A 224,039-nucleotide genomic window follows, 5' to 3' on the forward strand; every position below is an offset into this window, starting at 1 on the left:
CGGCGAGCGTCTGTGGTCCGAACCGGCGGGCACCCGTGGCCAAAGCTGCGCCGATTGCCACGATGCCGCCGACGACAGCATGGCGGGGGTCGCCGCGCGCTATCCGGCCTGGGACGAGGGGCAGGCAGCGCCGGTGGATCTGAGCGGCCGCATCGCCCTGTGCCGCGACCGCCATCAGGGGGCCGGGCCACAGGATCGCGCCGATCCCGACATTCTGGCGCTCTTGGCCTATGTCACCCACCAGTCGCGCGGCATGCCGCTGACACCCGATCCCGACCCCCGGCTCGACCCAGCCCGCGCGCGCGGCGAGACGCTGTTCACCACGCGCTTGGGCCAGTTGAACCTGTCCTGCGCGCAATGCCATGACGACAATTCCGGCGGCCATCTGGCCGCCGCGCTGATCCCGCAGGGGCATCCGACCGGCTATCCGCAATACCGGCTGGAATGGGAGACGCTGGGCACGCTGGAACGCCGAATCCGGGGATGCCTGACCGGGGTCAGGGCGGAACCCTTCGCGCCCGGATCGGCGGATTTCATCGCGCTGGCCCTCTATCTGCAAAGCCGCGCCGCTGGCCTTCAGGTCGAAACGCTGCCGATCCGGCCGTAACGGCGGACCCACCTAAACCGCAGCAAAGGGCTTTCGTCGACCGCGACAACCGGACGGTCCGGCATGAAGGGCTGAGCCGCCATCGTTGCAACCACCGAGGAAAGTTGCGGCCCTTTTTCAGGATGTCGCGCGCTTGATCCCTCACGTGGTGCTCACTGCCTTCTCAGGGCAAGTCCGACTTTCTCAGGGCGCGTCTGGGCATGCCGTGGCGGCGAGTGCGGCCGATGAATTCCTGACAGAAACGCTCTTGTAAATACGGGCGAACACTTGTACCCGAAATCCGACAAAACTACTCGAAAATGAGACGCCTTCGATGCCGAACACTTCAACGCTTACACTTGCGGTCGCCGCGCTGGCCTCTTTGACGGCTGCGGCTCAGGCTCAGACGGCCTATCCTCTGACACTTGAAAACTGTGGCCAAACCGTCACCTTCAGTCAGGCACCGCAGAATGCCGTGGCCTTGGGGCAGAACAGCGCCGAGATCATGCTGCTTCTGGGGCTGGAAGACAGGATGGCGGCCAGCGCCTTCTGGCCAAATTCGGTTCTGCCCGAGCTGGCCGAAGCCAATGCCGAGGTCGAGGTGCTGACCGTCGAATTCCCGACACTGGAAGCCGTGCTCTCGCGCCAGCCCGATTTCGTCGCGGCGATGCTGACGACGCTGATGGGACCGGACAGCACCGTCGCCAACCGGTCGGATTTAGAAGAACTGGGCATTCCGACCTATCTGTCGCCAAGCGCCTGCTCCACCACGCTCGATGCTGGCGATGCCTATGGATCGCGCGGTGACTTGTGGAGCATGGACCTGCTCTACAAGGAGATCGAGGACCTGTCGCGCATCTTTGACGTGACCGACCGTGGCGAGGCGCTGATCGAGGATTTCCGGGCGCGTGAGGCAACCTTGCGCGCGCAATTCTCCCAGACCGAGGGTCTGACCTTCCTCTTCTGGTTCTCAAGCCCCTCGCCGGCCGATGACGCCTATCTGGGCGGCGGCAACGGCCCTTCGGGTTATATCGCGGATCTGCTCGGCGGCTCGAACGCCATCCGGACCGAGGCGGACTGGCCCGCCGTCGGCTGGGAGGGCATCATGGCCGCCAACCCGACGGTGATCGTGGCGGCGCAGGTCGACCGCAACCGCTGGGATCTGGACACGGCCGAGACCAAGATCGAGTTTCTGACCTCGGATCCCACTGTCAGCCAGATGGACGCAGTCCGCAACGGCCGGATCGTGGTGATGAGCGGGGCGGCGATGAACCCCAGCATCCGCACGCTTTACGGGGCCGAGCAGGTGGCCGAGCAGCTGCAAGCACGCGATCAGCAGTGATGTCTTCCGATACGTCCGAGGACGGGGCCGCGCGCCTCGTCCTTTTCCTTTGCCTGTCGCTCTTGACCCTGATCCTCGCCGTCGCCGCCGCGACGGCGATCGGCGATTACAACATCGCGCTGCGCACGGTCTTCTTGTCGGTCACCAACGAACTGGGCCTGACCCACGCCGAAATCGCCCCCATCGAACAGAGCGTCATCTGGAACCTGCGCCTGAGCCGGGCGCTGGTGGCGGCGCTTGCGGGGGCTGGCCTCGCGCTCTGCGGGGCGATCCTGCAGGCGCTCTTGCGCAATGCGCTGGCCGAACCCTTCGTGCTGGGCGTCTCGGCCGGGGCCTCGACCGGGGCGGTCTGCGTGATCGTGCTGGGGATCGGCGCGGGCAGCCTGTCCCTGTCGCTGGGCGCCTTCGCCGGGGCTTTCGCCGCCTTCGCGCTGGTGGCGCTTTTGTCGAACGGCGCGACCAGCGGGCCAAACCACACCATTCTCGCCGGTGTCGCCGCTTCGCAGCTCTTCAACGCGCTGACCTCGTATATCGTCACCACATCGGGCAATGCGCAGCAGGCGCGGGATGTGATGTTCTGGCTTCTGGGCAGCTTTGGCGGCGTGCGGTGGCCGGATTTCCAGCTTCTGCTGGGCGTGGTGATCGTCAGCCTCGCGATCTGCATCCTGATGGCAAGGTCGCTCGACGCCTTCACCTTCGGCGACGAGGACGCCGCAGCTCTCGGCGTGCCGGTGGTGCGCATCCGGCTGGTGCTGTTCGGCGTGACCGCCCTTCTGACCGCGACCATTGTCAGCATGGTCGGCGCCATCGGCTTCGTCGGTCTCGTGGTGCCGCATGCCGCGCGCTACGTCGCCGGGCCCATGCATATGCGGCTTTTGCCAGCCAGCGCCATGGTCGGCGCGGTCTTCATGGTGATCGCCGATATCGTCTCGCGCGTGATCGCCGCGCAGCAGACGGTGCCCATCGGGGTGGTCACGGCGCTGGTCGGCGTGCCCTTCTTTGCCATCATCCTCTACCGGGCGAGGCCGCAGGCATGAGCGTCATCGCGGAAAACCTGAGCTGGGGCGTGAAGCGCCGCATGATCGTGCAGGATGTTTCGCTCAGCGTCGCGCCGGGCGAGACGCTGGGCCTGATCGGCCCGAACGGATCGGGCAAATCCTCGTTGCTGCGGCTTCTGGCCGGGCTGCGCCGCCCCGCCTCGGGCCGTGTCGAGATCAACGGCCAGAACATCGCGCAGGTATCGCGCAAGGCTCTGTCGCGACAGGTCGCCTTTGTCCAGCAGAGCGCCGCGACCGACACGAATGTCACGGTGGCCGATGTGGTGCGGCTGGGCCGGACGCCGCACCGCTCGGCGCTCGCAGGCTGGTCCGAGGCCGACGAGGCCGCGGTAACGCAGGCGCTTGGCCGCGTTGAAATGGCGACACGCCGAAAGCAGGCGTGGCAAACACTCTCGGGTGGCGAGCGGCAGCGGGTTCATATCGCCCGGGCGCTGGCTCAGGCACCGCAGGTCATGTTCCTCGACGAGCCGACCAACCACCTCGACATCCATCACCAGATCGAGATCCTGCGCATGGTGCGCGAGCTTGATCTGACCAGCGTCATTGCGCTGCACGATCTGAACCTTGCCGCCATGTTCTGCGACCGGATGGTGGTGCTCGAGGCCGGGGCCGTCCGCGCCTGCGGCACGCCCGAAGAGGTGTTGACCCAAAAGATCCTGCGCGACGTGTTCCGCGTCACCGCCCATGTCAGCGGATCGCCAGAGACCGGCCGCCCCCATATCCGGTTCAGCCCGGAATGAGGCGCGCAGGATCGAAGGCGGCTCCAGCCGTCGCCACGCAGGCATCATTGGAGGTGAACGAAGCGCTCGGCATCACCTTGCGCATCCTGTCGACGCTGGCCTTTGCGCTGATGGGGGTCTGCGTCAAGGCGCTCGGCGACACGGTGCCCTTGGGGCAGTTGGTGTTCTTCCGGTCGGCTGTCGCGCTGCTGCCGTTGGTGGTGTTCCTGTGGTGGCGTGGCGACTGGCCGCGGGGGCTTGTGACCTCGCGGCCCTTTGGTCATATCGGGCGCTGCCTGATGGGCGCGGTGGCCATGTTCACGTCTTTCGCGACGATCCGCCTGTTGCCGCTCGCCGAAGCGACCATGCTGTCCTACCTGTCACCGGTCATGCTCGCGGTGCTGGGCTGGGTTCTTCTCAGCGAGCAACTGAACGCGCGGCGCCTCGGTGGCGTGGCGCTCGGCCTCGCCGGCGCGGCCGCCTTCTTCCTGCCAGCTTCGGCTGGCGTGTTGCCGGATTCGGCCGGGCTGGGTGTGGCGTTGGGCCTTTTGACGGCTGTCCTGACGGCAGGCGCGCTGATTCAGGTGCGCCGGCTGACGCTGCTGGGTGAAGGCGCCGGAGCCATCGCGTTCTGGTTTGCCACCGTGTCCGCCCTTTGCGGCCTCGCCACCCTTCCGTGGGGATGGGTCTGGCCAGGTGCCGCAGGCATGGCTCTGTTGATCGCAACCGGCCTCGCGGGCGGGCTCGCCCATATTCTGATGACGCTGTCCTTCAGCCACGCCGAGGCCTCGGCTCTGGCTCCGTTCGAATACCTGTCGGTTCTCTGGGCCGTTGCGCTCGGGTTCGTCGTTTTCGCCGAAGTGCCCGGTTTGGCCTTTCTTCTGGCGGGGCCTCTGATCCTTGTCGGCGCTTTCGTCGCGCGGTCCGGCAGGCCACGTTAGGCGCCTACCGACGGTCCTTCGGGCAATGCGGACCGTAGCAATCGCGCGGCAGCGGTGTGATCGCGACGAAGCTCGACGCCTCCGGGATTGCGCGATGACAGGGAAGCAGGTCAGGGCTGCTCTCGGCGCAAGCCACGCAGCGGCCATCAAGGGCCTGAAGGCCGCTGCATGAAGTCAGTCGAACGCTGCGCGTCCGACTGAACGCTCCCGAGCACCCTCAAGGAACGCAGTTCCGCCGCCTGACAGCGCCAAGCAGCCCAAGCAAAGGAGACGCGCGGCACCTTGCGGGTGACGGATCGATGCCAGGTATCTTTTTGTGATCTCAGGGAAATATGGTGCTGTGAGAGAGGATTGAACTCTCGACCTCTCCCTTACCAAGGGAGTGCTCTACCACTGAGCTACCACAGCATCTTGTTTTCCAGTCAGTAACCTCAGAGATGAACCCAAGGCAAGAGCGATCTGGAAGAACCACTCTCTTTTCAGTCTGTTAGCGAAGCTTGTTTCCGGATCTCGAGCAGTGCTCTGGCACCCGGTTCTTGCAACGTCGCCACGGGCGGCTGATTAGACGCAAAGCGCGCGCCGCGCAAGCCCATCTGGACGGTTTTTTCATCACAGGGTAAGACAAGCGTCATGACCAAGCAAACCGACACCGATCCCTTGCACCCTGCACCGCCTGCGGACGCAGCGCGCAAGGTGCAATCGGTCAAAGGCACCAAGGGCGATCCGACCAAGGAAGCCCGGGTCAAGGCCGCGCTCAAGGCCAATATCGCAAGGCGCAAGGCACAGTCCCGCGCCCGCAACGAAGGTGAGACAGACGTATGAGCGACGCGACATTCGAAGATGGGGCGCAAAAGCCCCTGCGCCTGATTGCGCGCGACAGCGCCGATCTGCGCATCCTCTCGGCCCTGGCACAGGACGCCGTCCTGACCGGCAGCGATCTGCGCTATGCCAAGAACCGGCGGCGATTCTCGCTGCTGCTCAACCGCTTTCGCTGGGAAGACGAATCACAGGCACGCGCTGCCGGGCGCCAGTTCGAGCGGGTGCGCGCGGTGCTCGACTTTGGCGATGTGACAGCGGTCTCGCATCAGGGCCTGTCGCGCGAGGAGGACACGGTGCTGTCCCTGCTCTCGATCGACTACACCCCCGACGCCGAGACGGCTGAGGGCGACCCCGCCGGTCCCGGCCGCGTCGTGCTGACTTTCGCGGGCGACGGCGCGCTGGCGCTGACGGTCGAGTGCCTTGAGGTCGAGCTGAGCGACGTCACGCGGCCCTATGCCGCCCCCTCGCGGCAGGCCCCCAGGCACCCCGACTGAACCACAGCGCGGGGCGACGCTGCGCCCGCTTGCCCCGCGCGGCGTGATCCCCTATCCCGACCGGGACGCAGGAGACCCGCCATGCCCCAGATCCTTAGCAGCACCGACGCCGATTTCGAGGCCCGCTTCACCGCCCTTCTGGGCATGAAGCGCGAAGACAGCCCGGATGTGGACGCCACCGTGGCGGCCATCATCGCCGATGTCCGCACACGCGGCGATGCGGCGGTGATCGAGCTGACGGCGACATTCGACAAGCTGGAGCTGACGCCCGAAACCCTGGCCTTCACCCAAGCCGAGATCGACGCCTATTGCGCTCAGGTCACGCCAAAGGACCGTACAGCACTTGAACTCGCCGCTGATCGCATCCGCGCCTATCACGACCGCCAGAAGCCCGACGATGCGCGCTGGACTGATGATACCGGCGCGGAACTGGGCTGGCGCTGGTCGGCGGTCTCGGCGGCCGGGCTTTATGTGCCCGGCGGGCAGGCCAGCTATCCGTCCTCGGTGTTGATGAATGCGATCCCGGCCAAGGTGGCGGGGGTTGAACGCCTCGCCATCGCCTGCCCCACCCCGGGCGGCGCGGTGAACCCGCTGGTAATACTGGCCGCAAAGATCTCAGGGGTCGATGTGATCTACCGCATCGGCGGCGCGCAGGCGATTGCGGCGCTGGCGTACGGCACCGACAGCATCGCGCCGGTCGACAAGATCACCGGGCCGGGGAACGCCTATGTGGCAGCGGCCAAACGGCGGGTCTTCGGGCGCGTCGGCATCGACATGATCGCCGGACCCAGCGAGATTCTGGTGATCGGCGATGGCACGTGCGACCCCGACTGGATCGCGCTGGACCTGCTCAGCCAGGCCGAGCACGATCAGGTCGCGCAATCGATCCTGATCACCACCTCGCAGGCCGAGGCCGACGCGGTGATCGCCGCCGTTGACGCGCATCTGCAGGTGCTCGAACGGCGCGAGATCGCCGGCGCCAGCTGGCGCGACTATGGCGCTGTGGTGGTGGTCGAGACGCTGGCGCAGGCCGCAGCGCTCTCCAACCGTGTTGCGCCCGAACACCTGGAACTTTGCGTCGACGATCCCGACGCGCTCTTGCCCGCACTCCGCCACGCGGGCGCGATCTTCCTCGGCCACTGGACGCCCGAGGCCATCGGTGACTATGTCGGCGGCCCCAACCACGTCCTGCCCACCGCCCGCTCGGCGCGGTTTTCGTCAGGGCTGTCGGTGCTCGACTTCATGAAACGCACCACATTGGCCCGCATGACCCCCGACGCCCTGCGCGCCATCGGTCCGGCAGCCGAAACGCTGGCGATCAGCGAAAGCCTGCAAGCGCATGGCCTGAGCGTGCGCGCGCGCCTGAACAAGCTGAACGACTGACACCGACCGCCGGGAAGGCTGGACCCCCGGGAGGGTTTTCCACCCTCCCGGACCCTCCCGGAGGATATTTTCAGACAGAAAATGGGGCGTGGTTAACAAAACCCTAACGCCCAACTTTATGCTCTAAATATCCTCGGGGGGTGAATTCGGCTTTAGCCGAAGAGGGGGGCAGAAGGCCCCCCTGCCTTCAGGTCTGCCCAAACAGACGTTCCAGCACTTTCAGCCCTGCATCCACAGTTGCGCGTTCTTCGGCGCTTAGCGGGGCCAACATGGCCTCGGTCGCGGCCTCCATTTCCGGGCGGATGTGGTTGAAGGCGCGTTTGCCTTTCAGCGTCAACGCCGCATGCGACACCCGCCGGTCCAGCGGATCGGTGCTGCGCGTGACCCAGCCGCGCTGCTCCAGCGCTGCCAGTGCGCGACTGACCTTGGTCTTGTGCGCGGGCACGCGTTCACACAGCGCGCTGGCGGTGAGCGAGGGGGCCTCGGCCAGATTGACCAGCACGCGCCATTCCGGTCGGGTCAGATCATGGCGGCGGCGATAGATTTCGCGGGTCTTTTCCGAGGTCAATTCAGCCAGAAGATTCAGCCTGTAAGGCAAATATCCCTTCAAAAACATAGAACTGACCTTGCCCGTTGATAGTTACATTTTCAACCAATATCCTGCCCAAAGATGATTCGCATAGACAAGAAACAAAGAGAGAGACACCCATGAGCAAGGCCTTTGCCTCTGCCGGCGACATGGCGGAAAAAGCGATTTCCTTCACGCAAGTGGGTGAGGGCCTCTATGCCTTCACCGCCGAGGGCGATCCCAATTCAGGTGTCATCATCGGCGACGAGTCGGTGATGGTGATCGAAGCGCAGGCCACGCCCCGCCTCGCACGCAAGGTGGTGGAGTGCATCCGCTCGGTCACCGACAAGCCGATCAGCCACCTCGTGCTGACCCACTACCACGCCGTCCGCGTGCTGGGGGCCTCAGCCTACGGCGCGCCCGAGATCATCATGTCCGACACCGCCCGCGCGATGGTCGTCGAGCGGGGGCAGGAAGACTGGGACAGCGAATTCGGCCGCTTCCCGCGCCTGTTTCAGGGCTACGAGGAAATCCCCGGCCTGACCTGGCCCACCACCACCTTCAGCGACACGATGACCGTCTATCTGGGCAACCGGAAGGTCGAGATCTTCACCCCCGGCCGCGCCCACACGGCGGGCGATGCCGTCGTCTGGGTGCCCGACGCGGGCGTGATGTTCACCGGTGATATCGTCGAATACCACTCGGCCTGCTACTGCGGCGACGGGCATTTCGCCGACTGGGGCAAGACGCTGGACGCCATCGCCGCCTATGATCCGATCGCCATCGCGCCGGGCCGGGGCGATGCGCTGGTGGGCCGTGAGATGGTCGCCAGTGCGCTGGCCAACACCCGCGATTTCGTCGAGAGCACCTACCGCCCGGTGCAGCGCGTGGCAGCGCGCGGCGGCTCGCTGAAAGAGGCCTGGGACGCGGTGCGCGCCGAATGCGACCCCAAGTTCAAGGATTACGCGATCTACGAGCACTGCCTGCCCTTCAACGTCGGCCGCGCCTATGACGAAGCCCGCGGCATCGACACCCCCCGCATCTGGACCGCCGAGCGCGATCAGCAGATGTGGGAAGATCTGCAGGGGTAACGCCATGCGCGACCCGTTCCTGACCATGGCGCTGAACAATGCCTGGGCGAATGCGACGCTCTATGGCGCCATCGCCGGGCTGACGGATGCCGATTTCGCAGCGCCGCGGCCGGGGTTCTTTCCCTCGCTCAAAGCGACGCTGAACCACATCTGGAAGGTCGATCTCTACTATATCGACGCGCTGGAAGAGGGCGAGCTGGGGCCGTCGGTGTTCTATGACACGCCGGACCATACATCGGTGGCACCGCTGGCCGCCGCGCAAGCCGAGGCCGACATGCGGCTGGCCAGCTTTTGCCAGTCGCTGACCCTGGCGCTGCTGGATGCACCGCGCGTGACACAGCGCCCCAGCGGTCCGGTGACCGAACGTGTCGGCCCTGTGCTGCTGCATCTCTTTCAGCACCAGATCCACCACCGGGGTCAGGCGCATACGATGATTGGCGACGCAGGCATTGCGCCGCCGCAACTGGATGATTTCCATCTCGACTATGGCCGCGTGCCCAGCGCGCAGGCTTATTTCGGCTAAGCCCGGAGGACCCCCGATGACCGCCCCGCAAAAAATCTTCGAGATCCCGCTCTACCCCTATGTTCGCAGTGCCGATCAGGACGCCGCGACCCCGGCGCGCCATTCGGTCGTGGTGATCGGGGCCGGGCCGGTGGGCCTGGGTGTCGCGCTCGATCTGGCGCAGCAAGGGGTAGAGGTGCTGGTGCTCGACGACAATGACAAGGTCAGTTTCGGCAGCCGCGCGATCTGCTTCGCCAAGCGCCCGCTCGAGATCCTGGACCGGCTGGGCTGTGGTCGCCCGCTGGTCGACAAGGGCGTGGTCTGGAACCTCGGCAAGGTGTTCTTCGACGACCGTCAGGTGTACGAATTCAACCTGCTGCCCGAGGATGGCCACCGTTTCCCGGCCTTTATCAATCTGCAACAGTACTATTTCGAGGAAGCGCTGGTCAAACGCGCGACCGAGATGCAGGCTGAGGGTGCCCCCGTCACCCTGCGCGGGCGCAATCGTCTGACATCGGTGGACCAGAAGGCCGACCATGTCGTCCTGACCATCGACACGCCTGAAGGCCCGTACACGATCACCGCCGACTGGCTGATCGCCTGCGACGGCGCAGGCTCGCCGGTGCGGCAGATGCTGGGGCTCGATTTCGTCGGCAAGGTGTTCGAGGACAACTTCCTGATCGCCGATGTGGTCATGGACGCCCCCTTCCCCACCGAACGCTGGTTCTGGTTCGACCCGCCCTTCAACCGGGGCCAGTCGGCGCTGCTGCACAAACAGCCCGACAACGTCTGGCGCATCGATTTCCAGCTTGGCTGGGACATCGACCGCGAGAAGGAACTGCGGCCAGAGAACATCGACACCCGCCTGCGCGCCATGCTGGGTGACGAGATCCAGTATTCGCTGGAGTGGTCCTCGATCTACACCTTCCAGTGCCGCCGGATGGAGCGCTTCGTGCACGACCGGGTGATCTTTGCCGGGGATTCGGCGCATCAGGTTTCGCCCTTTGGCGCACGGGGGGCAAACTCGGGGCTGCAGGATACCGACAATCTGGCGTGGAAGCTGAAGATGGTGCTGGACGGCACCGCGGATGAACGCCTGCTGGACAGCTATGACATCGAACGGGTGCACGGGGCCAAGGAGAATATCCTCAACTCGACCCGCTCGACCGACTTCATCACGCCGAAATCCGAAACCAGCCGGTTGTTCCGCGATGCCGTTCTGGATCTGGCCGAGACGCAGGATTTTGCCCGGCCCTTCGTCAACTCGGGCCGGCTGTCGGTGCCCTGCACCTATGACGGCTCGCCGCTGAACACGCCGGATGCGCTGCCGCAGGGACCGGCCCGGTCGCGCCCCGGCTCACCTTGTCTGGACCTGCCGCTGGGCGACGGGTTCCTGCTTGACCGGCTTGGGGCCCGAGGCGCGCCGGGCTTCCAGATCCTGGCGATTGATGCCGAAGCGCCGACGGGTTTCACCGCGCAGGGCCTGCCCTGCGAGATCATCGCGCTGAGCACCCAGACCGCCCCCGGCCTGACCGCCCGCTATCTGGGTGAGGCCAAATCGGCGATCTACCTGATCCGCCCAGACCAGCATGTCGCCGCCCGGTGGGAGACCTGGGACGCAACCGCCGTGGAAACGGCGCTGAGCCGCGCCCTTGGCAAGGAGGCCTGAGCCATGACCATCCTGAACACGACCCGCAACACGCCGCGCGCCGATGACGTCTACCAGATGCTGATTGACGCGCATGAGGGCAAGACCAAGGCCGAAAGCGATGCTTTCAACGCCCGGCTGATCCTGACGCTGATCAACCACATCGGCGACGCCGAGGTGATCGCCCAAGCCCTGAAGGTCGCGGAAGGGTGAGGCAGGCGGCGGCGGGCATTGAGCCCCCCGCCGCCTGCGCGGGTTGCCACCCGCACCCGCTCGGGAGGATTTTCCATCCTCCCGAACCCTCCTGGAGGATATTTTCAGACAGAAAATGGGCACGGTAAGCTTTTGTTAAGACACCGTCTTTGCTCGGAGAATATCCTCGGGACGTGACTTCAACGGTGCCGAACGGGGGCAGAAAGCCCCCGTGCCCCGTCGCAACCGCGAGGAAAGGTCAGAGCGCGTACTGCGCCAGCGCCTCGTAGGCCGGAAGTGCCGCCTCGGCCAATCGGGCATATTCCGGCGGCAGATCGGGCAGCGGCCCCTCGGCAGCGTCGAAGCCGGTGGAGTCGTGCACCGCCTGATACCAATGCGCGGCCCAGACGCCGTCATAGGGCTTGCTGCCCTTGGACCAGTAGAGCATCCGCTCGGTCCAGGGGATCTGAAGCGCCGCGCACAGCGCGATCAGCTTTTCGCGCGGCGCCGCGCGCAAGGCGGTGGAATCGAGCACCGGGGGGATCTCGCCCGTCGTCTGGACCAGCCGCTCGAACAGCGCGCGCTGCTGGGTGAAACCCAGATCCTCGAGCACCGGTGCTTCGCGTTTACGCACGTACGAGGCAACCACCCGCGACGGGTGCCTGATCAGGAACGCGTGCCGGCACCGCGACATCCAGTCCAGTGGAATGCCGGGGACCATGTGATGCGTCATATGCTTTTGATACCAGATCGGCGCAGCATCCGGGGCATCCCCGGTGAGCACGACCTTTTCCGGGTCTTGCGGCTGGCTGGCCAGAATCTGTTCGCGCATCGGGTGCTCAAGCCCGGTGAGGGCGAGATAGGCGGCATAGAACGGCTCATCGCTGACAGCACAATCGCCGCGCGCCGCAAAGGCATACATCATCGCTGTCGACAGGTTGCGCGGCCCCGACCACATGGCGATCCGCACGGTCATCGGAAGGACTTTCGACTCGACAGCATGCGGCGCTCCTGACGCTGGGATCCGTGCAAAATGCCTGTTCGCCGTTCGCACCGCAAGAGCGACCCATCGGCGCCGCTCCCGCCCCCTGAGCCGCGTCCTCTAGCGCTGCTTTTCCGCCGCTTTCGCGGCATCCCAGAGCAGATCCATTTCCGCCAGATCGCTGTCCCTGGGGCTGCGCCCTTGCGCGGCAAGCGCGGCCTCGATCGACCGGAACCGGCGGGTGAATTTGGCATTCGCAGCCCTGAGTGCCGCTTCGGGGTCGATATCCAGATGCCGAGCCAGATTGGCCATGACAAAGAGCAGATCGCCGTATTCCTCGAACTGGTCTTCGGGCGCAGCCTCGGTCAGTTCGCGCGCCTCTTCGGCGATCTTGTCGACCACCTGCCCGACCTCGGGCCAGTCAAACCCCACCCGTGCCGCGCGGTTCTGCAGCTTGATCGCCCGGGTCAGCCCGGCATGCCCCACCGGCACGTCATCGAGCACCCCGGTTTGCGCCTTGGCTGCACGCTCGCGCATCTTGCGCGCTTCCCAGGCCTCGGTCTGCGCCTCGGCCGAGTCGATCTGTTCGTCGCCAAACACATGCGGATGGCGGGCGATCATCTTGTCGGCGATGCCCCGCAGCACGTCATCGAGGGTGAAATATCCAGCCTCTTGAGCCATTTGCGCGTGGTAGACCGACTGGAAAAGCAGATCGCCCAACTCGCCCTTCAGGCCCTCCCAGTCCTGCCGCTCGATCGCATCGGCGACTTCATAGGCCTCTTCGATGGTATAGGGCGCGATCGAGGCGAAATCCTGTTCCAGATCCCACGGGCAGCCGCCCACCGGCGCGCGCAGCCGCGCCATGATATGCGCCAGACGCGGCAAGCCGCCGTCGGGGTCAGTCAGAAGTGAGTCGTTCCCAGCAGAATCGTCGGCCATTGCGCCCACCCGGTTAATTGCCGATGGTCGGTGTATCCCAAAGCCCGGCCCCGGAGTCCACCATGCCCGTCCTCAACCGCATCGCCGATTACGCCCCGCAGATGACCGAATGGCGCCGGTATCTGCACCAACACCCCGAAACACGCTTTGACTGCGAAGCGACGGCGGGTTTCATCGCCCAGCGCCTGCGCGACTTCGGCATCACCGAGATCCATGAGGGCATCGCTCAATCCGGCATCGTGGCGATCATCGAGGGGCAAGGCGACGGGCCGACCATTGGCCTGCGCGCTGATATCGACGCGCTGCCCATCACCGAAGAAACGGGGCTGCCCCATGCTTCGACCGTGCCGGGCAAAATGCACGCCTGCGGGCATGACGGGCACACCACCATGCTGCTAGGCGCGGCGCGGTATCTGGCGGAGACTCGCAATTTCGCCGGGCGCGTGGCGCTGATCTTCCAGCCAGCCGAGGAATGGGGCGGCGGGGCCGAGGTGATGGTGAAAGAGGGCATCATGGAGCGATTCGCCATCGCGCAGGTCTACGCGCTGCACAACGCACCGGGCGTGGCGCTGGGGCGGTTCGAGGGCCGGGCGGGGCCGCTGATGGCGGCAGTGGATACGCTGACGGTCACGGTCACCGGGCGCGGCGGGCATGGTGCGCATCCCGAGGAAACCGTCGATCCGGTCGCCGCCATCGTGCAGATGGTGAATGCGCTGCAAACCATCGTCAGCCGCAACCGCAAGGGCACCGACGCGCTGGTGATCAGCGTCACGCAGATCCACACCGGCAGCGCGGATAACATCATTCCCGAATCCGGCTGGTTCTGTGCCACGGTGCGGACCTATGACAAGGCCGTACAGGACATGGTCGAACGCCGCTGCAGTGAGATTGTGCAGGGCGTGGCGGCGGCGATGGGCGTGACCGCAGAGATCACCTTCGAACGCGGCTATCCGGCTACCGTCAACCATGAGCGCGAGTTCAACACTGCGCTTTCGGTCGCAGCCGAGATCGGTTCGGAAGCGGGCGACTGCGAACCGGTCATGGGCGCTGAGGATTTCTCGTTCATGCTGGAAAGCCGCCCCGGCGCGTATCTGTTCCTCGGACAAGGCGACAGCGCCGGGCTGCACCATCCGAAATACGACTTCAACGACGCCGTCGCCCCGGTCGGTGCCAGCTTCTTCGCCCGGCTGGTCGAGCGCATGCAGCCCCGGCTCTAGCTGTTGGGGGGCTGCCGCCCCCCAAACCCCCTGCCCAAAGGGGACGCACGCGCCCCCTTTGGAAACCCCCGTGGATATTTTCGGACAGATGATGGAGCGTGGTTAACGAAGTCTTTTCATCTGTCCTTAAATATCCTGGGGGGTGAATTGGCCGTCAGGCCAAGAGGGGGCAAGGCCCCCTGCCCGGTCGCCCGAGGGCGCGGCGGCGCAAGCCGTCTCGGCCAAGGGCGAAACGCCTTGTCATCCCATCAGGCGCGCCGTCGCCCGGCGGGCGTTTATCGCCAAAGCCTCACTGTCGAGCGTCAGTAAATGGCCGTCCCGCACGACCTGTCGCCCCTCCACCAGAAGGTGCCTCACCCGGTGCGGGCCACAGAGAACCAGTGCAGCCACCGGATCCCACGCGCCCGCCGCCTGCAGGGCGCGCAGATCCCAGACCGCCAGATCGGCGCGTTTGCCGGGTTCGAGCGAGCCGAGCACATCCGCCCGGCCCAGCACGGTTGCACCCCCCAGCGTGGCGATCTCCAGCGCCTCGCGGGCGCTCATCGCATCGGCACCAAGCGAAACCCGTTGCATCAGCATCGCCTGCCGCGCCTCGCCGATCAGATCGCCTGCGTCGTTCGAGGCCGAGCCGTCCACCCCCAGCCCCACGCGCACCCCTGCGTCGCGCAGGCGCCGCACCGGCGCGATGCCCGAGCCGAGGCGGCAGTTCGAGCAGGGGCAATGCGCCACCCCGGTCAGGCTGTGCGCAAACAGCTGGATCTCGCTTTCATCCAGCTTGACGCAGTGTGCGTGCCAGACATCGGGACCGGTCCAGCCCAGATCCTCGGCGTATTGGCCCGGGCGGCAGCCGAACTGGGACAAGGAATAGGCGATGTCCTCGTCATTCTCGGCCAGATGCGTGTGCAACATCACCCCCTTGTCGCGCGCCAGCAGGGCCGCGTCGCGCATCAGTTCCCGCGATACCGAGAAGGGCGAGCAGGGCGCCAGCCCCACACGGGTCATAGCGTTCGGCGCGATGTCGTGGAAGGCATCGACGACACGGATGCTGTCTTCTAGGATCGCGCGTTCGTCCTCGACCACTGAATCCGGTGGCAGCCCCCCTTGGACTCGCCAATCGACATCGCGCCGCGCGTGGCGTGAAACCGCAACCCGGTCTCGCGTGCCGCGTGGATCGTGTCATCGAGCCGCGACCCGTTGGGGAAGAGGTAGAGGTGATCCGACGACATCGTGCAGCCGCTCAGTGCCAGTTCGGCGAGGCCCAGCTGGGTGGAAACATGCATATCCTCGGGCGTGTAGCGCGCCCAGATCGGGTAGAGCGTTTTCAGCCAGCCAAACAGCAGCGCGTCCTGCCCGCCCGGCACGGCGCGGGTCAGCGTCTGGTACAAATGGTGGTGGGTGTTCACCAGACCGGGCGTCACCACGCAGCCGGCGGCGTCGATCAGCTCGGCCCCCGGAGCCGTCAGGCCGGTGCCCACGGCGGCAATCGCGCCGTCCTCGATCAGGACCGACGCGCCCGCCAGTTCGCGGCGCGTGGCGTCCATGGTGACGACAACGTCGGCATTGCGGATCAGGGTCTGGGTCATGCTGTGCTCCTGAAAACGGCGCGGGCCCGAAGGCCCGCGCGAAGGTCAACGCCGGTGGCCGGTCACCCCGCCCGAGATTTCCTCGGTCGCGGTGGCACCCGGCGGGGTGGGCAGCAGCAGGTTCAGCGTCACCGCGATGGCGGCGGCGGGCAGCAGGCCCGAGGTCAGCAGGATCTGCAGCGTGCGCGGCAGGTGTTGCAGCGCCGAGGGTTCCAGCTGCAGGCCAAGGCTGACCGACAGGGCGACGGCGAAGATCACCATGTTGCGGCGGTTCCAGTCGACATCGGCCAGCATCGAGATACCCGAGGCGCAGACCATGCCGAACATGACGATCACGCCGCCGCCCAGCACGTTGATCGGCACGGTGTTGATGAAGGCACCGACCTTGGGCACCAGCCCGCACAGGATCAAAAACAGCGCGCCGAAGGTCACGACATGGCGGCTCATCACGCCGGTGATGGCGATCAATCCCACGTTTTGACTGAACGACGTGTTCGGCAACCCGCCGAACATCCCGCCGACCGCCGTGCCCAGACCATCAGCGAAGGTCGCGCCCTTGATCTCGGCATCGGTGGCCTCACGCCCCGCGCCGCCCTTGGTGATGCCCGAGGTATCGCCGACCGTCTCGATGGCCGAGACCACGGCCATGAAGCACATGCCCAGCACGATCGCCCAGTCAAAGCTGAAGCCGAAATGGAAGGGCGTGGGCACCATGAACCACTCGGCGCGGTCGAGCGACACGAAGCTGACCTGCCCCATCGCCAGCGCGACCAGATAGCCGCAGAGGATGCCGATCAGCACCGAGGCGACCGAGGCAAAGCCATCGGTGAAAAACTTGATGCCCAAGGTCACGAAAACGACGACCAGCGCCGGGGTCCATTTGGCGAGCGAGCCGAAGGCCTCGGTTCCCATCAGGGGCACCCCACCGGCGGCATACTGGATCCCGACCTTGACCAGCGACAGGCCGATCATCAGCACGATCAGCCCGGTGACCAGCGGCGGCAGGGCGAAGCGGATCTTTCCGATGACGAAGCCTAGGCAGAAGTGAAAGATCCCGCCGATCAGCACGCCCGTCATCAGACCCGACAGACCGGCAGTGCCCAGACCAGCCACGGCAGGGATCATGATCGGGATGAACGCGAACGAGGTGCCCTGCACGATGGGCAGACGCGCACCGACCGGGCCGAAGCCGATGGTCTGAAACAGCGTGGCGATACCGGCGAAGAGCATCGACATCTGGATCATGTAAGTCATGTCAGGAAAGCCGAGCGCCCCCTGATCCGAGCCGAACCCGATACCGGCAGCCCCGCAGACAATGATCGCCGGGGTGACGTTGGCGACGAACATGGCGAGCACATGCTGGATGCCCAGCGGCACCGCCATGCCCAGCGGCGGCGTGTAGTCGGGGTCTGCCAGTTGTTCTGGCGTTCCAATCGCAGACTTGGCCAATCGTGTTCCTTCCCTGGGGGGTTTGTTCGTTTTTTATGCGCCGTCTCCGCGTCCACCCCCACGGCAGCGGTCCGGTCAGCGGTCCGGGTTGACCCGGATCCTTGTGAGTGCGGCCCCTCTCGGGGGCCGGGCTCAGAGGTCGATGACGGTGTAAGGTGCGTCGAACCAGTGTTCCTGCAGGTTGGCCGTGGTGCCGATCCGGTCGACCACGGCGAACAGGCCGGGTGCCGCGAGCGGGGTCAGCACCCCGTGCCAGGTGCCCCGGTACAGGTTGATCGCCTGCGCGCCGTCGGTGACGAAAGCCAGCGGGGTGCCGGGCACGCCGCCCGCATCGGGGGCGACGATGACCAGAAACGGGTGCTGGTGCATCGGGATGAAGGCTTGCGAGCCTTCGGGGTGACGCTCGACCATGTCCAGCCGGTAGGGCAGCGCGCGGGGTTCGGCGTTGAACAGCGAGATCCCGGCCCGGCCCTGCGGCCCGAAATCGAGCGTTGCGCGGTCGTGGTGGCGACCGCACAGGCCCTGATTGATGATCTTGTCCGGTGCGCCCGTCACGTCGAGCACGTCGCCGAAAGGGGCGAAGGCGGCGGCGGTTAGGGGGTGGGTGGGGATTTGGCGCGTCATGTCGGGCGTCTCGCGGGTGGCGAGGCCGGGGGTTTCCCACCCCCGGACCCCCGTGGGATATTTAGGGACAGATGATCGAGGGGGCGGCGCACCTTACCGACCGGCCCAGGGGCCGCGCAGGCGGGGGTGGCGGTTGACGTCCTTGTAGAGCAGGTAGCGGAACGGGCCGGGGCCGCCTGCATAACAGGCTTGCGGGCAGAAGGCGCGCAGCCAGAGGAAATCGCCCGCCTCGACCTCGACCCAGTCGCGGTTGAGTTTGTAGACCGCCTTGCCCTCGAGCACGTAGATGCCGTGCTCCATGACATGCGTTTCCTCAAACGGGATCACGCCGCCGGGCTGGAAGGTGACAAGGTTGACGTGCATGTCGTGACGCAGATCCTGCGGCTCGACGAAGCGGGTCGTGGCCCAGTCGCCCTTGGTGCCGGGCATGGCGGCGGGGGAGTGGTGCTGTTCGTTGGTGATGATGGCGTCGGGCACAGCGAGGCCCGGCGCGGGTTCATAGAGCTTGCGCACCCAGACGACGGTTGCGTCCATGCGCTGCGGGTTGCGCAGGCGCCAGTTCGCGCCGGGGGGCAGATAGACGTAGCCGCCGGGGGCGAGCGCGTGCTCGCGCCCGTCGAGGGTCAGGACCGGGCGGCCATCGGTGACGAAGAGCACCGATTCAACGCCGTCGTCCGGTTCGGGCGCATCCGAGCCGCCCTCGGGGTCGATCCGCAGGACGTATTGCGAGAAGGTTTCGGCAAAGCCCGACAGCGGGCGGGCCAGTACCCAGACATGGGTCTTGTCCCAGCCGGGCAGGTAGCTGGTGACGATGTCACGCTGCACGCCGCGCGGGATGACCGCGTAGGATTCGGTAAACACGGCGCGGCCGGTGTGCAGCGCGGTTTGCGGCGGCAGGCCGTCGGCGGGCAGGCCATAGGTGCTCATGGAAGGAGGTCTTTCAGGCGGATCTGCGCGATACGCTCGACCTGACGGCAGGCCGTGGCGAATTCGGTGGCAGTGTCGTTGGCGATACGGGTGTGGAAAGCGTCGGTGATGCTGGCCTTGGTGTTGTCGCGCACGGCGATGATGAAGGGGAAGCCGTGCTTGGCGACATAGGCGGCGTTGAGGCGCTGGAACTCGGCGCGTTCCTCATCGGTCAGCGCATCGAGGCCCGCTGACGACTGCTCGTGCGTCGATTCCGCCGTGAGCCGTTTGGCCTGCGCCAGCTTGCCCGCCAGATCGGGGTGGGCGTTGAGGACGCCAAGGCGTTCCGCCGCGCTGGCGCTGCGGAACATCCGCGCGAGCGCGTTGTGCAGGCCAAGGGCCGTGTCATGCGCCGGGCCAAGTTCGAGCTGGTACGCCCGTTCGGCGATCCACGGCGAATGCTCGAAGATCGAGCCATAGGCGGCGACAAACGTGTCGCGGTCCATCTGGCTGGGGCGCGCGTAGCGCTGGTGCGGGTGGTTGGCCGCCCAGAACTCGGCAATCTGGCTGCGGGTCGCAAACCAGGCACCGCCCTGCTGCGCCACATGATCGAGGAAGCGCAACAGCCCCGCCAGCTTGCCCGGACGCCCGATCAGGCGACAGTGCAGGCCGATCGAGAACATGCGCCCCCCTCGGCATGCAGCGTGTCGAAGCTGTCGATCAGGTACTGGCCGAAATCCTGCCCCGTCACCCAGCCCGGCGACGTGGCGAAGCGCATGTCGTTGGCTTCCAGCGTGTAGGGGATGACCAGTTGGTCGCGTTCGCCTGCCTCAAGCCAGTAGGGCAGATCGTCGTCATAGGTGTCGGAAATCCAGTCCAGCGTTCCCGTCTCGGCGGTCAGCCGCACGGTGTTCACGCTGCAACGCCCGGTGTACCAGCCGCGCGGCGGGGTGCCGACGACTTCGGTATGCAGGCGGATCGCCTCGGCGATCTGGGCGCGTTCCTCGGCCTCGGGCATGTCTTTATGCTCGACCCATTTCAGCCCGTGGCTGGCGATATCCCAACCGGCGTCGATCATCGCCGCGACCTGCTCGGGCGAACGGGCCAGCGCCGAGGCGACGCCGTAAATGGTCAGCGGCAACCCGCGCTCGGTGAACAGCTTGTGCAGCCGCCAGAACCCGGCGCGGGCGCCGTAGTCATAGATCGATTCCATGTTCCAGTGCCGCTGACCAGGCCAGGGCGCAGCCCCGGCGATGTCGGACAGAAAGGCCTCGGACTGGCCATCGCCATGCAGGACGTTGTTTTCGCCGCCCTCTTCGTAGTTCAGCACCAAAGAGATCGCGACGCGCGCGCCACCGGGCCAGACGACCTGAGGGGCGCGCGGGCCATAGCCGATCATGTTGCGGGGGTAGCGGGTAGCGTCGGTCACGGGAGCGATCCTTCAAAGGCAGTCTTATTGTCAAGGTAGACGAAAAAATCGGCAGGTTTATCAATTTCTGCCTGAAAGACCTTTGCGCTTGCAGCATACTGGTCTTTGCGCGCCGCACAGGCAAAATAGGCAAGACTTTGAACAGGAGAGCGTCATGGCCGGATATCTGACCACGCATGTTTTGGACACAGCGCGCGGGGTGCCGGCAGAGGGCATCAAGATCGCCCTTTACCGCGTCAGCGGCAATTCGCACCGCAAGATCGCCGAGACGGTCACCAATGCGGACGGGCGCACGGACAGTCCGATCCTGCCGGACGAGGCGTTCAAGACCGGCACCTATGAGCTGGTGTTCTTTGTCGGGGACTACCTGACCGCGACGGATCAGGCGGGCGACGCACCGCTGTTTCTGGACCAGATACCGATCCGCTTTGGCATGAGCGACGCGCAGGCCCACTACCATGTGCCCCTGCTGCTGTCGGCCTACGGGTATTCCACCTATCGCGGCAGCTGAGCGCTCAGGCCGCCCAGGACGGCAGGCGCTGCCACGCGCCGTCATGGCGCTGGAAGTCGTCCACCACCACCGGCTCGAACCCGGTGCGCCCCGCGCGGTGGATCGTCACCTGCGCGTGGTCGGCGCTCAGGTCGAGCAGGCTGAACCCATTGGCCTCTCCGCGCCGCCGGGTGCTGAGCGCGGTCCCGGCCTGCACAAACAGCACGCCGGGGGCGTCGCGGAACGGGCCGGAATAGCTGACATGCACATGGCCTGAGAGCACGACCTGAACCCCGGCCTCGGTCAGCGTGGCCAGCGTGTCTTTCGCCCCGTGCATCAGGGGATCGACGCTGAGGGCCGCGTGTTCCAGCGGGTGATGCATCACCAGCACACGGCTGCGGTCTTCGGCGGTTGCGAAGGTTTCGCTCAGCTTGGCGCGCTGCGCGTCGGACACGTAGCCGCGCTTCCATTGCCAGCGGTCGGCGGTGTTGATCCCGGCTGCCAGCGTATCCGCATTCTGCCAGACCGGCGCCATCTCGGGCCCGGCCGCGCGGTGGTAGCGCCGGTAAGGGCCAAAAACGCGCAGCAGCGGGTTCCAATGCGGCAGATCATGGTTGCCGGGCACGCAGAGCAGCGGCCCCGGCACACGGTCCAGAAACGCCTTGGCCAGCCGGAACTGGCCGGGCGTGCCGCGATGCGCCAGATCGCCGGACACGACGATCAGATCAGCGCGCGCGGCCTCGACGGCGGCTAGCAGAGGGTCGATCAGGTCAGGCTCATGCGCACCGAAATGCAGGTCCGAAAGATGTACTATCCGGGTCATGCGGCCACTTGATCGGCATCATCGGGCACGATGATGCTGAGCGATTGCTCATGGATCTTGAAGCTGAGGGGTGCGGACATGCGTCGTTTCTCTCCGTCATAGGCGACATGCGGGCGACGATGCGCGGTGTCGATCCGCATCTCGCGTGCGGCGATCAGGTCGATGTCGCGCCCGGCCCGCATGGTCCCCGTCGCCAGCCTGAGCGCCAGATTGACCAGATGCGTTCGCGTACCGCCCCGGGCGACATAGACAGCGAACTGGTCATCATGAATGGCATCGGCCCCTTCGAGGCCGAAATATGCCAGTTGATAGGCCGAACGCGCGACAAAGATCAACGGCGTGCGCACATGCCGGATCTGGCCATCGTCGGCCTGCATCGTCAATTTATAGGGCCGCTGGAAGCGGATCAATGTGCGCAGCAGCGACCAGTTGGCCATCAGCCGCGAGCGCCCCCAGCGCCGGTAAATGTCTTCGCGCGCGCGCAGCACGGCGGGGTACAGGCCGATCGAGGCGTTGTTGAGAAACACCTGACCGTTGACCGAACCGACGGAAATGTTGTGCCGTTTGCCGTTCAGGATCGCCCGTGCGGCCTCTTCGGGGTCTTGGGGCAAGCCCAGCCCACGGGCGAAATAGTTGAAGGTGCCCAGCGGCAGCACGCCCATGCTGACCCCGGCCTCGTCGCCGTCCTGCCGCAGGTCATCGCCCAGCAACGCCTGCGCGACGCCTGTAACCGTGCCATCCCCGCCCGCGGCGACGATGATGCGATAGCCGTCAGCGATGGCGCGCCGGACCTCGTCCTGAAGCCCAGAGTCATCGGTCCACCGGCGCAGCTGCGCCTCGGCCCCCAGCACGGCCATGGCCCGCTCGATGGCCTGCGCATCACGGCTGTTTCGCCCCGATTTCGGATTGGCGATAACGCAGATGTCGCTACTCTGGATCGCTCGTCGTATCGCTCGCTGTGCGGTCATCACCGCTCCCTTGCGTGGGGTCTGGCAGCACCAGCCCCTGAACCTGAGCGGCCATATCCGAGCGAATGCGCCCGACGATGAAATCCGCGAATAACCGCACCTTTGGATCGCGCAGCCGCCGGTGCGGGGTCAGCAGGCTCAACGAGACGGACAGCGGCGGCGTGGCCTGCGCCACCGGAACCAGCGCGCCCGACCGAAGATAAGCGCCGACCTCGAACAGCGGTTTCAACACGATCCCGTGACCCGACAAGGCCCAGTCGGTCAGCATGTCGCCGTCATCTGATTCGTAGGGGCCGGAAATGTCGTATTTCTGCACGCCCTGCGGCGTTTGCAGCGCCCATTGGAACTCTTTCGCACCCGGATAGCGCAGATTAAGACAATCGTGCCGCTCGCGGATCAGCGTCGCGCCATCCGCCGGATTGCCCCGGCGCTCGATATACGCAGGCGCGGCGCAGAGCACGCGCGGGCATTCCGCGATCACCCGCATCTTGAGCGCGCTGTCCTCCAGCCGACCCAGATGCAGCACGGCATCCAGCCCCTCGGCGGTGACGTCGATGATCCGGTCCGACAGGCGCAGGCGCAGGTCAATCTGCGGATAGGCGGCCTTGAAGGCGGGCACGAACGGTCCGACGAACCGCCGACCCACGCCCAAAGGCGCACCGACGAACAACACGCCGCGCGGGTTCTGCGTGGCATCGGCGACGGCGGATTCCGCGTCCTGAATGGCTTGCAGGATGCCCAGCGCGCCCTCGTAAAAGATGCGGCCGTTTTCGGTCGGTTGCAGTTTGCGCGTTGTGCGGTTGAACAGCCGCACGCCCAAGTGTTTTTCCAGCTCGCTAATCCGCCCTGAGGCGACAGCGGGCGAGGTGCGCTGATCCCGGGCAGCGGCCGACATGCTGCCCAATTCATAGACACGCACGAACATCCGGACCATGTTGACATAGGACATTTTCAGGCCCCGCTTGAAAGTCCTCAGAGATTTGACGGACTAACAGAAAGACCAGCGGCGGTATAGCCTGCCCAAAACAAAGGAGTCAGGGATGTTCGAACTCGCCATCATCGGGGCCTGGGCCGAGTTCGCCCTGCGCTGGCTGCACGTGATCACGGCGATGGCGTGGATCGGCTCGTCGTTCTATTTCATCGCGCTGGATCTGGGCCTGAACCGCAACATCCCCGGCCCGGCGGATGGCGAGGAATGGCAGGTCCACGGCGGCGGGTTCTACCATATCCAGAAATATCTGGTCGCACCCGCGACGATGCCGGACCACCTGATCTGGTTCAAATGGGAAAGCTACATGACCTGGATCTCGGGCTTTGCGCTGATGTGCATGGTCTATTATCTGGGGTCCGAATTTTACCTGATCGACCCGGCAGTCATGGATCTGGCCCCCTGGCAGGCGATCGGGATCTCGCTGGTGTCGCTGGCCTTTGGTTGGCTGGTCTACGACCAGATCTGCCGCCGCTTCGTGAACTCGAACCAGACGCTGGTGATGGTCGCGCTCTACGTGGTGCTGGTCGGCATGGCGTATTTCTATACCTCGGTGTTCACCGGACGCGCGGCAATGATCCATCTGGGCGCGTGGACGGCGACGATCATGACCGCGAATGTGTTCATGGTGATCATGCCCAATCAGCGGATCGTGGTGGCCGACCTGCAGGCGGGGCGCAAACCCGACGCCAAATACGGCAAGATCGCCAAGCAACGCTCGACGCATAACAACTACCTGACGCTGCCGGTCATCTTCCTGATGCTGTCCAACCACTACCCGCTGGCCTTTGGTACGCAATACACTTGGATCATCGCCTCGCTGGTGTTCCTGATGGGCGTGACGATCCGGCACTATTTCAACTCGAAGCACGCGCGCAAAGGCAACCCGACCTGGACCTGGGCAGTGACGGCGGTGATCTTTATCGTCATCATGTGGCTCTCGATTGCCCCCGCGATGCGCGCCGAGGAAGATCTGGCGTCTCTCCCGCCCTCCGTCGCCCGCTTCGCGCAGGCCGAGGAGTTTTCCGAGGTCCACAATGTCGTCGTCGGTCGCTGCTCAATGTGCCATTCCGAGTATCCAGTCTATCCCGGCATCAACTGGGCTCCGCACGGGTTGATGCTGGATACCGAAGCCCAGGTCGCCCGCGCGGCGCGGCTGGTCTATCTGCAAGCCGGGCGCGCCCACGCTATGCCCCCGGCGAATGTCAGCTGGATGGAGGAAGACGAGCGCGCGCTGATCCGGCAGTGGTATCAAAGCGTCGCTGGCGTGCAGGGCTAAGACGGAAGCGCGCAGCGACGTCGGGGGGCTGCTCGCCCCCGTCGCCAAAGGGGGACGCACGCGCCCCCTTTGGACCCCCCGTGGATATTTGTGGCATAAAGTTGGGCGCAGTTAACAAACCCTTAATGCCCAACTTTATGCCTTAAATATCCTGGGGGGTGAATTGGCCGCCAGGCCAAGAGGGGGGCAAGGCCCCCCTGCCCGGTCGCCCAAGGGCCAGAGCCTGCATGGCTCTCGACCGAGGGCGAAACACCTCACCCGGCGAAGCGCGCCGCCAGGCGGTTGCGGGCTTGCGGCAGCGGTTTGTTTCCCAGCGCCGGGGCCAGCACCTCGCGCAGGAAATGCCCGGTCGTCTGAAGCCCCTGCGCCATCTGTTCGCGGCTTTCCGGCGCCGCGGCGTCGAGCAGCAGAGGCGGCAGCGGGAGCAACCGGTCGGCCCAGTCGCCCGCAGCTTCAGCCGTCACCGCCCGCCCGGTCTTCGGTGAGACATAGGCCAGCCCGTCGATCTCTCCGCTCACCGCGCAGGCGCTCAGGTCGAGACCGTAGCCCGTCTCGTCCAGCAGCAGGCGTTCCCAGAGCAGGTAGGTGCCGAACCACGCGTCGCCCTCGGCCAGCCGGTCGAGCAGCGCGGTGGTCAGGGCATACAGCCGCGGCTGGGGGTCACGGTCGGCCAGCGCGAAGACCGCCAGCGCGCTCAGCGCGTTCAGCGCCGCCAGCCGTTCGGCGTCGAGCATGATGGTACTTGCCCGCGCCCGCACTGGCTCAACCGTGAAGTTGCCCAGATGGTCATCCAGCCGCGCCCGCCAACTCAGCGCCAGCGTGTTCCCCGGTTGCAGCACCGGCGTCAGCTTGCGCCCGGTGCCGCCGCGCACCGCGCCGCGGTGCAGCCCGTGCTCGGCGGTCAGCACCTCGATGATGGCGGTATTCTCGCCATGCGGACGCGCGCTCAGCAGGATGCCGTCGCCCGTCCAGTCCATCGCTTACAGCGCCCGCCAGCCGATGTCGCGGCGGCAGAACCCTTCGGGCCAGTCGATCCGGTCCACCATCACATAGGCGCGCTGATGCGCCTCGGCCAGCGTTGCCCCCCGTGCCGTCACGTTCAGCACGCGCCCGCCGTTGCTCAGGATGACGGCACCATCGGCCTTGGTCCCGGCATGATAAACCATGTTGAAACTGTCTTCGGGCAGCGCCTCGAGCCCCTTGATCGGCGTGCCCTTGGCATAGGTCCCCGGATACCCCTTGGCCGCCATCACCACCGTCAGCGCATGGTCGTCGGCCCAGTTGACCCGTGCCTCTTCCAGCCGGCCTTCGGCGCAGGCCAGCAGCAGGTCGAGCGCCTGCGCACCCAGTCGCAGCATCAGCACCTGACATTCGGGATCGCCAAACCGGACGTTGTATTCCACCAGCCGCGCCACGCCGTTTTCGATCATCAGCCCGGCGTAGAGCACGCCCTGATACGGCGTCCCGCGCCGCGCCATTTCCACCATCGTCGGGCGCACGATGCGTTCCAGCGCCTGCTCGGCAATCGCGTCCGTCAGCACCGGGGCGGGCGAATACGCGCCCATGCCGCCGGTGTTCGGCCCGGTATCCCCGTCGCCGACGCGCTTGTGGTCCTGCGCCGTGCCGATGGGCAGCACGGTTTCGCCATCGACCAGCACAAAGAAACTGGCCTCTTCGCCGCTCATGAACTCCTCGATGACCACCTCGGCCCCGGCCGCGCCGAAGGCGCCGCCGAAGATCTCGTCCAGACCCGCCAGCGCCTCGTCCAGCGTCATGGCGACGATCACGCCCTTGCCCGCCGCCAGACCGTCGGCTTTCACCACAATCGGCGCGCCTTGCGCACGGACATAGGCCTTGGCCGCCTCGACATCCGAGAACCGCGCCCAGCCAGCGGTCGGCGCGTTCGCCGCGTCGCAGATCTCTTTGGTGAACCGCTTGGAGCTTTCCAGCTGTGCCGCCGCCGCCGAGGGGCCAAAGCACATGATGCCCGCGTCGCGCAGCGCGTCGGCGACGCCGGCGGCCAGCGGCGCCTCGGGTCCGATCACCACGAAATCCACCGCATTCTCTTCGCAGAAGGTCACGACCTCGGCCCCGTCCTCGGGGTTCAGCCGCGCGCATTCGGCGATTGCGGCGATCCCGGCATTGCCCGGCGCGACGATCAGCCGGTCGCATTTCGGGTTTTGCTTGATTGCCCAGGCCAGCGCATGTTCGCGCCCGCCGCCGCCGAGGATGAGGATGTTCATGCCGCCCGCCCGTTTACTGCCGTTCGCGGGGCTTGTAGGCTGAAAGCGGGAGTGGCTCAAGACGAAGGGCAAGATGCCGATCAGCGATCCGCAACTTTGGCATAGGCTGCAGGCTTGGCACCGTGGCAACGGCGGGCAGAGCTTGCAGAAAAGCCTTTCGGCCAAGCTGAAGCTTTTCCCCCGGAACGCCCCGCGCGTGGCCGAAGAACTCCTGCGCGACGCCTATCTCTTTGCCCGCGCGCCCGAGGCGGTAGATGCGCCACCCTTGCTGGCGGGCGGTGTTGGCGTCATTCTCCAAAGCAGGGTGCTTGTGGGCCTTGGTTTCCTGATCCTGTTTGGCGCTGCGTCCTGCATGATCCTGCTGGAATTTGCCGCGCCGATCCGGCCCGGCAAAAGAGACACCGCCTGACTCACGCCTTCCCCCTCGCCCCTCCTCACGCTAGAACCACCTCATGGACCTGATCGACGACGACCTCCCCGGCCCCGACGGCCCCGGCAACGCGCATGACTTCACCGTTTCCGAGCTTTCCGGCGCGGTCAAACGGGTGATCGAGGGCGAATTCGGTCGCGTGCGGGTGCGCGGCGAGGTGGGCCGCGTGATGATCGCGCGCACCGGGCATATGTATTTCGACCTCAAGGATGACCGCGCGGTGATCTCGGCGGTCAGCTGGAAGGGTCAGGTCGCGCGCATGGTCGTGCGCCCCGAGGAGGGCATGGAGGTCATCGCCACCGGGCGGATGACCACCTTTGGTCCGCAATCCAAGTACCAGTTGCAGGTCGAGAACGTCGAACCCGCCGGGGCCGGCGCGCTGATGGCGATGCTGGAAGCGCGGCGCAAGGCGCTGGCCGGTGAGGGCTTGTTTGACGTTTCGCGCAAGCGTCCGATCCCGTTTCTGCCGCAGGTGATTGGCGTGATCACCTCGCCCACCGGGGCGGTGATCCGCGATATTCTGCACCGGCTGGCGGATCGTTTCCCGCGCCGGGTGATCGTCTGGCCGGTCGCCGTGCAGGGTGAGCGCTGCCCGCGGGACGTGGTGCGCGCGATTGAAGGCTTCAACGCGATCAGGCCGGGCGGACCGGTGCCACGCCCCGATGTGCTGATCGTGGCGCGCGGTGGCGGCTCGATCGAGGATCTGTGGGGATTCAACGATGAAGCGGTGGTCAGGGCCGCTGCGGCCAGTGACATCCCGCTTATCTCGGCGGTGGGCCATGAGACCGACACGACGTTGATCGACCACGCCGCCGACCTGCGCGCGCCGACCCCGACCGCCGCCGCCGAACTGGCGGTGCCGGTGCGCGCCGATCTGCTGGCGCATGTCGCGACCTTGGGCGCGCGCCTGCACCGGGCTGGCACCGGTGGCACGCAAACCCGCGCGCAACGCCTGCGCGATCTGTCGCGCGCCCTGCCCCGGCCCGAGGCCCTGCTGGCCACGCCGACGCAGCGCTACGACCGCGCCGCCGACCGTTTCGCCGGGTCGCTGCGCGCGCTGGCGCAGCGCAAGACGCTGGAGTTGAACAAGGCGGCGGCAGGTCTGCGGCCGGGCGTGCTGCGTGACCGGGCAGAACGGCGAGCCGAGGCGCTGGTGCGCGCGGGCGTGCGGCTGACACCGGCCTTGCAGCAGGGGTTGGTGCGCAAATCCGAGCGGCTGACCGGCCCCCGGCTGATCGAGCGGGCGGGCGCGGCGCTGATCCAGCAACTGGCGCGGCGGCGTGAAAAGCTTGAAGCGCTGGACCGGATGCGCCGCTCGCTGGGCTATCCCGAAACCTTGGCGCGCGGTTATGCCGTTCTGCGCGACAGTGACGGCACCCCGCTCACCACGGCGGCGGCGGCCCGCAAGGAAACGCAGTTCACCGTCGAGCTGCGCGATGGCACGCTGGAAGCCGTCCCGGTCACCGCCCCGCCCCGCCCGCGCAAAAAGGCACCCGAGCCGGGGCCGGGCCAGGGCTCGCTGTTCTAAGGGTTAATAGCCCAGCGCCTTGCGCAGCATGTTCAGCGCCATGACCATGATGAACACCGCAAAGACGCGCTTCAGCGGCTTGGGGTCCATCGCATGGGCCAGTTTCACGCCCCAATTGGTGGTGATCATCGTCATGGCGATCACCACCCCAAATGCCGGGATATTCACGGCCCCGATGGTATAAGGCGGTGCGCCCTCGACCCCCAGCAGCAGGAACCCGGCGACCGAGGGCGCGGCGATGATCACCCCGAACCCCGCCGCCGTGGCCACCGCCCGGTGGATCGGCACGCCGTAAAGCGTCATCAGCGGCACGCCGAACGAGCCGCCACCGATGCCCATCAGCACCGACAGAAAACCCATGACCGATCCCAGGATGCCGCGCTTCGCCCCGCCCGGCATTGCGTCGCCCAGCCGCCAGCTTGCCCGGCCAAAGGCCAGATACAGACCCACGGTCAGGCCCAGAACGCCGAAGATGCCTTGCAGGATCACCGACCGCAGCCCCGAGGCCGCGATCATCCCCAGAACGGCCCCGCCCGCGATCCACGGGGCCCAGCGCTTGAGGATCTCCCAGTCCACCGCGCCCCGCTTGTGATGCGCGCGCACCGATTTGACCGAGGTCACGACAATCGTCGCCAGCGAGGTCGCCAGACAGACCTGCATCAGATGCGGCCCGCCGTAGCCCAGCGCCGTGAAGGCGTAGAAGAAGGCAGGCACCAGCACGATGCCGCCGCCGACCCCCAGCAAGCCCGCAATCACCCCGGCCACCGCGCCAATCGCCGCCAGCAAAGCCACCATCAGCGCCAGAAGACCGGGATCGGGCATGCTCAAATCCCCTGTGCCTCGGTGGCGACCAGCCGGATGCGTTCCACCATCGCCCGCAGCCCGTTCGAGCGTTGCGAGGACAGATGCTCATCCAGCCCCAGCCGCTTCAGGGCGGCTTGTGCGTCCAGCCCCGGCACCTCGGCCAGCGGGCGGCCCGCGTAAAGCGTGTGCAAGACGGCGATCAGCCCGCGCACGATCATCGCGTCGCTTTCGCCGTAGAAATCAAAGAGGCCGTTTTCGATGTTCGGGTACAGCCAGACCTGACTGGCGCAACCGTTCACCTTGTTGGCGGGAACCTTCAACGCCTCTTCCATCTCGGGCATCTCGCGGCCCAGTTCGATGACGTGGCGATAGCGGTCTTCCCAGTCGTCAAGGAAATCGAAGGTCTCGGCCAGCTCGTTGAACTCGTCCTGTGCCATGCCTGCTCCGCTGCTGTCGTTGCGGGTTCAGACCTAGGCCGAGACGCGCCAAAGGTCCAGCCCTTGCCCTTTTCAACCGGACCACTTTGCGCTAGGTCTGGCGCGCGTTCTGCACCGAGGGAAGCCCTATGAAAACTCCGCTTGCTGCCTTGCTGATGTCGTCGCTGGCCCTGTCTGCGTGCGGGGGCTTCAGCGACTCGCGGATGAACCCGCGCAACTGGTTCGGCGCGTCGAGCGTTGAGGAGCGCCCGGATCTGGGCCCGACCACCCTTGTCGACGATCCGCGCCCGCTGGTGCCGCAGGTCAGCGAGATGGTGATCGAGCGTACCTCGTCCGGTGCCATCGTGCGCGCCTCGGCGGTGATGCCCTCGGCTGGCTGGTGGGATGCCGAACTGGTGCCCGAAAACTACGGTCGCCCCAGCGCCGGTGTGCTCAGCTTCCGCTTTGTCGCCATGCCGCCACGCACCCCGGTGACCGGACAAAACCCCGGGGCCCGGACGATTGTCGCGGTCTACGCGCTGACACAGGCTCAGCTGGATACCACCGCCGACATCACGGTCATTGGCGCCGAGAACACCCGCCGCGCCCGGCGCTGACCTCTCTGGTTATGCAAACGGGGGCCCCGCAAGGCCCCCGTCACAGCGCGCCTCAGGCGCGCGTTTTGCTGCCGGGGGCCGGGCGGGGCCTTGCGCCCTGCCCGGCCCCCGGCGTTCCCGTTACTTCACGGTGATACGACCGTCGGTATAGGGCTGGTAGGGGTTATGCTCGGCCAGATACTCGGCCAGAACGTCGGCCAGATCGGGGCCAAAGTCATAGGCGTTGGTCGCGTGATCGCGGAACACCGCATAGCCGTCGCCGCCATTGCGCACATAGTCATTGGTCACCAGACCATAGGTCGCTGCCGGATCAATCGGCACCCACGCGCCTTCACGCATGACCATGACGTCGCTGACCCGCGAGCCCGCCGGTGCCGAGGCGTCGAAAGCATAGGTCAGGCCACCGACCTGCGCAAAGCGCCCAGCGCCTTCCTCGATCTGGCTCACACCGTTTTCCAGCGCCGCAACAACGTATTCGCCGGTCAGCTCGAACGTGGCCAGCGTGTTCTGGAACGGCAGAACCTCCAGCACGTTGCCCATGGTGATCGTGCCGTCGCCAATCGACGCCCGCAGACCGCCGCCGTTCTGAATGGCAATGGTGATGCCTTGGCCTGCGACACGGGCCAGCATGGCGTCGGTCACCAGATTGCCCATCGTGCATTCCATCGCCCGGCAGGTCGTACGGTCGCCGTCGATAGCCTCAACCGCTTCGGAAACCAGCTCGCTGCGGGTCTCTTCGATCGGACCGGCCAGCGTGGCGACCCAGGCAGCGATTTCGGGATCGGGGGTGACTTCCGCGTTGATCTCGATGGTGTCGCCGGTGGCGTAGATCAGCTTGCCTTCGTCATCCAGATCCAGAATCAGGTGGCCCAGATAGCGGCTATAGGCACCCGCCTGAACGACCGGCACGATGGACCCGTCGACATTATCCACCCAGGTCGGATACGGCCCTTCACGGCGCGGATCGCTGGCGGACAGGTAGGTGTGGCTGTGGCCACCGACAACGGCGGTCAGGCCCGGCACTTCGGCCGCGATGCGCTGCTCGCCGACATAGCCCACGTGGGTCAGCGCGATGATGGTCGTCACGCCCTCGGCGTGCAGTTCTTCAACCGAGCGTGCTACGGATTCAACCGCACTTGAGAACGCGATGGTCGGCCCGGGCGACGCGATATCGGGGGTGTCTTCGGTCAGCGCGCCCACGATGCCGACGCGCAAGCCGCCGGTTTCCAGAATCGCCCAAGGCACGATGCGCCCGGCCAGCAGGTTGTTTTGCGACACGTCGATGTTCGCGGCGACAATCGGGTATTGGTCCTGATCGGCGAAGACCAACAGCCCCTCAGGCCCGTTGTCGAACTCGTGGTTGCCCACCGCCATCGCATCCAGACCGATGCGCAGGTTCATCTCGGCCTCGACCGCTCCGCCATAGGTGGTGAAATACAGCGAGCCCTGCGATTCGTCGCCAGCGCTCAGCACCAGCACCGGATTGCCCTCAGCGGTGATCGCGTCGCGCATCTGGTTGATCAGCGTGAACAGCCGTGCCGCGCCGCCAAAGCACTTGCCCTCGGCCTCGTCCCCGGCCGAACAGGTCGAGTTGAAGCGGTTGATCGGCTCAACCCGGCTGTGGAAGTCGTTGAAATGCAGGATGTGCAACTCGGTCGCATAGCCCGGCAACGCGCTGGCAGCCGCCAGCGCTGTCGAACCGAGGATGGCCCTGAACTGGGTCTTGAAGGACATTAGAGTTCCCCTGTTGGAATTTTTCCCGAAGGTCAAAGATTGCCCGCCTTGGGCGCAGAGTCAAAGGTCACGTCACAGGCTTTCCCAAGGGAAGGCGACGTGCGCATGACAGTGCCCGCGCCACACGCACCCCGTGCTGCCCCATTGACCAGAGGCCGCGCTTTGGGCAAGAGCATCGCATGCTCGTGTACAAGATCTTTCGCCGCTCCGAATGGGATGCCTTTGCCGCCGCCGGTCGCACCGAAGGCGCGCCGGTCGATCTGGCCGACGGCTATATCCATATGTCCACCGCCCAGCAGGTTGTCGAAACCGTCGCCAAGCATTTCGCCGGAGAAAGCGATCTGGTGCTGCTGGCGATCGAAACCGACACGCTGGGCCCTGCGCTCAAGTGGGAGCCGTCCCGTGGCGGGGCGCTGTTCCCGCATCTCTACCGCGCGATGGTGCGCGCCGATGTGGTCTGGGACAAATCCCTGCCGCTGGGCGCTGCCGGGCATATCTTCCCCGAAGGGGTGATCTGATGATCGAACAGCTCGGCCTGTGGGCGCTGCACCGCATCGACCCGGAAACCGGGCATGGTGTGTCACTCAAGGCGCTGAACGCCGGGCTGGTGCCGCTGCCCGGGCAGATCACCTCGGATCGCCTGCGTACGGTCGTGGCGGGGCTGGAACTGCCCAACCCGCTGGGTCTGGCTGCGGGCTTTGACAAGAACGCCGTGGCCTTGGCCCCGCTGGCACGCTCGGGCTTCGGCTTTGTCGAGGTCGGCGCGGCCACGCCCCGCCCGCAACCCGGTAATCCCCGCCCCCGCCTGTTCCGGCTGTCCGAGGACCGCGCGGTGATCAACCGCTTCGGCTTCAACAACGAAGGCGCCGAGGCCATCGCCGCCCGCCTCATGCGTCGCACGGCGGGGCCGATTGTTGGCCTGAACCTTGGCGCGAACAAGGACAGCGCCGACCGCGCCGCCGATTTCGCCAGCGTCCTGCGCCTCTGTGGCCCCTTCGTCGATTTCGCGACGGTCAATGTGTCGTCCCCCAACACCGAGAAACTGCGTGATCTGCAGGGCGCCGATGCCCTGCGCGGTCTGCTGGCCGGTGTCATGGCCGAGCGTGACGCGCTGGAACGCCGCCTTCCGGTGTTCCTGAAGATTGCGCCGGATCTGACCGCGCAGGAACTGTCAGACATTGCCGGTGTGGCGCTGGACTCCGGTCTGGACGCGATCATCGCCACCAACACCACGTTGGGGCGCGATGGTCTGAAAAGTGCCCAAAAGGGCGAGATGGGCGGGCTGTCCGGCGCGCCCCTGTTCGAAAAGTCCACGCGCGTTCTGGCCCAACTCTCGGCGCTTACCGAAGGCCGCCTGCCGCTGATCGGCGTTGGTGGTGTCGATTCAGCTGAAACCGCCTATGCCAAGATCCGCGCCGGGGCGAGCGCGGTGCAGATGTATTCGGCGCTGGTCTATGGCGGCTTCTCGATGATCGGGCAGATCCTGCGCGGACTCGACGCGCTGCTTGAACGCGACGGGTTCGCAAGCGTGGCCGAGGCTGTCGGCACCGGAAGAGACGCATGGCTCTAGAAATCTGGCACAACCCGCGCTGCTCGAAATCGCGTCAGGCGCTGGCTTATTTGCAAGACCAAGGGCTGACGCCCGAGATCCGTCTGTACCTCAATGCGCCGCCCAGCGCCGCAGAGATCCGCTCGATGCTTGCGGCTCTGGGGCTGCCGGCCGCCGATCTCCTGCGCAAAGACGGCGCGGCGCTGAAATCGGAATCCGAGGATGCCATCATCGCCGCCATGGCCGCCAACAGCGCGCTGATCGAGCGCCCGGTGATCCGCAATGGCGACAAGGCGGTCATTGGCCGACCGACCGAAGCCATCGATCAGATCCTCTGACCCCCGGAATCATCCGGCCGTCCGCACCGCCCGGATCGCGAACACGCAACCATCCGTCGGCAGTTCAGGCACCGTCGCACACAGCCCGCGCGCGATCTGCCACGCCGCCAGCACGCGCGGCACGTAATCGCGGGTCTCGGCGAAGGGTGGCACCCCGCCGTTGCGGCGCACCGCCCCCTCGCCCGCGTTATACCCGGCCAGCGCCAGCACCACATCGCCCCCAAACTCACCCAGCAACCAGTCGAGATAGGCCACCCCGCCACGGATATTCTGCGCCGGGTCGTTGGCATCCTCGACCCCGAACCGCGCCGCCGTTGCCGGGATCAACTGCATCAACCCCTGCGCGCCCGCGTGGCTGATCGCCCCGACCCGCCCCGCCGATTCCACCGAGATCACTGCCAGTGCCAGCGCCGGTGACACGCGGGTGCCCACCGTCGCCAGCAGGATCGGCGCGCTATGGGCCGCCGCGATGTCCTGCAGATGCTGCACGCTGGGCTCGGGCACCCGCGCGTCCTCGGGCGCATCGCGCAGCGCAGCCATCGCGGTCAGAAAACGCCCCTCGCCCTGATCGAGATTGGGCGAGACGCTCTCCCAGAACCACGCAAACCTTGCGCCATCCGGTCCCGCCGCCGGCAGCGGCTGCGCGGCACGCGCGATCAGCGGGGCCACCGGCGCAGGCGGTGCGAGGCGGCGCGCCTGCTCTTCGGGATCGACCTGCACGGTAATGCGCGGCCCGTCCGACGGCGGCGCGACCCCGATACGGCGAAAGGTAAAGTCATCAGCCACGGCCGCGCTGGCCACGACAAAGCAGAGCGCCCCGGTCAGGGCCGCCGCACATCGCGCAGGGAAAATGGGCAAGCTGCTCGGCATGGCCCCGGTTTCTTGGTCTTGTTGTGATCACGGTGCCAGAAAACCGCTGGTTTCGCAAATCTTTGCTGCTCAAGCGCCGGTTCGCACCTTAAAGCGCAAGATCATGGTGGCCAGAGGTGATTGTGCTCGGGTCCAACGGATGCCGCCCGCGCGGAAACGGCTTCGCATCCCGGCGACTCGCGCGCCCGGACACGTCGGGCAACGCCCATCCCCTGAGTCGTCGCAAAGGCGTTCGTTGCCAAAAATGACCTAAAGCGCCCGATAGCTCCACAAGGTTTCCATAGACGCATCAAGTCACAAGAAAGCACCCAGAATGCCTTACTTCCGTTGCATTTGACCCATTTTGCCGCCGCGTTGCGCCCCGATAACAGCCTTGTCGAAACGGTGAGCGGTCAAAAACCCTCAACCTCCCGCGCTCCGGTCCGACACGTTGACAACGAAGTTTGAACCCCGGAGAAACGCATGACCTTCCTGAACAAAATCAAAACCTTTGCCGCCAACGAATCCGGTGCCGTCACCGTTGATTGGGTCGTTCTGACCGCCGCGATCGTCGGCCTGGGCCTGGCCGTCATCTCGTCGGTGCGTACCGGCGTTGGTTCGCTCGCGACCGACATCTCGAACTCGCTGAGCTCGGCCTCGGTTGCCTCGCTGGGTACGCTGGGCGTCAGCCAGTAACAACCACCCCACCGCCGAATGAAAAATGGCCGCTCCATTGGAGCGGCCATTTTGCATTTTATCCCCCGCGCCGAACACAAAGGACTTGAGTCGCACACCCCGCCTGAACCAGATGACCAACCGCAGTCAAACAGTCTGTTCAGGGTCAATAATCGCCACAATCCACTGTCGTTTCCATAACACTAACAATTCACATTAATGGACCAACATTGCCTTTCTTCTGACACTTTACGCCCCTTTTGCCGCCCCGTTGCGCCGCGATAACGGCCTTGTCGAAACGGAGAGCGGTCAAAACCCCTCAACAACCCGAACTCCTGAACGGCACGTCGACCCCTGCATCACCCTTGTTGCTTTAATCCTGGAGTCTGCCATGACCGTCCTGAACAAAATCAAAGCCTTTGCCGCCAACGAATCCGGTGCCGTCACCGTCGATTGGGTTGTCCTGACCGCCGCCATCGTCGGCCTGGGTCTGGCCGTTGTGACCTCGGTGCGTACCGGCGTTGGCTCGCTGGCCACGGAGATCTCCGATCAGCTGGGCTCGGCTTCGGTTGCCTCGCTGGGCACGCTGGGCGTCAGCCAGTAATCCTCTGCCAGCAACCTGTTAAAAACGGCCGTTCCTGGGAGCGGCCGTTTTTCTATTGCGCCGCCAGCGCTGCCTAATTGCGGTCACATGCGCCGGATAGACGCGAAGCCCCGGCAGATTGGGTCAAAGACCTGTCACGAATGCGAACCCTCTCGAGCATATTGTGAGAAAGCTTGGACAATAATCCGACGAAAAGGCTTACCATCCCTAAAACGGCACCAATCCACACAATAGCCTCCTGATTGCCTTATTTTTGCCGCCCGAAGCGCACGCAAGCACCGCGAAGTCAGGTCACAAGCATTGTGCCGACACTGAGCGCCGCCAAACACCCACCCAACTGGCGCTCACCATCGCGGCACGAGCCCTTGTTTCCATCCTGCGTCTGGAGAGTCTCATGACATTCCCAAATAGCCCCGCGCCCGTCAACGACGGTGCCCAGGGCCCGGACGCGATGATCGCGGAACCATTGGGCTAACCACCCCGACAGGGCCGCCCGGCGGCTCTTGAAACTTTTATCGACTTTTCCGGACTGTTTCCGTTTCCGGACACGGTGTTGCCCAGATCACCAAACACACTGGCAACATGTGCAAAGAGACCGGGACCGCGGTCTACGTGGTATCGGCTGGCGTACAGGAGCAAACCATGCGTGGTGTACAGATCGCAATCCTTGGAATCGGACTCGCTCTGGCGGGGTTCGGCGTCTACATGGCGCAAAGCTATGTGGCGCAAACGCAGCAGGCCCTTGTGGCCGCGCAAGCGCGCGGCGCAGCGCAGGCCCCTAGCACCCCGACTGTCACTGTGATGGTTACCACCCGCCCGCTGCGCTATGGCGAGCCGATCACGGAAGCAGCCGTGCGCGCCATTCAATGGCCCGCCGACGCCGTGCCTCCGGGCGCGCTGCAGCGGATGGAAGACGCGATCCCCGACCCTACCCGCCCCCGCGTCGCCCTGCGCGCCATGGAACCGATGGAGCCATTGCTGGCCGTCAAGGTCAGCGAACCCGGCCAGCCCGCCGGCATCACGGCCATGCTGACACCGGGCATGCGCGCCTTTACCATCCGGGTTGACCAGAACAGCGGCATTTCGGGCACCCTGCGGCCCTCGGATGCCATCGACATCTACTGGACCGGTCGCGGTTCCGATCAGGGTGAGGTTACGCGCCTGCTCGCCAGCGGCGTGCGGATCATCGCGCTGGATGAGAACGGCGATCAGGATCGCAGCTTCAACGGCATCCCGCGCTCGGTCACCATCGAGGCAGAACCGGAAATCATCGCGACGATGGCGCAAGGCCAGTCAACCGGCCGCCTGTCGCTGTCGCTGGTCGGTCTGGATGACACCACCCCGGTGGACCAGTTCCAGGTCGATGCCCGCAGCCTGCTGGGTCAGGAAGCCCAGGTCGTGCTCGAACAGCAGCGCTGTTCGGTCCGCACGCGCCGCGGTTCGGATGTCGTGATGATCGAGATCCCCTGCACCAACTGACGCGACGCCCTTGCGACCAAAGCGCCACACCCGCCCCCCAAATCTGGGGGTTTTGGTGTTTTTGACGCCAAACCTTGCGGACAGTTTTCTGAAATCACACGAAAAAGACGCCGCAAACAATTGAAACTTGCAATAAAAACAGGATTCAAGCATTCTTGCGCCAAGGGGGTCCGTCAGATGACCCACCATTCGTGATCAAGAGGCAGGGTCACATGACCAGAAAGAGCAGCATCGCGTTTGCGGTGGCGCTGGCCCTGACCGGGCTGGGGCACTTCCCATTTACGACTCAGGCGGCATTCGCACAGGCCCTTCGCGTCACCTCGGGTGGCAGGGGAGAGACGCTTGCCGTCGCGATGAACCGGGCGGTCGTCGTTGAAAGCGACACGCCGTTTGTCGAATTGTCGATTGCCAATCCCGGCATCGCCGATATCTCGACACTATCGGACCGGTCGATCTATGTGCTGGGCAAGGCGCCCGGCCGCACCACGCTGACGATTCTGGGGGCCAATGGCCAGCTGATCGCCAATGTCGAAGTGCAGGTCACCCCCGATGTCGCCGAATTCCGCGAGCGGCTGCGGCAGATCCTGCCCGCCGAGCCGATCGAAGTCCGCACCGCAAACGATGGCATTGTCATGTCGGGCGTTGTGTCCTCGGGCGCCCGGCTGGACGCCGCGATGCAGCTTGCCGAACGCTATGCACCGGGCCGCGTGTCGAACCTGATGAGCGTCGGCGGCACCCAGCAAGTCATGCTGCGCGTACGCTTTTCCGAAGTGCAGCGCGGCGCGGCGCAGAACCTTGCCGCCAGTCTGGCGATTGGTCAGGGCGGCACCGTGCTGGGCAGTGGCAGGGTCAATACGCCAGCCTTGGCGAATTCCGTTCTGGGTGGCAGTCCGATTGCCGTCGGGGCGAATTCGGAACCTCGAGGCTTTATCTCCGGCGGTTTCAACATTGGCGCCGTGCAGTTTCAGGTCATGCTGGAAGCGATGGAAACCAACGGCCTGGCCCGCACCTTGTCGGAACCCAGCCTGACCGCCCTGTCGGGTCAAGAAGCGCATTTCCTGGCCGGCGGCGAAGTTCCCGTGCCGGTGGTCGGCGCATCCGGCACCGTGACCGTCGACTACCGCCCCTTTGGCGTCGAGCTGACCTTCACGCCGCGCGTTGTCGATGGCGACGTGATCAACCTGACCATGGATGCCTCGGTGTCCAGCCTCGACAGCGCGGCGTCGACGACAACCAATGGCGTGACCATCCCGGGTTTCAGCCGCCGCCAGACCTCGACCACGGTCGAGTTGCGCGACGGGCAGAGCTTTGCCATTGCCGGGCTGTTGCAGGATGACTTTCAGGGCAACACCGCGCAGGTGCCGTGGCTGGGGGATATCCCCGTGCTGGGCGCTCTGTTCCGCAGCGCCGACTACCAACGCAACCAGAGCGAGCTGATGATCTTCGTCACCGCGCATCTGGTCACGCCGACCCGGGGCGAGGCCCTGCTGTTGCCGACCGACCGCGTGCGCCTGCCCAACCAGGGGCAACTGTTCCTGAACGGTCAGTTGACCGGTGGCAGCGGTGGTGCCTCGGAAGTGTCGCGGCAGGATTTCCGTGGCGGCTATGGCTATGTGATGGAGTAAGCGATGAAACATCTGACCCAAGCCCCCTCTCCCTGTCACGCCGCAGCCTGTTGCTGGCGCTTGGCGGGACGGCGCTGACGGCTTGCAGCAGCGGATCTTTGACCTCGGAAGTGGGCAGCAATGTCGATGAAGGGGCCTTTGGCAACCCGACAGCGCATAACCTGCTGATCATGACCGGGCAGCTGGACTATGCCGTCGATCTGGCCGAGCGGTTCGAGCGCGAAGTGCCCAGCACCGTGAATTTCGCCTTCGACAGCGCGCAGTTGGACGGCGAGGCGCAGGTGACCCTGCGGCGGCAGGCAGCGTGGATCCGGCAGTTCCCCGAAGTGCGCTTCCGCGTCTTTGGCAATACCGATCTGGTCGGCTCTGAAGCCTATAACCGCGGTCTTGGCCTGCGCCGGGCGCGCGCTGTTGTCGCGTTCCTGATCCGCAACGGGGTGAGTCGCAGCCGGGTCGAGGCCGTCGCCTCGAACGGCGAAACGCAGCCGCTGATCCCGACACAAAACCGCGAGCGTCAGAACCGCCGCGCGGTCACGCAGGTTTCGGGCTTTGTGCAGGATCATCCGTTGATCCTGAACGGTGAATATGCGCTGATCGTCCACCGCGAATATGTGCAAAGCGCCACGCGCGACCCTGCTATCCCCTGATATCTCCTGCCGGAACCCAAGTCTGGCACCCCGCGCAGCGCCCTGCCCCGTCACCGGTGGCAGGGCGTTTGCTTTGGTGACCATCAGCCCGACAATTACGGTTTTTTAGCCCCATTATTGCCAAGATTACCAACGAGATTGAGGTCTCGGGGCCCGCCTGTGTTTGCGGGTGCCTGTGTGACCGCCAGAGTACCATTCGCCTGTGAACCGCGGGCCCCGGAGGACAATGAACATGTCGAGCGCAACGACCAGCAGCAAGCACATGGCCCCGATCCGGGCCTGCACCGTCTCTCGGGACGTGCAGAACTTCGATCTGCTGATCGAGGATATGGAAATGGAACTGGGCGAAAGCTGGGGCGATCTGACCTTTCCCAGCGCGTTGAAATACCTCGACCAAAGCGAAGCCAGATCGTTGGAATTTATCGCCATCGCGCTGGACGACGACGATGAAGCGAACCTTTCGATGGTCGAAACGGTGATCCTGCGCGCCAACACGCTCAACATCCGCGTCCTGCTCATCGCCGAAGAACTGGGCCCGACCGCCCTGCACCGGCTGCTGCGGCTGGGGGCCAGCGATTTCGTCCCCTACCCGCTGCCCGAAGGGGCGCTGCATGATGCCATCAAACGCCTGCGCCAGCCGGCGATTGACGTCGCCAACATCTCGCCGCAGTCGCGTCTTCAGCCGATGGCCAACCAGACCATGGGGTCGGTCTATGCCGTGCAGCCGCTGGCCGGTGGTTCGGGCGCGACAACCTTTGCCGTGAACCTCGCTTGGGAGATCGCCAATTCCGGCAAATCCGCGCCTTCGGTCTGCCTGCTGGATTTCGACCTGCAAACTGGCTCGATTGCGACCTATCTTGACCTCGCGCGGACCGAGAAAGTTTACGAATTGCTGTCAAACACGGCCGTGATGGACCGTGACTTTTTCATGAACACGCTGCAAACCTTCAACGACAAGCTGAAGGTGCTGACCGCTGCCGCCGACATGCTGCCGCTGGATCTGATCACCCCCGACGATATCGAGCGGGTGTTGACCATGGCACGCGCAAACTTTGACGTGGTGATCGTGGATATGCCCGGCACGGTCGTGCAATGGACCGAAACCGTCCTGAACGAGGCGGATCTCGTACTTCACCACGATGGAGCTGGACATGCGCTCGGCGCAGAACGCCCTGCGTCTGATCCGCGCCCTGAAGGCCGAGGATCTGCCGCTGTCAAAGCTGCGCTATGTGCTGAACCGCGCGCCGAAGTTTACCGACCTTTCCGGCAAGGCCCGCGCCAAGCGCATGGCCGAAAGTCTGGATATCGAATTTGAACTGATGCTTCCCGATGGCACGACGCAAGTCACCCATGCCAACGACCATGGGCTGCCGCTGGCTGAAATCTCGCCGAAGAATCCGCTGCTCAAGGAAATTCGCAAGCTCGCCGCCAGCATCGCTGCATCAAACCGCGACGAAAGCCGCGCCGCCGCCTGAGGAGGGTGACATGTTTTCGCGCTATCGCAAGGATACCACGACCACGGGGGCCGCTGCGCCCGATCTCGCGGGCTGTGCCGGTTCATGGCATTGCCCAGGTCTCGGCGTCGACCGCGCCTGAACTGAAACCACTGCCGCGCCCCACGGCGCCCCGGCCCAGCTTCAAGGGCTCGGCCGCCGCGTCCATCGCGGCGCAGCCTGCCACCAACGACAAGGACCGCCGCCGCAAGCAGCGCATTCTTGAGGTAAAGTCCGAGCTGCACACCCGGCTTCTGGACAACCTGAATCTGGCGGCGCTGGACACCGCGTCCGAAGCGGAATTGCGCGCCGAGATCGCCGCCATTTCGGCTGAGGCGCTGAGCGAGATCAACTTTGCCCTGACCAGCGAAGAGCGTCTGTCACTGAATCAGGATCTCTACTTTGAGGTCCGCGGCCTTGGTCCGCTGGAACCGCTGCTCAAGGACGATACGGTCAACGATATTCTGGTGAACGGCCCCAATCGCGTGTTCATCGAACGCGATGGCAAGCTGCAACTGACCGATGTGACCTTCAAGGATGAGCGTCACCTGCTGCGCATCATCGACAAGATCGTGTCCGCCGTGGGCCGCCGCGTCGACGAATCGAACCCCTATGTCGACGCCCGTCTGGCCGATGGCTCGCGCTTCAACGCGATGGTGCCGCCGGTGGCGGTGGATGGGTCGCTGGTATCCATCCGTAAATTCAAGAAGGAAAAGCTGGGCATCAATGATCTGGTGAATTTCGGCGCTTTTTCCGAAGAGATGGCGATGTATCTCGAAGCGGCGGTTGCCACGCGCCTCAACGTGATCGTCTCAGGCGGGACGGGTTCAGGGAAGACCACCACGCTGAACGCGCTTTCGTCCTTTATCGACAACGCCGAACGCATCCTGACCATTGAAGATACCGCCGAACTTCAGCTGCAACAGGTCCACGTCGGCCGCATGGAATCGCGCCCGCCCAACGTTGAGGGCAAGGGCGCGGTGACCCAGCGCGATTGCCTGCGCAACGCGCTGCGGATGCGGCCTGATCGCATCATCGTCGGCGAAACGCGCGGCGAGGAAGTGATCGACATGCTGCAGGCCATGAACACCGGCCACGACGGCTCGATGACCACGATCCACGCCAACTCGGCCCGCGACGGCATCAGCCGTCTGGAAAACATGGTCGCCATGGCCGGGATCGAGATGCCGCTCAAAGCTGTGCGCAGCCAGATCGCCAGCGCCGTCAACCTGATCGTGCAGGCCTCGCGCCTGCAGGACGGTTCGCGCCGGATGGTGTCGATCACCGAGGTGACCGGCATGGAAGGCGACATCATCACCATGCAGGAAGTGTTCCGCTTTGAACGCACGGGGCTGGAGCCGGATGGCAAGATCCTGGGCCATTTCACCGGCTGCGGGCTGCGCTCGCATTACGCCGACCGCTTCCGCCGCTGGGGCTATGACCTGCCCTCCAGCCTGTATGACGTCGCTCAGGCGCAAAAGGGGTGATCTGAGATGACCATCTCACCAATCTTAATCATCTATATCGCGATCTTCGCCGGCATTCTGATGCTGGTCGAGGCGATCTATCTCATGGTCTTTGGCCGCTCGATCCGTTTGGGCAGCCGGATGAATCGACGGCTTGAGATGCTGGACGCCAACACCAACCGGGCCGAGGTCATCGACCGGCTGCGCAAGGAAGCGAACCAGCACTCGAAATCGACAGCGATCCCCTTTTATTCGCTGCTCGCGGAAAAGGCCGAAAAGGGCAAGATCGCCTTTTCGCCGCTGATGCTGATCCTGATCATGATTCTGGTGTCGACCGTCGCCTTTCTGGCCTTGTCGCTGTTCACCGGCGCGCCGGTGGCGGTGCGTGCCGGTGTCGGGGCGGCGATGGGGATCGGCGGCGTGTGGTTCTGGGTCTCGGGCAAGGCGAAGAAGCGCTTTGGGCTGATTGAAGAACAGCTGCCGGACGCCATCGACCTGATCGTGCGCGGTCTTCGCGTCGGCCACCCCTTCGTGCACGCGCTGGCCGCTGCCGCCAAGGAAATCCCCGATCCGCTGGGCACCGAACTGGGCCTGATTGCCGACGAAGCCGCCTATGGCCGCGACATGGGCGAGGCGTTGCTGGCCTTTGCCGAACGGATGGACATGCAGGATCTGCGGTTTCTGGCTGTGTCGGTGACCATTCAGGCGCAATCGGGCGGCAATCTGGCCGAAATCCTCGATGGTCTGTCCAAGGTCGTGCGCGCTCGATTCAAGCTGTTCCGCCGCGTCCGCGCCATCACCGCCGAGGCGAAATGGTCCGGCATGTTCCTGTCGGCCTTCCCCATCGGGGCTATGATCATGATCAGCGTGATCAAGCCCGACTACTACGATGAGGTCAAGGAAACCGCCTTGTTCATCCCGACCGCGCTGGTGGTGCTGGCCTTTCTGGTCATCAACGTCCTGTACATGCGCAAGATGGTCAACATTCAGGTGTAAAGGGTTACCAAGATGAGTGCCAATCTGCTGTCCCTGCCTGTCATCATCGCGCTCTGCGTGGCCGGGGGTGTGACGCTGGTTCTGCTGATGCTGATGGGCCGTGGCGATTCAAAGCCGGACCCGCTGGCCAAGCTCAAAGAGCAGTCGCGCCGCGGACCCGGCACCGACCGCACCACCCTGTCGCGCCGGGCCTCCAGCGACGAGACAGCGCTGAACAAACGGCTTGAGCGGTACAAATCCTTTCTGGAACCGACCGACGAATCCGAAATGGGTGATGCCAAGCTGAAGATGATTCAGGCTGGCTATCTGGGCCGTAACGCCGTGCGCGATTTTCACGCCGCCAAGCTGATCATGGGCATGGGCGGGCTGCTGATCGGTCTGGTCTATATTCTGGTGTTCCCCCCCAATGAGGGTGCCTCGGTCTTTGCCACGGCAATGCCGGTGCTGGTCCCCACCCTGCTGGGCTATTACGCGCCGATCTACTGGGTGAACAAACGCCAGCAAGAGCGGCAGGAACAGATCACCCGTGGCTTTCCCGATCTCGCTGGACATGCTGCTGATCTGCACCGAAGCCGGGCAATCCATGGACCAGTCCATCGCCCGCGTCGCCAAGGAACTGCGCGCAGGCTACCCTGCGCTGGCCGATGAATTCGACACCGTCTCGCATGAGGTGAAGGCGGGCAAGGACCGGCTTGAGGTGCTCAAGGACATGGGCATCCGCTGCGGCAACGCCGATATCCGCTCGTTCGTGACGGTGCTGGTGCAATCGGCGACCTATGGCACCTCGGTCGCCGATGCGCTGCGGGTCTATGCGGCTGAAATGCGTGACAAGCGTGTGATGCTGGCCGAAGAGAAAGCCAACGTCTTGCCGACGAAGCTGACACTGGGCACAATGATGTTCACGGTGCCGCCGTTGCTGATCATCCTGATCGGCCCGTCGGTCCACGGGGTCATTACCATGCTTGCGACGGCTGATTTCGGTTTATGATAAAAATCTTCGGGCTGGCGGCGCTGGTTGCGCTGTCCGCCTGCCAATCCAGCGGCGGCTTTTCGCCCGATGGTCTGCCCGGCCGCGCCGCAAGCGCGGCCGAGGACGTTGACGGGCTGATCGTCGGCCACCGGCTAATGGAGGGGGGCGAATACGAACTGGCGCTCAGGGCCTATTACCGCTCAATGGGCGAACAGGGGCCGACGGTGGACGCGTTGTCCGCCATCGGGTCGGCGAACCTGCATCTGGGGCGTCTGGGTCAGGCCGACCAGATGTTCCGCCGCGCCATCGAATTCGACCCCGAGTTTGTTCCAGCCATCAACAATCTGGGCGTCGTCATGGTCGAGCGGGCGGACTGGGGACAGGCGGCGCATTTGTTCCGCACGGCCTTTGCGCTGGACTCGGGTCGCTCTGAAGAAATCCGTCAGAACCTGCGGCTTGCTCTCGCAAATCTCGAAAATTCAAGCTATACTGACGAAAATAACAATAATAATTTCGCTCTGGTCAGACGCGGGAATGGACGCTTCCTCCTCCTCGCCACGCCCTGAGCATCGAGCAGTGAAGAAGGACAGATCATGCGCAAGGTGTGGATAGCACCATTGTGCCTTGCGGGCCTCAGCCTGCTGGGCGCCTGTGGCGAGTCGATGCATGCCCAAACGGCCCGCGCCATCGACAGTGTGGCCGCGATTGATCAGGAAAACATGGCCGAGATGATGCTCGCCGTCTCTGATCCGCGCGAGGCCGTCGATTATTTCACCGCACAGTCGCAGCAATTCCCCGACCGGGTGATCTTTCGCCGGGGCTTGGGCAAGTCGCTGATGCGCGCCGGTCAGGCCGAAGCCTCTATCCCGGTTTGGCAGCAGGTGCTCGAACACCCCGAGGCTACCCTCGATGACCGCATCGACACCGCCGAGGCCTATATCCGCGCCAACCAATGGCCGCAGGCCGAGGCGATGCTCAACAGCGTCCCGCCCACCCATGAAACCTATGGCCGCTACCGGCTTGAGGCCATGGTCGCCGACAGCCGCCAGCAATGGGACCGCGCCGACAGCTTCTATGAAATCGCCGCCGGCCTGACGCCGACGCCGGCGGGCGTGCTGAACAACTGGGGCTTTTCCAAGCTGACGCGCGGCGATTATCGCGGCGCGGAACGCCTGTTCACCGACGCGCTGCGTCAGGATGGCAGCCTGTTCACCGCCAAGAACAACCTCGTTCTGGCCCGCGCCGCCCAGCGCAATTATGAACTGCCGCTGATCGAGATGACACAGACCGAACGCGCCGAGTTGCTGCACACCATGGCGCTGGCCGCGATCCGGCAGGGCGACGTCCAGACCGGGCGCGCGCTGCTGCAAGACGCGATCGCAACCCATCCGCAGCATTTCGAGGCCGCGGCAAACGCCCTCGCCGCGCTGCAATAAGGGGGGCGCATGCTCACGCAATCTGCCCCGGCCGCGCTCTGGCTGCTGATTTTCTCAACGCCCGTCGCCCTGTATGTCGCCTGGAGCGACCTCAAAGCGATGCGTATTCCCAATCTGGCCGTGCTGGCGCTTGTCGCCGTCTATGCCGTGGTCGGCGCGCTGACCCTGCCTTTCGTTGACTGGGCGTGGTCCTGGCTGCATCTGGTCGTTGTTCTGGTGATCGGTTTCGTGCTCAGCCTGACCGGCTGGTTCGGCGCCGGTGACGCCAAATTCGCCGCCGCGATGGCGCCCTTTATCGCCCTCGGCGATGTGCGCAGCTTTCTGGTGCTGCTCTGCGCTGTCAGCATCGCCGCGCTGATCGTCCACCGTGTGATGCGGGTGATCCCGGCCATCCGCCGCGCCACGCCCGACTGGGCCAGCTGGGAGCGCCGCGAATTTCCCTATGGGCTGGCTTTGGGGCCCGCGTTAATCTTTTATCTGGCTTTGGCGAGCATGCATGGAAGCTGACGCCGCGATCTGAGGCCCGCCCATGAACGACGCACCCGCCCTGTCCCGCATCCCCCCGCCGCCGCCGCCCGCGACGCTGGAGGAGACGGGCCTGCCGCTTACCCTGATGGGCGACATCCTGCTCAAGACCATGTTCCGCATGTCGCTGACCCATGTGTCGGATGTCTCGCGGATCATTTGCCTGTCCTTTGCCCAGACCCAACAGCTGATCGACACCGCCCGCGCCGAACGTCTGGTCGAGGCGATGGGCACCTTGCAGGCGACCGCCACCTCGACCGAGATGGGCTATCAGCTGACCGACGCCGGACGCCAGCGCGCCCAGCAGGCACTGGCGATCTCGGAATACTACGGCGCGATGCCCGTCCCGCTTGAGAGCTATGGCGAACAGGTGCGCCGCCAGTCGATCCGCAAGGTCAAGATCACCCGCGAGCAACTGACCGCCGCCATGGGCGATCTGATCCTGCCAGAAGGGCTGCTGGGCGATCTGGGCCCCGCTGTGACATCGGGGCGCTCGATCCTGATGTATGGCCCGCCGGGCAATGGAAAATCGTCGATCTCGAACGGGATCCGTGATGCCTTGGGCGACACCATCTACGTGCCCAGTGCCGTCGTGCATTCCGGTCAGGTGATCGCGGTCTATGACCCCATCGTCCACCGCAAGGTCGCCCCCAACAACGCCAGCACCGGAACCTCGCTGCGGCTGCACGGCCAGCGCCATGACCCGCGCTATCAACTGTGCGAGCGCCCGACCGTGATTACCGGCGGCGAACTGCGGCTCGATATGCTCGAGCTGAAATACAATGCCGCCTCGCGCACCTATCAGGCCCCGCTGCAGTTCAAGGCGATGGGGGGCGTGTTCATCGTCGACGACCTTGGCCGGCAAGAAGAGCCGCCGCAGGCGCTGGTCAACCGCTGGATCGTCCCGCTTGAGATGAACTATGACATTCTCACGCTCATTTCCGGCGAGAAGTTCATCGTGCCGTTTGACACGCTGGTCATTTTCTCCACCAACTTTCATCCCAATACGATCTTCGATACGGCCGCGCTGCGCCGGATCTTTTTCAAGATCAAGATCGACGGGCCGAACCAGGCCGACTTTCTCAAGATCTTTGCGCTGGTCGCCCGCAAGCGGCGTATTCCGCTGAACGAAGACGCGCTGATCCACCTGTTGCAGACCAAGTATCCCACCATCGACAACGTCTATGCGAACTACCAGCCGGTGTTCCTGATCGACCAGATGATCGCGATTTGTGACTACGAGGGGCGCCCCTATCACATGTCGCCCGAACTGATCGACCGCGCCTGGTCGAACATGTTCGTCAAGGATGAGGAAATCGTCCGCTAAGCCGCGCGTGACGTAACGATCCTTCTGCGGGGTGTTGGCCTGCGCCCCGCTTCGCGCTTTGCTGGCGCGCAACAGGGAGGGACCTCATGGACGATTTCACCGCGATCGAGGCCGCAGCGCGCGCAAGCTTCGCCAGACAGACAATGATGCAGACCATGGGGGCGGTTCTCGTCGACGCGAGCCCCGGCCGCTGCGTGATCCGCGCCCCCATTGCGCCGCATCTCAAACAGCAGCATGGCGCGGCGCATGCCGGGCTGGCCTTCACCATCGGCGATACCGCAGCGGGCTATGCCGCGCTGACGCTGATGGGGCTGGAGACCGACGTGATGACGGTCGAGATGAAGATCAACCTGCTCTCGCCTGCCGTCGGCGACGTGCTTGAGGCCGTCGGCACTGTCGAGCGCGCGGGCAAGCGGCTTACGGTCGTGCGGGCCGAGGTGTTCGCGCTGACCGGCGACAGCCGCAAATCCATCGCGCTGTTGCAGGGCACGATGATCCCGGTTGCACACCGGGCTTGATCGGCTGCGCGGATCTCTTTATATAACACGAATGCTATATAACGAATCACGCACATGACTGCCCCCCTGCCCGCCACCTTCGCGGCGCTCGCCGATCCAACCCGCCTGTCGATCCTCAACCGGCTGGCGCAGGGCGAAGCGACGGTCAACGATCTGGCCGCGCTGTTCCCGATCAGCCAACCCGCCGTCTCGCGCCATCTCAAGGTGCTGGAAGAGGCCGGCCTGATCGAGCGCCGCATCGACGGAACCCGGCGTCCCTGCCGGTTGAACCCGCAGGCTCTGGCCCCGGTGCGCGGCTGGATCAGCGAGCTTGAGCGCGTGATGGAGATGAATTTCGCGCGACTTGACGCGCTGTTGGCCACCCCGGAAAGGACCGACAATGCCCCTGACACTTGACAGAACCAGCCCGACCATCGCCACCGTGACCCGGCATTTCGCTGCGCCGCCAGCCCGTGTCTGGGCCGCGCATACCGAACCCGCGCTGCTGCGCCAATGGCTGGTTGGGCCGGACGGCTGGGTGATGAGCCGCTGCGAGGTCGATATGCGCCCCGGCGGCAGCCTGCGCTACGACTGGCGCTCTGCCGACGGGGCGCACGGGTTCCACCTGACCGCCGACGTGCTCGAGGTCGAGGCCCCGCACCGTATCCTGCATGTCGAACGCATGTTTCTGCCCGACCAGACGCCCGACAACACCGTTGAAACCCGGTTCATCGCCGATGGCACCGGCACCCGGATGGTCATGACGATGACGGTCGATACCGCCGAAACCATGGACGCGATGCTCGCCACCGGCATGGCCGACGGGATGGAAGCCAGCTATGCCCGGCTGGAGCGCGCGTCTCTGGCGGCGTGAGTGTGAAGGTGGGATGAAATCCCACCCTACGCGCGCCGTCCCGTAGGGTGGGGTTTCACCCCACCCACCTCAACCGCTCACGCCGTCAGTCCCTGCGGTTCGGCCAATCCGTTCGCCCGGCACGTTGCCGTCAGCGTATTGGCCAGCAGGCAGGCAATCGTCATCGGCCCCACCCCGCCCGGCACCGGGGTGATCGCCCCGGCCACGGCCGCCGCACTGGCAAACGCGACATCGCCGACCAGCGTCTTCTTGCCGTCCCGCTCGATGCGGTTGATGCCCACGTCGACCACGGTTGCGCCCGGCTTGATCCAGTCGCCGGGGATCATCTCGGGCCGACCGACCGCCGCCACCAGAATATCCGCGCCCCGGCAGACCTCGGCCAGATCCTTGGTCCGGCTATGCGCAATCGTCACCGTGCAGCTGTCGCCCAGCAGCAGTTGGGCCATCGGCTTGCCAACGATGTTCGACCGGCCCACGACCACCGCATTCAGGCCCGACAGCGAGCCAAGCTGCGCCCGCAACATCATCAGGCAACCCAGCGGCGTGCAGGGCACCATCGACTTCTGCCCGGTGCCCAGCAGCCCGACATTCGAGATATGAAACCCGTCCACATCCTTGGCCGGGTCGATGGAATTGATCACCAGATCGCTGTCCAGATGATCCGGCAGCGGCAATTGCACCAGAATGCCATTCACCGCCGGATCGGCGTTCAACTGCGCGATCAGCGCCAGCAGATCCGCTTCGGCCGTATCGGCGGGCAGCTTGTGCTCGGTCGAGTTCATCCCGACTTCGGTCGTCTGCTTGCCTTTGGAGCGGACATAAACCTCGGACGCCGGGTCTTCGCCGACCAGCACCACAGCCAGACCCGGGGTCAGCCCGTGATCGGCCTTGAGCCGCGCAACATGGTCGGCCACCTGCGCGCGCACTGTCGCCGCAAAGGCTTTCCCGTCGATGATGGTGGCGCTCATGCGTCCCTCCCGTTCTGTCCCGAGACCCGCGCTTCGCGCGCGATCCGTTGTTCGATCATCACCCGCGCCATCGCCCCGGCGATATCGGGGACAAAGCCGGTGACCTCGGCCCGCGTGCGGACCCGGTCCACCACCGCCTGCATGCGGGACGGCGCGGCGGCGGCAATCCCCTCGCGGGCCTTCAGGACCGCCACCCGGTCGACAAAGGTCAGCCGCGCGGCCAGAATTCCGATCAGCCGGTCGCAAAGCGCGTCACTGCAGGCGCGAAGCCCGGCCCTCGTCTGCACGGCCTCGGGCAGCGGCAGCGCCTCAGACATCGGTCAGCGCGTATTCGGCGCGGTAATGCGCCATTTGCATCCGGGTCGCCAGAACGGCGTTCTTCATCAGCGTCGCCACGGTCACCGGCCCCACCCCGCCCGGCACCGGGGTCAGCCACCCGGCAACCTTGGCGCAGCTGTCGAAATCGGCGTCGCCGACCGTCTTGCCATCGACCCGGTTGATGCCGATGTCGATCAGCGCCGCGCCGGGTTTGAGCATGTCACCCGTCACCAGCCCCGGCTTGCCCACTGCCACGAACACCGCATCCGCCGCGCGTGAGTGCATGGCGACCGAGCGGGTCATGTGGTGGCAGACGGTGACCGTGGCGCCCAGGCTCATCAGCAGAAAGGCGATGGGTTTGCCGACGATCTCGGAATGGCCGATGACGGTGACATCCAGCCCTTCGATCTTCAGCGGCAGGGTCTTGAGGATCTCGACCGCCGCGACAGCGGTACAGGGGCCGAGGGCAAGGTCGTTATAGACGATGTTGCCGATGGAGGCGGGGTGCATCCCTTCGACATCCTTCAGGGGATGCACGGCCTTTTGCAGCGTTTTCACCGGGATATGCGCGGGCAGCGGGCGCTGGATGATGATGCCGTTGACGCGCGGATCGGCGTTCAGGCCCTGCAGCACCCCAACCAGTTGTTCCATCGAGATCGTCTCGGGGTAAGTGCGCGCCTCGAATTCGACCCCCGCGTTCTCGGCGGTGCGCTGCTGGTTACGCACATAGACCTCGGACGCCGCGCCATCGCCGACGGTGATCGACACCAGCCGGGGCTGCCAGCCCAGAGCGGCCAGCTCGGCGGCTTCGGCAGCAGTCTCGGTGCGCATCCTGGCGGCGATGGCCTTGCCGTCGATCAGGGCTGCCCGGATCCCGTCAGTTTTCATCTGCTATCCTCAAAGTTAAGCGCCGGGCGGGGGCCGCCCCTGCCCGGCTGGTGGGGTGTGGGGGCTCAGAACAGCCCCTCGACAAAGCCGTCTGCATTGATACCGATGGTTTCCGCCGCCGGTTTGCGCGGCAGGCCCGGCATGGTCATGATCTCGCCGCAGATCGCCACGATGAACCCGGCCCCTGCCGACAGGCGCACCTCGCGCACCGGGATCGAGTGCCCGGTCGGCGCGCCGCGCACGTTGGGGTCGGTGGTAAAGGAATACTGCGTCTTGGCCATGCAGACCGGCAGATGGCCATAGCCCGCCGCCTCCCACGTCTTGAGCTGGTTGCGCACCGAGGTATCGGCGATCACCCCATCGGCGCGGTAGATGCGCTTGGCGATGGTCTCGATCTTGTCCATCAGGCTCATGTCGTCGGGATAGAGCGGCGCGAAATTGGCCACGCCCGTCTCGGCCATCGCCACGACCTTGTGCGCGAGGTCTTCCATCCCGGCCGAGCCATCGGCCCAATGGGTGCACACGATCGCCTCGGCCCCCTGCGTGGCGACGAAATCCTTGATCGCCTGCAGCTCGGCCTCGGTGTCGGAATGGAAATGGTTGATTGCCACCACCACCGGCACGCCGAAACTTTTCACATTCTCAAGGTGACGGCCCAGATTGGCGCAGCCCTTCTCCACCGCCTCGACGCTCTCTACCCCCAGATCGGCGCGCGCGACGCCGCCGTTCATCTTCATCGCCCGCACCGTGGCGACAAGGACGGCGGCGGCGGGCGTCAGACCGGCCTTGCGGCATTTGATGTCGAAGAACTTCTCGGCCCCCAGATCGGCGCCAAACCCGGCTTCGGTCACGACATAGTCGCCCAGCTTCAGCGCCGTGCGCGTGGCAATGGCCGAATTGCAGCCATGCGCGATATTGGCGAACGGTCCGCCGTGGACGAAGGCCGGGTTGTTCTCAAGCGTCTGCACCAGATTGGGCTGCATCGCGTCTTTCAGCAGCACCGTCATCGCGCCATCGGCCTTGATGTCGCGGCAGGTGATCGGCGTGCGGTCGCGGGTATAGGCGATGACGATATTGCCCAGACGGCGCTGCAGATCGGCCAGATCGCGGGCCAGACAGAGGATCGCCATGACCTCGGACGCGACGGTGATATCAAAGCCGGTCTGGCGCGGAAAGCCGTTGGACACGCCGCCAAGGCTGGTCACCACATCGCGCAGCGCGCGGTCGTTCATGTCCATCACCCGGCGCCACATCACGCGGCGCTCGTCAATCTCCAACCCGTTGCCCCAGTAGATATGGTTGTCGATCATCGCGCTGAGCAGGTTATGCGCGCTGGTGATCGCATGAAAATCGCCGGTGAAATGCAGGTTCATTTCTTCCATCGGCACAACCTGCGCATGGCCGCCGCCCGCAGCCCCGCCCTTCATGCCGAAGTTCGGGCCAAGGCTGGCCTCGCGGATGCAGATCACCGTCTTCTTGCCGATCCGGTTCAGCCCGTCACCCAGCCCCACCGTGGTGGTCGTCTTGCCCTCACCGGCCGGGGTCGGGGTGATCGCCGTCACAAGGATCAGCTTGCCATCGGGGCGATCCGCCAGGCCGTTGATGAAGCTCTGGCTGACTTTCGCCTTGTCGTGGCCATAGGGCAGAAGATCGGCCGCGGGGATCCCCAGCGCTTCGCCAATCTCAAGGATCGGCTTTTTGTGAGCCGCGCGCGCAATTTCGATGTCGGTCTTGAAGGTCATGAACACTGTCTCCCCTTCTGCGTCGTGGCTCACCCCTGACTTAGCTAGCCGCGTTGCATGTATACATTCCTAATGCAGTGCCGCCGCCGGTTTTTGCGGGGCACCCGGTTTCGTATCGGAAATCCTAGCCGTTATCGGCGAAGGGCGCGCGACATTTGTGACCAGACCGGCTGATCGGGCACAAACAACCGCAACCGGTCGCCCAGGGCCACGCGCCCCTCGGCCTCGACCCAGGCCGTCACCCCGCGCCGATCCGCGGCGGCGGGTTTGAACGCCTTGCCGTAGCCGGGGTGCTGGGTCTCGATGGGGCGGGCGGGCAGCGTGCAGGGGCGGTTTTCCATGTCCACGGTCAGCGAGGCCCCGCTGTCGGCCAGCAGCCGCGAAGACGGCGGCACATGGCTGAAATCGGGCACCCCGCGCAGCACCATCGTCGCGCCGATCAGCGTCGGGTCCAGCGTATCCAGCCCCATCTCTTGCGCAATCGCCACCAGCTCTTCCTCGGACACGATCGACACCTGCCGCACGTTGCGGATCGGCGTGTTGCGCGGATAGAGGCCCATCACGCGCGAGCAGGACGGTCGCGTCATGCCGCCATGCGCTTCCCCCAGCGGGCCGTCGAAGGTCAGCTCCATCGCCTCCAGCGGCGTTGAGGGCAGCGCGGCAGCGCGGTCGGTGACCACGCCCAGCCAGACGATCTCGGCTTCGAATTTGGTGGCGGCAAGCGCGGGCATGGGCAGACCTCAAGGCAAAGAAAAACCCCGGCACCGTCGCGCGGTGCCGGGGTGATTGCAAGAGCAACCGGATCAGGCCGAGGGGTTCGGCTCAAGCCCGCTGTCATCCGTGCCGCGACGCGGCTTGGTGCGCGGGATCGACAGAACCGACGGCGTACCGCCCGAGTTGGACGTGTCGTCCTCATCCCGGCCCGGGCCCTCGCCGCGCATGACGCGGGTGATCTCGGCACCGGTCAGCGTCTCATACTCCAGCAGACCCTGCGCCAGATATTCCAGCTCGTCGGCATGCTCGGTCAGGATACGCTTGGCGGTCTGATAGCCCTCATCGACAATCTTGCGCACTTCCTCGTCGATCTTCTTCTGCGTCTCTTGCGAGGCGTTCGATCCGCCCGAGTAATTGCCCAGATAAGACTGCTGCTCGTTGGCATAATCGATATGCCCCAGCGCGTCCGAGAAGCCGAACTGCGTGACCATCGCGCGGGCGATCTTGCTCACCTGCTGGATGTCGCTCGACGCGCCCGAGGTCACGTTTTCCTTGCCGAAGATCAGCTCCTCGGCCACCTTGCCGCCCATCGCCATGGCGATTTTCGACGTGTATTTGGTGTAGGTCACGCTCAGCTGGTCGCGTTCGGGCAGGCTCATCACCAGACCCAGAGCGCGGCCACGCGGGATGATCGTCGCCTTGTGGATCGGATCATGCTGCGGGACGTGCAGGCCAACGACGGCGTGCCCGGCCTCGTGATAGGCGGTCAGCTTTTTCTCGTCTTCGGACATGACCATCGACCGGCGCTCGGCGCCCATCATGACCTTGTCCTTGGCGCTTTCAAAGTCGTCCATGGTGACAAAGCGACGGTTCTTGCGCGCGGCGGTCAGTGCCGCCTCGTTCACCAGGTTGGCCAGATCCGCGCCCGAGAAACCGGGCGTCCCGCGCGCGATGATGCGCAGATCGACGTTCGGACCCAGCGGCACCTTGCGGGCATGCACGCCCAGAATGCGCTCACGGCCCTTGATGTCGGGGTTCGGCACCTGCACCTGACGGTCGAAACGACCGGGACGCAGCAGCGCGGGGTCTAGCACATCGGGGCGGTTGGTCGCGGCGATGATGATGATGCCTTCGTTGGCCTCAAAACCGTCCATCTCGACCAGCAGCTGGTTCAGGGTCTGCTCACGCTCATCGTTGCCGCCGCCATAGCCGACACCGCGCGAGCGGCCGACCGCGTCAATCTCGTCGATGAACACGATGCAGGGCGCGTTCTTCTTGGCCTGCTCGAACATGTCGCGCACGCGGCTGGCACCGACACCGACGAACATTTCGACAAAGTCGGACCCCGAGATGGTGAAGAACGGCACGCCCGCCTCACCCGCAATCGCGCGGGCCAGCAGGGTCTTACCGGTGCCCGGAGGGCCCACCAGCAGCGCGCCTTTGGGGATCTTGCCGCCCAGACGGCTGAACTTCTGCGGGTTGCGCAGGAATTCGACGATCTCTTCCAGCTCGTCCTTGGCCTCATCGATACCGGCGACATCGTCAAACGTCACGCGCCCGTGCTTTTCAGTGAGCAGCTTGGCCTTGGACTTGCCAAAGCCCATGGCCCCGCCTTTGCCGCCACCCTGCATCCGGTTCATGAAGAAGATCCACACGCCGATCAGCAAGAGGAACGGCAACCAGACCGACAGCGCCGACATCAGGCCAGACCGCTCTTGCGGGCGCGCCTCGACCGAGACGTTCGAGGCGATCAGCCGGTCGGTCGGGTTCTCGCCCGAGGGACGGATGGTGGTGAAAGCCTGACCCTGCCGGTCGGTCACGCGGAGCGTTTCGCCGTCGATCACGACTCGGCTGACATCGCCGGCCTCAACCCGCTGCAGGAAATCCGAATAGCCGACTGTGCGCCCGGTGCTCGTCGTGCTGCCGTTGTTGAACAACGTAAACAAGACGATCATCAGGAAGAACAGGACGATCCAGAACGCGAAATTGCGAGCGTTGCCCACGGAGCTCTCCAATCTTCTCGGCCAAGGATGGCCAGTTGGCCTCTAAGATAGTGATGCGCAGGGTGACTTCAATGCGATTATGCCCGCTGCGTGACAATCGCGGCGACAGGTCGCGCAGAAAGACGCCATTCGCCGGGCCAAAACGCCAGCGGCGCGGCGATCAAGGCGCCCTCGCGCCAGATCCCCGGCAGCGCGGCAAGGGTCTCGCGCCGCAGGCCGGTGTCACGCCAATGTGTATGCAGACCGGCCCGCGCCTGCTGGCTCAGCTGTCGCAGCCCCGCCTCACCCAGCGCGCGGATCTCGCCGGGGCCGGGGCCTTCCGCCCGCCAGCGATGGTCCCAGACCTGATCACTGGGGCATACCAGCCCGGCCACCGCCTGCGCCTCCCGCGACAGGCGCAGGCGCCCGCCGTCCTGGATCAGCACGCAGCCCATCAGCGTTCCCTGCCCCGCCGCCAGCAACCGCTGCAGATCCTCGAGCCGCGGGCGATAGGCCGCGCCCGAGAGCTGCATCAGCAGATGCGCCATCGCCCGGTCGCGGATTTCCGGCTCCTGCGCCTGCAAACCCGCGTCGATCACCAGCGTCCCGCGATCCTCATCCACCAGCGCGTCCAGCACTGCCTGCGTCTGCGCCTCCAGCGCGCCGCGCGCCCGGCGCATGCGCCCGGCGGTGGCCGCCAGCCCCTCGGCCCCGATCCCCAGATCGGCCAGCGCCGCCAGCGCCTTGCGCGCGCGCACCCGCTGATAGCGCGGGTTGTCGTTGCTCGGGTCGTCGACCCACGCCACGCCCCGCGCCTCAAGCTCGGCACGCAAGGCCTGCCGCGTCACGCCCAGCAGAGGCCGCAGCCAGACCACGCCCTCGGCCTCGCGCCGCGCGGCCATCCCGGCCAATCCGTCCACGCCCGATCCCCGCGCCAGCCGCATCAGCACCGTCTCGGCCTGATCGTCGAGCGTATGGCCCAGCACAACCGCATCGACCCGCCCCCGCGCCCAGCCGCCGATCAGCGCCAGCCGCGCCGCGCGCGCCTCGTCCATCAGGTTGCCACCCTCAGGCCCCGTCCAGCGCAGCACCGTATGCGCCACCCCCAGCCGCGCACACAGCGCGGCAACGCCCAGGGCTTCCGCCGCGGCCTCGGGCCGCAAGCCGTGATCCACCGTCACCGCCGCCACGCGCGCCGCCCCCAGCGCCTCGACCGCCAGCACCAGCGCCGCCACCGAATCGCCGCCGCCGGACACCGCCACACCAAGGCGCGCGAAGCCTTCACAGCCCGCGCGCATCACAGCCAAAGGGGCCGGGCCTGTCACAGCCCCGCCCCTTCATCTGTCTCTAAATATCCTCGGGGGTGAATTCGCGGCACGCGAAGAGGGGGCAGAAAGCCCCCTGCCCGGCCAAAGCCTGCGGCCCCCGGCATTCTTAGCGCGACACGACCGTGGTCGCGCGGCGGTTCAGATCCCAGCAGCGTTGCGCGGCGCAGGCCTCGACCGGACGCTCTTTGCCGTAGCTGACGGTGCGGATGCGGCCCGAGGACACGCCCTCGCCGATCAGGAACTGCTGCACGCGCGCAGCACGGCGGGCACCCAGCGCGATGTTATACTCGCGCGTACCGCGCTCGTCGGCGTGGCCTTCGATCAGGATCGCATAGGTCGGATAGCGGTTCAGCCAGGCGGCCTGAGTGCGCAGGACGGTGACGCCCTCGGCGGTCAGGTCGCTGCTGTCCACGGTGAAGTGGACGGTGTCACCGATCGTCTGGTTGAAATACGCGATCGAGGTCGGATCGTTGGGATCCCCCAGCGCCGTCGACGAGATACCGCCAGCCCCGGCACCGCCATTGGTCAGGGGATCGTCATAGTCGCCGCCGCGAGGGTTGTTACACGCGGCCAATGCCAGTGCGGCGACGACCAGAATGGCCTTGGTCAGAATTTGCATCGTTTTCAGTCCTTGTTGTTCGGTCCTGCCCGACGCGCATCATAACAGATGCCGCGTCGCGGGGGAATCGGGCGGTGTTCACGGTACGCGGCGCACCGCGTGGGTTATGGGTTCAAACTTATGGCAGCAGGGGCGACCAGCTCGGGTCCGAGGCAGGCCCCGGCGTCGGCACCCGGCGCAGGTTGCGCCCGGTGATATCGACCGACATCAGCACCGGGTTGTTCCCGGCCTCTTCGCGCGCGAACATGATGACACGACCGTTTGGCGACCATGTCGGGCCCTCGTCCAGGAAGCTCTGGGTCAGGATCCGCTCGTTCGAACCATCGGTGCGCATCACGCCGATGTGGAAGCGCCCGTTGAGCTGCTTGGTAAACGCGATCAGATCGCCGCGCGGCGACCACACGGGTGTGGAATAGCGCCCCTGACCCTGGCTGATGCGGTTCTGCCCGCCGCCCTGCAAGCCCATGATATAAAGCTGCGACGCGCCGGTGCGGTCGCTTTCGAACACCACCTGCTGCCCGTCCGGCGAGAAGCTGGGCGCGGTGTCGATGGCATCGGTCTGCGTCAGCTGCCAGCGCTGGCCGCTGGCAAGGTTGAGCATGTAAAGGTCGGTCCGCCCGTCGACGGACAGCGAATAGACCACCGAGCCACCATCGGGCGAGAAACGCGGCGCGAAGGTCATTTCGCCCGGCTGATCGCCGAGCACCTGCCGACGGCGCGACGCGACATCCATCAGATAGATGCGCGGAAAGCCGGTCTCGTAGCTGGTGAACAGGATGCGGTCGCCGGTCGGCGAGAAGCGCGGCGCAAAGGTCAGCGACGTGCCGTCGGTCAGGTACTGCGTGTTCTCGCCGTCCTGATCCATGATCGCCACCTGCTTGCGCCGGTTGGTCGCCGGGCCGCTTTCGGCGATGAACACCACCTGACTGTCGAAATAGCCGGTCTCGCCGGTCAGGCGCATATAGACCTGATCCGACACCCGGTGCGCCATGCGCCGCCACGCATCGGTGCGCCCGTCCAGTTGCAGACCGTCGCCCAGCTGCTGGCCACTGACCACGTCGAACAGGCGGAACTTCACCGTGATCGTCGGCCCGTTCACCCGCACCGCGCCGGTGATCAGGGCGCGGGCGTTGATCGCGCGCCAATCGGCAAACTGCACCGGGCTGTCAAAGCTGGTGATCCGCCCGACATGCGCGGTCGGCGGGATTTCCCGCAGCAGGCCGGTGCCGCTGAGGTTGTTGGCGATCACCCGTGCGATCCCGGCGGTGTATTGCCCGCCCGCCGCGTTTTCGGCGACGAAATCGGGGATGGCAAAGGGCACCGGCTCGATCACGCCTTCGGTAATCTCGATGCGCAGGGGCGTCTGTGCCCGCGCAATGCCGGGGGCTACCGCGAAACCGGCCAGAAGTCCAAGCACGGGGCGGCGGGAAAATTGGGTCATCGTGTACTCATCCGTGCTGGGTTGAACGTGATTTCGACCAGTCGCCACTGATCATAAAGGTCCTGAGGCAATCCATAGCCATTGATACCACATTGAACGATGGCCTGTCGCCCGGCGTCAAACGCCGCGCGCACAGCGCCGATCGAGCCGCCCGATGCCTCGACCTCGCGGATCGAGGATTCGACGGGGCGGCCGTCGGGCGTCATTTCAAACGCGATGGTGATCACCACGTTCAGCGCCTCGGTCGACAGGATGCCGACGTTCCAGCAGGCCTCGATATTGAGGCGCAGCATATCGGCATCGGCCTGACTGAGCGTGGCGGTGGGCTCATCCAGAGCCGAGCCGAGCGCCTGCGCCAAAGCATCCTCGATTGCCCCCGAGATGGGGCTTTCGGTCGGTTCTTCGGTCGCTGGTGTCGGGATCGGCGTGCTGTCGGCCGGCGGCGTCGGGGTGGGTGTGGGCGTCGGTGTGGGCGCAGGCGTGGGCGTCGGAGCGGGCGCCGCGGCGACCTGTTCTGCGCGTGTCGGGCGCTGACGCGGACGCATGCTGACCTCAGGCGCGGTCGCCGTGCGGCGCACCGGCTCGGTCTCGCTGATATCGGTCGCCTCGGTCACCGTCTCGGTCGCGGCGGCCTCGCGTTGCGTGGCCTCCTGCGCTTCGGGGGCGATCACCGTCGCCGTCGCATCGGGCACCACCGCTGCGCGGTCCTGCGGCGCAATGGCGACGTCGGGCTGCGGCGTTGGCGCGGCCTCGGGCGCGACGCGCTCGGCCGGGCGCTGAACGGGGCGCAGGCTGGAATCGGGTGTGGTCTGCGGCGCGATCACCGCGGCTTGCGGCGGCTCGGGCACCGGCACCGGCTCGGGCGCGGGGGCCGGCGCAGGCGTCGGCGCCGGGATCGGCGCAGGCGGGACCACCGGCGCGGGCGGCTCGATGGGCGCGGGCGTCGGGATCGGCGTGGGAGCCGGGGCCGGGGCCGGTTCGGGCGTCGGCGTGGGGGCTGGCGGGGCCGCGGGCGCAAGCTGCGACAGCTCGGCAAATTCCTGCGCCGACACGATCGAGACCTCGGTCACGTCGGGCATCATCGGCTCATCCGGGGCGCCGAAAAGATCAAACACCAGAATCCACAGGATCAGCCCGCCATGCAGCAGGGCCGAGACCTTGTGTCCCGTGTTCATATGTACCTGTGCAAAGGCAGCCATGTGCGCTTACTGACCCGACTGGGCCCCAAAGGAGGGCCCGCCGGTTTCGGTGACCAGGCCGATATTGTGGAACCCACCGGCATTGAGCGCGCCCATGACCTGCACAACCCGCGCGTAGGGGATCGACCCGTCGGCGCGCAGGAACACGCGGTCATCCGCCCGCTCGGCGGCAATCGCCTGCAAGCGCGGTAGCAGATCGCCCTCGGCCACATCGGTGGTCATCAGCGCGATGGAGCCATCAGCCCCCAGCGTGATCGACAGCGGCTCTTCTTGCTGCGCGGGCAACGCGCCCGCCGCCGTGCGCGGCAGCTCGACCGGGACGCCGACCACCAGCATGGGCGCGGCGACCATGAAGATCACCAGCAGCACCAGCATCACGTCAACCATTGGCGTGACGTTGATCTCGGCCATCTTGGCCGCGTGACCGCGACGCCGACGGCGGGTGCCCGACCCGCTCTGTTTGCGAATGGCTTGCGCACCCATGGCTCAGGAATCCAGATTGCGCGACAAAAGCGTGCCGAATTCGTCCGCGAACTGCTCATAGCCCGAGGCAATGGTGTCGCTGTCATCGGAAAGCTTGTTGTAGAAGATCGTGGCGGGGATAGCGGCCAGCAGGCCCAGACCGGTGGCCAACAGCGCCTCGGCGATGCCCGGCGCCACAACGGCAAGGTTGGTCGATTGCGCCAGCGCGATTTCCTCGAACGCGGTCTTGATGCCCCAGACGGTGCCGAACAGACCCACGAACGGGCTGGCCGAGCCGACCGAGGCCAGGAAGGTCAGGTTGCTGTTGAGCACCCGCGCCTCGCGGTCGATGGCCACATCCATGGACCGGTCGATGCGCTGCGCCGCGCCGGGGATCATCGCGCCGTCCGAGCGATGCGAGCGCTGCCACTCGGCCATACCGGCGGCAAAGATGCGCTCGGGGCCGCCGGCGGGGTTGGGGCCAACGCGGGAATACAGCGCATCCAGCGGCTCACCCGACCAGAAGGTCGCATCAAAGGCAGCGGCCTGCGCGCGGGCGCGGCGGAAGACCAGATGCTTCTGGACGATAATCGCCCATGACCAGAACGAGGCGACGATCAACAGGATCATCACCAGCTTCACAGTAAACGTGGCACGCAGGAAAAGCGCGACCAGCGAAAAGTCGATGTCACTGGCCTGTGCCAGGGTGGCGGTATCCATGCCTTCAGTCCTGCTCGTTCTGGGGGCGCCGTTCGGACGGCCCTCGTTTGCGCTGATTCTAGCGCGTTTCGCGGGCAAACGCCAATGACAGCACGCGAATGTTACGCGTTTTCGCCGATCGTGCGCAGCGCGGGCGGCAAACGACGCGGCTTGCCGTCGGTTGTGATGCACACGATGGTCACCTTGGCCTGAAAAAGGCAGCAATCGCCCAGCAAAACCTGCTGATCCAGCACCAGCCGGGCCGAGCTGACCGACAGCGGGCGGGTGGTGATCACGAGCCGGTCATCCAGCCGGGCGGGCGCGCGGAAGTCGGCTTCGATCCGGTGGACGACAAAGATCGTCCCGGCAGCGCGCATGGCGTTCTGATCGATGCCCAGCCCGCCGACCCAGTCAGTGCGGGCGCGGTCGATGAACCGCAGGTAGTTCGCGTGATAGACGATCCCGCCGAGATCGGTCTCGTCGTAGTAAATGGTCACCGGAAAGCTATGCATTGGCCTGATCTTCTGAAGCCCCGCCATGTTCGCCAAGGCTCAGGCGTGGCGGGGAGCAGGTGTCCGAAGGGGGTACGTCGAGGCCCTGGCAGCCTGGAAATGGCATTCGTTACGAAACAGTCTGCAGGAAAGGACCAGATTGACTCAGGGTCAACCCCCAATTGTGCCGGGCCGACGGAGACACGCATTCAGGTGGGAGCATCCGGCCAAAGAGAGGGTGTCCCACGATGGGACATTTTGTGAGGCCAGGGAGATCAGAGACTTAGCAGGCGCGTTTAGGGAGTTGTTAGGGATTTGGGGATCCCGGAGCGGCGCGTCATGACCGACCAAACCCCTGAACCCGGCTGCTGGCGGCCAGCCGGACACTTTCGGGCCTGAACGGACGTCCGATCGCCCAACCGCTGCCGCAGTGTCGCGGCCCAAAGCCCGCCCGCCAGCGACGACGCCTGCAGCGCCATCTGTCTGACGGACGCCAAGGAAGCCACACAGCGGCGCCGTTTCGTGCAAGCGCCCGCTCAAACCCCCTTCAGACCCATTGACGAGAGCAAGCCGCGCTCCGCTCGGCAGACTGCTGCGAATCGCCTCCGAAACGCAGAAAACCCTCGCAGAAAGCCTCTTTTCAACCGACAATGAATGCGCATAAACCTATGCGTTGTCCCAAGAAAGGTCCGGAAAAATGTCGCACGACCTTCGCCCTTCTGAACTGTCGTTGCCGGCAATCGGAAGCGGCTTGATGGCGCGTCATATCTCTTCGTTCGACTGGAGCAACACACCGCTCGGCCGCCTTGAGACCTGGCCGGTGTCCTTGCTGTCAGCCGTGCGAATAATGCTTGGCCAACAGCATGCGTCGTGCATTTTCTGGGGTTCGGACCTGACGATGCTTTACAACGACGCCTATGCTCCCATCCTCGGGGCGCGACAGGCTGAGGCGCTGGGCGCGCCTGCCAAAGATGTCTGGCCCGAAATCTGGACGGAGATCGCGTCCTTCATCGAAAAGGCACTGGCTGGGGAAGGCATATTCTTCCGGGAACTTCCGCTGACCATGACGCGGAATGGCTACGACGAGCAGACGTACTGGACATTTTCCTACAGCCCGCTTTACGACGATGACGGCATTATCCGCGGGATGATCAATGTTGCGGTCGACGAAACGCCAAGTGTCGAGGCACGGGCGCTTCAGGACGCCATGCGGTCCGAGCTGTCGCATCGCATGAAGAACATGCTTGCGGTCACCTCTGCTGTCGTCTCTTCCAGCCTGCGCGCTTCGCCGGACCTGGAGCACGCGCGCGAGACCGTGACGGCCCGGATCAGGGCCCTTGGACAGGCCCAGCAATTGCTGCAGGCGGACGTGGCGATTGACATCACCGAGGTGATCAATCGTTCTCTGGCAGCGCATCTGGATCGCGACGACCGGCTCTCTTTGCAAGGTCCGCCGATTATTCTGGCACCGGATCAAGCCCTTGGTCTGTCGCTGATCCTGTTCGAACTGGCGACCAACGCCCTCAAATATGGTGCCCTGTCCGCGCAGGAAGGGCGTGTCAGCATTTGCTGGACGCGTGCGGACGACGGAGATTTCACCCTCGATTGGACCGAGAGCGGCGGACCGACCGTCAGCCCGCCGTCGTCACGCGGGTTCGGCTCTCAACTGCTGCATCAGGTTGGGCCCGGCTATTTCTTTGGCACCGGGGACATCGAATACAATCCTGAAGGCGTGACCTATCGCCTGCTCGGCAGGGTTTAAGGCCCGCGCGGCAGAACGAAGTAACGCCTCACGGGGGGCCTTTGGTCATCCTCGCGCTTTTGGATGAACCGCTTCGGCCTCAGGTCTTCAGTCCCGCGCCTTGCAGATCTTTGTGACTGCCGCGCTTAACTGGCGCGCTTGACTGGCGCACACCATCGCGCAAAGACATGAGGACAGGCGGGGCGCGCGCGCCCCGCCCGGTGTGTCAGCGGCCAAGGCCGATCCCGACACCGTCCCCGTTCACGGAAACGCCGAGCCCGTCCGCGCCGCCGACGCCCACATTGATGCCGCCGCCGTTGTTGCTGCCAGCACCGGTTCCGCCGCCACCGACATCGACGTTGATGCCGCCCTGATTGCCCGAAGCGGCGTTTTCGCCGACGCCGACGTTCAGACCGCCTTCATTGCCGGACGCAGCATTGTCGCCGATACCAGCGTTGACGCCCCCGTCATTGCCAGAGGCCGCGCTTGTGCCGACGCCTGCATTGATGCCGCCATCATTGCCGGTCGCAGCTGCGGCACCCGCGCCGATATTCACGCCGTCGCCGCCAATATCCACGGCAAGACCACCTTCATCACCGCCTTCATCGGGGTCGGTCCCGGTGCCGCCGGGGTCAGTGCCCGATCCCGGCTGGCCGGGGGCGCGCCCGGCCTGATCGCCTGCGAACACCTGTTGGCAATCACCCGCGAGCACCAGCCGCAGTTGCGACGGAGTCAGGTTGCGGGCAGGTTGTTCGCAAAAGCTTTGGCTGAGCGCGGGCAGAGGGATGCTTGCACCGACGAGGGTCAAGGCGATGGCCATTCGATTACTGATATTCATCGTTACTCTCCTGATCTGTGAATGGATGCGTCACAACTGCAACGCGACTGTTTACCAACCGGGGGGAGTGCTTGAAGGTTCCCGTGTCTGGATCGGAAAACACCAAGTTTGACGAGTCAAAGCGACCTCTTTGGCAGTTTAAGGGGGCCGTCGCGGCGCTTGATTCTTGCACGCTCAAGGAGATCGCGAGCAGGGTCGATGCCGGCAGGGTCAGTCTCGCGCTCTGCGCGCCCGTACCGCGAAACGGACACCGCCGGCGCTTATTCAAAGCGCAGGGGGACTGGGCGGAGAGTGCGATCTCAACTTTCAGCCGAGTTGCAACACAATCGAGTGATTCCAATTCGCTAAGCGACGGGCAGGACGTCGCCGCTTGACGCCGGCCCTGACCTGACGCGCCACAATGCGGCAGCATGGGGCGGGCTTGGCGGGCATGGTTGCCGCCAAGGCAAAAGATCCTCGTTGCGGGATAAAGGGTGTCCGTCAGGGACACCGCCGCGAGGTTGGCACGGCAAGAATAAATGGCACTGCGCAGCTACTCTGATTTTTTCAGGATCGGCGCGACTTAATTGTTTCCTATTTCAGTCTTTTAAGAAGGCAAAATCTTAATTGTTCCGCAAACGTAACTAGCACCCTGATCCCAGCCCCGCAAAATCCCGACGCCTTTTTAGAAGATACGGTGAATAAGCGGGCGGATTGGGGGCGTCATTTCGGGCACCGAAAGCCCAGGAATGAGAGAGCGAGAACGCTCAGCGTCCCGCTCACCCCACCCTCGCCGCCACCCTGAGCGCGTGCGACGCATCCGCCGCCACCCCCGGCATCACCCGGTCATAGCAAGCGCGGATCACCGAAACGAACTCGGGGCGCAGGACGGTAAGGCCGTTTGCGCGGGCAAAGGGAGAGTGGGTGCGCAGGGCCCCGTCAGCCCAGAGCAGGATCACCTGCACCGCCTGCATCAACGCCAGATCGGCGGCGGGGATGTCGGCCATCGCGTCGTCCATGCGGATAAAGACGAAGGCGGCTTTGATGGTGCCCTCAGGGTCAAAGCGGAAGGCGCGGTACTGCGTGGCGTTTTGCGCCTTGAGCCGGGGCACCAGCGTGCCCAGCCCCTCGACCAGTTTGTCGAGATCGGGCACGGCCAGCAACTCGTCCCAGTCGCGAAAGAAGAACACCATCAGATTGGCGCCCAGTTCGGGGTCGTGTTCGGCCATCTTGTGACCCGACATGCCGACGACGGCCTCGATGGCGCCTTTGACCACGGGCAGCGTGGCGTCATCGGTGCCAAAGACGATGGGCACGATGGGCCGGCCCCAGCGCGCAAAGCGGTAGCTGCCATCGGCTTGGGTGAACAGGGCGGCGATCTGGTCTTGGGTCAGGGTGTCAGGTGTCATACGGCCAAGGAACGTGAAATCCGGGGGTAGAGCAGCGCCTGAGAGGCCCCGCGCGCGACGTTGAAGATCATCAGCGACAGCCAGAGCCCGTGATTGCCCATCCCCCATGTCGCAACCACCGCCGCGACATAGACGGCGGCGGCGAAGACAGCGGTGATCAGCATCTCACGCGTGAAGGTCGCGCCGATGAAGACGCCATCATACATCCACGCCGCGATGCCCAACAGGGGGGCGGCGACGACCCAGGGCAGGTAGTGGCGGGCCTCGGCGCGGACATCCTGCGCGGTGGTCATCATGTCGATGATCGCGGGGCCGGCAAGCGCGAAGACAGCCGCCATCAAGAGCGCTCCGGCAATGCCCCAGCCGAAGGTCAGGCGCACGGCACGGGCAAGGCGCGACCGGGCGCGGGCGCCGACGGCCTGCCCGACCAGCGTTTCGGCGGCGAAGGCGAAGCCGTCGAGCAGGTAGGCCATGAGCTCAAGGAATTGCAGCAGGATCTGGTTGGCGGCAATGGCAAGGTCGCCCCGGCCCGAGGACAGGAACACGAAGGCGGTAAAGCAGGCCTGCAGCAGCACCGAGCGCAGCATGATGTAGCTGTTGACCGAGGCCATGCGCCGCAGCCTGACGGCATCGAAGATGCGCGCGCCGGTGCGCACAAGGCCGTCGCGGCACAGATACAGCCCCCAGCACAGGCCGGACCATTCGGCGATGAGCGTGGCCGAGGCGACGCCTTCGACCCCCCAGCCGAGGCCGAGCACGAACCAGACATCCAGCGCGATATTCGCGCCGTTGGTGATCATCTGCAGGGCCATCACCGCGCGGGTGCGCTCCAGCGCGATCAGCCAGCCGGTGAGGGCGTACATGCCGATGGTGGCGGGCGCGCCCCAGATGCGGATGCGCAGATAGTCGGACGCAAGGGATTCGACCTGATCCGAGGCCGGGGCGAGCTGGAAGGCTGCCCAGAACAGCGGGATTTGCAGCGCGACCAGCGCCAGCCCGGCGGCACCGGCGATCAGCAGGCCGCGTTTGAGGATCGCGCCCGCTTCGTCCTTGTCGCCCGCGCCGTAAGCCTGCGCGGTCAGGCCGGTGGTGCCCATGCGCAGAAAGCCGAACATCCAGAACAGCACCGACAGGATCACCGCACCCAGACCGACCGCGCCGATGGGGGCGGCAAGCCCCAGCTGACCGATCACGGCGGTATCGACCAGCCCCAGCAGGGGCACGGTGACGTTCGCCGCGACGATCGGCAGCGCGATCTTGAGAACGCGGCGGTGGGTCAGCGGGATGATCGGGCCGTCGCTGGGGCCGTTCATTCAGGGCGGTCGCGGCTGGGGATCAGGAAATGCCCGGTGGCCTGGGCAAAGAGGCGCGCGCGGTTGTCCTGCCACGCCTCGACATGGACCGAGGCATAGCGCCGCCCCGAGCGGTTGACGCGGGCGCGGGCGTAGGCGTCGCGCGGCAGGCCCGAGCGCAGGTAATCCACGGTGAAGTCGATGGTCTTGGGCAGGCGCGGCAGATGTGCCGGGTCCAGCGCGCGCGGATCAAGCGCGCCTTTCTCCATATCTTCCCACAGCATCGACCAGCTGAGTTCCATCATCGCGGTGATTTCCAGAAAGGCCGAGGTCACGCCGCCGTGGATCGCGGGCAGGAACGGGTTGCCGATCAGCTTTTCGTCAAAGGGCAGGATGGCGGTCAGCTCGTCCCCCCGGCGGTCAAACTGGATGCCCAGAAACCGCAGGTACGGAATGCCGCCGACCAGCGTGCGCAGGGCCTTGTCACGGCGTTCCTTGACGATCTGGACGGGTTCGGGCGCGGGACGGGTCATTGCGCGCCCTCCGCATTCTTGGCGCTGTCGCGGGCCTTGGTGGCGCTCTCCATGGTGAACGCACCGGACGCGGTGGCGACCGGCAGCCCCTCGTCCTCGTCATGCGCGGTGGCGCGGACAAAGGCGACGGTGCGGGTGGCGTGGAAGCATTCGGCGCGGGCGGTGATGCGCTGGCCGGGCTTGGCGGCGCGCATGTAGTCGATGCGCAAATCCAGCGTCGCCGTGCCGCGCGCGCCGGGATAGGACATCACCGCCGCGCCGCAGCAGGTGTCCATCAGCGCCGACACCGCCCCGCCCGCGATCACGCCGGTGGCCGGATCGCCGATCAGCGCCTCGTCATAGGGCATCGAAATCTCGGCCTTGCCGTCACCGATGGATTCCAGCCGCATGTTCAGGGCGCGGGAATGAGGGATCGCCTCGATGAAACGCTGGGCGGGGCTGATGTCGGTCATCGCAAGTCCTGCTGGTTCCGGGCGTTGCTGCCCCGTTCCCACAGGCATCGCGCAAAAGCGGCGGGCAAGGCAAGTCCTCACGCGGGGAAACGCGGTGCAGCGGTCTGCCGGGCGACAGTTATTGCACATGTGTGGTGTTGCGCGGTTGCGCCCGAACGGTGCGCGACTTACGCTAAGGTAACGTGATCGGCGTGGAGGCCATTGGGCGGGTGATGAGCGAGACGAAACTGTCGTTCAAAGAGATGTGTGCGCGGTTCGAGGTCACCCCGAGAACCCTGCGCTATTACGAATACATCGAGCTGCTCACGCCCGAAAAGGACGGTCGCAACCGGTCCTATGGCCCGCGCGAAGTGGCGCGCATGACGCTGATCTTGCGGGGCAGGCGCTTTGGTTTCGCCCTTGAAGAGCTGCGTCAATGGCTGCTGATCTACGATCAGAACGGCACCAAATCGCAGCTGTTGGCCTTTGTGACGATGGCCGACCGTCAGCTGGGCGAACTGGCGCGCCAGCGCGAGGAGCTGGCCGTGACCATCGACGATCTGAAGTCCCTGCGCGAAGAAGCCTCGCGTCTGGCCGACACCGAGAGCTGAGGGCCGATTCGCGCTCTGGTTGCCGATTACGTGCCAATTCACCTGAAGTGCCCTCGCGTCACCTGAACCTGACGTCAACGTCATCCTGTGACGCAGCGTCGTGAGTTACGTTAACGTCAAGATTGCTTCACCCTGCACAAACTTGCGCTATGTGAGTCTGTGTCGGAGCCGATCTCCGGCGCTGCGAGGTGATGTATGGACCAGGACTTGATGACCATCCGGCAGATGTGCGAGGCGTTCGACGTGACGCCCCGGACGCTGCGCTTTTATGAAGCCAAGGAATTGATCACCCCTCTGCGAGAGGGCCAGAAGCGTCTGTACACCCGCCGCGACCGGGGTCGGTTGAAGCTGATCCTGCGCGGCAAGCGCTTTGGCTTTGCGCTGGAAGAGATGCGCCAGCTGTTGAACCTCTACGACCGGGGCGACCAGAAGGGCGAACAGCTCAAGCGCACCGTTGTCGCCGCGCGCGAGCGTCTGGCGCAGATGGAACAGCAACGCGACGAATTGACCGAAGCGATCGACGAGCTGCGCGCGCAGCTTGAATCGGGCGCTGAAAAACTTGCCGAATTCCGCCAGGCGGCTGAATAAGCCCCGGCCCCGGAACCCGCCAACCAACTGCCAGCGAGCCTCGCGCCCGCAGCCGACAGGGAGAGAAAGATGCCCCGCTATACCGCCCCCGTGAAAGACATGCAGTTCATCCTGCACGATATGCTCAAGGCCACGGATACCGGCATTCCCGGCTATTCCGACCTCGACCGCGAGTTTACCGCGGCGATCCTTGAAGAAGCGGGCAAGCTGGCCGAGGGCGTTCTGGCCCCGCTGAACGCTGTCGGCGACACCGAGGGCTGCCGGTTGGAAAACGGCGTGGTCTACACGCCGACCGGCTTCAAGGACGCGTTCGAGCAGTTGAAAGAGGGCGGTTGGAACGGGCTGGATCTGCCCGAGGAATACGGCGGCCAGAACCTGCCCTATGTCGTCGGCACGGCCGTCGGGGAAGTCTTCGTGTCGGCCAACATGGCCTTCAACATGTATCAGGGCCTGACCCATGGCGCGATCAACGCGATCCTTGCCGCCGCCTCGGACGAGCTGAAACAGACCTATCTGCCCAAGATGATCTCGATGGAGTGGACAGGCACGATGAACCTGACCGAGCCGCATTGCGGCACCGATCTGGGTCTGATCCGCACCAAGGCCGATCCGCAGGACGATGGCAGCTACAAGATCACCGGGCAGAAGATCTTCATCTCGGCCGGCGATCACGACATGGCCGACAACGTCATCCATCTGGTGCTGGCCAAGGCACCGGGCGGTGGTGCGGGCACCAAGGGGATCAGCCTGTTCATCGTGCCCAAGATCATGGTGAACGAGGACGGCAGCCTTGGGGCGCGCAATGGCGTGTCGGTCGGCAAGATCGAAGAGAAGATGGGCATCCACGGCAACGCCACCTGCGTCATGAACTATGACGAGGCCACCGGCTATCTGGTCGGCGACCTGCACAAGGGTCTGCGCGCGATGTTCGTGATGATGAACGAGGCGCGTCTGGGCGTGGGCCTGCAGGGCTATGCGCAGGCCGAGGCCGCCTATCAGAACGCCGTCGACTATGCCCGCGACCGCCTGCAGGGCCGCGCGGTGACGGGGGTTGAGAACCCGGACGGCAACGCCGATCCGCTGATCGTGCACCCCGACATCCGCCGCATGCTGATGGACCAGAAATCCTTCGTCGAAGGCGCGCGCGCCTTCACCTTCTGGGGCGCGCATCTGATCGACCGCGCGCACCGTCTGGGCGACAAGGACGCCGAGGGGCTGATCTCGCTGCTGACCCCGGTGATCAAGGGCTTCCAGACCGACGTCGGCTTTGCCATGACGGTGCAGGCGCAGCAGGTCTACGGCGGCCACGGCTATATCGAAGAGCAGGGCATGTCCCAATTCGCCCGCGATGCGCGGATCGCGATGATCTACGAAGGCGCCAACGGCGTGCAGGCGCTGGACCTTGTGGGCCGCAAGCTGGCGGCTGAGGGTGGCAAACCGGCGATGGCCTTCTTTGAGATGGTGAAGACCTTCATCAAGGAAAACGAGGGCAACGAAGCGCTGAAAGAGCCCTTCCTGGAGCCGCTGAAAGCGGCCTCCAAGGATCTGCAGGCGGCGATGATGTACTTCATGCAGCAAGGCATGAAGAACCCCAACGCGGCGCTGGCCGGTTCGACCGACTTCATGCACATGTTCGGCCATGTCTGCCTGGGGCTGATGTGGGCGATGATGGGCAAAGCCTCGGCTCAGGCCTTGCAGGATGGCACGTCAGACGCCACGTTCCACGAGACGAAGCTGACAACCGGCCGCTACTATATGGCCCGGCAACTGCCCGCGACCGGCATGCACCTTGCGCGCATCCAGTCGGGCGCAGAGCCGGTGATGGCACTGGCCGCCGAAAACTTCTGATCCCCGGGAGGGACGCCGTGACCAAGGGCTTTACCGACCATCCCGCGTTCCGTGGCGGCTGCCAGTGCGGCGCCGTCCGCTACGCGGTTGCGGCAGGCCCGGCCAAGGACAGCGTCTGCCATTGCCGGATGTGCCAGCGCGCCACCGGCAATGCCTTCGCGCCCCTGGTCGAGGTCAAGGCCGACCGCGTGAGATGGGAGGGGACGCCCCGGGAATGGGCGTCTTCAACGGTTGCGTGGCGCGGGTTCTGCGCCACCTGCGGCACGCCGCTCTATTACCGCAGCGGCGACAGCATCGAACTGATGGCGGGCACACTGGCCCCCGGCACGGGTTTTGCGCCGGTCTCTAACACCAGCGTCGAATCGCGCGTCGACTGGTTGCCCAGCCTGACCGGGCCGGGGCACGAGACCAGCCCTGCCCTGATCGCCAAGGTTCAGAGCTTTCAAGCGCCCGAGGAGGGATGATGCCCAAACGCCTGCGCCTGACCCGCCGTTTTCCCGTCGCGATGAGCGAAGACGGCTATCGCCGCCTCAAGCGCTTCGCCGCCGAAGCGGGGCTGGACGAGGGCGAGGCGCTGTCATTCCTGTTCGAGCATTTCGACAGCGTGACCCATTCGGAAAACCTGTCGCACCGGCTGCGGCTGTTCAATTCCGAGCTGGAATCCCGAAAGAAATAACCATGCCACGGCCTTGGGAGGGGCCTTGCCTATGACATTTCCGCTGATGCCCTCAGGCTGGATGAGCGACGAGCACAAGATGCTCGCCGAGATGACGCGCGGCTTCATCACCGAGAAATGGGCACCCCAGTTTGACACATGGCGCAAACAGGGCGAGATGGACCGCTCGACCTGGGCCGAGGCGGGCGCGATGGGGCTGCTCTGCGCCTCGATCCCCGAGGAATACGGCGGCGCGGGTGGCGATTTCGGCCATGAAGCGGTGATCCTGATGGAAGCGGCGCGGGTCAATCTGGCCAGCTGGGGTCAGGGCATCCATTCGGGGATCGTCGCGCATTACATCCTGCACTATGGCACCGAAGAGCAAAAACAGCGCTGGCTGCCGAAAATGGCGACCGGTGAGCTGGTCGGGGCGCTGGCAATGACCGAGCCCTCGGGCGGCTCGGACGTACAAAACCTGAAAACCCGCGCGGTGCGCGAGGGCAATGTGTACCGGCTGAGCGGGTCGAAGACCTTTATCACCAACGGCCAGCATGCCAATCTGATCATCGTCGCGGCCAAGACCGACCCCAACGCGCGCTCAAAGGGCATGTCGCTGATGGTCGTTGAGACCGACAGCGCCGAGGGTTTCACCCGCGGGCGCAATCTGGACAAGATCGGGCTGAAGGCGGGCGATACGTCCGAGTTGTTCTTCGACAACGTGCCGGTGCCGCCCGAAAATGTGCTGGGCGGGGCCGAGGGTCAGGGCTTTTACCAGATGATGAAGCAGCTGCCGCAGGAACGGCTGATCATCGGCTGCGGCGCGGTCGGCGCGATCGAGGGCGCGGTGGAGATGACCATTGCCTATTGCAAGGAACGCGAGGCCTTCGGCCAGCCGATCATCAACTTCCAGAACACCCGCTTCAAACTGGCCGAGTGCAAGACCAACGCCGTCGTCGCGCGCAGCTTTCTGGACCGCTGCATCGAGGCGCATCTGAAGGGTGAGCTGACGGTCGAGATGGCGGCGATGTCGAAATACTGGCTGTCGGACCTGCAATGCCAGGTGCTGGACGAATGCGTGCAGCTGCATGGCGGCTACGGCTTCATGCAGGACTACGCGGTGGCCGAGATGTGGACCGATGCGCGGGTGCAGCGGATCTATGGCGGCACGAACGAGATCATGAAGGAACTGATCGGGAGGTCGCTGTGACGGCTCCCACCCGTAGGGCACACGATCACGGATCGTGCCCCGCCCGTTGGGCCGGGGTGCGAGGGGCTGCTCGCCCCTCGCGCTCCCTCGCCAAAGGGGGCGCACGCGCCCCCTTTGGAAACCCCCGTGCGTATTTGGGGCAAGATGAAAAGCGCACACCCCTCCCCGCCTGTGCCAGAAGCTCTCGGGCGGGTCGGGGTGGCTTCACCTTGCACGGTCATCGGCTCGCCAGCCTGTACCGTGACGCCAGTATCGGGCGGAAAAGGTTAACAATTCCTGACCGCGCCTTTTCATCTTGCTTCAAATACGCCCTTTTCACCGCTTCCACCCTCACCCCGCCTGAAAGGAAAGCGCCATGACGGCACAGCTCTATTGCTTCGGCGAATCCGGGAATTCCTACAAAGCCGCGCTGACCATGGCGCTGTCCGGCTATGACTGGACCCCGCGCTATGTCGATTTCTTCGGCGGCGAGACCCGCACGCCCGAATACCGTGCGCTCAACGTCATGGGTGAGGCGCCGCTGCTGGTCGAGGGCGATCTGGTGCTCAGCCAGTCGGGCGCGATCCAGCTGCATGTGGCCAAGGCGACGGCCAAGCTGGGCGGTGCCCAGGGCGAGCAGGAGGAAGTCCTGCGCTGGATCCTGTGGGACAACCACAAGCTCAGCAGCCCGGCCGGGATGACCCGCTTCCTGGCGAATTTCCTGCCCGAGGACAAGCGCCCCAAGGACGTCATCGCCTTCACCCAGGCGCGGCTCAAGGCCGCTTATGCCACGCTGAACACCCATCTGGAGGGGCGCGACTGGATCGTGGGCAGCGACGTCACCATCGCCGACACCGCCTGCTGTGGCTATCTCTATTACCCGGAACCGTTCGGCTTTGACCGGGCGGACTGGCCGAATATCGACCGTTGGCTGAGCGGCCTCGCTGCCCTGCCCGGTTGGAAGCACCCGTATGACATGATGCCCGGCTCGCCTGCCGACCGGGCCCAGGCCTGAGGAGACCACCATGACCGAAGCCTATATCTATGACGCTGCCCGCACCGTCCGCGGCAAGGGCCGCAAGGATGGCAGCCTGCACGAAGTCACCGCCGCGCGCCTGTCCGCCGTTGCCTTGAACGCGATCAAGGAGCGCAACAATCTGGACACCCGCGCCATCGAGGATGTCATCTGGGGTAACGTGACCCAGATCGGCGAGCAGGGTGCCTGCCTTGCGCGCACGGCTGTGCTGGCCTCGGATTACGCCGAAAGCGTTCCGGGCGTCAGCGTGAACCGCTTCTGCGCGTCAGGGCTTGAGGCCGTCAACATGGCCGCCAACCAGATCCGGGGTGGCTCGGGCATGGCTTATGTCGCCGGTGGCGTCGAGTGCATGAGCCGGGTGCCGATGGGCACGGATGGTGGCGCGATTGCTGTCGATCCGCAGATCGCCTTCGACAATTACTTCGTCCCGCAGGGCATCAGCGCCGATATCATTGCCACGAAATACGGCTTCACCCGCGACATGGCCGACGCCATGGCCGTCGAGAGCCAGAAGCGCGCCGCCGCCGCCTGGGCTGCCGGGTACTTCAACAAGACCGTGGTGCCGGTCAAGGATGTCAACGGCTTGACCATCCTTGACCATGACGAGTTCATGCGCCCGCAGACCGACATGCAGAGCCTTGGCGCGCTGAAGCCCAGCTTCAAGGACATGGGCGAGGTGATGCCCGGCTTCGACAAGATCGCGCTGATGAAATACCCCGAGCTGGAGCGGGTGAACCACATCCACCACGCCGGCAACTCGTCGGGGATCGTCGATGGCGCTGCCGCCATTCTGATCGGCAACAAGGAGTTTGGCGAGAAATACGGCCTGATCCCGCGCGCCCGCATCCGCGCCACGGCCAAGATCGGCACCGATCCGACGATTATGCTGACCGGCCCGGTGCCGGTGACCGAAAAGATCCTGCGCGAAAGCGGCATGTCGATCGAGGACATTGATCTCTTCGAGGTCAACGAGGCCTTCGCCGCCGTGGTGCTGCGCTTTGAGCAGGCGTTCAACGTCGACCACAGCAAGGTCAACGTGAACGGCGGCTCGATTGCGATGGGTCACCCGCTGGGCGCGACCGGCGCGATCATTCTGGGCACGCTGCTGGATGAGCTGGAGCGCACCGGCAAGGGCACCGGTCTGGCGACGCTGTGCATCGGCTCGGGCATGGGTGCGGCCACGATCATCGAGCGGATGTAAACCATGCCGAAGATCGACCTCAGCACGCTGACCCTGCGGACGGGCTCGATTTACCCCGAGCCTTACGCGGGCCAGATGGCCGGGCGCTCGTCGCACCGGCTGGGGCAAGCGGCGGGCCTGACGCAGTTTGGCGTGAACATCGTCTATCTTGAGCCCGGTGGCGTGGCGTCACTGCGCCACTGGCACCTGAACGAGGACGAGTTCGCCATGGTGCTGACCGGCGAGCTGATCCTGTCCGAGGATACCGGCGAGACGGTGATGCACCCCGGCGACTGTGCGGCGTGGAAGGCGGGCGAGCCGGTGGGCCATCGCTTCGTCAACCGCACCGATGCGCAGGCCAGTTTCCTCGTCGTGGGCTCGAAAGCCCCGCGCGAGGTGGCGACATACACCGAGGTCGATTTCAAACTCATCATCGAGGGCAACCAGCCCCGTTATACCTATCACGACGGCAGCGACTGGGCGGGACACCGTGACCTCGCGCCGCAAGGAGGAACCGACGAATGACCGAATTCCATTATGCCGTGGACGCCGACGGCGTTGCCACCATCACCTGGGATCTGCCGGGCAAGTCGATGAACGTCATGACCATGCCCGGTCTGCAACAGCTGGAAGCCGCCATTGACAAGGCGCTGGCTGACGATGCCGTCAAGGGTGTGATCCTGACCAGCGCCAAGGCCGATTTTGCCGGCGGGATGGACCTGAACCTGCTGGCCGAGCTGCGCGGCACGATTGAGGGCAACGCCGCCCAAAGCCTGTTCGACGGGATCATGGGCATGCACCATCTGTCGCGCAAGATCGAGCGCGCGGGCATGGACCCCAAGACGCTGAAGGGCGGCAAGCCGATTGTCGCCGCCCTGCCCGGCACCGCTATGGGCATCGGGCTGGAGTTGCCGCTGGCCTGTCACCGCATCATCGCGGCGGACAATCCGCGCGCGCAGATCGGCCTGCCTGAGATCAAGGTCGGCCTGTTCCCGGGCGGCGGGGGCACGACCCGTCTGGCGTGGAAGCTGGGGGCGATGGCGGCGGCTCCGCTGCTGCTGGAGGGCAAGACGCTGGCTCCGGCCAAGGCGAAATCGGCCGGTATCATTGACGAGGTTGTGCCCGCCGATCAGCTGATGGCGCGGGCGAAAGAGTGGGTTCTGGGCGCGAAAGACGCCGATCTGGTCAAGCCCTGGGACACCAAGGGCTACAAGATCCCCGGCGGCGCGCCCTATTCCGCGCCGGGCTTTCCCACCTTCGTGGGGGCCTCGGTCATGGTTCATGCAAACACATGGGGCGTGTACCCTGCGGCCAAGGCGCTGCTGAGTGCGGTCTATGAGGGCATGCAGGTGCCCTTCGACACCGCGCTCAAGATTGAGGCGCGCTGGTTCACGCATGTGCTGCTGGACCCGTCCTCCAGCGCGATGATCCGCAGTCTGTTCGTCAACAAAGGCGCGCTGGAGAAGGGCGCGAACCGTCCCGAGGTGCCTGACGAGAAGGTCACCAAGGTCGGCGTGCTGGGTGCGGGCATGATGGGTGCCGGTATCGCTTATGTCAGCGCGCTGGCGGGTATTCAGGTGGTGCTGCTGGATGCGGCGCTTGAGTCGGCGGAAAAGGGCAAAGCCTATTCCGAGGGCCTGCTGGACAAGGGCATGAAGCGCGGCAAGGTCACCGAGGACAAGAAAGCCAAGGTGCTGGGCCTGATCAAGACCACCGCCGATTACGCGGATCTTGAGGGCTGCGATCTGATCGTCGAAGCCGTGTTCGAAGACCCCGGCGTCAAGGCCGACGTGACCGCCAAGGCCGAGGCCGTGATCCCCGAGACGGCGATCTTTGCCTCGAACACCTCGACCCTGCCGATCACCAGTCTGGCAGCGGCGTCAAAACGGCCCGAACAGTTCATCGGCATCCACTTCTTCAGCCCGGTCGACAAGATGCTGCTGGTCGAGATCATCAAGGGGGCCAAGACCGGCGACCGCGCGGTGGCCAAGGCGCTGGATTTCGTGCGCCAGATCCGCAAGACGCCGATCGTGGTGAACGACGCGCGCTTCTTCTACGCCAACCGCTGCATCATCCCCTATATCAACGAAGGGATGCGTCTGGCCGCCGAGGGCACGCCGCTGCCGATGGTCGATCATGCGGCCAAGCTGCTGGGTTTCCCGGTGGGGCCGATCACGCTGGTCGATGAGACCTCGCTCGATCTGGGGGCCAAGATCGCCAAGGCGACCAAGGCGGCGATGGGCAATGATTATCCCGATGATGCCGTCGACGAGGTGGTGTTCTGGATGGTCGATCAAGGCCGCTACGGGCGCAAATCCAAGTCCGGGTTCTTTGACTATGATGACAGCGGCAAGCGGCAGGGCTACTGGCCCGGGTTCGCGGCGAAGTACCCGGTCAAGGACGGCGCCGAGCTGGAAGAGGTGCAGAACCGTCTGATGATGGCGCAGGTGCTGGAAGCAGTGCGCGCACTGGAAGAGGGCGTGCTGGAAGACATCCGCGAGGGTGACGTGGGCGCGATTCTGGGCTGGGGCTTTGCGCCGTGGTCGGGTGGCCCGTTCGGCTGGCTGGACATCATCGGCGCGGCGAAAGCGGTCGAGATCTGCGACGCGCTGGAAGCCAAGTTCGGCGCGCGGTTCAAGTGCCCGGCCTTGCTGCGCGACATGGCGGCCAAGGGCCAGACCTTTTACGGCGCGAAAGCGGTCAAGGTCGCCTGACCACTGACCACTGACGGCTGAACGACAGAACGCCCGCCCCCTGACCGGGGCGGGCGTTTTGCATGGGATCGCGCAAGGCAGTACCGGGGATCAGCCGGTCGTGTGCATCGCGGCCACCAGACAGCGGCCCTGCGTTTCGGTCAGGCACCGATAGGGACTGATGTCACCCATCGTCACCGTCGCTGCGCTGGCTGTCGGGCGGTGGCCATTGCGGCACTGCACCAGCAGCGTGCCATTGGCATAGACCACCTCATCATCGGCGAATTCCAGCGTGACAATCGTCATCTCGCGCGCCGGGGCGGTGCGGGTGACGCCCTTGTACCCGTCCAGAGCCCCCGCAGGCACAAGGGTGAAGGCATCGCCAAAGAGATCCTCGCCCGCGTCGGATTCGATCAGCACGGGCTGGTCGGCCAGCAACAGCATCGCGGTGCGGTTGCCCAGCGCACCGGCGGGCAGATGCAGCGGCCACAGCCCGGTCGGTGCGGCAGCCGCCGCTGTCCATAGCGTGCTGACACGTACCGACTTGAGCGGCCGCATCCCGTTGTCAAAGGTCACCACCCGGTCACCGGGCTGCAGATCCTCGACCGGTTGCCAGCCCAGTTCGGTGGCGACCAGCGTTCCCGCGATCAACCCCTCGGCCAGCGCCCCCGTCTCGTGCCAGCTTTGCGTCGGCACCTGACCTGCTGCTGCCTGTTCGGACCAGACGTTGCCGCGATCGGCAAACGAATAGGGGACAAAACATCCCTGGCCCAGCATACCACCCACCCAATTGTGCAACATTCCATTGTCCTTTCGCGAACACGACACCGCGTTCCATGGCCTCATATGGACCGCGAGAAATGGCAAAGACTGGGACCAAATATGGTTAATCTGCGAATTTTACACGGAATTGGCGACTTATTATGCCTCATTTCGCCGGCCTGAGGCCTCTGCCCCGTGCCAATGCATTGCCCGTGCGTTGCCCCCCTTTCCGCCGCCGTGAACAGAGGTCACTATACCCCCTAACGCGAGACGATCAGCACGGGGGGAATGCGCGATGGGATGGTTGGCAGACGAGACGGGGCTGGAGAAATGTTCAGCAAATTACGTGCCTTTGACGCCGCTGTCGCATCTGCGCCGGGCGGCGGATATCTTTGCCAACCGCGAGGCGCTGGTCTATGGCACCCAGCGCTGGAGCTATACGCAATACGTCGAGCGGGTGACGCGGCTGGCCTCGGGTCTGGCGAAACTGGGGGTTGCGCCGGGTCAGGTTGTGTCGGTGCTGCTGCCCAACGTGCCGTCGCATGCCGAGGCGCATTTCGCCGTGCCCGCCTGCGGCGCGATTCTCAACTCGATCAACACGCGGCTCGATCTGGACACGGTCGCCTATATCCTTGAGCACAGCGGCTGCAAGGTGGCGCTGGTGGACAGTTCGCTGATCGAGCTGGTCGAGCGCGCGGCGATGGTCATCGGCGGCGGGCCGAAAATTGTCGAGGTGCCCGATGCGCAGGCTGGTATCCCGGCGACCGGGCGGCATCTGGTTTATGAGGACGTCATTGCCTCGGGCGATCCGTCGTTCGACTGGATCATGCCACAGGACGAATGGGAATCGCTGGCGCTGAACTATACCAGCGGCACGACCGGGCGGCCCAAGGGCGTGGTGTACCACCACCGCGGCGCGTATCTGAGCACCATGGCGCAGCCGATCAGCTGGCGCATGGTGCTGTACCCGCGCTATCTGACCATCGTGCCGATGTTCCACTGCAACGCGTGGTGCCATCCGTGGATGATCCCGCTGATGGGCGGCGCGATCATCTGCCTGCGCGACATCACCGCCAAGGGGGTCTATCAGGCCGTCGCCGTTGAAAAGGCCACGCATTTTGGCGGCGCGCCGATCGTGCTCAACACCATCGTTGCCGCCAAGGAGGAGGACCGCCTCCCCTTCGACCATATCGTCGAGGTGTTCACGGCAGGGGCCCCGCCCCCGGCTGCAACCCTGGCCGCGATCGAACCCTTGGGCTTCAACGTCACGCAGGTTTACGGCCTGACCGAGACCTACGGCCCGGCCACGGAATGCACTTGGCATGAGGGGTTCGATGCGCTGCCACAGGCCGACCGGGCGGCGGTCAAGGCGCGCACCGGGGTGCTGATGCCATTCATGGAAGAGATCACCGTGCTGGATGACACAATGGCCCCCGTCGCGCGCGATACCGTGGCGCTGGGGGAAATCATGCACCGGGGCAATGGCGTGATGAAGGGCTATTTCCGCAATCCCGAGGCCACGGCAGAGGCGTTCAAGGGCGGCTATTTTCATTCCGGCGACATCGCGTTCCGATATGATGACGGCTATATCAAGATCGCTGACCGCTCGAAGGACATCATCATCTCGGGCGGCGAAAACGTCAGTTCGGTCGAGGTCGAGGGCGCGCTGGCCCATCATGCGGCGGTGTCGCTGTGCGCCGTGGTTGCCAAGCCTGACGACAAATGGGGCGAGGTTCCCTGCGCCTTTGTCGAGCTGAAAGAGGGCGCACAGGCCACCGAGGCCGAGCTGATCGCCTTTTGCCGCGAGCGGCTGGCCGGGTTCAAGACGCCCAAGCGGGTGATTTTCCACGAGTTGCCCAAGACATCGACCGGGAAGATCCAGAAGTTCGAGTTGCGCGCGTTGGCCAAAACCTTGTGACGCTCTGGCTCTGGCGCGACTGTGCTGGCTGCGGTAGCATGAGCGCGACCCAAAGAACAAAAACCGGGCGGCAGTTGAGGCAATGACGGCGCTTGAAAAATACGCCCGGCTCGAAGGGCCGGGTGTCTGGCGGGCAGGCCCCGAGGCGCAGCGACGTGATGTCGTTGTCGCGCTGGGTGACTCGAGCCTTGTGATCTCGGATCTCGCGCTCGGGCCACGCGCTCAGCCATTGGTCGTTGCCTGCCGTGTACCGCCAGAACCGCGGCGTGCGCCCGGCGGTCTATTCCCCGCTCAGCGATGACGACGACGAAACGCTCGAACTGGAAGATCCGCTGCTGATCGAAGCGCTGGAAACGATCCGCGCCGCGCTCAGCCCCAAGCCGCCGCTGCGCTGGTTGCGGCTGGGGCTGACGGCGGGTGTGGTGGTTGTGGTGCTGGCCGGGTTCCTGTGGCTGCCCGCCGTGCTGGTCAACCGCACCGCCGCCATCATCCCCCCGCCGCGCGCGCCGAGATCGGGCGGATGGTGCTGGACGGGTTGACGATCAGCGCCTCGACCGAACGGATCTGCGCCGATCCCGAGGGCCGTCAGGCGATGGCAACGCTGCGCAACCGGGTGCTGGGAAGCGACTGGCGCGTGGCGGTTGTGGCCGGTGTGGCGGGCGCACAGGCGGCGCATCTGCCGGGTCGGGTGATCGTGCTGGGCGAGGCGCTGATCGCGCGGCTCGACAGCCCCGAGGCGCTGGCGGGCTGGATGGTCGCCGAGGCACAAGCGCGCGCGACCTCGGACCCGCTGCTGGATGTGCTGGACTACGCTGGCACCCGCGCGACGCTGGCGCTGCTGACCACGGGCGAGTTGCCCGAGGGCTCGGTGCGCGACTACGCGCGGCGGCGCATCGCGCGCACCCCTGCCCTGCCCGATGCCGAAGCCCTGGGCAGCTGGCTGGACGGGATTGGCATCTCCTCGACCCCTTATGCGCTGTCCCTGCCCGCCGACCGCTCGGCTCTGTCGCAGGCGCTGGCCGATCGCCCCATGGTCGAGCGCATCCCCTCCCCGCTGCTCAGCGATGGCGAATGGCTGACCTTGCAGGCGATCTGCGCGAACTAGGGCGACACGGCGCGGTCGCTGGCGGCGTGTTCGGCGATGCCCTCTTGCGGGCCGGTGGTGAAGCTGGCGACGGTGGCGGGTATCTCCAGATCGGGGAAGTGATAGACCGCGTTGACGCTGAACGGCCCGCCGCCGCTGTGCCCGATGGCGCGGCCAGCAGCGCCCATGCGCCCGCTCATCAGCCCCAAAGCATAGCCACACTCTGTCCATGGTCTGCCGGGCAGCGCGCCGCCCAAGGGATGCGTGACCAGCATCTGCGTCAGCGATGACGGGCTGAGCAGCGTGCCGGTGAACAGCCCGTGCAACAGGCGGGCCGCGTCGGCAGCGGTGCCGATCAGGCAGCCGTGATAGACCCAGCCGGGGTGATAGTGCTGTGCCTGTTGCCAGTGGACGTGGGCGAACTGGTCGCGGGTTTCGGCGAGCCGGGCGCTGTGCAGCCCCAGCGGTTCGGCGATCCGGGTGTGAAAGAGCGTGGCGAAAGACTGGCCGCTGGCGGTCTCGATGGCCGCGCGCGCCAGCAGGTAGCCGAGGTTGGAATACGACCAGCCCGCGCCCGGCGCAAAAAGCCTTCCTTGGGCGAGGGTGTCGCGGATCAGGCGGTCGCGGGGCCACGGGTCTTCATTGCGCGCCACGGCCTGACGGTAGGCAGGCAGCGTGAAGTAGTCGGGCATCCCGGCGGTATGCGTCAGCAACTGGCGCAAGGTGACGTCAAGCACCGGCGCGTCGAGGTCGAGCGCGCCCTCCTCAGCCAGCGACAGGGCGGTGACCGCCAGCGCGGTCTTGGTGAAGCTCCAGTACGGGAAGATCTGCGCATCGCCGCGGTCAGGCGTGCCGTCCCGCCCAAAGATCGCGCTGGTGAAGACGGCGGACATCGGCGCTTCCCTGTCAGGCATAGAAAAATCGCGCCGCAGGCACGGCGCGATTGTTGTCGTGTCGGTCAGCGATCAGCGGACGTAGGCGTCCGAATAGCCCATGGCGCGGGCAGCACCGAGGGCGGCGCTCAGTTCCGCCTGGCTGTTGAACGGACCGGCCAGCACCACCTGCAGGCTGCGACCGCCCGAGGCCGCGTTGCCGCGTGCCACCGGCAGACCCTGCGCTTGCAGCCGCGCGATGGCGGCCTGCGCGTTCGAGGCGACACCGTAGGTGCCGATCTGCACGAAGCGACCGTTGCTCATGCCGCCCGACGTGGCAGCGCGCACCGGGGCGCGGTCGATCTCAGCCGTGGTGCCCATGGTCGATACCGTGGCGCGGGGCGCGCGGGTCGAGGGGATCACCGTGCCACGCGGCTCGGATGCGCCTTGCAGATAGGGCTGGGGCCAGCGCGGCGCGTAAGGACGCGGCAGCATGTAGACGTTGTTGTTATGCGCCGGATAGGGGTTCGCGCCATCCCACGGTTCCCAGACGTTGCCACGCGGCGATTGCTCGCGCAGGGCGTCGGCCGGGTGCTGGGCCTGCGGGCCGCAGCGCAGCGGCAGGTTCGGCAGTGCGGGCGACGGCACGGCGTACATCTGGCTGTGGGGCGAATAGTTGGTGCAGGGCGACGGGCCGGTGCGGTCGTAATGGCTCCAGCGGGTGTCGAGGCCCGATTGCGCCTGATACACGCGCGCCTCAGGCACCGGGGCGGCCTGAACGCGGACGCGCGGGGTTTCCGGGGCGACCGAATAGGGCCGGCGGGTGCGCGGTGCTTCTGCGACCATTGCCGGACGCGGCGTGGCGCGCACGGGTGCAGCGGCGGTGACAGTCACAGGGGCAGGCATCGGCGCGGCGGCGACCTGAGCGGCCCCCGTGGCGGCGGTCGGTGCGAAGCCACACATCGGGCGGCGGTCATCACCATAGCGCGGCACCCATGTGGTCGCGCCGTTAAAGCCCGCGCGGATGAACACGCAACCGGCGGAATCCACATATTGAGACTGATCATAGCTTGCCGGTGGCATCTCGGCGGGCGTGCGCCCGGTCTGAGCATTGGCCGACCCGGCTGCAACCATAGCGATCAAGGCAGCAGTCGAAACAAATTTGGCAACCATAATGAACCCCCTGTTACCTTTGACAGAAGGATGCCTTGCCGATTCTGCGAGAGTAAAGCCTTATCTTTCCCGTTACTTGGTGCCGAACATACGATCTCCGGCGTCTCCCAGACCCGGCACAATGTAGCCATGGTCGTTCAGATGATCATCCAGTGCGGCGGTCACAATGCGGACATCGGGGTGGGCCTCGTGCATGCGCTTGACGCCTTCGGGGGCGGCGAGCAGGCACAGGAAGATCACATTCTGCGCGCCCTGCGCCTTGATCAGATCAACCGCTGCCACCGAGGAATTGCCCGTCGCCAGCATCGGATCGACGACGATGGTCCAGCGTTCAGCCAGATCGGCGGGCAGTTTGCAGTAATATTGCACCGGGGTCAGCGTTTCGGGATCGCGGTAGAGGCCGACAAACCCGACCCGCGCCGCCGGAACCAGTTCCAGAATACCGTCCAGCAGCCCGTTGCCCGCCCGCAGGATCGAGATCAGCGCCAGCTTGCGCCCCTCGAGCATGGGCGCGTCCATCGCGCAGACCGGGGTCTGGATCTTGACGCTGGTCAGCGGCAGATCGCGCGTGACCTCATAGGCCAGCAGCATCGAAATCTCGCGCAGGAGCTGGCGGAATTTCGAGGTCGATGTCTCCTGATCCCGCATGATCGAGAGCTTGTGCTGCACCAGCGGGTGGGTAACGACGGTCAGGTGTTCGGTCATGCGCGGCCCTCAAGGATCTGGAGTATGCGTGCGCGCGTCGCCTCGTCGCAGAACGCGGCATTTGCGGCGTCCCGGTTGATGGCGCGGAAATCGTCCTCTGTCCACCCAAAGGCGCGGGCAAGCGTTTCGTATTCCTGCGTCAGCGTGGTGCGGAAGAAGGGCGGATCGTCGGTGGAGATGGTCACCTTGACCTCACGCTCGCGCAGCCGGTCGATGGGGTGCTTGTCAAAGCTGGGATAGACGCCGAGGAAGACGTTCGAGCCGGGGCAGACCTCAAGCACGGTCCCTTGCTCGGCCAACTGATCGACCAGCGCCAGATCTTCGATGGCGCGGACGCCGTGGCCGATGCGCTCGACCTTCAGATGGTCCAGCGCGTCGCGCACACTTTCGGGTCCGCCCCATTCGCCGGCATGGGCGGTCAGGCGCAGACCGGCCTCGCGCGCGCAGTCGAAGGCCCAGGTGAAGTCCTTGGGGTGAAACTGTTTTTCGTCGCCCGCAAGGCCAAAGCCAGTCAGGAAATCGCTTTTGGTTTCCGCCGCACAAAGCGCCGTCGCGCGCGACTGATCCGGACCGAAATGGCGGATCGCGGTGACGATGCCTTTCAGCGTGATGCCCATCGTTTTCTGCGCCTCAAGGGCGGCTTCCTCGATGGCCAGCAGGTATTCGCGCCATGCCGTCACATCGCCAACGCCGCAGAAATCGGGGGACAGGAAGGTCTCGGCATAGACGACACCGTCCTTGGCGCGGTCTTCGAGCACGGCGAGGGTCAGGCGGCGGAAGTCTTCGGGGCTTTGCAGGGTGGTGCAGGCAGCCTCGTAGACCTCAAGAAAATGCCAGAAATCGCGGTAGGCATAGCCGCCATCGGGCGTGAAAATCTTGGCGATGTCGATGTGTTTCTCTTTCGCCAGCCCCCGGATAAAGGCCGGCGGTGCCGCGCCCTCGAAATGCAGGTGCAGCTCGACCTTGGGCAGGGCCGGATCAATCTTTTCGCTCATAGGAAACTCCGTCCGGGGCCGGTTTCAGACAGGCCGAGGTGGGTGGCGACCGAGGCGGCGACGTCGACAAAGGCGCACAGGCCGATCTCGCCCTGCCCTGCCCCGGCAACCAGCACCGGCACGCGCTCGCGCGTGTGGTCGGTGCCGGACCAGGTGGGGTCGTTGCCGTGGTCGGCGGTGAAAAGGGCAATGTCGCCGGGTTTGAGGCGACTGAGGAAGTCGGCGGCGGCCAGATCGAAGGTTTCCAGCGCGCGGGCATAGCCCGACACATCGCGCGGGTGGCCGTAAAGGCTGTCGAACTCGACGAGGTTGCAGAAGGTCAGCGCACCGTCTTCGGCCTGATCCGCCAGCCGCAGGAGGTGCTGCACCAGATCGGCGTCGCTCTTGCCCTTGTGCAGCTGGCTGACACCCCGGTGCGAGAAAATATCGCCAATCTTGCCAATGGCATGCACCACGCGCCCGTCGGCCTGCGCCCAGTCCATCAGCGCCGGTTTCGGCGGCTCGATGGCATAGTCCCGGCGGTTCGAGGTGCGCTTGAACGCGCCCTCAGCGCCCGTGAAGGGCCGGGCGATGACCCTGCCAACACGGCGGGAATGCAGCAGCGGCGCAAGGTCGGCGCACAGCATGAGCAGACGCTCCAGCCCGAACGCCTCTTCATGGGCGGCGATCTGGAACACGCTGTCGGCCGAGGTGTAGCAGATCGGCCAGCCGGTCCGCAGATGCTCGGCCCCCAGTTCGTTCATGATGGCGATGCCGGAAGCGTGGCAGTTGCCCAGAATGCCTTCGGTTCCGGCAAGGCGGCAGACCTCGGCCACCAGCGCGTCGTCGAAAGCGGGGGTCGCGTCGGGGAAATAGGTCCAGTCCCACGGCACCGGGACGCCTGACAGCTCCCAATGGCCGGACGGAGTGTCCTTGCCCCGGCTCACCTCGGTCGCGGCACCCCAACGGCCCTGCGGCTGCGCGCCCAGACCGGGCGCTTGCAGTCCCGAGGCCAGCGATATCACCCGGCCAAGGCCCAGCGCGTAAAGCGTCGGCAGGTTCAGCATCCCGCTGCGCCCGTCTTCGGCGCGGCCCTCGGCGCAGGCCTGTGCGATATGGCCCAGCGTGTTGGCACCGGTATCGGGGCGGGTGTCATTGAAGAACTGATCGGCATCGGGCGCACCGCCGCAGCCAACGGAATCCAGCACGACGATGAAAGCGCGGCTCATGCGATGCGCTCCTGTATCAGCGGCACGGAGGCAGGCATATCGCCCAGATGATACGCGGCCTGCAAGGCGGCAATCGCGGCATCGGCGGCAGCATCGCTGGCGGCATGGACGCGGGCGAGCGGGGCACCGGGGCCGACCTGCGCGCCGGGTGCGGCCAGCGCCGAAAAGCCCACACTGGGGTCAAGGACATCGCCGCCCTTGAGCCGCCCGCCGCCCAGATGCACCACCGCCATGCCGACCGCGCGGGTGTCGATGCGGGCGATGGTGCCCGACCGGGGCGCGGGGACGTCACGGATCACCGGGGCGGTGGGCAGATGGGTCGCGTAGTGTTCCACCAGATCAGCCGGACCGCCCTGCGCCTCGATCATCTCGCCGAAACGGTCTGCCGCCGCGCCGCTGTCCAGCGCCGCGCGGATCTTGGCCGCGCCCGCCTCGGCGTCGGGGGCGAGTCTGGCAACGCTCAGGATCTCACCGCCCAGCGCGCAGGTCAGATCGACAAGCCGCGCGGTGGGGGCCTTGCCGGTCAGGGTATCGAGAACCTCGGCCACCTCCAGCGCGTTGCCGGCGGTCAGGCCCAGCGGGCGGTCCATGTCGGTGATCAGCGCGGTGGTCTTGCAGCCCGCGCCATTCGCGGTATCGACCAGCGAGCGGGCCAGAGCCCGCGCTTGCTCGGCATCCGGCAGGAAGGCGCCCGAACCGCTTTTGACATCCAGCACCAGCACGCCCAGCCCTGCCGCCAGCTTCTTGGACAGGATCGAGGCGGTGATCAGATCAAGGCTTTCCACCGTGCCGGTGACATCGCGGATCGCGTAGAGCCGCTTGTCGGCAGGCGCGATGCGCGACGACGCGCTGACAATCGCGCACCGGGTGTCGCGCATCAGGGCGCGCAGGCGCGGCTCGCTCACATTGACGTTGAAACCGGGGATGGCTTCCAGCTTGTCCAGCGTGCCGCCGGTGTGACCCAGTCCGCGGCCCGAGACCATCGGCACATAGGCCCCGCAACAGGCCAGCGCGGGGGCCAGCAGCAGCGAGATGGAATCGCCCACCCCGCCGGTGGAATGCTTGTCCACCACCGGGCCGGGCAGATCCCAGCGCAGCACATCGCCCGAGTCGCGCATGGCGCGGGTCAGCGCGACACGCGCGTCCTCGCTCAACCCCTTTAGCAGCACGGCCATGGCAAAGGCCCCGGCCTGCGCGTCGGTCACAGCGCCATCGGCCAGCCCGCGCGCGAACCACGCCATGCCCTCAGCCGTGGCGCGCCCGTCGCGCGTGGCCTCGATGACCGCGCGCGCATCCATCACGCACGGTCCATATGCGATGCGCTGAATGCGCCGGGCAACAGATCGGCCACCGTCATGGTCAGCGACGCACCATCGAGCGTGGCCATGATCACCTTGACCTCGGGCGCGGCGAATTCCTTCAGCTTCTGCCGGCACCCGCCGCAGGGTGTGGTCGGCTCGGCCGAATCCGCCACCACGACGATCTCGGCAATTGCCGTATCCCCCCCGCAATCATCGCCGCAATCGCCCCGGCTTCGGCGCAGGTTCCCTCAGGATAGGCAACGTTTTCAACGTTGCAGCCCCGATAGACAGCCCCCGACCCGGCACGGATCGCCGCCCCGACGCGAAACTTGGAATAGGGGGCATAGGCGTTCTTCTGAACGGCAAGAGCAGCTTCGAGCAAGGACATCTGACACCCCAAAGAATTGACCATTTGATCGAGCTTTACCCAGCACGAAGGGGGATGCAAGCGATACCACCGGACCTCGGCCGCGTTTGACAGAGCCACCATGTCGCGCCCAGAGTGGGGCGCTGCCCGACCGCAAGACCGCGCGACTTGCCGAAATCCGTGGTATCTGGCTGCGTGTAACCCAAGGATGCAGAAGGGATGAAACGGACACGCCCTGCGACCACCCTGCGGTGCCTTGTGTGCCGCCCGTCGCGCGCACGCTGCGCGCAGGGTGGTTCGCTGTGGCTATGCCACCCCTGCAACCCGGCCTTGCCTGCACGATCACAGACCCGGCACTGGCGTTTTGAGAAAAATGGTTTAAGGCTGAACCACATTCGAGGAGGGACTCATGACCGACGCACACAAGGACGACGTCAAGCAGGCAGCACGGCAAGCGGCGCTGTTTTATCACGAGTTTCCGAGCCCCGGAAAACTGGAAATCCGCGCCACCAAGCCGCTGGCCAATGGCCGCGATCTGAGCCGCGCCTATTCGCCCGGCGTGGCCGAGGCCTGCCTTGAAATCAAGGCGGATCCCACCGCTGCCGCCCGCTACACGATCCGCAGCAATCTGGTCGGCGTGGTCACCAATGGCACCGCCGTGCTGGGTCTGGGCAACATCGGCGCGCTGGCCTCCAAGCCGGTGATGGAGGGCAAGGCGGTCCTGTTCAAGAAGTTCGCCAACATCGACTGCTTCGACATCGAACTGAACGAACCCGACCCGTACAAGCTGGCCGATATCGTCTGCGCGCTGGAGCCGACCTTTGGGGCGATCAACCTTGAAGACATCAAGGCACCCGATTGTTTCATCGTTGAACGAATTTGCCGCGAGCGCATGGGCATCCCGGTTTTCCACGACGATCAGCACGGCACGGCGATTGTTGTGGGCGCTGCTGCGGTCAACGCGTTGCGCCTGACCAATCGCGCGGCGGAAGACATCAAGGTGGTGTCGACCGGCGGCGGGGCGGCGGGGATCGCCTGCCTGAACATGCTGCTGAAACTGGGGGTAAAGCGCGAAAACGTCTGGCTGTGCGACATTCACGGGCTGGTCTATGAGGGCCGCGCGCAGGACATGAACCCCGAGAAAGCCGCCTTCGCGCAGCCCAGCGCCTTTCGCGATCTGGCCGAGGTAATCGACGGGGCGGATCTGTTTCTGGGGCTGTCGGGACCGGGGGTGCTCAAGCCCGAGATGGTCGCGCGGATGGCCAAGGACCCGATCATCTTCGCGCTGGCCAACCCGACGCCGGAAATCATGCCCGATGAAGTCGAAGCCGTCGCGCCCGGCGCGATCATGGCGACGGGCCGGTCGGATTATCCCAACCAGGTCAATAACGTGCTGTGTTTCCCGTTCATCTTCCGCGGCGCGCTGGATGTCGGCGCGACGATGATCAATGACGAGATGGAGATCGCCTGTGTCGAAGGCATCGCCAAGCTGGCCCGCGCCACGACCTCGGCCGAGGCGGCGGCGGCGTATCAGGGCGAGAAGCTGACTTTCGGCAGCGAGTACCTGATCCCCAAACCGTTTGACCCGCGCCTGATGGGCGTTGTCGCCAGTTCGGTGGCCAAGGCTGCCATGGAAACCGGCGTCGCGACGCGCCCGATCGAGGATCTGGCGGCCTACAAGCAGAAACTGGACCAGTCGGTGTTCCGCTCGGCCCTGCTGATGCGCCCGGTGTTCGAGGCCGCGCGCAGCGCCGCCCGCCGTCTGGTGTTCGCCGAGGGCGAGGATGAGCGCATCCTGCGCGCCGCTCAGGCGGTGCTGGAAGAAACCACCGAAGTGCCGATCCTGATCGGTCGCCCCGAGGTGATCGAGCGGCGCTGCGAGCGTTTCGGCCTGCCGATCCGGCCCGGCATCGACTTTCAGGTGGTGAACCCTGAAAACGACCCGCGCTATCGCGACTATTGGGAAACGTATTACACCCTGATGGCGCGCAGCGGCGTCACGCCGGACACCGCACGCGCCATTCTGCGCACCAATTCGACCGCCATTGGCGCGATCATGGTTCACCGGAACGAAGCCGACAGCCTGATCTGCGGCGCCATCGGGCAATACTCGTGGCACCTGAACTACGTGCGGCAAGTGCTGGCCCGCGACGGGCTGCGCCCCACCGGCGCGCTGAGCCTGATGATCCAGCCCGAAGGTCCGCTGTTCATCGCCGACACGCAGGTGAACCCCGAACCGACCGCGCAACAGGTGGCGGATTCCGTGCTGGGGGCCGCGCGTCATGCCCGCCGCTTTGGCGTCACGCCCAAGGTTGCGCTGTGCTCACACTCGCAATTCGGCACGCTGGACACGGCCTCAGGGCGCTGCATGCGCGAGGCGCTGGCCATTCTGGACCAGATGGGCCTTGATTTTGAATACGAAGGCGAAATGCACGTCGATTCCGCCCTGGACCCGGCGGTGCGCGAGCGGATCATGCCGAATTCGCGCATGGAAGGTCCGGCGAATATTCTGGTCTTCGCCAACACCGACGCCGCGAGCGCAGTGCGCAACACGCTCAAGACACGCGGCAGCGCGCTTGAGGTGGGGCCGATCCTGATGGGCATGGGCAACCGCGCCCATATCGTCACCCCTTCGATCACGGCGCGCGGGCTGCTGAACGTTGCCGCCATCGCCGGAACGCCCGTTTCGCAATACGGGTAACACCCAACGCACTACGCGGCTGTGGCACCGCCACAGCCGCGTAGTGCGCGACCCCCAAAAGGCAAGCGTTGTCGCCAAATTTTGCGACTAATGTTTACAAAACTCTTTGTTACAACTCTCGCGGGTGGACGAAGGCACCGAGCTATTCGGCCAAGGTGATTTTTGTTCGGAGAGGGTAGAACCATGAAACAACTGCTTTGGGCCACGACGGCCCTGACGATCAGCGCATCCGCCGCATTTGCCAGCGGACCGCAACTGTATACCGACACCACCGTTGAAACGGTCGCGATGACCACGCCTGCCCCGTGGCAAGGCCTGTATTTCGGTGGGTCGCTCGGCTTCGGCGCCAGCAACTACGACCTGGGCGGCACCTATGCCGCACCGACGCCCCCGCTGAACGTGGACCTGAACCTGCCGGATCTCGGCGGCGAAGGCGCGTTTGTCGGCCTGCAAGCGGGCTACAACCACCAGATGTCCGACCGCATCGTCGTCGGCCTGCAACTGGACGGCACCTTCACCGGCATCACCAACGATACCGCGCTGAATGCAACGCTGGGCACGGACACGCTGAGCGCGACCTACGACCTGTCGCCGAGCACGATCTACACGCTGGCCGCGCGCGTTGGCTATCTGACCTCGCCGGACACGATGGTTTACGGCCTGCTCGGCTATAGCCGCGCCAACTACTCGGGCGATCTGAACGTCAGCATCAACGGCACGTCGGTCTTTGCGGACGACTATTCGTTCTCGATGGACGGCGCTGCGATCGGCGTCGGCATGGAAACCCGCCTGAGCGCGCGCACCACGCTGGGTGTTGAGTACCGCTACAACCACATGGGCCGCTACGAGCTGTACAACGGCCCCCTCGGTCTGGCTGCGAGCGACACGCTGAACGCTGGCTTCGACGCCTCGATCCACACCGCGCGCGTTTTCCTGAACTACAGCTTCTAATCCCAGGACCTCGTAACCCTGAGATCCGAGAGGGCGCGGCCAACCGGTCGCGCCCTTTCTTTATGCCGAAGTCCGGGTAAAGTGATTCCCGTCGCAGCACTTTGCAAACCCGCAATACCCCGCGCAAAACCGCTTGCTTTCCTTGACGCTTTGCAAAGATTAGCTGCGACACTTTGACCTTTTCTGCAAATTCATGCGCTGACCACCAACCTGTCAGCCGGTAACAGAGTTGCGTCGCCAGCGTGTCGCTGCGTAACTGCTCCTCAGGACGAGGAGGAGGGTTTCATGACCTATGCAGACGTGTATCGCCGCTCGATCGAGGATCCCGAAGGGTTCTGGATGGAGCAGTCTGAGACCATCGATTGGGTAAAGCCCCCTCCAAAGCCCTCTTCGCGGACAACGCGCCCCTGTACGAATGGTTCAAGGACGCGCAGGTCAACACCTGCTGGAACGCCGTCGACCGCCATGTCGAGGCCGGGCGCGGCGATCAGCTGGCGATCATCCATGACAGCCCGATCACCCATTCGACCAAGGGCATCACCTACCGCGAATTGCAGTCGCGGGTCGCCTCGCTGGCCGGGGCGCTGCGGGCCAAGGGGATCGAAAAGGGCGACCGGGTGATCATCTACATGCCGATGATCCCCGAGGCGCTGGAAGCGATGCTGGCCTGCACCCGGCTGGGCGCGATCCATTCGGTGGTGTTCGGCGGATTTGCCGCCAATGAACTGGCCGTGCGGATTGACGATGCGACGCCCAAAGCGATTATCGCGGCGTCCTGCGGGCTCGAACCGGGCCGGGTGGTGCATTATAAGCCCCTGCTGGATGCGGCGATTGACGCGGCAACGCATAAACCCGATTTCACCGTCATCTTTCAGCGCGAACAGGAAGTCGCCAAGCTGATCGAAGGCCGCGATTTCGCCTGGCATTCGTTTCAATACGGGGTCGAGCCTGCCGAATGCGTGCCGGTATCAGGCGATCATCCGGCCTATATTCTCTACACCTCGGGCACGACGGGCCAGCCCAAAGGCGTTGTACGCCCGACGGCGGGGCATCTGGTTGCGCTGCAATGGACGATGAGCGCGAAATACAACATTGCGCCGGGGGATGTGTTCTGGGCGGCCTCGGATGTGGGCTGGGTCGTGGGCCATTCGTATATCTGCTACGCCCCGCTGATCGCCGGGGCGACGACCATCGTGTTCGAGGGCAAGCCTGTCGGCACGCCCGATGCCGGGACGTTCTGGCGGGTGATCCAGAACCACAAGGTCAAGAGCTTCTTCACCGCCCCCACCGCGCTGCGCGCGATCAAGCGCGAAGATCCGACGGGCGAATTCATCAAGGATTACAACCTCAAGAACCTGCAGGCGCTGTTTCTGGCCGGTGAACGGGCCGATCCTGACACGGTGAACTGGGCGGCCGAAAAGCTGGGCGTGCCGGTGATCGACCACTGGTGGCAGACAGAAACCGGCTGGGTGATTGCGGGCAACCCGATGGGGATCGAGCTTTTGCCGATCAAGGTCGGCTCGCCCACGGTGCCGATGCCGGGCTATGACCTCAAGGTGTTGGACGAAGGTGGCCACCCGCTGCCGAACGGTCAGCTGGGCGCAATCGCCATCAAGCTGCCGCTGCCGCCGGGCACGCTGCCGACCCTGTGGAACGCCGAGGCACGGTTCAGGAAAAGCTACCTCACCACCTTCCCCGGCTATTACGAGACCGGCGACGCGGGCTATCTGGATGCGGACGGCTATGTCTACATCATGGCGCGCACCGACGATGTGATCAACGTCGCCGGGCACCGCCTGTCCACCGGCGCGATGGAGGAAGTGCTGGCCGGGCATCCCGACGTCGGCGAATGCGCGGTGATCGGCGTGACGGACGCGCTGAAAGGACAAATGCCGCTGGGCTTTTTGTGCCTGAACAAGGGTGTGAACCGTCCGGCTGACGCGGTGATCAAGGAGTGCGTCGCGCTGATGCGCGACAAGATCGGCCCGGTCGCCGCGTTCAAGCTGGCGGTGGTGGTGGACCGCCTGCCCAAGACCCGCTCGGGCAAGATCCTGCGGGCGACGATGGTCAAGATTGCGGATGGCGAATCCTTCAAAATGCCGGCGACAATTGATGACCCCGCAATCCTGACAGAGATTGAAACAGCGCTGAAATCCATTGGATACGCAAAACGCTAAGCTTTTTGCAAAACCACGCGCGTAAAGTTGCCCTGCCAACACGTTGGCAGGGCACTTGTATATAGAAAATACAATTCATCCCTTGATTGTGTCGCGTTAAGAAAGCAATCTCCGACCGTAGGGGTTAAAGGTGTGAATACAAACGCAAATGGATGATCGCTTCATCATGAGTACCCGCGGCCAGACCCCCCCGGCAGTGGATGACAATGTGCTCCAACGCCTGTTTGAGATGGGCGATGCCGCCCTCAAGCAAGCATTTTGCCAGCAATTTTTGATCGATTTCGGTCGACTGCGTGGCGCTATTTCGGGGGAAGACGGCAAGGAAGTCAGCCGTGCTGCGCATGAGCTCAAGGGCTTGGCCGCAACCGTCGGCGCGATGCGTCTGGCGGATCTGGCCCGCCGTTTCGACGCCATTGCCGAAGGCATGGCACCCGCAGCACGCAATGCCGTCGCTGTGCCGATCGAGCGAGAGATCGACGCAGTCATGGCGCATCTGCGCGCGGCGGCACAGGATCCAACAGACGTATGAACTCTTCCCTTCCTGCCGATACGATCCTGCTGGTCGAGGATACGCCGTCGCTGCAAATGATCTACAAGGCAGCACTGGCACGCGCCGGTTTCGAGGTCGAGACCTGCGGCACCGCGGCCGAGGGTCTGGCGGCATTCCGGCGTCTGAAGTCCAACATCATTCTGCTGGACCTGATGCTGCCTGACCGCACCGGGCTGGAGGTGATGATCGACATTCTGCGCGAAGCGCCGCAGACCTGTGTGATCGTCATCACGGCCAATGGCTCGATCAACAAGGCGGTCGAGATGATGCGCGCCGGGGCGCATGAATTTCTGGTCAAGCCCTTCGACGATCAGCGCCTGATCGGCGCGATCGAGAACGCGCGCAAGTCGCTGCGCCATCGCCCCCCTGCCCCGACCCGCGATGCTGCCGAGGCCTTGGTGCTGCCGCCTTTCATCGGGCGCTCGGCACCGATGATGGCGGTCTATGACAAGATCAGTTCGGTTGCGCGCTCGATGGCGACGGTGTTTGTCACCGGCGAAAGCGGCACCGGCAAAGAGCTGTGCGCCGAGGCGGTTCACCGGACATCTGCCCGCGCGGGCGGGCCGTTCATCGCGCTGAACTGCGGGGCGATCCCGGTCGATCTGCTGGAAAGCGAAGTTTTCGGCCATCTGCGCGGCTCGTTCACCGGGGCGATATCGGACAAGATGGGGGCGGCAGCGGCGGCCGATGGCGGCACGCTGTTTCTGGACGAAATCTGCGAGATGGACCTGAACCTGCAAACCAAGCTTTTGCGCTTCTTGCAGACGTCGACCATCACCCCCGTCGGCGCGATCAAACCGCGCAAGGTCAACGCGCGCATCATCTGCGCCACCAACCGCAACCCGCTGGAAGAAGTCCGACGCGGGCGGTTCCGCGAAGATCTGTATTACCGCCTGCACGTCGTGCCGATCCACATGCCGCCGCTGCGCGACCGGGGCGACGATGTGAACGAGATCGCCGAGCGTCTGGTCGCCGAAATGGCGGCTGAGGAAGAGCATGTCTTCAACAGCATCTCGCCGCGTGTGCGTGAGCTGTTCCGCACGCTGCCGTGGCCGGGCAACGTGCGTCAGCTGATCAACGTGCTGCGCAATGTGGTGGTGCTGAATGAGGGGCCGGTGGTCACCGTCGAAATGCTGCCGCCGGACCTGCTGGCCGACCAGCCCCGCATGACCGAGGCCACGTCAGAGCGGGCGGGCATCAGTCTGGGCGAACTGGCCGGGCGCACGCTGGCCCAGATCGAGCGGATCGTGATCGAGGATGCGCTGGCCCGGCACGGGGATTCCGTGCCCAAGGCGGCGCGGGAACTGGACGTGTCGGCCTCGACCCTCTATCGCAAACGCGAAGCTTGGGACAAAGCCGAAGGCCGCAAATGACACCATCGCCGCGCGCGATCCTGATCACCGGCGCATCGTCGGGGATCGGATACCACTGTGCTCATGACCTGCGGGCGCGCGGTTGGCGGGTCTTTGCCTCGTGCCGGGCCGAGGCGGATTGCGAGCGCCTGCGCGCCGAGGGGTTTGACAGCCCGCGACTGGATTACGCCGACACCGCCAGCATCAAGGCCGCGTTGTCCGAGGTTCTGGCGGCAACCGGCGGCACGCTGGACGCGCTCTATAACAACGGCGCGCATGCCTGCCCCGGCGCGGTCGAGGATCTGCCAACCGACGCGCTGCGCGAGATTTTCGAGGTCAATGTCTTTGGCTGGCACGAACTGACCCGGCGCGTCATCCCGGTGATGCGGGCGCAAGGGCACGGGCGGATCGTGCAATGCTCCAGCGTGCTGGGCTTTGTGCCCTACCGCTGGCGGGCAGCGTACGGTGCGTCAAAATACGCGGTCGAGGGGCTGAGCCGGATTTTGCAGCTGGAAATGGCCGACACGCCGATCAAGGTGGTGCTGCTGCAACCGGGGCCGATCAGCTCGAAAATCCGGGTGAACTCGATCCCGCATTTCGAGCGCTGGGTGGACTGGCGCGCCAGCCCGCGCCGCGCGCAATACGAGGGCGATCTGCTGCAGCGCCTGTACCAGCCCGGCCCCAAGGATCGCTGGGAACTGGGGCCAGAGGTCGTGGCGACAGCGCTTGTCACCGCACTGGATCACCCCAACCCGCGCCCCAGCTACAAGATCACCACGCCGACCAAGGTGATGGGCTGGGTCATGCGCCTGTTTCCCGAGCGCACGATTCGCTGGTTTTTGGCGCGACAATAGGGGCGCGACGATCTGGGGGCTGGTATCTTGGCGCAGAGACGCTAAGTCAAAGACCAACCCCGGAGGCCCGCCATGTTGCTCAACGATCCGCTCTTTATCATCGCCGCCATTGCCTCGCTCATTGTGCTGGGCATCTTGATGTTCGGCATTGGCAGCTTTGCCAAGGGCGGAGCGTTCAACCTGCGCAACGCCAACAAGATCATGCGCTGGCGTCTGGGTGCGCAATTCGTTGCCGTGATCCTGATCGTCGGCTTCGCCTGGATCCGTTCGCGGCACTGACAAAGGGGCGTTTCATGGTTGTACTGAACAAGATTTACACCCGCACCGGCGACAAGGGCGACACCGCTCTGGGCAATGGCCGCCGCGTGCCCAAAGACGATCTGCGGGTCGAGGCGTATGGCACCGTCGATGAAACCAACGCCACGGTCGGGCTGGCCCGCCAGCATGCCAGCGGTGAGATGGATGCGGCGCTGATGCGCATCTCGAATGACCTGTTCGATCTGGGTGCCGATCTGTGCCGTCCCGATATGGCCGGGGACGCAGCCGCCGAATATCCGCCGCTGAGGATGATCGACGCGCAGGTGGACCGGCTGGAAGCAGAAATCGACGCGATGAACGCCAGCCTCTCGCCGCTGCGCAGCTTCGTGCTGCCGGGCGGTTCGGCGCTGGCCGCGCATCTGCACCTGTGCCGCACCGTCAGCCGCCGGGCCGAGCGCCTGTCGGTCGCGCTGGCGCGCGAGGGCGATGTGAACCCGGCGGCGGTGAAATACCTGAACCGGTTGTCGGACTGGTTCTTTGTCGCCAGCCGTGCCGCCAATGAAAACGGCGCGGGCGATGTGCTTTGGGTGCCCGGCGCCAATCGTTGACGCTAACGGTATCCGACGCGGCGTTCCTATCGGGTGCAGGGTCGTTTTTTCCCTGTTTTCCGCGCTGCAGAGAGGCTAGGAAAACGGGCAGCGTCAAACAGCTTGTCTGTCGATGACCGGCAGGCGTTGAGAAAGGGAGAACACCACCCATGAAAGTTCTGGTGCCCGTAAAACGGGTGATCGACTATAACGTGAAGGTCCGCGTGAAGGCCGATGGCTCGGGTGTCGATCTTGCGAACGTCAAGATGTCGATGAACCCGTTCGACGAAATCGCCGTCGAAGAGGCGATCCGTCTGAAGGAAAAAGGCGTCGTGACCGAGGTTGTCGCCGTATCGATCGGCGTCCGCCAAGCGCAGGAAACGCTGCGCACCGCGCTGGCGATGGGCGCAGACCGCGCGATTCTGATCGTGGCTGCTGACGACGTTCACACCGATATCGAGCCGCTGGCTGTCGCCAAGCTGCTGGCAGCGGTGGTCAAGGAAGAAGAGCCGGGTCTGGTTCTGGCTGGCAAGCAAGCCATCGACAACGACATGAACGCCACCGGGCAGATGCTGTCGGCCCTGCTGGGCTGGTCGCAGGCCACCTTTGCGTCTGAAGTCGATATTGCCGACGGCAAGTGCAAGGTCACGCGCGAAGTGGACGGCGGTTTGCAGACCATCGAAGTGACGATGCCGACCATCGTCACCGTCGATCTGCGCCTGAACGAGCCGCGCTATGCCTCGCTGCCCAACATCATGAAGGCAAAGAAAAAGCCGTTGGATGAAAAGACGCCCGCCGATTACGGCGTCGATGTCACACCGCGCCACACGGTGGTGAAAACCACCGAACCCGCCGCCCGCAAGGCTGGCGTGAAGGTTGGCTCGGTTGATGAGCTGATTGCGAAACTCAAAGACGAAGCGGGGGTGATCTGATGGCCGTTCTGCTGCTGGGTGAAGTCACCGATGGCGCGCTGAACCGCGACGCCACTGCCAAGGCCGTGACGGCCGCCAAGAAAATCGGCGATGTTGTCGTGCTCTGCGCCGGGGCCTCGGCCGCCGCTGCGGGCGCCGAAGCCGCCACGATTGCCGGTGTGTCCAAGGTGCTGGTCGCCGAGGATGCCTCGCTCGGCCACCGTCTGGCCGAGCCGACCGCGGCGCTGATCGTGTCGCTGGCGGGCGATTACAGCCACATCTTCGCGCCCGCAACCACGGACGCCAAGAACGTGCTGCCGCGCGTCGCCGCCCTTCTGGACGTGATGGTGCTGTCGGATGTCTCGGGCGTGGTTGATGCGCAGACCTTCGAGCGCCCGATCTATGCCGGCAACGCGATCCAGACGGTGAAATCGTCCGATAGCGTGATCGTCGCCACCCTCCGCACCTCGACCTTCGAGGCTGCCGGTGACGGTGGCTCCGCCCCGGTCGAGACCATTGGTGCTGCGGCCGATCCGGGTCTGTCGAACTGGCTGGAAGACAAGGTCGCGGCGTCTGATCGCCCTGAACTGACCTCGGCCGGGATCGTCGTGTCCGGCGGTCGTGGTGTGGGTTCGGAAGAGAACTTCAAGATCATCGAAGCGCTGGCCGACAAGCTGGGCGCCGCCGTTGGCGCGTCGCGCGCAGCGGTCGATCTCGGGCTTTGCGCCGAACGACTGGCAGGTTGGCCAGACCGGCAAGGTCGTGGCACCGGCGCTGTATATCGCTGTCGGCATTTCCGGCGCGATCCAGCACTTGGCCGGGATGAAGGATTCCAAGGTCATCGTCGCGATCAACAAGGACGAAGAAGCCCCGATCTTCCAGGTCGCGGATTATGGTCTGGTGGGCGATCTGTTCACCGTCCTGCCGGAACTGACGGAAAAGCTGTAAGGCACGGTGGGGTAAAACCCCACCCTACGCCAGGCACCAAGGCCCGCCAGCATTGGCGGGCCTTTCGCGTCAGGCGGCACGGCGTTGCAGTGCGGCGCAGACGGCGTCACATCCCAGACCCCGGTTATCAGGGTCCAGACGGATACGGTGACGCCCCTCGCCCGCGATGGCAGGACGTTGCAGCCATGCCTGCGCGGGAAGCTCGATCAACACCCCCCGTCGCGGAAAGCGATCCAGCAATTGCCGCATGCGGTCGGACCAATGCTGCTCAAGCGCGCGGCGGATCAGCATGAAGCGCTCAGGACAGACGCCTGCCAGCGTGTCCAGTGCGTGCCCGGTGAAGGTGAAGGGGGCAAAATCCACGTCCGGATAAAGCGCCTTGAGAACGGGTGTGGCCGCCACAAAGCGATCATTGCGCCGGGGGTGCACGGTATAGAAGGCGTTGGACAGGTTGCCCAAGGGCGGCAGCACCAGCACATAGGTGCTGGCCGCCTGCGCGGCCTCGGCCAGAAGCGGGTCGGCAAGGTGCCAATCCACCCCCTCAACCTGCGCGGTGGGCGCCAGCAGGCGATCCAGCGCGCGACGGGCCAACCGTGGCGTGATCCGTCCCGGCCCCCGCTCTCCGATCAGCAAAAGCGCGCGATGGCGCAGAACGACCTCAGCCCGAGTGTCCCGCATCATCGGCACAATCGGACAGTCGCCTGCAAAACGATGCAGACCTTGTTGCATGGACCCCAGTCCCCTTTTCGTCACCCGCTACCGAGTCTCGCGGCAAAACGTTACGATCCGCTTACCGGCAGTCCGCCCAGCCGCGTCCGGCCCTTGCACCCCCGCCGCCGGCAAGCATAAGGTCACCGCACGTCAGACAGGGGACCGGAATGGATATTCAAAGCGTTGGCATCGTTGGAGCGGGTCAGATGGGCAACGGCATTGCCCATGTCTTTGCCCTTGCAGGCTATGATGTGCTGCTTAACGACATCTCGGAAGAGGCGCTGACCAACGCTGTTGCCCTGATTGATCGCAATCTTGAGCGACAGGTCCAGCGCGGCAAGATCGAGGCCGACGTCAAAGCCGCCGCGATGGCGCGGATCCGCACCACGTCCCGGCTGGCGGATATCGGCCCCAGCGACCTGATCATCGAGGCCGCGACCGAACGCGAGATGGTCAAGCACGCGATCTTCGAAGACCTGCTGCCGCACCTGAAACCGCACACGATCCTGACGTCGAACACCTCGTCAATCTCGATCACCCGGCTGGCCAGCCGCACCGACCGGCCCGAGCGGTTCATGGGGTTCCACTTCATGAACCCGGTGCCGGTCATGCAACTGGTCGAACTGATCCGCGGTATCGCCACGGACGAGCCGACGTACAAGGCGCTGCTGGCCGTCGTTGAAAAGCTGGGCAAAACCGCTGCGAGCGCCGAGGATTTCCCGGCCTTCATCGTCAACCGCATCCTGATGCCGATGATCAACGAGGCGGTCTATACGCTCTATGAAGGCGTCGGCAATGTCCGGTCGATCGACGAATCGCTCAAACTGGGCGCGAACCACCCGATGGGGCCGCTGGAACTGGCGGATTTCATCGGGCTGGATACGTGTCTTGCCATCATGAACGTGCTGCATGACGGGTTGGCGGATACCAAGTACCGGCCCTGCCCATTGCTGACCAAATACGTCGAAGCCGGCTGGCTGGGCCGCAAGACGCAGCGCGGGTTTTATGACTACCGCGGCGAGGTCCCGGTCCCCACGCGGTGAAAGAAGGGGGGCCAGCCCCCTCTGCGCTAAAGCGCATTCACCCCCCGGGATATTTGAAGAGCAAAGAGGCGCAGGGTTAATGAGGCGTTAAGCCGCATTTTCTGTCTCTCAGTATCCGCAAGGCGCCCCCTTTGGGCGGGGGTGCTGAGGCGGCAGCCCCCGCTTTTCATCGGGTAACGCTCAGAACGGCTCGCCGAACCTGCTGGCCACCAGCTTTTCCAGCGCGGCGATCAGCGGGGCGGCCTGTTCACCGGTCGTGCGCACGCGGATTTCGGTGCCGCGCGAGGCGGCGAGCATCAGCAGGCCCATGATCGAATCGCCCGAAACGCTCATGCCGTCTTTCTCGACTTCGGCGGCAGCGTCATGAGCCTCGACCACCTCGACGAATTTGGCCGAGGCGCGCGCGTGCAGGCCCTTTTCGTTGACGATCTTCAGAACCTTCTCGGCGCTCACACCCCGCCCCCCCACTCATCTCATACGAATTGATGTATTTGCGGCCCGCGTCCAGCGCCAGGGCGGCGGCCTTGGCGACGCTCAGGCGACGCGATTTGGCCAGTTTGATCAGCATGGGCAGGTTGGCACCGTACAGAATGCGCCGATCGGGCGCACAACAGGCGGGCATCGACAGGTTCGACGGCGAGCCGCCGAACATGTCTGTCACCACCACCACCCCGTCGCCCAGATCCACCTCATCGGCAGCCGCGCGGATTTCGGCGGATTTGGCGCCGCGGTCGTGGTCATATTCGATGGAAATCGCCTTTATGCCAGCCTGTTTGCCAACAACATGTTCCACGGCCGCGAGATACTCGCGGGCCAGTCCACCATGTGCGACGATCACGATTCCGATCACGCCCGTTACCTTTGCTTCCCGGGGCCCGCCATAAGGCCGCGCCGATCCAGCTCCCTGTGTCTCTTTGACACTCGCCAGCCCTGCTCTGCAAGCACCCGCGACATTTTTTCTGCGAGTGCAACAGAACGATGTTTTCCCCCCGTACACCCAAATGCGATGGTGAGCGAGGTCTTCCCCTCATCGACAAACGCATCCAGCAGCGACGAAATCAGCCCGCGCACACGCTCGAAGAAATCGTCATAGCGCGGGTCGGCGGCGACGTGCTCGGCAACTGCCGCGTCGCGGCCATCCATGTCGCGCAGGTCGGGCACCCAATGGGGGTTGGCCAGAAACCGGCAGTCAAACACCATATCCACGCCGCGCGGCAGTCCGCGTTTGTACGAAAAGCTCTGGATCGCCAGCGACATCGGCCGCCCGTCGCGCGGGGCGAACCATTGCGAAATCTCGGCCCGCAGCTGGTGCGGGGTCAGTTGGGTCGTGTCGATCAGCACATCGGCGCGTTCCCGCACCGGCTGGAGCAGCTCCAGCTCGTGCTCGATCCCCTGCATCGGTGCGCCTTCGGGGCTGAGCGGGTGGCGGCGGCGGGTTTCGGAATAGCGGCGCACCAGCGTGTCGGCGTCGCAATCCAGATACAGCAGATCCGAGGCCACGCCCGGCAAGCGGTGGAGCCGGTCGACCAGCTCGATCAGCGCTTCGGACGAGAAGTCGCGGTTGCGCGCATCCAGCCCCAGCGCCAGCGGGCGCGGCAGGGGCGGTCCGTCCAGCAGGCGCGGGATCAGCGACAGCGGCAGGTTGTCGATGGATTCAAAACCCAGATCCTCAAGCGCGTTGATCGCCGAGGAACGCCCGGCGCCCGAGGGGCCGGTGACCATCACGACACGCATGGGAGGGGGAGAATCTTGCATCCGTCAGCCTTGAGTCCGTTTCGTCAGCACATAATGTGTCAGGGCGCGGGCGAAAGAGCCATCCGGGCGACCCGGAAGACACTCTATCGTGACCCCGGCCAGCGTGCGCGTCTGCGCATCGGGCATGCGCGCGGCCGGTGCCGCAAGGTCGACGGCCACCACGATGCGCGCCAGCCGGCGGGCGAGCAGCCGCACCAGCCCCAGACCGCGCGCTTCGATCAGCCCTTCGATGCTGCGCGGAGCGCGGGCAAAGAGGGCGTCGTTGTCAGCCGCCAGAAAGACCTGATCATCGGCGACAAGCTGCGCGCCGCAGCCGATCAGCGCCAGTGCCAGCCGCGATTTCCCCGCCCCCGATGGCCCCAGAATCAGCACACCGCGCGAGGGGCCGAAAGCCACCGCCGAGGCGTGGAGATTGGCCGCGCTCACAGCGGCAAGCCGACGACGAACCGAGCCCCCAGCGGCGGCGAATTGCGGTCGGCGTTGGTCGGGCGGATGTTCTCGGCCCAGATCACCCCGCCATGCGCCTCGACGATCTGCTTGGAGATCGCCAGCCCAAGGCCCGAGTGGTTGCCGAAGTCTTGCAGCCGTTCGGAATAGAACCGCTTGAACACCTTGGACAGCGCCGCGTCGGGGATGCCGGGCCCGGTATCCTCGACCACCACCAGCACGCGGTTTTCGCGTTTGCGCGCCCAGATGCGCACCGCGTCCCCTTCATTGCAGAAGGAAATCGCATTGGTGATCAGGTTGACGAAGACCTGCGCCAGACGGGCCTCAAGGCCCTGGATCAGAATCGCCTCGCGGGGCAGTTCGCTGATGAACTCGACGCCCTTGGCCTCGGCCTCCTGCCCCAGATGCTGCGACAGGTTCTCCAGCGTCTTGCACAGGTTGAAGGTTTCTTCCTCTTCCTTGACCAGTTCACTGTCGAGGCGTGAGGCGTTCGACGTGTCGGAAATCAGCCGGTCGAGACGGCGCACGTCGTGCTCGATCACTTCAAGCAGGCGGTTGACCTGATCTTCCCGCTTGGCGACGCGCAGCGTGCCGACGGCAGAGCGCAGCGAGGCGAGCGGGTTCTTGATCTCATGCGCGACGTCGGCGGCGAATTGTTCGTTGGCGTCGATGCGGTCATAAAGCGCCGTGACCATGCCGCGCATAGCGACCGACAGGCGGCCGATCTCGTCGGGGCGGCCCGCCAGATCGGGGATGCGCACCCGGCCCGGCGACATGCGGCGGGCGTTCTTGTCGCGGCCCAGTTCGGCAGCGGTCGCCAGATCGGCAAGCGGGTTGGCGATGGTCGAGGCCAGCACCAGCGACAGCCCGACCGACACCAGCAGCGCGACGATGAACATCTGCAAGACCTGCTCGCGCTCGGAGCGCAGCATGTTCTCAATCGCCGCAGGGATCTGCTGCATGATCACCACGCCGACCGGCGCACCGTCTTGCAGAACCGGGGCGGCGGCGAGCATGCGAAACCCGTCATCCAGACGCAGAACGCGGCTCGAGGAAACCCCGTCCATCGCTTCGGCGTGCAGATCGGCCAGCAGGGTGGCCGGATCCGGCTGCGGCGATCGGTCCCCCGGCACGACGGCGGACATGGCGGACCAGATGGTGTCCAGCGTGTCCGAAATCAGCGTATGCGGGGCGCTGCCCTCATCCAGATCGCCAGAGCTGCGGGTGCCCGTGCCCCGGCGCGCCGTCTCGATGGTGCTGTCGCTGGCCAGCACCAGAACCTCGGTCTCGGTGTTCAGGGTCAGGCCGTCAACGGCCTGCACCCGCGCGCGCCGCGCCTCATCGCTGGCATAGCCCGGCTGACCGGGCAACAGCGCGGGCAGCGCGCCCATGACATCGGCGATCGCCTCGGCCTGCGAGACCAATCCCAGTTCGTGCTGACGCGCCAGCGAGTCGCGGAAAGGGTTGGTGAACAACACCCCCGCCACCAGCAGCACAAGCGCAAGCATATTGAACAGGATGATCTTTCGCGCCAGAGGCGAGTGAAAGATCGAAAACAACCCACGGCGGGCACGGTGAATGCGTACTTCCGTATCGACCGCGCTCTGCGGCCGAACCCAATCGTCCCCAAGGACGACTTCAGCGCCGGGTACCCCGGTCTGCGTGTTCACCTATGCCCCCACCGCCTTGTGTTATCGTGGGCGTACCTGAAACTCAGGCTTCGTTATATTTGTAGCCAATACCGTAAAGCGTTTCGATGGACGAGAAGTCTTCGTCGACCGACCGCATTTTCTTGCGCAGGCGCTTGATATGGCTGTCGATCGTGCGGTCATCGACATAAACCTGATCGTCATAGGCCACGTCCATCAGCTGATCGCGGCTTTTCACGAAACCGGGGCGCTGGGCCAGCGCCTGCAGCAGCAGGAATTCGGTCACGGTCAGCGTGACATCCATGCCCTTCCACGTCACGGCGTGGCGCAGCGGGTCCATCGACAGCGAGCCGCGCACCATGACCTTGGTGTCTTCGGTCGTGCCGACCTCGTTGGTTTCGACCGCTTGCTGGCGACGCAGCAGCGAGCGGATCCGTTCGATCAGCAGGCGCTGCGAGAAGGGTTTCTTGACGTAATCGTCGGCCCCCATGCGCAGGCCGAGCACCTCGTCGATCTCGTCATCCTTGGAGGTCAGGAAGATCACCGGCATCTGCGTCTTCTGGCGCAGGCGCTGGAGCAGCTCCATGCCGTCCATGCGGGGCATCTTGATGTCCAGCACGGCCATATCCGGCAGTTTGCGGTTGAACGCGTCCAGCGCTGACTGACCATCGTTGTAGGTCTCGACCTCGAAGCCTTCGGCTTCAAGCGAGATCGACACCGACGTCAGGATGTTCCTGTCGTCATCGACAAGGGCTATCTTTGACATTTGCCTGTCCTTGTATGCTGCTCAATGGTCTTTTTTGTTAATCATTGTGGTGTTTTCCGCGTAGAGAATCAACTGAATAGTCAAGAGTGCGTGACGCACTGAGTCCAAAATAGCGCGCTTTGGGTGAAGAATCCGCTTATCGGCACATCGCGTTCCGATTGGCTGCGACAGTTTGCGATAACACGACCATGTTGGCGCTAAAGGGGGAAATGTGTCCTGTTCCTCCGCGAAATCGCCATGATATAGGCCACATGACGGTTGAGGAGACCAGTCGCCGGAACGCCCAAGGCAGGGGGCTGGTCCGGGTTTTTCTATTTCCAAGCCACGCGGCAAGGCTAAGGAGCGATCAAATGACTGCAGGACGCGTCAACCCCACTCAACGGCTCGAAGATCAGGGCATTACCGGACTGGGTTCGGTTGCCTACAACCTGATCGAACCCGCGCTGGTGCAAGCCGCACTTGATCGTGGCGAAGGGACGCTGGGCAAGGGCGGCTCGTTCCTCGTGACGACCGGCCAGTTCACTGGCCGCTCGCCCAAGGACAAGCACGTCGTGCGCACCCCTTCGGTGGAAGACACCATCTGGTGGGACAACAACCGCCCCATGACGCCCGAGGCTTTCGATCGTCTCTATGACGACATGATCGCCCACATGGCGGGCCGCGACTATTTCGTTCAAGACCTGTTCGGCGGTGCCGATGCCGATCACCGTCTTGACGTGCGTGTCGTGACCGAGCTGGCGTGGCATGGCCTGTTCATCCGCCACCTGCTGCGCCGTCCGTCGCGCGAAGAGCTGGACAGCTTCGTGCCCGAGTGGACGATCATCAACTGCCCCTCGTTCAAGGCTGACCCCGAGCGTCACGGTTGCCGCAGCGACACGGTCATCACGCTGAACTTCGACCGCAAGATCATCCTGATCGCCAACACCGAATACGCCGGCGAGAACAAGAAATCGGTCTTCACGCTGCTCAACTACATCCTGCCGGGCAAGGGCGTGATGGCGATGCACTGCTCGGCCAACCACGCCATCGGCGATCCGGATGACTCGGCGGTGTTCTTCGGGCTGTCGGGCACCGGCAAGACCACCCTGTCGGCTGACCCGTCGCGCACGCTGATCGGCGATGACGAGCATGGCTGGTCGGAAAAGGGCATCTTCAACTTTGAAGGTGGCTGCTACGCCAAGACGATCAACCTGTCGGCCGAGGCCGAGCCGGAAATCTACGCGACCACCACAAAGTTCGGCACCGTGGTCGAAAACATGGTCTTCGATCCCGAAACGCTGGATCTGGACTTTGAAGACAGCAGCCTGACCGAGAACATGCGCTGCGCCTATCCGCTCGATTTCATCTCGAACGCGTCGGACAACGGCCTTGGCGGTCACCCCAAGAACGTGATCCTGCTGACCTGCGACGCCTACGGCGTGCTGCCCCCGATCGCGCGGCTGACCTCGGCGCAGGCGATGTATCACTTCCTGTCGGGCTTCACCTCGAAGACCCCGGGCACCGAGCGCGGTATCGTCGAGCCGACGCCGACCTTCTCGACCTGCTTCGGCGCGCCCTTCATGCCGCGTCGCCCTGAGGTGTATGGCAAGCTGCTGCAAGCCAAGATCGCCGAGTTCGGTTCCGAGTGCTGGCTGGTCAACACCGGCTGGACCGGCGGCGCCTTCGGCACCGGCAAGCGCATGCCGATCAAGGCAACCCGTGCGCTGCTGACGGCGGCGCTGAACGGCTCGCTGACCAAGGGCGCCTTCCGCAAGGATGCGAACTTTGGTTTCGAGGTTCCGGTGTCCTGCCCCGGCGTCGACGACAAACTGCTTGACCCGCGCAGCACCTGGGCCGATCCGGCAGCCTATGACGCGCAGGCCAAGAAGCTGGTCGGCATGTTCAGCGAGAACTTCGCGCAATACGTGCCCTATATCGACGATGACGTGAAAGCGGCTGCGATTGGCTAAGCCCTTGGCACGGTCATTAAACGCTCTGGCAGGCCCCGCACTGGTTGCGGGGCTTTGCCTGTTTGGCGCGATGGCGGTGGCACAACCGATGGGGCCTGTGTCACCGCGGGTGCAGGCCCTGACCGCGGGCCTGTTCTGCGCACCGCCCGAAGGCGACCGCCGCCCTGCCCCCGATACGCTGGCGGGGTGGGTGCATGTGCCAGACAGCCCGGTCGAGATGGTCGCGCAGGGCAACGCGGCCCCTGCCGTGATCGGCCTGGGCTTTGGCGTGCGCTATGCGCTGTCCGACCCGTCGCTGGCCCCCGGCATGGTGCTGCCGACACACTACACCGTCACACACCCGCCGATGCCGCCAAGCGCGGCGACCTCGCAAAGCTGGACGGGATCGCTGGTGGTCGGCACCATCGACACGGTGTTCTTCCAGTTCGATACGACGGAAGAGCTGCAACCGGGCGAATGGACCTTCACCGCCGAAGCGGGTGGCGAGGTGCTGTTTTCCGTGCTGTTCACCGTGACCACGCCCGCCGAGCTGCCCGCTTTGGCGCAGATCTGTCAGGGGGACGCGCTCATGTCCCTGCTCAGCCAAAGATCCCCCGGCGCAACAGGTTGAGCGAGCTGAGCAGCAACAGGATCAGCGTGTAGCGGCGAAAGCGCGCCTGATCCATGACGTCATGCGCGCGATACCCCAGCGCCATGCCCAGCGAAGCGGGCACCAGCATCGCCGCCGATAGCCAGATCGTCACCGAATTCAACACGCCCGAGCGCAGATGCGCCAGCGTCAGCACCACCGCCCCCATGGTGAAGATCACGCTCATCACGCGGACCATCTCGGTCTTTTCGACCTTGGCGGCCAGCAGATAGACGATGGCGGGCGGACCCCATGTGCCCGCGATCCCGCCGTACAGTCCGCCGATCAGCCCGGTGCCCAGCTCGATCACGTTGCGGCGACCGGGCGGGATGTCGGGCGACCAGCCGCTCAGTTGCAACAGCGCAAAGCCGAAGACTGCGACGCCCAGCAGCAGGAACAGCACCTGTTGCGGCAACACCACGACAAAGGGGGCCGAGATCACGATCCCCACCATCGTCGCCAGAATGATCCGCCAGAATTTGCGGCCCGAGGCGACGGCAGGGGCCATGCCCTGCCTGAGCGACTGGTGCAGGTTCGAGGTCAGCACCGGCAGGATCAGCGCGGCCAGCGCGGTCTGCGCCGACATGAAGGACGGCAGCACCGCGATCAGGATCAGCGGCATGGCAAAACCGATCGCGCCTTTGACGAACCCGGCGAACAGCGTGACCGCGCAGGCCGCAAGAAAAGCCCAGAGCGGGAGGCCCGCAACGATGGTGTCCATGTCAGAAATCCTTATGTCGGCACCGTCTTAGCGCGCAGCGAAATCCGCCGCACGGCGAAAATGAGCGCGACACTTTCATGCGGAACGTGGCGTCTCGTTGAATTATTGTTGCGCTGCGACTGCGAAAAAGTTATCGCTGCGCCAGCATTCAAAGGAGCCGCCCATGCCCCATGATGGACAGAGTATGACCGCCGACACCGCCCTGATGGACGGCCTGACGTCGCATGTCGCCGCCCTGCAAGCGCCGCTGGCCACCCTGCTGGCCACCGCGACCGAGCGTCTGCGCACCCGTGTCAGTGACGGCGGCAAGGTACAGGCCAAGCTGATCGACCAGCACCAGCGCGCCGCGCATGGGCTGGCGTGGCTGGCGACCTATGTCGAAAGCATCAAGCAGATGGGGGCCTGGGCGGAGAAGCTCGGCGCCGAGGGCCGCTTTGGCGAAATGGAAGCGCTGATCCTGCAGATCGGCTGCGGCGAGTATCTGGCGCAGATCCTGGGCGGTATCCCGATGACGCAGGGCGAGATCCTGCGCCCCGGTGACATCGGCCTGACCCCCGCCGACATGGCCCCGCTGGCCGATCAGCCCATTCTGGCGGGCAACTCGCCCGCCGCCCGTGCCCGTCTGGTCACGCTGATGCGCGACAACCACGGGCGCGCGACCTTTGGTGCCTCGGGGCTGGATGAAGAACTGGAGATGATCCGCGACCAGTTCCGCCGCTTTGCCGATGAGCAGGTCGTGCCCTTTGCCCATGAGTGGCACCTGAAAGATCAGTTGATCCCGATGGAAATCATCGAGTCGCTGGCCGAAATGGGCGTCTTCGGCCTGACCATCCCAGAGGAATTCGGCGGCTTCGGGCTGAGCAAGGCCTCGATGGTCGTGGTGTCCGAAGAACTCTCGCGCGGGTATATCGGTGTCGGCTCGCTCGGCACCCGCAGCGAGATCGCCGCCGAGCTGATCCTTGCGGGGGGCACCGACGCGCAGAAAGCCAGCTGGCTACCGCGCATCGCCTCGGCCGAGATCCTGCCGACGGCGGTGTTCACCGAACCCAACACCGGCTCGGATCTGGGCAGCCTGCGCACCCGCGCGGTCAAGACCGACAGCGGCGACTATGAAGTGACCGGCAACAAGACGTGGATCACCCACGCCGCGCGCACCCATGTGATGACCCTGCTGGCCCGCACCGATCCCAACACCAGTGATTACCGCGGCCTGAGCATGTTTCTGGCCGAAAAGATCCCCGGCACCGATGCCGAGCCCTTCCCCACCCCCGGCATGAGTGGCGGCGAGATCGAAGTGCTGGGTTACCGGGGCATGAAGGAATACGAGCTGGCGTTTGACGGCTTCAAGGTCAAGGGCGAGAACCTCTTGGGCGGGGAAGAGTGCAAGGGCTTCAAGCAGCTCATGCAGACGTTCGAGTCCGCCCGCATCCAGACCGCCGCCCGCGCCATCGGCGTGGCGCAGAACGCGCTTGAGGTCGGCATGGGCTATGCCGAGGACCGCAAGCAATTCGGCCGCGCACTGATCAACTTCCCCCGCGTCGCCGACAAGCTGGCGATGATGGCGGTCGAGATCATGGTGGCCCGCCAGCTGACCTATTTCAGCGCCTGGCAGAAAGACCACGACAAGCGCTGCGATCTCGAGGCGGGCATGGCGAAACTGCTGGGCGCGCGCGTGGCCTGGGCGGCGGCGGATAACGCGCTGCAGATCCATGGCGGCAACGGCTTTGCGCTGGAATACACCATCAGCCGCATTCTGTGCGACGCGCGCATCCTGAATATCTTTGAAGGTGCGGGCGAAATTCAGGCGCAGGTCATCGCGCGGCGGCTTCTGGACTGAGCAACGCTTGACCACAGACCGGACGCCGGGCACTTTTGCCCGGCGTTCCGCGTTTCATGGACGCCGCGAGCGGAGACGGCATGGCACAGCGGGTTTTCATCACCGGGGTTTCGGGCTTCATTGCCAAACACATCGCGTTGCAGGCGCTTGAGGCCGGGCATCGCGTCACCGGATCGCTGCGCAACCTTGAGCGCGCCGATGAGGTCCGCGCCGCCATCGCCCCCTTCCTGTCCAGCTTTCGCGCCATCGAGCGACTCGATTTCACCGCGCTGGACCTGACCCGTGATGACGGCTGGCGCGCGGCGCTGACGGGGCAGGACGCGCTGATCCACACCGCGTCGCCCTTTCCCGTCGCCCGCCCGCGCAACGCCGACGAGATCATTGCCCCAGCCCGCGACGGCACCCGCCGCGCGCTGACCGCTGCGGCCGATGCCGGGGTGCGGCGGGTCGTGCTGACCTCGTCATGTGCCGCCGTCTGGGGCCAGGTGCGCGCCCAAAGGCCCGCGACCGACAAAGACTGGACCGATCCCGCCGACCGGCGCATCGGGCCGTATGAGGCGTCAAAGACCATCGCCGAACGCCTTGCCTGGCAGATCGCCGAAGACCGGGATCTGGCGCTGAGCACGATCAACCCGGGCTGGGTGCTGGGCCCGCCGCTGGACGGGAACTTCGGGTCGTCGGTTGCGCTGATCCGGCGGCTTTTGTCGGGCAAAGACCCTGCCCTGCCCCATATGGGCCTGCCCGTCGCAGATGTGCGCGACATCGCGCGCATGCATCTGGCGGCGCTGGAAACGGACGCCAGCATTGGCGGGCGGTATCTGGGGGCCTCAGGCTCGCTCTGGCTGATCGACATCGCGCGGCTGCTGCAACAGACCTATCCCGACCGCAAACTGGCGCGGCGCGAGGCCCCGAACTGGGCGATCCGGCTGCTGGGTCTGGTCGATGCCGACGTGCGCGAGAGCACAGCCATGCTGGGCGAGCGGCGCGTGCTGGACACCAGCCGCGCTCAGCAAGAACTGGGGATGCGCTTTGTCCCGGTCGAGACCGCGATCAAGGATTGCGCGGCGGCGCTGGTGGCGATGGGCGCTTGATCAGACCGCCCGCCGCACCCGCGCCGACGGGGCAACGCCCAGCGCCGGATGCAACCGCCCGGCCACCAGATACATCGCCCCCAGCCCCAGACCGACGGCGGCAAAGATCCCCTGAATCGGCGCGAACAGCAGGATGACCGCCCCCAGCCCCGGCGTCATCACCCCCGAGACATCGCGAAAGCTTGAATAGACGGCGGCCATCTCGGTGCGCTCGGACGGCTTGACCGCCATCAGGAACGGCAACCCGCCGGACACGTCGAGCAACACCAGAAAGGCCGAAGCGGCGAAAAGGCAGGCGACGGCCAGCGCGGGGACCGGCGAAAGGGCCGCCAACAGAAACCCGACCGCGGCGCAGAAGAACCCGGTCCGGACGGCAGTCCGCACCGAATGCCGCTGCACCCAGCGCAGCATCAGCGGCGTGATGAACAAGAACGCGTTGGTGACCGAGACAAGGATACCGCCCAGTTCAGGGTTCAGCCCGCTCTCGATGGCATAAAGCGGCAGATAGACGATATAGCCCCACCACCCGCAGGAGCGCAGCACGGCAAACAGCCAGCCCGCAATCAGCCGGGGCTGGGCAAAGAACCGGCTCAGGAACGCCACCGGATTGGGGGCCGCGCCGCGTGCCCTTTGGATCAGCTTGCCATTGCCCAGCCGCAGCCACCAGAACACGGCGATCTGCACCAGCGCAAACACCGCCGCCAGCAGGAAGGGTGCGGGCGGCCAGAGCTTCATCAGGGCAACGCCGCTGACCGGCCCGGCGCTCCACGCCAGCGCGGAATAGAACATGCGCAGGGTCTCGGTCTTACCCAGATCGTTCTTGGCGACATAGTCGAGGACATAGGCGTTCAGGCAGATAAAACAGGTCACCGTCGCCAACGTGCAGCACACCAGTGCCGCGATGACCATCATCCCGCCCAGCGCCCCGCATATCCCGCCAACGACATACAGGCTGGCCCCTACCGTATAAAGCCACCTGCGCGGGATCAGCCGGTTCACCCACGGCAGCAACAGGCCAACGCAGAGCGAGGTCAGGCCGACGGCGAAATAGACGGTCGACACCGTGGCGGCATCGCCAAGGGCAGCATACATCGCCAGCGGAAACACCGACAGCAAACTGCCGCGAATCATCGCCTCAACGCCCGAGAGCGTGGCAAAGGCCCGCGCGCCGGGTTTGTAGGCGGCGGCAGAGGGCGGGTGGCGCAGCCACTCGGGAATGGAACGTTCGAACATCGGGGCCTCCGATGGCGACGGGACCGCAAAGCGCCCGGGCTGTCGCATCCAAAGGCGACGCGGACCGTGTCGAATTTCGGCGACGGCGGGAAAGCGGGGGGCTGCTCGCCCCCCGCACCCCCTCGCCAAAGGGGGACGCACGCGCCCCCTTTGGAAACCCCCGTGGATATTTAGAGAGCAAAGAGTGGCAAGGTTAACAAAATCTTAACGCCCCTCTTTGCTCTTCAAGTATCCTCGGGGGGTGAATTCGGCGTCAGCCGAAGAGGGGGGCGGAAAGCCCCACTTCGCGCGCCGCGCCAGCGGCGCGCCCGGCCCAACGGGAGCGGCAGGATCTGTGATCCTGTCGCGACGGGCGGGAGCCCCTAGAAGAACTGCTCGCGGATCAGCCGCTCTTCCAGCCCGTGGCCGGGATCGAACAACAGCCGGTGGCGCACCGCCGGTTCCGAGCGGATCTCGACCGTGACGACATCGCGCACCGATTGCCCGTCGCCTTCGGCCATCACCGGGCGCTTCTCGGGGTCCAGCACATCAAAGCGCACGGTAGCGGATTTCGGCAGCAAGGCGCCGCGCCAGCGGCGCGGACGAAAGGCGGCCATGGCCGTCAACGCCAGCACATCCGCCTCGATCGGCAGGATCGGGCCGTGGGCCGAGTAGTTATAGGCCGTCGAGCCCGCCGGCGTTGAGACCAGCGCGCCGTCGCAGACCAGCTCCTCCATCCGCACGCGCCCGTCGACCGAAATCCTGAGCCGCACCGCCTGCGGCCCCGAGCGCAGCAAGGACACCTCGTTGATCGCCAGCGCCTCGTGGATATGACCCTTGCGGTCCGTCGCGCGCATCGCCAGCGGGTTGAGCACCGTCTCCTGTGCGGCGGCCAGCCGTTCGGGCAGATCGTCGGTGGTGTACGAGTTCATCAAGAACCCCACCGTGCCGCGGTTCATCCCGTAGACCGGCACGTCGCGCGCCTGCGTCGCGTGCAGGGTTTCCAGCATGAACCCGTCGCCGCCCAGCGCCACGATCACCCCGGCCTGCGACAGGGGCGCGTCGCCATAGAGCGCGACCAGTTCGGCGCGCGCCTGTTGCGCGGCATCGGTCTGGCTGGCCAGAAAGACGATCGCTCCCCGCAGGGGATGCTGCTGCTCCGGCACTGTCCGCTCTCCTTCGCGCTATGTGGCACAGGTTTCGCAAATGCACGCCGGGCTCGCAATCGGAAAGGGCATTTCGCTTCCGATGCCCGATGCGGCGTTTTCATCGCTTTTCGTAGAGCGCACGCTGCGATAAAGACCGGACATCCCGACCCGTCCAACCGCCGGAGACGCGCATGACCCCCTCGAACGGTTTCTTCACCGAAGACCTCGCCACCCGTGATCCGCAGATCGCCCGGGCCATCGACCTCGAACTGGGTCGCCAGCGCGACGAGATCGAGTTGATCGCCAGCGAAAACATCGTGTCCAAGGCCGTGATGCAGGCGCAGGGCTCGGTCATGACCAACAAATACGCCGAAGGTTATCCGGGCAAGCGCTATTACGGCGGCTGTCAGTTCGTCGATATCGCCGAAGAGCTGGCGATCGAGCGGGCCAAGCAGCTCTTCAACTGCAACTATGCCAACGTGCAGCCCAACTCGGGCAGCCAGATGAACCAGGCCGTGTTCCTGGCGCTGCTGCAGCCGGGCGACACGTTCATGGGGCTGGACCTGAATTCGGGCGGGCACCTGACGCATGGCTCGCCGGTCAACATGTCGGGCAAGTGGTTCAACGTGGTGTCCTACGGTGTGCGCGCGCAGGATCAGCTTCTGGACATGGACGCGATCCGCGCGCAGGCGCTGGAATGCAAGCCCAAGCTCATTCTGGCTGGCGGCACCGCCTATAGCCGGACCTGGGACTGGAAAGCCTTCCGCGAGATCGCGGATGAGGTCGGGGCCTATCTGCACGTCGACATGGCGCATATCGCCGGTCTGGTCGCCGGTGGCGTGCATCCCTCGCCGCTGGAGCATGCGCATGTGGTCACCACCACGACGCATAAATCCCTGCGCGGACCGCGGGGCGGGATGATCCTGACCAATGACGAGGCCATCGCCAAGAAGATGAACTCGGCCGTGTTCCCCGGTCTGCAGGGTGGCCCGCTGATGCATGTCATCGCCGCCAAGGCGGTGGCCTTTGGCGAGGCGCTGGACCCGTCGTTCAAGGACTACGCCGCGCAGGTGGTCAAGAACGCGCAGGCGATGGCCGACCAGCTGATGAAGGGCGGCATCGACATCGTCTCGGGCGGCACCGACAACCACCTGATGCTGGCCGACCTGCGCCCCAAGGGCGTGACCGGCAAGGCGACCGAGGCTGCCTTGGGCCGTGCGCATATCACCTGCAACAAGAACGGCGTGCCGTTTGACCCCGAAAAGCCGTTCGTGACCTCGGGCATCCGTCTGGGCACCCCGGCGGGCACCACCCGCGGCTTCGGCGAGGCCGAGTTCCGCGACATCGCCGACTGGATCGTCGAGGTCGTCGACGGGCTGGCCGCGCATGGCGAGGCCGACAACGGCGCCGTCGAAGAGGCCGTGCGCGCCAAGGTCAAAGCCCTGTGTGACCGCTTCCCGCTTTACCCCGGTCTCTGATCCTGGGCGGTCAGGCCACACGGAAACTGGAACGCGCGATGGGCGATTTCGTCCGCGCGCGGCTTCCTGCCGCCATCGAAGAGCCGGGCATGTTCGTACTCAAGCACCTGTGGGCCGGGCTCTTTGGCGGCGTGCTGATGGTTGCCATTGCCCTGTCCACCGTGTTCTGGAACGACGCCTGGGCGATGGCGCGCTATGACGCGCTGTTTCTCGTGGCGTTGAGCGCGCAGGCGCTGTTCTTGCTGTTCCGGCTGGAATCGCGCGAAGAAGTTGCCGCGCTGGTGGCCTTTTCGGTGCTCGGGCTGGGGATGGAGTGGTACAACACCGCCGCCGGCAACTGGGCCTATCCTGAGGAAGGCGTCTTTGCCATTGCGCATGTGCCGCTGTTCGTCGGGGCGATGTATGCCGCTGTCGGGGTTTGCGTTCTGCGCATGATCCGCATCTTCGAAATGGTCTTTGCCCCCTTCCCGCCGCGCTGGGCCGCCATCGGGCTGGCCGCGCTGATCTACATGAATTTCTTCACCCAGCATTTCTTCGTCGATATCCGGCTGGCGCTGTTCGTCGCCACCGTGGTGTTGTTTGCCCGAACGCGGATCTGGTTCACGCCGTTCACCGGGCGTCGCTGGTGGATGCCGATGTTGTTGTCCCTGTTCCTGTCGGCGCTGGGCGTCTGGCTGGCCGAGAACCTTGGCACGATCACCGGCACGTGGCTCTATGACGGCCAGCGGACCTATGAGTGGGTCAGTCTGGCCACCATGGGCTCGTGGTTTTTGTTCCTGTGCGTGGCGCTGATGGTGGCGCTCATCGTCCTGCCCGGCGCGACCCGGCGCGCGCCTGTGACCCGCGACTCTCTGTGAGGTGCCCATGCCCCTGCTGAATATGATCCGCTTTGGCACACCCGGCGATCTGCCGCCCCTGCTGATCGTCCACGGCCTTTTCGGCTCGGCCCGCAATTGGGGGGCGATCGCCAAGCGGATGTCGAATGACCGCGAGGTCATCGCCGTCGACATGCGCAACCACGCGGGCAGTTTCTGGGACGACACCCACACCTACGCTGCGATGGCCGGGGATCTGGCTGCGGCGATCGAGGCCGAGGGCCACGCGATGGACGTGGTAGGCCATTCGATGGGCGGTAAAGCGGCGATGCTGCTGGCGCTGACCCGGCCTGAGCTGGTCAACCGGCTGGTTGTGGCCGATATCGCACCGGTGAGTTACGGCCACAGCCAGAACCACCTGATCGCCGCGATGAAGGCGCTGGATTTGACCGGGCTGGACAGCCGATCCGAGGCCGACACGCGGCTGAGCGCAGATATCGACACCCCCTCAGTCCGGGCATTCTTGCTGCAGTCGCTGGATCTGAAGGCCGAACCGCCATGCTGGCGGCTCAATCTGGACGCGCTGGAGCGGCAGATGGATCTGATCACCGGATGGCCGGATCTGGAAAACCCCACACCCTATGAAGGCCCGGTGCTTTTCCTGTCGGGTGGCGACAGTGACTATGTGCAGGCCGAGGCCCGCCCGCTGATCCGCGCGCTGTTCCCGCAGGCGCGGATGGCCAAGCTTCCCGGTGCCGGCCATTGGCTGCATGCCGAGAAACCGCGCGATTTCGAAGCGTCGTTGCGGGTATTTCTGGGTGGTGGCAAATAGAAACGCCGGGGCCCCTCCTCAGGTCCCCGGCGCCGAGCACGGCCGGGTGGTTGGCGCAGCCGCACTGTTCCGGTGTTCGCTCAGATCCCTTCGAGCTTCCTGGCGACCAGCCAGGACACGGGCAGGGCCAGGACGGCGCCCAGCGCTGCCGCGATGATGATCGACTGGAAATCATAGAGATTCAGGGTAACTGCGACGATGACGCCGATCCCGGCCATGGTGGCACCCGCAATCGAGTAGATGAGCATCATCAATCTGAGCATTTTCCTGTTCCCTGACCTCGTTCAATCAGCACAATAGGTGCGCGAGTCGCAGGTTTCCTTGATCTCGCGCAAACTGACGGCAGGTTTCTGCAGGAACGTGGCGCTCAGCCTGCCGCATCGCAGGCCAGCCGCGCGGTCATCACGCCACTGTCCCCTTCGGCGCTGCCTTCGATCAGCGGGCAGCCGCTGACCTGTTGCGCCGCCTGCCGCATGGCGATCAGGATCGCCGGATGTTCGGGGCGACGGGCATAGCCCAGGCGGATCACCTGCACGCGCGGATGCGATTCGCCCGCAGAGCTCCGGACAAAGACCGCATAGACGCGCCCGTCGATGGTGACGCGCTGTTCTTCACTGCCCCAGAACGCCCGGTCAGGCGAGGCGCAGGCGGCCAGAAGGGCAACAAGGGCGAGGGCAAGACGCATAGCGGCACTGTCGCACGACATTGGTTAACGCAGACTTAACAACGACACGTCTTGCGATACCCACCCGCCTTGCGCTAAGAGAGCCGCGCGGGTGATTAGCTCAGTTGGTAGAGCGTCTCGTTTACACCGAGAATGTCGGCGGTTCGAGCCCGTCATTACCCACCATCTTTCCCTTTCAGCGATGATACCCCCCCGGCGCCCGGCACCGGGGCTGCTGGGTATGAAAGAACCCCGGCGCAGAGCGCCGGGGCTGCGGGGCATGAAAAAACCCCGGCGCAGAGCGCCGGGGCCGGGGATTGACCACCTGTGATTGGGGGACAGGCAGCCAACCCTTTCGGGGTATCCCTGGCCGCTTACATCTGCGGCATCAGGACGTGGTCGATCACGTGGATCACGCCGTTCGACTGCTCGACGTCGGCAATCGTCACGTTGGCAATGTTGCCCATGCCGTCACGGATCTGGATCGTGTTGTTGGGGTCCATGATCAGCGTGAAGGTACAGCCGCCGACCGTGGTGAACGGATGGCTACCACCGTCGCTTTCGATCATCGAGCGGATCGCACCGCTCATGACGTCACCCGAGACAACGTGGCAGGTCAGGATCTGCTGCAGCTGGCTCAGGTTGGCCGGCAGCAGAAGCGAGTCGACGGTGCCCTCGGGCAGCATCGCGAAAGCGTCGTTGGTCGGCGCGAACACGGTGAACGGGCCTTCACCCGACAGCGTGTCAACCAGACCAGCGGCCTGCACGGCGGCAACCAGCGTGGTGTGGTCAGCCGAGTTCACGGCATTCTCGACGATGTTGCGGTCAGCGAACATCTCGGCGCCGCCCACCATCGGGTTTTCGGCGAAAGCAACACTCGAGCCCAGGGCGGTCATCGCAACGGCAGCAGCGGCAAAAAGGGTTTTCATCGTAGATCTCCTGTTAGTGGTCATCAGGCTCGGTGGCCTATGGGTTAAGAACGGAAGGCTGGGGGCGGAAGTTTCAGGCTCTGGTTTTTTCTTTGTTCACAGGGCCGTGAAGCTTCCGCCGGGTCGTTTACATGGCGGGCAGAAGCACGTGGTCGATGACGTGGATCACGCCATTGGACTGCATCACATCGGCGATGGTCACATGGGCCAGCGTGCCCCGGCCGTCTTCGATGGTGATCACGCCATTGCGGTTGGTCGCGGTGAATTCGCAGCCACCGACGGTGGTGATCACATGGCTGCCACCATCGGCGCGGATCATGCCGTTGATGTCACCCCACAGCGCGCGGGTCGGCACGACGTGACAGGTCAGGATGGTCTGCAGGGTCCCCAGATTCTCGGGCTTGAGCAGATCCTCGACGGTGCCAGCGGGCAGCATCGCGAAGGCGTCGTTGGTGGGGGCGAAGACGGTAAACGGACCCTCACCCTGCAGCGTTTCGACCAGACCGGCGGCCTGCACGGCAGCAACCAGCGTGGTGTGGTCGGCCGAGTTCACCGCGTTCTCGACGATGTTGCGGTTCTCGAACATCGCGGCACCGCCGACAGTGGGGTTGGCGGCGAAGGCGACGGTCGAGCCCAGCGCAGTGGCGGCAAGGGCAGCGGCGGCGAGGATGGTTTTCATGGTTGTTCTCCCGTTGGATCTGTTGGTCGGGCTGTGTGGCCCATGCTCCAGAAACGGGAGGGTTCATGCGCAAGTTTCAGCGCGGCGATTTTTGGCGATCACGGTCGCGTGAGAGGCAGGAGGCCTGCAAGGGTGCGGTGAAACCGCACCTTACGGAGGCTTCAAGGGCAGCGCGTGGAGCGCCCGTAGGGTGCGGTTTCACCGCACCTTCCGTCCTCCGTCACAACGCGAAACGGCGCCGGTTTCCCGACGCCGTTTCCCAAGTCACACCGCCTTGGCTCAGTTGACCGCCAGCGCTGCGGCTGCCAGCACCGGCCCGGTCGGCGACCCGTCCGGCGCACCGCCCAAGGGCTCAAGACTGACCGCCAGCGTCACGCCCGGTTCCAGATCGCTTGCGGCAATCTGCGCGGTTTCGCCGCGCAGCAGGCCCAGCGAGCGCGGCACGCCGTCGGCACCGATCGCCCAGAGCTCATAATCATGGCCCTCGTCAGCCGCATCGCCTGCCCGCGCGATCTGCAGGACAGCGCCGTCGAAGCTGGCGTTGAAGGCGACGGCTTCCCCGGTCAGCTGAGCGCTGAGCGGCGGCTCGGCCTGCGGCCAGAAGACGGCAGCCAGAACCACGGTCGCGGCGACAACGCCGCCCGACAGCCACATGCGCCACGCCGGGACACGGCGCGCGGGTGCAGCGGCAGCCTGTGGCGCGCCGAACAGATCGGATTCGATGCGCGGATAGACGGCGGCATTCACCGGCCCGTCTTCGTAGGCGGCATTCAGAACGGCCAGCCGACCCTCCCACTGCGAGACCCGGCGCGAGAAACCGCCATCCAGTTCAGCCCGCTCTTGGGCGGCCTGACGTTCGCGATGCGGCAGCACGCCCAGCACGTATTCGGCGGCGGTGAGGTCGTCGTGATCTTCGGGCGGCCAGGCGCCTGCGTCAACTGTATCGCTCATCTGTCCATGCACTCCCGCAGCCGCAGCAGGCCCCGGCGCAGCCAGGTCCGCATCGTGTTCAGGGGAACGCCGTGACGCTCGGCCAGATCCTGATACGACAGGCCCTGAACATAAGCGCCTTTGACAGCGGCTGCACGGTCTTCTTCCAATTCGTCAAAGCAATTGACGACGCGTCGCGCCTCGCCCTTGGCCACCAGCCCGGCCTCGGCCCCGGCGGTGGGGTCGGCGATGCGATCGAGCGGGTCTTGCCCGTCTTCATCGCGCGCCACCTCTTGCCGCATCCCCGCCCGTTCGGGGCGGGCGCGCAGCCGGTCCAACGCGTGGTTGCGGGTCACGGCGATCAGCCAGCTGATCCCCTGCCCCCGGTCTGGCCGGTACTGCGCTGCGCGTTGCCAGACGCGGATATAAACTTCCTGCATGGCGTCATCTACCTCGGTTCTATTGCCGAGGATACGGAACAGCACGCCGGAAAGTTTCGGCGCGGTCTCGGAATAGAGTTGCTGAAAGGCAGAGCGGTCTTGCGTTGCGGTGCGTTGCAACAAAGAGCCTATGATGTCGTCCGGCACGGTGCCTCCCCCTGGCATCCCGGCCGTCGGGCCGGTCGTTCACATGTACGTAGCGCTACGTCACCAAAGGTCCAGTGTAATATGACGCTGGACAGCCCGGACTCTGCTGGCTAGGGATATTCTGCATACGGAATGCCATTCCTGTGAGAGAATAGCCGCTGGTGACCGACGAAATCACCCAGACCCGACCCGTGGGCGCCTTGGTCCACGCGCTGAGCATCCTGCGCTATCTTTCTGCGCGTGGACGGCCCGAAGGTGTCAGTGTCATCGCGCGCGCGACCGGGGTGAATGGCTCGACCTGTTTCAATCTTCTGCGCACGCTGGTGGCCGAGGGGCTGCTGGTTTTCGACGAGCGCGACAAGACCTATCGCCCCGGCCTGGGTCTGGTCGAGCTGGCGGTCGGCGTCCTGGGGGCCAACCCCGCTGACATGATCCGGCCCGAGCTGGAACGCCTGTCCTTGCAGCACAGCGCGCTGATGTGCCTTTGGCACATCACCGGCGACGACCGCATCGTGCTGATCGAACGCGCCTATGACCCCGCCGCCACCCGTGTCGACCTGCCGATGGGCAAACGCCTGCCCGCCTATTCCGGCGGCGTGGGCCGCGCGCTGGCCGCGCATCGCGGCCTGACGCGCGACGCGCTGCGCGCGCCCTTCGCCGCCTTGCGCTGGCAATTGCCGCCCAGCTTCGACTCCTATGCCGATTCCGTGGCCGAAGCGGCGCGCTTGGGCTACGCTGTCGATCTGGGAGAGCTCTACATCGGCGTGGATGTCGTTGGCTCGATTGTGACCGATGCACACGGAACCGCCCGCTACGGCGTGTCTTCCATTACATTGGCCGGGCAAATCGACGCCACCGCACGCCACGCCATCGGCGAGGATATCGCCACCACCTGCCGCCGTATTGGCGGCGCGCTATTTGCCACGCCCGGTCCGGGTGCGGCTGTCCGACAGACCTGAGAGGACCCGTCATGACCAATCCTGTCCGCTATGAATCCCACGGCGAGATCGCTGTGATCCGCATCGACAACCCGCCGGTCAACGCCTCGAGCCTTGCGGTGCGCGCCGGTCTGGTCGAGGCCGCCGCGACCTTTGCCAAGGGTCCTGAAAAGGTTGCCGTGCTGATGGCCGAGGGGCGGACCTTCATCGCCGGCGCGGACATTACCGAATTCGGCAAGACGCCCACCGAGCCCTACCTGCCCGACGCGATCATGGCGCTGGAGTCGCTGGAAAAGCCTGTGGTCTGCGTGATCCACGGCACGGCGCTGGGCGGCGGGTTCGAGGTGGCGCTGGGCTGCCATTACCGGGTCATGCTGCGCGGCGCGAAGGTCGGTCTGCCCGAGGTCAATCTGGGCCTGATCCCCGGCGCGGGCGGCACCCAGCGCCTGCCGCGTCTGGTCGGCATTGTCTCGGCGGCGGATATCTTCACCTCGGCCCGGCAGGTCAGCGCCGAGGATGCGTTTGCGCTGGGTATCGCGGACGAGCTGTCGAACGCTGATCCGTTCGAGGCAGGCATGGAATTCGCCCGCAAAGTGCTGGCCGAGGGGTTGCCGGTGCGCCGCCTGTCGGAAATGTCGGTGCCGCCGACCGATGCCGACTCGCTCGCCGCGCTGAAAAAGAAGGTCGCGCGCGCCAATCCCGGCCATATCTGCCATCTGCGCGCCATCGACGTCGCTGTCGCCGGAGCCGACAAACCGTTCGATGAAGCGATGCTGATGGAACGCGGTGTGTTCCTCGACATGATGGCCACCCCGCAGCGCAAGGCGATGATCCACGCGTTCTTTTCCGAACGCAAAACCGCCCAACTGCCCGAACTGAAGGGCGTCACCCCGCGCACCATCCGCCATGTCGGCGTGATCGGTGGCGGCACGATGGGCGGCGGGATCGCGGTCAGCTGCCTGCTCAACGGTCTGCACGTCACGCTGATCGAGCGCGACGGCGAGGCGGTCGAGAAAGCCCATACCGGCATCGCCCGCACGCTGGCCGACAGCGTCAAGCGCGGCAAGCTCAGCGCCGGGGGCCGCGATCAGCTCTTGGCCGACAAGCTGGTGACGACGGATGATTACGAGGCCCTGTCAACGGCCGATGTGATCATTGAAGCGGTGTTCGAATCGATGGACGTCAAGAAAGACGTGTTCACCAAGCTTGACGCCGTGGCCAAGCCGGGTGCGGTGCTGGCCTCGAACACCAGCTATCTGGACGTGGACGAAATCGCCGCCATGACCAGCCGCCCGCAGGATGTGATCGGGCTGCACTTTTTCTCACCGGCGCATGTGATGCGGCTGCTGGAAATTGTCGTCGCCGCCAAGACCGCGCCCGAGGTGGTCGCCACCGGCTTCGCGCTGGCCAAGGCGCTCAAAAAGGTGCCGGTGCGCGCCGGGGTGTGCGACGGGTTCATCGGCAACCGTATCCTGAAAACCTACCGCACGGCGGCGGATATCATGGTGCTGGAAGGCGCCTCGCCGTTTCAGGTGGACAAGGCACTGGTCGATTTCGGCTTTGCGATGGGGCCGTATGCGGTGGCCGATCTGGCGGGCATCGACATCGGCTACCTGACCCGCAAACGGCTGCTGCCCACCCGCCAGAAAGGCGAGCGCTGGGGCGACTGGGGCGACAAGCTCTATGAGATGGGCCGTCTGGGTCGCAAAACCGGACATGGCCATTACATCTATGACGACGCCTCGCCCAAGGGCCGCCCCGACCCCGAGGTCGAGGACATCATCGCCGCCGAGCGCAAGGCCAAGGGCATCAACGCCCGCGACTTTACCGACGAAGAGATCGTCGAGCGCTACATGGCTGCGATGATCAACGAAGGCGCGAAAGTGGTCAGCGAGGGCATCGCCCTGCGTCCGCTCGATGTGGATGTGACCAAGCTTTATGGCTACGGCTTCCCGCGCTTCCGGGGCGGCCCGATGCATTACGCCGATCACATCGGGCTGGCCAAGGTGCTGGCCACGATCGAGGCCGCCGCCAAGGACGACGCGTTCTTCTGGCAGCCCGCCGATCTGCTCAAAACGCTCGTGGCCGAGGGTCGCGATTTCAACAGCCTGAACTGAAGGAACCCGCCATGAGAGAAGCTGTCATCGTTTCGACCGCCCGCACTGCCATCGGCAAAGCTTACCGCGGCGCGTTCAACAAGACCCATGGCGTCACCATCGCCGCCCATGCCGCGCGCCACGCTGTCGAGCGGGCGGGGATCGACCCGGCGCTGATCGAGGATTCGATCTGGGGCTGCGCCATCCCCGAAAACGTCACCGGCAACAACATGGGCCGTCAGGTGGTCATCCGCGCCGGTCTGCCGGTCAGTGTGGCGGGCACCACGGTGAACCGTTTTTGCGCCAGCGGTCTGCAAGCCATCGCCATGGGCGCGCAAATGATCACGCAAGACAGCGCGCGGGCCATGCTGGTCGGCGGGGTGGAAAGCATCAGCCTGAACCAACCCTCGCCGCGCAACACGCCCGAGCCGTGGATTCTGGCCAACAAACCCGAACTGTACCTGCCGATGATCGACACCGCCGATATCGTCGCCCAGCGCTATGGCGTCAGCCGCGAGGCACAGGACGAGTACGCCCTGCGCTCGCAACAGCGCATCGCAGCGGCGCAGGCGAACGGGATCTTCGATCATGAGATCGTGCCGATGGACGTGATGATGGGCGTTCAGGACAAGGCGACGGGTGAGATCAGCGAGAAGGCCGTCACGCTGCGGCAGGACGAATGCAACCGCCCTTCGACCACGCTTGAAGGGCTGGCCTCGCTCGCCCCGGTGCGCGGCGAGGGGAACTTCGTCACCGCAGGCAATGCCTCGCAGCTGTCGGACGGCGCGGCCTCGCTGGTGCTGATGGATGCCGGGGACGCGGCGCAGATGGGGCTGGAGCCGCTGGGCGCGTTCCGCGGCTTTGCCGTCGCGGGCTGCGAGCCTGACGAGATGGGCATCGGCCCGATCTATGCCGTGCCGCGCCTTTTGGACCGCGCGGGCCTCATCGTCGATGACATCGACCTGTGGGAATTGAACGAGGCCTTCGCCAGTCAGGCGCTCTATTGCCGCGATCAGCTGGGCATCGACCCCGAGAAGTTCAACGTCAACGGCGGCTCCATCGCCATCGGCCACCCTTACGGCATGTCTGGCGCGCGGATGGCAGGCCATGTGCTGCTGGAAGGCAAGCGCCGGGGCGCGAAATGGGGCGTGGTGACCATGTGCATCGGCGGCGGCGCGGGTGCGGCCGGCCTGTTTGAAATCTTTGAGGGACGAAGACGATGGACCTGAACTACACCCCGGAAGACACCGCTTTTCGCGAGGAAGTCCGCGACTTTCTGCGTGACCAACTGCCCGCTGAAATCGCCGGTCACGTTGGCGACGGCGAGTCCCTGACCAAAGCCGAATACGACCTGTGGCACGGGCGGCTCAACGAAAAGGGTTGGCTGGCAGGTGCCTGGCCCAAGGCCTTTGGCGGTCAGGAATGGAGCGCTGTGCAAAAGCACATCTTCGAAGAAGAATGCGCCCTCGCCCACGCGCCGCGCATTGTCCCCTTCGGCGTGGCGATGCTGGCCCCGGTGTTGCAGGCCTTCGGCTCGAAAGCGCAGCAGGACTATTACCTGCCGCGCATCCTGTCGGGTGAGGACTGGTGGTGTCAGGGCTATTCCGAACCCGGTGCCGGCTCGGATCTGGCCTCGCTCAAGACCCGCGCCGTGCGCGACGGCGACCATTATATCGTCAACGGCCAGAAGACCTGGACCACGCTGGGTCAGTTCGCCAACAGGATCTTCTGTCTGGTCCGCACCGATCCCGATGCCAAGGCCCAGCAGGGTATCAGCTTCCTGTTGATCGACATGGACACCCCCGGCATCGAGGTCCGCCCGATCATCCTGATCGACGGCGTGCATGAGGTGAACGAGGTCTGGTTCACCGACGTGAAAGTCCCGGTCGAGAATCTGGTCGGTGAAGAGAACAAGGGCTGGACCTATGCCAAATACCTGCTCACGCATGAGCGGACCGGCATCGCGGGCGTCGGCTTTGCCAACGCCGGGCTGCAGGCGCTCAAGCGCATGGCGCATAGCGAGCTGCAAAACGGTCGCCCGCTGATCGAAGACCCGCTCTTTGCCGCGCGCCTTGCCCGGATCGAGATCGACCTGATGGCCATGGCCACCACCAACCTGCGCGTTGTTGCAGCGGCGGATGGCGGCAAGGCACCGGGGGCGGAAAGCTCGATGCTCAAGGTCAAGGGCTCGATCCTGCGCCAGCAGATCAACGATCTGGCCCGCCGGGCAATTGGCCCTTGGGCGCAGCCTTTCGTGGCCGAGGGGCTGGACGACACCAACCTCTACCACCCGGGGCCTGAATACGCCGCCCGCACCACGAACACGTATCTCAACAACCGCAAGATCTCGATCTATGGCGGCTCGAACGAGGTGCAGCGCGGGATCATCACCAAAGCAATTCTCGGGCTCTGAGGAAAACGACCATGGATTTCAAACATACCGAAGAGCGCGTGATGCTCGCCGATTCGCTGCGCCGCACGCTGACGCGCGGGGCTGACTGGGCAGCACTGGCAGATCTGGGCGTGCTGGGCGCGTTGTTCACCGAGGACGAGGGCGGCTTTGGCGGCAACGGCTTCGACATCGCCGTGGTGTTCGAGGAACTGGGCCGTGCAGGGGCCAACGCCCCGGTGATCGAGGCGGGTCTGGCAGGCGGCTTGCTGGCCGATTGCGGCCAGGCTGAGCGGGTCGAGGCGGTGATCAGCGGCGCGCTGAAACCGGCACTGGCCTATGCCGAGCCGGGGCTGCGCTATGACACCGGGCCGATCACCACCAGCATGGACGGCGGCACGATCAGCGGGCGCAAAAGCTTTGTCACCAACGCCGAAGGGTGCGACCTGCTCTTGGTCACCGCGCTGGACGAGGCAAAACCGTGCCTCTTCGCCGTCGATCCCGCCGATCCGGGCGTGACCCTGCACACCACACCCGCCCTGATGGGCGGCTCGATCAGCGAAATCACCTTCGACCGCGCGAAGGCCGAGAAACTGGGCAGCGCCGACACGCTCGACGCCCGCATCGCCGCCGCCACGCTGGCGGTCTGCGCCGAGGCTCTGGGCGCGATGGAAACCGCCAAGGCGATGACGCTGGACTACCTGCGCACCCGCACGCAGTTCGGCCGCCCGATCGGCAGCTTTCAGGCGCTGCAACACCGCATGGCCGATGTCGCGATCGAGATCGAGATGGCGCGCTCGGCGGTGATCAACCTCGCCGGTCATTTGCACGACAATGGTCCCACCCGCGACCGCCATGTCAGCGCCACCAAGAACCTGGTGGGCCGCACGGCGCATCTGGTCGCCGAAGAGGCGATCCAGATGCATGGCGGCATCGCCATGACCGAGGAATACGCGCTTGCGCCAATCTCGCGCCGCCTGATTGCGGTCGATCACCGCTTTGGCGACGAGGACTGGCACCTCGCCCGCTTCATGCGCCTGAGTGCATGAGCGGTCCCTGGCATGACGCCACCGGCACGGCAAGACTGCTGGGCCTGCGCATCGACACCAGCGGCGAACGCCCGACGGTGTCGATGCACGTCACGCAAGATCACACCAACCGGCACGGCAACATGCACGGCGGGCTGATCTCGACCGTGCTCGACACGGCCATGGGCGCGACAGCCAGCCTGGAGCGTGGCGAGGGGGGCAAGATCCCCTTCTCCACCCTTTCGATGACGGTCAATTTCATCGCGCCCATGCCACTGGGCACAATCACCGCCACCGCCCGCATCTTGGGCGGCGGCTTCAAGACCGTCTTCGTCGAAGGCGAAGCCCGCGATGAGGCCGGCACCCTGATCGCCCAATCCACCGGCACCTTCAAACGCGCGCCGCTCTGACATCATCTGTCTCTAAATATCCACGGGAGGAGTCCAGAGGAGGGGGCGTGCCCCCTCCTCTGGGCGGGGGTCCGGGGGGCGGCAGCCCCCGGCCTGCCCCCTTGCCAGCAGCGGCAACCCGGACCATCTTCCCCACACAAAAGGGAGAGCATCATGGTCAAAACCGTCATCATCGAAACGCAGGGCGGACCCGAGGTCCTGACCGTCACCGACCGCCCTGTGGGCGAACCGGGACCGGGCGAGATCCGCATCCGTCACCACGCCGTCGGGCTCAATTTCATCGACTGCTACCAGCGCTCGGGCCTCTACAAGATGGCCTTGCCGCATGCGCTCGGGATGGAAGCGGCGGGCGTGGTCGAGGCGGTCGGCGAGGGCGTGACCCATCTCAAACCCGGCGACCGCGCCGCCTATGCCTGCCAGCCGCCGGGTGCCTATACAGAAGCCCGCGTGATGCCCGCAGCCCAGGTCTGCCCCCTGCCCGACGGCATCTCGTTCGAGGAAGGGGCGGCGATGATGCTCAAGGGCATGACCGTGCAATACCTCTTCCACCGCACCGTGCCGCTGAAAGCCGGGGACACCGTGCTCTTCCACGCGGCCGCCGGGGGCGTCGGGCTGATCGCCTGCCAATGGGCAAAGAGCGAAGGCATCACGCTGATCGCCACCGCCGGGTCGGACGCGAAATGCCAGATGGCGCTGGAGCATGGCGCGACCCACGCGATCAACTACACCACCGAGGACTTCGCCACGCGCGTGCGCGAGCTGACCAACGGGCGCGGCGTGGATGTGGTGATGGATTCCATCGGCGCCTCGACCTTTGAAGGCTCGCTCGACTGTCTGCGGCCGGTGGGTATGATGATCTCGTTCGGCAACGCCTCGGGCCCGGTGCCGCCCTTCGATCTGGGCAAACTGGCCGCCAAAGGCTCGCTGCAGATCACCCGCCCGACGCTGTTCGTGCATATTGCCAGGCATGAAGATTGTCAGGCGATGGCCAGGCAGTTGTTTGGCAAGGTTCTGGCGGGGGATGTGAAGATCCAGATAGACCAGCGCTTCCCGCTCGATCAGGTGCAGGACGCGCACCGGGCCTTGGAAGCGCGCAAGACGACGGGTTCCACGATCCTGACGGTGTGAGACGGTGGCGGGGGCTGCCGCCCCCGCGCCCCCGCCCAAAGGGGGTGAGGAGCGAAAAGCCAATCGTCCAGTGGACGATTGGCCGCGACGCAAGGCTCCCCCTTTGGAAACCCCCGTGGATATTTAGGGACAGATGATCGTGCCTCAGGCGGTAAAGCGGTCATCGGTGGGGACTTGCAGGGCGGTGGCGAGGGCGTTGGTTTGCGAGGCCATCGCGATGACCGACAGCAATTCGCCATGCATTTCTGGCGTCATGCCCTTGGCCTTGGCCGCTGCCGTGTGGGAATGAACGCAATAGCTGCACCCGTTCGCCACGCTGACCGCGACATAGATCAGCTCTTTGACCAGCGGGTCCAACGCACCCGGGGCCATCACCTGTTGCAGACGCTCCCAGGTGGCCGACAGTTGCGCCGGGTCATGCGCCAGCGCACGCCAGAAATTGTTGACGTAATCGGTCTGACGCTTGGCGCGGATGTCGTCGAAGACGGCTCGTGCCGGGGCGCTGGCCTCGGCGTCGGTCAGCAGGGGGACGGTGGGCATGGATGGTTCCTCGCTCAGGATTGAGCCAGCAGCCTATCCACCCACGCGGGCACGACAAGGGTCGCGGGACCGAAATGGCGCTCATGGAAGGCGCGTGAGATCTCGGAGCGCTCGAGATTGAGCTCAACGCACTGTGCCCCCGCCCGGCGCGCCTCGGCCGCCAGACCGGCGGCGGGATAGACCTGCCCCGACGTGCCGATGGCGGCGAAAATCTCGCAGTCGGTGACGGCGTCGACAATGGCGTCCATGTGATAGGGGATCTCGCCGAACCAGACGACATCGGGCCGGGTCCGGGCCTTGCCGCAGGCCGGGCACAGGTCGCTCAGCGCCATCGCCACCGGCGCGGGCCAGCGATGCCCGCAGCCCGTGCAAAGCGCCGACATCAGCGCGCCGTGCATCGGGATGACCGCCTGCGAACCGGCGCGCTGGTGCAGATCATCGACGTTCTGCGTGACGATCATCACCTCACCGGGCAGTGCCGCCTCCAGCCTCGCCAGCGCGTGATGCGCCGCGTTGGGGTCTGCGGCGGCGCAATTGGCGCGCCGGGCGTTGTAGAAATCCGTCACCAGCTGCGGGTTGCGCGCGAAGCCCTCGGGGGTGGCGGCGTCGTTCAGATCATAGCGCGTCCACAGCCCGTCCTTGTCGCGAAACGTCCCCAGCCCGCTTTCCGCCGAGATCCCCGCGCCGGTCAGTATGACGATCCGCATCGCTCAACCCCTCTGCAGCTTGACCGGCTCGGTCCGCGCCAGCCGCAGGAATTGCGCCATATAGGGCTTGGTCACCTCATCGGCGCGGGTGGCGGCGTAGAGGCGTTTGGTCAACCCGTGCTCGGTCACCGGCAGCGTCACGTAATCCGCCGAATGCTTGACCTCGCGCAGCACCCAATCGGGCAGCACCGACACGCCCCGCCCCGAAGCGACCAGCAGCAGGATCACCGCCGTCAGCTCGACCGGGCGCACGAGGCGCGGCTCGACCCGCGCGGGGTTGAGCAGGCCGGTGAAGATGTCCAGCCGCGTGCGGTCCATCGGATAGGTGATCAGCACCTCGTCGCGGAAATCCTCGGCCACGACGAAGGGTTTTTGCGCCAGCGGGTGGCTGGACGCTGCGATGAAACGCGGCTCGTAATCAAAGAGAGGGTGAAGGTGACGCCGTCCAGCGACTCAGGGTCGGACGAGATCACCACATCCACCTCCTCGCGCGCCAGAGCGGGCAATGCCGAGAAGGCAAGGCCGGGGCGGATGTCGACATCGACATCGGGAAAGGCGTGGCGGAAACGTTCGAGCACCGGGAACAGCCACTCGAAACAGGCGTGGCACTCGATGGCGATGTGCAGGCGGCCCGACTTGCCCGAGATCAGCGCGCGGAATTCTTCTTCCAGCGCCTCGATCCGCGGCAGCACCTCTTCGGCCAGCCGCAGCATCTTCATCCCGGCGGCGGACAGGCGCAAGGGTTTGGTACGGCGTACAAAAAGCTCGACCCCGGCCTGCTCTTCAAGCCCCTTGAGCTGATGGCTGAGCGCCGATTGGGTGATATTGAGGATATCGGCTGCGCGCCCGACGCCGCCCGCCTGATGGATCGCGCGGATCGTGCGCAGGTGCCGGAATTCCAGATGCATTATGCGCCCAACCTCATGGAGATGATGAAAACAATGAATTTGTCTCACAATGGGGCGCATGCGACAAGAGGCCAACACAGGAGTTTGCCATGTCCGCACCGCGCATTTCGTTCGAGTTCTTCCCGCCCAAAACGCTGGATGCCAGCTTTCGGCTGTGGGAGACCACACGCATGCTGGCCCCGCTGCGCCCCGACTTCGTGTCGGTCACCTATGGCGCGGGCGGCACCACGCGCCAGTTGACGCATGAGGCGGTCACCACCATCGGGCGCTCGTTCGGGCTGAATGTGGCGGCGCATCTGACCTGCGTCGATGCCTCGCGGGCTGAAACGCTGGAGATCGCGCGCGCCTATGCCGCGGCGGGGGTCAGCGAGATCGTCGCGCTGCGCGGCGATCCGCCGAAGGGTCAGGGGAAGTTCCGGCCTCGCGAGGACGGGTTCGCCAACGCGCTGGAGCTGATTGCGGCGCTGAAGGATGAAGGGGATTTCACCCTGCGTGTCGGGGCGTATCCTGAACGCCACCCCGAGTCTGGCGATGCCGACGCGGATATCGCCTGGCTGAAACGCAAGTTCGAGGCAGGGGCGGATAGCGCGATCACCCAGTTCTTCTTCGAGGCCGAAACCTTCCTGCGCTTTCGCGACAAGGCGCAAAAGGCCGGGATCGACGGCGACAAGATCCTGCCGGGGATCATCCCGATCGAGAACTGGCACGGCATCCGCCGTTTTGCGCAGGCGACGGGGGCAACGGTGCCGGGCTGGATGGACGACGCGTTCGAGAAGGCGGCACGCGACGGGCGCGAGCAACTGCTGGCAACGGCGCTGTGTACAGAGCTGTGCGATGGTCTGCTGAGCGAGGGCGTGGACGCGCTGCATTTCTACACGCTGAACCACGCCCACCTTACCCGAGATGTTTGCTATGCGCTGGGGGTAAAACCCGCCGTCGCCTTGCAGAACGTCGCCTGAGGAACCAGGCGGAGCGCGCGGGCACGCCCGCGCGTACTTCATTGAGTGCGATCAGGGGGGCTTTCTGCCCCCTCTGGCGCGTTCCGCGCCATTCACCCCCGAGGATATTTACAGACAGAAAATGCGGCCTTAACGGTTCGTTAACCGCGCTTTCTTTGCTCTCTCAATATCCCGGGGGCGGGCCGGAACGGCCCGGCGGGGGCAGCGCCCCCGAGCGGCGCTCGACCCCTCGATGGGGTCGGGCGCCGCCCGTCCCCGACCTAACCTTTGAGGTCGGTCCGGTTGAGCTCTTCCAGCAGATCGAGCAAGGTTTCCATCCGTGTTTGCCCGTAAGCGGCTTCGAGCCGTTGGAACAAGGCGCGGTTTGCGACCGCGTGGTCTTCGATGACCTGACGACCGACCTCTGAAATGGTGACGATCGAACGGCGCCGGTCGTCGGGATCGGTCGCGCGGGTGACCAGCGCCTGCTCTTCCATCGCTTTCAGGATTCTCGTCAGCGACGGCAATTGCAGGCAGGCTTTTTCGGCCAGCAGGCTCTGATCAAGCGGCCCTGATTCGTCGAGCACGCGCAGCACACGCCATTTCTGTTCGTTCACGCCGCTGGCCGACAGCATTTCACGCACCGGCCCCATGACGGTTTCGCGCGCGCGCAAAAGCGCGATGGGCAGGGAACGGGAGGTTTGGCGCAGGGGCGTCTTGCTCATGGCGCTGCTCTGGCGGATCGCGCTGCACAAATCAAGCATTTTGCAACGGGCTTGACAGAGGCGGCACAATCACTTAACAAAGCAATTAATAACGGAGGAGGAACCGTGCCCCATATCTCGATCGACTATTCGCGCAATCTGGAGGCGCGGCTGGATATGCCCGGCTTCCTGCGCGCGTTGCGGGATGCGGCGGTTGCAACCGGCGTCTTCCCCCGCCGGTATCCGGGTGCGCGCCTTCGCCGCCGATCACGTCCTGATCGCCGATGGTCAGACCGACCATGCCTTCATCGACATCGGCATCCGCCTGCGGGGCGGTCGCAGCGCTGAGGACAAGGCCCGCGCAACGCAGGCGATCTTTGCCGCCGCCGAGGCGTTCTGCGCCGGGGATCTTGCCCATAATTCGCTGATGCTCTCGCTGGAAATGCGCGACATCGACCCCGCGCTCAGCCCCAAGACCAGCTCCATCCGCCGCTTCCTGCCCGGAGACATGCAAGCATGACCGATCTCGCCACCCGCCTCGCCCAGCTCGACAACCACCTTGCCCAGTTCCGCGACACCGGGATCGTCAATCTGATCAACGGACAGGATATGCCCGGCTCGGGGGGCAGCTTTGACACCCATTCGCCGGTGGACAACTCGCTGATCTGTTCCGTTTCGCGCTCGACCGCCGCGGATGTGGACACGGCCGCCAAGGCCGCCAAAGCCGCCTTCCCCGCCTGGGCCGCGATGCCGGGCAAGGAGCGCAAGGCGCTGTTGCACCGGATCGCGGACGCAATCGTCGCCCGCGCCGACGAGATTGCGCTGTGCGAATGCTGGGACACCGGTCAGGCGTGGCGCTTCATGTCCAAGGCCGCCCTGCGCGCCGCCGAGAATTTCCGCTACTTCGCCGATCTCGCCCCCGGCGCCCGTGACGGCCAGACGCTGCAGGCCCCCGGTCAGCTGAACATCACCGCGCGCAATCCCATCGGGCCGGTGGGCGTCATCACGCCCTGGAACACGCCGTTCATGCTGTCGACCTGGAAGATCGCGCCGGCGCTGGCCTCGGGTTGCACGGTGGTGCACAAGCCCGCCGAGTTCAGCCCGCTGACCGCGCGGCTGCTGGCCGAGATCTGCCGCGATGCCGGGTTGCCGGACGGGGTGCTCAATCTGGTCAACGGCTTTGGCGAGGACGCGGGCAAGGCGCTGACCGAGCATCCCGACATCAAGGCGATTGCCTTTGTCGGCGAATCCAAAACCGGTTCGATGATCATGAAACAGGGTGCCGACACCCTCAAGCGCGTGCACTTCGAGCTGGGCGGCAAGAACCCGGTGATCGTGTTCGAGGACGCCGATCTGGAACGCGCGCTGGATGCGGTGATCTTCATGATCTACTCGCTGAACGGTGAGCGCTGCACCTCGTCCTCGCGGCTGCTGGTGCAAGAGTCGATTGCCGAGGAGTTCCACGAAAAGCTGGCCGCGCGCGTCAAGCGCATCAAGGTCGGGCATCCGCTGGACCCGGCAACCGAGGTCGGGCCACTGATCCACAAGACCCATTTTGACAAGGTCATGTCCTATGTCGGCATCGGCAAGGATGAGGGCGCGGTCTGCCGCGCCGGGGGAGCGGCTGGGCGAGGAAGGCTGGTTCGTCACGCCGACCCTGTTCACCGGTGCCACGCCCGAGATGCGCATCGCGCAGGAAGAGGTGTTCGGCCCCTTCCTGACCTCGATCACCTTCAAGGATGAGGCGGAGGCCCTGAGCATCGCCAATGGTGTGGCCTATGGGCTGACCGGCTATCTGTGGACCAATGATCTGACCCGCGCGCTGCGCTTTTCGGACGCGCTCGAGGCCGGGATGATCTGGGTCAACAGCGAGAATGTGCGCCACCTGCCGTCGCCTTTTGGCGGGGTCAAGGCCAGCGGCGTGGGCCGCGATGGCGGCGACTGGTCGTTCGATTTCTACATGGAAACCAAGAACACCGCCTTTGCGCTGGGCCAGCACAAGATCCAGCGGCTGGGGGCGTAAGCCCTTGCCTCCCCCCTAGTTTTTCGCCCGAGAGGAACCGCGATGCCCCTACCCCAGCCAAACCTGTACCCGCCGTTCAACATCGTCCGGCTCAGCCATGTTGAATACCGGGTCACCGATCTTGCCGCCTCGCGCGCCTTTTACGTCGATACGCTGGGCCTGCAGGTCACGGATGAGGATGACACGATCATCTATCTGCGGGCGATGGAGGAGCGCGGGCATCATTGCATCGCATTGCTCAAGGCCGACGAGGCGTCGGTCGGCGGGCTGGGCTTCAAGGTGTTCGACGAGGATGAGCTGGACAAGGCGGCGGCGTGGTTTGCCGGTCAGGACCTGCCGGTCGCGTGGGTCGAGCGGCCCTTCATGGGCCGGGCCTTTCGCACGCGCGATCCTTTCGGCATTCCGCTGGAATTCTATTGCCGCATGGACCGGCTGCCGCCGATTCATCAGAAATACAAGCTTTACAACGGCGTTAAGCCGCTGCGCATCGACCATTTCAACATGTTCGCGTCGGATGTGGATGCCTCGGTCGCGTTCTACAATGCGATCGGCTTCCGGGTGACGGAATACACCGAGGACAGCGAGAGCGGGAAAGTCTGGGCCGCGTGGATGCACCGCAAGGGCGGCGTGCATGACGTGGCCTTTACCAACGGCACCGGCCCGCGCCTGCATCACACGGCCTTCTGGGTGCCGACGCCGCTGAACATCATCGACCTGCTCGATCTGATGTCGACCACTGGCTACCTGGCCAATATCGAGCGCGGGCCGGGGCGGCACGGGATCTCGAACGCGTTTTTCCTCTATGTCCGCGACCCTGACGGGCACCGGATCGAGATCTATTGCTCGGATTACCAGACGGTCGATCCCGATCTGGAGCCGATCAGATGGGATCTGAAAGACCCGCAGCGCCAGACGCTGTGGGGCGCGCCCGCGCCGCGCTCGTGGTTCGAGGAAGGGTCGGTTTTCGAGGGGGCTGCGCTGGTTGCGTCCGAGTTGAAAGCGCAGCCGATCATTGCCCCGTGACGGGGGAAGGCGGGGGGCTGCTCGCCCCCCGCGCCCCCTCGCCAGAGGGGGAGCACGCTCCCCCTCTGGACACCCCCCGTGGATATTTGAGGACAGATGATGACAAGAACGCGTTTTGCGACGATCCGGGCTGAGGGCCAGCAGCTGTATGGGGTGGTGGTCGAGGGCGGCGTTGTCGCGCTGTCGGGCGAGTTTACGCAATGGCGCACGCTGCGCGATGTGATCGCGGCGGGCGGGTTGGGCGCGTTGGCCGCCGCGGCCGAGGGGCGTGCGGCGACGCATGCGAACGGCTCGTTCGACTGGGAGATCCCGGTGCCGGACGCCGAGAAGATCCTGTGTGTCGGCGTGAATTTCCCCGACCGCAATGCCGAGTACAAGGACGGCAGTGCGCAGCCCCAATACATGTCGCTGTTCCCGCGCTTTGCGCGCAGTTTTACCGGGCACGGGCGGCCCCTGGTGCGCCCGCCGGAGAACCACACGCTGGATTACGAGGGTGAGGTCGTGGTGGTGATCGGCAAGGGCGGGCGGCGGATTGCCGCGTCGGATGCCTATGACCACATCGCGGGCCTGAGCCTGTGTAATGAGGGCACGATCCGCGATTGGGTGCGGCACGCGAAATTCAACGTGACGCAGGGCAAGAACTGGGATGCCTCGGGGGCGATCGGACCGTGGATGGTGGCGTTTGACGACGCCGCGCAGCTGGACGAGGCGCGGATAGTCACCCGGGTGAATGGCGAGGTCAGGCAGGATGATGTTCTGGCGCGGATGATGTTCGGGGTCCGCGAGGAGATCGCCTATATCAGCACCTTCACCACGCTGATGCCCGGCGACATGATCGTCACCGGCACGCCGACCGGCGCAGGCGCGCGGTTCGATCCGCCGAAGTATCTGGTGCCCGGCGATGTGGTCGAGGTCGAGGTCGAGGGGATCGGCACGCTGCGCAATGGGGTGGTGGACGAATGACGCCGGACCAGCACAAAGCCGCCGCTGCGGCGTTGTTCGACGCCGAGCGCAGCGGATCTCAGATCGGCCTGCTCTCGCGCGCGCATCCGGGCATGGGGCTGGATGATGCCTATGCCGTGCAGGCCGCGCTGGTGAAGCACAAACGCGCCGCCGGGCGCCGGGTCATCGGCTGGAAAATCGGCCTGACCAGCCGCGCCATGCAGGACGCGCTGAAGATCGACACGCCGGATTCGGGCGTGCTGTTCGATGACATGCTCTTTGCCGACGGGGCCGAGGTGCCCAAGGGCCGCTTCATCCAGCCAAGGATCGAGGCCGAGATCGCGTTCATCCTGCATGCGCCGCTGGCCGGGGCCGATGTGACGCGCGAGCAGGTGCTGGCGGCGACCGGCTCTGTCGCCCCGGCGCTGGAAATTCTGGACACCCGCATCCTGCGCGCCGACCCCGAGACCGGGGCGCTGCGCAAGGTGACGGACACCATCGCCGACAATGCCGCGAATGCGGGCATCGTGCTGGGTGCCCAGCGCCACGACCCGCGCGCCACCGATCTGCGCTGGGCCGGGGCGATCCTGAAACGCGACGGCGTGGTCGAGGAAACCGGCCTTGGTGCCGGGGTGCTCGACGACCCGGCAACAGGGGTCGTCTGGCTGGTGCGGCGACTCGCGCAGTATGGGCAAGGCTTGTCGGCGGGTGAGGTGGTGCTGTCGGGTTCGTTCGTTCGCCCGGTCGAGGCACCGCCGGGCAGCCGGTTCGATGCCGATTTTGGCAGCTTTGGTCGGGTTTCCCTCAGCTTTGCCCCCGGCTGACGGGTGCGGGTGCTTCCCTCAGCGATATCCATGGTGTAGCGTCCGGCGCATTGAACAAGGCGCGTTTGGACATGACCGAGAACCATCATTTCCTGGTTCAGCAAGTCGGCAAGGGGGACAAGGAAGCCCTTGCTGCGCTGTATCGCGCCTATGAGCGGCCGGTTTACAAGTTTATCGTCTCGCGATTGAACGATCCGCACGAAGCATCCGACATACTCCACGAAGTCTTCATGGACATCTGGCGGGTTGCCGCCAGCTTCGAGGGAGAAGCCAAGTGCGAACCTGGATATTCGGAATTGCGTACCGCAAGGTCATCGACGTGCACCGCAAGCGGGCGCGCGTCACCGTGACCGACGAAGTGCCCGAAACCGGCGACGTGGCCGAGGCCGCCGACGCCGGCTATGCCGCGCAGCAAGAGGCCGAGCATCTGCGCGTCTGCATGGGCACGCTAAAAGACGAACACCGCAGCGCCATTTCGCTGGCGTTCTACGAGGACATGACCTGCGCCGAGATCGCCGAGATCGCGGGCGTGCCCGAAGGCACCATCAAGTCACGCCTGCACCACGCCAAGAAACTGCTGCTGCATTGCCTGTCGGGCCGCATCAAAGGGAGGGCCGTGGCATGACCCGTTCCCCCGATGAGATCGCCCTGGACCTGCCGTTCCTGATCAACGGCACGCTGTCTGCGGCTGACAAGGCCGAGATCGAGGCGCTGATGGCCGAGGACGCGCTCCTTGCGGCCGAGCATGACGCGCTGGCCGCCATCCGCAGCGAAATGCAGGCCGAGGAAACCCGCAGCCCCGGCGCGTTCGGCCTGGCCCGGCTGATGCGTGATGTGGGCCGCGAGGGCGCGGCAACGGTCCCGGCCCGCGCCCCCTCGCGCAGCTGGATGTGGCAGGCGGTGGCGGCAGTGGCGGTTGTCGGCCTGCTGGCGCAGACCTTCTATCAGCGCGATACCGGCGAGAGCGAGGCGCGCTATGCCCTGGCCAGTGCGGCGATGCCCGGCACGCTGGTGGTCAGCTTTGCCCCCGACGCAACCGAAGAAACGATCCGCACGCTGCTTGTCGGGCAGGATCTGGAAATCGTCGCCGGTCCTTCGGCGCTGGGCCTTTACCGGCTGGATGTCGTCGAAGGCGGTGACCTGGCGGCAGCGGCTGCCGCTCTGCGCGGCGCCCCTCAGATTGTGGAGAGTGTGGAGAATGTCGAACCCTGACAGCGCCCGACGGGGCCGACCTTCACTGACCGCGCTCGTCTCGGTGGTGCTGATGCTGATGGCGAACGCCTCGGCAGTGCGCGCACAAACCTCCGAGTATCCGCCGACCGGGTATGAGGTCCAGGAACACTTCCTTGGCGGCGAACCCGTCGGCGGCCATAGCAGCCGCCCGATCCGCGTGCAGCGCACCGAGGGCGCGCGCTATGAATGGATCGTCATCGGCCCGCAATCCGAAGCGGCGGCCGTGCTGCGCGCGATCGAAGAGAGCGGCGGCCGGGTGATCCGCACCAGTGAGCTGGACGCTTTGGGCCAGACGCAGCACATTGCGATCTTCCCCAGCCAGGACGCCTATGACCGCACGGTCGCCGCCTTGCGCGCGCTGGCACCGCAATCCTCGATGGCGCTGCACCATATCTTTGGCTTTGCGCAGTCCACCGGCAACCCGCGGATCTATGCGCCGACACTGATCGGCGACGCCGCGCCGGGGCGATGCCGGGTCTCGGGCTCGGTCACCATCGGGATGATCGACGGCCCGCTGAACCCCGATCACCCCGCCCTCGCCGGGGCGTCGGTGCGGTATGAAACGCTGGTCGACAGCCACAACATCCCGCAGGCAGACCATGCCACGGCGGTGGCAGTGCTGATGGTCGGACAAGATCCCTCGGGCCTTCTGGCCGGCTTTGCGCAGGGCGCGCGGCTTGATGCGGTGGCGGTTTTTGCCAGCCGCGAGGGCGTCGAAGAAGCCAGCGTCGAGCGCATCGCCACCGCCATCGACCATCTGGTCGGGCGCGGGGTGCACCTGATCAATCTGTCGCTGGCCGGCCCGCAGAATGAAGCGCTGGGTCGCGCCATCACCGCCGCGGCGGCGCAGGGCGCGATCCTGATCGCCGCCTCGGGCAACGAGCGCCGCCCTGTCGTCGCCTGGCCCGCCGCCGCGCCTGAAGTCATCGCCGTCACCGCCATCGATGCGGCGCGGCGGCGCTTTCGCATGGCAAACACCGGGGCCGAGCTGGAATTTGCCGCCCCCGGCGTGGACGTCTACGCAGCCCGCACCCGCGGTGCAGGCTATGTCAGCGGAACTTCCTTTGCCGCGCCGATCGTGACGGCCTTGGCTGCCCGACACATGGCGCAGGGTGCCGGGTCGGCAGACGCCGTGCGCGCGGCACTGCGTGGGTCGGTCGAAACGCTGGGCCCGGGCACGCGCAACACCGATTTCGGCTACGGACTGGTGCGCTCGGGCGGCTGCTGATCGCTACGGTGGCCGGACGAACAGGGGCCGTTGCCCCCAGGTAGCCTGACGACCTCCCCCAAGGATCTATGCAGAGCAATGAGGGGCATTAACCCTTCGTTAGTCGCATTTTCTGTCCTTAAATATCCTCCAGGAGGGTTCGGGAGGATGGAAAATCCTCCCGAGCGGGTGCGGGTGGCAACCCGCGCGGGGCGCGTCCCCCTCGATGGGGGACGTGCCCCGCCCCCGCCCCCTCGTGCGCCGTTTTCTTTGAACCCTCCGCCCCTTTCGCGCGACACATACGCACGATGCGACCGCACCCCCCGGTGCAGTCCCTGGTGTGTCCGGCTCGGTTCTCCCTCGTTCCCAGCCAGCCTTGGGTCTCGCAGCGTGTTTTGTCCCAAACCTTGCCCCGGAGCCCGCTCCGGGGCCTTTTTTCATGCCCGGCTTTCGCCAGCGCCCGGAAAAATCCCCCTCGTGTGATTTTTCTTTGAACCGGCCGCCTGCCGCACACGACCTACGGGCATCTGATCGGCATTGAGCGACCAGAGCCTGTGCCTGTTTCCATCAATACCCGGGCGTGTTTATCCGGCTTTCAGTACCAAATCCTGTTCCAGACCTTTGCACGATCCGACGCCTCGAAGCCCTGCTTCGGGGCGTCATTTTTCTCTGCGAAAGAACGCCTGCGCCGGGCCGGACCTTGGCGCGGGCTCATCGTTCCCCGCCCGACTGTTGCACTGCGACAAAGTTCCGCCCGTCCTGGCCGCCCGCGAACGCCCGTTCGCAGCGCGCGCAGCCCCGCTCTGCCGCTGCCCGTTGCCTGAACCGCGCCAATGCACTAGCGTCGCGGCAACTTCAGAGGGAGGCATTCATGACCCAGAGCTTTGGCTTCGACACCCTGCAAATCCACGCTGGCGCCCGGCCCGATCCGGCCACCGGCGCGCGGCAGGTGCCGATCTACCAGACCACCGCCTATGTGTTCCGCGATGCGGATCACGCCGCGGCGCTGTTCAACCTGCAAGAGGTCGGCTACATCTATTCGCGCCTGACTAACCCGACCGTCGCCGCTCTGGGCGAGCGTCTGGCGGCGCTGGAAGGCGGCGCGGGGGCTGTGTGCACCTCGTCTGGCCATGCCGCGCAGCTGATGGCGCTCTATCCGCTGATGGGACCGGGCAAGAACATCGTGTCCTCGACCCGCCTCTACGGGGGCACGATCACCCAGTTCACCCAGGTGTTCAAACGCTTCGGCTGGTCGACCACTTTCGTCGACACCGACGATCTGGCCGCCGTTGAAGCCGCCATCGACGACAACACCCGCGCCATTTTCTGCGAGACCATCGCCAACCCCGGCGGCTATGTCACCGACATCCCGGCGCTGGCGGCGATTGCCGACAAGCACGGCATCCCGCTGGTCGTCGACAACACCACCGCCACGCCCTATCTGTGCAACCCCATCGCCATGGGCGCGACGCTGGTCGTGCATTCGACCACCAAATACCTGACCGGCAACGGTACGGTTACCGGTGGCGCGATCATCGATTCGGGCAAATTCGACTGGTCGCAGAACGACAAGTTCCCCTCGCTCAGCGCGCCCGAGCCCGCCTATCACGGCCTCAAGTTCCATGAGACCTTCGGCTCGCTGGCCTATACGTTCTTCTCCATCGCCATCGGCCTGCGTGATCTGGGCATGACGATGAACCCGCAGGCCGCGCATTACACGCTGATGGGTGTGGAAACGCTGAGCCTGCGCATGGAAAAGCACGTCGCCAACGCCGGCAAGGTCGCCGCGTGGCTGGAAAAACACCCGGCGGTCGAGGCTGTGACCTATCCGGGCCTCGACTCATCGCCCTACAAGGCGCGGGCCGAGCGGCTGTTGCCCAAGGGCGCCGGGGCGCTGTTCACCATCGCGCTCAAGGGCGGCTATGACGCCTGCGTCAAGCTGGTCGATCTCGCTGGAACTGTTCAGCCATGTCGCCAACCTTGGCGATGCGCGCAGTCTGGTCATCCATTCCGCCAGCACCACGCACCGCCAGCTGACGCCCGAGCAGCAGGTCGCCGCTGGGGCCGCGCCGAATGTGGTCCGCCTGTCGATCGGCATCGAGAACCCCGAGGATATCATTGCCGATCTCGAACAGGCGCTGGCCAAAGCCTCTGCCTGATCACAAGCTGGTACAAAATGTGGCCCGGCAGCATCACTGCCGGGCTTTTTGTATTCATCGGCGGAATCCTGCTATAGGAAAAGTTGAGCACGAGTCGGTGACTCGGCTCATCCCTAAAGGCTGTGATAAACGCGCCGTATGAAACCGAATTTTGCCCTGAAGCTGTCGAACGACAGCGCCGAGCTGTTGCATCGTGTCCCCGGTGGTTGGTCGCCGGTTGGCTCGGTTTCCTTTGACAGCGATGACATCGCCGCCGGCTGCGCGGCCCTGGTCGCCGCGGCCGAAAAGATCGAGCCCGGAAACGTCCGCACCAAGCTGGTGATCCCGGATTCCGAGGTCCGCTACGAGGCCGTCTCGGCCCCCGGCCCGACGGACGAGGCGCGGCGCTATCAGATCGAAGCCGAAATCGAACGGCTGACGCCCTACAAGGTCGACGAACTGGCCTATGACTGGTCGGTCGAGGATGACACCGCCCTTGTGGTCATCTGCGCCCGCGAGACCCTGATCGAAGCCGAGACCTTTGCCGAAGGTTACGGCTTCAACCCCGTTGCCTTTGTCGCGCTGCCCGAGGGCGGGCAGTTTCTGGGCGAGCCGTTCTTTGGCGAGACTATGGTTGCCCCGACGCTTCTGCCCGCAGGCGCGCATGTGCAGCCCGACGCCGAGTCGATCCGGCTGCTGAAGCCTGCGCGCAAGCCCGAAGCACCGGTTGCCGCCGCCAGCGCACCGGTCGAGGCCGCGACGGTCGCGCCAAAAGCGCCCGCCCCTGTGCCAGCCGCGCCCGTGGCAGGCACCCAGCGCCTCGCCCCGGCCACGGCCTCGGCCACACCTGCGACCGCGACGCCGCCGGGCTCCGTCGCCAAGGCCGAGGCGCCTAAAGCCGAGGCACCAAAGCCCGCGCCTGCCAGCGTTGATGCGCCTGCTTCGCCGTCGGCCTCGGCAGGGAAGCCTGCCGCCCCCCGCACCAAATCCGATCTGAGCGCTGGTGTCGGCGAGGCCAAATCCAAGGTCGGCAACCTCGTGCGCCGCATGGGCACCCGCCTGCGCCGCGAACAGGCCAAGGCAGAGCCCCCGGCAAATCCCTTCGGCAGCACCGCGCCCGCCAAGGACGCCGCCGCTGCCCCGCGCCCTGCTCCGCCCCCGGCACCGACGCTCACGCCGGCGGCGACCGTGCCTCCGGTTGCCGCGCCGAAAGCCGCTCTTCCCACGGCGCCGCGCCCGGTGCCCGACAGTGCCGATGCCGCGCCCGTCGCCTTTGCCAGCCGCCGTGCCGCGCCCGTTGTCACCACCAACACCCCCACGCCGCCGCCTGCCACGCCGCCGGGCGGCCGTCTGGCCGTGCTTGCAAGCAACACCGCAACCCCCGGCACCACACAACGCTTGCTGGGCAACGCACGCACGGGCCTTCAGCAGGCCCTGTCCCGGATCGGCACCAGCCGCAAAGCCGGCACTGCCCCGGGCAAGCCCGAGGCACCGGCAAGCCGCACCGCCGCCGCTGCCCTGCCCGAACCGATCGTTCCCGCCTCGCGCCCGCCCGCAAACGAACGCGACAAGGTGCGCGAAGCCGAAGCCATGACGATCTTCGGCGCGCGTGGCATGCAGCCCTCCGGCGCTGGCCTCGCCCGGCGCGGGCTGATGGCCGCCGGCGGCCTGTTGCTGTTGCTGGTCGCGGTGGCCGTCTGGGCGCTGTATTTCAACGGTTCTGACACGACGTCGCAACTGGCCGGCGATCCGGCTGCCGTCACCACCGAACCGCTGCCCGGCATCGAAGCCCCGACGCAGGTTGCCACCGCCGACACCGGCGTGACCGCCCCGGCAGCCCTGCCCGACACCGCCGCCGCGGTCGAGTCCGAGACCGCGGTCGACAACGCCCTGCCCGACACCTCAGGGATGCCCGAGACGCCGACATCGACCGACCCGGCTGCCCTGCTGGAGTCGCTGGTTGCCGAGGCACTGGACGAAACTCTGCCGACGGAAACGCTGGGTCAAGCGGTTGAGAACGCTTCGGAACCCGCAGCGATTGCCGCCACCGACAGCCCGGCGCCCGCCGATGCCACCAATGCCACCAATGCCACCAATGCCCAAGGGTCGCCGCAGATCGCCGCCGAGCAAAGCTCGGACACGCCGCAGGTCGCCACCACGGCAACGCCGGTGCAACGCCTGTCGCTGCCGCGCGGGATCACCGTCCCGCCTGCCGCCGAGGTCGCCTTTGCCTCGCCGCCCCCGCCACCGCCTTTTGGTACGCAATTCAACTTTGACGAGCGCGGCCTTGTCGAAGCCACACCCGAGGGCGCCCTGACCCCGTCAGGCGTGACCGTGTTCGCCGGCCGCCCTGAGGTGGTCCCTGCGTCGCGCAGCACCGTCATCGCGCCCGAACCGGCAGCGGAAGCGGCAGCCGAACCGGCGGTTGCTCCCCAGCCTGCCACAGAACCCGTCGCCGCAGCGATCGAAAGCGCCATTGCCGATGCCGTTGGCGCGGCGATCGAAGAGATCACGCCGACCCCGGCAGAGCCCACTGCAGGCGCGCCCGCCACCGATGCGCCCCCGGCCGAAGCCCCCAGCGCCGAGGTCGTCTATGACGACACGCCCCGCGCCGACCCGGCACTGGCCGACGCCCGCCCCCGTCCGCGCAGCGAGCGCGTCCGCGCCCTGGGCGAAGAACAGCAGGCACCACCAGAGGCCCCTGCGGCTGACGACCAGACCCTGCTCGCCCCACCCGCACGGCCCGAGGCGGCAACCGACACCGCTGCCCTTACCCCCGCCGCCGCCGCGACGATCGAAACCGCGCAGGTCACGGACGCTGAAACCGCCACCCGCACCGAAACCGCCAGCGACGTTACCGCGCTGGATGCTGCGTCGCCCGGCGGCGTGACGCTGGCTGCCCTGCGCCCGCAGCGCCGCCCCACCGATCTGGTGCCCGAAGCCGCGCCCGAACCGCAGGTCGACCTTGCGGGTGCCACCGCTGAAGCCGTCGCACAATCGCCCGTGCCCGGCGCGCGCCCCGATGACATCACCGAGCGCGCCCGCGCCCTGCTCGCCGCCGCTGCCGCTGCGCCGCGCGCCCCTGAGGTCGTCGAAACAGGCGCCGGTGAAACCGCCAGTTCGGCCCGTGATCCGGTCATCCCCAGCTCGGCTTCGGTCGCCCGACAGGCTACCGAAACTGATGCCATCCGCCTCAACCGCGTCAATCTGATCGGTGTGTTCGGCACGCCGCAAAGCCGCCGCGCGCTGGTGCGCATGTCCAACGGCCGCGTCGTCCGCGTCGCCGTCGGCGACCGCCTCGACGGCGGTCAGGTCGCCGCCATTGGCGAGGCCGAACTGCGCTACGTCAAGAACGGCCGCAACGAAATCCTGCGCATCGGCGGCTGATCGCAGCGCCGGGCACCGCCTCCTCATCTGTCCGAAAATATCCTCGGGGGTGAATTCGGCGGCAGCCGAAGAGGGGGCCGAGGCCCCCCTGAACGCACTCAAAGCACCGCGCGCGGGCCTGCCCGCGCGCTCCGCCTGATCCCTCAGAGCGTCAGATCACCGGCACCGAGCCATCCGTCCACGACGCGCAGCGCCGCCTCCGAAAACGCCGGATCGTTGATATGCGCATCGAGTTCGATCAACGTCACATTGGCCGGGCAGTTGGCGCGCACGGCGGCCACAAAAGCCGCCAGTGCCTCGGGGTCGGACAGCGGTCCCCCCGCGCGGTCCCATTCGTTACCGCCCTGTGTTGGCAGCAAAAACACCACCGGCCCCGTCGCATCGGCCAGCTTTTCGCACAGCGCCCGCGCCATGGCCACCCGCTCTTCCCCCGTCATCACCACCGAGGTAATCAGCCGGTTATGCGCATGGACCGGCCGGTCCTGCAGCGCCGTTGGGATCTCGTGCCAGCCGACCAGATCCACCAGATCATAGCAGCCAATGGACACGATCTGCGGCACACCTGCCCTGCCCGCCGCCGTCAGCCGGTCCGGTCCCGCGCTGATCGCCGAGCCGTGCAGATGGTTGCCCACCTCCTGCGGTGCGAAATCCAGCACCGCCGCGAAAGCTCCTTCTGCCGCCAGCGCCTCGAACGCCCGCCCGCCCATGCCGGTGGCGTGGAACACCGCCACCTCGAAGCCGCGCGCTTCCAGCGCCGGTTTCAGCGTCACCATATAGCGCAGCACCGTCTTGCCGAAGGATGTCATGCCGATCAGCGGGCGGTCGCGTGTCGGCTTCTCCACCGCCCGCGCCGCGCCCAGCACCGCCCCTGCCGCTTGTGACAGCGAGGCCTTGCAGACCGAGTTCAGCCCGTAAAGCCCCCCGCCCACAGGATCATCTGCACATCCGCTGCCAGCCGGTGCGGCGGGATCATCGGCGAGAAGCTGACGGTTGAAACGATGTATTTCGGCACACCCAGCGGCAGCGCCGCGCACAGGTCCAGTGCCAGATCGGTGCCCATCGAGCCGCCCAGCACCACAACCCCGTCGAACACGCCCCCGGCGCAGAGCCGCGCCGCCAGCGCCGCCGCGCCGCGCGCCATGATCTGCATGGCAAGGTTCTCATCCTCGCCCGCGATCGCCTCGGCGATCGACGAGCCGCCCGCCTCGGCCACCTGATGCTTCGTGTAATCGACAGGCCCCGCAGGGTCGCCCAGCACCGAGACATCCATCGTCACGACGCCCCCGCCCTGCGCCCGGATCACACCGGCGATATAGCCCAGTTCATCCTGTTTCGTGTCGTAGGTGCCAACGACGAGAATGGTACGATCAGCCATCATGTCCTCTCACATATGCTTGTGCCAGCGGCAGCGCCGTCGCCACCGCGCGGGCCGAGCGTTCCGCCCCGCCCGGCTCGGACAGGCGCGGAATGATCCAGCCCAGATAGGTAAGGGCGCGCAGCAGCAGCATCAGGTCCAGCACGCGCGCATCCACACGGCGGCGCGCGGCGTAGCCGTCGATCAGCGCGGTGCGCAGGGCGGGATAGTCGGGCCGGTCAAGTTGCCGCATCAACACCGTCGCCAGCTCGAAATCGCGAAAGCCCCAGCCGCCGTCATCAAAGTCGATCAGCACCAGCCGGTCGCCATCAACCATGATGTTCTCGGTGATCGCATCGGCATGGATCAGCCCGTAATCGAGGCCCCCTTCCAGCGCGGCAAGCGCCGCCAGGGCCTTGGCCTGCGCTGCCAGCACGGTGTCGCGCTGCCTGGAGGTCAGGTCAGGGTTTTCCCAGAAAGGCCCCCACAGCGGGGTCTTGCCCAGCAGGCCCGCCCGGTCCCATTTGGGCCGCGAGAACCCCGGTGGCGGCGTCCACGCGTCCGACAGATCATGCAACCGGGCCAGCAGCGCGCCCAGCTGGCGCATCAACCCGGGCCGGTCGGTGATGCCCGGCATCCCGCCCTTTTCGCCCAGCATCCGCCCCGGCATCCAGCCAAGCACATCGACCGAGGTATCGCCGATCTGCTCGACCAGCCGCCCGGCCAGCGAGGGGATCGGCCGCGGCACGGTCAGCCCGCCTTTGGCCAGCATCTCCATCCATTGCAACTCAGACAGCAACTCGGCATCGGTGCGATAGCCTGGCCGGTGCAGACGCAGCGCATAGGAACCGCCCTCGCCTTCGGCGCGCCACACAGAGTTCTCGCGCGCAGCGACCAGCGACACGCGCGCCGGGTCGAACCCCCACAGGGGCGCGGCGGATTTGACGACCTTGCTCATGCCAGCGGCGTCTCGGCCAGAACCGCGTCCAGCGTCTCGATCAGCTGATCGGCATTGGCGCGGCTGAAGGGCATGGGCGGGCGGATCTTGAGCACGTTGTAATGGATGCCCAGAAAATTGAGCAGCACGCCCTTTTGCCGCATCCCGTTGGACAGCTTTTTCACGAACGCGGTCGCCGGTTCCTTGGTCTCGCGGTCCAGCACCATCTCGGCGCCAAAGAACAGACCCGCGCCGCGCACATCGCCGATGCACTCATACCGCGTCGCCAGTTCGCGCAGGCCCTCAACGGCATAGGCCCCGACATCGCGGGCATTCTGTTGCAGGTTCTCGTCCTTGACCACCTGCAGCGTCGCCATCGCGGCGGCGCAACTGACGGGATTGCCGCCGAAGGTGTTGAAGTAGCGAAAACGCGAGCGGAAAGCCTGCATCGTGTCGCGCGGGGCGACCACGGCGGCGACCGGGTGGCCGTTGGCCATCGGCTTGCCCATCGTCACGATGTCCGGCCTCAACCCGATTTTCTGGTGGCCCCAGAAATGGGTTCCCACGCGGCCAAAGCCCGGCTGTACTTCGTCCGCAATGATCACGCCGCCCGCCTTGCGCACGACCTCTTGCACCGGGTCCAGCCAGCCGGGGGGCAGGTCTGGGAAGCCCTCGTTGGCGAAATAGGGGCACAGGATCAGGGTCGAGAACCCGCAGCCGCGCGCCTCCAGAACCGCGATTTGCTCGGCCACCGCGTCGGCAAAGGCCTGCGCATGAGCCATGCCCGCCACACCGCCCAGCGGGCGGTAGCTGTCGGGCGCGGGCACAAAGGCGACGCTGTCCCAATAGCCGCCCGGCGGCGGGTTGGTCTGGCTGAGCTGGTGCACGGCAGTCGTATTGCCGTGATAGGTGTGATCCGTCGCGATCACCCCGGTCTTGCCGGTCAACGCCTGCGCCATGCGCAGGGCGACATCGTTGGCCTCGGACCCGGTGCAGCACAAGAGCGCCGTGTCGAAGGGATCATCAAAGGTCGCGGTCAGCGCCTCGACATAGTCCAGAATCCCCTCATGCAGATAGCGGGTGTGGGTGTTCAGCGTACCCGCCTGCTGGCAGATCGCCTCGACCACGCGCGGGTGGCAATGGCCGACATGCGGGACGTTGTTGTAGCAATCGAGGTATTCGCGCCCGTCGGCATCCCACAGTTTGACGCCCTGCCCGCGCACCAGATGCACGGGCTCTTCATAGAAAACAGACATGTTGGGCCCGAGCAGTCGCGCGCGCCGTTGCATCAGGGTCTCGGTCACAGTTGAATCCATGCGGTCTTGAGGTTCACGTATTTATCCAGCGCATGCAGCGATTTGTCATGCCCGTTGCCGGATTGGCGATGGCCGCCCAGCGGTACGGTGTTATCCGCACCGCCATAGGTGTTCACATGCACCAGCCCCGCGTTGATCGCGCCGACCATGCGGTGCGCGCGGCTCAGATTGCTGGTCCAGACCGCCGACGAAAGGCCATACTCGGTGCCATTGGCCATGCGCACCGCGTCTTCTTCGGTATCGAAGGGCGTCACCGCCAGCACCGGGCCGAACACCTCTTCGCGCGAAAGGGTCATGTCGGGGGTGACGTGGTCAAAGACGGTGGGCGCGAAATAGCTGCCGCCGGTCTCGGACAGGATACGCGCGCCGCCCGCCAGCAGAGCGCCGCCCTCTTCGTGTGCCTTGTCGACAAAGCCCTGCACGCGCGCCAGCTGCATCTCGCTGGAGATCGCCCCGGCCTGCGTGGTCAGGTCCAGCGGGTTGCCGACTTTCATCTTGCGGGCTTCCTCGGCCACCATCGCCGCGAATTCCTCATGCACCGAGCGTTCCACCAGAAGGCGCGAGCCCGCGACGCAAACCTGACCCGAGTTGCGGAAGATCCCCGCCGCGCTGACCTTGGCCGCCTGCCGCAGATCGGGCGCGTCGGCGAAGACCACGTTGGGGGATTTGCCGCCCAGTTCCAGATAGACCCGCTTGAGGTTCGAGCGCGCGCTGTATTCCAAGAGCCTGCGGCCCACACCGCCCGAGCCGGTGAAAACCAGCACATCGACATCCGCGTGCAGGCCCAGCGCCTCGCCGGACACCGCGCCCATGCCGGTCACGACGTTGAGCACACCATCGGGCAAGCCGCATTCAGCGCAGATCTCGGCCAGCCGCAGCAGGGTGAGCGAGGCAATTTCGGACGGTTTCAGAACCACCGAATTGCCCGCGGCCAGCGCCGGGGCGATCTTCCACGCGCCGATCATCAGCGGGAAGTTCCACGGCACGATGGCGCCGACCACGCCGACCGGCTCGCGATGAACCAGCCCCAATACGTTCGGCGCGGTGGGGGCGATCTCGCCCACCACCTTGTCCAAGGCCTCAGCGTAATAGCGGAAAGTGCCCGCCGCGCTGCCCGGTTCGGCCTTGATTGCCATGGAAATCTCGGTGCCATTGTCGCGCACGCCCAGAACGGCCAGCGCCAGCGCCTCGCGCTCGATGGCGTCGGCGATGCGGTGCAGGACTTTCTTGCGCTCGGCGGGCGCGGCACGGGACCACACACCACTGTCGAACGCCGCGCGGGCCGAGGCCACGGCCAGATCCACATCCACCGCCGAGGCATCGGCGATCAGCGTCAGCACCCGCCCGTCGATGGGCGAGGTGACGGGCAGCGTCGCGCTGCCGGTCGCCAGAACGGTTTTGCCGCCAATGAACAGGCCCTGCGGCCCCACCGGGGCCGCGGCCAGCGCGTCAATGCTGGACTGATCCATCTTTCTTTCCTTTCCAGTCACGCCACATCCCCCAGAGGTGCAGCGCCAAAACCACGCAGATCAGACAGAAGATGACCATCGCCACCGGCCGGTCGATCCACGAATACAACGAACGAATGCGCGGCAGCGAGGTGCGGAACTTGGCCTCCATGATCCCGCCCAGCACCATGCCCAGAATGATCGGCACAATCGGCAGGTTCAGCCGCTTGAGCACCACGCCCAGCAGGCCGAAAACCGCCGCCAGCATGCAGTCAATCACCGAGTTGCGCAGCGAATAGATGCCGACAAAGCTGAGCGCCAGAATGATCATGCCCAGATAGCGGTTGGGGATCACCAGCACCTTGAGCAGCGGCTTGGTTGCCACCAGCAGAAACAGCAGCGCCAGCAGGTTCAGCAGGCCAAGGCAGATATACAGCGCCATGACGAAATCCATGTGGTCGCGGAACAGGCCGGGACCGGGGATCACGTTATGCACATAGAACACCGAGAGCATCATCGCGGTCAGTGCCTCGCCGGGAATGCCCAGCGCCAGCAGCGGCACCATGGCGGCGGGCGGGACCGAGTTGTTGGCGCTTTCGGACGCGATCAGCCCCTCGGGCGAGCCCTTGCCGAACAGCTCGGGCCGTTTGGAGGTGCTGCGTGCATAGGTGTAGGACAGGAATTGCGAGGTGAACTCGCCGACCCCCGGAATGATCCCCATGATCGTGCCCGACAGTGACCCCGCCGCAGCGACGCGCTTGTGCTTGAACACTTCCATCACGCCGCGTCCGACATGGCCCGAGATGCTGGGCGCAGGCCCGGTGTCGTCCTTGCCGGTGAGCAGGATGAACGCCTGCGACACGGCGAACAGGCCCAGCACGACAACGATCAGGTTGACGCCCTGGGTCAGAAAGGACAGCTCGAACGTGAAACGCTGGGTGTAATTGTTCGCCTCCATCCCGACCGTGTTCAGGAACAGTCCGAACATCAGCAGCGCCCCCGCCGCCAGCGACTGACCGCGATGCGCCACCACCACCAGAATGCAGCCCAGCAGCGCGGCCAGAAAGATCTCACGCGAGCCGAACATCGGTGCGACACGGGCCAGCAAGGGCGACAGCAACACCAACGCGACAACGGCGAACATCCCGCCAAAGAACGACGCACCAAAGCTCAGCCCCAGCGCCCGCGGTGCCTGACCTGCCTGCGTCATCGGGTAGCCGTCATAAGTGGTCAGCGCGTTCACCGCAGTGCCGGGCGTGTTGATCAGGATCGACGGGATCGAACCGCCGAACATAGACGAGCCATAGATGCCGAGCAGCAGAGTCAGGCCGACGATCGGCTCCATGCCAAAGGTCGCGGGCAACAGGATGGCGATGGCCACGGCGGGACCGACACCGGGGATGGCCCCGATGATCACCCCGCCGACAGACCCCGCGATCAGCGCCGCGATCACCTGCCAGCTTGAGACGATGACCAGCGCGTCAAGGAATGCGTCCACGGTTGGACCCCTTCAGAAATACAGGACAAGGAAGTTGCGCAAATCATGGGGCAGCAGGTCATAGACCGCGCCTCCGGGCATGCGCACGTCGAGGAAGGTCTTGAAGACCAGCACGATGCCGACCCCGACCAGCGGCGACAGCGCCAGCAGCCTGCCGCGATACCCCAGCCGGAAGGCCAGCGCCGTGGTGAAGATCATGCTGGCGGGAAGGTAGCCGATCCATGGCGTCGCCATCACATAAGCCAGAAACCAGACGACATATTCAAACGCCTTGGCCCAGAGCATCAGCTCCGCCGTAACGCTGCTGCCCCGGTTGCGCGCGTTGCGGCGCAGGCAGGCGATCAGCTCGCCCAGCCCGAACAGCAGCATGCCGAGGATGGCGATCAGCGGCCAGAGGCCGGGCTGCCGGACCAGCGGTTGCCCGTCGATCCATGTGGTTTGCGAGGACCAGAACAGCGCCAGAATACCGGCAGCCAGAAAAGAGGCCACGGCAAAGACGATCTCGGCCCGCTGGTGGGGCGGATGGATCAGGTCGGACAGGTCGGTAGGATCGTCGCGCATGCGCCCTCACACGGAATGGAAAACCCCGGCGCGGGTGCGCCGGGGCTTGACGTTACTGGCCGGTCGTCGCGGCGATCCGCTCCATCGTGGCGATGTCGCTGGCAATCTGTGCGGCGGCTTCCTCGGTCCCCTGCCAGTAGATTTGCGCACCGGTTTCGGTGGCAAAGGTCTGCGCACGCTCGCTTGCGATAGTCGCCTGCGCAACCTCGGCGATGCGGGCGATCGTCTCGGGCGGCGTGCCGTTGGGCACAAAGAGGCCGTTCCACAGCGAGATGCCCAGATCCGGCACCAGCTCGCCCACCGTCGGCGCGTCAGGGGCCTGCCCCAGCCGCTCGCCGGTGACGGCGGCAAGGATGGTCACATCGTCAAGACAGGGCATGATCAGCTGGATCGTGGTGTTGATCACATCCACATCGCCCGAGGCCAGCGTGTTGCAATCGAGCGCGTCATAGGCCGCGTCCGAGCCCCAGGAAAAGCCCATCTCCTGCGCCAGCGCGAAGCTGACCTGCGTGGGCGTCAGGCTGGCCCCGAAGTGGCCCAGCAGAACCTCGTTATCCTGCGCATAGCTCGCCAGTTCCGGCATCGTCTGGAACGGCGCGCTGCGCGCGGTGGCCAGCACAAAGGGATAGGTCAGGAAGATACCGACCGGGGTGAAGGGATCGGGCGCCAGCTCGGCAATGCCAAGGGTCGGGCCAACCACCGGCACACCGATGACGAACGACCCGATCATCGAGCCATCCGCCGGGGCAGTCGCCACTTCAACCGCGCCGGGGAACGGACCGCCGCCGCCGCCGGGACGGTTCAGCACCGCGGCGGGCTGGCCATAGGCCGCCTGAAAGTCCTCGGCGATCATGCGGGTCAGCACGTCTTCCAGATCACCCGGCGGCCACGGCACGACGAAGGTTACGGGGCCTTCAGGATACTCTGCCAGCGCCGCTCCGGCCTGCACAGCCAGCGCCGCCGCGAGGGCGAGAGAGACATGGATCTTCATGGCGATCTTCATGGGCGTCCTCCTTGTCGGTTCATTATTTACACCGTTGTTTCAAAAATTAGGTTGCGCGACGGGGCGGATTCGGTCAAGACTTTTCTTGCGTCTGCAATGAGTGTTTTTCATCCGGGATCCGTTCACCCCCATGCGAACCGTAGAAAAAGCCTTGAAACTACTGGATTTCTTCACCGACAAAGTGGTGGAGATTGGCCTGTCAGACCTCGCCCGCCTCTCGGGAATCGATAAGGCGACCGTCTTGCGGATGCTTAACGACATGGCGGAAAGCGGACTGGTTGAGCAAAATCCCGAGTCAAAGCGCTGGCGTTTGGGGGCTGGCGTCCTGCGTCTGGCGCGCCTGCGCGAGGCCACGCAACCCGTCAACCGCGTGCTGATGCCAATCCTTGAACGACTGGCTGAGCAGACCGGCGAGACCGCGCATGTGTCGCTTGTGTCAGGCCGCGATCTGGCCAATATCGGCGTGGTCGAGAGCAACCGCGCCAACCGCGTTCACATCGAACCGGGTCTGACCCTGCCCTTGCATGCGACGGCCTCGGGCCTGGCGTTTACCGCATTTACCCGCCCTGAGCGGCGCGAGCGGGTGCTGGCGCGCAAGCTGACACCGATCACCGGCACCACCCCGATCACCCGCGAAGCGCTGGCCGGTCTGGTCACACTCGCCCAACAGCGCGGCTATTCCTGCGCTGACCAGACGTATGAGGCCGAGGTTCATGGCCTCGCCGTGCCGCTCTTCGGCCCCGACGGCTTTTCCTGCGGCGCGCTGGCCGTGGCGATCCCGACGTCCCGCGTCACCGACGCCTATCAGCGCGGCATACTGGCTGCCCTCGCCCCTGCCGCGCGCGAAGCGACGCTGGGTCTGGGCGGCCGTATTCCCCCTCATCACATCGTTGCCCTCTAGGAGAACCCCATGCCCAAAGACGAGAATTTCCTCAAAGCCAACAATGCCCGCCACCTGTGGCACCCGATGGCCCACCCGGCAGACAGCCAGAAAAACCCGCCGACCATTATCACCGGCGGCAAAGGCGTGCGGATCACGGATGTGGACGGGCACGAGGTTGTGGATGGCGTCGGCGGGCTGTGGAACGTCAACCTTGGGTACTCGTGCGAGCCGATCAAGGCGGCGATCAGCGCGCAGCTGGACAGGCTGCCGTATTACTCGATTTTTCGGGGAACCTCGAACGACTGCGTGATCGAACTGTCCGAAGACCTGAAGGACTTCTTTGCCCCCGACGGGCTGACACGGGCCTTCTATACCTCGGGCGGATCGGACTCGGTGGAAACCGCGCTGCGCCTGTCGCGCCAGTACCACAAGATCCGCGGCGAAGCCGGGCGCACCAAATTCCTGTCGCTGAAAAAGGGCTATCACGGCACGCATTTCGGCGGCGCCTCGGTCAATGGCAATGCCAACTTCCGGACGGCCTACGAGCCGTTGCTGGCGGGCTGCCACCATATCCCGGCACCCTATACCTACCGCAACCCGTTCAACGAGAGCGACCCGGCCAAACTGGCCCAGCTCTGCCTGCAGGCGCTTGAAGACGAGATCGCCTTTCAGGGGGCGGGCACGATTGCCGCCTTCATCATGGAGCCTGTGCTGGGCGCAGGCGGCGTGATCCCGCCGCATGCCAGCTTCATGCCCGGCGTGGCCGAGATCTGCCGCAAGAACGGCATCCTGCTGATCGCGGACGAGGTGATCACGGCCTTCGGGCGCACGGGTGCCTGGAGCGGCAGCCGACTCTGGGGCGTGCAGCCGGACTTCATGTGCACCGCCAAGGCGATCACCAACGGCTATTTCCCCTTCGGCGCGGTGATGATCGCCGAACATGTCGCCGAAACATTCGAGAAAGACGAAACCGGCCGCGCGGCGATCGGCCATGGCTATACGTATTCGGGCCACCCGGTGGGGGCCGCTGCTGCCATCGCCTGCCTTGCAGAAACCAAACGCCTGAACGTCGCCGAGAACGCGGCGGCGCGTGGGGCCGAACTGTTCACCGGCGCGCAGGCGCTGATGGACAGGTATGACGTGATCGGCGACGTGCGTGGCGGCCATGGGCTGATGATCGCGATCGAACTGGTTTCGGATCGCGCGACCAAAGCCGCCCCGGACAAGCCCGTGCCGGCCAAGGTGCAGGCAACGGCCTATGAGGCGGGGGCGATGGTCCGGGTCTCAGGGCCGAACATCATCCTGTCGCCGGGGCTGGTGCTGACCTCGGACGACGTGCAGGTGATCCTGAGCGCCCTCGACGCAGGGTTGCGCGCGGTCTGAGCGGCGAAAGGGGGGGCGTTGCCCCCCTCGGCCTGACGGCCTCACCCCCCAGGATATTTAAGGACAGATGATAAGGTTTCGTTAACCCTGTTGCATTTTCTGTCTGAAAGTATCCACGGGGGATTTTCAAGGGGGCGCGTGCGTCCCCCTTGAACGGGGTGCGGGGCTGGCCCCGCCCGGCGCGAGGGGGCTCGATGCCCCCGAGCGCCGGTCTACCGGAAGTCACCCTTTGCGGCACCGGTGATCGGCACCAGCAGTTCAGGCGTCAGGTCGTTTTCATCATAGACCCCCAGATACACCCCCTTGCTGCGCGCCTTGCCGCGGCGGGCGATGATCTGGTCGCTGGAGATCGTCGTGCGTTGCGACACGCGGCGCGACCAGGCTGACAGGCGCTCCATCAGCCGCGCGCGGGTCTCGGCGCAGGCCGGATCGTCGCCCCGGTCGTCCAGCTCTTTGGGATCATTCAGCGTATCGAACAGCATCGGCCGGAAGCCGCCTTCGGCGTGCATCATCTTCCAGCGACCGTCGAAGATCATGAACAGCACGGCATCCTTGGGTGCGACGCCCAGTTTCCCGGCCATGACGCTGCACGAATAATCGTATTCGCTGATCGCCACGTCGCGCCACTCGGCCGGCGTGTCGCCGCGCAGGAAAGGCATCAGGGATCTGCCCTCGACCACATGCTCGGGAACCTCGCCGCCTGCCGCCTCGATAAAGGTCGCCGTCAGGTCGATGGATTCTACCAGCGCGTCGCAGGTCGTGCCGCGCGTGCTTCCCGCCGACTGACGCGGGTCATAGATGATCAGCGGCACGCGGACCGAGCAGTCGTGGAACAGGTCCTTCTCCCCCATCCAGTGATCGCCCATGTAATCGCCGTGATCCGCGGTGAGGACGATCATCGTGTCCTCCATCCGGCCGGTTGACTCGAGGTGATCCAGCAACCGTCCGAACTGGTCGTCGCATTGCGCGATCAGGCCCATATACGCGGGCACCACTTCGGACCGGACCTCATCGCGCGAGAAGGCCTTGCCGATCAGGTTATTCATGAACGCGCCGTAAACGGGCTGCGGATCCTCGCGTTCGGCCTCAGTCCGGTTGGCGGGCACCACATCCTGCGGGCCGTACATCGAGGCATAGGGCTCGGGCGCGATATAGGGCCAGTGCGGCTTGATATAGCTCAGATGCGCCAGCCACGGCCGTTCTGCCGCCTGCGGCGAGGCAAGGAAGTCGAGGCAGCGGTCGGTCAGCCAGGGCGTCTCGGAGTGTTCTTCCTTGACGTTCGCCCCCTTGCGCGCGTTCTTCATCAGCCAGCCGGACGCGACCGATCCGTCCTCATCCACGCCCGCGTTGGCGTTGTCATGCCACGGGTTTTCGCCCGGATAGCCCAGCGACTTGAGGTATTCGTTGTAGGGTGACGGGGTGGCATAATAGAACCCGTCCGGGCCTTCGGGGTTGAGGCCGTCTTCGCGCACCCACAGATCAAAGCCGCATTCCGCAACCCGCGCGCCGATCACGCTGTCACGGGTCAGTCCCAGACGCGCCATCCCCTCGGTATCGGGGGTCATATGGGTCTTGCCCAGAAGCCAGCTGTCCATTCCCAGCTTGCGCAGATGGTCGCCCATCGTGGCCTCGCCCACTTTGAGCGGATAGCCGTTCCATGCCGCCCCATGCGAGCCGACATAGCGTCCGGTGTAATAGGACATGCGGCTGGCACCGCAGACGGGGGATTGCACATAGGCCTGCGTGAAGCGCACGCCCTTGGCCGCCAGCCGGTCGAAATTGGGTGTGCGCATCGTCGGATGGCCCGCGCAGGACATATAGTCATGGCGCAGCTGATCATACATAACGAACAGGATGTTGCGGATTTCTGGCATGCGCCCTCCCCAGGCAAGCGATTAGCGAGCACCTTGCGCAAGCCCCCTGCCGGTTGCAAGCGCATCGCCAGGGCTTTTCACCCTGTGGCATGATGATAAACTCGGCAGCGTAAGAACAGGAGAGCCCCTCATGACCGTCCATATCGGTGCCAAACCCGGCCAGATCGCCCCCACCGTCCTGATGCCGGGCGACCCGTATCGCGCCCGTTGGGCCGCCGAGACCTTTCTCGACAACCCCGTTCTGGTGAACGAGGTGCGCGGCATGCTGGGTTTCACCGGCACCTGGCGCGGCAATCCGGTGACGATCCATGGGTCGGGCATGGGCATGCCGTCGATGTCGATCTATGCCAATGAGCTGATCAGTGAGTATGGCGCCAAGACCCTGATCCGCATCGGTTCCGCCGGGGCGATGCAGGAAAGCATCAAGCTGCGCGACGTGGTGCTGGCGCAGACCGCCACCTCGCTGTCGACGCCGTCGCGCGGGTTCTTCCGCGAGATCAACTTTGCCCCCTGCGCCGATTTCGGCCTGCTGGCGGCGGCGCACAAGGCGGCGGCGGACAAGGGGGTCACCACCCATGTCGGCAATATCTATTCGTCTGATGTGTTCTATGACGACCGCAAGGATCTGAACAAGATCATGACCGACCACGGCGTGTTGTGCGTCGAGATGGAGGCCGCCGAGCTCTACAACCTGTGTGCGCGTCACGGGGTGCGCGGGTTGGCCGTGCTGACCATCTCGGATCACCTGATCACGCAAGAAGCCCTACCCTCTGCCGACCGCGAACGCTCGTTTGGGGATATGGTCGAGATTGCTCTGGGCGCAGCCTTCCCCTGAGCCGGACAGCGGGCCGCCGGCCCCCTCAGGGTCCGGTGCCCGCAAGGAACCGCCATGGCCATCCCCACATCGCAGGCCACGTTGCTGGCCGCCATCGACACGAGTTTTGCCAGGCTGATGGCGGATCTGGAGCGTGTGCCCGTTGACCAAGCGCGCGTGGCGTCAATGGACGGACACGCCGCAGGCACCCGTATGAGCCCGGCGGATCTGGTCGCCTATCTGCTGGGCTGGAACACGCTGGTGCTGTCCTGGCTCGAGCGCGACGACCGGGGCGAGCCGGTCCCCTTCCCCGAGACCGGGTTCACCTGGGCCGAACTGGGGTTGCTGGCGCAGAAATTCTACGCCGATTACCAGTCTGCAGACTGGCCCGAGCTGCTGGCCCGGCTGCGCGCGGTTCAGGCCCGGCTGGCCGAAACCGTCGCCGCGCGCTCGAATGACGAGCTTTACGGGCGGGTCTGGTACCGGACATGGACCAAGGGGCGGATGATCCAGCTTAACACATCGTCCCCCTACACCAATGCACGCGGGCGCATCCGCGCATGGCTCAAACACCGCGCTTAGGCGGCGCGTGCACGACGGCAAAACGGGGGCCAAGGCCCCCCGTTTTCATGGTCGCGCTACAGCGTCAGTGACCCAGGATCTGGCTCAGGAACAGCTTGGTCCGCTCGGATTGCGGGTTGTTGAAGAACTCGTAAGGCTCGTTCTGTTCGACGATCTGGCCTTGATCCATGAAGATCACGCGGTTGGCGACGGCTTGGGCAAAGCCCATTTCATGCGTCACGCAGAGCATGGTCATGCCCTCTTCGGCCAGCTGGATCATGGTATCCAGCACCTCTTTGATCATCTCGGGATCCAGCGCCGAGGTCGGTTCATCGAACAACATGATCCGCGGCTTCATGCAGAGCGAGCGGGCAATGGCAACGCGCTGCTGCTGACCGCCCGAAAGCTGCCCGGGGTATTTCAGCGCCTGCTCGGGGATCTTCACCTTTTCGAGGAAATACATCGCTGTTTCCTCGGCCTCACGCTTGGGGGTCTTGCGCACCCAGATGGGTGCCAGCGTGAGGTTCTCCAGAATGGTCAGATGGGGGAACAGGTTGAAGTGCTGGAACACCATCCCGACCTCGGAGCGCACCTTGTCGATGTTCTTCAGGTCCGATGACAACTCGGTCCCATCGACGATGATCTGCCCGGCCTGATGTTCTTCAAGCCGGTTGATGCAGCGGATCAGCGTCGATTTGCCCGAGCCCGAGGGCCCGGCAATGACGATCCGTTCGCCGCGGTTCACCGTCAGGTCGATGTCGCGCAGCACGTGGAAACTGCCGTACCACTTGTTCATGTTGGTGATCTGGATCGCGACTTCGTCGCTGACCTGCATCTGAGCGCGGTTGACGCTACGGTCTTGCGTGGCTTCCATGGCTCTACTCCTTAACGATGATCAGTTTTCAGACGGCGCTCGAGAGACATCGAGTAGCGCGACATGGAGAAACAGAAGATGAAGAACACGGCACCGATGAAGATGAAGAGCTCCCAGTAAATCCCCTGCCAATCCGAGCTTGCGCGCGTCGCATTCGCCAGACCGATCGGGTCGAGAATGCCGATGAACACCACCAGCGTTGTGTCCTTGAACAGACCGATGAAAGTGCTGACGATGCTCGGGATCGAGATCTTCAGCGCCTGCGGCATGATGATCAGACGTTGGGCTTTCCAATAGTCCAGACCCAGCGCGTCGGCGGCCTCGTACTGGCCGCGTGGCAATGCAGCCAGACCGCCGCGGATCACCTCGGCCATATAGGCCGACGCAAACAGCGTCACCATGATGATAACCCGCAGGATCAGGTCAAAGTTGGTGCCGGGGGGCAGGAAATAGTTCAGCAGCAACGAGGCCGTGAACAGCAGCGTGATCAGCGGCACGCCACGAATGAATTCGATGAAGACCACCGAAACATACTTGATCAGCGGCATGTTGGACTGACGCCCCAGCGCCAGCAGGATGCCGATGGGCAGCGACAGGGCAATGCCCGACACGCCGATCACCAGCGACACAAGAAAGCCGCCGAATTCACGCGACGGCACCGACTGGCTTGCCAGCGGTGCGATGGCAGAGAGGGCATCGACCAGCGGACCGGCCACAAACAGCCAGTACAGAAGCGGCACGATCACCACGAAGGCCGCTGACAAGAGTGTCGAAAACTGCGCCGTCGCCCGCACCAGACCATAGCCCAGCACAAAACCCAGAGCGACCGCGACCGGGCCCCAGATCGTCCCGCCCCACAGCAGCCAGACACCCAGGAAGGGATAGACCATGGTGAAGTACAGCACCTTCTTGGGCACCGACGGGAACAGAACCGGCGAAATCGCGACGAACAGCAGGACCAGCGCCGTCACGGGCCGCCAGTACAGCTCGGGCGGGTAGAAGCCGAACATCAGCTGCGGCCAGCGATCCTTGATCACGCCCCAGCACGCGCCGCTGGCACCGTCGAGGATCTGCCGGCATTCGGTCAGCGAATTCGCGTTCCAGATCGAGTTGGCGAACCAGGGGCCCATCTCCATGACCAGGAACAGCACGACCAGCAGCGAAATCACCGTCAGGATGATGTTCAGCGGGCCGTCGAACAGGTTCTCGCGCCCCCAGCGCACCATGCCGATCTGGCTGCTGGGCGGGTCTTGGGGCGGGAGCATCGTCTCGCGGACAAAGCGGACGGTATGCGCATGGGTATCACTCATCTCAGCGCTCCCTCAGCTTTACGCGGTTGTTGTAGAAGTTCATCACCGTCGAGATGATCAGGCTGATCACCAGATAGACCAGCATCAGCAACATCATCCCTTCCAACTCGCGGCCGGTCTGGTTGATGGTGATCCCGCCCAGTGTCGAGCGCAGGTCCATGTAGCCCACGGCCAGACCCAGCGAGGTGTTCTTGGTGATGTTCAGGTATTGCGAGATCAGCGGCGGCACGATGACGCGCAGCGCTTGCGGCAGGATCACCAGCCGCATCGTGCGGCCCGGCTGCAACCCCAGCGCAAAGGCGGCTTCGCTTTGCCCCTGCGAGATGGCCAGAATGCCCGAACGCACGATCTCGGCGACGAAAGCGCCGGTGTAGATACTCAACCCCAGCCACATGGCCAGCAGCGAGTTCCGCATCTGGATGCCGCCGGTAAAGTTGAACCCGCGCAGTTCGGGGTATTCCAGATGGAAGCCCAGAAAGACCAGCAGCGCGATGGCGGGAACGAACAGGATCAGCAGGCTTTTCCACCACGTCTTGGGGCGGACGCCGGTGGCGTTCTGGATCTTGGTGGCGCTGGCAAGAACCCGACGGTTCACCCAGATCGACAGCCCGACGACGACCAGAAACGCCATCAGGTTCAGGCTGACATCCACACCCACGATATTGAAGTAGCCAAGGCCGTTCTCGAACAGCGGACCGGGGACATAAACGCCGCGGTTGGTGACGGCGATGGAATCGAACAGCAGCATGCTGCTGGCCGGATCGTCCCCGCGGAACGCACTGGGCGGCGGCATCGATTCCGACATGATGGCGCTGACCACGATGATCCAGATCAGCACGGGGACGTTGCGGAAGGTCTCGACATAGACCGTCATCAACCGGCCGATGATCCAGTTCTTGGACAGGCGCAGCACCCCGGCGATCACCCCGATCACCGTTGCGGTCACGCAGGCCATCACCGCCAGGATCAGCGTGTTCAGCAGCCCGACGATCGCCGCGCGGCCGTGGGTATAGGTGCTGTCATACTCGATGGGCCGCTGTGAAATGTCGTAGCCCGACACGTTCCACAAGAAATCGAATGAAAAATCTTTGCCCAGAGCCGCGAGGTTGCGGATCGTGTTGTCGATCAGCCAGGCGGCGCCCAGCATGAGAAGGATCAGCACAAAGATCTGGATCGTGTAAGAGCGATACCGCGTATCGTATAGCAGCATGCTCAGGCGAAATGACCCCTTCGGAGCCCCGCTGTCCACCATTGCCATCAATTGTCTCCCTGCATCCGTGTCTGGTTTTTGTCTTCGCGCTCTAAGAGCGTCGGAGGGCACGGTTATGCGATGTCTGATAGGAAAACGGCGCGCGGTGGGGTCACCGCGCGCCGTAGTGCCGTCGCTTAGCGGAACGGCGGGGTGTAGAGCAGACCACCCTGGGTCCACTGTGCGTTCAGGCCGCGTGCCAGACCGATCGGGGTTGCTTCACCGATGGTGGCCGCGAAGATCTCGCCATAGTTGCCACCGGCAGCAATCGCGTGCATCGCCCACTGCGGGTCGAGACCCAGCATTTCGCCCAGCGAGCCTTCCGAGCCCAGCAGACGGTTGATTTCCGGGTTGGTGGTGCCGGCAGCCATCTGCTCGAGGTTGGCCGAGGTCACGCCCAGCTCTTCAGCAGCGATCAGCGCGTTCAGCGTCCAGCGGCCGATGTCAGCCCACTGATCGTCGCCCTGACGGACGAGCGGACCGAGCGGCTCTTTCGAAATGATCTCGGGCAGAATCACGTGGTCGCCCGGGGTTTCGAACGAGGCGCGCGTGGCAGCCAGACCCGACGCGTCGGTGGTGTACACGTCGCAGGCACCAGCCAGATACTGCTGCTGAGCTTCGGCGTTGGTTTCGATCGGAACCGGCTCGTAGGTCATGTTGTTGATGCGGAAGTAGTCCGCAAGGTTCAGCTCGGTCGTGGTGCCGGTCTGGATGCAGACGGTCGCGCCATCAAGTTCGGTTGCCGACGAGACGCCCAGAGCACGGTCGACCATGAAGCCCTGACCGTCGTAGTAGTTCACGCCGATGAAGGTGAAGCCCAGATCCACGTCGCGCGACAGGGTCCAGGTGGTGTTGCGGGCGAGAATGTCGATCTCACCCGAGGCGAGCGCGGTAAAGCGGGTCTGGCCAGTGGTCGGCACAAAGTTTACCGCCATCGGATCGCCCAGAACGGCCGCAGCGACGGCGCGGCAAACGGCGACGTCAAAGCCTTGCCAGACGCCGTTTGCGTCCGGGGCCGAGAAGCCGTTCACGCCAGTCGACACGCCACAGTTCAGCGAGCCGCGGGCCTGCACATCTTCCAGCGTCGTGGCCGAGGCAAAGCCTGCAACCAATGCCGCGGTCGCGAGCGTGCCCATGAATACTGATTTTTTCATTCTTACCTCTTCCTGTTTTCGTCGCCTCATCGGGCGATCTGGTACCGCCGTTTCCGGCGAATTTCTGTGCCCAAGCAAGGGCGAGTTGGTACCGGGCCGCACCCGGACATTCATTGCCAAAGCAATTTTGCGCACTGTTTCGGTGCTGCATGAGCAAATTTGTGCCGAGAAACCTTGGCCGTCAAGTCAATCATTCCCAACCGTGATGCCTAAGCAAGCGGCGGCGTGATCGGTAACACCGGGTTTTTAAGGCGCAATCTTGTTGCGCGCTAACATGCGCAAAGGGCGAAAAAACGGGCAGCGGCAAGAAAGGAATCCTGCCTGCGCGCGGCAAGAGCCTGCGCTTCCTCGTCTTCGCCCCATTGCTCGATCTGCCAGTCCTCATCGATTCGAGAGGCACGCCACAGATCTTCGACCGGCGCGACCTGCTCGGTCACCGCCAGCGCGATCACCAACGACCCGGACATGGCCACAAGGTCATGAAACGCGGTCAGCTGGAACGGGGTTAACGTGGCGACATGCGCCGTCAATTCAGCCAGAGTTTCGGCCGGTTGCTCGGTCGGCATGACGCCCGAGGTCACCCGCCATTGCACGCCGAATCGGTCGGACGACCATCCGAGCAGCGGATCCCAGGCCGCTGCCTGCCGCTCGATCAGCGCTGCGGGGTCCGTGGCGCGGTAGCACAGCAGGTCGGTTTCCCCATACGCCGTCAGCAGCTCGGCAACCTCGTCGAACTGGCGGGTGACCTTGTCGATGGCGGCATTGGCGGCGCGCGTGGCGGGCATTGTGTCGGGGTCGATCTTGTCGCCCTGCGCCGCCCATTCCGCCGCGACCTCTTCGGCAAAGCCGCGCGTCGGCACGACCAGCGGTGCCTTGCCGGGCGTCTTCACGCCGCGCCCGTCAAGCAGGACGGTGAAACCACCCGGGGCTTCGACCACGGTTGCGTCTTTCCAGAACCGCTTCGGTGCCCAGTCGCTCATCCCTGCCCCCAGATTTCCGCAAGTGCCGCATCCAGCGCGTCAAAACTGTCGATCAACACATCCGCCGCCGCCAGTCGCGCATCCGGGTGATAGCCCCAGCGCACGCCAATCGCCTTGATCCCGGCGGCATGGCCCATCGCAATGTCAAATTCGGTATCACCGATGATCACGGCATCCGCCGCCGCGATCCCGGTGTCGCGCAGACAGGCCAGCACCATCGCCGGATCGGGCTTGGACGGGTGGTCATCGGCGACATGGCTGGTGGCGAACAGGTCGTGCAACCCGTGCGATTCAAACAACCCGTTCAGGCCCCGACGCGACTTGCCGGTCGCGACGGCCAGCGTCACCCCCGGATCGGCGCGCAACCGCTCCAGCGCGGCACGGGCACCTGGGTACAGCGGGCTGCCCTTCTCACCATTCGCCGTGCGCAGGGCGTTGTAGCTGGCCTTGTAGGCCACCACCATCGCGTCCTGCGTCGCCGCCTCGACCAAGGGCGCAAGCTGCGCCATGGCGACCGGCAGCGACAGCCCCACGATGCCCTTGACCGCATCGTCTGACGGAACCGTCAGACCGGCACTGGCAAACGCCGCCGCCATCGAGGCCAGAATATCGGCCTGACTGTCGACCAACGTGCCATCGACATCAAAAATCACCAGCCGCATGGGGTCATTCTTCGTCGAAGAAGGGATCGGCGGGCACGTCATTCTCCTGCCAGCCCAGCGTCTTCCAGCTGCGCTCCATATGCGGGGGCAGCGGGGCGGCGACGGTCATGACCTTGCCGGTCACCGGATGCTCGAAGGTGATCTGACGCGCGTGCAGGTGCATCTTGCGGCTGATATCGCCGCCCAGTTGCGCGCCCCAGCCATCGCCAAGGTTCTCTTGCCCCGATCCGCCATACTTGCCGTCGCCGATGATCGGATGCCCCATCTCGGCCATATGCGCCCTCAGCTGGTGCGTGCGCCCGGTGATCGGCACCAGCGCGACCCAGGCCGCCCGGCTGCCCAGCCGTTCGAGCACGGCGAAATCGGTGGTGGCGCGCTTGGCGCCCTCGGTCGTTTCGACCTGATTGGGATGGACGCAGCGCATCTTCTCGCCCTCACCGCGACCACCGCCCTTGACCAGACCATATTTGATCGTGCCCTTGAGCGGCTGCGGCACACCGGCGACGATGGCCCAGTAAATCTTGCGCGTCGCGCGGTGACGGAACCCCTCGCTTAACCGCCGTGCCACGCGCGGGGTGCGGGCCAGCAGCAGGACACCCGAGGTGTCCTTGTCCAGCCGGTGCACCAGAACCGGGCGCTCCTTGTAGCCGAACATCAGCGCCTCGGTCAGCCCGTCGATATGCCGGTCGCCCTGCCCGCTGCCCCCCTGCGACGGCAGACCCGGCGGCTTGTTCAGCGCGATGACATGCTCGTCTTTCCAGATCACCGCCTCGCGGATCATCGCGGCATCCGCTGCGGTGATCTTGCCCACACGCTCGGGCTTGGGCGCTTCGGTATCGGGCAGCGGCGGCACGCGCACCACCTGACCGGCATCGATGCGGTCCGAGGCCTTGACGCGCTTGCCATCGACCCGCAGATCACCCTTGCGGCAGAACTTCTCGATCATGCCTTGCGTGATCTGGGGAAACTTGCGTTTCAGCCAGCGGTCCAGCCGCTGCTCACCCTCGTCCACGCCTACCGTAACTGTCTGTACACCGCTCATGCCACCACGCTCCGCGCCAGCCATAAGCCCGCCAGGATGGCGGCCAGCGACAGCACCACCGAGGCTCCGACATAGACCATGGCCAGCCCTTGCTGCCCACGCTCCCATATCGTCATCGCATCCAGCGAGAACGCCGAAAACGTCGTATACCCACCCAGCACGCCGGTCATCAGCAAGGGCGCGAAACGGTTGGCGCTGAGATGCCCCAGAGCCACCACAACAACACCCATCACGAACGAGCCGATGACGTTGACGGCCAGTGTTCCCCAAGGGAAACCCGGCCCCATCAGACGCAAGGACGCAACGCCGGTCAGATACCGGCCCGAGGCACCAATGGCACCCCCCAAAGCGACTTGCAAAAGCGTGTAGATCATCGCGTTGCCCTGCACCGCAGGCCGGTCAAAGTCAACCCGCGCCGCCATCCCGCCGCGTGCGCAGCTTGGCGAAATACTCGACCCGCTTCTTCAGCTCCCGCTCGAAGCCGCGCTCGGGCGGGCTGTAGAGCACCGGACGCTTCACGCCGTCGGGGAAATAGTTCTGGCCGCTGAAACCGTCCTGGGCGTCATGGTCGTACTGATAGCCCGCGCCATAGCCCTGTTGCTCCATCAGCTTGGTCGGCGCGTTCAGGATATGCGCGGGCGGCATCGTGCTGCCGGTCTTCTGCGCCAGCTGCCGCGCGGCCTTGTAGGCCTTGTACACCGCGTTCGATTTCGGCGCGAGCGCGAGGTAGACCACCGCCTGCGCCAGCGCCAGCTCGCCCTCGGGGCTGCCCAGCCGCTCGTAGGTCTGCCAGGCGTCCAGACAGGCGGTCTGCGCCTGCGGATCGGCAAGGCCAATATCCTCGACCGCCATGCGGGTGATCCGCCGCGCCAGAAAGCGCGGATCCTCGCCGCCTTCCAGCATGCGCGCGAACCAGTAGAGCGCGGCATCGGGATCGGAACCCCGCACCGATTTGTGCAGCGCCGAAATCAGGTTGTAATGCTCATCCCCCGATTTGTCATATTTCGCCGCCCGCCGCATGAGGCGCTTGGCCAAAGCGTCGGTGTCCAGCTTGCCCGAAAGCTTCCACGCCATCACCTGCTCGATCAGATTGAGCAAGGCCCGCCCGTCGCCATCGGCCATCTCCAGCAGCGCCTCGCGCGCCTCGCCGGTCAACGGCAGGCGGCGGTCCAGCTCGCGCTCGGCCCGCTCGGCCAGATGCTCCAGATCGATAAGCGAGAGCCGGGTCAGCACAATGACCTGCGACCGGCTCAGAAGCGCGGCGTTCAGCTCGAACGAGGGGTTCTCGGTCGTCGCCCCGACCAGCAGGATCGTGCCGTCCTCCATATGCGGCAGGAAACCGTCCTGCTGCGCCTTGTTGAAGCGGTGGATCTCATCTACGAAAAGCAGCGTTCCCTGCCCGTTCCCGCGCCGCATCTTCGCCGCCTCGAACACCTTGCGCAGCTCGGGCACGCCGGAAAAGATCGCGCTGATCTGGATGAAATGCAGATCCGTCGCCTTGGCCAGCAACCGCGCGATGGTCGTCTTGCCCACGCCGGGCGGCCCCCACAGGATCAGCGACGATAGCGCCCCGGCCCCCAGCATCGCGCCCAACGGCCCGTCAGCCCCCAACACCGCCTGTTGCCCGATCACATCCGCCAAGGACCGTGGCCGCAACCGGTCCGCCAGCGGGCGCGGTGCCTCGGCAGCTTTCAGGTCGCGCTCGGAAGGATCAGAATCAAACAGATCAGCCATAGACACAATCTAGGCGCTGCACAGGCCGCCGGAAAGACGTCATCGGCAAAGCGAGGGGCTGCGCGCCCCCTCGCGCTCCCTGCGCCAAAGGGGACGCACGCGCCCCCTTTGGAAACCCCCGTGGATATTTAGAGACAGAAAATGGGACATGGTTAACGAAACCTTATTTTCTGTCCTCAAGTATCCTCGGGGGTGAATTCGGCGTCAGCCGAAGAGGGGGCTGAAAGCCCCTTCCACCGCGCGAAGCGCTCATTGGCGTGCGGCGCAGCCGCTCCTTTTGATCACAGACGAAAGCGCAGCAGGCTACGGCGCCCGTCACGCAGCACCTCGACCTCCCAATACCGCGCCGGATCGCGCAGCGCACGGTCGAGCGCTGCTGTGTCAGTCACCACCATGCGGTTGACCGACACCAGCACATCCCCCGTCTGCAAACCCGCCCGCGCTGCGATATCCTGCGCCTCGACCACGACAACACCGCTGGCCGCCGGATCCAGCCCCTGTTCCGCCGCCACCGCCGGGTTGATCGTCTCGGCCACCAGACCGCGCAGCGCCACGCCGCGTACGGTCAGCTGATTGCGCGCAGGCGACTCGGGTGGCGCGATCAGGGACACGGTGCCGGTATTGCGCTGCGTTCCACGCTGCCAGTCCATTGTGGCACTGCCGCCGATCCCCTTTGCTGCCAGCCGGAACATCATCTCCTGGGGTGCGTTCACCGGCTCGCCGTCCACGGCCAGCACCACATCCCCCGCCCGCAGACCCGCCTGCGTCAGCGGGCTGTCAGGGTGCAGCGCCGTGATCGCCACGCCCTGCGGCATCCCCATGCCCAGCCCGTCGGCCAGTGCGGCATCTACCGCCTGCCCGGTCATGCCGATCCACGGGCGCTGGAAACGGTCCCGCCCGTCCTCGGCCTGCGCCACGACCTGCGACACCAGATTGGCCGGGATCGCAAAGCCGATCCCGTTGGACCCGCCCGAGCGCGTCAGGATCGCCGAATTGATCCCCACCAGATGCCCCTGCATATCCACCAGCGCGCCGCCCGAGTTGCCCGGGTTGATCGCCGCATCCGTCTGGATGAAATACCCGCGCCCCGAACCCACCGCGATGCCCGACCGCGCCAGCGCCGAAACGATCCCGCTGCTCACCGTCTGCCCCACGCCGAACGGGTTGCCGATGGCCAGCACCAGATCGCCGACCTCGACCCGGTCGCTGTCGGCCAGCTGGATCGCAGGCAGATCCCGCGCCCCGTCCAGCCGCAGAACGGCCAGATCGCTCTCTTCGTCCTGCAAGATCACCTGCGCCGCAAACTCGCGCCGGTCATTTAGCACCACGCGGATATCGTCGGCGTTCCCCACGACGTGAAAATTGGTGACGATGATGCCATCGCTCGACACGATCACCCCGGACCCCAGCGCGTTCTGCACGCGCGGCGCGGCGCGGCGTCGGTCGCCGAACAACTGGCCGAACACCGGGTCGTTGAAGAACGGGCTCTGCTGCGCTTCGACCACACGCCGCGCGTAGATAGACGCAACCGCTGGGGCGGTGGCGCGCACCACGGGGGCAAAGGACAGCTGGACCTGCGCCTGACTGCTGGGCACGACCGCTGCCGGCGCCGCCGCGGGGACGACCGCCGCGCCATGGAGAGGCGGCACAGGCGAGGCAGCGGGAGGGGGCGGATTGGCCGTCGATTGTGCGCTCACGGGTGTGAGCGCCTGAAGCGCGCCCAAGGTAATCCCCGCACCGGCGAGCGTTCCGATAAGAACCAATCCGACGAGTCGCATGCCTGTCTCCGCTGCTGTGTCGATGACCGCAGAATGGTCACCGGCACCCTGCGATGCAAGGCGGCTCACGCGAATGGGATGGTGGGCTCAGAGCAGCTGTACGGCCGCCAGACCAATCAACGCCGGGACGCCCTGGATCAGGAAAATGCGACGGCTGGCCGTCAGCGCGCCGTAGGCCCCGGCAACAAGCACGAAAAGCAGGAAGCAGGTGGCGACGTTGCGCGCCCAGTCCGGGTCCGCGATGAGCAGCGACCAGATCAACCCTGCGGCGAGAAAGCCGTTATAAAGCCCCTGATTGGCCGCCAGCCCCTTGGTCGGTTTGAAGAGATCACGCGGCAAGCTGCTGAAGGCCGCCGGACCCCGGGTTTCCCAGGCGAACATCTCAAGCCACAGAATATAGAGATGCAGCAACGCGATCAGTGCGACAGGCACCATGGCAATCCAGGACATAGCGCCCTCCTTGTTGATCACATCGACCTTATCCCGACGTCAAACGCCGTCAAGCAGGCGCGCAACGAAAAACCCCCGCAGCACCGGGCTGCGGGGGTTCTGATCCGGCCAGACGGCGCAGATCTCAGTCTTCGGCGTTCTCGATCGCTTCCAGGCGCGCTTTGTCGGCAGCGCCTTTGGCGTTCACGTCACGCTCGACGAATTCGATGATCGCCATCGGTGCCATGTCGCCATAGCGGAAGCCGGCTTTCAGGACGCGGATGTAACCACCGGCGCGGTCCTTGTAGCGAGGGCCAAGGATCTCGAACAGTTTGGCGACGTCCTTGTCTTCTTTCAGCATCGCACCGGCCTGACGGCGGGCGTGCAGGTCGCCGCGCTTGGCAAGCGTGATCAGCTTTTCAACGATCGGACGCAGTTCCTTGGCTTTCGGCAGCGTGGTCTTGATCTGCTCGTGCTCGATCAGCGAGCCGGCCATGTTGGCGAACAGCGCCTTGCGGTGTTCGTGGGTGCGGTTCAGGCGGCGGTAGCCACGGGCGTGACGCATGGGAGTCTCCTATTAACGTCTTTTGCTTTGTGTTGCGCCCTGTGCGTAGCAGGACACGTCGTTGGGGCTGAAAGCCCAGGATGTTCCCCGGCAGTCCGGGCATTTTGCGTAAGGTGGGGTTAAACCCCACCCTACCTTCACGTCGAACCGCGCGCGCGGCCCGTAGGGTGGGTTTTCAACCCACCCCTTATCCTCAGAACTGGTCTTCGAAGCGCTTTGCCAGCTCTTCGATGTTCTCTGGCGGCCAGTCCTCGACTTCCATCCCGAGATGTAGGCCCATGCCCGAAAGCACTTCCTTGATCTCGTTCAGCGACTTGCGACCGAAGTTCGGGGTGCGCAGCATCTCGGCTTCGGTTTTCTGGATCAGGTCGCCGATGTAAACGATGTTGTCGTTCTTCAGGCAGTTGGCCGAACGGACCGACAGTTCCAGCTCGTCAACCTTCTTCAGCAGAAGCGGGTTGAATTCCAGACCGTCATCGGCATCGCCACGACCGGCCGCTTCCGGCTCGTCGAAGTTGACGAAGACCTGCAGCTGGTCTTGCAGGATGCGCGCGGCGAAGGCCACGGCGTCCTCGGGCGTGACCGAGCCGTCGGTTTCGATCTTCATGGTCAGCTTGTCGTAGTCCAGCACCTGACCTTCGCGAGTCGGGGCGACTTCGTAGGCGACCTTTTTCACCGGCGAATAGATCGCGTCGATCGGGATCAGACCGATGGGCGCGTCTTCCGGGCGGTTCTTGTCGGCGCCGACATAGCCTTTGCCGGTGTTGACCGTCAGCTCCATGAACAGCTCGGCGCCGTCATCGAGGTGGCAGACAACGTGGTCCTTGTTCAGCACTTCGATGCCAGCGGTGACAGCGATATCACCAGCCTTGACCACCGAAGGGCCGCGGGCCGAAATGGTCACGCGCTTGGGACCGTCCACGTCCATCTTCAGGGCGACGCCCTTCAGGTTCAGGACGATGTCGGTCACGTCTTCGCGCACGCCAGCGACGGACGAGAACTCGTGCAGGACGTTGTCGATCTGCACCGAGGTGATGGCAGCGCCTTGCAGCGACGACATCAGCACGCGACGCAGCGCGTTGCCCAGCGTCAGGCCGAAGCCCCGCTCGAGCGGCTCGGCGACGACGGTCGCACGGCGCGACGGGTCTGCGCCGGGGCGCACATCAAGCTGCGCCGGCTTGATCAATTCCTGCCAGTTTTTGTGGATCATGGATTAGCCTCCATTCTTGTGACCGGTTCATGACCAGACCGGACACGCCCGAGGGTCTCTATGACAGAATCGGACCGCACCCCAAAGGCGCGGCCCGATCCCGATAATCTGGCGTCAGACGCGGCGACGCTTCGGCGGACGGCAGCCGTTGTGCGCCAGGGGGTCACGTCGCGGATCGAGGTGATCTGCAGACCGGCGGCAGCGAGAGCGCGCAGCGCCGACTCGCGGCCCGAACCGGGGCCCTGCACTTCAACTTCGAGCGTGCGCAGGCCGTGTTCCTGGGCTTTCTTGGCAGCGTCCTCAGCAGCGAGCTGGGCAGCGTAAGGAGTCGATTTACGCGAACCCTTGAAGCCCATGGTGCCGGCGGACGACCACGAAATGGCGTTGCCCTGCACGTCCGAGATGAGAATCTTGGTGTTGTTGAACGTCGAATTCACATGCGCCACGCCAGCGGCGATGTTCTTGCGTTCCTTGCGCTTGACGCGCGTGGTTTTGGTATCCCGAGCCATTGGTCCTGCCTCCCCTTACTTCTTCTTGCCGGCGATAGCCTTCGCCGGGCCCTTACGCGTACGGGCGTTGGTATGGGTGCGCTGGCCGCGCACAGGCAGGTTGCGACGGTGACGCAGGCCACGGTACGAGCCCATGTCCATTGCGCGTTTGATGTTCATCTGAACTTCGCGACGCAGGTCACCTTCGACGGTCAGGTTGGCGTCGATGTATTCGCGGATCGCCAGGATCTCGTCATCCGTCAGCTGGTTCACGCGGCGCGAAGCCTCGATGTTCAGAGAGGTGATGATGTCGTTGGCGATCGACGGACCGATACCAGTGATATAGGTCAGCGCGATGGGAACGCGCTTTCCGGTGGGGATGTTAACGCCAGCAATACGTGCCACGCGGTTTCTTCCTTCTGTTGCGGTTCCGTAGTCCCAGAACCTTTTTTCACAACACGCGCCGCAGTCTGTGGCCGTGCCAAGCGAACGAACCGAATCGAAAAGCGACTCGGATCGCGGTATCAGTCGCACCGGGTAGGGGGTTTTCCAGTAGCCGTCAAGGGCTGCAAGCCTCTGTCAAGAGTCTTTTGCGCAGGCAGGCGCATCGCCGGATGCCATCAGCGGGCATCGACAGCTCACTCTGAAAGATTACCGCCTCAGGCCGGTCAGATCCAGCCCTTCATGGCCGCAGCGTTAACTTTTCACAAAACGCGCGCAGGGCCATGCAAAACCCCGCTGACACGGGGTCAGCGGGGTCAAACCGTCACACGTCGGCCCGGTCGTCAGGCGTCGAGGGCGGCGGCCACGTCGGCCGTAACCTTGTCCATCGCCTGCAAGCCATCCACGGCGTTCAGGTTGCCCTTGCAGTGGTAATAGCCGATCAGCGGCGAGGTCTTCTTGTAATACTCCAGCAGACGCTGGCGCAGGCTGTCTTCGTTGTCATCGGCGCGACGCTTGAGATCGTGCGAGCCGCAGACATCGCAGGTGCCCTCTACCTTGGTCGGCTTGGTGCGGTCGTGGTAGACCTCACCGCAGTTGCCGCAGGTAAAGCGCCCGGTGATGCGGTCGACCAGCGCCTCATCATCCACCCGCAGCTCAACCACCGCGTCCAGCTCCATGCCCTTGGCCGCCAGCAGTTCCCCCAGCGCGTCGGCTTGCGCCAGCGTGCGCGGGAAACCGTCGAAGATCAGGCCGCCCTTGGTGTCACCGTCCAGCTGCTCGGCGATCAGGCCGATAACGATCTCGTCCGTGACCAACTGGCCCGCGTCCATGATCGCCGCGACCTTTTTGCCCATTTCGGTGCCCGAGGTCCGCGCCGCCCGCAGCATGTCGCCCGTCGAAAGTTGGACCATGTTCCGGCCTTCGACAAGGACACGCGCCTGCGTGCCCTTGCCGGCGCCCGGGGCGCCCAGCAGTATGATGTTCATCTCAGCGCGGGTCCTTTCTTGGGCGTGCCGCGCTTCTTGCCGCGCAGCTGGGAGCGTTCCAGCAATCCTTCATACTGGTGCGCGACCAGATGAGACTGAACCTGGCTCATCGTATCCAGCGTCACAGCGACGATAATCAGCACCGACGTGCCCCCGAAGTAGAACGGGATCGACAACTGCGCGCGCAGGATTTCCGGCATCAGCGCCACACCAGCCAGATACAGGGCGCCGACAGTCGTGAGACGGGTCACGATGTAGTAGAGGTATTCTTCGGTCCGCTTGCCCGGGCGGATACCCGGAATGAACCCGTTCTGGTTCTTGAGGTTGTCGGCCACGTCATCAACCTTGAACGACACGTTGAGCGTGTAGAAGAAGGTGAAGAAGATGATCAGGGCCGTGAAGAACAGCAGATACAGCGGCTGACCCGGGCCGAAATAGGCAAGGATCGTTGCCATGATCGGGTTGGTCGAGCTGCCCGAGAAGGTGCTCAGCGTGGTCGGCAGCAACAGCAGCGACGACGCGAAGATCGCCGGGATCACGTTGGCCGGGTTGACCTTGATCGGCAGATGCGACGAGCCGCCGTCATAGACCTTCATGCCGACCTGACGCCGCGGGTACTGGATATGGACCTTGCGCAGCGCTCGTTCCATGAAGACCACGAACGCCACCAGCGCGATCATCATCAGCATGATACCGATGATCACCGGCCACGAGATCGTGCCGGTACGGCCTTGGCTGAGGAACTGGGCCAGATGCGCCGGAACCTCGGCGATGATGCCGACGAAGATGATCAGCGAGGTGCCGTTACCGATCCCGCGCGCGGTGATCTGCTCACCCAGCCACATCAGGAACAGCGTACCGCCCACCAGCGTGATCACCGTGGAAATACGGAAGAACCAGCCCGGATCGGTCGCCAGATCCCCGGCCTCGAGGCTCACGGCCAGACCGTAGGACTGCACCAGCGCCAGGAACACCGTGCCATAGCGGGTGTATTGGTTCAGCTTGCGCCGCCCCAGCTCGCCCTCTTTGCGCAGGTTTTGCCAGGGGCCGTACATCGACGCCACCAGCTGCACGATGATCGACGCCGAGATATAGGGCATGATGCCCAGGGCGAAGATCCCCATGCGCGAGATCGCGCCGCCGGTGAACATGTTGAGCATGCCGCCCAGACCGGCAGCAGCACCCGACATGAATTCACGCAGTGATGCCCCGTCAATGCCCGGCACAGGGATATACGTCCCCAGCCGGTAAACGATCAGCAGACCTATCGCAAAAAAGATGCGCTGGCGCAGGTCCTTGGCTTTACCCAAGGTGGCCCACGACGTGTTGGCCGCCATTTGCTCTGCAGCAGATGCCATGTTCCCGTCTCTTTCATGACAGCGCCGCCAAACCGGGCTCCGGTTGGCGGCGCTGGAAAACCCATGCCGAAGATGTAAGGGGCGAGAGGCTCGCCCACAACACCTTATTCGGCTGCTTCAGCCACCGCGACCTTGGTTTTGAGCGTGCCGCCAGCTTTGGCAACAGCGTCGACCGCCGGTTTCGAGGCGCCCGTGACGCTGATGTTCAGCGCGGTGTTGAACTCGCCTTTGGCCAGAACGCGGATACCGTCCAGCTTGCGGCGCACCAGACCCGAAGCCACCAGAATGTCCTCGGTGATCTCGACCGAAGCGTCGATCTTGCCGGCGTCGATGAATTTCACGATGGCGCTGAGGTTGACCACAGCCCATTCTTTACGGTTCGGCTTGTTAAAGCCGCGTTTCGGCAGACGCCGGTACAGCGGCATCTGGCCGCCCTCGTAAGCGTTGATCGCAACGCCCGAACGCGATTTCTGACCCTTGATACCACGACCAGCGGTCTTGCCCTTGCCCGAACCCGGGCCGCGAGCAACGCGCTTCTTGGTTTTGTTGGCACCGGGATTGTCGTGCAGTTCGTTCAGTTTCATGTCGCATCTCCTATGCCGGAATACCCAACCTGCGACGGAAAAGGGCAACTCGGCGTTTCTTGGTTCTGAGTCGGCACAGTGCCGATCGGGGGCGTATAGACGGGAAGCTGCGGCGGTTCAAGCCTGCGCAGCGTGTGGCGGAGAGGCGCGCAGCCTGTTCACACAGTTGCGAGCCTTCCTCGCGACGGAACCGGGCGCACCCTACGTTCAAGCCGGTAACAAAGGGACACCCCGATGACAGATTTCCCCCTGAACCGCCGTCAGGTGCTGACCACGCTCGCCGTGGGCGCCAGCGGCCTGATGCTGCCGCGTCTGGTCTATGCCGACACCTCGGCGCTGATCCCCGGCAGCGATGTCTGCGCCCTGACCCCCGGCGTCACCGAGGGGCCCTATTACCTCGACACCGGCCTGATCCGCCGCGACATCACCGAGGGCAGGCCGGGCGTCCCTGTCCACCTGCGCCTGCAGGTGGTGGACGCTGCCTGTGCCCCGATCGAGGGCGCGCGGGTGGACCTGTGGCATTGCGATGCGCAAGGGGTCTATTCCAGCTTTGGCGGCGATTCCGGCCAAAGCTCGGCCCGCGGCGAGACGTTTCTGCGCGGCACGCAGATCGCCGATGCGCAGGGGATCGTCACCTTCGACACGATCTACCCCGGTTGGTATCGCGGCCGCACCACCCATATGCATTTCAAGGTCTGGCTGGACGAGCACACCGTCCTGACCGGACAGATCTTTGTCCCCGATGCGCTGTCGGAATACCTGTATCTCAACGTTCCGGCCTATCAGCGCGAAGGCGCGCGTGACACGGTCAACAGGACCGACCGTATCGCACAGCAGGCAACGCAGGCGTCCTTTGCGGCGGTAACCGAAGAGGACAGCGCCTATCTGGTGCAGATGATCATCGGCGTCGACCCCATGGCGAACGCCGACACAGACAACGACCGCCCTCCCCTGCCCCCGGGCAGCCGCCCGCCCGCAGACAGTCCGATGGACGGCGGACGCGGTGCATCGGCGCCCTTGGTCCCCGGCAGCGGCTAAGCCGCTCAGCGCACCCGGACCGGCAGCCTGGCATAGCCGCGGAACCGGGCCAACGGCACCAGGGCGCTGCCGCCATTCGCCGCCAGCTTGGGGAAGCGCTTGACCAGCCCGCCAATTGCCAGCCGCCCCTCCACCCGCGCCAGCGTCGCGCCAAGGCAGATGTGGATGCCGGTGGCAAAGGCCAGGTGCTTGTTGGGCTTGCGCGACAGATCCACGCGGTCAGGCTGATCGAACACCGCCGGATCACGGTTGGCCCCGGCGATCGAGGTGTGGATATAGGTCCCCTTGCGCAGCAGCGTGCCGCCAAGGTCGATATCCTCGCCCGCCAGCCGGTTGCCCTGCTGCAAAGGGCTCTCGAACCGCAAGAATTCCTCGACGGCAGAGGTGATCAGTGCCGGGTCGTCGATCAGCCGGCGATGCTCGCCCGGTGCGCCCAGCAGGATGCCGATCGAGTTGCCGACCAGACTGGTCGTCGTCTCATGCCCGGCGTTCAGCAGAAAAATGCAGTTCTGGATCAGCTCTTCCTCGGTCAGCCGCTGCCCGTCCACATCCCCGAAAATCAGGCTGTCCAGCACCTCCCCCTCCATCGCGCCGTCAGGATGGGCGCGGCGGTGGGCGATGATCTCGCTCAGGATCTCGGCGAACTCGGTCACGGCCTCATTCCCCGCCTTCAGCCGGTCAGGCGATACGACCGGGTCCAGCGCGCCCAGAATTGCCAGCGAATAGCCGCGCAGCTTGGTGCGGTAGTCGGGCGGGATGCCCAGCATGAAGCTGATGATCTCGGTCGGCAGAACCTTGGCGAAATCGTCGATCAGGTCCAGCTCGCCCAGATCCTCGACCCGGTCCAGAAGCCGGTCCACGATGCCCTCGATCAACCCCTCGAACACCGCCAGCTTGCGCGGGGTAAAGGCGGACGCCAGCAGCTTGCGCACCACGGTGTGATAGGGCGGATCGTTGAACACCAAGGACGTGGTGTGATGGGTATGCAGCGGGCATTGGCCGAACTTCTTGCCGAATTCCTCGGTCTTGTCCGACAGCATGGCGCGGGATTGATAGACTTTCAGGATATCGGCATGACGGGTCAGGAACACACTGCCATCGCCATTGCGATGCACCGGCGCCTGCTCACGCAGCGCGCGCAGGGTCGGATAGGGATCGCGGATATAGTCCATCCCGATGGCGTTCAGGTCGAAAGATGACACGTCGAGCATTCTGGCCCCTCCCCGGCTGCGCTGAGAGTGGCGCAGCCGAGCGGAAGGGACAAGGGAGCCCGTCTACTCAGCAGCCCGAGGCATGAACACAGCGATGTCGCCGACGATCTCGTTGACACCCCAGTTGCGCAGATAGAGGCGGCCGTTAACGATGTAGAGATCCTTCACCGGATACTCGGACATCTCATAGCCGTCATTGCGAGAGAAGCGGATGAAGGCATCGCGGCGCTCCAACCCGGGTTCGATCAGCGCGAACAGGTCGGGGGGCATGTTGGCGTCCACTTCACGCAACACCCCGAGCACGTCATCGTACCCGTTGATGCGCTCGTCCTGCAAACGGCAAACGGCCTCAAGGCCGACCCCAATGGCAGTGCTGCTGATACCGAGCAAGGGCGACTCGGCTCCGACCATTGCTACAGCGGCCCCGAGCAGACGCGCGGTGCGCACAAGCACGCCGCTGTCGGGCTGAGCCTGCGCGCCGCCCGTAGCCCCCACGCTTGTCGCGCCGGTACGCGGGTTGACCATCAGATAGAGCATCGGGCCGGGATCAGAGGGCGCCGCATTGGCTGCCCGTGCCGCGTCTCCGGCCGGAGATTGGCGACGCTCAATGACCTGAGAAAGACGGTAGTCACACAGCCCGGCCTGCGCCGCCATGGGCGCAAGGCTTGGCAGCGCGATGGCGAGAAATACGGCGAAACGCATGAGTCACCCCTGAGATGGCACGCCCGGCGTAGGCGGGCCGCGCAGGAAAGGGAAGAGCTTGCCCGCGCAAGGGTGATCAACTTTGACGGAGCAGTCCGGCCGCGACGCGCGCAGGCGCTCGCGCACGGCACGCAGAGTGACGGACATAGCAAAAGGGCGGGGTTTCCCCCGCCCTTTCAAAAACGCACCAAGCCGTGGCTCAGGCTTTTTCTTCGATGAGCTGCACCAGGTGCGGGATCGAGTTCACCATGCCGCGCACAGAAGGGGTGTCTTCCAGTTCGCGGGTCTTGTGCATCTTGTTCAGACCCAGGCCTTTCAGCGTGTCACGCTGTTTGGCGGGGCGGCGGATCGGCGAGCCGATCTGCTTGACGGTGATGGTTGCCATGCTCAGCTCTCCTTACGCGTCAGTGGTGGCCGCGGCATCATCCTTGCGGAGGATATCGGCAACCTTTTTGCTACGACGCTGCGCAACCTGACGGGGGCTGGCTTGCTTTTTCAGGCCGTCCATGGTCGCGCGGATCATGTTGTAGGGGTTCTGCGAGCCGAGCGATTTCGCCACGACGTCTTGCAGGCCCAGCATCTCGAACACTGCGCGCATCGGACCACCGGCGATGATCCCGGTACCGGGAACGGTCGTCCGCATCACGACTTTACCAGCGCCATGACGGCCCTCGATGTCGTGGTGCAGCGTGCGGCCGTCTTTGAGCGGAACGCGGATCATCGAACGTTTGGCTTGTTCGGTCGCCTTGCGGACGGCCTCGGGCACTTCTTTCGCCTTGCCCTTGCCAAAGCCGACACGGCCTTTCTGGTCGCCGACAACGACGAGTGCGGCGAAGCCAAAGCGCTTACCACCCTTGACGGTCTTCGACACGCGGTTGATCGCGACAAGGCGATCGGCGAATTCGGGGTTCTCGTCGCGCTCGTCGCGGCGGCCTCCCCGGCGGTTGTCACGTTCTGCCATTGAGGCATCCTTATATTAGGTGGCGCGCTCTGATGTGCGCCGCTGATACCCGATCACGGTGGGCAAAGGCCACTGGCCCCTGCGCCCCGGATCATCGAGGCGGCACCTTGACGGTGCCGCCTGCACTGAAATCAGAACTTCAGGCCGCCCTCGCGGGCCGCATCGGCAAGAGCCTTGATCTTGCCGTGGAACAGGAAACCGCCACGATCGAAATAGCACTCCTCGACGCCAGCCGCTTTCGCGCGCTCGGCAATCGTGGCGCCAATCTTGGCAGCCGCGTCGATGTTGTTCACACCGATCACACCCAGTTCCTTTTCCAGCGTCGACGCTGCGGCGACCGTGGTCCCGTTGGCATCGTCGATCAGCTGGACGCTGATGTTCTTGTTCGAACGGTGGACCGACAGGCGCATACGGCCGTTGGCGGTCTTCCGCAGTTTGTTCCGGACGCGCTGACGACGCTTCTGGAACAGCTTCATCTTGGTGTTCGCCATCGTTCGCGTCCTTACTTCTTCTTGCCTTCCTTACGGAAGATATACTCGTCCTTGTAGCGGATCCCTTTGCCCTTGTAGGGCTCGGGCGAACGCCACTCGCGGATATTCGCGGCGACCTGGCCCACTTTCTGCGCGTCGATACCTTCGATCACGATTTCGGTGGGTTTCGGGGTTGCGACGGTGATGCCCTCAGGAACCGCGAAGATGACTTCGTGGCTATAGCCGAGCGACAGCTTCAGGTCTTTGCCCTGCATTGCTGCACGGTAACCAACCCCGACCAGTTCCATTTCTTTCTTGAAACCGGTCGAAACGCCGACGGTCAGGTTCTCGACCATCGAGCGGGTCATCCCCCACTGCTGGCGAGCCCGCTTGGAATTGCCGCGGGGCGTAACTTTGATGGCACCATCTTCTTGGGTGATGGTGACATCGTCGGTGGCGGTGAAGGACAGCGTGCCCTTGGGGCCTTTGACCGAAACGGTCTGGCCCGAGATCGTCGCGTTCACACCCGAAGGTACAGCGACAGGCTTCTTGCCGATACGAGACATGCCAGCCCTCCTCAGAACACGCGGCAGAGCACTTCGCCGCCAACGTTGGCAGCGCGTGCATTCGCATCGGACATGACGCCTTTCGGGGTCGAAACCACCGAAATGCCCAGGCCGTTGCGAACCGACGGAATTTCTTTGACGCCGGCGTAGACGCGGCGGCCCGGCTTGGACACGCGCGACACTTCCCGGATCGCCGGTTCACCGGACGAATACTTCAGCTGGATTTCCAGCTCAGCATGACCGGCGGCGGAGGTCTTGGGCTCGTAACCGCGGATGTAACCTTCCGCGATCAGAACATCGAGCACCCAAGCACGCAGCTTGGACGCGGGCGTGATGACGGTCGCCTTCCCGCGCATTTGCGCGTTCCGGATACGGGTCAGCATATCGCCGAGAGGATCGTTCATAGACATGGCGCTCCTCCTTACCAGCTGGACTTGACCATGCCCGGGATCTGACCAAACGAGGACAGCTCACGCAGCATGATGCGGCTAAGTTTCAGTTTGCGATAGTAAGCCTTCGGACGACCGGTCAGCTCGCAGCGGTTGTGCAGACGCACGGCCGACGAGTTGCGCGGCAGTTCAGCCAGCTTCAGGTTCGCTTTAAAACGATCTTCCATCGAGGCGGTCGAGTCCGTCGCAACGGCTTTCAGCGCAGCCCGCTTGGTCGCATATTGTGCAACCAGCTTCTGACGCTTCTTCTCACGCTCGACCATGGATTTCTTGGCCATATTCTCTCTCCTTCCGCGTCAGCTGGTGAAGGGCATGTTGAATTGCTTCAACAGGGCCTTGGCTTCCGCGTCGGTCTTCGCGGTGGTGCAGATGATGATGTCCATGCCCAGGACGTCGCCGACTTTATCAAAGTCGATTTCGGGGAACACGATGTGTTCCTTCATGCCCATGGCATAGTTGCCACGGCCATCGAACGACGTGCCTTTGACGCCGCGGAAGTCGCGGACGCGGGGCAGTGCAACGGTGATCAGACGCTCGAGGAATTCGTACATCCGGTCACCGCGCAGGGTCACCTTGCAGCCGAGCGGCATGTCTTCACGAACGCGGAAACCAGCGATCGAGGTTTTGGCCTTGGTCACCACGGCGTTCTGGCCGGCGATCAGGGTCAGATCAGCTTGCGCCGACTTCACCTTCTTGGTGTCCTTGACCGCTTCGCCGACGCCCATGTTCAGCACGATCTTGTCGAGCCGCGGGATCATCATGTCGTTCTTGTAGGCGAACTCTTCACGCAGAGCCGCACGGATGCGGTCTTTGTAGTCGGCCTTGAAGCGCGGGGTGTAGGTGGCAGCGTCCAACATCAGATCACCTCTCCGGTCGACTTGGCGAAGCGAACTTTCGCACCGTCTTCAAAGCGGAAGCCGACGCGGGTTGCTTTCCCGTTCGAGTCCATCAGCGCCAGGTTCGACAGCTGGATCGGCATCGCCTTGGGAAGGCGGCCGCCCTGAGCGGTCTGGCTGGGCTTGGTGTGACGGATCGAGATGTTGATACCGTCGACGATGGCTTTGCCGGCAGTCGGCATCACGAGCGAGATTTCGCCCTGTTTGCCTTTGTCTTTGCCAGCAAGGACGACAACCTTGTCACCCTTCTTGAGTTTCGCAGCCATCAGAGCACCTCCGGAGCCAGCGAGATGATCTTCATGAAGTTCTTCGAACGCAGTTCGCGCACGACCGGCCCGAAGATACGGGTACCGACCGGCTCACCCTGGTTGTTCAGGATGACGGCGGCGTTGCGGTCGAAACGAATCGCGGTGCCATCGGCACGACGAACTTCTTTGGCGGTGCGCACGACAACGGCTTTACGCACGTCGCCCTTTTTCACACGGCCTTTCGGAATCGCTTCCTTTACCGAGACGACGATGATGTCGCCTACGGAAGCGTAGCGGCGATGCGAACCGCCCAGAACCTTGATGCACTGAACCCGGCGAGCGCCGGAGTTGTCAGCAACATCCAGATTGGTCTGCATCTGGATCATAGGGTTACTCCCGACCTTTGGGCATTGTGCCCAGGGTTTCGATCAAACTGATCGATCAATGGTTTACGCGGTGGCGTCGACCACGACCTGCCAGCGTTTCGTCTTCGAAATCGGTGCGCATTCTTCAATGCGAACAGAGTCACCGACCTTGAACGTGTTGAGCGGATCGTGCGCGCGATATTTCTTCGAGCTACGAACCGTTTTCTTCATGACGGGGTGCGTGAAGCGGCGCTCGACCAGAACGGTAACCGTCTGCTCGTTCTGATCCGAGGTCACGGTGCCTTGCAGGATGCGTTTGGGCATTGTCGTTATCCTCAGTTCGCCGCCGCAGCAGCGGCTTTTTGGTTCAGGACAGTCTGGACGCGCGCGACATCGCGGCGCACCTGACGGATGCGCGCGGTGTTCTCGAGCTGGCTGGTGGCTTTCTGGAAGCGGAGGTTGAAGGCCTCCTTCTTCAGCGCCACCAGATCAGCGCGCAGCTGGTCCGGGGTCTTGTTGGTCAGTTCAGCGGCGTTCATGCGCCTTTTCCTTCTCTCACAACACCAGAGGGCCCCTGCAGTCTGCTCAGGGTCACCTGTGATCTGGTGGATCAATGACAAGCCCGCTGATTCCGACGACGGAATCCGCGAGATGGGGCTCTATACGGGTGTTGCCCCCCAAGGGCAAGGAAGAAGTTTGCCCGCGCCCTGCCCGCCCGCCTGACCAGCGTGCTTGCGTCAGCGGACCGCGTTTCGTCGGACCATTGGCCGGAAGATGCCGACTCTGGCGATTCTTCGTCGTGCACCAGCGCCACGGAAGGATTTAGCCGCCCATGGTATTATGGGTGAAGACTCCACCAATTAATAGAAGTGAGTCCCCCCGCATTTTAAGAAATGTCGCTGTTTTTAGTCTGCGCCTTGGGGTTGCCCGATTTGGAATCAAAGATCACGATACCGCGGCGGCCAATTGGCCAACGGGTTTCAGCGTCTTTGGCGCATTCTCTTATTTGGGATTCACAGATGTCACAGCCAATACTTGTCGCCCTCGTCGCGTCCCTGGCACTCACGCCGATTGCCGCCGGGGCTGAAGTCACGCCGGACGCCGGCGCGCATGACTCTGGTCCTCAGGCGAGCGCGTCTGCGCACACGGGGCATGAAGCCGTGGTCGATGCGGTGATCGCTGCACAGCGCGCCGCTTTGCAGACCGCCACCGATGGCGCCGGATTCGGTCCGCAGTCACCGCGTGACATTGACCGGCACGACGGCAGCAATCTGCGCGTCTTCGGCTTTGCCCCCGACCCAACGCGCATGAATCTGTGCAACATCCATTTCCACGAAGGGGCTGAGCATCGCGGGGGTGACTTCACAACCTACGCCGGCAATGGCGACGGCAGTGGCTATGGAACCGGCTATCTCTATAACGGCACCCTCTCGCTGGCAGAACTCACCCCTTATGACCATCCGGTCGGCAACACCGGCCACGGCGCGCTGGAACCCGGCGATACGATCGAAGTGCATTTTGTCTTCAGCACGGCGCAGGTAGCCCCCGGCGCGACACTCGGCTCGTGTCTGGACGATGAAACCGGCAATCCGCAGCTGCGCGTGGAAACGCAGGTCATGGTGCTGGTCAATGACGACAATGCCGCGAACTTCGGTCGGCTGGCGCAGGTCCAGATCATGTACGGCTATGCGCAGGTGCCCAACCTGCCGACCGATACCGGCACGCCGGTTGTCTATACCGGCTCGACCACCGGCCCCAGCTATAATGAAGCCGGCTCACCCTTTCAGGTCACGTGGAGCGTGCGCCCGCAGGTCATGCGCGTGAGCATCAGCTCGGTGGACGCATGGCTGGCGGACAACGCTTTCGACGAAGACCATGCCCATGGCGTGCGCAATCTGGTCATCAACCCGGCCCTGTTGTCGCGGATTGAAGACTGACGGTCCGGCGGCAGGGTTTATTAACCCCCTGCCCACCCGCTTCGCGCCTGTAACAGCCTCCCTTAAAGGGTGGCTGTTACAAGAGCAGGCCCTCTTGCTGCGCCGTTGCGGTGCGGTGCCGCCTCCCCGCGCAACGAAAAACCCCCGCCGGTCGCCCGGCGGGGGTTCGATTTTCGGTAGGGTGAGGTTTCACCCCACCACGCTTACCAGTCTTCGCGCAGAACGACGCGGGTCTTGATCGGCAGCTTCATGGCAGCAAGGCGCAGCGCTTCGCGAGCGATCTCTTCGCTCACGCCGTCCAGCTCGAACATGATCCGGCCCGGCTTCACTTTGCAGGCCCAGAAATCCACCGAACCCTTACCTTTACCCATGCGGACTTCGGTAGGCTTCGAGGTCACCGGGACATCCGGGAAAATCCGGATCCAGACACGGCCTTGACGTTTCATGTGACGCGTCATCGCACGACGAGCAGCTTCGATCTGACGCGCGGTGACGCGCTCGGGCTCAACAGCCTTCAGGCCGAACGAGCCAAAGTTCAGATCCGAACCGCCCTTTGCCAGACCGTGGATACGGCCCTTGTGCTGTTTGCGGAACTTAGTCCGTTTTGGTTGCAGCATTGGTCTTCTCCTGTGCGGCGATCAGCGGCGGCCGCGGGGGCGCTGCTGGGGCCTTCCTGAAGCTCGGCATGCCGGCGATCGCGCGCCTGCGGGTCGTGCTCCATGATGTCGCCCTTGTAGATCCAGACTTTGATCCCGATGATCCCGTAAGGGGTCGAGGCCTCGGCCAGCGCATAGTCGATGTCGGCGCGCAGCGTGTGCAGCGGAACGCGACCCTCGCGGTACCATTCGGTACGCGCGATCTCGGCACCACCCAGACGGCCCGCGATGTTCACGCGGATACCCAGGGCACCGATGCGCATCGCGTTCTGCACCGAGCGCTTCATCGCGCGACGGAACGAAACACGACGCTCGAGCTGCTGAGCGATCGACTCGGCAACCAGCTGGGCGTCCAGCTCGGGCTTGCGGACTTCAACGATGTTGAGGTGCAGTTCCGAGTCGGTGAAGTTCGCCAGCTTCTTGCGCAGACCTTCGATGTCCGCGCCTTTCTTGCCGATGATCACGCCCGGACGCGCGGTGTGAATGGTCACACGGCACTTCTTGTGCGGACGCTCGATGATGACGCGGCTGATACCGGCAGCCTTGCACTCTTCATGGATGAAGTCGCGCATGCGCAGGTCTTCAAGCAGCAACTCGCCATAGTTCTTGCCGTCGGCGTACCAGCGGCTGTCCCAGGTGCGGTTGACCTGCAGGCGCATCCCGATGGGGTTTACCTTCTGTCCCATTACGCTTGCTCCTCGCGCTCGCGCACCGTGATGGTGAGCTCCGAAAACGGCTTCATGATCTTGCCGAAACGGCCGCGAGCCCGCGGACGACCGCGTTTCATGACCAGATTCTTGCCGACCCAGGCTTCAGCGACGATCAGATTGTCGACGTCCAGGCCGTGATTGTTTTCGGCGTTAGCAATCGCCGACTGAAGGCATTTCTTCACGTCGATGGCGATACGCTTTTTCGAAAAGGTCAGGTCGGCGAGCGCCTTCTCAACCTTCTTGCCGCGGATGAGACCAGCGACCAGGTTCAGCTTCTGCGGCGAGGTGCGCAGCATGCGGAGCTTGGCCATAGCCTCGTTGTCAGCCACGCGGCGCGGATTTTGCTCTTTACCCATGGCTTATTTCCGTTTCGCTTTCTTGTCGGCAGCGTGACCATAATAGGTCCGGGTCGGCGAATACTCACCGAACTTCTGCCCGATCATTTCTTCGGTCACGTTGACAGGAATATGTTTCTTGCCGTTGTAGACGCCGAAGGTCAGGCCGACAAACTGCGGCAGGATCGTCGAGCGACGCGACCAGATCTTGATGACTTCGTTACGCCCGGAATCGCGCGCTTTCTCGGCTTTTTTCAGCAGATAGGCGTCGACGAAGGGGCCCTTCCAAATAGAACGTGCCATGGATTAGCGGCCCTTCTTCTTGGCGTGACGCGAGCGGATGATGTACTTATCCGTCGCCTTGTTCGAACGGGTGCGGGTACCCTTGGTATCCTTACCCCACGGCGAAACAGGCGTACGGCCGCCCGAGGTCCGGCCTTCACCACCACCATGCGGGTGGTCGATCGGGTTCATCGCAACACCGCGAACGGTCGGCTTGATGCCCATGTGACGGCGACGGCCGGCTTTGCCGAGGTTCTGGTTCGAGTGATCGGAGTTCGACACAGCGCCCAGGGTTGCCATGCATTCCTGGCGCACCATGCGCAGTTCGCCCGACGACAAACGCAGCTGTGCGTAGCCACCATCACGACCAACGAACTGGGCATAGGTGCCTGCCGCGCGAGCGATCTGGCCGCCCTTGCCCGGTTTCAGTTCGACGTTGTGAACGATGGTACCCAGCGGCATGCCCGAGAACGGCATCGCGTTCCCCGGTTTGACGTCGGTTTTCGCGCTCGAGATCACCTGGTCGCCAACGGCCAGGCGCTGCGGCGCGAGGATGTAATTGACCTCGCCGTCCGCGTAGCGGATCAGCGCGATGAACGCGGTGCGGTTGGGGTCATATTCGATCCGCTCCACCGTGGCGGGGATGTCGAATTTGCGACGCTTGAAGTCCACAATACGGTACAGACGCTTTGCGCCGCCGCCCTTGTGGAATGCCGTGATCCGTCCGGTGTTGTTCCGACCGCCCGTTTTGGTCAAACCCTGAGTGAGGTGCTTGACCGGACGCCCTTTCCAAAGCTCCGAACGGTCGATCAGAACCAGCCCTCGCTGGCCAGGCGTCGTCGGTTTGTACGACTTAAGTGCCATGCTTTCTGTCTTCCGTTGCTTTGTGGCAGGTTGCCCCGCCTGTCTGTTGAAGCCCCCCGAAGGTGGCCATAGAAGGGGTCGCTTGGGCATGCCCGCGAGACCCTGGTTCCATAAGACACGAGCCCCGGACGAATCCGGGGCGCGTGACTGGGCGGGGATTACGTGAATTCCACCCGCGCGTCCATAGCCATGACTGTCATTTTTTTGATTCCTTCAAGGAATCGCACAGACCGGCCAGTCTCAGCTGCGCAGGATCTTCGACATCGGCCGTCCCCGGGCCAACTCGTCGACCAGTTTGTCCAGATAACGGATCTCGCGCATCGTTTCTTCTTCGATTTCCTCGATCTGCACGCCGCAAATCTTGCCGGTGATCTTCACCCGCTCCGGATTCATCGCCGGGGCGTCGGCAAAGAAGGTCTCGAAATCCGTCTTGTCACTGATTCGGGCGTCCAGCGTGGCCTGATCGTAGCCGGTGAGCCAGTGGATCACCTGATCGACCTCGGCCTTGGCGCGGCCCTTCTTTTCGGCCTTGGCCACATAGAGTGGATACACGCTGCCAAAACTCATCGTGTAGACGCGATGCTTTGCCATTCCCTCCCCTCCCCGACGCAAAACGCAAAGGGGCCCAGGCTTGCCAGCCCGGGCCCTTCCGAAAAGATCGTCAACTCTGATTACAGACCGGTCGTCACGTCGATGGCGTTGCCGTCTTCGAGCGAGACATAGGCTTTCTTGACGTCTTTGCGCGTGCCCAGGATGCCCCGGAAGCGCTTGACTTTGCCTTTGGTGATCAAGGTGTTGATCGCTTTGACCTTGACGCCGAAGAGAGCTTCGACAGCCTCTTTGATCTGCGGCTTGGTCGAGTCGATCGCCACTTCGAAAACAACGGCGTTGGCTTCAGAAGCCATCGTTGCTTTCTCGGTGATGATCGGCTTGCGGATCACGTCGTAGTGTTCGGGTTTCGCGCTCATGCCAGTCGAGCCTCCAGAGCTTCGACGCCCGCCCGCGTGATGACCAGGGTCTCACGCTTGAGGATGTCGTAGACGTTCGCGCCCATCGACGGCAGGATATCCACGCCTTCGAGGTTGCGGGCGGCGGCGGCGAAGTTCTCGTTGACCGAGGCGCCGTCGATGATCAGGACCTTTTTCCAGCCCAGATCCGTCACTGCTTTTGCCAGCAGCGCGGTCTTGGCTTCGGCCATGTCGGCCACGTCCAGGATCACCAGCTTGCCCGCTGCGGCCTTGGCCGAGAGCGCATGCTTGAGACCCAGAGCGCGGACCTTCTTGGGCAGATCGAAGGCGTGCGACCGCGGGGTCGGGCCTTTGTAGACGCCGCCCTTACGGAAGATCGGTGCCTTCTTGGACCCGTGGCGAGCGCCGCCGGTGCCTTTTTGGCGATAGATCTTCTTGGTCGAGTAGGACACGTCCGAACGACCCAGCGTCGAGTGGGTGCCGGCCTGTGCGCGAGCACGCTGCCAGCGCACCACACGGTGCAGCAGGTCAACACGAACCTCGAGCCCGAAGATCGCGTCGTTCAGCTCGAGCTCACCTGCGTTGGCGGCGTCGAGTTTGATCACGTCGAGTTTCATTCATCGGCTCCTTCAGCGGCAGGCGCTGCTTCGGCAACGGCGGAACCCGAGGCCTTCAGGCCAGCAGGACGCGGAGCGTCGGCATGCGCGGGCTTCTTGACCGCGTCCTTGATGGTGACCCAGCCGCCTTTCGACCCCGGAACAGCGCCCTTGACCATGATCAGGCCACGGTCGGCGTCGGTCCGAACGATTTCCAGGTTCTGCGTGGTGACGCGCGCGGCACCCATGTGACCAGCCATCTTCTTGCCTTTGAACACCTTGCCGGGGTCCTGGCACTGGCCGGTCGAACCATGCGAACGGTGGCTGATCGACACGCCGTGCGAGGCGCGCAGACCACCGAAGTTGTGGCGCTTCATAACGCCCGCAAAGCCTTTACCGATCGAGGTCCCGGCGATGTCAACGTATTGACCGGCCAGGTAGTGGTCAGCCGAAATCTCGGCACCCACTTCGATCAGGTTGTCGGGGCTCACGCGGAATTCGGCCAGTTTGCGCTTGGGCGCAACATTGGCTTTCGCGTAGTGGCCCCGCATCGGCGCGGTGACGCGCTTTGCTTTGGCGGTGCCGGCACCGAGTTGAACTGCCGTGTAGCCGTCATTGTCAGCGGTCCGCTGAGCGACAACTTGCAGGGCATCGAGCTGAAGAACGGTTACCGGGATCTGGCGACCGTCCTCCATGAACAGCCGGGTCATACCCAGCTTTTTAGCGATGACTCCAGAGCGCATGCGACAGGCTCCTTAAACTTTGATTTCGACGTCGACACCAGCAGCGAGGTCGAGCTTCATGAGCGCGTCCACGGTCTGCGGGGTCGGATCGACGATGTCGAGCAGACGCTTGTGCGTCCGGATTTCCCACTGGTCGCGCGACTTCTTGTCGATGTGCGGACCACGCAGGACGGTGAATTTTTCGATCTTGTTCGGCAGCGGGATCGGCCCGCGAACTTGAGCGCCCGTGCGCTTGGCCGTGTTCACGATCTCCGCGGTGGACGCATCCAGAACGCGGTAATCGAAGGCCTTGAGCCGGATGCGAATGGTTTGACCTGCCATCGTTTTTTCCCTCGGGTTGCGGGTGAGGCTTGCGCCTCACCCAACCGCGTTACTTCAGAATCTTCGAGACGACGCCTGCACCGACGGTGCGGCCGCCTTCGCGGATGGCGAAGCGCAGTTTCTCTTCCATCGCGATCGGGGCGATGAGCGAGACTTCGAACTTCAGGTTGTCACCGGGCATGACCATCTCGGTGCCCTCGGGCAGCTTGACGGTGCCGGTCACGTCCGTGGTGCGGAAGTAGAACTGCGGGCGGTAGTTGGCGAAGAACGGCGTGTGACGGCCACCCTCTTCCTTGGTCAGGATATACGCCTCGGCTTCGAAGTCGGTGTGCGGGTTGACCGATTTCGGCTTGCACAGCACCTGGCCGCGCTCAACGCCGTCACGCTCGATGCCGCGCAGCAGGATACCGACGTTGTCGCCAGCTTCCCCACGATCCAGCAGTTTGCGGAACATTTCCACGCCCGTGCAGATCGACTTCTTGGTGTCGCGGATGCCGACGATTTCGACTTCGTCGCCAACGTTGATCACGCCACGCTCGACACGACCGGTCACAACCGTACCACGACCCGAGATCGAGAACACGTCTTCGATCGGCATCAGGAACGGCTGGTCGATGGCGCGGGCCGGGGTCGGGATGTAGGTGTCGACGGCTTCCATCAGCGCGCGGATCGAGATCCTCGCCGATTTCCTTCATCTCACCGATCATCGCCTGATAGGCCGAGCCTTTGACGATCGGAATGTCGTCGCCGGGGTATTCGTACGACGAGAACAGCTCGCGCAGTTCCATTTCGACCAGCTCGATCAGCTCTTCGTCGTCGACCAGGTCGACCTTGTTCATGTAGCAGACCATGTACGGAATGCCGACCTGACGGCCGAGCAGGATGTGCTCGCGCGTCTGGGGCATCGGGCCGTCCGAGGCTGCGCAGACCAGGATCGCGCCGTCCATCTGGGCAGCACCGGTGATCATGTTCTTCACGTAGTCGGCGTGGCCGGGGCAGTCGACGTGCGCATAGTGGCGCGCAGCGGTCTCGTATTCCACGTGCGCCGTCGAGATCGTGATCCCGCGGGCTTTCTCTTCCGGCGCGCCGTCGATCTGGTCATAGGCCCGGAAGTCACCAAAGTATTTGGTGATCGCTGCGGTCAGCGTCGTCTTGCCGTGGTCAACGTGACCGATCGTCCCGATGTTCACGTGCGGCTTGTTACGTTCAAACTTTGCCTTCGCCATGATGGCTTCTCCTAATTCGGTATCGGTGGCGGTGGGATGAAATCCCACCCTACGGGCGGTAGGGCGGGGTTCACCCCGCCACACCAATCAAGCGTATTTTTTCTGGATCTCGTCCGAGATGTTTTGCGGAACGGCGTCGTAATGGTCGAAGCTCATCGAGAACACGGCACGGCCCGAGGACATCGAGCGCAGCGTGTTGATGTAGCCGAACATGTTGGCCAGCGGGACCATGCAGTTGATGACATTCGCGTTGCCGCGGCTGTCCTGCCCCTGCACCATGCCACGACGGCTGGTGAGATCCCCGATGATCGAACCGGTGTATTCTTCCGGCGTGACCACTTCGACTTTCATGATCGGCTCGAGCAGCTTCGCACCGGCCTTCTTGAGGCCTTCACGCATGCCGGCCCGTGCCGCGATCTCGAAGGCGAGAACCGACGAGTCGACGTCATGGTAAGCGCCGTCGATCAGCGAGACCTTGAAGTCGATAACCGGGAAGCCTGCGAGCGGGCCCGAATCCATCACCGATTTGATGCCTTTTTCGACACCCGGGATGTATTCCTTGGGAACCACACCGCCAACGATCTTGTTCTCGAACGAATAGCCTTCGCCCGGCACAGTCGGCTCGATGATGAGCTTGATGCGCGCGAACTGGCCCGTACCACCGGTTTGCTTCTTGTGGGTATAGTCGACGTCAGCCTTGTGGCTGATGGTCTCACGATACGCCACCTGAGGGGCACCGATGTTCGCCTCGACCTTGAACTCGCGCTTCATGCGGTCAACGAGGATGTCGAGGTGGAGTTCGCCCATCCCCTTCATGATCGTCTGGCCCGATTCGAAGTCGGTTTCAACGCGGAACGACGGATCCTCGGCAGCCAGGCGCGCCAGGGCCAGGCCCATCTTCTCTTGGTCCGCTTTGGTCTTCGGCTCGACAGCGATCTCGATAACCGGCTCAGGGAAGGTCATCGTTTCCAGAACCACCGCCTTGGACGGATCGCACAGCGTGTCGCCCGTGGTGGTTTCTTTCAGACCGGCCAGCGCGATGATGTCGCCCGCAAAGGCTTCTTCGATCTCTTCGCGGTTGATCGCGTGCATCATCATCATACGACCGACACGCTCGCGCTTGCCTTTCGTCGAGTTCAGCATCTGATCGCCCTTTTTCACGGTGCCGGAATAGATCCGCGTGAAGGTCAGCGAGCCGACGAAGGGGTCGTTCATGATCTTGAACGCCAGAGCCGAGAAGGGCTCGGAGTCATCAGCATGACGCGCGATGTTGCGGGTTTCGCTTTCATCGTCCGGCGAGAAGCCCATGTACGCAGGAACGTCCAGCGGCGACGGCAGGAAGTCGATGACCGAGTTGAGCAAAGGCTGAACGCCCTTGTTCTTGAACGCCGAACCCGCAGCTACCGGGAAGAATTTCAGCGCCAGCGTACCCTTGCGGATCAGCGAACGCAGAGTCTTCTCGTCAGGCTCGTTGCCTTCGAGGTACTGCTCCATCGCATCGTCGTCCATGTCGACGGCGAGTTCGATCATGTTGGCGCGCCACTCGTCGGCCACATCCTGAAGCTCGGCGCGGATCGGACGGCGAACCCAGCTTGCGCCGAGATCTTCACCAAGCCAGACCCACTCTTCCATCTTGATCAGGTCGATGATGCCTTCCAGCTGGTCCTCGGCGCCGATCGGCAGAGCGATCGGGCACGGGGTGCCGCCGGTGCGGTCCTTGATCATCGCGACGCACTTGAAGAAGTCCGCGCCGATCTTGTCCATCTTGTTGACGAACACGATCCGCGGAACCTTGTAGCGGTCAGCCTGACGCCAGACGGTTTCGGTCTGCGGCTCAACACCGGCGTTACCGTCCAGCAGCACGACAGCACCGTCGAGCACGGCCAGCGAACGTTCGACTTCAATGGTGAAGTCAACGTGGCCGGGGGTGTCGATGATGTTGAAGCGGTATTTGGTGTCCGACGTACCTTCGGCGGTCGGATCTTCCTGACGCTGCCAGAAAGTGGTCGTCGCGGCCGAGGTGATCGTGATCCCGCGCTCTTGCTCTTGCTCCATCCAGTCCATCGTCGCGGCGCCGTCATGGACTTCGCCGATTTTATGGGACTTGCCGGTATAGAACAGAATGCGTTCGGTCGTGGTCGTCTTGCCCGCATCAATGTGGGCAATAATACCAAAGTTCCGATAGCGCGTCAGCTGATAGTCGCGTGCCATTGTGAGGCTCCTTACCAGCGATAATGGCTGAACGCTTTGTTCGCGTCGGCCATCTTGTGGGTGTCTTCGCGCTTTTTAACCGCGGTGCCACGGTTGTTCACCGCATCGGCCAGCTCGCCTGCAAGGCGCTCTTCCATGGTGTTCTCGTTGCGCTTGCGCGCAGCGATGATCAGCCAGCGGATTGCCAGGGCTTCGCGGCGCTCGACGCGCACTTCGACGGGCACCTGATAGGTGGCACCACCGACGCGACGGCTGCGAACCTCGACCGTGGGTTTGATGTTGTCCAAAGCTTCATGGAACACCTCGATCGGCGCGCGCTTCAGGCGCTGCTCGACGCGGTCAAGAGCATTGTAGACGATCGTCTCAGCGACCGACTTCTTGCCATCAACCATCAGGTTGTTCATGAACTTCGTCAGAACCGTATCACCAAATTTGGCGTCCGGCAGGACTTCGCGCTTTTCAGCGGCGTGACGACGCGACATGGGGGTCTCTCCTTACTTCGGACGCTTCGCGCCGTATTTCGAACGACGCTGACGACGATCTTTGACGCCCTGCGTATCGAGAACGCCGCGCAGGATGTGGTAACGCACACCGGGAAGGTCTTTTACGCGACCGCCGCGGATCAGCACGACCGAGTGCTCTTGCAGGTTGTGCTTTTCGCCAGGAATATAGCTGATGACCTCAAAGCCATTCGTCAGGCGCACTTTGGCAACCTTACGCATAGCCGAGTTCGGCTTCTTCGGCGTCGTGGTGTAGACGCGGGTGCAGACGCCACGCTTCTGCGGGCAGTTCTCCAAGTGCTGCGACTTGGAGCGTTTGACTTTCGGCTGCCGCGGCTTGCGGATCAGCTGTTGAATCGTCGGCATACGTTTCGCCTTGTCTTGCGGCCCGTTCAACCTGCGCTCGTCAGCGGGGTATCCGGGGGCAGTTCGTCATGTCGTGAATTGCGCGTCCGCAAAACACAAAACCGCATGCGCGTCCGATAACGGAAGCGCCGCGGTGGAATTCCAGAGGATCGAGGTTTTGCAACCTGGATCATGACCACGTGGTGTTTCTAAAGCCCCTGAGTCTGCACATACCGACCCCGGGTGAGCGGCGTATAGGGGGAGTCGCGAGCCTTGTCAACACACGCCAAGCGCCCTGCACTGCGTTGCCGCACCGGCGCTGGCTTGCTAGGCTTGGCCGGCAATCCGGGGGCAGGCAGAATGCTGTTTTCACGCTATCTCGACCGTCGCCGCGCCGCGCGCAAGGCGCAGGTGATCGGCATCTGCCGGTTTTCCTATCCCGCGCTTGGCGGCTTCAAGACCGAGCATGAAACGCCACAGGACCGCGCGCGTTTCCTCTATGCACCCGCGCGGCTGGATCAGCGATTCCGGCTGTTCGAGGCTTTCACCCTGCCCTGCCTGCGCGCCCAGACCGACCCCGACTTCACCTTCCTCATCATCATCGGTGAGGACTTTCCGCCCGAACGGCTGGCACAACTGCGCGCCCTGACCGCCGACCTGCCGCAAGTGGTCATTCAGGCCCATCCCCCCGGCCGTCACCGCACGGTCATGGCCGAGGCCATCGCCTCGGTCCGTCAGGAGGGTCGCTATTGCATCCAGTTCCGGCTGGACGATGACGACGCCATGGGCGTCGGCTTTGTCGCCAAGTGCCGCAAGACCCTGCACCAGTATTTTGCGCTGTTTCAGGGCAGCCGCCATGTCGCCATCGACTTTACCCGCGGCTACAACGCCCGGGCTGAGCCACAGGGCATTCTGGCCGAGCCCGCCAACCAGCTTTACCTCGGCGTCGCCTTCGCCATTGTGTTTCGGCCCGACGTCGCGCTCAGCGTGATGAACTTTACCCATCACGAGGTCTGGCAGCATATGCCGACCATCACCCGCACCGACCCGGACATGTGGGTGCGCGGGGTCAATGATCACAACGATTCGGGCGACCGGATCGGGCGTGATGTCACCCTGCTGACGGCCGAGCAAGAGACCCGCTTCCAGCGCGCCTTCGGTATCAGCGCAGAGCGCGTGCGCGCGCTTTGCGGGCGGTGACGCGCTCGCGGTAAAAGGTGAAGAGACCCGTCGCCACGATCAGCCCCGCCCCCAGTTGGGTCAGCATGTCGGGCCATTCGCGGAACAGGAAGAACCCGACGATCAGCGCCCAGATCAGCCCGACGTAACGGAACGGCGTCACCACGGCCAGTTCCCCGGTCCGCACCGCCATCACTGTCATCAGATACCCGCCGACGATGGCCAGTGAGGTGCCGCACAGCAGCAGCGCCGCCTGCGGGCTAGGCAGTTGCACCGTCTCGCTCAGCATCCCCACCGCGCCGAACACCGTCACGAACACCGCGTTCACCAGCGCCACCAGCAGCGACGGGATGGCCTTGGTCATCCGCCGCGTCAGCAGGTCGCGCGCGGTCACCACGACCACGCAGATCAGCGCGTAGAGGGCGTAGACGTCAAAGCCACCGGCCTCGGGCCGCACGATCAGCAGCACGCCAAGGAAGCCCACGCCGATCGCCGCCAGCCGCTTCCATCCGACCGCCTCCCCCAGAAACAGCGCCGCCCCCAGCGTCACGGTCAACGGCAGGGCCTGCATGATCGCGGTCAGGTTGGCGATCGGGGTGTGATACAGCGCCTGCAGGAAGAACCAGACCGAGGCCGTATCGAACAACGCCCTCAGCACGATCAGCCGCCGGTCATGCCCGGTCAGCACCACGCGAAATGCGCCTGCCCGCCACGCCCACAGGCCCAGCACCGCCGACACCGCCAGCCCGCGCCACACGAGCGTCTGGAACATCGGCAGTTCCTGTCCGAGCAGTTTCATGAAGGAATCAGAGAGCGTGAAGGCGGCCATCCCGGCCATCATCAAAAGCGCGCCACGCGCGTTGTCGGACAGCATACACTCCCCCGGAAACCGTCCCACCGGCTTGGCATTGAACAGGTGAAAAGAAAAGCCCCGTGTTGCGGCGATGGCGGCGCGAGGCCGGGCGTGTAAAGCGTGCTTGACACGCACGGGGGCTCGGCCATGTAAAGGGTGCTTTACAAACCGGAGGCACCCATGCGCTATTTCAGTTTCTTGCTGGCGGGACTGGCCGCCTATGTCGCCGCCCTTTTCCTGTCCAACGCCCTGTTTGTGCGCGGGATCGAGGCACCCGTTCTGCGCCTTTGCCTGTCGCTGTTGCCAATGCTGCCCGCGGTGTTCATCTGCGGCGTGATCGTCCGCACGATCCGGCGCATGGACGAGAGGCAGCGCAAGCTCCAGTTCGAGGCGCTGGTCTTCGCCTTTGCGGGAACCGCGCTGATCACCTTCGGCTATGGCTTTCTTGAAGGCACCGGGCTGCCCCGCCTGTCGATGTTCGTGGTCTGGCCGATGATGGCGACGCTCTGGGTCGTTGGTCTGGCCATCGGAAAAGTGCGCTACGGATGAAGAACCGGATCCTCGAGCTGCGCCAGCACCGCCACTGGTCGCAAGCCGATCTGGCCCTTGCACTGGGTGTGTCGCGGCAGACCGTCAACGCGCTGGAGCGAGGCCGCTACGACCCCAGCTTGCCCTTGGCCTTCAAGATCGCGCAGCTGTTTGACGCCGCGATTGAAGAGATCTTCCAACCCGATCCGGCCTGATCCCGTGCGCCGCGTTGAACTGCCTGCACGGCTGCGCTAAACCCCGCGATCTTGCGCGAAGGAGGACGCCGTGACACCGACACCACGCCTGTATCTGACCGGGGCGTCCTGCTCGGGCGTCTCGACACTGGGGGCGGCTTTGGCGGCGCGGTTTGCCGTGCCACAGTTCGACGTGGATGACGTCTACTGGATGCCGACCGATCCCCCGTTCACCACCAAGCGCCCCCCCGAGGACCGCGTGCGGCTGATCGAGGCCCGGCAGCGCGAGAGCGCGGGTTGGGTGTTGACCGGCTCGTTTATCGGCTGGGGCGATGCCTTGATCCGTAGCTTGGATCTGATCGTCTTCGTCCACACGCCCACCCCGCTGCGGCTGCAACGCCTTGACACGCGCGAGGCGCAGCGCCACGGCACGCGCATCCTGCCGGGGGGCGACATGCACAAGGCACATCTGGCGTTTCGGGACTGGGCCGCGCGCTATGACGATCCGCAATTCACCGGCCGCAACCTTGCCCAGCATGAGCGTTGGCTTGCCGCGCAAACCGCGCCTGTGCTGCGGCTGGACGGCACGCAGCCAACCGAGGCGTTGGTCCAAGCCGCCGCTGCCGTGTGGTCGCAGCGATAGAGCGCGCCATCCTCAGGCCGACAGGACACAGAAAAGCCCCCGCAGCCAAGCTGCGGGGGGCTTTATGTTCAGAACTTCAGATCTCAGCGCTCGTCGTCTTCGACGCTCGTGGTCTCTTTGAAGACCGAGTCCACCTCGAGCGGGGCGGCAACAAGCACCGCTTCCGCTTCGGCGCGGCGCTGGTCGATGACCACCTGATCGCGATCGGTTGCGATCTTCTTGGTGGCCGTCGCGACACCGCCGGTGCCGGCCGGGATCAGACGCCCGACGATCACGTTCTCTTTCAGGCCGACCAGCTTGTCGCGCTTGCCGATGACCGAAGCCTCGGTCAGCACGCGCGTGGTCTCCTGGAACGAGGCCGCCGAGATGAAGCTGCGGGTCTGCAGCGACGCCTTGGTAATACCCAGCAGGATCGGCTCGCCCTTGGCAGGACGCAGGCCCATTGCTTCGATCTTCTCGTTGGTCTCGTCGAACTCGAACTTGTCGACGGTTTCCCCCTTCAGCAGCGTGGTATCGCCGCTGTCCAGGATCTCCCATTTCTGCAGCATCTGGCGAACGATCACCTCGATGTGCTTGTCGTTGATCTTCACGCCCTGCAGGCGGTAGACGTCCTGCACTTCGTCGATCAGGTAGTTCGCCAAGGCCTCGATGCCCAGAATCCGCAGGATGTCGTGCGGCGCGGGGTTGCCATCCATGATGTAGTCGCCGCGCTGGACGAAATCGCCCTCTTGCACGGGGATGTGCTTGCCCTTGGGCACCAGATACTCGGCCGCATCGACGTTCTCGTCGACCGGTTCGATCGTGATCCGACGCTTGTTCTTGTAGTCCTTGGCAAAGCGCACATAGCCGTCGATCTCGCAGATGATCGCGTGATCTTTCGGACGACGGGCCTCGAACAGTTCGGCCACACGCGGCAGACCCCCGGTGATGTCCTTGGTCTTGGCGCCCTCGCGCGGGATACGTGCAACCACGTCGCCCTGCTTGACCGTCTGACCGTCTTCAATCGACAGAATTGCGTCGACCGACATCTGATAGGTGATCGGGTTGCCCGCGTCGTTGCGCATCGGCTCGCCGGTTTCAGCGTCCATGATGATGATCTCAGGCTTAAGATCACTCCCCTTGGGCACCGAACGCCAGTCGGTCACGATCTTCTGCGACATACCCGTCGCATCATCCGTGTCCTCACGCACCGAGAAGCCGCTGATCAGGTCCACGAACTTTGCCACACCGGCCTTTTCGGCGATGATGGGCAGCGTATAGGGGTCCCATTCATAGAGCTTGTCACCGCGCTTGATGTCCTGACCTTCGCGCACGAAGAGCTTGGCACCATACGACAGCTTGTGCGAGGCCCGCTCGATCCCGTTGTCGTCGATGATCGCCAGCGTCATGGAACGACCCATGACCACCAGATCACCCGCCGCGTTCTCCAGCGTGTTCGGGTTGCGCAGCTCGATCTTGCCGTTCGAGCCGGCTTCCTGGAACGACTGCGACCCACCCTGCGCGATGCCGCCGATGTGGAACGTCCGCATCGTCAGCTGCGTACCGGGTTCACCGATCGACTGCGCAGCGATGATCCCCACCGCTTCGCCTTTGTTGACCAGCGTACCGCGGGCAAGGTCACGACCGTAGCACTTGGCGCAGACGCCCTCTTCCGCTTCACAGGTCAGCGGCGAGCGGATCTTGATCGACGGGATATCGGCCTTGTCGATCAGGTCAGCGTCGCGTTCGTCGATCAGCGAGTTCATCTCGACCAGAACGTCGCCGGTTGCCGGGTGCACGATGTCCTCGGCCGCGACACGGCCCAGAACACGCTCGGCCAGCGAGGCCACGACTTCCCCATCGTTCACCGCCGCTTTCGCGGTGATGAAGCGATCGGTGCCGCAATCGTCCGAACGAACGATGCAGTCCTGCGCCACGTCGACCAGACGGCGGGTCAGGTAACCCGAGTTCGCCGTCTTCAGCGCGGTATCGGCCAGACCCTTACGGGCACCGTGAGTCGAGTTGAAGTACTCGAGCACGGTCAGACCTTCTTTGAAGTTCGAGATGATCGGCGTTTCGATGATCTCGCCCGACGGCTTGGCCATCAGACCGCGCATACCGCCCAGCTGCTTCATCTGCGCAGGCGAACCACGGGCACCGGAGTGCGACATCATGTAGACCGAGTTCGGCTCAAGCTCGCGGCCCTCGTCGTCGTGACGAACGGCCGAGATTTCGGCCATCATCGCGGCGGCAACAGCGTCCGAGGCTTTCGACCAGGCATCAACGACCTTGTTGTACTTCTCACCCTGGGTGATCAGACCGTCGAGATACTGCTGTTCGAATTCCTTCACCTGATCGCGGGTCTCGTTGACCAGATCCCACTTGGTTTCGGGGATGAGCATGTCATCCTTGCCAAACGAGATGCCAGCCTTGAACGCCTCGCGGAAGCCCAGACCCATGATCTGGTCACAGAAGATCACCGATTCTTTCTGACCGCAGTAGCGGTAGACCGTATCGATGACGTTTTGCACGTCTTTCTTCCGCAGCAGGCGGTTGGCCAACTCGAACGGGGCTTTGGCATTGAGCGGCAGCAGGCCACCCAGACGCAGACGGCCCGGCGTGGTCTCATAGCGCTTGTAGACCTCGTTGCCGTTCTCGTCGATCTGCAGGATGCGGCCCTGCACGCGGGCGTGCAGATGCACCTCGCCGGCGGCAAGCGCGTGCTCGACTTCGTCGATATCAGCGAAGACCATGCCTTCGCCCTTCATCCCTTTGCGTTCCATGGTGGTGTAGTAGAGACCCAGCACCATGTCCTGCGACGGAACGATGATCGGCGCGCCGTTGGCGGGCGACAGCACGTTGTTCGTCGACATCATCAGCACGCGCGCTTCCAGCTGGGCTTCCAGCGAGAGCGGGACGTGGACGGCCATCTGGTCACCGTCGAAGTCGGCGTTGAAGGCCGAGCAGACGAGCGGATGCAGCTGGATCGCCTTGCCTTCGATCAGCATCGGTTCAAAGGCCTGAATGCCCAGACGGTGCAGCGTGGGCGCGCGGTTCAAGAGAACCGGGTGCTCGCGGATGACCTCGTCCAGAATATCCCAGACCTCGGGGCGTTCTTTCTCGACCAGCTTCTTCGCCTGTTTCACGGTCGAGGAGAGGCCTTTGGCTTCCAGACGCGAATAGATGAACGGCTTGAACAGCTCGAGCGCCATCTTCTTGGGCAGACCGCACTGGTGCAGTTTCAACTCAGGGCCGGTCACGATGACCGAACGACCCGAGAAGTCGACGCGCTTACCCAGAAGGTTCTGACGGAAGCGGCCCTGCTTGCCTTTCAGCATGTCCGACAGCGACTTCAGTGGGCGCTTGTTGTTGCCCGTGATGACGCGGCCACGACGGCCGTTGTCGAACAGCGCATCCACCGATTCCTGCAACATGCGCTTTTCGTTGCGCACGATGATATCGGGCGCGCGCAGTTCGATCAGGCGTTTCAGACGGTTGTTACGGTTGATCACCCGGCGGTACAGATCGTTCAGATCCGAGGTCGCGAAGCGGCCACCATCCAGCGGAACCAGCGGACGCAGTTCCGGCGGGATGACCGGCAGCACGGTCAGGATCATCCACTCAGGCCGGTTGCCCGACTCAAGGAACGATTCCACGACTTTGAGGCGCTTGATGATCTTCTTGGGCTTCAGCTCGCCGGTGGCTTCCTTCAGCTCTTCGCGCAGCTTGTCGGCTTCGGCCTGCAGGTCGATCGCCGTCAGCATTTCGCGAATGGCCTCGGCACCGATGCCAGCGGTGAAGCTGTCCGAACCGAAGGTATCCTGCGCGTCGAGGAACTCTTCCTCGGTCATCAGCTGGCCGTAGGAAAGCTCGGTCAGACCGGGCTCGATCACGACGTAGTTTTCAAAGTACAGGATGCGTTCCAGATCCCGCAGGGTCATGTCCAGCATCAGGCCGATGCGCGACGGCAGCGACTTGAGGAACCAGATATGCGCCACCGGCGACGCCAGCTCGATATGGCCCATGCGCTCGCGCCGGACCTTCTGCAGGGTGACTTCAACGCCACATTTCTCGCAGACAACGCCGCGATACTTCATGCGTTTGTATTTGCCGCACAGGCATTCGTAATCCTTGATCGGACCGAAAATGCGCGCGCAGAACAGACCGTCACGCTCGGGCTTGAACGTGCGGTAGTTGATGGTTTCCGGCTTCTTGATCTCGCCGTAGGACCAGCTGAGAATCCGCTCAGGGCTTGCCAGCGAGATCTTGATCTCGTCGAAAGCCTTGGCCGGAGTCATCGGGTTGAACGGGTTCGTGGTCAGTTCCTGGTTCATCGTCAATTCCTTGGAATGGATTGGATCGAAGGCGTATCGACGGTGGGGTTGAACCCCACCCTACGGCGGTGCGTAGGGTGGGATTTCATCCCACCGTTATTCGTCTTCTTCCGAATCCAGGAGTTCCATGTTCAGGCCGAGGCCGCGGACTTCCTTCACCAGCACGTTGAAGGATTCAGGCACACCGGCCTCGTAGTTGTCCTCGCCCTTGACGATCGATTCGTAGACCTTGGTGCGGCCTGCCACGTCATCCGACTTCACCGTCAGCATCTCTTGCAGGGTATAGGCGGCGCCGTAAGCTTCCAGAGCCCAGACCTCCATCTCACCCAGACGCTGACCACCGAACTGCGCCTTACCACCCAGCGGCTGCTGCGTGACCAGGCTGTACGGCCCCGTGGAACGGGCGTGCAGCTTGTCGTCGACCAGGTGGTGCAGCTTGAGCATGTATTTCACACCCACGGTGACCTTGCGCTGGAACTGCTCACCCGAGCGTCCATCGAAGACCACCGACTGACCCGACTGATCGAACCCGGCGCGCTTGAGCGCGTCGTTGACATCGGCTTCCTTGGCACCGTTGAACACCGGCGTGCCGATCGGCACCCCTTTGGTCACGGTCGAGGCGGCTTCGACCAAATGGTCGCTGTCCATCTCGGCAAAGGCATCGTCATAGACCTGATCGCCGTAGCCGTGGCGCATCGCGTCGCGCACCGGGGTCAGATCGCCCGAGCGACGATACTCTTGCAGCGCCTCGTCGATCTGGATGCCCAGACCGCGCAGAGCCCAGCCCATGTGCGTTTCCAGAATCTGGCCGACGTTCATCCGCGACGGCACGCCGAGCGGGTTCAGCACCAGATCCACGGTCGTACCATCGGCGAGGAACGGCATGTCCTCTTCCGGCACCACCTTGGACACCACACCCTTGTTGCCGTGACGACCGGCCATCTTGTCGCCCGGCTGCAGCTTGCGCTTCACCGCCAGGAAGACCTTGACCATTTTCATCACGCCCGGGGGCAGATCGTCGCCGCGGCGAACCTTCTCGACCTTGTCTTCAAAGCGCAGCGTGAGCTGGCGCTTCTGCTGGTCGTAAAGGGCGTTGAGCGCCTCGACTTCCTGCGCTTCGGTCTCTTCGGCCAGGGCCAGCTGCCACCATTGGCCTTTGGACAGCGTGCCCAGCAGGTCTTCGGTGATCTCGCTGTTCGGGCGAACGCCTTTGGGGCCTTTCACCGCGGTCTTGCCCAGGATCAGGGTTTTCAGACGCGAGTAGATGTTGCGGTCCAGGATGCCCTGCTCGTCATCGCGGTCGCGCGACAGGCGTTCGATCTCTTCGCGCTCGATCTGCAGCGCGCGCTCGTCCTTGTCGACGCCGTGGCGGTTGAAGACGCGAACCTCGACAACCGTGCCATACGCACCCGGCGGCAGACGCAGCGAGGTATCGCGCACGTCCGAGGCTTTTTCACCAAAGATGGCGCGCAGCAGCTTTTCTTCCGGCGTCATCGGGCTTTCACCCTTGGGGGTGATCTTGCCCACCAGAATGTCGCCCGCCTGAACTTCAGCGCCGATATAGACGATCCCGGCCTCGTCGAGGTTGCGCAGGGCTTCCTCGCCGACGTTGGGAATGTCGCGGGTGATCTCTTCCGGCCCCAGCTTGGTATCGCGGGCGGCGACTTCGTATTCCTCGATGTGGATCGAGGTATAGACGTCATCCTTCAGGATACGTTCGCTGATGAGGATCGAGTCCTCATAGTTGTAACCGTTCCACGGCATGAAGGCCGCGACGATGTTACGACCGACGGCCAGTTCGCCCATGTCGGTGCAGGGACCATCGGCCACCACCTCGCCACGCGCCACGCTGTCGCCCACTTTCACCAGCGGACGCTGGTTGATGCAGGACGACTGGTTCGAGCGTTTGAACTTGCGCAGACGGTAGATGTCGACGCCCGGCTCGCCCGGCTCCAGCATCTCGGTCGCGCGCACAACGATACGCTGCGCGTCCACCTGATCGATGATCCCGGCGCGGCGCGCCATGATCGCAGCGCCCGAATCGCGGGCGACGATGCCCTCGATCCCGGTGCCCACCAGCGGTGCGTCGCTTTGCAGCAGCGGCACGGCCTGACGCATCATGTTCGAGCCCATCAGTGCGCGGTTGGCGTCGTCGTTTTCCAGGAACGGAATGAGCGACGCGGCCACCGACACCAGCTGCTTGGGCGACACGTCGATCATGTCGATCACTTCGCGCGGGTTCAGCATGAAGTCGCCGCCCTTGCGGGTCGACACCAGATCGTTAACGAACTCGCCGGCCTCGTTCAGCGTCGCGTTCGCCTGAGCGATGACGTGGCGCTGCTCTTCGGTGGCCGACAGGTATTGCACCTCATCCGTCACCTTGCCGTCAATGACCTTGCGGTACGGGGTCTCGATGAAGCCGTATTTGTTCACGCGGGCATAGGTGGCCAGCGAGTTGATCAGACCGATGTTCTGACCTTCCGGCGTTTCAATCGGGCACATCCGGCCATAGTGGGTCGGGTGAACGTCGCGAACCTCGAAGCCCGCACGCTCACGCGTCAGACCGCCCGGCCCGAGAGCCGAAAGACGACGCTTGTGCGTCACTTCGGACAGCGGGTTGGTTTGGTCCATGAACTGGCTGAGCTGCGAAGAGCCGAAGAATTCACGCACGGCAGCCGCCGCCGGTTTGGCGTTGATCAGGTCTTGCGGCATGACGGTGTCGATATCGACCGACGACATACGCTCGCGGATCGCGCGCTCCATGCGCAAGAGGCCCAGACGGTACTGGTTTTCCATCAGCTCGCCGACCGAGCGCACCCGGCGGTTGCCGAGGTGGTCGATGTCGTCGATCTCGCCTTTGCCATCGCGCAGCTCGACCAGAGCCTTGATGCACGAGATGATGTCTTCCTTGCGCAGGGTGCGCTGGGTATCAGGCGCATCCAGATCAAGGCGCATGTTCATCTTCACGCGACCCACGGCCGACAGGTCGTAGCGCTCGCTATCAAAGAACAGCGTCTCGAACAGCTGGATCGCTGCGTCGACGGTGGGGGGCTCGCCCGGGCGCATGACCCGGTAGATGTCCATCAGCGCCTGATCGCGGTTCATGTTCTTGTCCGCAGCCATCGTGTTGCGGATGTAGGCGCCGACGTTGACGTTATCGATGTCCAGAACTTCGAACTCGGTCACGCCCTGATCGAGCAGGGTTTTCAGCGAGCCGCCTTTGACTTCGCCGTCCTTGTCCAGTTCCCAGGTGACTTCGTCGCCCGCTTCGATCCAGATCGCGCCGGTCTCTTCGTCGATGATGTCCTTGGCCGAGAAGCGGCCCAGAACATGCTCGAACGGCACCAGCAGATCGGTGATCTGACCGTCGTCGATCCATTTCTTGACCAGACGCGGGGTGGCTTTCTCGCCAGCCTTCAGGATGATCTCACCCGAGGCCGCATCAACCAGATCCATCGTCGGACGGGTGCCGCGCACACGCTCGGGGAAGAACTTGGTGACCCAACCACGGTTCTTTTCCAGACGGTACGTAACGGTGTCGTAATAGGCATCCATGATGCCTTCCTGGGTCAGACCCAGCGCATAGAGAAGCGTCGTCACCGGCAGTTTGCGGCGACGGTCGATGCGCGCAAAGACCAGGTCCTTGGGATCGAATTCAAAGTCCAGCCAGCTGCCGCGATAGGGGATGATCCGGCACTGGAACAGCAGCTTGCCCGACGAGTGGGTCTTGCCCTTGTCGTGGTCGAAGAACACGCCGGGCGAGCGGTGCATCTGCGACACCACAACACGCTCGGTGCCGTTCACGATGAACGTACCGACCGGAGTCATCAAAGGCATGTCGCCCATGAAGACTTCTTGTTCCTTGATGTCCTTGACCGACCGCGCGCCCGTGTCGGGGTCCACATCAAACACGATCAGACGCAGCGTGACCTTCAGGGGGCCCGCAAAGGTCATGTCGCGCTGTTGGCACTCTTCGATGTCGTACTTCGGCTTTTCCAGCTCGTACTTGACGAATTCCAGAACCGCGGTCTCGTTGAAGTCCTTGATCGGGAAGACCGACTGGAACGTGCCCATCAGGCCTTCGCCGTCGAGCGGTTTATCACTGTCACCCGAGCGCAGGAACAGGTCGTAGGACGACTTCTGAACCTCGATCAGGTTGGGCATTTCCAGAACTTCACGGATCTTGCCGAACATCCGACGGATGCGCTTCTGGCCAACATAGGACTGAGCCATGCTCGGTATCACCTTTCAATTTTTTCGCGGATGCGCCTGCCGTCGGGCCTCGGCAAGGCTGCACCCCATGCGAAACAGAAGCTGAGGCCCCATTCCTGCCGATCGTCCCACCGATCAGCTCCCGAGCCCCGGCTGCTTCTGGAAGAAGATCCGCGGGATCACCTGCCAGAAACAGCAGCAGCCGGGCCCGGAGAACACCGGGCCCAGCCATGTCATGCGGTCAGGATGCGCTGTGCATCCCGCCTGATTACTTCAGCTCAACTTTGGCGCCAGCGGCTTCCAGTTTCGCTTTGATCTCTTCGGCTTCAGCCTTCGGAGCTTGCTCTTTCACGGCTTTGCCGCCAGCTTCGACCAGGTCCTTGGCTTCTTTCAGGCCCAGACCGGTGATGCCGCGAACTTCTTTGATCACGTTGATCTTGTTGGCGCCGGCTTCGACCAGGATGACGTCGAATTCGGTTTTTTCTTCCACGGCTTCAGCCGCAGCGCCAGCCGGACCGGCCATCATGACAGCGCCGCCAGCAGCGGGCTCGATGCCGTATTCGTCTTTCAGGATCGTTTTCAGTTCCTGAGCTTGCAGCAGGGTCAGGTTGACGATTTGCTCGGCGAGAGCTTTCAGATCAGACATTTCAGTTTTCCATTCTAACAGGGTGTTGCCGACATGGGGTAATCAACCACCACACGGGCTGTTGGGTGCTCAAGCGGCTTCCCGCTCCTCCAGGGTGGAGAGGATGCTCGCGATGTTCGAAGCAGGTGCGCCAATGGCCCCGGCGATGTTGGAAGCGGGTGCGCCAATGCAGCCCACGATCGAAGCGATAAGCTCCTCCCGCGACGGCATGGATGCCACAGCTTTAACACCTTCCGGCGTCAGTGCCGTATCGCCCATTGCCCCGCCCAGGATCTCAAACTTCTTGTTATCCTTGGCGTAGGCTTCAACCACCTTCGCCGCAGCGACGGGGTCTTCAGAATAGGCGATGACGGTCATGCCCGTCAGAAGTTTAGCGATGCTTGCGCAGGGCTTGCCTTCCAGGGCGATCTTGGCGAGCTTGTTCTTGGCAACGCGTACAGCCCCACCAGCGTCACGCATTTTCGCGCGCAGGGCTTGCATCTCGGCAACCGTCAGACCCGCGTAGTGTGCAACCACAACCACGCCAGAGCTTTCGAAAATCTGGCCGAGCTCGTCGACCAGGGCTTCCTTTTGTGCTCTATCCACAGGTTTGCTCCAAGTTTGGGGGTTTCCCCCGGCTCAATTGCGCCCCGACCGAAGAGCCGAGGCGTTCGGGTCCGAAAGGAGCCGAGTCCAAAACCGCCCGAGGGTATCCCCGGAAACAGTTGTCTCGTTCCCTATCTCAGGCAGGAAATTAAGCCTTACTTAAGCCTTTGCAGGCTATAAACAAGACACCCACCGTCTCGGACAGGACAGGGCGTTTCCGCCCCGCCATTCCCGGCCCGAAGACCGGGAAACTTTGGGCAGGGTGCGTGACGGGCACGCACCCCGCGAAATTACTGACCCAGCGCCGACGCCAGATCAACGCTGACGCCCGGACCCATGGTCGAGGACAGCGAGACCTTGCGCAGGTAGGTGCCTTTGGCACCCGTCGGGCGGGCTTTGCTGACCGCGTCAACGATGGCGCGGACGTTCTCGGCCAGCTTGTCGGCGTCGAACGACACTTTGCCCACGCCAGCGTGGATGATCCCGGCCTTTTCGACCTTGAACTGGACTTCGCCACCCTTGGCGTTGGCCACGGCTTGCGCCACGTCCATCGTCACGGTGCCGACCTTGGGGTTCGGCATCAGGTTGCGCGGGCCCAGGATCTTGCCCAGACGGCCGACCAGCGGCATCATGTCCGGGGTCGCGATGCAACGATCAAAGTTGATCTCGCCGCCCTGGATCGCCTGCATCAGCTCTTCGGCGCCGACGATGTCAGCACCGGCAGCGGTGGCTTCATCAGCCTTGGCGCCACGGGCGAAAACAGCGACGCGCACGGTCTTGCCGGTGCCGTTGGGCAGGCTGACAACACCACGGACCATCTGGTCAGCGTGACGCGGGTCAACGCCGAGGTTGATCGCCACTTCGACGGTCTCGTCGAATTTGGCGGTCGAGGACGATTTCACCAGCGAGACAGCCTCGCCCAGCGGCATCAGGGACGCGGTGCCAAAGGCTTCGCGCGCGGCGCGGGTACGTTTACCGAGCTTTGCCATGACTTACCCCTTGACCTCGATGCCGCAGGATTTCGCCGAACCGACGATGATCTGCATGGCGCCTTCGATATCGACGGCGTTCAGATCTTTCATCTTGGCTTCGGCGATCTGGCGGATCTGCGCGACGGTGACCGAACCGGCAACTTCACGGCCCGGCTTGACCGAACCCTTGGCGCGGTTGCGCTTGCCGACCGGCTTCAGACCAGCGGCTTTTTTCAGGTACCACGAGGCAGGCGAGGTCTTCAGCTCGAGGCTGAACGACTTGTCCTGGTAATACGTGATCACCACCGGAACCGGCGAACCGGGTTCCATGTCTGCGGTCTTCGCGTTGAAGTCCTTGCAGAACTGCATGATGTTGATGCCGCGCTGACCCAGAGCCGGGCCGACGGGCGGGGACGGGTTGGCTTGCCCCGCCTTAACTTGCAGCTTCAGCTGCCCGATAACTTTCTTGGCCATGTGGCCGCTCCTTTTTTCACAACGCCCCGGTATGGGGCCTGCTTAGTGGTCCGGCGAAACCCTTGGGTCCGCCTCCCACGGTGACCACTCAGGCGCCTTTGGTGACCTGAGTGAATTCCAGTTCGACCGGCGTCGGCCGGCCAAAGATCGACACCATCACCTTCAGGCGACCGTTGTCTTCGTCCACTTCCTCGACCATGCCCGAGAAGCCGTCGAACGGACCGTCCGACACCTTGACCTGCTCGCCGACCTCGTAGCGGATCAGGTTGCGCGGCGCTTCCTGACCTTCTTCGACGCGGTTCAGGATCAGGTTGACCTCTTCGTCGCGCATCGGGCTGGGTTTGCCCAGCTGACCCAGAAAGCCGGTGACGCGGTTGATCGAGCTGACCAGATGGTAGGTTTTGTTCGACATCTCCATGCGCACCAGCACATAGCCAGGCATGAAGCGGCGCTCGGACGTCACTTTCTTGCCGCGACGCACCTCGATGACCTCTTCGGTCGGCACGAGAACTTCTTCGATCTCGTCCTCAAGCCCCGCCTCGGCGGTCGCCTGGCGGATCGCTTCGGCGACCTTCTTCTCGAAGTTCGAGAGGACGCTCACCGAATACCAGCGCTTGGCCATGCCATTTCCCCGTCTGCAACGGCCTGAACCGCCGCGAAATTCCATTGACGATCAGAGAGTTGCCCCAGACCTGACCGCGACTGTCCGGCAGACAAAAAATGTGCGCACCGAATCGGTGCGCGTCATGATGCCGGGTGTTCTTGGTGCCTTTATCGATGCCAGCGTGAAACTTCAAGTCCCCGGCTGGATTTTCACCCCTGTTCGCGGCTCAGCTCACAAAGCCCAGCAGCGCGCCCAGACCGGTGCGGATCAACAGGTCAACGGCGAAAAAGAACACTGCAGTCAGGCCGGTCAGAACCAGCACCATGATGGTGCTGACGCCCACTTCGCGGCGGGTCGGCCACGAGACCTTGGCGGTCTCAGCACGTACCTGCTGCATAAAGGTCAACGGGTTGGTCCAAGCCATGGGAACACCTCTGGGCACAATCGCAAGCCACACGAATAGCGGCGCGGCGGGTTGGCGCTCAGATACGCCCCGCCCGTGGCGGATCCAACCCTGCGGGACCAACCAGAGCACGAAGCCGCCGATGTTGACGTTTCTGCAACACAGCACGCGCTGGCCCGCGCGCGGCTCACAAGGCCGACCGTCGGCGGCCATCGCCGCGTCCCTCCGACAGTTCAAAGCCTTGCGTATCCGCGGCACCGGTTTCAGGGTCGCCGCATAGGCCGCAGGGCCGCATTCGGGGATCAGAAGCGATGGGCGCAGATTCTGCTTTACGGCGGAGCCGGGCCGTGGATGGGTCACACAAACCTGCAGCGTGAAAGGCGGTGACATGGATTTTCAGAACTGGATTGCCTTCGTTGCTGCCTCCACGGCCCTGCTGCTCATCCCCGGACCGACGGCGTTGATGATCCTCAGCTATGCCGTCAGTCAGGGCCGACGGGTCGCGCTGGCAACCGTCGCGGGCGTCGTCCTTGGCGATCTGGTGGCCCTGACGGCCTCGCTTGCCGGACTGGGCGCTCTGGTGCTGGCTTCGGCAACGCTGTTCACGGTGCTCAAATGGATCGGCGCGGCCTATCTGGTGTATCTGGGGTTCGCCCTCATCCGCAGCAGCGCCACCGCCGGACCCGGGCAGCCCGGACCCGTCGCCCGGACGAAAGCTGCCCGCGTCTTTGTCCATGCGGCCACGGTGACGGCCCTCAATCCCAAATCCATCGTCTTCTTTATCGCCTTCGTCCCCCAGTTCGTGTCCGTGGACCAGCCCTTGGTGCCGCAATTCGCGATTCTGGCCGCGACCTTCGCCGGCATGGCGGCGATCAATGCCTTCGTGCTGGCGATGCTGGCGGACCGGCTGCGGCACAAGATCGCGCGCCCTACAGTTATCGGCTGGCTCTCCCGGCTGGGCGGCGGCGCGCTGATCGCCATGGGGCTTGCCACCGTCGCGTTCAAACGCTCGGCGTAGTCACGATTGCGACACCGCGCGTCTGCGGGTGCCGGTCAAGGACGTCTCTGATCTGGGAAGGTAAGGATGGCAGGGGCAGCAGGGTTCGAACCCGCGACCTACGGTTTTGGAGACCGTCGCTCTACCAACTGAGCTATACCCCTATCCTTGGCGGGGAACTACGGCAGCGCAAAAGGGAAATCAAGGGGCGAATTTCATCAAGATCGCGCGCAGTCACCCGCCGACCGATTCGCCGCGCCCGTCTTCATCTTGCTGTAAATACGCACCCTGCCTTTTTCCCCACAGGCGCGTGCGCAAGCGGGGTGGGTGGGCGGGAGCGCCGCGCGCGCGCCGGGCCACAGACCCCGACGCCAAAGTGTTGCCATCCCCACCCCCGCCCCTACACCGAAGGCAGGGCCAAACCGGGGGCATCCATGCTGGCAGGCAAGCGCATCCTTCTGATCATCGGCGGCGGTATCGCGGCCTATAAGTCACTCGAACTCATCCGCCTGCTCAAAGGCGCGGGCGCGACGGTCACCCCCGTCCTCACCAAAGGTGGTGCCGAATTCGTCACCCCCCTCTCCATCGCCGCCCTTGCCGGGGAACCGCTGCACCGCGATCTCTTCGACCTGACGACCGAGGCCGAGATGGGCCATATCCAGCTCTCGCGCGCTGCCGATCTGATTGTCGTCGCCCCTGCCACCGCCGACCTCATGGCCAAGATGGCGCAGGGTCACGCCGATGACCTCGCCTCGACCCTGCTGATGGCCACCGACAAGCGCGTGCTGATCGCGCCCGCGATGAACGTCCGCATGTGGAACCACCCCGCCACCCGGCGCAATCTCAGGACCCTTGCCGCCGACGGCATCCTCACCGTCGGGCCTGACAGCGGCGACATGGCCTGCGGTGAACACGGGCCCGGCCGCCTCGCGGAACCCGCCGCGATTCTCGCCGCCATTGACGCCGCGCTCTCGGACGGCCCGCTCAAGGGCAAGCATATCCTCGTCACCTCGGGCCCCACCCACGAACCCATCGACCCCGTGCGCTATATCGCCAACCGCTCCAGCGGCCAGCAGGGCAGTGCCATCGCTGCCGCGCTGCGCGATCTGGGCGCGCGCGTCACCTTCGTCACCGGCCCCGCCACCACACCGCCGCCCCCCGGCGTCACCGTTGTCGCCGTCGAGACCGCCCGTGAGATGCTGGCCGCCGTCGAAGCCGCCCTCCCCGCCGATGCCGCCGTCTTCGCCGCTGCCGTCGCCGACTGGCGGGTGAAATCCGAAGCGGGGCAGAAGATGAAGAAACAGGCGGGCGCACCGCTGCCCGTTCTGGAGTTTACCGAGAACCCCGACATCCTCGCCACCATCTCGCGCCACGCGCAGCGCCCGGCTCTGGTCGTCGGTTTCGCCGCCGAGACCGAGACTGTCATCGCCCATGCCCAGGCCAAACGCGCCCGCAAGGGCTGCGACTGGATCGTGGCCAATGACGTCTCGCCCGCCACCGGCATCATGGGCGGCGGCGAAAACGCCGTGCACCTGATCAGTGACGGCGGTGTCGAAGACTGGCCCCGCCTTCCCAAGCCCGAGGTCGCCCGCCGCCTCGCCGACCGCATCGCACAGGAACTCGCATGACCGTCCAGATCAACCTGACCCGCGAGGCCTGGGCCGACGCCGAGATCGCCCTGCCTGCCTATGAGACTGCAGGCTCTGCCGGGGCCGATATCCGCGCCAACCTGCGCCCCGAGGATCGCGCCACCGGCTTCACCCTCGACCCGTGGCACCGCGCGCTGATCCCCACCGGCCTGAGGCTGGAAATCCCCCCCGGGTTCGAGGTGCAGGTTCGCCCGCGTTCGGGCCTTGCGCTGAAATTCGGCGTCACCCTGCCCAACACCCCCGGCACCATCGACAGCGATTATCGCGGTCCGGTCGGGGTGCCGCTGATCAACCTGTCGGATGATCCCTACACCATCCAGCACGGCGAGCGCATCGCGCAGCTGATCGTCGCCCCCGTGGTGCAGGCGCGTTTCGCGCCCGTCGATGTGCTGGGCGATACCGCGCGCGGCACCGGCGGCTTCGGCTCGACGGGCCGCAGCTGATGATGGCGCTGCTCTTCGCCGCAGCGGCTCTCTGGGCGCTGGCCTGGGTGTTCGGTGTGCCGATGCGCGTGCGGCTGGTGGTGCTGGGCGTGGTCTGGCTGGCGATCGTCGCCGCCCATTTACTGCTGCCCGCCGAGATCCCCTTCCGCGCCAACACCGGCGGCGACGCGCGCCCCTGGCTGGTGCTGGCGATCCTCGCGCTGGCCATCTGGGGCTACCGCGCCCTGCTCGCCCGCCTGCGCCGCCGCGCGCAGGCGAAAGCGCCCGCGCCACCCGACACCACGCCCAAACCGCTGTTCTCCGACACCGAGCTGAACCGCTACGCCCGCCACATGATGCTGCGCGAGGTCGGCGGGCCCGGCCAGCGCGCCCTCAAACAGGCCAAGGTTCTGGTCATCGGTGCCGGCGGCCTCGGCTCGCCCGCCCTGCTCTATCTGGCGGCGGCGGGGGTCGGCACCATCGGGGTGATCGACGATGACACCGTTGATGGCACCAACCTGCAACGCCAGATCATCCACACCGACGCGCGCATCGGCATGCCCAAGGTCTTCTCGGCGCAGGCGCAGATGCAGGCGCTCAACCCTTTCGTCACCGTGCAGCCCTATCACCGCCGCCTGACCGAAGCCGAGGCCGAGCAGCTCTTTGCGCAGTATGACCTGATCCTCGACGGCACCGATAATTTCGACACCCGCTACCTGACCAACCGCATCGCCGTGCAATGCGGCAAACCGCTGATCGCCGCCGCCATCACGCAATGGGAGGGGCAGATCGCCCTCTACGACCCCGCGCGCGGCGGCCCCTGCTTTGAATGCCTCTTCCCCGAGCGCCCCGCCCCCGGCCTCGTCCCCAGCTGCGCCGAGGCAGGCGTCATCGCCCCGCTTCCCGGCGTCCTTGGCTCGATGATGGCCGTTGAAGCGCTCAAGACCCTGACCAATGCCGGTGCGCCCCTGCGCGGCGCGCTGGTGATCTACGACGGCCTCTACGGCGAATCCCGCCGCATGACCACGCATGCCCGCGCCGATTGCCCCGTCTGCCACGGCAAAGGCGCCACCGCCTGACCGCGCAACGCGCCTTGCCAACTTTATGCTCTAAATATCCTGGGGGGTGAATTCGGCGTCAGCCGAAGAGGGGGGCAACGCCCCCCTGCCTGCTTCTTCACGCGCGCTCAGCCCGGCAGACGCAGCACGACGTTCTCGAACGGCGCGCCCTGATCGTCGTCAGCGCGGCGCGAGATCTCTTCAAACCCAAGCTGCCGATAGAACGCCATCGCACGGCTGTTGTCGGTGTAGACCTCCAGCTCCAGCGTGCCTTTTTTCTCCCGCGCCAACGCCATCAGCGCGCGGCCGATGCCCTGCCCATGGGCGTCGGGCTGAACGAACAGCCCGCCGACAAAGCTTTCCAGCAACCCGATAAACCCGACCGGCTTTGTGCCGCGAAGGGCAACCCAGGTCTCGGCCTTGGGCAGGTAGATCTCTTCGACCAGCGCCTGATCCCTGCGCAGACGCTCTTCCCCCAGAAACCCATGCGCCTGACGCGAGGCTTGCAACCAGATGTCGGACAGCGCGGCCAGATCCTCGTCCCGATAGGGGCGAAAGGTCAGCGCGGCCGGTTCCCCGACAGCCGGGGCGGGCTGCGGCTTGAACAGCCGGGCCTGCAATCGTTGCAGCGCGGGTTTGCGGGCGTGATCGGGCATGGCGGCCTCTCTTGTCTCAGGGCCCGCCTGCTAGAGCCTCACCGCAGCCGGGTCAAGCCGACCGGCCGGCGCTCACTCGCGCCCGCGCAGGATATCCGTCAGCCGGATCGGGCCGCTCTCTCCGGCCAGCAGCGCGCGGTAGAGCACCACCGATTCCGTCACCCGCATCACGTAGTTGCGTGTTTCGGTGAAGGGGATCATCTCGACCCAGTCCACCGGGTCCATCGCCGGGTCGCGCGGATCGCCGTTCTCGCGCGCCCAGCGGGTCGGGCGTCCGGGGCCGGCGTTATACGCGGCGGCGACCATCGACAGCGTGCCGCCGAATTGTTCGGACATCTCTTGCAGATACCCCGCGCCCAGCACCGCGTTATAGGCAGGGTCCGAGGTCAGCAGCCCCTCTTCGAACCCGACCCCCAACTGCCGCGCGACATGCGCGCCGGTCGCGGGCATCACCTGCATCAGCCCGCGCGCATCGGCAGGGCTGACGACGCGGGGATCGAACTCGCTCTCGCGCCGGGCGATGGACAGGACCAGATCGGCGGGCACCGCCAGTTGCATGGTCGCAAGCTCGGTCACCGGGAAATACGCATGTGGCAGCAGGATGCCCCGCGTGATCGCCAGCTTGGCGATCCTGAGCGCGAAATTCGGCTCGCCCCGGTCCAGCCAGAGCTGCGCCAGCGACCCCAGTTCGGCCTCGGTCTCAAGGTTCTCGGCCAGTTGCAGCGTGAAGCGCCGCGCTTCGTACCACTGACCCGAGGCATGCAGCAGCAAGGCCGCCTGCAGGATTTCCGAAGACGCAAGCGGCAACGTGTGCCAGTCGGGATAGGTGGAGGGCGCGATCAGCGCCGGGTCCAGCGGCTGACCGATCCGCTCGGCGGCGAGCTGGCCATAGAACGCCGTCTGATGGCGCGCGCCAAAAGCATAGGCTTCCTGCGCCGCTTCCGGGTTGCCCAGCGCCTCTTGCGCCCGCCCCTCCCAATAGCCCGCGCGCCCCAGCGTGATCGGGCTGACCGAGCGTTCGCGCAGCGTCTGGAAATGCCCCAGCGCCTCGGCGGGCCGGTTGAGAAAGCGCAGCGCGACATAGCCCGCCAGCCACTCCAGATCCGCCATCGCGCTGCCATGGTCAGTCAAGCCGTGGTTCGCCGCCAGATCATAGGCCAGCTGCGCGTCGCCCGCGTCCATCGCGTTGCGCGCCAGACGCGCGCGTTGCCCGGCCCAGGCCTCGGGCCGGCCAAGGGTGTCGGCGGGCTGGGCGCGCAGCAGCTCGGCGGCGCCGTCGGTCATCCCCCGTGCCAGCCGCCAGCGGAACCGGTCATAAGCAAGGCCCGGATCATCGGCCAGTGACGCAGGCACGGCGGAAATCATCGCGTCGACCCCGTCCGCGCGGGCCTGCAACGCCAGCCGCGCGCGCGCCAGCGCGGCCTGCCCGGCAGTGACGCGCGGCATCATCCGCTCGGCGGCGGCACGCTCGCCGTCCCACAGCAGCGCATCCAGCCGCGCGGCGTTGAGCGGGCGCAGAAAATCGCCATGCGCGGCCAACAGCCGGTCTTCGGTCGCCGGGTCCAGCTCGCGCTCAAGCCAAAGGGTGCGCAACGTACCGGTCGGGTCCGCGCCGGTCGCGACCTGCGCGGCCAACAGCGCCAGATAGCCTTGCCCGGTCTGCGGCTGGCGTGTGGCGAACCAGCCGAGGATCACTTCGGGCGGCTGGTCCGTCATCCGCGATTCGGCCCGCGCGCGCAAAAGGTCCATGCCCGGCCAGTCGCGGTGCGAGGCTTCGAACGCGACATAGGTGGAAAAGTCGCCCGCAATGCCTTCGCGCAGGATCCGCCATGTCGCGACCCGCACGCCCACCGGCCCCGCCGCATCGCGCAGGGTGGCGAAACCCTGCGCATCGCCGGCCCGCACGGCGCTGACCAACGCGCCAATGGCCCCACCCGCCCGGGGTGGCGGCGGGCCATCCCAGGACAAAGCAGGACTGGCGACGCCAAGGGCGGCGAGGGTGAGAACGGCAGGGTAACGGCGCATGCTTACTCTTGAAAAGGAGGTCCAGAGAGTCTAACCGCGTGGGACGTCTGCGCAACACACAATGGGGTCAGGTCCGACCCCGCGCGCGGAACTCTGAGATCGGACCACCAAGAGGAGTACAGGATGTTCCGGGGATCGCTTCCCGCCCTGATCACGCCGTTCAAGAACGGTGCGGTCGATTTCGAGGCGCTCGCGGCCTTGGTCGAGTGGCATATCGCTGAAGGTAGCCATGGGCTCGTGCCCGTGGGAACCACCGGCGAAAGCCCGACCTTGACGCATGAAGAGCACGAACAGGTCGTCGAGGCCGTGGTCAAGGCCGTGAAGGGCCGTGTCCCGGTGATCGCCGGTGCCGGTTCGAACAACACGGTCGAGGCGATCCGTCTGCTCAAACACGCCGAGAAGGTCGGTGCGGATGCGGCGCTGGTTGTGACCCCCTATTACAACAAGCCGACGCAAGCCGGGCTGATCGCGCATTTCCGCGCGCTGCACGATGCCTCGTCCCTGCCGATCATCATCTACAACATTCCCGGCCGCTCGGTCGTGGACATGTCGCCCGAAACGATGGGCGAGCTGGCCAAACTGCCGCGCATTGTCGGGGTCAAGGATGCCACCGGCAAGATCGAGCGCGTCTCCATGCAGCGCGACACCTGCGGCAAGGATTTCATCCAGCTCTCGGGCGAGGATGCCACGGCTCTGGGCTTCAACGCCCATGGCGGCACCGGGTGCATTTCGGTCACGGCAAATGTCGCGCCGCGGCTGTGCGCACAGTTCCAGGAGGCCACGCTGGCCGGGGATTATGCGCTGGCGCTCGAGTATCAGGACCGCCTGATGCCGCTGCACACGGCGATCTTCATCGAGCCGGGTCTCGCGGGTGCCAAATACGCGCTGTCGCGGCTGGGCCACTGCGAGAACGAGGTCCGCCTGCCACTGCTGGGCGTCACCGACAGCACCGCAGCGGTGATCGACGCGGCCATGCGCCACGCCGGAATCCTGAACTAAGAGTGCGGGCCTCGGGGGCATCGAGCCCCCTCGGCCCGCATGGGCTGCCGCCCAAACCTGCTTCAAGGGTGAGGAGCGAATGGACAATTGTCCAGTGGACGATTGTCCGCGACGCAAGACGCGCCCCCTTGAAAATCCCCCCGTGGATACTTTCAGACAGAAAATGAAACAGGGTTAACGAACCCCTATCATCTGTCCTTAAATATCCTGGGGGGTGAATTGGCCGTCAGGCCAAGAGGGGGGCAAGGCCCCCCTGCCCGGCCACCCCAGAGGGCGATCCCAATCAACCCGCCGCCAGGCCCAGCAAGATCTCCGCCAAAGCCTTTGGCTGCGTCAACATCGGCGCGTGCCCGCAGTGTAGCGTGAATTCTGCCTCACAGGGCGTCGCCGCGACCATCTGGCGTTGCAGCGCGGGTGTCACCACAAGGTCCTGATCACAGAACACATAGGCGCGTGGCACCGCCGCGAAGCCCGGCCCGATCACCGCCTTGTCCTTCTGCGCCTTGTCCGACTGCACGCTCATCGCCGACATCGCCAGCACTGCGGCCTTGGCCGTGGCGTCAGGGAACAGCACCTCTGCCGCCGCCGGATCCAGCACCGTGGTTCCCGGCACCGGCCCCTTGCGGACCGCCCCCATCACCCCTGAGGTTGCTTGCTGGCGGATCAACCCCAGCAGGCTCTCCCCATCGCGCGGCAACAGCGCCGTCACAAAAGCGCAGGCCCGCACCTGTTTCGGCTGCCGTGAAGCCACCTGCGCGATCACGATCCCGCCCATCGAATGCCCGACCAGCAGCGCCGGCGGCCCGGCCAACAACCGCGCCTCGACATGGTCCACATACGCTTCCTGCCCGATCTCGCCCGATGGTTCTGCCCCGCGCCCGTGCCCCGGCAGGTCCAGCGCCTCGACCTGATGCCCGGCCTCCGTCAGCAACGGCTCGACCGCCGCCCAGCTTTTCGCATTCCCCCAGGCCCCGTGAACCAGAATGATACGCGCCATAAACCCTCTCCCGTTTCGCCGCATGCTGCCCCGCGCCTTGCGGCGCGGCAAGCGGTCCCTGCCCGGCTGACGTGGCGTCCTCGTCCCGTTGCCGCGCTAGGCGCATCGCGGCGCGGCCGTTAGCATGCTGACAAAGCCACGGAGGCCCGCCCGATGACCCAACCCACGACCACCCTCGCCCTCGCCCTGCGTGACGGCGGTTATGCCAAGGCCCCGACGCCGCAGGTGCCTGACAGTCTTGCGCCCTTCCTCGACCTGCGCGACGTGCCGTTGCCCGGCCTCGCCCCCGGACAGGTGCTGATCGCGGTGATCCTCAGCCCGGTGAACCCCTCGGACCTGTTCTTCGTGCAGGGCGGCTATGGCCAACCCCGCGTTCAGGGTCAGGCGGCGGGTTTTGAAGGCGTTGGCCGCGTGATCGCCACCAACGGTGCCGACGCGTTGATCGGCCAGCGCGTCGCCTTCCTGGGCACCGGGACCGGTGCCTGGGCCAAACACGCCATCGCCGATGCGGCGCTCTGCATCCCCCTCGACGAGGCGGTCAGCGATATCGACGGCGCGGCGCTGATCGTGAACCCGCTGACGGCCGTCGCGCTGGTCGAGCGCGCGCGCAGCGGTGGGCAGGCATTCGTGGTGAACGCCGCCGGTTCGCAACTTGGCCGCCTCATCCTCGGCCTCGCCCGCGACGAAGGCCTGACCGCGATCGCCGTCATCCGCCGCCCCGGCGAGGAAGACGCCCTGCGTGACGCGGGTGCTGCCGAGGTGCTGGTCACCAGCGACCCCGCCTTCCGCGCACAGGCCGCCGCCGTGATCAAGGCGCACAAACCCCGGGTGCTGCTGGATGCGGTGGGCGATCAGGCCACGGCGGATCTGTTCTTCGCCATGCCCTCGGGCGCGCGCTGGGTCAGTTACGGCAAGATGAGCGACGACGCCCCGTCGCTGACCCAGATGGGCCAGTTCATCTTCATGGACAAGCATATCGAAGGCTTCTGGCTCAGCCGCTGGCTTCCCTCGGCCCCCGCCGACCGGGTCGCGGCTGTCGTCGCGCAGGTCCAGACCCGCTTCGCCACAGGCACCTGGACCACCCGCGTTGCCACCGAGCTGACACTAGATCAGGCGATCGATGGCATCCTGCCCGCCTATGCCACCAGCAGCGGCAAGGTCATGATCCGCCCGTAGCAAAGGCCCGCGGTTAACACCCCGTTAACCGCGCCCCTTCTTTGCTCTCCAAATATCCTCGGGGGTGAATTCGCTGCAAGCGAAGAGGGGGGCTGAAAGCCCCCTTGCCCGACCCGCCAAAGCGTTGCCGTCAGCCGTTCTCGCGCAGCACGCCGCCCGCCAGATACAGCGAGCCGCAGATCAGCACGCGCGCTTCCGGCGCGTCGCGGGTGATGGCTTGCAGCGCCTCCAGCACCGAGCCTGCGGTCTGCGCCTGCAGGCCTGCGGCTTGCGCCGCCGCCGCTGTCGCCTCGGCGGTCAGCGTCGCCGCCTCACCCGGGATCGACACGGCATAAAGCGCGTCGGCGTGGCCCATCAGGGGCGTCATGAACCCCTTGATGTCCTTGGTGTTCAGCATCCCGCAGATCAGCCATGTGGGGCGTTTGGCCAAGCGGTCCAGCGTCGCGGCAATCGCCAGACCTGCCGCCGGATTATGCCCGCCGTCCAGCCACAGCTCGGCCTTGGGTGCCGCGTCGATCAGCGGGCCGTGGCGCAGGCGTTGCATGCGCGCGGGCCAGTAGGCTTTGGTAACAGCAGCCTCGAACGCCGCGCTGCCAAACCCCAGCGCGCGCAGCACCGCCAGAGCGGCCCCGGCATTCTCGACCTGATGCGGCCCGGGAAGATTGGGCAGCGGCAGATCCAGCAGGCCGTTCTCGTCCTGAAACACCAGCCGCCCGCGTTCTTCAAAGGCGTGCCAGTGCTGACCCGACGCGATCACCGCAGCACCCAGCCGTTCGGCCCGCGCCTCGATCACGGCAAGGCCCTCTTCGGCTTGCGGGCCGACCACACAGGGCACGCCGCGCTTGATGATCCCGGCCTTTTCGCCGGCGATCTCGGCCAGCGTGTCACCCAGATATTGCTGGTGATCGACCGAGACCGGCGTGATCACCGTCATCGCCGGTTTCTCAACGACATTGGTGGCGTCCAGACGACCGCCCAACCCGACTTCCAGCAGCAGATAATCCGCCGGCGTGCGGGCAAAGGCGAGGATCGCGGCGCAGGTGGTGATCTCGAAATAGGTGATCGTGTCACCGCCATTCGCCGCGTAGCATTCATCGAGCAGCGCGGTCAGCGCGTCTTCGGTGATCAGTTCACCTGCCAGCCGGATCCGCTCGTGAAAGCGGGCCAGATGCGGCGAGGTATAGGCGTGGACGCGCTTGCCCTCGGCCTCGAGCCCGGCGCGAATCATCGCCTGGGTCGAGCCCTTGCCATTGGTCCCGGCGATATGGATCACCGGGGGCAGGTCGTTCTGCGGGTTGCCCAGCGCGGCGAGCAAGCGCCACATCCGGTCCAACGTCAGGTCGATGATCTTGGGATGCAGGGCCAGCATCCGGGCGAGGATGACATCAGAACCGGTCGCGCTCACGATTGGGGTTCACCCGTGGTCGGTGCGTCGGTGGCAGCAGGGGCGAGCGACTCGGCATCGGGCGCAGGCAGATCGCCCGCCACCGCCGGCGGCAACCCGCTGAGCATGCGCAGGATGGTGATCAGCTCGTCGCGCATGTCTTTGCGATTCGTCACCCGGTCGAGCATGCCGTGATCCAGCAGATACTCGGCGCGCTGGAAGCCTTCGGGCAGCTTTTCGCGGATGGTCTGCTCGATCACGCGCGGCCCGGCAAAGCAGATCAGCGCGTTCGGCTCGGCGATCTGCACGTCGCCCAGCATCGCATAAGACGCCGTGACACCGCCGGTCGTGGGATGGGTCAGCACGCAGACATAGGGAAGCCCGGCTTCCTTGAGCATCTGGATCGCCACCGTGGTGCGCGGCATCTGCATCAGGGACAAGATCCCCTCCTGCATGCGCGCGCCGCCAGCGGCCGAGAACACCACCAGCGGGGCCTTGTGGGCAATCGCCCGCTCGGCGGCCGCGATCAGCGCGTTGCCGACATACATGCCCATCGACCCGGCCATGAAGCTGAAATCCTGCGCCGCCGCCACAACGGTCATCCGGCCCAGCTCGCCTTCGGCGACCAGCATCGCCTCTTTCTCGCCGGTGGCTTTTTGCGCGCCTTTCAGGCGGTCGGGATATTTCTTCTGGTCGCGGAACTGCAGCGGGTCGACGACCGGCTCGGGCACCGAGACCTCGCCGAACACGCCGCCGTCGAACAGTGCCTTGAACCGCTCACGCGGCGAGATCGCCATGTGATGGTTGCAGTTCGTGCAGACCTGCAGGTTATCGGTCAGTTCGCGGTGGAACAGCATGGTGCCGCACTCGG

At 64.9% G+C, this 224,039-nt stretch carries 221 protein-coding genes, 3 tRNA genes and 15 pseudogenes (2 of these 239 only partly in view); 107 read left to right on the forward strand and 132 right to left on the reverse strand.

The genetic code is table 11. From position 1 onward, the window contains the following. The 5 genes from soxA to OKW52_RS20735 all read left to right on the forward strand — a co-directional run. A protein-coding gene (gene soxA / locus OKW52_RS20715; protein WP_264507389.1) for a sulfur oxidation c-type cytochrome SoxA crosses the window boundary here: on the forward strand, nt 1-607 show its 3' portion. Its footprint begins 146 nt before the window's first position; 607 of the gene's 753 nt are visible here — the last part of the coding sequence; its start codon lies beyond the left edge, outside the window; it ends in the stop codon at nt 605-607. Nucleotides 608-920: 313 nt separating this feature from the next. Continuing rightward, nucleotides 921-1,928, forward strand: a complete 1,008-nt coding sequence (locus tag OKW52_RS20720) for an ABC transporter substrate-binding protein (RefSeq protein ID WP_264507390.1) — start codon at nt 921-923, stop codon at nt 1,926-1,928. Beyond that, a complete protein-coding gene (locus tag OKW52_RS20725) occupies nt 1,928-2,965 on the forward strand; it encodes a FecCD family ABC transporter permease (RefSeq protein ID WP_264507391.1) in 1,038 nt (345 codons plus the stop codon). The genes OKW52_RS20720 and OKW52_RS20725 overlap by 1 nt, the downstream gene beginning before the upstream one ends. After that, nucleotides 2,962-3,726 carry an ABC transporter ATP-binding protein gene (locus OKW52_RS20730; RefSeq protein WP_264507392.1) on the forward strand — a complete coding sequence of 255 codons (765 nt, stop codon included), beginning with the start codon at nt 2,962-2,964 and terminating at the stop codon, nt 3,724-3,726. The genes OKW52_RS20725 and OKW52_RS20730 overlap by 4 nt, the downstream gene beginning before the upstream one ends. 53 nt (nt 3,727-3,779) lie before the next feature. Then, nucleotides 3,780-4,646, forward strand: coding sequence for a DMT family transporter (locus OKW52_RS20735; protein ID WP_264507393.1), 867 nt, complete (start codon nt 3,780-3,782; stop codon nt 4,644-4,646). 333 nt (nt 4,647-4,979) lie between these two features. On the opposite strand, the gene OKW52_RS20740 is transcribed toward OKW52_RS20735, so the two are convergent. After that, nucleotides 4,980-5,054 (reverse strand) — tRNA-Thr (locus OKW52_RS20740). A 222-nt stretch (nt 5,055-5,276) separates the two neighbouring features. Between OKW52_RS20740 and OKW52_RS20745 the strand changes: the two genes are divergently transcribed. From OKW52_RS20745 to hisD, 3 genes are all read left to right on the forward strand, one after another. Further along, entirely contained in the window at nt 5,277-5,468 is a 192-nt protein-coding gene (locus OKW52_RS20745; protein WP_264507758.1) for a hypothetical protein, read from the forward strand. Next, complete coding sequence (locus OKW52_RS20750) at nt 5,465-5,959, forward strand: DUF2948 family protein (protein WP_264507394.1); 495 nt, start codon at nt 5,465-5,467, stop codon at nt 5,957-5,959. Before OKW52_RS20745 ends, OKW52_RS20750 begins: the two co-directional genes overlap by 4 nt. Nucleotides 5,960-6,040: 81 nt before the next feature. Next, a complete protein-coding gene (gene hisD, locus OKW52_RS20755) occupies nt 6,041-7,342 on the forward strand; it encodes a histidinol dehydrogenase (RefSeq protein WP_264507395.1) in 1,302 nt (433 codons plus the stop codon). 187 nt (nt 7,343-7,529) lie between these two features. Here hisD and OKW52_RS20760 read toward each other — a convergent pair whose 3' ends face one another. After that, nucleotides 7,530-7,958 (reverse strand): MarR family winged helix-turn-helix transcriptional regulator, encoded by a 429-nt coding sequence (locus OKW52_RS20760; RefSeq protein ID WP_264507396.1) that lies wholly within the window; start codon nt 7,956-7,958, stop codon nt 7,530-7,532. Between the two features lie 92 nt (nt 7,959-8,050). On the opposite strand from OKW52_RS20760, the gene OKW52_RS20765 reads away from it, so the two are divergent. The 4 genes from OKW52_RS20765 to OKW52_RS20780 are packed head-to-tail and all read left to right on the forward strand — an operon-like array spanning nt 8,051 to nt 11,364. Then, nucleotides 8,051-9,001, forward strand: coding sequence for an MBL fold metallo-hydrolase (locus OKW52_RS20765; RefSeq protein WP_264507397.1), 951 nt, complete (start codon nt 8,051-8,053; stop codon nt 8,999-9,001). A 4-nt stretch (nt 9,002-9,005) separates the two neighbouring features. Then, entirely contained in the window at nt 9,006-9,524 is a 519-nt protein-coding gene (locus OKW52_RS20770; protein ID WP_264507398.1) for a DinB family protein, read from the forward strand. Nucleotides 9,525-9,540: 16 nt separating this feature from the next. Continuing rightward, nucleotides 9,541-11,172, forward strand: a complete 1,632-nt coding sequence (locus tag OKW52_RS20775) for an FAD-dependent oxidoreductase (protein WP_264507399.1) — start codon at nt 9,541-9,543, stop codon at nt 11,170-11,172. A 3-nt stretch (nt 11,173-11,175) separates the two neighbouring features. Beyond that, nucleotides 11,176-11,364 carry a DUF2783 domain-containing protein gene (locus tag OKW52_RS20780; protein ID WP_264507400.1) on the forward strand — a complete coding sequence of 63 codons (189 nt, stop codon included), beginning with the start codon at nt 11,176-11,178 and terminating at the stop codon, nt 11,362-11,364. Nucleotides 11,365-11,602: 238 nt separating this feature from the next. On the opposite strand, the gene OKW52_RS20785 is transcribed toward OKW52_RS20780, so the two are convergent. Both OKW52_RS20785 and mazG read right to left on the reverse strand, forming a co-directional pair. Then, a complete protein-coding gene (locus OKW52_RS20785; RefSeq protein WP_455430312.1) occupies nt 11,603-12,313 on the reverse strand; it encodes a sulfotransferase-like domain-containing protein in 711 nt (236 codons plus the stop codon). 132 nt (nt 12,314-12,445) lie between these two features. Beyond that, nucleotides 12,446-13,264, reverse strand: coding sequence for a nucleoside triphosphate pyrophosphohydrolase (gene mazG, locus OKW52_RS20790; protein WP_264507402.1), 819 nt, complete (start codon nt 13,262-13,264; stop codon nt 12,446-12,448). 62 nt (nt 13,265-13,326) lie between these two features. Between mazG and OKW52_RS20795 the strand changes: the two genes are divergently transcribed. Then, nucleotides 13,327-14,481 carry a M20 aminoacylase family protein gene (locus OKW52_RS20795; RefSeq protein WP_264507403.1) on the forward strand — a complete coding sequence of 385 codons (1,155 nt, stop codon included), beginning with the start codon at nt 13,327-13,329 and terminating at the stop codon, nt 14,479-14,481. A gap of 240 nt (nt 14,482-14,721) precedes the next feature. Here the strand turns inward: OKW52_RS20795 and OKW52_RS20800 are convergent. From OKW52_RS20800 to puuE, 5 genes and pseudogenes are all read right to left on the reverse strand, one after another. Further along, nucleotides 14,722-16,064, reverse strand: a pseudogene (locus tag OKW52_RS20800) (8-oxoguanine deaminase). A 45-nt stretch (nt 16,065-16,109) separates the two neighbouring features. Continuing rightward, nucleotides 16,110-17,513 (reverse strand): uracil-xanthine permease family protein, encoded by a 1,404-nt coding sequence (locus OKW52_RS20805; protein WP_264507404.1) that lies wholly within the window; start codon nt 17,511-17,513, stop codon nt 16,110-16,112. A 132-nt stretch (nt 17,514-17,645) separates the two neighbouring features. Next, nucleotides 17,646-18,137: an ureidoglycolate lyase gene (locus OKW52_RS20810; RefSeq protein WP_264507405.1), complete on the reverse strand. Its 492-nt coding sequence runs from the start codon at nt 18,135-18,137 to the stop codon at nt 17,646-17,648. 93 nt (nt 18,138-18,230) lie between these two features. Further along, entirely contained in the window at nt 18,231-19,064 is an 834-nt protein-coding gene (locus OKW52_RS20815) for a bifunctional allantoicase/(S)-ureidoglycine aminohydrolase (RefSeq protein ID WP_264507406.1), read from the reverse strand. After that, a pseudogene (gene puuE / locus OKW52_RS20820) lies at nt 19,061-20,442 on the reverse strand (allantoinase PuuE). Before puuE ends, OKW52_RS20815 begins: the two are co-directional and overlap by 4 nt. A gap of 184 nt (nt 20,443-20,626) precedes the next feature. Between puuE and uraH the strand changes: the two are divergent. Beyond that, complete coding sequence (gene uraH / locus OKW52_RS20825; protein WP_264507407.1) at nt 20,627-20,983, forward strand: hydroxyisourate hydrolase; 357 nt, start codon at nt 20,627-20,629, stop codon at nt 20,981-20,983. 4 nt (nt 20,984-20,987) lie between these two features. On the opposite strand, the gene OKW52_RS20830 is transcribed toward uraH, so the two are convergent. The 3 genes from OKW52_RS20830 to OKW52_RS20840 are packed head-to-tail and all read right to left on the reverse strand — an operon-like array spanning nt 20,988 to nt 23,702. Beyond that, entirely contained in the window at nt 20,988-21,785 is a 798-nt protein-coding gene (locus OKW52_RS20830; RefSeq protein ID WP_127105364.1) for a metallophosphoesterase family protein, read from the reverse strand. After that, nucleotides 21,782-22,753, reverse strand: a complete 972-nt coding sequence (locus tag OKW52_RS20835) for a diacylglycerol/lipid kinase family protein (RefSeq protein ID WP_264507408.1) — start codon at nt 22,751-22,753, stop codon at nt 21,782-21,784. Before OKW52_RS20835 ends, OKW52_RS20830 begins: the two co-directional genes overlap by 4 nt. Then, nucleotides 22,713-23,702 carry a LysR family transcriptional regulator gene (locus OKW52_RS20840; RefSeq protein ID WP_264507409.1) on the reverse strand — a complete coding sequence of 330 codons (990 nt, stop codon included), beginning with the start codon at nt 23,700-23,702 and terminating at the stop codon, nt 22,713-22,715. Before OKW52_RS20840 ends, OKW52_RS20835 begins: the two co-directional genes overlap by 41 nt. A gap of 91 nt (nt 23,703-23,793) precedes the next feature. Between OKW52_RS20840 and OKW52_RS20845 the strand changes: the two genes are divergently transcribed. Beyond that, a complete protein-coding gene (locus OKW52_RS20845; RefSeq protein ID WP_264507410.1) occupies nt 23,794-25,020 on the forward strand; it encodes a urate hydroxylase PuuD in 1,227 nt (408 codons plus the stop codon). A gap of 254 nt (nt 25,021-25,274) precedes the next feature. Here the strand turns inward: OKW52_RS20845 and recO are convergent, their stop codons facing one another. Next, entirely contained in the window at nt 25,275-25,997 is a 723-nt protein-coding gene (recO, locus tag OKW52_RS20850; protein WP_264507411.1) for a DNA repair protein RecO, read from the reverse strand. A gap of 3 nt (nt 25,998-26,000) precedes the next feature. Next, complete coding sequence (gene purD / locus OKW52_RS20855) at nt 26,001-27,263, reverse strand: phosphoribosylamine--glycine ligase (protein ID WP_264507412.1); 1,263 nt, start codon at nt 27,261-27,263, stop codon at nt 26,001-26,003. A 196-nt stretch (nt 27,264-27,459) separates the two neighbouring features. On the opposite strand from purD, the gene OKW52_RS20860 reads away from it, so the two are divergent. Both OKW52_RS20860 and xseA read left to right on the forward strand, forming a co-directional pair. Beyond that, nucleotides 27,460-27,672, forward strand: coding sequence for a hypothetical protein (locus OKW52_RS20860; RefSeq protein WP_264507413.1), 213 nt, complete (start codon nt 27,460-27,462; stop codon nt 27,670-27,672). A 43-nt stretch (nt 27,673-27,715) separates the two neighbouring features. Then, complete coding sequence (gene xseA / locus OKW52_RS20865) at nt 27,716-29,221, forward strand: exodeoxyribonuclease VII large subunit (protein WP_264507414.1); 1,506 nt, start codon at nt 27,716-27,718, stop codon at nt 29,219-29,221. 3 nt (nt 29,222-29,224) lie between these two features. Here the strand turns inward: xseA and OKW52_RS20870 are convergent, their stop codons facing one another. Both OKW52_RS20870 and OKW52_RS20875 read right to left on the reverse strand, forming a co-directional pair. After that, complete coding sequence (locus OKW52_RS20870; RefSeq protein ID WP_264507415.1) at nt 29,225-30,043, reverse strand: sulfite exporter TauE/SafE family protein; 819 nt, start codon at nt 30,041-30,043, stop codon at nt 29,225-29,227. 2 nt (nt 30,044-30,045) lie between these two features. After that, nucleotides 30,046-30,462 carry a SufE family protein gene (locus OKW52_RS20875; RefSeq protein WP_264507416.1) on the reverse strand — a complete coding sequence of 139 codons (417 nt, stop codon included), beginning with the start codon at nt 30,460-30,462 and terminating at the stop codon, nt 30,046-30,048. Nucleotides 30,463-30,590: 128 nt separating this feature from the next. On the opposite strand from OKW52_RS20875, the gene OKW52_RS20880 reads away from it, so the two are divergent. Continuing rightward, nucleotides 30,591-31,058, forward strand: a complete 468-nt coding sequence (locus OKW52_RS20880) for a hypothetical protein (protein ID WP_264507417.1) — start codon at nt 30,591-30,593, stop codon at nt 31,056-31,058. A 120-nt stretch (nt 31,059-31,178) separates the two neighbouring features. Here the strand turns inward: OKW52_RS20880 and OKW52_RS20885 are convergent, their stop codons facing one another. Next, nucleotides 31,179-32,792, reverse strand: coding sequence for a bifunctional metallophosphatase/5'-nucleotidase (locus OKW52_RS20885; RefSeq protein WP_264507418.1), 1,614 nt, complete (start codon nt 32,790-32,792; stop codon nt 31,179-31,181). A gap of 179 nt (nt 32,793-32,971) precedes the next feature. Between OKW52_RS20885 and OKW52_RS20890 the strand changes: the two genes are divergently transcribed. Genes OKW52_RS20890 through arsC form a run of 3 tightly spaced genes read left to right on the forward strand, consistent with a single transcriptional unit; the run spans nt 32,972 to nt 34,679 of the window. Then, complete coding sequence (locus OKW52_RS20890) at nt 32,972-33,310, forward strand: DUF952 domain-containing protein (protein ID WP_264507419.1); 339 nt, start codon at nt 32,972-32,974, stop codon at nt 33,308-33,310. Then, the gene (locus tag OKW52_RS20895; RefSeq protein WP_264507420.1) at nt 33,310-34,362 is read left to right on the forward strand and encodes a quinone-dependent dihydroorotate dehydrogenase; all 1,053 of its coding nucleotides are present in this window, start codon (nt 33,310-33,312) and stop codon (nt 34,360-34,362) included. Before OKW52_RS20890 ends, OKW52_RS20895 begins: the two co-directional genes overlap by 1 nt. Further along, nucleotides 34,353-34,679: an arsenate reductase (glutaredoxin) gene (arsC, locus tag OKW52_RS20900; protein WP_264507421.1), complete on the forward strand. Its 327-nt coding sequence runs from the start codon at nt 34,353-34,355 to the stop codon at nt 34,677-34,679. The genes OKW52_RS20895 and arsC overlap by 10 nt, the downstream gene beginning before the upstream one ends. A gap of 9 nt (nt 34,680-34,688) precedes the next feature. On the opposite strand, the gene OKW52_RS20905 is transcribed toward arsC, so the two are convergent. Beyond that, complete coding sequence (locus OKW52_RS20905) at nt 34,689-35,549, reverse strand: lytic transglycosylase domain-containing protein (protein WP_264507422.1); 861 nt, start codon at nt 35,547-35,549, stop codon at nt 34,689-34,691. A gap of 462 nt (nt 35,550-36,011) precedes the next feature. Here OKW52_RS20905 and OKW52_RS20910 point away from each other — a divergent pair, with 462 nt between their 5' ends. The 17 genes and pseudogenes from OKW52_RS20910 to OKW52_RS20985 all read left to right on the forward strand — a co-directional run bounded on the left by OKW52_RS20910 (nt 36,012) and on the right by OKW52_RS20985 (nt 50,142). After that, nucleotides 36,012-36,224, forward strand: a complete 213-nt coding sequence (locus OKW52_RS20910) for a hypothetical protein (protein WP_264507423.1) — start codon at nt 36,012-36,014, stop codon at nt 36,222-36,224. A 370-nt stretch (nt 36,225-36,594) separates the two neighbouring features. Next, complete coding sequence (locus tag OKW52_RS20915; protein ID WP_127105349.1) at nt 36,595-36,807, forward strand: hypothetical protein; 213 nt, start codon at nt 36,595-36,597, stop codon at nt 36,805-36,807. Nucleotides 36,808-37,449: 642 nt separating this feature from the next. After that, nucleotides 37,450-38,286, forward strand: coding sequence for a Flp pilus assembly protein CpaB (gene cpaB, locus OKW52_RS20920; protein ID WP_264507424.1), 837 nt, complete (start codon nt 37,450-37,452; stop codon nt 38,284-38,286). A gap of 212 nt (nt 38,287-38,498) precedes the next feature. Beyond that, the gene (locus tag OKW52_RS20925) at nt 38,499-39,911 is read left to right on the forward strand and encodes a type II and III secretion system protein family protein (RefSeq protein WP_264507425.1); all 1,413 of its coding nucleotides are present in this window, start codon (nt 38,499-38,501) and stop codon (nt 39,909-39,911) included. Between the two features lie 98 nt (nt 39,912-40,009). Next, nucleotides 40,010-40,558: an OmpA family protein gene (locus tag OKW52_RS20930; protein WP_264507426.1), complete on the forward strand. Its 549-nt coding sequence runs from the start codon at nt 40,010-40,012 to the stop codon at nt 40,556-40,558. Between the two features lie 232 nt (nt 40,559-40,790). Continuing rightward, nucleotides 40,791-42,033, forward strand: a pseudogene (locus tag OKW52_RS20935) (AAA family ATPase). 74 nt (nt 42,034-42,107) lie between these two features. Continuing rightward, nucleotides 42,108-43,538 (forward strand): CpaF family protein, encoded by a 1,431-nt coding sequence (locus OKW52_RS20940; protein WP_264507427.1) that lies wholly within the window; start codon nt 42,108-42,110, stop codon nt 43,536-43,538. A 6-nt stretch (nt 43,539-43,544) separates the two neighbouring features. Next, on the forward strand, nt 43,545-44,513 hold the full coding sequence (locus tag OKW52_RS20945; protein ID WP_264507428.1) for a type II secretion system F family protein: 969 nt from the start codon (nt 43,545-43,547) through the stop codon (nt 44,511-44,513). A 12-nt stretch (nt 44,514-44,525) separates the two neighbouring features. Next, a complete protein-coding gene (locus tag OKW52_RS20950) occupies nt 44,526-45,161 on the forward strand; it encodes a hypothetical protein (RefSeq protein ID WP_319800490.1) in 636 nt (211 codons plus the stop codon). Further along, nucleotides 45,097-45,501 (forward strand): type II secretion system F family protein, encoded by a 405-nt coding sequence (locus OKW52_RS23265; protein ID WP_319800491.1) that lies wholly within the window; start codon nt 45,097-45,099, stop codon nt 45,499-45,501. The genes OKW52_RS20950 and OKW52_RS23265 overlap by 65 nt, the downstream gene beginning before the upstream one ends. After that, nucleotides 45,498-46,049 carry a tetratricopeptide repeat protein gene (locus tag OKW52_RS20955; protein WP_264507429.1) on the forward strand — a complete coding sequence of 184 codons (552 nt, stop codon included), beginning with the start codon at nt 45,498-45,500 and terminating at the stop codon, nt 46,047-46,049. Before OKW52_RS23265 ends, OKW52_RS20955 begins: the two co-directional genes overlap by 4 nt. A gap of 27 nt (nt 46,050-46,076) precedes the next feature. Next, nucleotides 46,077-46,919 (forward strand): tetratricopeptide repeat protein, encoded by an 843-nt coding sequence (locus OKW52_RS20960; RefSeq protein WP_264507430.1) that lies wholly within the window; start codon nt 46,077-46,079, stop codon nt 46,917-46,919. Nucleotides 46,920-46,928: 9 nt separating this feature from the next. Beyond that, on the forward strand, nt 46,929-47,426 hold the full coding sequence (locus OKW52_RS20965) for an A24 family peptidase (protein WP_264507431.1): 498 nt from the start codon (nt 46,929-46,931) through the stop codon (nt 47,424-47,426). 22 nt (nt 47,427-47,448) lie between these two features. Further along, complete coding sequence (locus OKW52_RS20970; RefSeq protein ID WP_264507432.1) at nt 47,449-48,771, forward strand: ATPase; 1,323 nt, start codon at nt 47,449-47,451, stop codon at nt 48,769-48,771. Between the two features lie 86 nt (nt 48,772-48,857). Beyond that, nucleotides 48,858-49,289, forward strand: a complete 432-nt coding sequence (locus OKW52_RS20975; protein ID WP_264507433.1) for a PaaI family thioesterase — start codon at nt 48,858-48,860, stop codon at nt 49,287-49,289. A 54-nt stretch (nt 49,290-49,343) separates the two neighbouring features. Next, complete coding sequence (locus OKW52_RS20980) at nt 49,344-49,685, forward strand: ArsR/SmtB family transcription factor (RefSeq protein ID WP_127109425.1); 342 nt, start codon at nt 49,344-49,346, stop codon at nt 49,683-49,685. Continuing rightward, entirely contained in the window at nt 49,669-50,142 is a 474-nt protein-coding gene (locus tag OKW52_RS20985; RefSeq protein ID WP_264507434.1) for an SRPBCC domain-containing protein, read from the forward strand. Before OKW52_RS20980 ends, OKW52_RS20985 begins: the two co-directional genes overlap by 17 nt. A gap of 77 nt (nt 50,143-50,219) precedes the next feature. On the opposite strand, the gene folD is transcribed toward OKW52_RS20985, so the two are convergent. The 13 genes from folD to ybgC all read right to left on the reverse strand — a co-directional run bounded on the left by folD (nt 50,220) and on the right by ybgC (nt 63,014). Next, the gene (gene folD / locus OKW52_RS20990) at nt 50,220-51,110 is read right to left on the reverse strand and encodes a bifunctional methylenetetrahydrofolate dehydrogenase/methenyltetrahydrofolate cyclohydrolase FolD (RefSeq protein ID WP_264507435.1); all 891 of its coding nucleotides are present in this window, start codon (nt 51,108-51,110) and stop codon (nt 50,220-50,222) included. Next, nucleotides 51,107-51,427, reverse strand: a complete 321-nt coding sequence (locus OKW52_RS20995) for a chorismate mutase (RefSeq protein ID WP_264507436.1) — start codon at nt 51,425-51,427, stop codon at nt 51,107-51,109. Before OKW52_RS20995 ends, folD begins: the two co-directional genes overlap by 4 nt. Then, complete coding sequence (locus tag OKW52_RS21000) at nt 51,420-52,316, reverse strand: bifunctional 5,10-methylenetetrahydrofolate dehydrogenase/5,10-methenyltetrahydrofolate cyclohydrolase (RefSeq protein ID WP_264507437.1); 897 nt, start codon at nt 52,314-52,316, stop codon at nt 51,420-51,422. The genes OKW52_RS20995 and OKW52_RS21000 overlap by 8 nt, the downstream gene beginning before the upstream one ends. A 65-nt stretch (nt 52,317-52,381) precedes the next feature. After that, nucleotides 52,382-54,058 (reverse strand): formate--tetrahydrofolate ligase, encoded by a 1,677-nt coding sequence (locus tag OKW52_RS21005; protein WP_264507438.1) that lies wholly within the window; start codon nt 54,056-54,058, stop codon nt 52,382-52,384. A gap of 131 nt (nt 54,059-54,189) precedes the next feature. Further along, entirely contained in the window at nt 54,190-54,789 is a 600-nt protein-coding gene (locus OKW52_RS21010) for an MOSC domain-containing protein (protein WP_264507439.1), read from the reverse strand. Nucleotides 54,790-54,861: 72 nt separating this feature from the next. Continuing rightward, entirely contained in the window at nt 54,862-56,775 is a 1,914-nt protein-coding gene (gene ftsH, locus OKW52_RS21015) for an ATP-dependent zinc metalloprotease FtsH (RefSeq protein WP_127109412.1), read from the reverse strand. A gap of 77 nt (nt 56,776-56,852) precedes the next feature. Beyond that, nucleotides 56,853-58,079, reverse strand: a complete 1,227-nt coding sequence (gene tilS, locus OKW52_RS21020) for a tRNA lysidine(34) synthetase TilS (RefSeq protein ID WP_264507440.1) — start codon at nt 58,077-58,079, stop codon at nt 56,853-56,855. Between the two features lie 109 nt (nt 58,080-58,188). Then, nucleotides 58,189-58,701 carry a peptidoglycan-associated lipoprotein Pal gene (pal, locus tag OKW52_RS21025; RefSeq protein WP_264507441.1) on the reverse strand — a complete coding sequence of 171 codons (513 nt, stop codon included), beginning with the start codon at nt 58,699-58,701 and terminating at the stop codon, nt 58,189-58,191. A gap of 118 nt (nt 58,702-58,819) precedes the next feature. Next, on the reverse strand, nt 58,820-60,142 hold the full coding sequence (gene tolB, locus OKW52_RS21030) for a Tol-Pal system beta propeller repeat protein TolB (RefSeq protein WP_264507442.1): 1,323 nt from the start codon (nt 60,140-60,142) through the stop codon (nt 58,820-58,822). Next, nucleotides 60,139-61,317, reverse strand: coding sequence for a hypothetical protein (locus tag OKW52_RS21035; RefSeq protein WP_264507443.1), 1,179 nt, complete (start codon nt 61,315-61,317; stop codon nt 60,139-60,141). The genes tolB and OKW52_RS21035 overlap by 4 nt, the downstream gene beginning before the upstream one ends. Nucleotides 61,318-61,347: 30 nt before the next feature. Beyond that, nucleotides 61,348-61,824 carry an ExbD/TolR family protein gene (locus tag OKW52_RS21040; protein WP_264507444.1) on the reverse strand — a complete coding sequence of 159 codons (477 nt, stop codon included), beginning with the start codon at nt 61,822-61,824 and terminating at the stop codon, nt 61,348-61,350. 3 nt (nt 61,825-61,827) lie between these two features. After that, nucleotides 61,828-62,523, reverse strand: coding sequence for a protein TolQ (tolQ, locus tag OKW52_RS21045; RefSeq protein WP_264507445.1), 696 nt, complete (start codon nt 62,521-62,523; stop codon nt 61,828-61,830). Nucleotides 62,524-62,624: 101 nt separating this feature from the next. Next, the gene (gene ybgC, locus OKW52_RS21050; protein WP_264507446.1) at nt 62,625-63,014 is read right to left on the reverse strand and encodes a tol-pal system-associated acyl-CoA thioesterase; all 390 of its coding nucleotides are present in this window, start codon (nt 63,012-63,014) and stop codon (nt 62,625-62,627) included. A 676-nt stretch (nt 63,015-63,690) separates the two neighbouring features. Here ybgC and OKW52_RS21055 point away from each other — a divergent pair. Further along, nucleotides 63,691-64,755, forward strand: coding sequence for a sensor histidine kinase (locus OKW52_RS21055; protein WP_264507447.1), 1,065 nt, complete (start codon nt 63,691-63,693; stop codon nt 64,753-64,755). 205 nt (nt 64,756-64,960) lie between these two features. Here the strand turns inward: OKW52_RS21055 and OKW52_RS21060 are convergent, their stop codons facing one another. The 5 genes from OKW52_RS21060 to OKW52_RS21080 form a co-directional block, all read right to left on the reverse strand. Further along, complete coding sequence (locus OKW52_RS21060; protein WP_264507448.1) at nt 64,961-65,572, reverse strand: hypothetical protein; 612 nt, start codon at nt 65,570-65,572, stop codon at nt 64,961-64,963. 758 nt (nt 65,573-66,330) lie between these two features. Further along, complete coding sequence (locus OKW52_RS21065; RefSeq protein WP_264507449.1) at nt 66,331-66,960, reverse strand: hypothetical protein; 630 nt, start codon at nt 66,958-66,960, stop codon at nt 66,331-66,333. Continuing rightward, on the reverse strand, nt 66,957-68,273 hold the full coding sequence (locus OKW52_RS21070; RefSeq protein WP_264507450.1) for an MATE family efflux transporter: 1,317 nt from the start codon (nt 68,271-68,273) through the stop codon (nt 66,957-66,959). The genes OKW52_RS21065 and OKW52_RS21070 overlap by 4 nt, the downstream gene beginning before the upstream one ends. Then, on the reverse strand, nt 68,270-68,785 hold the full coding sequence (locus tag OKW52_RS21075) for a PaaI family thioesterase (RefSeq protein WP_264507451.1): 516 nt from the start codon (nt 68,783-68,785) through the stop codon (nt 68,270-68,272). The genes OKW52_RS21070 and OKW52_RS21075 overlap by 4 nt, the downstream gene beginning before the upstream one ends. Further along, nucleotides 68,782-69,237: a PaaI family thioesterase gene (locus OKW52_RS21080; protein WP_264507452.1), complete on the reverse strand. Its 456-nt coding sequence runs from the start codon at nt 69,235-69,237 to the stop codon at nt 68,782-68,784. The genes OKW52_RS21075 and OKW52_RS21080 overlap by 4 nt, the downstream gene beginning before the upstream one ends. Nucleotides 69,238-69,449: 212 nt before the next feature. Here OKW52_RS21080 and OKW52_RS21085 point away from each other — a divergent pair, with 212 nt between their 5' ends. The 10 genes from OKW52_RS21085 to OKW52_RS21130 all read left to right on the forward strand — a co-directional run bounded on the left by OKW52_RS21085 (nt 69,450) and on the right by OKW52_RS21130 (nt 79,034). Then, on the forward strand, nt 69,450-69,827 hold the full coding sequence (locus tag OKW52_RS21085) for a MerR family transcriptional regulator (protein ID WP_264507453.1): 378 nt from the start codon (nt 69,450-69,452) through the stop codon (nt 69,825-69,827). A gap of 195 nt (nt 69,828-70,022) precedes the next feature. Further along, nucleotides 70,023-70,415, forward strand: a complete 393-nt coding sequence (locus OKW52_RS21090; RefSeq protein ID WP_264507454.1) for a MerR family transcriptional regulator — start codon at nt 70,023-70,025, stop codon at nt 70,413-70,415. A gap of 69 nt (nt 70,416-70,484) precedes the next feature. Further along, nucleotides 70,485-72,263: an acyl-CoA dehydrogenase C-terminal domain-containing protein gene (locus OKW52_RS21095; protein WP_264507455.1), complete on the forward strand. Its 1,779-nt coding sequence runs from the start codon at nt 70,485-70,487 to the stop codon at nt 72,261-72,263. Nucleotides 72,264-72,280: 17 nt separating this feature from the next. Beyond that, nucleotides 72,281-72,727, forward strand: a complete 447-nt coding sequence (locus tag OKW52_RS21100; protein ID WP_264507456.1) for a GFA family protein — start codon at nt 72,281-72,283, stop codon at nt 72,725-72,727. Further along, complete coding sequence (locus tag OKW52_RS21105) at nt 72,727-72,939, forward strand: hypothetical protein (RefSeq protein ID WP_127109372.1); 213 nt, start codon at nt 72,727-72,729, stop codon at nt 72,937-72,939. The genes OKW52_RS21100 and OKW52_RS21105 overlap by 1 nt, the downstream gene beginning before the upstream one ends. 31 nt (nt 72,940-72,970) lie before the next feature. Continuing rightward, nucleotides 72,971-74,125 carry an acyl-CoA dehydrogenase family protein gene (locus OKW52_RS21110; protein ID WP_264507457.1) on the forward strand — a complete coding sequence of 385 codons (1,155 nt, stop codon included), beginning with the start codon at nt 72,971-72,973 and terminating at the stop codon, nt 74,123-74,125. Nucleotides 74,126-74,480: 355 nt separating this feature from the next. Beyond that, nucleotides 74,481-75,119, forward strand: a complete 639-nt coding sequence (locus OKW52_RS21115; RefSeq protein ID WP_264507458.1) for a glutathione S-transferase family protein — start codon at nt 74,481-74,483, stop codon at nt 75,117-75,119. Between the two features lie 10 nt (nt 75,120-75,129). Further along, nucleotides 75,130-76,341, forward strand: a complete 1,212-nt coding sequence (locus OKW52_RS21120) for an acetyl-CoA C-acetyltransferase (protein ID WP_264507459.1) — start codon at nt 75,130-75,132, stop codon at nt 76,339-76,341. A 3-nt stretch (nt 76,342-76,344) separates the two neighbouring features. Continuing rightward, the gene (locus OKW52_RS21125) at nt 76,345-76,845 is read left to right on the forward strand and encodes a cupin domain-containing protein (protein WP_264507460.1); all 501 of its coding nucleotides are present in this window, start codon (nt 76,345-76,347) and stop codon (nt 76,843-76,845) included. Next, entirely contained in the window at nt 76,842-79,034 is a 2,193-nt protein-coding gene (locus tag OKW52_RS21130) for a 3-hydroxyacyl-CoA dehydrogenase NAD-binding domain-containing protein (RefSeq protein ID WP_264507461.1), read from the forward strand. Before OKW52_RS21125 ends, OKW52_RS21130 begins: the two co-directional genes overlap by 4 nt. Nucleotides 79,035-79,124: 90 nt before the next feature. Here OKW52_RS21130 and OKW52_RS21135 read toward each other — a convergent pair whose 3' ends face one another. Further along, a complete protein-coding gene (locus OKW52_RS21135; RefSeq protein WP_264507462.1) occupies nt 79,125-79,790 on the reverse strand; it encodes a Hint domain-containing protein in 666 nt (221 codons plus the stop codon). A gap of 280 nt (nt 79,791-80,070) precedes the next feature. Between OKW52_RS21135 and OKW52_RS21140 the strand changes: the two genes are divergently transcribed. The 3 genes from OKW52_RS21140 to OKW52_RS21150 all read left to right on the forward strand — a co-directional run bounded on the left by OKW52_RS21140 (nt 80,071) and on the right by OKW52_RS21150 (nt 82,798). Then, the gene (locus OKW52_RS21140; protein ID WP_264507463.1) at nt 80,071-81,693 is read left to right on the forward strand and encodes an AMP-binding protein; all 1,623 of its coding nucleotides are present in this window, start codon (nt 80,071-80,073) and stop codon (nt 81,691-81,693) included. 245 nt (nt 81,694-81,938) lie between these two features. After that, on the forward strand, nt 81,939-82,232 hold the full coding sequence (locus tag OKW52_RS21145; RefSeq protein ID WP_264507464.1) for a hypothetical protein: 294 nt from the start codon (nt 81,939-81,941) through the stop codon (nt 82,230-82,232). Next, complete coding sequence (locus OKW52_RS21150) at nt 82,217-82,798, forward strand: hypothetical protein (protein ID WP_264507465.1); 582 nt, start codon at nt 82,217-82,219, stop codon at nt 82,796-82,798. Before OKW52_RS21145 ends, OKW52_RS21150 begins: the two co-directional genes overlap by 16 nt. Here the strand turns inward: OKW52_RS21150 and OKW52_RS21155 are convergent. The 7 genes and pseudogenes from OKW52_RS21155 to OKW52_RS21185 all read right to left on the reverse strand — a co-directional run bounded on the left by OKW52_RS21155 (nt 82,795) and on the right by OKW52_RS21185 (nt 89,419). Continuing rightward, on the reverse strand, nt 82,795-83,670 hold the full coding sequence (locus tag OKW52_RS21155; RefSeq protein WP_264507466.1) for a serine hydrolase domain-containing protein: 876 nt from the start codon (nt 83,668-83,670) through the stop codon (nt 82,795-82,797). The two genes, OKW52_RS21150 and OKW52_RS21155, sit on opposite strands and share 4 nt — an antisense overlap. 72 nt (nt 83,671-83,742) lie before the next feature. Beyond that, the gene (locus OKW52_RS21160; protein ID WP_264507467.1) at nt 83,743-84,822 is read right to left on the reverse strand and encodes an SPOR domain-containing protein; all 1,080 of its coding nucleotides are present in this window, start codon (nt 84,820-84,822) and stop codon (nt 83,743-83,745) included. A gap of 72 nt (nt 84,823-84,894) precedes the next feature. Next, entirely contained in the window at nt 84,895-85,527 is a 633-nt protein-coding gene (upp, locus tag OKW52_RS21165) for a uracil phosphoribosyltransferase (protein ID WP_264507468.1), read from the reverse strand. Beyond that, entirely contained in the window at nt 85,524-86,522 is a 999-nt protein-coding gene (locus tag OKW52_RS21170; protein WP_264507469.1) for an adenosine deaminase, read from the reverse strand. The genes upp and OKW52_RS21170 overlap by 4 nt, the downstream gene beginning before the upstream one ends. Further along, nucleotides 86,519-87,730, reverse strand: a complete 1,212-nt coding sequence (locus tag OKW52_RS21175) for a phosphopentomutase (protein ID WP_264507470.1) — start codon at nt 87,728-87,730, stop codon at nt 86,519-86,521. Before OKW52_RS21175 ends, OKW52_RS21170 begins: the two co-directional genes overlap by 4 nt. Then, nucleotides 87,727-89,028 (reverse strand): thymidine phosphorylase, encoded by a 1,302-nt coding sequence (locus tag OKW52_RS21180; RefSeq protein ID WP_264507471.1) that lies wholly within the window; start codon nt 89,026-89,028, stop codon nt 87,727-87,729. The genes OKW52_RS21175 and OKW52_RS21180 overlap by 4 nt, the downstream gene beginning before the upstream one ends. Beyond that, a pseudogene (locus tag OKW52_RS21185) lies at nt 89,028-89,419 on the reverse strand (cytidine deaminase). Before OKW52_RS21185 ends, OKW52_RS21180 begins: the two are co-directional and overlap by 1 nt. 388 nt (nt 89,420-89,807) lie before the next feature. Here OKW52_RS21185 and OKW52_RS21190 point away from each other — a divergent pair. From OKW52_RS21190 to OKW52_RS21235, 10 genes and pseudogenes are all read left to right on the forward strand, one after another. Next, complete coding sequence (locus OKW52_RS21190; RefSeq protein WP_264507472.1) at nt 89,808-92,099, forward strand: NADP-dependent malic enzyme; 2,292 nt, start codon at nt 89,808-89,810, stop codon at nt 92,097-92,099. Between the two features lie 183 nt (nt 92,100-92,282). Beyond that, nucleotides 92,283-93,050, forward strand: a complete 768-nt coding sequence (locus OKW52_RS21195) for an outer membrane protein (RefSeq protein ID WP_264507473.1) — start codon at nt 92,283-92,285, stop codon at nt 93,048-93,050. Between the two features lie 285 nt (nt 93,051-93,335). Beyond that, nucleotides 93,336-95,227, forward strand: a pseudogene (locus OKW52_RS21200) (propionyl-CoA synthetase). 148 nt (nt 95,228-95,375) lie between these two features. Beyond that, the gene (locus tag OKW52_RS21205; protein WP_264507474.1) at nt 95,376-95,756 is read left to right on the forward strand and encodes an Hpt domain-containing protein; all 381 of its coding nucleotides are present in this window, start codon (nt 95,376-95,378) and stop codon (nt 95,754-95,756) included. Then, nucleotides 95,753-97,150, forward strand: coding sequence for a sigma-54-dependent transcriptional regulator (locus OKW52_RS21210; protein WP_264507475.1), 1,398 nt, complete (start codon nt 95,753-95,755; stop codon nt 97,148-97,150). Before OKW52_RS21205 ends, OKW52_RS21210 begins: the two co-directional genes overlap by 4 nt. After that, nucleotides 97,147-97,983, forward strand: coding sequence for an SDR family NAD(P)-dependent oxidoreductase (locus OKW52_RS21215; protein ID WP_264507476.1), 837 nt, complete (start codon nt 97,147-97,149; stop codon nt 97,981-97,983). Before OKW52_RS21210 ends, OKW52_RS21215 begins: the two co-directional genes overlap by 4 nt. Before the next feature lie 75 nt (nt 97,984-98,058). Beyond that, nucleotides 98,059-98,262 (forward strand): twin transmembrane helix small protein, encoded by a 204-nt coding sequence (locus OKW52_RS21220; protein ID WP_264507752.1) that lies wholly within the window; start codon nt 98,059-98,061, stop codon nt 98,260-98,262. Between the two features lie 14 nt (nt 98,263-98,276). Then, a complete protein-coding gene (locus OKW52_RS21225; protein ID WP_264507477.1) occupies nt 98,277-98,849 on the forward strand; it encodes a cob(I)yrinic acid a,c-diamide adenosyltransferase in 573 nt (190 codons plus the stop codon). A gap of 149 nt (nt 98,850-98,998) precedes the next feature. After that, entirely contained in the window at nt 98,999-99,760 is a 762-nt protein-coding gene (locus tag OKW52_RS21230; RefSeq protein ID WP_264507478.1) for an electron transfer flavoprotein subunit beta/FixA family protein, read from the forward strand. Then, nucleotides 99,760-100,687 (forward strand): annotated as a pseudogene (locus tag OKW52_RS21235) (electron transfer flavoprotein subunit alpha/FixB family protein). Before OKW52_RS21230 ends, OKW52_RS21235 begins: the two are co-directional and overlap by 1 nt. 69 nt (nt 100,688-100,756) lie before the next feature. Here OKW52_RS21235 and OKW52_RS21240 read toward each other — a convergent pair. Then, nucleotides 100,757-101,368 (reverse strand): DUF6473 family protein, encoded by a 612-nt coding sequence (locus OKW52_RS21240; protein WP_264507479.1) that lies wholly within the window; start codon nt 101,366-101,368, stop codon nt 100,757-100,759. Nucleotides 101,369-101,565: 197 nt separating this feature from the next. Here OKW52_RS21240 and OKW52_RS21245 point away from each other — a divergent pair, with 197 nt between their 5' ends. Further along, a complete protein-coding gene (locus tag OKW52_RS21245) occupies nt 101,566-102,441 on the forward strand; it encodes a 3-hydroxybutyryl-CoA dehydrogenase (protein ID WP_264507480.1) in 876 nt (291 codons plus the stop codon). A 180-nt stretch (nt 102,442-102,621) separates the two neighbouring features. On the opposite strand, the gene OKW52_RS21250 is transcribed toward OKW52_RS21245, so the two are convergent. The 6 genes and pseudogenes from OKW52_RS21250 to OKW52_RS21275 form a co-directional block, all read right to left on the reverse strand. After that, nucleotides 102,622-102,894 carry an HPr family phosphocarrier protein gene (locus OKW52_RS21250; RefSeq protein ID WP_264507481.1) on the reverse strand — a complete coding sequence of 91 codons (273 nt, stop codon included), beginning with the start codon at nt 102,892-102,894 and terminating at the stop codon, nt 102,622-102,624. A gap of 7 nt (nt 102,895-102,901) precedes the next feature. Next, a pseudogene (locus tag OKW52_RS21255) lies at nt 102,902-103,291 on the reverse strand (PTS sugar transporter subunit IIA); the annotation flags it as partial. A gap of 5 nt (nt 103,292-103,296) precedes the next feature. Beyond that, nucleotides 103,297-104,175 (reverse strand): RNase adapter RapZ, encoded by an 879-nt coding sequence (gene rapZ / locus OKW52_RS21260; RefSeq protein WP_264507482.1) that lies wholly within the window; start codon nt 104,173-104,175, stop codon nt 103,297-103,299. 24 nt (nt 104,176-104,199) lie between these two features. Then, nucleotides 104,200-104,622: an HPr kinase/phosphorylase gene (locus OKW52_RS21265; RefSeq protein WP_264507483.1), complete on the reverse strand. Its 423-nt coding sequence runs from the start codon at nt 104,620-104,622 to the stop codon at nt 104,200-104,202. Then, nucleotides 104,619-106,313, reverse strand: a complete 1,695-nt coding sequence (locus tag OKW52_RS21270; RefSeq protein WP_264507484.1) for a sensor histidine kinase — start codon at nt 106,311-106,313, stop codon at nt 104,619-104,621. Before OKW52_RS21270 ends, OKW52_RS21265 begins: the two co-directional genes overlap by 4 nt. Before the next feature lie 43 nt (nt 106,314-106,356). After that, a complete protein-coding gene (locus OKW52_RS21275; RefSeq protein ID WP_264507485.1) occupies nt 106,357-107,058 on the reverse strand; it encodes a response regulator transcription factor in 702 nt (233 codons plus the stop codon). 350 nt (nt 107,059-107,408) lie between these two features. Between OKW52_RS21275 and OKW52_RS21280 the strand changes: the two genes are divergently transcribed. Continuing rightward, nucleotides 107,409-109,007: a phosphoenolpyruvate carboxykinase gene (locus OKW52_RS21280; RefSeq protein ID WP_264507486.1), complete on the forward strand. Its 1,599-nt coding sequence runs from the start codon at nt 107,409-107,411 to the stop codon at nt 109,005-109,007. Between the two features lie 4 nt (nt 109,008-109,011). Then, entirely contained in the window at nt 109,012-109,617 is a 606-nt protein-coding gene (locus OKW52_RS21285; protein WP_264507487.1) for a DUF3859 domain-containing protein, read from the forward strand. Here the strand turns inward: OKW52_RS21285 and OKW52_RS21290 are convergent. Next, nucleotides 109,586-110,356: a sulfite exporter TauE/SafE family protein gene (locus OKW52_RS21290; RefSeq protein WP_264507488.1), complete on the reverse strand. Its 771-nt coding sequence runs from the start codon at nt 110,354-110,356 to the stop codon at nt 109,586-109,588. The genes OKW52_RS21285 and OKW52_RS21290 overlap by 32 nt on opposite strands. 163 nt (nt 110,357-110,519) lie before the next feature. Here OKW52_RS21290 and OKW52_RS21295 point away from each other — a divergent pair, with 163 nt between their 5' ends. Beyond that, nucleotides 110,520-112,193: an acyl-CoA dehydrogenase family protein gene (locus tag OKW52_RS21295; RefSeq protein WP_264507489.1), complete on the forward strand. Its 1,674-nt coding sequence runs from the start codon at nt 110,520-110,522 to the stop codon at nt 112,191-112,193. A gap of 80 nt (nt 112,194-112,273) precedes the next feature. Next, the gene (locus tag OKW52_RS21300; protein WP_264507490.1) at nt 112,274-113,284 is read left to right on the forward strand and encodes an NAD-dependent epimerase/dehydratase family protein; all 1,011 of its coding nucleotides are present in this window, start codon (nt 112,274-112,276) and stop codon (nt 113,282-113,284) included. On the opposite strand, the gene OKW52_RS21305 is transcribed toward OKW52_RS21300, so the two are convergent. Continuing rightward, complete coding sequence (locus OKW52_RS21305; RefSeq protein WP_264507491.1) at nt 113,285-114,517, reverse strand: MFS transporter; 1,233 nt, start codon at nt 114,515-114,517, stop codon at nt 113,285-113,287. 362 nt (nt 114,518-114,879) lie between these two features. After that, nucleotides 114,880-115,662 carry an NAD kinase gene (locus OKW52_RS21310; RefSeq protein WP_264507492.1) on the reverse strand — a complete coding sequence of 261 codons (783 nt, stop codon included), beginning with the start codon at nt 115,660-115,662 and terminating at the stop codon, nt 114,880-114,882. A gap of 173 nt (nt 115,663-115,835) precedes the next feature. Here OKW52_RS21310 and glyA point away from each other — a divergent pair, with 173 nt between their 5' ends. Genes glyA through OKW52_RS21325 form a run of 3 tightly spaced genes read left to right on the forward strand, consistent with a single transcriptional unit; the run spans nt 115,836 to nt 118,769 of the window. Continuing rightward, entirely contained in the window at nt 115,836-117,122 is a 1,287-nt protein-coding gene (gene glyA, locus OKW52_RS21315) for a serine hydroxymethyltransferase (protein WP_127109295.1), read from the forward strand. A 38-nt stretch (nt 117,123-117,160) separates the two neighbouring features. Next, nucleotides 117,161-117,979 (forward strand): DUF817 domain-containing protein, encoded by an 819-nt coding sequence (locus OKW52_RS21320; protein ID WP_264507493.1) that lies wholly within the window; start codon nt 117,161-117,163, stop codon nt 117,977-117,979. 7 nt (nt 117,980-117,986) lie between these two features. Further along, a complete protein-coding gene (locus tag OKW52_RS21325; protein ID WP_264507494.1) occupies nt 117,987-118,769 on the forward strand; it encodes an alpha/beta fold hydrolase in 783 nt (260 codons plus the stop codon). Nucleotides 118,770-118,849: 80 nt separating this feature from the next. On the opposite strand, the gene OKW52_RS21330 is transcribed toward OKW52_RS21325, so the two are convergent. Continuing rightward, nucleotides 118,850-119,032 carry a hypothetical protein gene (locus tag OKW52_RS21330; protein WP_264507495.1) on the reverse strand — a complete coding sequence of 61 codons (183 nt, stop codon included), beginning with the start codon at nt 119,030-119,032 and terminating at the stop codon, nt 118,850-118,852. A 104-nt stretch (nt 119,033-119,136) separates the two neighbouring features. Continuing rightward, a complete protein-coding gene (locus OKW52_RS21335; protein WP_264507496.1) occupies nt 119,137-119,454 on the reverse strand; it encodes a hypothetical protein in 318 nt (105 codons plus the stop codon). 89 nt (nt 119,455-119,543) lie between these two features. On the opposite strand from OKW52_RS21335, the gene OKW52_RS21340 reads away from it, so the two are divergent. Next, nucleotides 119,544-119,619: transfer RNA gene (locus OKW52_RS21340), tRNA-Val, on the forward strand. 188 nt (nt 119,620-119,807) lie between these two features. Here the strand turns inward: OKW52_RS21340 and OKW52_RS21345 are convergent. The 4 genes from OKW52_RS21345 to OKW52_RS21360 all read right to left on the reverse strand — a co-directional run bounded on the left by OKW52_RS21345 (nt 119,808) and on the right by OKW52_RS21360 (nt 122,558). Next, on the reverse strand, nt 119,808-120,362 hold the full coding sequence (locus OKW52_RS21345; RefSeq protein ID WP_264507497.1) for a fasciclin domain-containing protein: 555 nt from the start codon (nt 120,360-120,362) through the stop codon (nt 119,808-119,810). Nucleotides 120,363-120,489: 127 nt separating this feature from the next. Then, nucleotides 120,490-121,041, reverse strand: coding sequence for a fasciclin domain-containing protein (locus tag OKW52_RS21350; protein WP_264507498.1), 552 nt, complete (start codon nt 121,039-121,041; stop codon nt 120,490-120,492). A 279-nt stretch (nt 121,042-121,320) separates the two neighbouring features. Continuing rightward, on the reverse strand, nt 121,321-121,992 hold the full coding sequence (locus OKW52_RS21355; RefSeq protein WP_264507499.1) for an anti-sigma factor: 672 nt from the start codon (nt 121,990-121,992) through the stop codon (nt 121,321-121,323). Further along, nucleotides 121,989-122,558, reverse strand: coding sequence for a sigma-70 family RNA polymerase sigma factor (locus tag OKW52_RS21360; RefSeq protein WP_264507500.1), 570 nt, complete (start codon nt 122,556-122,558; stop codon nt 121,989-121,991). The genes OKW52_RS21355 and OKW52_RS21360 overlap by 4 nt, the downstream gene beginning before the upstream one ends. A gap of 161 nt (nt 122,559-122,719) precedes the next feature. On the opposite strand from OKW52_RS21360, the gene OKW52_RS21365 reads away from it, so the two are divergent. The 7 genes from OKW52_RS21365 to OKW52_RS21395 all read left to right on the forward strand — a co-directional run bounded on the left by OKW52_RS21365 (nt 122,720) and on the right by OKW52_RS21395 (nt 130,547). Further along, nucleotides 122,720-123,517: an IclR family transcriptional regulator gene (locus tag OKW52_RS21365; RefSeq protein WP_264507501.1), complete on the forward strand. Its 798-nt coding sequence runs from the start codon at nt 122,720-122,722 to the stop codon at nt 123,515-123,517. A gap of 11 nt (nt 123,518-123,528) precedes the next feature. Next, nucleotides 123,529-125,613, forward strand: coding sequence for a 3-hydroxyacyl-CoA dehydrogenase NAD-binding domain-containing protein (locus OKW52_RS21370; RefSeq protein ID WP_264507502.1), 2,085 nt, complete (start codon nt 123,529-123,531; stop codon nt 125,611-125,613). A gap of 11 nt (nt 125,614-125,624) precedes the next feature. Then, the gene (locus tag OKW52_RS21375) at nt 125,625-126,821 is read left to right on the forward strand and encodes an acetyl-CoA C-acyltransferase (protein ID WP_264507503.1); all 1,197 of its coding nucleotides are present in this window, start codon (nt 125,625-125,627) and stop codon (nt 126,819-126,821) included. Further along, entirely contained in the window at nt 126,812-128,005 is a 1,194-nt protein-coding gene (locus OKW52_RS21380) for an acyl-CoA dehydrogenase family protein (protein WP_264507504.1), read from the forward strand. Before OKW52_RS21375 ends, OKW52_RS21380 begins: the two co-directional genes overlap by 10 nt. An 11-nt stretch (nt 128,006-128,016) precedes the next feature. Beyond that, a complete protein-coding gene (locus OKW52_RS21385) occupies nt 128,017-129,030 on the forward strand; it encodes an acyl-CoA dehydrogenase family protein (RefSeq protein WP_264507505.1) in 1,014 nt (337 codons plus the stop codon). Next, nucleotides 129,027-129,419, forward strand: a complete 393-nt coding sequence (locus OKW52_RS21390; protein ID WP_264507506.1) for a PaaI family thioesterase — start codon at nt 129,027-129,029, stop codon at nt 129,417-129,419. Before OKW52_RS21385 ends, OKW52_RS21390 begins: the two co-directional genes overlap by 4 nt. Nucleotides 129,420-129,572: 153 nt before the next feature. Beyond that, nucleotides 129,573-130,547, forward strand: a complete 975-nt coding sequence (locus OKW52_RS21395; RefSeq protein WP_264507507.1) for a quinone oxidoreductase family protein — start codon at nt 129,573-129,575, stop codon at nt 130,545-130,547. Between the two features lie 144 nt (nt 130,548-130,691). Here OKW52_RS21395 and OKW52_RS21400 read toward each other — a convergent pair whose 3' ends face one another. The 3 genes and pseudogenes from OKW52_RS21400 to OKW52_RS21410 form a co-directional block, all read right to left on the reverse strand. Continuing rightward, the gene (locus OKW52_RS21400) at nt 130,692-131,087 is read right to left on the reverse strand and encodes a carboxymuconolactone decarboxylase family protein (protein WP_264507508.1); all 396 of its coding nucleotides are present in this window, start codon (nt 131,085-131,087) and stop codon (nt 130,692-130,694) included. Nucleotides 131,088-131,101: 14 nt separating this feature from the next. Beyond that, a complete protein-coding gene (locus OKW52_RS21405) occupies nt 131,102-131,794 on the reverse strand; it encodes an NAD-dependent deacylase (protein WP_264507509.1) in 693 nt (230 codons plus the stop codon). A gap of 3 nt (nt 131,795-131,797) precedes the next feature. Then, nucleotides 131,798-132,702, reverse strand: a pseudogene (locus OKW52_RS21410) (LysR family transcriptional regulator). A gap of 89 nt (nt 132,703-132,791) precedes the next feature. Here OKW52_RS21410 and metF point away from each other — a divergent pair. Continuing rightward, nucleotides 132,792-133,661: a methylenetetrahydrofolate reductase [NAD(P)H] gene (gene metF, locus OKW52_RS21415; RefSeq protein WP_264507510.1), complete on the forward strand. Its 870-nt coding sequence runs from the start codon at nt 132,792-132,794 to the stop codon at nt 133,659-133,661. A 260-nt stretch (nt 133,662-133,921) separates the two neighbouring features. Here metF and hpaR read toward each other — a convergent pair whose 3' ends face one another. Continuing rightward, the gene (hpaR, locus tag OKW52_RS21420) at nt 133,922-134,365 is read right to left on the reverse strand and encodes a homoprotocatechuate degradation operon regulator HpaR (protein ID WP_264507511.1); all 444 of its coding nucleotides are present in this window, start codon (nt 134,363-134,365) and stop codon (nt 133,922-133,924) included. Nucleotides 134,366-134,521: 156 nt separating this feature from the next. Between hpaR and OKW52_RS21425 the strand changes: the two are divergent. The 11 genes and pseudogenes from OKW52_RS21425 to OKW52_RS21475 all read left to right on the forward strand — a co-directional run bounded on the left by OKW52_RS21425 (nt 134,522) and on the right by OKW52_RS21475 (nt 147,121). Further along, nucleotides 134,522-134,864 (forward strand): annotated as a pseudogene (locus OKW52_RS21425) (5-carboxymethyl-2-hydroxymuconate Delta-isomerase). Then, nucleotides 134,861-136,367: pseudogene (gene hpaE / locus OKW52_RS21430) on the forward strand (5-carboxymethyl-2-hydroxymuconate semialdehyde dehydrogenase). Before OKW52_RS21425 ends, hpaE begins: the two co-directional pseudogenes overlap by 4 nt. 42 nt (nt 136,368-136,409) lie before the next feature. Continuing rightward, nucleotides 136,410-137,390 (forward strand): 3,4-dihydroxyphenylacetate 2,3-dioxygenase, encoded by a 981-nt coding sequence (gene hpaD, locus OKW52_RS21435; protein ID WP_264507512.1) that lies wholly within the window; start codon nt 136,410-136,412, stop codon nt 137,388-137,390. 99 nt (nt 137,391-137,489) lie between these two features. After that, nucleotides 137,490-138,353, forward strand: a complete 864-nt coding sequence (locus OKW52_RS21440) for a fumarylacetoacetate hydrolase family protein (protein ID WP_264507513.1) — start codon at nt 137,490-137,492, stop codon at nt 138,351-138,353. Continuing rightward, nucleotides 138,350-139,156, forward strand: coding sequence for a 2-oxo-hept-4-ene-1,7-dioate hydratase (gene hpaH / locus OKW52_RS21445; RefSeq protein WP_264507514.1), 807 nt, complete (start codon nt 138,350-138,352; stop codon nt 139,154-139,156). The genes OKW52_RS21440 and hpaH overlap by 4 nt, the downstream gene beginning before the upstream one ends. 71 nt (nt 139,157-139,227) lie before the next feature. After that, nucleotides 139,228-139,506: an RNA polymerase sigma factor gene (locus OKW52_RS21450; RefSeq protein ID WP_264507515.1), complete on the forward strand. Its 279-nt coding sequence runs from the start codon at nt 139,228-139,230 to the stop codon at nt 139,504-139,506. Next, a complete protein-coding gene (locus OKW52_RS21455; RefSeq protein ID WP_264507516.1) occupies nt 139,431-139,781 on the forward strand; it encodes an RNA polymerase sigma factor in 351 nt (116 codons plus the stop codon). Before OKW52_RS21450 ends, OKW52_RS21455 begins: the two co-directional genes overlap by 76 nt. Beyond that, on the forward strand, nt 139,778-140,368 hold the full coding sequence (locus tag OKW52_RS21460) for a S8 family serine peptidase (protein WP_264507517.1): 591 nt from the start codon (nt 139,778-139,780) through the stop codon (nt 140,366-140,368). Before OKW52_RS21455 ends, OKW52_RS21460 begins: the two co-directional genes overlap by 4 nt. Beyond that, the gene (locus tag OKW52_RS21465; RefSeq protein WP_264507518.1) at nt 140,355-141,617 is read left to right on the forward strand and encodes a S8 family serine peptidase; all 1,263 of its coding nucleotides are present in this window, start codon (nt 140,355-140,357) and stop codon (nt 141,615-141,617) included. The genes OKW52_RS21460 and OKW52_RS21465 overlap by 14 nt, the downstream gene beginning before the upstream one ends. An 850-nt stretch (nt 141,618-142,467) precedes the next feature. Continuing rightward, nucleotides 142,468-143,755: pseudogene (locus tag OKW52_RS21470) on the forward strand (O-acetylhomoserine aminocarboxypropyltransferase/cysteine synthase family protein). A gap of 138 nt (nt 143,756-143,893) precedes the next feature. Beyond that, nucleotides 143,894-147,121 (forward strand): hypothetical protein, encoded by a 3,228-nt coding sequence (locus tag OKW52_RS21475; RefSeq protein ID WP_264507519.1) that lies wholly within the window; start codon nt 143,894-143,896, stop codon nt 147,119-147,121. A gap of 143 nt (nt 147,122-147,264) precedes the next feature. On the opposite strand, the pseudogene OKW52_RS21480 reads toward OKW52_RS21475, so the two are convergent. The 7 genes and pseudogenes from OKW52_RS21480 to OKW52_RS21510 form a co-directional block, all read right to left on the reverse strand. Continuing rightward, nucleotides 147,265-148,499, reverse strand: a pseudogene (locus tag OKW52_RS21480) (Tm-1-like ATP-binding domain-containing protein). Further along, nucleotides 148,489-149,433, reverse strand: coding sequence for a phosphotransferase enzyme family protein (locus tag OKW52_RS21485; RefSeq protein ID WP_264507520.1), 945 nt, complete (start codon nt 149,431-149,433; stop codon nt 148,489-148,491). Before OKW52_RS21485 ends, OKW52_RS21480 begins: the two are co-directional and overlap by 11 nt. Next, on the reverse strand, nt 149,430-150,716 hold the full coding sequence (locus tag OKW52_RS21490; RefSeq protein ID WP_264507521.1) for an aminotransferase class III-fold pyridoxal phosphate-dependent enzyme: 1,287 nt from the start codon (nt 150,714-150,716) through the stop codon (nt 149,430-149,432). The genes OKW52_RS21485 and OKW52_RS21490 overlap by 4 nt, the downstream gene beginning before the upstream one ends. Then, nucleotides 150,713-152,197, reverse strand: a complete 1,485-nt coding sequence (locus tag OKW52_RS21495) for an aldehyde dehydrogenase (protein WP_264507522.1) — start codon at nt 152,195-152,197, stop codon at nt 150,713-150,715. The genes OKW52_RS21490 and OKW52_RS21495 overlap by 4 nt, the downstream gene beginning before the upstream one ends. After that, entirely contained in the window at nt 152,178-153,674 is a 1,497-nt protein-coding gene (locus OKW52_RS21500; protein ID WP_264507523.1) for a tripartite tricarboxylate transporter permease, read from the reverse strand. Before OKW52_RS21500 ends, OKW52_RS21495 begins: the two co-directional genes overlap by 20 nt. Before the next feature lie 12 nt (nt 153,675-153,686). After that, on the reverse strand, nt 153,687-154,235 hold the full coding sequence (locus OKW52_RS21505) for a tripartite tricarboxylate transporter TctB family protein (RefSeq protein ID WP_264507524.1): 549 nt from the start codon (nt 154,233-154,235) through the stop codon (nt 153,687-153,689). A gap of 52 nt (nt 154,236-154,287) precedes the next feature. Next, complete coding sequence (locus OKW52_RS21510; protein WP_264507525.1) at nt 154,288-155,238, reverse strand: tripartite tricarboxylate transporter substrate-binding protein; 951 nt, start codon at nt 155,236-155,238, stop codon at nt 154,288-154,290. 130 nt (nt 155,239-155,368) lie between these two features. Here OKW52_RS21510 and OKW52_RS21515 point away from each other — a divergent pair, with 130 nt between their 5' ends. Both OKW52_RS21515 and OKW52_RS21520 read left to right on the forward strand, forming a co-directional pair. Further along, nucleotides 155,369-156,139, forward strand: coding sequence for an IclR family transcriptional regulator (locus OKW52_RS21515; protein WP_264507526.1), 771 nt, complete (start codon nt 155,369-155,371; stop codon nt 156,137-156,139). Nucleotides 156,140-156,148: 9 nt separating this feature from the next. After that, nucleotides 156,149-157,504, forward strand: coding sequence for an aminotransferase class III-fold pyridoxal phosphate-dependent enzyme (locus tag OKW52_RS21520; RefSeq protein WP_264507527.1), 1,356 nt, complete (start codon nt 156,149-156,151; stop codon nt 157,502-157,504). Between the two features lie 212 nt (nt 157,505-157,716). Here OKW52_RS21520 and OKW52_RS21525 read toward each other — a convergent pair whose 3' ends face one another. Further along, entirely contained in the window at nt 157,717-159,378 is a 1,662-nt protein-coding gene (locus tag OKW52_RS21525; RefSeq protein ID WP_264507528.1) for a sulfatase-like hydrolase/transferase, read from the reverse strand. A 130-nt stretch (nt 159,379-159,508) separates the two neighbouring features. Here OKW52_RS21525 and deoD point away from each other — a divergent pair, with 130 nt between their 5' ends. Together deoD and OKW52_RS21535 are read left to right on the forward strand one after the other, a co-directional pair. Further along, nucleotides 159,509-160,213 carry a purine-nucleoside phosphorylase gene (gene deoD, locus OKW52_RS21530; protein WP_264507529.1) on the forward strand — a complete coding sequence of 235 codons (705 nt, stop codon included), beginning with the start codon at nt 159,509-159,511 and terminating at the stop codon, nt 160,211-160,213. Between the two features lie 54 nt (nt 160,214-160,267). Continuing rightward, nucleotides 160,268-160,774: a ClbS/DfsB family four-helix bundle protein gene (locus tag OKW52_RS21535; protein ID WP_264507530.1), complete on the forward strand. Its 507-nt coding sequence runs from the start codon at nt 160,268-160,270 to the stop codon at nt 160,772-160,774. 64 nt (nt 160,775-160,838) lie between these two features. Here the strand turns inward: OKW52_RS21535 and OKW52_RS21540 are convergent, their stop codons facing one another. The 4 genes from OKW52_RS21540 to OKW52_RS21555 form a co-directional block, all read right to left on the reverse strand. Then, complete coding sequence (locus OKW52_RS21540) at nt 160,839-161,627, reverse strand: amino acid ABC transporter ATP-binding protein (RefSeq protein WP_319800492.1); 789 nt, start codon at nt 161,625-161,627, stop codon at nt 160,839-160,841. Nucleotides 161,628-161,638: 11 nt separating this feature from the next. Next, complete coding sequence (locus OKW52_RS21545) at nt 161,639-162,937, reverse strand: amino acid ABC transporter permease (RefSeq protein WP_264507531.1); 1,299 nt, start codon at nt 162,935-162,937, stop codon at nt 161,639-161,641. A 1-nt stretch (nt 162,938) separates the two neighbouring features. After that, a complete protein-coding gene (locus OKW52_RS21550; RefSeq protein WP_406622293.1) occupies nt 162,939-164,147 on the reverse strand; it encodes an amino acid ABC transporter permease in 1,209 nt (402 codons plus the stop codon). A gap of 176 nt (nt 164,148-164,323) precedes the next feature. Beyond that, nucleotides 164,324-165,340, reverse strand: a complete 1,017-nt coding sequence (locus tag OKW52_RS21555) for an amino acid ABC transporter substrate-binding protein (RefSeq protein WP_264507533.1) — start codon at nt 165,338-165,340, stop codon at nt 164,324-164,326. On the opposite strand from OKW52_RS21555, the gene OKW52_RS21560 reads away from it, so the two are divergent. Continuing rightward, the gene (locus tag OKW52_RS21560; RefSeq protein WP_264507534.1) at nt 165,321-165,569 is read left to right on the forward strand and encodes a hypothetical protein; all 249 of its coding nucleotides are present in this window, start codon (nt 165,321-165,323) and stop codon (nt 165,567-165,569) included. The genes OKW52_RS21555 and OKW52_RS21560 overlap by 20 nt on opposite strands. A gap of 40 nt (nt 165,570-165,609) precedes the next feature. Here the strand turns inward: OKW52_RS21560 and OKW52_RS21565 are convergent, their stop codons facing one another. From OKW52_RS21565 to rplO, 14 genes and pseudogenes are all read right to left on the reverse strand, one after another. Beyond that, a complete protein-coding gene (locus OKW52_RS21565) occupies nt 165,610-166,320 on the reverse strand; it encodes an ATP12 family chaperone protein (protein WP_264507535.1) in 711 nt (236 codons plus the stop codon). Further along, nucleotides 166,317-166,982 carry an HAD-IA family hydrolase gene (locus OKW52_RS21570; RefSeq protein WP_264507536.1) on the reverse strand — a complete coding sequence of 222 codons (666 nt, stop codon included), beginning with the start codon at nt 166,980-166,982 and terminating at the stop codon, nt 166,317-166,319. The genes OKW52_RS21565 and OKW52_RS21570 overlap by 4 nt, the downstream gene beginning before the upstream one ends. Nucleotides 166,983-166,986: 4 nt before the next feature. Beyond that, nucleotides 166,987-168,024 (reverse strand): RluA family pseudouridine synthase, encoded by a 1,038-nt coding sequence (locus tag OKW52_RS21575; RefSeq protein ID WP_264507537.1) that lies wholly within the window; start codon nt 168,022-168,024, stop codon nt 166,987-166,989. Beyond that, entirely contained in the window at nt 168,021-168,398 is a 378-nt protein-coding gene (gene crcB / locus OKW52_RS21580) for a fluoride efflux transporter CrcB (protein ID WP_264507754.1), read from the reverse strand. The genes OKW52_RS21575 and crcB overlap by 4 nt, the downstream gene beginning before the upstream one ends. Nucleotides 168,399-168,429: 31 nt before the next feature. Continuing rightward, nucleotides 168,430-169,758, reverse strand: a complete 1,329-nt coding sequence (locus tag OKW52_RS21585; RefSeq protein WP_264507538.1) for a replication-associated recombination protein A — start codon at nt 169,756-169,758, stop codon at nt 168,430-168,432. Between the two features lie 281 nt (nt 169,759-170,039). After that, a complete protein-coding gene (locus tag OKW52_RS21590) occupies nt 170,040-171,536 on the reverse strand; it encodes a trypsin-like peptidase domain-containing protein (RefSeq protein ID WP_264507539.1) in 1,497 nt (498 codons plus the stop codon). Between the two features lie 87 nt (nt 171,537-171,623). Further along, nucleotides 171,624-171,986, reverse strand: a complete 363-nt coding sequence (locus OKW52_RS21595) for a DUF1304 domain-containing protein (RefSeq protein WP_264507540.1) — start codon at nt 171,984-171,986, stop codon at nt 171,624-171,626. A 124-nt stretch (nt 171,987-172,110) separates the two neighbouring features. Further along, nucleotides 172,111-172,530: a 50S ribosomal protein L17 gene (rplQ, locus tag OKW52_RS21600; protein WP_127109188.1), complete on the reverse strand. Its 420-nt coding sequence runs from the start codon at nt 172,528-172,530 to the stop codon at nt 172,111-172,113. A 193-nt stretch (nt 172,531-172,723) separates the two neighbouring features. Next, entirely contained in the window at nt 172,724-173,740 is a 1,017-nt protein-coding gene (locus OKW52_RS21605; RefSeq protein WP_264507541.1) for a DNA-directed RNA polymerase subunit alpha, read from the reverse strand. A 114-nt stretch (nt 173,741-173,854) separates the two neighbouring features. Then, nucleotides 173,855-174,249 (reverse strand): annotated as a pseudogene (rpsK, locus tag OKW52_RS21610) (30S ribosomal protein S11). A 15-nt stretch (nt 174,250-174,264) separates the two neighbouring features. Beyond that, on the reverse strand, nt 174,265-174,633 hold the full coding sequence (rpsM, locus tag OKW52_RS21615; RefSeq protein WP_127109182.1) for a 30S ribosomal protein S13: 369 nt from the start codon (nt 174,631-174,633) through the stop codon (nt 174,265-174,267). A 380-nt stretch (nt 174,634-175,013) separates the two neighbouring features. Then, the gene (locus OKW52_RS21620) at nt 175,014-175,658 is read right to left on the reverse strand and encodes an adenylate kinase (RefSeq protein ID WP_264507542.1); all 645 of its coding nucleotides are present in this window, start codon (nt 175,656-175,658) and stop codon (nt 175,014-175,016) included. Then, nucleotides 175,655-177,016: a preprotein translocase subunit SecY gene (secY, locus tag OKW52_RS21625; protein ID WP_264507543.1), complete on the reverse strand. Its 1,362-nt coding sequence runs from the start codon at nt 177,014-177,016 to the stop codon at nt 175,655-175,657. The genes OKW52_RS21620 and secY overlap by 4 nt, the downstream gene beginning before the upstream one ends. Nucleotides 177,017-177,120: 104 nt before the next feature. Beyond that, complete coding sequence (gene rplO, locus OKW52_RS21630) at nt 177,121-177,600, reverse strand: 50S ribosomal protein L15 (RefSeq protein ID WP_264507544.1); 480 nt, start codon at nt 177,598-177,600, stop codon at nt 177,121-177,123. Between the two features lie 234 nt (nt 177,601-177,834). Between rplO and OKW52_RS21635 the strand changes: the two genes are divergently transcribed. Beyond that, nucleotides 177,835-178,638, forward strand: a complete 804-nt coding sequence (locus OKW52_RS21635) for an intradiol ring-cleavage dioxygenase (RefSeq protein ID WP_264507545.1) — start codon at nt 177,835-177,837, stop codon at nt 178,636-178,638. A 5-nt stretch (nt 178,639-178,643) separates the two neighbouring features. On the opposite strand, the gene OKW52_RS21640 is transcribed toward OKW52_RS21635, so the two are convergent. From OKW52_RS21640 to rpmC, 13 genes are all read right to left on the reverse strand, one after another. Next, nucleotides 178,644-179,849 (reverse strand): cytochrome P450, encoded by a 1,206-nt coding sequence (locus tag OKW52_RS21640; protein WP_264507546.1) that lies wholly within the window; start codon nt 179,847-179,849, stop codon nt 178,644-178,646. 63 nt (nt 179,850-179,912) lie between these two features. Then, complete coding sequence (locus OKW52_RS21645; protein ID WP_264507547.1) at nt 179,913-180,551, reverse strand: hypothetical protein; 639 nt, start codon at nt 180,549-180,551, stop codon at nt 179,913-179,915. 199 nt (nt 180,552-180,750) lie between these two features. Further along, nucleotides 180,751-180,936: a 50S ribosomal protein L30 gene (gene rpmD, locus OKW52_RS21650; protein ID WP_264507548.1), complete on the reverse strand. Its 186-nt coding sequence runs from the start codon at nt 180,934-180,936 to the stop codon at nt 180,751-180,753. Between the two features lie 12 nt (nt 180,937-180,948). Next, a complete protein-coding gene (rpsE, locus tag OKW52_RS21655; RefSeq protein WP_127109169.1) occupies nt 180,949-181,512 on the reverse strand; it encodes a 30S ribosomal protein S5 in 564 nt (187 codons plus the stop codon). Nucleotides 181,513-181,643: 131 nt separating this feature from the next. Further along, nucleotides 181,644-182,003, reverse strand: coding sequence for a 50S ribosomal protein L18 (gene rplR / locus OKW52_RS21660; protein ID WP_264507549.1), 360 nt, complete (start codon nt 182,001-182,003; stop codon nt 181,644-181,646). 11 nt (nt 182,004-182,014) lie between these two features. Beyond that, a complete protein-coding gene (gene rplF / locus OKW52_RS21665; protein WP_127109165.1) occupies nt 182,015-182,548 on the reverse strand; it encodes a 50S ribosomal protein L6 in 534 nt (177 codons plus the stop codon). Nucleotides 182,549-182,559: 11 nt separating this feature from the next. Then, entirely contained in the window at nt 182,560-182,958 is a 399-nt protein-coding gene (gene rpsH / locus OKW52_RS21670) for a 30S ribosomal protein S8 (protein WP_127109163.1), read from the reverse strand. Between the two features lie 11 nt (nt 182,959-182,969). Next, the gene (gene rpsN / locus OKW52_RS21675; protein ID WP_127109161.1) at nt 182,970-183,275 is read right to left on the reverse strand and encodes a 30S ribosomal protein S14; all 306 of its coding nucleotides are present in this window, start codon (nt 183,273-183,275) and stop codon (nt 182,970-182,972) included. A gap of 18 nt (nt 183,276-183,293) precedes the next feature. After that, nucleotides 183,294-183,854 (reverse strand): 50S ribosomal protein L5, encoded by a 561-nt coding sequence (rplE, locus tag OKW52_RS21680; protein WP_264507550.1) that lies wholly within the window; start codon nt 183,852-183,854, stop codon nt 183,294-183,296. After that, nucleotides 183,854-184,159 carry a 50S ribosomal protein L24 gene (gene rplX / locus OKW52_RS21685; protein WP_127109157.1) on the reverse strand — a complete coding sequence of 102 codons (306 nt, stop codon included), beginning with the start codon at nt 184,157-184,159 and terminating at the stop codon, nt 183,854-183,856. The genes rplE and rplX overlap by 1 nt, the downstream gene beginning before the upstream one ends. Further along, nucleotides 184,159-184,527 (reverse strand): 50S ribosomal protein L14, encoded by a 369-nt coding sequence (gene rplN, locus OKW52_RS21690; protein WP_127109155.1) that lies wholly within the window; start codon nt 184,525-184,527, stop codon nt 184,159-184,161. The genes rplX and rplN overlap by 1 nt, the downstream gene beginning before the upstream one ends. 63 nt (nt 184,528-184,590) lie before the next feature. Beyond that, entirely contained in the window at nt 184,591-184,830 is a 240-nt protein-coding gene (gene rpsQ / locus OKW52_RS21695) for a 30S ribosomal protein S17 (protein WP_127109153.1), read from the reverse strand. An 11-nt stretch (nt 184,831-184,841) separates the two neighbouring features. Continuing rightward, nucleotides 184,842-185,045, reverse strand: coding sequence for a 50S ribosomal protein L29 (rpmC, locus tag OKW52_RS21700; RefSeq protein ID WP_127109151.1), 204 nt, complete (start codon nt 185,043-185,045; stop codon nt 184,842-184,844). 480 nt (nt 185,046-185,525) lie between these two features. On the opposite strand from rpmC, the gene OKW52_RS21705 reads away from it, so the two are divergent. Then, on the forward strand, nt 185,526-186,443 hold the full coding sequence (locus OKW52_RS21705) for a delta-class carbonic anhydrase (protein ID WP_264507551.1): 918 nt from the start codon (nt 185,526-185,528) through the stop codon (nt 186,441-186,443). 203 nt (nt 186,444-186,646) lie between these two features. On the opposite strand, the gene rplP is transcribed toward OKW52_RS21705, so the two are convergent. The 14 genes and pseudogenes from rplP to rpsL all read right to left on the reverse strand — a co-directional run bounded on the left by rplP (nt 186,647) and on the right by rpsL (nt 196,221). Next, a complete protein-coding gene (rplP, locus tag OKW52_RS21710) occupies nt 186,647-187,060 on the reverse strand; it encodes a 50S ribosomal protein L16 (protein ID WP_127109147.1) in 414 nt (137 codons plus the stop codon). A 14-nt stretch (nt 187,061-187,074) separates the two neighbouring features. Further along, a pseudogene (rpsC, locus tag OKW52_RS21715) lies at nt 187,075-187,785 on the reverse strand (30S ribosomal protein S3); the annotation flags it as partial. Continuing rightward, on the reverse strand, nt 187,785-188,165 hold the full coding sequence (gene rplV / locus OKW52_RS21720; RefSeq protein ID WP_127109143.1) for a 50S ribosomal protein L22: 381 nt from the start codon (nt 188,163-188,165) through the stop codon (nt 187,785-187,787). The gene rplV and the pseudogene rpsC, both read right to left, overlap by 1 nt. Before the next feature lie 3 nt (nt 188,166-188,168). Continuing rightward, nucleotides 188,169-188,447: a 30S ribosomal protein S19 gene (gene rpsS / locus OKW52_RS21725; protein ID WP_127109141.1), complete on the reverse strand. Its 279-nt coding sequence runs from the start codon at nt 188,445-188,447 to the stop codon at nt 188,169-188,171. 3 nt (nt 188,448-188,450) lie between these two features. After that, entirely contained in the window at nt 188,451-189,290 is an 840-nt protein-coding gene (gene rplB, locus OKW52_RS21730) for a 50S ribosomal protein L2 (protein ID WP_127109139.1), read from the reverse strand. A gap of 240 nt (nt 189,291-189,530) precedes the next feature. Next, nucleotides 189,531-189,881: a DUF2200 domain-containing protein gene (locus OKW52_RS21735; protein ID WP_264507552.1), complete on the reverse strand. Its 351-nt coding sequence runs from the start codon at nt 189,879-189,881 to the stop codon at nt 189,531-189,533. Nucleotides 189,882-189,961: 80 nt separating this feature from the next. Then, nucleotides 189,962-190,258, reverse strand: a complete 297-nt coding sequence (locus OKW52_RS21740; RefSeq protein ID WP_127109135.1) for a 50S ribosomal protein L23 — start codon at nt 190,256-190,258, stop codon at nt 189,962-189,964. Beyond that, complete coding sequence (gene rplD / locus OKW52_RS21745) at nt 190,255-190,875, reverse strand: 50S ribosomal protein L4 (RefSeq protein ID WP_127109133.1); 621 nt, start codon at nt 190,873-190,875, stop codon at nt 190,255-190,257. Before rplD ends, OKW52_RS21740 begins: the two co-directional genes overlap by 4 nt. Next, nucleotides 190,872-191,597 carry a 50S ribosomal protein L3 gene (gene rplC / locus OKW52_RS21750; RefSeq protein WP_264507553.1) on the reverse strand — a complete coding sequence of 242 codons (726 nt, stop codon included), beginning with the start codon at nt 191,595-191,597 and terminating at the stop codon, nt 190,872-190,874. Before rplC ends, rplD begins: the two co-directional genes overlap by 4 nt. Before the next feature lie 12 nt (nt 191,598-191,609). Beyond that, nucleotides 191,610-191,918, reverse strand: coding sequence for a 30S ribosomal protein S10 (gene rpsJ / locus OKW52_RS21755; protein ID WP_127109129.1), 309 nt, complete (start codon nt 191,916-191,918; stop codon nt 191,610-191,612). 49 nt (nt 191,919-191,967) lie between these two features. Further along, nucleotides 191,968-193,144, reverse strand: a pseudogene (gene tuf / locus OKW52_RS21760) (elongation factor Tu). Between the two features lie 87 nt (nt 193,145-193,231). After that, complete coding sequence (gene fusA / locus OKW52_RS21765; RefSeq protein ID WP_264507554.1) at nt 193,232-195,355, reverse strand: elongation factor G; 2,124 nt, start codon at nt 195,353-195,355, stop codon at nt 193,232-193,234. Between the two features lie 11 nt (nt 195,356-195,366). After that, entirely contained in the window at nt 195,367-195,837 is a 471-nt protein-coding gene (gene rpsG, locus OKW52_RS21770) for a 30S ribosomal protein S7 (protein ID WP_127107314.1), read from the reverse strand. A gap of 12 nt (nt 195,838-195,849) precedes the next feature. Beyond that, complete coding sequence (rpsL, locus tag OKW52_RS21775) at nt 195,850-196,221, reverse strand: 30S ribosomal protein S12 (protein WP_068306680.1); 372 nt, start codon at nt 196,219-196,221, stop codon at nt 195,850-195,852. A 339-nt stretch (nt 196,222-196,560) separates the two neighbouring features. Here rpsL and OKW52_RS21780 point away from each other — a divergent pair, with 339 nt between their 5' ends. Continuing rightward, the gene (locus OKW52_RS21780) at nt 196,561-197,400 is read left to right on the forward strand and encodes a putative rhamnosyl transferase (protein WP_264507555.1); all 840 of its coding nucleotides are present in this window, start codon (nt 196,561-196,563) and stop codon (nt 197,398-197,400) included. Here the strand turns inward: OKW52_RS21780 and OKW52_RS21785 are convergent. After that, nucleotides 197,363-198,253 (reverse strand): DMT family transporter, encoded by an 891-nt coding sequence (locus OKW52_RS21785; RefSeq protein WP_264507556.1) that lies wholly within the window; start codon nt 198,251-198,253, stop codon nt 197,363-197,365. The genes OKW52_RS21780 and OKW52_RS21785 overlap by 38 nt on opposite strands. Before the next feature lie 159 nt (nt 198,254-198,412). Between OKW52_RS21785 and OKW52_RS21790 the strand changes: the two genes are divergently transcribed. The 3 genes from OKW52_RS21790 (at nt 198,413) to OKW52_RS21800 (ending at nt 199,597) form a co-directional block, all read left to right on the forward strand. Then, nucleotides 198,413-198,781, forward strand: coding sequence for a hypothetical protein (locus OKW52_RS21790; protein ID WP_264507557.1), 369 nt, complete (start codon nt 198,413-198,415; stop codon nt 198,779-198,781). Then, nucleotides 198,778-198,975, forward strand: a complete 198-nt coding sequence (locus OKW52_RS21795) for a helix-turn-helix transcriptional regulator (RefSeq protein WP_264507558.1) — start codon at nt 198,778-198,780, stop codon at nt 198,973-198,975. The genes OKW52_RS21790 and OKW52_RS21795 overlap by 4 nt, the downstream gene beginning before the upstream one ends. Nucleotides 198,976-199,045: 70 nt before the next feature. Next, nucleotides 199,046-199,597, forward strand: coding sequence for an ATP-binding protein (locus OKW52_RS21800; RefSeq protein ID WP_264507559.1), 552 nt, complete (start codon nt 199,046-199,048; stop codon nt 199,595-199,597). 83 nt (nt 199,598-199,680) lie between these two features. Here OKW52_RS21800 and rpoC read toward each other — a convergent pair whose 3' ends face one another. From rpoC to secE, 8 genes are all read right to left on the reverse strand, one after another. Continuing rightward, nucleotides 199,681-203,910 carry a DNA-directed RNA polymerase subunit beta' gene (gene rpoC, locus OKW52_RS21805; protein WP_264507560.1) on the reverse strand — a complete coding sequence of 1,410 codons (4,230 nt, stop codon included), beginning with the start codon at nt 203,908-203,910 and terminating at the stop codon, nt 199,681-199,683. 96 nt (nt 203,911-204,006) lie between these two features. Next, a complete protein-coding gene (gene rpoB / locus OKW52_RS21810; protein ID WP_264507561.1) occupies nt 204,007-208,143 on the reverse strand; it encodes a DNA-directed RNA polymerase subunit beta in 4,137 nt (1,378 codons plus the stop codon). Nucleotides 208,144-208,390: 247 nt separating this feature from the next. After that, nucleotides 208,391-208,768 (reverse strand): 50S ribosomal protein L7/L12, encoded by a 378-nt coding sequence (gene rplL / locus OKW52_RS21815; protein ID WP_127107298.1) that lies wholly within the window; start codon nt 208,766-208,768, stop codon nt 208,391-208,393. 69 nt (nt 208,769-208,837) lie between these two features. Further along, nucleotides 208,838-209,353, reverse strand: coding sequence for a 50S ribosomal protein L10 (rplJ, locus tag OKW52_RS21820; RefSeq protein ID WP_127107296.1), 516 nt, complete (start codon nt 209,351-209,353; stop codon nt 208,838-208,840). A gap of 290 nt (nt 209,354-209,643) precedes the next feature. Next, the gene (gene rplA / locus OKW52_RS21825; protein WP_264507562.1) at nt 209,644-210,342 is read right to left on the reverse strand and encodes a 50S ribosomal protein L1; all 699 of its coding nucleotides are present in this window, start codon (nt 210,340-210,342) and stop codon (nt 209,644-209,646) included. 3 nt (nt 210,343-210,345) lie between these two features. Continuing rightward, a complete protein-coding gene (rplK, locus tag OKW52_RS21830; RefSeq protein ID WP_127107292.1) occupies nt 210,346-210,798 on the reverse strand; it encodes a 50S ribosomal protein L11 in 453 nt (150 codons plus the stop codon). Nucleotides 210,799-210,886: 88 nt separating this feature from the next. After that, a complete protein-coding gene (nusG, locus tag OKW52_RS21835) occupies nt 210,887-211,420 on the reverse strand; it encodes a transcription termination/antitermination protein NusG (RefSeq protein WP_127107290.1) in 534 nt (177 codons plus the stop codon). A gap of 208 nt (nt 211,421-211,628) precedes the next feature. Beyond that, on the reverse strand, nt 211,629-211,826 hold the full coding sequence (gene secE / locus OKW52_RS21840; protein ID WP_127107288.1) for a preprotein translocase subunit SecE: 198 nt from the start codon (nt 211,824-211,826) through the stop codon (nt 211,629-211,631). Between the two features lie 367 nt (nt 211,827-212,193). On the opposite strand from secE, the gene OKW52_RS21845 reads away from it, so the two are divergent. Next, the gene (locus tag OKW52_RS21845; protein WP_264507563.1) at nt 212,194-212,823 is read left to right on the forward strand and encodes a LysE family translocator; all 630 of its coding nucleotides are present in this window, start codon (nt 212,194-212,196) and stop codon (nt 212,821-212,823) included. Nucleotides 212,824-212,890: 67 nt separating this feature from the next. On the opposite strand, the gene OKW52_RS21850 is transcribed toward OKW52_RS21845, so the two are convergent. Further along, nucleotides 212,891-212,966 (reverse strand) — tRNA-Trp (locus tag OKW52_RS21850). 270 nt (nt 212,967-213,236) lie between these two features. On the opposite strand from OKW52_RS21850, the gene coaBC reads away from it, so the two are divergent. The 3 genes from coaBC to OKW52_RS21865 are packed head-to-tail and all read left to right on the forward strand — an operon-like array spanning nt 213,237 to nt 215,952. Beyond that, on the forward strand, nt 213,237-214,430 hold the full coding sequence (gene coaBC, locus OKW52_RS21855) for a bifunctional phosphopantothenoylcysteine decarboxylase/phosphopantothenate--cysteine ligase CoaBC (RefSeq protein ID WP_264507564.1): 1,194 nt from the start codon (nt 213,237-213,239) through the stop codon (nt 214,428-214,430). Then, nucleotides 214,427-214,894: a dUTP diphosphatase gene (dut, locus tag OKW52_RS21860; RefSeq protein WP_264507565.1), complete on the forward strand. Its 468-nt coding sequence runs from the start codon at nt 214,427-214,429 to the stop codon at nt 214,892-214,894. The genes coaBC and dut overlap by 4 nt, the downstream gene beginning before the upstream one ends. After that, nucleotides 214,894-215,952, forward strand: coding sequence for a HesA/MoeB/ThiF family protein (locus tag OKW52_RS21865; RefSeq protein WP_264507566.1), 1,059 nt, complete (start codon nt 214,894-214,896; stop codon nt 215,950-215,952). Before dut ends, OKW52_RS21865 begins: the two co-directional genes overlap by 1 nt. A gap of 107 nt (nt 215,953-216,059) precedes the next feature. Here the strand turns inward: OKW52_RS21865 and OKW52_RS21870 are convergent, their stop codons facing one another. Both OKW52_RS21870 and OKW52_RS21875 read right to left on the reverse strand, forming a co-directional pair. Next, nucleotides 216,060-216,587 carry a GNAT family N-acetyltransferase gene (locus tag OKW52_RS21870; protein ID WP_264507567.1) on the reverse strand — a complete coding sequence of 176 codons (528 nt, stop codon included), beginning with the start codon at nt 216,585-216,587 and terminating at the stop codon, nt 216,060-216,062. A gap of 72 nt (nt 216,588-216,659) precedes the next feature. Beyond that, the gene (locus tag OKW52_RS21875; RefSeq protein WP_264507568.1) at nt 216,660-218,612 is read right to left on the reverse strand and encodes a lytic transglycosylase domain-containing protein; all 1,953 of its coding nucleotides are present in this window, start codon (nt 218,610-218,612) and stop codon (nt 216,660-216,662) included. A gap of 123 nt (nt 218,613-218,735) precedes the next feature. Between OKW52_RS21875 and dapA the strand changes: the two genes are divergently transcribed. Beyond that, entirely contained in the window at nt 218,736-219,611 is an 876-nt protein-coding gene (gene dapA / locus OKW52_RS21880) for a 4-hydroxy-tetrahydrodipicolinate synthase (protein WP_264507569.1), read from the forward strand. A gap of 283 nt (nt 219,612-219,894) precedes the next feature. Here dapA and OKW52_RS21885 read toward each other — a convergent pair whose 3' ends face one another. Continuing rightward, complete coding sequence (locus OKW52_RS21885) at nt 219,895-220,608, reverse strand: alpha/beta fold hydrolase (protein ID WP_264507570.1); 714 nt, start codon at nt 220,606-220,608, stop codon at nt 219,895-219,897. Between the two features lie 153 nt (nt 220,609-220,761). Between OKW52_RS21885 and OKW52_RS21890 the strand changes: the two genes are divergently transcribed. Beyond that, nucleotides 220,762-221,784, forward strand: a complete 1,023-nt coding sequence (locus OKW52_RS21890; RefSeq protein ID WP_264507571.1) for an alcohol dehydrogenase catalytic domain-containing protein — start codon at nt 220,762-220,764, stop codon at nt 221,782-221,784. Between the two features lie 130 nt (nt 221,785-221,914). On the opposite strand, the gene OKW52_RS21895 is transcribed toward OKW52_RS21890, so the two are convergent. Beyond that, nucleotides 221,915-223,189: a bifunctional folylpolyglutamate synthase/dihydrofolate synthase gene (locus OKW52_RS21895; protein ID WP_264507572.1), complete on the reverse strand. Its 1,275-nt coding sequence runs from the start codon at nt 223,187-223,189 to the stop codon at nt 221,915-221,917. Continuing rightward, nucleotides 223,186-224,039, reverse strand: partial view of an acetyl-CoA carboxylase, carboxyltransferase subunit beta gene (gene accD / locus OKW52_RS21900; RefSeq protein ID WP_264507573.1) — the 3' portion only. It continues 88 nt past the right edge of the window; only the last 854 of its 942 coding nucleotides appear in the window; the start codon falls outside the window, past its right edge; the stop codon is at nt 223,186-223,188. Before accD ends, OKW52_RS21895 begins: the two co-directional genes overlap by 4 nt.

Origin of the sequence: Pararhodobacter zhoushanensis (assembly GCF_025949695.1) — a bacterium.
Taxonomy (GTDB): domain Bacteria; phylum Pseudomonadota; class Alphaproteobacteria; order Rhodobacterales; family Rhodobacteraceae; genus Pararhodobacter; species Pararhodobacter zhoushanensis_A.

Bases quoted from the DNA above. Each gene is read 5' to 3' on its own strand.
- OKW52_RS20765 (WP_264507397.1), top strand. From the start codon at position 8,051: ATGAGCAAGGCCTTTGCCTCTGCCGGCGACATGGCGGAAAAAGCGATT.
- OKW52_RS20870 (WP_264507415.1), bottom strand. From the start codon at position 30,043: ATGCCCGATCCCGGTCTTCTGGCGCTGATGGTGGCTTTGCTGGCGGCG.
- OKW52_RS21085 (WP_264507453.1), top strand. From the start codon at position 69,450: ATGAGCGAGACGAAACTGTCGTTCAAAGAGATGTGTGCGCGGTTCGAG.
- OKW52_RS21225 (WP_264507477.1), top strand. From the start codon at position 98,277: ATGGTTGTACTGAACAAGATTTACACCCGCACCGGCGACAAGGGCGAC.
- nusG (WP_127107290.1), bottom strand. From the start codon at position 211,420: ATGGCCAAGCGCTGGTATTCGGTGAGCGTCCTCTCGAACTTCGAGAAG.
- secE (WP_127107288.1), bottom strand. From the start codon at position 211,826: ATGGCTTGGACCAACCCGTTGACCTTTATGCAGCAGGTACGTGCTGAG.
- OKW52_RS21010 (WP_264507439.1), bottom strand. From the start codon at position 54,789: ATGCCCGCGCTTGCCGCCACCAAATTCGAAGCCGAGATCGTCTGGCTG.
- OKW52_RS20780 (WP_264507400.1), top strand. From the start codon at position 11,176: ATGACCATCCTGAACACGACCCGCAACACGCCGCGCGCCGATGACGTC.
- recO (WP_264507411.1), bottom strand. From the start codon at position 25,997: ATGGACTGGACGGGCGACGGCATCCTGCTGAGCGCGCGTCCGCATGGC.
- OKW52_RS20880 (WP_264507417.1), top strand. From the start codon at position 30,591: ATGAAAACTCCGCTTGCTGCCTTGCTGATGTCGTCGCTGGCCCTGTCT.
- OKW52_RS21565 (WP_264507535.1), bottom strand. From the start codon at position 166,320: ATGAGCGACTGGGCACCGAAGCGGTTCTGGAAAGACGCAACCGTGGTC.
- OKW52_RS20950 (WP_319800490.1), top strand. From the start codon at position 44,526: ATGAGTGCCAATCTGCTGTCCCTGCCTGTCATCATCGCGCTCTGCGTG.
- glyA (WP_127109295.1), top strand. From the start codon at position 115,836: ATGACCCCCTCGAACGGTTTCTTCACCGAAGACCTCGCCACCCGTGAT.
- OKW52_RS21130 (WP_264507461.1), top strand. From the start codon at position 76,842: ATGACCGAATTCCATTATGCCGTGGACGCCGACGGCGTTGCCACCATC.
- OKW52_RS20910 (WP_264507423.1), top strand. From the start codon at position 36,012: ATGACCTTCCTGAACAAAATCAAAACCTTTGCCGCCAACGAATCCGGT.
- OKW52_RS21385 (WP_264507505.1), top strand. From the start codon at position 128,017: ATGGATTTCAAACATACCGAAGAGCGCGTGATGCTCGCCGATTCGCTG.
- purD (WP_264507412.1), bottom strand. From the start codon at position 27,263: ATGAACATCCTCATCCTCGGCGGCGGCGGGCGCGAACATGCGCTGGCC.
- OKW52_RS21585 (WP_264507538.1), bottom strand. From the start codon at position 169,758: ATGGCTGATCTGTTTGATTCTGATCCTTCCGAGCGCGACCTGAAAGCT.
- OKW52_RS21875 (WP_264507568.1), bottom strand. From the start codon at position 218,612: ATGCGCCGTTACCCTGCCGTTCTCACCCTCGCCGCCCTTGGCGTCGCC.
- folD (WP_264507435.1), bottom strand. From the start codon at position 51,110: ATGAGCGCCACCATCATCGACGGGAAAGCCTTTGCGGCGACAGTGCGC.
- OKW52_RS21280 (WP_264507486.1), top strand. From the start codon at position 107,409: ATGACTGCAGGACGCGTCAACCCCACTCAACGGCTCGAAGATCAGGGC.
- OKW52_RS21035 (WP_264507443.1), bottom strand. From the start codon at position 61,317: ATGAACACGGGACACAAGGTCTCGGCCCTGCTGCATGGCGGGCTGATC.
- rplO (WP_264507544.1), bottom strand. From the start codon at position 177,600: ATGAAACTGAACGAACTGCACGACAATCCCGGTGCCAACAAAACCAAG.
- OKW52_RS21320 (WP_264507493.1), top strand. From the start codon at position 117,161: ATGGGCGATTTCGTCCGCGCGCGGCTTCCTGCCGCCATCGAAGAGCCG.
- OKW52_RS21555 (WP_264507533.1), bottom strand. From the start codon at position 165,340: ATGAAAAAATCAGTATTCATGGGCACGCTCGCGACCGCGGCATTGGTT.
- OKW52_RS21115 (WP_264507458.1), top strand. From the start codon at position 74,481: ATGACGGCACAGCTCTATTGCTTCGGCGAATCCGGGAATTCCTACAAA.
- OKW52_RS21545 (WP_264507531.1), bottom strand. From the start codon at position 162,937: ATGAGTGATACCCATGCGCATACCGTCCGCTTTGTCCGCGAGACGATG.
- rplX (WP_127109157.1), bottom strand. From the start codon at position 184,159: ATGGCTGCGAAACTCAAGAAGGGTGACAAGGTTGTCGTCCTTGCTGGC.
- OKW52_RS21160 (WP_264507467.1), bottom strand. From the start codon at position 84,822: ATGGTTGCCAAATTTGTTTCGACTGCTGCCTTGATCGCTATGGTTGCA.
- pal (WP_264507441.1), bottom strand. From the start codon at position 58,701: ATGCAAATTCTGACCAAGGCCATTCTGGTCGTCGCCGCACTGGCATTG.
- OKW52_RS20975 (WP_264507433.1), top strand. From the start codon at position 48,858: ATGGACGATTTCACCGCGATCGAGGCCGCAGCGCGCGCAAGCTTCGCC.
- OKW52_RS21475 (WP_264507519.1), top strand. From the start codon at position 143,894: ATGAAACCGAATTTTGCCCTGAAGCTGTCGAACGACAGCGCCGAGCTG.
- rplA (WP_264507562.1), bottom strand. From the start codon at position 210,342: ATGGCAAAGCTCGGTAAACGTACCCGCGCCGCGCGCGAAGCCTTTGGC.
- OKW52_RS21885 (WP_264507570.1), bottom strand. From the start codon at position 220,608: ATGGCGCGTATCATTCTGGTTCACGGGGCCTGGGGGAATGCGAAAAGC.
- OKW52_RS20845 (WP_264507410.1), top strand. From the start codon at position 23,794: ATGTTCGAACTCGCCATCATCGGGGCCTGGGCCGAGTTCGCCCTGCGC.
- OKW52_RS21485 (WP_264507520.1), bottom strand. From the start codon at position 149,433: ATGAGCAAGGTCGTCAAATCCGCCGCGCCCCTGTGGGGGTTCGACCCG.
- OKW52_RS21345 (WP_264507497.1), bottom strand. From the start codon at position 120,362: ATGAAAACCCTTTTTGCCGCTGCTGCCGTTGCGATGACCGCCCTGGGC.
- OKW52_RS21195 (WP_264507473.1), top strand. From the start codon at position 92,283: ATGAAACAACTGCTTTGGGCCACGACGGCCCTGACGATCAGCGCATCC.
- cpaB (WP_264507424.1), top strand. From the start codon at position 37,450: ATGCGTGGTGTACAGATCGCAATCCTTGGAATCGGACTCGCTCTGGCG.
- OKW52_RS21135 (WP_264507462.1), bottom strand. From the start codon at position 79,790: ATGCTGGGCCAGGGATGTTTTGTCCCCTATTCGTTTGCCGATCGCGGC.
- OKW52_RS21000 (WP_264507437.1), bottom strand. From the start codon at position 52,316: ATGAAAACTGACGGGATCCGGGCAGCCCTGATCGACGGCAAGGCCATC.
- OKW52_RS20775 (WP_264507399.1), top strand. From the start codon at position 9,541: ATGACCGCCCCGCAAAAAATCTTCGAGATCCCGCTCTACCCCTATGTT.
- rplN (WP_127109155.1), bottom strand. From the start codon at position 184,527: ATGATCCAGATGCAGACCAATCTGGATGTTGCTGACAACTCCGGCGCT.
- OKW52_RS21290 (WP_264507488.1), bottom strand. From the start codon at position 110,356: ATGGACACCATCGTTGCGGGCCTCCCGCTCTGGGCTTTTCTTGCGGCC.
- OKW52_RS20835 (WP_264507408.1), bottom strand. From the start codon at position 22,753: ATGACCGCACAGCGAGCGATACGACGAGCGATCCAGAGTAGCGACATC.
- rpsN (WP_127109161.1), bottom strand. From the start codon at position 183,275: ATGGCCAAGAAATCCATGGTCGAGCGTGAGAAGAAGCGTCAGAAGCTG.
- OKW52_RS21865 (WP_264507566.1), top strand. From the start codon at position 214,894: ATGATGGCGCTGCTCTTCGCCGCAGCGGCTCTCTGGGCGCTGGCCTGG.
- rplC (WP_264507553.1), bottom strand. From the start codon at position 191,597: ATGCGCTCTGGAGTCATCGCTAAAAAGCTGGGTATGACCCGGCTGTTC.
- OKW52_RS21395 (WP_264507507.1), top strand. From the start codon at position 129,573: ATGGTCAAAACCGTCATCATCGAAACGCAGGGCGGACCCGAGGTCCTG.
- OKW52_RS21140 (WP_264507463.1), top strand. From the start codon at position 80,071: ATGGGATGGTTGGCAGACGAGACGGGGCTGGAGAAATGTTCAGCAAAT.
- OKW52_RS20895 (WP_264507420.1), top strand. From the start codon at position 33,310: ATGATCGAACAGCTCGGCCTGTGGGCGCTGCACCGCATCGACCCGGAA.
- OKW52_RS21640 (WP_264507546.1), bottom strand. From the start codon at position 179,849: ATGCTCGACGTGTCATCTTTCGACCTGAACGCCATCGGGATGGACTAT.
- OKW52_RS21120 (WP_264507459.1), top strand. From the start codon at position 75,130: ATGACCGAAGCCTATATCTATGACGCTGCCCGCACCGTCCGCGGCAAG.
- OKW52_RS21540 (WP_319800492.1), bottom strand. From the start codon at position 161,627: ATGGAAGCCACGCAAGACCGTAGCGTCAACCGCGCTCAGATGCAGGTC.
- OKW52_RS21465 (WP_264507518.1), top strand. From the start codon at position 140,355: ATGTCGAACCCTGACAGCGCCCGACGGGGCCGACCTTCACTGACCGCG.
- metF (WP_264507510.1), top strand. From the start codon at position 132,792: ATGTCCGCACCGCGCATTTCGTTCGAGTTCTTCCCGCCCAAAACGCTG.
- OKW52_RS20770 (WP_264507398.1), top strand. From the start codon at position 9,006: ATGCGCGACCCGTTCCTGACCATGGCGCTGAACAATGCCTGGGCGAAT.
- hisD (WP_264507395.1), top strand. From the start codon at position 6,041: ATGCCCCAGATCCTTAGCAGCACCGACGCCGATTTCGAGGCCCGCTTC.
- OKW52_RS21005 (WP_264507438.1), bottom strand. From the start codon at position 54,058: ATGACCTTCAAGACCGACATCGAAATTGCGCGCGCGGCTCACAAAAAG.
- OKW52_RS21355 (WP_264507499.1), bottom strand. From the start codon at position 121,992: ATGAGCGATACAGTTGACGCAGGCGCCTGGCCGCCCGAAGATCACGAC.
- rpmC (WP_127109151.1), bottom strand. From the start codon at position 185,045: ATGAACGCCGCTGAACTGACCAACAAGACCCCGGACCAGCTGCGCGCT.
- OKW52_RS20955 (WP_264507429.1), top strand. From the start codon at position 45,498: ATGATAAAAATCTTCGGGCTGGCGGCGCTGGTTGCGCTGTCCGCCTGC.
- OKW52_RS20890 (WP_264507419.1), top strand. From the start codon at position 32,972: ATGCTCGTGTACAAGATCTTTCGCCGCTCCGAATGGGATGCCTTTGCC.
- OKW52_RS21300 (WP_264507490.1), top strand. From the start codon at position 112,274: ATGGCACAGCGGGTTTTCATCACCGGGGTTTCGGGCTTCATTGCCAAA.
- OKW52_RS21635 (WP_264507545.1), top strand. From the start codon at position 177,835: ATGACAGATTTCCCCCTGAACCGCCGTCAGGTGCTGACCACGCTCGCC.
- OKW52_RS21570 (WP_264507536.1), bottom strand. From the start codon at position 166,982: ATGCGGCTGGTGATTTTTGATGTCGATGGCACGTTGGTCGACAGTCAG.
- OKW52_RS21105 (WP_127109372.1), top strand. From the start codon at position 72,727: ATGCCCAAACGCCTGCGCCTGACCCGCCGTTTTCCCGTCGCGATGAGC.
- OKW52_RS21230 (WP_264507478.1), top strand. From the start codon at position 98,999: ATGAAAGTTCTGGTGCCCGTAAAACGGGTGATCGACTATAACGTGAAG.
- OKW52_RS21240 (WP_264507479.1), bottom strand. From the start codon at position 101,368: ATGATGCGGGACACTCGGGCTGAGGTCGTTCTGCGCCATCGCGCGCTT.
- OKW52_RS20915 (WP_127105349.1), top strand. From the start codon at position 36,595: ATGACCGTCCTGAACAAAATCAAAGCCTTTGCCGCCAACGAATCCGGT.
- OKW52_RS21705 (WP_264507551.1), top strand. From the start codon at position 185,526: ATGTCACAGCCAATACTTGTCGCCCTCGTCGCGTCCCTGGCACTCACG.
- OKW52_RS21510 (WP_264507525.1), bottom strand. From the start codon at position 155,238: ATGAAGATCGCCATGAAGATCCATGTCTCTCTCGCCCTCGCGGCGGCG.
- OKW52_RS21350 (WP_264507498.1), bottom strand. From the start codon at position 121,041: ATGAAAACCATCCTCGCCGCCGCTGCCCTTGCCGCCACTGCGCTGGGC.
- OKW52_RS20925 (WP_264507425.1), top strand. From the start codon at position 38,499: ATGACCAGAAAGAGCAGCATCGCGTTTGCGGTGGCGCTGGCCCTGACC.
- OKW52_RS21245 (WP_264507480.1), top strand. From the start codon at position 101,566: ATGGATATTCAAAGCGTTGGCATCGTTGGAGCGGGTCAGATGGGCAAC.
- xseA (WP_264507414.1), top strand. From the start codon at position 27,716: ATGGACCTGATCGACGACGACCTCCCCGGCCCCGACGGCCCCGGCAAC.
- OKW52_RS21170 (WP_264507469.1), bottom strand. From the start codon at position 86,522: ATGAGCGAAAAGATTGATCCGGCCCTGCCCAAGGTCGAGCTGCACCTG.
- OKW52_RS21090 (WP_264507454.1), top strand. From the start codon at position 70,023: ATGGACCAGGACTTGATGACCATCCGGCAGATGTGCGAGGCGTTCGAC.
- OKW52_RS21575 (WP_264507537.1), bottom strand. From the start codon at position 168,024: ATGAGCGGTGTACAGACAGTTACGGTAGGCGTGGACGAGGGTGAGCAG.
- rplB (WP_127109139.1), bottom strand. From the start codon at position 189,290: ATGGCACTTAAGTCGTACAAACCGACGACGCCTGGCCAGCGAGGGCTG.
- upp (WP_264507468.1), bottom strand. From the start codon at position 85,527: ATGACCGAACACCTGACCGTCGTTACCCACCCGCTGGTGCAGCACAAG.
- rpoC (WP_264507560.1), bottom strand. From the start codon at position 203,910: ATGAACCAGGAACTGACCACGAACCCGTTCAACCCGATGACTCCGGCC.
- dapA (WP_264507569.1), top strand. From the start codon at position 218,736: ATGTTCCGGGGATCGCTTCCCGCCCTGATCACGCCGTTCAAGAACGGT.
- rpsH (WP_127109163.1), bottom strand. From the start codon at position 182,958: ATGTCTATGAACGATCCTCTCGGCGATATGCTGACCCGTATCCGGAAC.
- OKW52_RS21400 (WP_264507508.1), bottom strand. From the start codon at position 131,087: ATGCCCACCGTCCCCCTGCTGACCGACGCCGAGGCCAGCGCCCCGGCA.
- OKW52_RS21370 (WP_264507502.1), top strand. From the start codon at position 123,529: ATGACCAATCCTGTCCGCTATGAATCCCACGGCGAGATCGCTGTGATC.
- OKW52_RS21215 (WP_264507476.1), top strand. From the start codon at position 97,147: ATGACACCATCGCCGCGCGCGATCCTGATCACCGGCGCATCGTCGGGG.
- rplE (WP_264507550.1), bottom strand. From the start codon at position 183,854: ATGTTGGACGCTGCCACCTACACCCCGCGCTTCAAGGCCGACTACAAA.
- crcB (WP_264507754.1), bottom strand. From the start codon at position 168,398: ATGATCTACACGCTTTTGCAAGTCGCTTTGGGGGGTGCCATTGGTGCC.
- OKW52_RS21535 (WP_264507530.1), top strand. From the start codon at position 160,268: ATGGCCATCCCCACATCGCAGGCCACGTTGCTGGCCGCCATCGACACG.
- OKW52_RS21175 (WP_264507470.1), bottom strand. From the start codon at position 87,730: ATGAGCCGCGCTTTCATCGTCGTGCTGGATTCCGTTGGCTGCGGCGGT.
- rpsQ (WP_127109153.1), bottom strand. From the start codon at position 184,830: ATGCCCAAACGCATCCTGCAAGGCACCGTGACCTCGGATCAGAACGAG.
- OKW52_RS20905 (WP_264507422.1), bottom strand. From the start codon at position 35,549: ATGCCGAGCAGCTTGCCCATTTTCCCTGCGCGATGTGCGGCGGCCCTG.
- OKW52_RS20980 (WP_127109425.1), top strand. From the start codon at position 49,344: ATGACTGCCCCCCTGCCCGCCACCTTCGCGGCGCTCGCCGATCCAACC.
- OKW52_RS21375 (WP_264507503.1), top strand. From the start codon at position 125,625: ATGAGAGAAGCTGTCATCGTTTCGACCGCCCGCACTGCCATCGGCAAA.
- OKW52_RS21070 (WP_264507450.1), bottom strand. From the start codon at position 68,273: ATGAACGGCCCCAGCGACGGCCCGATCATCCCGCTGACCCACCGCCGC.
- OKW52_RS21780 (WP_264507555.1), top strand. From the start codon at position 196,561: ATGCTGTTTTCACGCTATCTCGACCGTCGCCGCGCCGCGCGCAAGGCG.
- rapZ (WP_264507482.1), bottom strand. From the start codon at position 104,175: ATGCGTGTCGTGATGGTCACCGGCCCCTCGGGCGCCGGGCGTTCCTCG.
- OKW52_RS21080 (WP_264507452.1), bottom strand. From the start codon at position 69,237: ATGACCGACATCAGCCCCGCCCAGCGTTTCATCGAGGCGATCCCTCAT.
- OKW52_RS21405 (WP_264507509.1), bottom strand. From the start codon at position 131,794: ATGCGGATCGTCATACTGACCGGCGCGGGGATCTCGGCGGAAAGCGGG.
- OKW52_RS21295 (WP_264507489.1), top strand. From the start codon at position 110,520: ATGCCCCATGATGGACAGAGTATGACCGCCGACACCGCCCTGATGGAC.
- OKW52_RS21075 (WP_264507451.1), bottom strand. From the start codon at position 68,785: ATGACCCGTCCCGCGCCCGAACCCGTCCAGATCGTCAAGGAACGCCGT.
- OKW52_RS20795 (WP_264507403.1), top strand. From the start codon at position 13,327: ATGCCCGTCCTCAACCGCATCGCCGATTACGCCCCGCAGATGACCGAA.
- hpaH (WP_264507514.1), top strand. From the start codon at position 138,350: ATGACGCCGGACCAGCACAAAGCCGCCGCTGCGGCGTTGTTCGACGCC.
- uraH (WP_264507407.1), top strand. From the start codon at position 20,627: ATGGCCGGATATCTGACCACGCATGTTTTGGACACAGCGCGCGGGGTG.
- OKW52_RS20750 (WP_264507394.1), top strand. From the start codon at position 5,465: ATGAGCGACGCGACATTCGAAGATGGGGCGCAAAAGCCCCTGCGCCTG.
- secY (WP_264507543.1), bottom strand. From the start codon at position 177,016: ATGGCATCTGCTGCAGAGCAAATGGCGGCCAACACGTCGTGGGCCACC.
- OKW52_RS21550 (WP_406622293.1), bottom strand. From the start codon at position 164,147: ATGCTGCTATACGATACGCGGTATCGCTCTTACACGATCCAGATCTTT.
- rplL (WP_127107298.1), bottom strand. From the start codon at position 208,768: ATGTCTGATCTGAAAGCTCTCGCCGAGCAAATCGTCAACCTGACCCTG.
- OKW52_RS21735 (WP_264507552.1), bottom strand. From the start codon at position 189,881: ATGGCAAAGCATCGCGTCTACACGATGAGTTTTGGCAGCGTGTATCCA.
- OKW52_RS21190 (WP_264507472.1), top strand. From the start codon at position 89,808: ATGACCGACGCACACAAGGACGACGTCAAGCAGGCAGCACGGCAAGCG.
- fusA (WP_264507554.1), bottom strand. From the start codon at position 195,355: ATGGCACGCGACTATCAGCTGACGCGCTATCGGAACTTTGGTATTATT.
- OKW52_RS21520 (WP_264507527.1), top strand. From the start codon at position 156,149: ATGCCCAAAGACGAGAATTTCCTCAAAGCCAACAATGCCCGCCACCTG.
- dut (WP_264507565.1), top strand. From the start codon at position 214,427: ATGACCGTCCAGATCAACCTGACCCGCGAGGCCTGGGCCGACGCCGAG.
- OKW52_RS21560 (WP_264507534.1), top strand. From the start codon at position 165,321: ATGAATACTGATTTTTTCATTCTTACCTCTTCCTGTTTTCGTCGCCTC.
- rpsL (WP_068306680.1), bottom strand. From the start codon at position 196,221: ATGCCGACGATTCAACAGCTGATCCGCAAGCCGCGGCAGCCGAAAGTC.
- OKW52_RS20720 (WP_264507390.1), top strand. From the start codon at position 921: ATGCCGAACACTTCAACGCTTACACTTGCGGTCGCCGCGCTGGCCTCT.
- OKW52_RS21060 (WP_264507448.1), bottom strand. From the start codon at position 65,572: ATGAATATCAGTAATCGAATGGCCATCGCCTTGACCCTCGTCGGTGCA.
- OKW52_RS20760 (WP_264507396.1), bottom strand. From the start codon at position 7,958: ATGTTTTTGAAGGGATATTTGCCTTACAGGCTGAATCTTCTGGCTGAA.
- ybgC (WP_264507446.1), bottom strand. From the start codon at position 63,014: ATGCATAGCTTTCCGGTGACCATTTACTACGACGAGACCGATCTCGGC.
- OKW52_RS21180 (WP_264507471.1), bottom strand. From the start codon at position 89,028: ATGGATGCGCGCGCGGTCATCGAGGCCACGCGCGACGGGCGCGCCACG.
- OKW52_RS21305 (WP_264507491.1), bottom strand. From the start codon at position 114,517: ATGTTCGAACGTTCCATTCCCGAGTGGCTGCGCCACCCGCCCTCTGCC.
- OKW52_RS21495 (WP_264507522.1), bottom strand. From the start codon at position 152,197: ATGGATCAGTCCAGCATTGACGCGCTGGCCGCGGCCCCGGTGGGGCCG.
- OKW52_RS20815 (WP_264507406.1), bottom strand. From the start codon at position 19,064: ATGAGCACCTATGGCCTGCCCGCCGACGGCCTGCCGCCGCAAACCGCG.
- OKW52_RS20985 (WP_264507434.1), top strand. From the start codon at position 49,669: ATGCCCCTGACACTTGACAGAACCAGCCCGACCATCGCCACCGTGACC.
- OKW52_RS21890 (WP_264507571.1), top strand. From the start codon at position 220,762: ATGACCCAACCCACGACCACCCTCGCCCTCGCCCTGCGTGACGGCGGT.
- OKW52_RS21440 (WP_264507513.1), top strand. From the start codon at position 137,490: ATGACAAGAACGCGTTTTGCGACGATCCGGGCTGAGGGCCAGCAGCTG.
- OKW52_RS20960 (WP_264507430.1), top strand. From the start codon at position 46,077: ATGCGCAAGGTGTGGATAGCACCATTGTGCCTTGCGGGCCTCAGCCTG.
- OKW52_RS21595 (WP_264507540.1), bottom strand. From the start codon at position 171,986: ATGTCCTGGATTGCCATGGTGCCTGTCGCACTGATCGCGTTGCTGCAT.
- tolQ (WP_264507445.1), bottom strand. From the start codon at position 62,523: ATGGATACCGCCACCCTGGCACAGGCCAGTGACATCGACTTTTCGCTG.
- rplV (WP_127109143.1), bottom strand. From the start codon at position 188,165: ATGGGTAAAGAGCAAAATCCGCGCCGCGTGGCTGACAACGAGGCTATG.
- OKW52_RS21515 (WP_264507526.1), top strand. From the start codon at position 155,369: ATGCGAACCGTAGAAAAAGCCTTGAAACTACTGGATTTCTTCACCGAC.
- OKW52_RS21785 (WP_264507556.1), bottom strand. From the start codon at position 198,253: ATGCTGTCCGACAACGCGCGTGGCGCGCTTTTGATGATGGCCGGGATG.
- coaBC (WP_264507564.1), top strand. From the start codon at position 213,237: ATGCTGGCAGGCAAGCGCATCCTTCTGATCATCGGCGGCGGTATCGCG.
- OKW52_RS20970 (WP_264507432.1), top strand. From the start codon at position 47,449: ATGAACGACGCACCCGCCCTGTCCCGCATCCCCCCGCCGCCGCCGCCC.
- OKW52_RS21325 (WP_264507494.1), top strand. From the start codon at position 117,987: ATGCCCCTGCTGAATATGATCCGCTTTGGCACACCCGGCGATCTGCCG.
- rplP (WP_127109147.1), bottom strand. From the start codon at position 187,060: ATGCTGCAACCAAAACGGACTAAGTTCCGCAAACAGCACAAGGGCCGT.
- rpsJ (WP_127109129.1), bottom strand. From the start codon at position 191,918: ATGGCAGGTCAAACCATTCGCATCCGGCTCAAGGCCTTCGATTACCGC.
- OKW52_RS23265 (WP_319800491.1), top strand. From the start codon at position 45,097: ATGGACCAGTCCATCGCCCGCGTCGCCAAGGAACTGCGCGCAGGCTAC.
- OKW52_RS21620 (WP_264507542.1), bottom strand. From the start codon at position 175,658: ATGAACATCATACTGCTGGGCGCCCCGGGCGCCGGCAAGGGCACGCAG.
- OKW52_RS21065 (WP_264507449.1), bottom strand. From the start codon at position 66,960: ATGACACCTGACACCCTGACCCAAGACCAGATCGCCGCCCTGTTCACC.
- OKW52_RS21055 (WP_264507447.1), top strand. From the start codon at position 63,691: ATGTCGCACGACCTTCGCCCTTCTGAACTGTCGTTGCCGGCAATCGGA.
- OKW52_RS21210 (WP_264507475.1), top strand. From the start codon at position 95,753: ATGAACTCTTCCCTTCCTGCCGATACGATCCTGCTGGTCGAGGATACG.
- OKW52_RS21380 (WP_264507504.1), top strand. From the start codon at position 126,812: ATGGACCTGAACTACACCCCGGAAGACACCGCTTTTCGCGAGGAAGTC.
- rplF (WP_127109165.1), bottom strand. From the start codon at position 182,548: ATGTCTCGTATCGGCAAGAAGCCTGTCGCTGTACCTTCGGGTGTGAAC.
- OKW52_RS21390 (WP_264507506.1), top strand. From the start codon at position 129,027: ATGAGCGGTCCCTGGCATGACGCCACCGGCACGGCAAGACTGCTGGGC.
- OKW52_RS20875 (WP_264507416.1), bottom strand. From the start codon at position 30,462: ATGGCACAGGACGAGTTCAACGAGCTGGCCGAGACCTTCGATTTCCTT.
- OKW52_RS20840 (WP_264507409.1), bottom strand. From the start codon at position 23,702: ATGTCCTATGTCAACATGGTCCGGATGTTCGTGCGTGTCTATGAATTG.
- OKW52_RS21795 (WP_264507558.1), top strand. From the start codon at position 198,778: ATGAAGAACCGGATCCTCGAGCTGCGCCAGCACCGCCACTGGTCGCAA.
- OKW52_RS21155 (WP_264507466.1), bottom strand. From the start codon at position 83,670: ATGTCCGCCGTCTTCACCAGCGCGATCTTTGGGCGGGACGGCACGCCT.
- OKW52_RS21205 (WP_264507474.1), top strand. From the start codon at position 95,376: ATGGATGATCGCTTCATCATGAGTACCCGCGGCCAGACCCCCCCGGCA.
- OKW52_RS21740 (WP_127109135.1), bottom strand. From the start codon at position 190,258: ATGAGCGCGAAACCCGAACACTACGACGTGATCCGCAAGCCGATCATC.
- OKW52_RS21330 (WP_264507495.1), bottom strand. From the start codon at position 119,032: ATGCTCAGATTGATGATGCTCATCTACTCGATTGCGGGTGCCACCATG.
- OKW52_RS21450 (WP_264507515.1), top strand. From the start codon at position 139,228: ATGACCGAGAACCATCATTTCCTGGTTCAGCAAGTCGGCAAGGGGGAC.
- OKW52_RS21605 (WP_264507541.1), bottom strand. From the start codon at position 173,740: ATGATCCACAAAAACTGGCAGGAATTGATCAAGCCGGCGCAGCTTGAT.
- OKW52_RS21460 (WP_264507517.1), top strand. From the start codon at position 139,778: ATGACCCGTTCCCCCGATGAGATCGCCCTGGACCTGCCGTTCCTGATC.
- rpmD (WP_264507548.1), bottom strand. From the start codon at position 180,936: ATGGCAACCATCACCGTCAAGCAGATCGGCTCGCCGATCCGCCGCCCC.
- rpoB (WP_264507561.1), bottom strand. From the start codon at position 208,143: ATGGCTCAGTCCTATGTTGGCCAGAAGCGCATCCGTCGGATGTTCGGC.
- deoD (WP_264507529.1), top strand. From the start codon at position 159,509: ATGACCGTCCATATCGGTGCCAAACCCGGCCAGATCGCCCCCACCGTC.
- OKW52_RS20885 (WP_264507418.1), bottom strand. From the start codon at position 32,792: ATGTCCTTCAAGACCCAGTTCAGGGCCATCCTCGGTTCGACAGCGCTG.
- OKW52_RS21095 (WP_264507455.1), top strand. From the start codon at position 70,485: ATGCCCCGCTATACCGCCCCCGTGAAAGACATGCAGTTCATCCTGCAC.
- OKW52_RS20995 (WP_264507436.1), bottom strand. From the start codon at position 51,427: ATGTCTGAGGCGCTGCCGCTGCCCGAGGCCGTGCAGACGAGGGCCGGG.
- OKW52_RS21040 (WP_264507444.1), bottom strand. From the start codon at position 61,824: ATGGGTGCGCAAGCCATTCGCAAACAGAGCGGGTCGGGCACCCGCCGT.
- rpsS (WP_127109141.1), bottom strand. From the start codon at position 188,447: ATGGCACGTTCTATTTGGAAGGGCCCCTTCGTCGACGCCTATCTGCTG.
- OKW52_RS21590 (WP_264507539.1), bottom strand. From the start codon at position 171,536: ATGCGACTCGTCGGATTGGTTCTTATCGGAACGCTCGCCGGTGCGGGG.
- OKW52_RS20745 (WP_264507758.1), top strand. From the start codon at position 5,277: ATGACCAAGCAAACCGACACCGATCCCTTGCACCCTGCACCGCCTGCG.
- OKW52_RS21505 (WP_264507524.1), bottom strand. From the start codon at position 154,235: ATGCGCGACGATCCTACCGACCTGTCCGACCTGATCCATCCGCCCCAC.
- tolB (WP_264507442.1), bottom strand. From the start codon at position 60,142: ATGACCCAATTTTCCCGCCGCCCCGTGCTTGGACTTCTGGCCGGTTTC.
- OKW52_RS21110 (WP_264507457.1), top strand. From the start codon at position 72,971: ATGACATTTCCGCTGATGCCCTCAGGCTGGATGAGCGACGAGCACAAG.
- OKW52_RS20965 (WP_264507431.1), top strand. From the start codon at position 46,929: ATGCTCACGCAATCTGCCCCGGCCGCGCTCTGGCTGCTGATTTTCTCA.
- OKW52_RS21790 (WP_264507557.1), top strand. From the start codon at position 198,413: ATGCGCTATTTCAGTTTCTTGCTGGCGGGACTGGCCGCCTATGTCGCC.
- arsC (WP_264507421.1), top strand. From the start codon at position 34,353: ATGGCTCTAGAAATCTGGCACAACCCGCGCTGCTCGAAATCGCGTCAG.
- rpsE (WP_127109169.1), bottom strand. From the start codon at position 181,512: ATGGCAGAACGTGACAACCGCCGGGGAGGCCGCCGCGACGAGCGCGAC.
- OKW52_RS21525 (WP_264507528.1), bottom strand. From the start codon at position 159,378: ATGCCAGAAATCCGCAACATCCTGTTCGTTATGTATGATCAGCTGCGC.
- OKW52_RS21335 (WP_264507496.1), bottom strand. From the start codon at position 119,454: ATGCGTCTTGCCCTCGCCCTTGTTGCCCTTCTGGCCGCCTGCGCCTCG.
- OKW52_RS21125 (WP_264507460.1), top strand. From the start codon at position 76,345: ATGCCGAAGATCGACCTCAGCACGCTGACCCTGCGGACGGGCTCGATT.
- hpaR (WP_264507511.1), bottom strand. From the start codon at position 134,365: ATGAGCAAGACGCCCCTGCGCCAAACCTCCCGTTCCCTGCCCATCGCG.
- OKW52_RS21275 (WP_264507485.1), bottom strand. From the start codon at position 107,058: ATGTCAAAGATAGCCCTTGTCGATGACGACAGGAACATCCTGACGTCG.
- rplQ (WP_127109188.1), bottom strand. From the start codon at position 172,530: ATGCGTCACGCCCGTGGCTACCGCCGCCTGAACCGCACCCACGAACAC.
- rpsG (WP_127107314.1), bottom strand. From the start codon at position 195,837: ATGTCGCGTCGTCACGCCGCTGAAAAGCGCGAAGTCCTGCCGGACGCC.
- OKW52_RS20725 (WP_264507391.1), top strand. From the start codon at position 1,928: ATGTCTTCCGATACGTCCGAGGACGGGGCCGCGCGCCTCGTCCTTTTC.
- OKW52_RS20810 (WP_264507405.1), bottom strand. From the start codon at position 18,137: ATGACGCGCCAAATCCCCACCCACCCCCTAACCGCCGCCGCCTTCGCC.
- OKW52_RS20730 (WP_264507392.1), top strand. From the start codon at position 2,962: ATGAGCGTCATCGCGGAAAACCTGAGCTGGGGCGTGAAGCGCCGCATG.
- OKW52_RS21870 (WP_264507567.1), bottom strand. From the start codon at position 216,587: ATGCCCGATCACGCCCGCAAACCCGCGCTGCAACGATTGCAGGCCCGG.
- rplK (WP_127107292.1), bottom strand. From the start codon at position 210,798: ATGGCCAAGAAAGTTATCGGGCAGCTGAAGCTGCAAGTTAAGGCGGGG.
- rplD (WP_127109133.1), bottom strand. From the start codon at position 190,875: ATGAAACTCGACGTGATCAAACTCGACGCCGCCAACGCAGGTGAGCTC.
- rplR (WP_264507549.1), bottom strand. From the start codon at position 182,003: ATGGCGAACACCAAGATGAAGCTGTTCCAGAAGCGTCGTCAGCGCGTC.
- OKW52_RS20830 (WP_127105364.1), bottom strand. From the start codon at position 21,785: ATGACCCGGATAGTACATCTTTCGGACCTGCATTTCGGTGCGCATGAG.
- mazG (WP_264507402.1), bottom strand. From the start codon at position 13,264: ATGGCCGACGATTCTGCTGGGAACGACTCACTTCTGACTGACCCCGAC.
- OKW52_RS21645 (WP_264507547.1), bottom strand. From the start codon at position 180,551: ATGCGTTTCGCCGTATTTCTCGCCATCGCGCTGCCAAGCCTTGCGCCC.
- hpaD (WP_264507512.1), top strand. From the start codon at position 136,410: ATGCCCCTACCCCAGCCAAACCTGTACCCGCCGTTCAACATCGTCCGG.
- OKW52_RS21845 (WP_264507563.1), top strand. From the start codon at position 212,194: ATGGATTTTCAGAACTGGATTGCCTTCGTTGCTGCCTCCACGGCCCTG.
- OKW52_RS20945 (WP_264507428.1), top strand. From the start codon at position 43,545: ATGACCATCTCACCAATCTTAATCATCTATATCGCGATCTTCGCCGGC.